Origin of the sequence: Citrobacter sp. Cpo221 (assembly GCF_030332345.1) — a bacterium.
GTDB lineage: Bacteria > Pseudomonadota > Gammaproteobacteria > Enterobacterales > Enterobacteriaceae > Citrobacter > Citrobacter portucalensis.
On record NZ_JAOWIA010000060.1, the window covers coordinates 1 to 173,349 of the forward strand.

158 protein-coding genes and 4 pseudogenes are annotated in these 173,349 nt (G+C 53.4%); 75 read left to right on the forward strand and 87 right to left on the reverse strand.

Features of this window, described 5'->3' with window-relative positions; translation table 11 throughout:
- The 9 genes from tuf to fkpA form a co-directional block, all read right to left on the reverse strand.
- Window positions 1-1,097, reverse strand: a 1,097-nt coding sequence (gene tuf, locus OGY72_RS20580; protein ID WP_118262821.1) for an elongation factor Tu, incomplete at its 3' end; no start/stop codon positions are given.
- A gap of 69 nt (window positions 1,098-1,166) precedes the next feature.
- A complete protein-coding gene (fusA, locus tag OGY72_RS20585) occupies window positions 1,167-3,281 on the reverse strand; it encodes an elongation factor G (RefSeq protein ID WP_003023659.1) in 2,115 nt (704 codons plus the stop codon).
- Between the two features lie 96 nt (window positions 3,282-3,377).
- On the reverse strand, window positions 3,378-3,848 hold the full coding sequence (rpsG, locus tag OGY72_RS20590; protein ID WP_003023657.1) for a 30S ribosomal protein S7: 471 nt from the start codon (window positions 3,846-3,848) through the stop codon (window positions 3,378-3,380).
- A gap of 95 nt (window positions 3,849-3,943) precedes the next feature.
- Window positions 3,944-4,318, reverse strand: a complete 375-nt coding sequence (gene rpsL / locus OGY72_RS20595; RefSeq protein WP_003023654.1) for a 30S ribosomal protein S12 — start codon at window positions 4,316-4,318, stop codon at window positions 3,944-3,946.
- Window positions 4,319-4,443: 125 nt separating this feature from the next.
- Window positions 4,444-4,731 (reverse strand): sulfurtransferase complex subunit TusB, encoded by a 288-nt coding sequence (tusB, locus tag OGY72_RS20600; RefSeq protein WP_181510075.1) that lies wholly within the window; start codon window positions 4,729-4,731, stop codon window positions 4,444-4,446.
- Between the two features lie 7 nt (window positions 4,732-4,738).
- Window positions 4,739-5,098 (reverse strand): sulfurtransferase complex subunit TusC, encoded by a 360-nt coding sequence (tusC, locus tag OGY72_RS20605; RefSeq protein ID WP_003827771.1) that lies wholly within the window; start codon window positions 5,096-5,098, stop codon window positions 4,739-4,741.
- Window positions 5,098-5,484 carry a sulfurtransferase complex subunit TusD gene (gene tusD, locus OGY72_RS20610; RefSeq protein ID WP_003827770.1) on the reverse strand — a complete coding sequence of 129 codons (387 nt, stop codon included), beginning with the start codon at window positions 5,482-5,484 and terminating at the stop codon, window positions 5,098-5,100. The genes tusC and tusD overlap by 1 nt, the downstream gene beginning before the upstream one ends.
- The gene (locus OGY72_RS20615) at window positions 5,484-6,206 is read right to left on the reverse strand and encodes a helix-turn-helix transcriptional regulator (protein WP_003023643.1); all 723 of its coding nucleotides are present in this window, start codon (window positions 6,204-6,206) and stop codon (window positions 5,484-5,486) included. The genes tusD and OGY72_RS20615 overlap by 1 nt, the downstream gene beginning before the upstream one ends.
- A gap of 167 nt (window positions 6,207-6,373) precedes the next feature.
- Complete coding sequence (gene fkpA, locus OGY72_RS20620) at window positions 6,374-7,192, reverse strand: FKBP-type peptidyl-prolyl cis-trans isomerase (RefSeq protein WP_003827768.1); 819 nt, start codon at window positions 7,190-7,192, stop codon at window positions 6,374-6,376.
- Between the two features lie 232 nt (window positions 7,193-7,424).
- Between fkpA and OGY72_RS20625 the strand changes: the two genes are divergently transcribed.
- On the forward strand, window positions 7,425-7,643 hold the full coding sequence (locus tag OGY72_RS20625) for a protein SlyX (protein ID WP_003023639.1): 219 nt from the start codon (window positions 7,425-7,427) through the stop codon (window positions 7,641-7,643).
- Window positions 7,644-7,756: 113 nt separating this feature from the next.
- Here the strand turns inward: OGY72_RS20625 and slyD are convergent, their stop codons facing one another.
- The 4 genes from slyD to kefG all read right to left on the reverse strand — a co-directional run bounded on the left by slyD (window position 7,757) and on the right by kefG (window position 11,029).
- A complete protein-coding gene (slyD, locus tag OGY72_RS20630) occupies window positions 7,757-8,368 on the reverse strand; it encodes a peptidylprolyl isomerase (RefSeq protein WP_008786294.1) in 612 nt (203 codons plus the stop codon).
- A gap of 94 nt (window positions 8,369-8,462) precedes the next feature.
- Window positions 8,463-8,663 carry a YheV family putative zinc ribbon protein gene (locus OGY72_RS20635; protein ID WP_003023632.1) on the reverse strand — a complete coding sequence of 67 codons (201 nt, stop codon included), beginning with the start codon at window positions 8,661-8,663 and terminating at the stop codon, window positions 8,463-8,465.
- Window positions 8,664-8,672: 9 nt separating this feature from the next.
- Window positions 8,673-10,478 carry a glutathione-regulated potassium-efflux system protein KefB gene (gene kefB, locus OGY72_RS20640; protein ID WP_003827759.1) on the reverse strand — a complete coding sequence of 602 codons (1,806 nt, stop codon included), beginning with the start codon at window positions 10,476-10,478 and terminating at the stop codon, window positions 8,673-8,675.
- Entirely contained in the window at window positions 10,478-11,029 is a 552-nt protein-coding gene (gene kefG / locus OGY72_RS20645) for a glutathione-regulated potassium-efflux system ancillary protein KefG (RefSeq protein ID WP_003023629.1), read from the reverse strand. Before kefG ends, kefB begins: the two co-directional genes overlap by 1 nt.
- 132 nt (window positions 11,030-11,161) lie before the next feature.
- Between kefG and OGY72_RS20650 the strand changes: the two genes are divergently transcribed.
- From OGY72_RS20650 to OGY72_RS20665, 4 genes and pseudogenes are all read left to right on the forward strand, one after another.
- A complete protein-coding gene (locus OGY72_RS20650) occupies window positions 11,162-13,063 on the forward strand; it encodes an ABC transporter ATP-binding protein (protein ID WP_149280721.1) in 1,902 nt (633 codons plus the stop codon).
- 175 nt (window positions 13,064-13,238) lie between these two features.
- Window positions 13,239-14,307: pseudogene (locus OGY72_RS20655) on the forward strand (hydrolase).
- Window positions 14,304-14,522 carry a YheU family protein gene (locus tag OGY72_RS20660; protein ID WP_003023615.1) on the forward strand — a complete coding sequence of 73 codons (219 nt, stop codon included), beginning with the start codon at window positions 14,304-14,306 and terminating at the stop codon, window positions 14,520-14,522. The pseudogene OGY72_RS20655 and the gene OGY72_RS20660 overlap by 4 nt, the downstream one beginning before the upstream one ends.
- 53 nt (window positions 14,523-14,575) lie before the next feature.
- The gene (locus tag OGY72_RS20665) at window positions 14,576-15,445 is read left to right on the forward strand and encodes a phosphoribulokinase (protein ID WP_003827751.1); all 870 of its coding nucleotides are present in this window, start codon (window positions 14,576-14,578) and stop codon (window positions 15,443-15,445) included.
- Between the two features lie 93 nt (window positions 15,446-15,538).
- Here OGY72_RS20665 and OGY72_RS20670 read toward each other — a convergent pair whose 3' ends face one another.
- Entirely contained in the window at window positions 15,539-15,946 is a 408-nt protein-coding gene (locus OGY72_RS20670; protein ID WP_286549164.1) for an OsmC family protein, read from the reverse strand.
- A 308-nt stretch (window positions 15,947-16,254) separates the two neighbouring features.
- Here OGY72_RS20670 and crp point away from each other — a divergent pair, with 308 nt between their 5' ends.
- Entirely contained in the window at window positions 16,255-16,887 is a 633-nt protein-coding gene (gene crp / locus OGY72_RS20675) for a cAMP-activated global transcriptional regulator CRP (protein WP_000242758.1), read from the forward strand.
- 51 nt (window positions 16,888-16,938) lie between these two features.
- Entirely contained in the window at window positions 16,939-19,020 is a 2,082-nt protein-coding gene (locus OGY72_RS20680; protein WP_286549510.1) for a YccS/YhfK family putative transporter, read from the forward strand.
- A 70-nt stretch (window positions 19,021-19,090) separates the two neighbouring features.
- On the opposite strand, the gene argD is transcribed toward OGY72_RS20680, so the two are convergent.
- The 5 genes from argD to ppiA all read right to left on the reverse strand — a co-directional run bounded on the left by argD (window position 19,091) and on the right by ppiA (window position 22,427).
- A complete protein-coding gene (gene argD, locus OGY72_RS20685) occupies window positions 19,091-20,308 on the reverse strand; it encodes a bifunctional acetylornithine/succinyldiaminopimelate transaminase (RefSeq protein ID WP_286549167.1) in 1,218 nt (405 codons plus the stop codon).
- An 85-nt stretch (window positions 20,309-20,393) separates the two neighbouring features.
- Window positions 20,394-20,957, reverse strand: a complete 564-nt coding sequence (gene pabA, locus OGY72_RS20690) for an aminodeoxychorismate synthase component 2 (protein WP_286549168.1) — start codon at window positions 20,955-20,957, stop codon at window positions 20,394-20,396.
- 31 nt (window positions 20,958-20,988) lie between these two features.
- Entirely contained in the window at window positions 20,989-21,591 is a 603-nt protein-coding gene (locus tag OGY72_RS20695; RefSeq protein WP_003827710.1) for a putative adenosine monophosphate-protein transferase Fic, read from the reverse strand.
- Window positions 21,581-21,748 (reverse strand): FicA/YhfG family antitoxin, encoded by a 168-nt coding sequence (gene ficA, locus OGY72_RS20700; protein WP_003827708.1) that lies wholly within the window; start codon window positions 21,746-21,748, stop codon window positions 21,581-21,583. Before ficA ends, OGY72_RS20695 begins: the two co-directional genes overlap by 11 nt.
- A gap of 106 nt (window positions 21,749-21,854) precedes the next feature.
- Window positions 21,855-22,427, reverse strand: a complete 573-nt coding sequence (gene ppiA / locus OGY72_RS20705) for a peptidylprolyl isomerase A (RefSeq protein ID WP_003023595.1) — start codon at window positions 22,425-22,427, stop codon at window positions 21,855-21,857.
- Between the two features lie 264 nt (window positions 22,428-22,691).
- Here ppiA and tsgA point away from each other — a divergent pair, with 264 nt between their 5' ends.
- The 7 genes from tsgA (at window position 22,692) to OGY72_RS20740 (ending at window position 35,877) form a co-directional block, all read left to right on the forward strand.
- Window positions 22,692-23,873 carry an MFS transporter TsgA gene (tsgA, locus tag OGY72_RS20710; RefSeq protein ID WP_048215419.1) on the forward strand — a complete coding sequence of 394 codons (1,182 nt, stop codon included), beginning with the start codon at window positions 22,692-22,694 and terminating at the stop codon, window positions 23,871-23,873.
- Window positions 23,874-24,145: 272 nt separating this feature from the next.
- Window positions 24,146-26,689, forward strand: a complete 2,544-nt coding sequence (gene nirB / locus OGY72_RS20715) for an NADPH-nitrite reductase large subunit (protein WP_181634250.1) — start codon at window positions 24,146-24,148, stop codon at window positions 26,687-26,689.
- Window positions 26,686-27,012, forward strand: a complete 327-nt coding sequence (gene nirD / locus OGY72_RS20720) for a nitrite reductase small subunit NirD (protein ID WP_003023590.1) — start codon at window positions 26,686-26,688, stop codon at window positions 27,010-27,012. The genes nirB and nirD overlap by 4 nt, the downstream gene beginning before the upstream one ends.
- Window positions 27,013-27,199: 187 nt before the next feature.
- Window positions 27,200-28,009 (forward strand): nitrite transporter NirC, encoded by an 810-nt coding sequence (nirC, locus tag OGY72_RS20725; RefSeq protein WP_008786308.1) that lies wholly within the window; start codon window positions 27,200-27,202, stop codon window positions 28,007-28,009.
- An 11-nt stretch (window positions 28,010-28,020) separates the two neighbouring features.
- Window positions 28,021-29,394: a siroheme synthase CysG gene (gene cysG, locus OGY72_RS20730; protein WP_148361401.1), complete on the forward strand. Its 1,374-nt coding sequence runs from the start codon at window positions 28,021-28,023 to the stop codon at window positions 29,392-29,394.
- Between the two features lie 370 nt (window positions 29,395-29,764).
- Window positions 29,765-35,509, forward strand: a complete 5,745-nt coding sequence (locus OGY72_RS20735) for a pectate lyase-fold domain-containing protein (RefSeq protein ID WP_286549174.1) — start codon at window positions 29,765-29,767, stop codon at window positions 35,507-35,509.
- A gap of 197 nt (window positions 35,510-35,706) precedes the next feature.
- Window positions 35,707-35,877 carry a YhfL family protein gene (locus OGY72_RS20740; RefSeq protein WP_042311973.1) on the forward strand — a complete coding sequence of 57 codons (171 nt, stop codon included), beginning with the start codon at window positions 35,707-35,709 and terminating at the stop codon, window positions 35,875-35,877.
- Between the two features lie 66 nt (window positions 35,878-35,943).
- Here the strand turns inward: OGY72_RS20740 and OGY72_RS20745 are convergent, their stop codons facing one another.
- The 20 genes from OGY72_RS20745 to OGY72_RS20840 all read right to left on the reverse strand — a co-directional run bounded on the left by OGY72_RS20745 (window position 35,944) and on the right by OGY72_RS20840 (window position 53,699).
- Complete coding sequence (locus OGY72_RS20745; protein WP_149280726.1) at window positions 35,944-37,038, reverse strand: aminotransferase class I/II-fold pyridoxal phosphate-dependent enzyme; 1,095 nt, start codon at window positions 37,036-37,038, stop codon at window positions 35,944-35,946.
- A 12-nt stretch (window positions 37,039-37,050) separates the two neighbouring features.
- The gene (locus tag OGY72_RS20750; RefSeq protein WP_126317308.1) at window positions 37,051-38,355 is read right to left on the reverse strand and encodes a YhfT family protein; all 1,305 of its coding nucleotides are present in this window, start codon (window positions 38,353-38,355) and stop codon (window positions 37,051-37,053) included.
- An 11-nt stretch (window positions 38,356-38,366) separates the two neighbouring features.
- Window positions 38,367-38,720, reverse strand: a complete 354-nt coding sequence (locus OGY72_RS20755; RefSeq protein ID WP_003023576.1) for a DUF2620 domain-containing protein — start codon at window positions 38,718-38,720, stop codon at window positions 38,367-38,369.
- A gap of 10 nt (window positions 38,721-38,730) precedes the next feature.
- A complete protein-coding gene (locus OGY72_RS20760) occupies window positions 38,731-39,609 on the reverse strand; it encodes a phosphotriesterase-related protein (RefSeq protein ID WP_286549177.1) in 879 nt (292 codons plus the stop codon).
- Window positions 39,606-40,832: a phosphopentomutase gene (locus OGY72_RS20765; RefSeq protein ID WP_286549179.1), complete on the reverse strand. Its 1,227-nt coding sequence runs from the start codon at window positions 40,830-40,832 to the stop codon at window positions 39,606-39,608. The genes OGY72_RS20760 and OGY72_RS20765 overlap by 4 nt, the downstream gene beginning before the upstream one ends.
- Window positions 40,832-41,995 carry a YhfX family PLP-dependent enzyme gene (locus OGY72_RS20770; RefSeq protein ID WP_126317305.1) on the reverse strand — a complete coding sequence of 388 codons (1,164 nt, stop codon included), beginning with the start codon at window positions 41,993-41,995 and terminating at the stop codon, window positions 40,832-40,834. The genes OGY72_RS20765 and OGY72_RS20770 overlap by 1 nt, the downstream gene beginning before the upstream one ends.
- 83 nt (window positions 41,996-42,078) lie before the next feature.
- Window positions 42,079-42,441 carry a PRD domain-containing protein gene (locus OGY72_RS20775; RefSeq protein ID WP_126317304.1) on the reverse strand — a complete coding sequence of 121 codons (363 nt, stop codon included), beginning with the start codon at window positions 42,439-42,441 and terminating at the stop codon, window positions 42,079-42,081.
- 15 nt (window positions 42,442-42,456) lie between these two features.
- Window positions 42,457-43,362, reverse strand: coding sequence for a GntR family transcriptional regulator YhfZ (gene yhfZ, locus OGY72_RS20780; RefSeq protein ID WP_126317303.1), 906 nt, complete (start codon window positions 43,360-43,362; stop codon window positions 42,457-42,459).
- Between the two features lie 165 nt (window positions 43,363-43,527).
- A complete protein-coding gene (gene trpS, locus OGY72_RS20785; protein ID WP_286549183.1) occupies window positions 43,528-44,532 on the reverse strand; it encodes a tryptophan--tRNA ligase in 1,005 nt (334 codons plus the stop codon).
- The gene (gene gph, locus OGY72_RS20790) at window positions 44,525-45,283 is read right to left on the reverse strand and encodes a phosphoglycolate phosphatase (protein WP_286549187.1); all 759 of its coding nucleotides are present in this window, start codon (window positions 45,281-45,283) and stop codon (window positions 44,525-44,527) included. Before gph ends, trpS begins: the two co-directional genes overlap by 8 nt.
- Window positions 45,276-45,953 (reverse strand): ribulose-phosphate 3-epimerase, encoded by a 678-nt coding sequence (rpe, locus tag OGY72_RS20795; protein ID WP_148361395.1) that lies wholly within the window; start codon window positions 45,951-45,953, stop codon window positions 45,276-45,278. The genes gph and rpe overlap by 8 nt, the downstream gene beginning before the upstream one ends.
- A gap of 17 nt (window positions 45,954-45,970) precedes the next feature.
- Window positions 45,971-46,807 (reverse strand): adenine-specific DNA-methyltransferase, encoded by an 837-nt coding sequence (dam, locus tag OGY72_RS20800; protein ID WP_003827684.1) that lies wholly within the window; start codon window positions 46,805-46,807, stop codon window positions 45,971-45,973.
- Between the two features lie 117 nt (window positions 46,808-46,924).
- Window positions 46,925-48,220 (reverse strand): cell division protein DamX, encoded by a 1,296-nt coding sequence (damX, locus tag OGY72_RS20805; RefSeq protein ID WP_286549190.1) that lies wholly within the window; start codon window positions 48,218-48,220, stop codon window positions 46,925-46,927.
- A gap of 96 nt (window positions 48,221-48,316) precedes the next feature.
- Window positions 48,317-49,405 (reverse strand): 3-dehydroquinate synthase, encoded by a 1,089-nt coding sequence (gene aroB / locus OGY72_RS20810; protein WP_286549193.1) that lies wholly within the window; start codon window positions 49,403-49,405, stop codon window positions 48,317-48,319.
- Window positions 49,406-49,462: 57 nt separating this feature from the next.
- Entirely contained in the window at window positions 49,463-49,984 is a 522-nt protein-coding gene (aroK, locus tag OGY72_RS20815) for a shikimate kinase AroK (protein WP_003023552.1), read from the reverse strand.
- A gap of 404 nt (window positions 49,985-50,388) precedes the next feature.
- A complete protein-coding gene (gene hofQ / locus OGY72_RS20820; RefSeq protein ID WP_286549194.1) occupies window positions 50,389-51,636 on the reverse strand; it encodes a DNA uptake porin HofQ in 1,248 nt (415 codons plus the stop codon).
- Complete coding sequence (locus OGY72_RS20825) at window positions 51,539-51,952, reverse strand: HofP DNA utilization family protein (RefSeq protein ID WP_194212370.1); 414 nt, start codon at window positions 51,950-51,952, stop codon at window positions 51,539-51,541. Before OGY72_RS20825 ends, hofQ begins: the two co-directional genes overlap by 98 nt.
- Window positions 51,942-52,397: a HofO family protein gene (locus tag OGY72_RS20830; protein ID WP_286549204.1), complete on the reverse strand. Its 456-nt coding sequence runs from the start codon at window positions 52,395-52,397 to the stop codon at window positions 51,942-51,944. Before OGY72_RS20830 ends, OGY72_RS20825 begins: the two co-directional genes overlap by 11 nt.
- Window positions 52,381-52,920 (reverse strand): PilN domain-containing protein, encoded by a 540-nt coding sequence (locus OGY72_RS20835; RefSeq protein ID WP_286549206.1) that lies wholly within the window; start codon window positions 52,918-52,920, stop codon window positions 52,381-52,383. Before OGY72_RS20835 ends, OGY72_RS20830 begins: the two co-directional genes overlap by 17 nt.
- The gene (locus tag OGY72_RS20840) at window positions 52,920-53,699 is read right to left on the reverse strand and encodes a type IV pilus biogenesis protein PilM (RefSeq protein ID WP_286549208.1); all 780 of its coding nucleotides are present in this window, start codon (window positions 53,697-53,699) and stop codon (window positions 52,920-52,922) included. Before OGY72_RS20840 ends, OGY72_RS20835 begins: the two co-directional genes overlap by 1 nt.
- A 120-nt stretch (window positions 53,700-53,819) precedes the next feature.
- Between OGY72_RS20840 and mrcA the strand changes: the two genes are divergently transcribed.
- Window positions 53,820-56,372 carry a peptidoglycan glycosyltransferase/peptidoglycan DD-transpeptidase MrcA gene (gene mrcA / locus OGY72_RS20845; protein WP_286549210.1) on the forward strand — a complete coding sequence of 851 codons (2,553 nt, stop codon included), beginning with the start codon at window positions 53,820-53,822 and terminating at the stop codon, window positions 56,370-56,372.
- A 105-nt stretch (window positions 56,373-56,477) separates the two neighbouring features.
- Here the strand turns inward: mrcA and nudE are convergent, their stop codons facing one another.
- Window positions 56,478-57,038, reverse strand: coding sequence for an ADP compounds hydrolase NudE (nudE, locus tag OGY72_RS20850; protein WP_048236942.1), 561 nt, complete (start codon window positions 57,036-57,038; stop codon window positions 56,478-56,480).
- 322 nt (window positions 57,039-57,360) lie between these two features.
- Here nudE and igaA point away from each other — a divergent pair, with 322 nt between their 5' ends.
- The 4 genes from igaA (at window position 57,361) to hslO (ending at window position 61,542) form a co-directional block, all read left to right on the forward strand.
- Window positions 57,361-59,496, forward strand: a complete 2,136-nt coding sequence (igaA, locus tag OGY72_RS20855; protein ID WP_149384416.1) for an intracellular growth attenuator protein IgaA — start codon at window positions 57,361-57,363, stop codon at window positions 59,494-59,496.
- 62 nt (window positions 59,497-59,558) lie between these two features.
- Window positions 59,559-60,227 (forward strand): GMP/IMP nucleotidase, encoded by a 669-nt coding sequence (gene yrfG / locus OGY72_RS20860; RefSeq protein WP_003023533.1) that lies wholly within the window; start codon window positions 59,559-59,561, stop codon window positions 60,225-60,227.
- Between the two features lie 10 nt (window positions 60,228-60,237).
- A complete protein-coding gene (hslR, locus tag OGY72_RS20865; protein ID WP_016157639.1) occupies window positions 60,238-60,639 on the forward strand; it encodes a ribosome-associated heat shock protein Hsp15 in 402 nt (133 codons plus the stop codon).
- A gap of 24 nt (window positions 60,640-60,663) precedes the next feature.
- On the forward strand, window positions 60,664-61,542 hold the full coding sequence (gene hslO, locus OGY72_RS20870) for an Hsp33 family molecular chaperone HslO (RefSeq protein WP_003023531.1): 879 nt from the start codon (window positions 60,664-60,666) through the stop codon (window positions 61,540-61,542).
- A 109-nt stretch (window positions 61,543-61,651) separates the two neighbouring features.
- On the opposite strand, the gene OGY72_RS20875 is transcribed toward hslO, so the two are convergent.
- A complete protein-coding gene (locus tag OGY72_RS20875; RefSeq protein ID WP_286549216.1) occupies window positions 61,652-63,370 on the reverse strand; it encodes a DUF4153 domain-containing protein in 1,719 nt (572 codons plus the stop codon).
- Between the two features lie 378 nt (window positions 63,371-63,748).
- Between OGY72_RS20875 and pckA the strand changes: the two genes are divergently transcribed.
- Complete coding sequence (pckA, locus tag OGY72_RS20880) at window positions 63,749-65,371, forward strand: phosphoenolpyruvate carboxykinase (ATP) (RefSeq protein WP_003023529.1); 1,623 nt, start codon at window positions 63,749-63,751, stop codon at window positions 65,369-65,371.
- A gap of 74 nt (window positions 65,372-65,445) precedes the next feature.
- Here pckA and envZ read toward each other — a convergent pair whose 3' ends face one another.
- Together envZ and ompR are read right to left on the reverse strand one after the other, a co-directional pair.
- The gene (envZ, locus tag OGY72_RS20885) at window positions 65,446-66,798 is read right to left on the reverse strand and encodes a two-component system sensor histidine kinase EnvZ (RefSeq protein WP_003827658.1); all 1,353 of its coding nucleotides are present in this window, start codon (window positions 66,796-66,798) and stop codon (window positions 65,446-65,448) included.
- The gene (gene ompR, locus OGY72_RS20890; protein ID WP_001157751.1) at window positions 66,795-67,514 is read right to left on the reverse strand and encodes an osmolarity response regulator transcription factor OmpR; all 720 of its coding nucleotides are present in this window, start codon (window positions 67,512-67,514) and stop codon (window positions 66,795-66,797) included. Before ompR ends, envZ begins: the two co-directional genes overlap by 4 nt.
- Before the next feature lie 225 nt (window positions 67,515-67,739).
- On the opposite strand from ompR, the gene greB reads away from it, so the two are divergent.
- The 7 genes and pseudogenes from greB to OGY72_RS24980 all read left to right on the forward strand — a co-directional run bounded on the left by greB (window position 67,740) and on the right by OGY72_RS24980 (window position 74,833).
- Window positions 67,740-68,213, forward strand: coding sequence for a transcription elongation factor GreB (greB, locus tag OGY72_RS20895; RefSeq protein ID WP_003023524.1), 474 nt, complete (start codon window positions 67,740-67,742; stop codon window positions 68,211-68,213).
- Between the two features lie 98 nt (window positions 68,214-68,311).
- The gene (locus tag OGY72_RS20900; protein ID WP_286549224.1) at window positions 68,312-70,645 is read left to right on the forward strand and encodes a Tex family protein; all 2,334 of its coding nucleotides are present in this window, start codon (window positions 68,312-68,314) and stop codon (window positions 70,643-70,645) included.
- A gap of 432 nt (window positions 70,646-71,077) precedes the next feature.
- A complete protein-coding gene (gene feoA / locus OGY72_RS20905; RefSeq protein WP_003023519.1) occupies window positions 71,078-71,305 on the forward strand; it encodes a ferrous iron transporter A in 228 nt (75 codons plus the stop codon).
- A gap of 18 nt (window positions 71,306-71,323) precedes the next feature.
- Window positions 71,324-73,642 carry a Fe(2+) transporter permease subunit FeoB gene (feoB, locus tag OGY72_RS20910; RefSeq protein WP_003827652.1) on the forward strand — a complete coding sequence of 773 codons (2,319 nt, stop codon included), beginning with the start codon at window positions 71,324-71,326 and terminating at the stop codon, window positions 73,640-73,642.
- An 11-nt stretch (window positions 73,643-73,653) separates the two neighbouring features.
- On the forward strand, window positions 73,654-73,890 hold the full coding sequence (gene feoC / locus OGY72_RS20915; protein WP_003023516.1) for a [Fe-S]-dependent transcriptional repressor FeoC: 237 nt from the start codon (window positions 73,654-73,656) through the stop codon (window positions 73,888-73,890).
- A 245-nt stretch (window positions 73,891-74,135) separates the two neighbouring features.
- Window positions 74,136-74,390 (forward strand): annotated as a pseudogene (locus OGY72_RS24975) (Rpn family recombination-promoting nuclease/putative transposase); the annotation flags it as partial.
- 53 nt (window positions 74,391-74,443) lie between these two features.
- Window positions 74,444-74,833 carry an Rpn/YhgA-type helix-turn-helix domain-containing protein gene (locus OGY72_RS24980; protein ID WP_502872612.1) on the forward strand — a complete coding sequence of 130 codons (390 nt, stop codon included), beginning with the start codon at window positions 74,444-74,446 and terminating at the stop codon, window positions 74,831-74,833.
- A gap of 44 nt (window positions 74,834-74,877) precedes the next feature.
- On the opposite strand, the gene bioH is transcribed toward OGY72_RS24980, so the two are convergent.
- Window positions 74,878-75,648, reverse strand: coding sequence for a pimeloyl-ACP methyl ester esterase BioH (gene bioH, locus OGY72_RS20925; RefSeq protein ID WP_063941388.1), 771 nt, complete (start codon window positions 75,646-75,648; stop codon window positions 74,878-74,880).
- A 37-nt stretch (window positions 75,649-75,685) separates the two neighbouring features.
- On the opposite strand from bioH, the gene gntX reads away from it, so the two are divergent.
- From gntX to gntT, 3 genes are all read left to right on the forward strand, one after another.
- Complete coding sequence (gene gntX, locus OGY72_RS20930) at window positions 75,686-76,369, forward strand: DNA utilization protein GntX (protein WP_286549228.1); 684 nt, start codon at window positions 75,686-75,688, stop codon at window positions 76,367-76,369.
- A gap of 58 nt (window positions 76,370-76,427) precedes the next feature.
- Window positions 76,428-77,003, forward strand: coding sequence for a Fe-S biogenesis protein NfuA (gene nfuA / locus OGY72_RS20935; RefSeq protein ID WP_003023509.1), 576 nt, complete (start codon window positions 76,428-76,430; stop codon window positions 77,001-77,003).
- A gap of 379 nt (window positions 77,004-77,382) precedes the next feature.
- Entirely contained in the window at window positions 77,383-78,699 is a 1,317-nt protein-coding gene (gene gntT, locus OGY72_RS20940) for a gluconate transporter (protein WP_079938117.1), read from the forward strand.
- Between the two features lie 80 nt (window positions 78,700-78,779).
- Here the strand turns inward: gntT and malQ are convergent, their stop codons facing one another.
- Entirely contained in the window at window positions 78,780-80,867 is a 2,088-nt protein-coding gene (gene malQ, locus OGY72_RS20945; protein WP_286549233.1) for a 4-alpha-glucanotransferase, read from the reverse strand.
- 9 nt (window positions 80,868-80,876) lie between these two features.
- A complete protein-coding gene (gene malP / locus OGY72_RS20950; protein WP_286549236.1) occupies window positions 80,877-83,270 on the reverse strand; it encodes a maltodextrin phosphorylase in 2,394 nt (797 codons plus the stop codon).
- Between the two features lie 618 nt (window positions 83,271-83,888).
- On the opposite strand from malP, the gene malT reads away from it, so the two are divergent.
- A complete protein-coding gene (malT, locus tag OGY72_RS20955; RefSeq protein WP_003827634.1) occupies window positions 83,889-86,594 on the forward strand; it encodes an HTH-type transcriptional regulator MalT in 2,706 nt (901 codons plus the stop codon).
- A 41-nt stretch (window positions 86,595-86,635) separates the two neighbouring features.
- Here malT and OGY72_RS20960 read toward each other — a convergent pair whose 3' ends face one another.
- The 3 genes from OGY72_RS20960 to glpE form a co-directional block, all read right to left on the reverse strand.
- Window positions 86,636-87,394, reverse strand: coding sequence for a DeoR/GlpR family transcriptional regulator (locus OGY72_RS20960; protein ID WP_003023499.1), 759 nt, complete (start codon window positions 87,392-87,394; stop codon window positions 86,636-86,638).
- Between the two features lie 95 nt (window positions 87,395-87,489).
- Entirely contained in the window at window positions 87,490-88,320 is an 831-nt protein-coding gene (glpG, locus tag OGY72_RS20965) for a rhomboid family intramembrane serine protease GlpG (protein WP_003827632.1), read from the reverse strand.
- A gap of 170 nt (window positions 88,321-88,490) precedes the next feature.
- A complete protein-coding gene (gene glpE / locus OGY72_RS20970; RefSeq protein WP_003827629.1) occupies window positions 88,491-88,817 on the reverse strand; it encodes a thiosulfate sulfurtransferase GlpE in 327 nt (108 codons plus the stop codon).
- 198 nt (window positions 88,818-89,015) lie between these two features.
- Between glpE and glpD the strand changes: the two genes are divergently transcribed.
- Window positions 89,016-90,524 (forward strand): glycerol-3-phosphate dehydrogenase, encoded by a 1,509-nt coding sequence (gene glpD / locus OGY72_RS20975; RefSeq protein WP_003023494.1) that lies wholly within the window; start codon window positions 89,016-89,018, stop codon window positions 90,522-90,524.
- Between the two features lie 142 nt (window positions 90,525-90,666).
- Here the strand turns inward: glpD and glgP are convergent, their stop codons facing one another.
- From glgP to asd, 6 genes are all read right to left on the reverse strand, one after another.
- Window positions 90,667-93,114 (reverse strand): glycogen phosphorylase, encoded by a 2,448-nt coding sequence (gene glgP / locus OGY72_RS20980; protein WP_148361377.1) that lies wholly within the window; start codon window positions 93,112-93,114, stop codon window positions 90,667-90,669.
- 19 nt (window positions 93,115-93,133) lie between these two features.
- Window positions 93,134-94,567 (reverse strand): glycogen synthase GlgA, encoded by a 1,434-nt coding sequence (gene glgA, locus OGY72_RS20985; RefSeq protein WP_003827622.1) that lies wholly within the window; start codon window positions 94,565-94,567, stop codon window positions 93,134-93,136.
- A complete protein-coding gene (glgC, locus tag OGY72_RS20990) occupies window positions 94,567-95,862 on the reverse strand; it encodes a glucose-1-phosphate adenylyltransferase (protein WP_003827621.1) in 1,296 nt (431 codons plus the stop codon). Before glgC ends, glgA begins: the two co-directional genes overlap by 1 nt.
- Before the next feature lie 14 nt (window positions 95,863-95,876).
- The gene (glgX, locus tag OGY72_RS20995) at window positions 95,877-97,853 is read right to left on the reverse strand and encodes a glycogen debranching protein GlgX (protein WP_286549243.1); all 1,977 of its coding nucleotides are present in this window, start codon (window positions 97,851-97,853) and stop codon (window positions 95,877-95,879) included.
- A complete protein-coding gene (gene glgB, locus OGY72_RS21000) occupies window positions 97,853-100,036 on the reverse strand; it encodes a 1,4-alpha-glucan branching enzyme (RefSeq protein WP_003827616.1) in 2,184 nt (727 codons plus the stop codon). Before glgB ends, glgX begins: the two co-directional genes overlap by 1 nt.
- 273 nt (window positions 100,037-100,309) lie before the next feature.
- Window positions 100,310-101,416 carry an aspartate-semialdehyde dehydrogenase gene (gene asd, locus OGY72_RS21005; protein ID WP_286549248.1) on the reverse strand — a complete coding sequence of 369 codons (1,107 nt, stop codon included), beginning with the start codon at window positions 101,414-101,416 and terminating at the stop codon, window positions 100,310-100,312.
- Between the two features lie 190 nt (window positions 101,417-101,606).
- Here asd and yhgN point away from each other — a divergent pair, with 190 nt between their 5' ends.
- Both yhgN and OGY72_RS21015 read left to right on the forward strand, forming a co-directional pair.
- Window positions 101,607-102,200, forward strand: coding sequence for an NAAT family transporter YhgN (gene yhgN / locus OGY72_RS21010; RefSeq protein WP_003023480.1), 594 nt, complete (start codon window positions 101,607-101,609; stop codon window positions 102,198-102,200).
- 15 nt (window positions 102,201-102,215) lie between these two features.
- Window positions 102,216-102,383: pseudogene (locus OGY72_RS21015) on the forward strand (MarC family protein); the annotation flags it as partial.
- Here OGY72_RS21015 and gntU read toward each other — a convergent pair.
- The 5 genes from gntU to OGY72_RS21040 all read right to left on the reverse strand — a co-directional run bounded on the left by gntU (window position 102,306) and on the right by OGY72_RS21040 (window position 107,298).
- A complete protein-coding gene (gene gntU / locus OGY72_RS21020) occupies window positions 102,306-103,646 on the reverse strand; it encodes a gluconate transporter (protein ID WP_003827609.1) in 1,341 nt (446 codons plus the stop codon). The pseudogene OGY72_RS21015 and the gene gntU sit on opposite strands and share 78 nt — an antisense overlap.
- Entirely contained in the window at window positions 103,646-104,176 is a 531-nt protein-coding gene (gntK, locus tag OGY72_RS21025; protein ID WP_003023475.1) for a gluconokinase, read from the reverse strand. Before gntK ends, gntU begins: the two co-directional genes overlap by 1 nt.
- A 141-nt stretch (window positions 104,177-104,317) precedes the next feature.
- Complete coding sequence (gene gntR, locus OGY72_RS21030) at window positions 104,318-105,313, reverse strand: gluconate operon transcriptional repressor GntR (protein WP_003023473.1); 996 nt, start codon at window positions 105,311-105,313, stop codon at window positions 104,318-104,320.
- 128 nt (window positions 105,314-105,441) lie between these two features.
- On the reverse strand, window positions 105,442-106,137 hold the full coding sequence (gene yhhW / locus OGY72_RS21035; protein ID WP_003023472.1) for a quercetin 2,3-dioxygenase: 696 nt from the start codon (window positions 106,135-106,137) through the stop codon (window positions 105,442-105,444).
- 123 nt (window positions 106,138-106,260) lie between these two features.
- A complete protein-coding gene (locus tag OGY72_RS21040; protein WP_149384410.1) occupies window positions 106,261-107,298 on the reverse strand; it encodes an oxidoreductase in 1,038 nt (345 codons plus the stop codon).
- Window positions 107,299-107,726: 428 nt separating this feature from the next.
- Between OGY72_RS21040 and yhhY the strand changes: the two genes are divergently transcribed.
- The 6 genes from yhhY to OGY72_RS21070 all read left to right on the forward strand — a co-directional run bounded on the left by yhhY (window position 107,727) and on the right by OGY72_RS21070 (window position 113,519).
- Window positions 107,727-108,215, forward strand: a complete 489-nt coding sequence (gene yhhY / locus OGY72_RS21045; protein ID WP_286549250.1) for an N-acetyltransferase — start codon at window positions 107,727-107,729, stop codon at window positions 108,213-108,215.
- A 46-nt stretch (window positions 108,216-108,261) separates the two neighbouring features.
- Window positions 108,262-109,146: a hypothetical protein gene (locus tag OGY72_RS21050; protein WP_191235950.1), complete on the forward strand. Its 885-nt coding sequence runs from the start codon at window positions 108,262-108,264 to the stop codon at window positions 109,144-109,146.
- 325 nt (window positions 109,147-109,471) lie between these two features.
- On the forward strand, window positions 109,472-110,686 hold the full coding sequence (locus tag OGY72_RS21055; RefSeq protein WP_003827600.1) for a PfkB family carbohydrate kinase: 1,215 nt from the start codon (window positions 109,472-109,474) through the stop codon (window positions 110,684-110,686).
- A gap of 15 nt (window positions 110,687-110,701) precedes the next feature.
- A complete protein-coding gene (locus tag OGY72_RS21060) occupies window positions 110,702-111,463 on the forward strand; it encodes a glutamine amidotransferase (RefSeq protein WP_003827597.1) in 762 nt (253 codons plus the stop codon).
- Window positions 111,464-111,516: 53 nt separating this feature from the next.
- Window positions 111,517-112,488 carry a DMT family transporter gene (locus tag OGY72_RS21065; RefSeq protein WP_286549251.1) on the forward strand — a complete coding sequence of 324 codons (972 nt, stop codon included), beginning with the start codon at window positions 111,517-111,519 and terminating at the stop codon, window positions 112,486-112,488.
- Complete coding sequence (locus tag OGY72_RS21070; RefSeq protein WP_003827595.1) at window positions 112,485-113,519, forward strand: phosphotriesterase family protein; 1,035 nt, start codon at window positions 112,485-112,487, stop codon at window positions 113,517-113,519. Before OGY72_RS21065 ends, OGY72_RS21070 begins: the two co-directional genes overlap by 4 nt.
- A gap of 44 nt (window positions 113,520-113,563) precedes the next feature.
- Here the strand turns inward: OGY72_RS21070 and ggt are convergent, their stop codons facing one another.
- Complete coding sequence (ggt, locus tag OGY72_RS21075) at window positions 113,564-115,309, reverse strand: gamma-glutamyltransferase (RefSeq protein WP_003827593.1); 1,746 nt, start codon at window positions 115,307-115,309, stop codon at window positions 113,564-113,566.
- Between the two features lie 118 nt (window positions 115,310-115,427).
- Here ggt and OGY72_RS21080 point away from each other — a divergent pair, with 118 nt between their 5' ends.
- A complete protein-coding gene (locus OGY72_RS21080; RefSeq protein ID WP_003827591.1) occupies window positions 115,428-115,868 on the forward strand; it encodes a DUF2756 family protein in 441 nt (146 codons plus the stop codon).
- Here OGY72_RS21080 and ugpQ read toward each other — a convergent pair.
- The 11 genes from ugpQ to livK form a co-directional block, all read right to left on the reverse strand.
- The gene (gene ugpQ, locus OGY72_RS21085; protein WP_003827589.1) at window positions 115,865-116,608 is read right to left on the reverse strand and encodes a glycerophosphodiester phosphodiesterase; all 744 of its coding nucleotides are present in this window, start codon (window positions 116,606-116,608) and stop codon (window positions 115,865-115,867) included. The two genes, OGY72_RS21080 and ugpQ, sit on opposite strands and share 4 nt — an antisense overlap.
- Window positions 116,605-117,675, reverse strand: coding sequence for a sn-glycerol-3-phosphate import ATP-binding protein UgpC (locus OGY72_RS21090; RefSeq protein WP_286549256.1), 1,071 nt, complete (start codon window positions 117,673-117,675; stop codon window positions 116,605-116,607). The genes ugpQ and OGY72_RS21090 overlap by 4 nt, the downstream gene beginning before the upstream one ends.
- Before the next feature lies 1 nt (window position 117,676).
- Window positions 117,677-118,522 carry a sn-glycerol-3-phosphate ABC transporter permease UgpE gene (gene ugpE / locus OGY72_RS21095; protein WP_003023450.1) on the reverse strand — a complete coding sequence of 282 codons (846 nt, stop codon included), beginning with the start codon at window positions 118,520-118,522 and terminating at the stop codon, window positions 117,677-117,679.
- The gene (ugpA, locus tag OGY72_RS21100) at window positions 118,519-119,406 is read right to left on the reverse strand and encodes a sn-glycerol-3-phosphate ABC transporter permease UgpA (RefSeq protein ID WP_126956409.1); all 888 of its coding nucleotides are present in this window, start codon (window positions 119,404-119,406) and stop codon (window positions 118,519-118,521) included. The genes ugpE and ugpA overlap by 4 nt, the downstream gene beginning before the upstream one ends.
- A gap of 110 nt (window positions 119,407-119,516) precedes the next feature.
- The gene (gene ugpB / locus OGY72_RS21105) at window positions 119,517-120,833 is read right to left on the reverse strand and encodes a sn-glycerol-3-phosphate ABC transporter substrate-binding protein UgpB (RefSeq protein WP_003827583.1); all 1,317 of its coding nucleotides are present in this window, start codon (window positions 120,831-120,833) and stop codon (window positions 119,517-119,519) included.
- Between the two features lie 247 nt (window positions 120,834-121,080).
- Window positions 121,081-121,362 carry a hypothetical protein gene (locus OGY72_RS21110; RefSeq protein WP_148361368.1) on the reverse strand — a complete coding sequence of 94 codons (282 nt, stop codon included), beginning with the start codon at window positions 121,360-121,362 and terminating at the stop codon, window positions 121,081-121,083.
- A gap of 101 nt (window positions 121,363-121,463) precedes the next feature.
- Window positions 121,464-122,177: a high-affinity branched-chain amino acid ABC transporter ATP-binding protein LivF gene (livF, locus tag OGY72_RS21115; RefSeq protein WP_003827581.1), complete on the reverse strand. Its 714-nt coding sequence runs from the start codon at window positions 122,175-122,177 to the stop codon at window positions 121,464-121,466.
- Between the two features lie 17 nt (window positions 122,178-122,194).
- Window positions 122,195-122,962 (reverse strand): high-affinity branched-chain amino acid ABC transporter ATP-binding protein LivG, encoded by a 768-nt coding sequence (livG, locus tag OGY72_RS21120; protein ID WP_003023438.1) that lies wholly within the window; start codon window positions 122,960-122,962, stop codon window positions 122,195-122,197.
- Window positions 122,959-124,236, reverse strand: a complete 1,278-nt coding sequence (gene livM, locus OGY72_RS21125; protein ID WP_048215381.1) for a branched chain amino acid ABC transporter permease LivM — start codon at window positions 124,234-124,236, stop codon at window positions 122,959-122,961. Before livM ends, livG begins: the two co-directional genes overlap by 4 nt.
- Complete coding sequence (livH, locus tag OGY72_RS21130) at window positions 124,233-125,159, reverse strand: high-affinity branched-chain amino acid ABC transporter permease LivH (RefSeq protein ID WP_003827575.1); 927 nt, start codon at window positions 125,157-125,159, stop codon at window positions 124,233-124,235. The genes livM and livH overlap by 4 nt, the downstream gene beginning before the upstream one ends.
- Before the next feature lie 61 nt (window positions 125,160-125,220).
- On the reverse strand, window positions 125,221-126,330 hold the full coding sequence (gene livK, locus OGY72_RS21135; RefSeq protein ID WP_003023433.1) for a high-affinity branched-chain amino acid ABC transporter substrate-binding protein LivK: 1,110 nt from the start codon (window positions 126,328-126,330) through the stop codon (window positions 125,221-125,223).
- 423 nt (window positions 126,331-126,753) lie between these two features.
- Here livK and panM point away from each other — a divergent pair, with 423 nt between their 5' ends.
- Together panM and OGY72_RS24985 are read left to right on the forward strand one after the other, a co-directional pair.
- Window positions 126,754-127,137, forward strand: a complete 384-nt coding sequence (panM, locus tag OGY72_RS21140) for an aspartate 1-decarboxylase autocleavage activator PanM (protein ID WP_003827573.1) — start codon at window positions 126,754-126,756, stop codon at window positions 127,135-127,137.
- A pseudogene (locus OGY72_RS24985) lies at window positions 127,122-127,249 on the forward strand (hypothetical protein). Before panM ends, OGY72_RS24985 begins: the two are co-directional and overlap by 16 nt.
- Before the next feature lie 83 nt (window positions 127,250-127,332).
- On the opposite strand, the gene livJ reads toward OGY72_RS24985, so the two are convergent.
- The 5 genes from livJ to ftsY all read right to left on the reverse strand — a co-directional run bounded on the left by livJ (window position 127,333) and on the right by ftsY (window position 133,080).
- Window positions 127,333-128,436: a branched chain amino acid ABC transporter substrate-binding protein LivJ gene (gene livJ / locus OGY72_RS21145; protein WP_139153507.1), complete on the reverse strand. Its 1,104-nt coding sequence runs from the start codon at window positions 128,434-128,436 to the stop codon at window positions 127,333-127,335.
- Window positions 128,437-128,706: 270 nt separating this feature from the next.
- A complete protein-coding gene (gene rpoH / locus OGY72_RS21150) occupies window positions 128,707-129,561 on the reverse strand; it encodes an RNA polymerase sigma factor RpoH (RefSeq protein WP_003023425.1) in 855 nt (284 codons plus the stop codon).
- A 270-nt stretch (window positions 129,562-129,831) separates the two neighbouring features.
- Entirely contained in the window at window positions 129,832-130,890 is a 1,059-nt protein-coding gene (ftsX, locus tag OGY72_RS21155) for a permease-like cell division protein FtsX (protein ID WP_003827568.1), read from the reverse strand.
- Complete coding sequence (gene ftsE, locus OGY72_RS21160) at window positions 130,883-131,551, reverse strand: cell division ATP-binding protein FtsE (protein WP_003023420.1); 669 nt, start codon at window positions 131,549-131,551, stop codon at window positions 130,883-130,885. The genes ftsX and ftsE overlap by 8 nt, the downstream gene beginning before the upstream one ends.
- Window positions 131,552-131,553: 2 nt before the next feature.
- Window positions 131,554-133,080 carry a signal recognition particle-docking protein FtsY gene (gene ftsY, locus OGY72_RS21165; RefSeq protein WP_286549267.1) on the reverse strand — a complete coding sequence of 509 codons (1,527 nt, stop codon included), beginning with the start codon at window positions 133,078-133,080 and terminating at the stop codon, window positions 131,554-131,556.
- 151 nt (window positions 133,081-133,231) lie between these two features.
- Here ftsY and rsmD point away from each other — a divergent pair, with 151 nt between their 5' ends.
- Entirely contained in the window at window positions 133,232-133,828 is a 597-nt protein-coding gene (rsmD, locus tag OGY72_RS21170) for a 16S rRNA (guanine(966)-N(2))-methyltransferase (RefSeq protein ID WP_003827565.1), read from the forward strand.
- Entirely contained in the window at window positions 133,818-134,093 is a 276-nt protein-coding gene (locus OGY72_RS21175) for a DUF1145 family protein (RefSeq protein ID WP_003023415.1), read from the forward strand. Before rsmD ends, OGY72_RS21175 begins: the two co-directional genes overlap by 11 nt.
- A gap of 99 nt (window positions 134,094-134,192) precedes the next feature.
- Here the strand turns inward: OGY72_RS21175 and OGY72_RS21180 are convergent, their stop codons facing one another.
- Window positions 134,193-134,552, reverse strand: coding sequence for a DUF2500 domain-containing protein (locus OGY72_RS21180; protein WP_003827560.1), 360 nt, complete (start codon window positions 134,550-134,552; stop codon window positions 134,193-134,195).
- A gap of 141 nt (window positions 134,553-134,693) precedes the next feature.
- On the opposite strand from OGY72_RS21180, the gene OGY72_RS21185 reads away from it, so the two are divergent.
- Together OGY72_RS21185 and zntA are read left to right on the forward strand one after the other, a co-directional pair.
- Window positions 134,694-135,320, forward strand: coding sequence for a lysoplasmalogenase (locus OGY72_RS21185; RefSeq protein WP_003827558.1), 627 nt, complete (start codon window positions 134,694-134,696; stop codon window positions 135,318-135,320).
- A gap of 74 nt (window positions 135,321-135,394) precedes the next feature.
- Complete coding sequence (gene zntA, locus OGY72_RS21190; RefSeq protein ID WP_286549274.1) at window positions 135,395-137,593, forward strand: Zn(II)/Cd(II)/Pb(II) translocating P-type ATPase ZntA; 2,199 nt, start codon at window positions 135,395-135,397, stop codon at window positions 137,591-137,593.
- 98 nt (window positions 137,594-137,691) lie between these two features.
- Here the strand turns inward: zntA and tusA are convergent, their stop codons facing one another.
- Window positions 137,692-137,937, reverse strand: a complete 246-nt coding sequence (tusA, locus tag OGY72_RS21195; protein WP_003827551.1) for a sulfurtransferase TusA — start codon at window positions 137,935-137,937, stop codon at window positions 137,692-137,694.
- A gap of 168 nt (window positions 137,938-138,105) precedes the next feature.
- Here tusA and OGY72_RS21200 point away from each other — a divergent pair, with 168 nt between their 5' ends.
- Window positions 138,106-138,771: a 7-cyano-7-deazaguanine/7-aminomethyl-7-deazaguanine transporter gene (locus OGY72_RS21200; RefSeq protein WP_003827549.1), complete on the forward strand. Its 666-nt coding sequence runs from the start codon at window positions 138,106-138,108 to the stop codon at window positions 138,769-138,771.
- A 72-nt stretch (window positions 138,772-138,843) separates the two neighbouring features.
- Window positions 138,844-139,401: a DcrB family lipoprotein gene (locus OGY72_RS21205; RefSeq protein WP_003827547.1), complete on the forward strand. Its 558-nt coding sequence runs from the start codon at window positions 138,844-138,846 to the stop codon at window positions 139,399-139,401.
- Between the two features lie 3 nt (window positions 139,402-139,404).
- On the opposite strand, the gene OGY72_RS21210 is transcribed toward OGY72_RS21205, so the two are convergent.
- Window positions 139,405-140,622 carry an MFS transporter gene (locus OGY72_RS21210; protein WP_003827545.1) on the reverse strand — a complete coding sequence of 406 codons (1,218 nt, stop codon included), beginning with the start codon at window positions 140,620-140,622 and terminating at the stop codon, window positions 139,405-139,407.
- 133 nt (window positions 140,623-140,755) lie between these two features.
- On the opposite strand from OGY72_RS21210, the gene OGY72_RS21215 reads away from it, so the two are divergent.
- From OGY72_RS21215 to acpT, 20 genes are all read left to right on the forward strand, one after another.
- Window positions 140,756-141,802, forward strand: coding sequence for an AI-2E family transporter (locus tag OGY72_RS21215; RefSeq protein ID WP_003827543.1), 1,047 nt, complete (start codon window positions 140,756-140,758; stop codon window positions 141,800-141,802).
- A 471-nt stretch (window positions 141,803-142,273) separates the two neighbouring features.
- On the forward strand, window positions 142,274-142,651 hold the full coding sequence (locus OGY72_RS21220; RefSeq protein WP_122973906.1) for a hypothetical protein: 378 nt from the start codon (window positions 142,274-142,276) through the stop codon (window positions 142,649-142,651).
- A 68-nt stretch (window positions 142,652-142,719) separates the two neighbouring features.
- The gene (locus OGY72_RS21225; protein ID WP_003827540.1) at window positions 142,720-143,781 is read left to right on the forward strand and encodes a class I SAM-dependent methyltransferase; all 1,062 of its coding nucleotides are present in this window, start codon (window positions 142,720-142,722) and stop codon (window positions 143,779-143,781) included.
- Between the two features lie 40 nt (window positions 143,782-143,821).
- On the forward strand, window positions 143,822-144,544 hold the full coding sequence (locus tag OGY72_RS21230; RefSeq protein WP_003827539.1) for a beta-ketoacyl synthase chain length factor: 723 nt from the start codon (window positions 143,822-143,824) through the stop codon (window positions 144,542-144,544).
- Window positions 144,541-145,356, forward strand: coding sequence for a lysophospholipid acyltransferase family protein (locus tag OGY72_RS21235; RefSeq protein WP_003827538.1), 816 nt, complete (start codon window positions 144,541-144,543; stop codon window positions 145,354-145,356). The genes OGY72_RS21230 and OGY72_RS21235 overlap by 4 nt, the downstream gene beginning before the upstream one ends.
- On the forward strand, window positions 145,337-145,594 hold the full coding sequence (locus tag OGY72_RS21240) for a phosphopantetheine-binding protein (RefSeq protein ID WP_003827537.1): 258 nt from the start codon (window positions 145,337-145,339) through the stop codon (window positions 145,592-145,594). Before OGY72_RS21235 ends, OGY72_RS21240 begins: the two co-directional genes overlap by 20 nt.
- A 12-nt stretch (window positions 145,595-145,606) precedes the next feature.
- Window positions 145,607-145,858, forward strand: coding sequence for an acyl carrier protein (locus OGY72_RS21245; RefSeq protein WP_003827536.1), 252 nt, complete (start codon window positions 145,607-145,609; stop codon window positions 145,856-145,858).
- A gap of 6 nt (window positions 145,859-145,864) precedes the next feature.
- Window positions 145,865-146,446, forward strand: coding sequence for a COG4648 family protein (locus tag OGY72_RS21250; RefSeq protein WP_003827535.1), 582 nt, complete (start codon window positions 145,865-145,867; stop codon window positions 146,444-146,446).
- Entirely contained in the window at window positions 146,443-147,804 is a 1,362-nt protein-coding gene (locus OGY72_RS21255) for an AMP-binding protein (RefSeq protein ID WP_003827534.1), read from the forward strand. The genes OGY72_RS21250 and OGY72_RS21255 overlap by 4 nt, the downstream gene beginning before the upstream one ends.
- On the forward strand, window positions 147,791-148,144 hold the full coding sequence (locus OGY72_RS21260) for an ApeI family dehydratase (RefSeq protein ID WP_003827533.1): 354 nt from the start codon (window positions 147,791-147,793) through the stop codon (window positions 148,142-148,144). The genes OGY72_RS21255 and OGY72_RS21260 overlap by 14 nt, the downstream gene beginning before the upstream one ends.
- Complete coding sequence (locus OGY72_RS21265) at window positions 148,135-149,826, forward strand: glycosyltransferase family 2 protein (RefSeq protein ID WP_286549293.1); 1,692 nt, start codon at window positions 148,135-148,137, stop codon at window positions 149,824-149,826. The genes OGY72_RS21260 and OGY72_RS21265 overlap by 10 nt, the downstream gene beginning before the upstream one ends.
- Window positions 149,827-149,829: 3 nt before the next feature.
- Window positions 149,830-150,252, forward strand: a complete 423-nt coding sequence (locus OGY72_RS21270; protein WP_003827529.1) for an acyl-CoA thioesterase — start codon at window positions 149,830-149,832, stop codon at window positions 150,250-150,252.
- Window positions 150,249-150,854, forward strand: a complete 606-nt coding sequence (locus tag OGY72_RS21275; protein ID WP_003827526.1) for a LolA family protein — start codon at window positions 150,249-150,251, stop codon at window positions 150,852-150,854. The genes OGY72_RS21270 and OGY72_RS21275 overlap by 4 nt, the downstream gene beginning before the upstream one ends.
- A complete protein-coding gene (locus tag OGY72_RS21280; protein ID WP_191235941.1) occupies window positions 150,823-153,144 on the forward strand; it encodes an MMPL family transporter in 2,322 nt (773 codons plus the stop codon). Before OGY72_RS21275 ends, OGY72_RS21280 begins: the two co-directional genes overlap by 32 nt.
- On the forward strand, window positions 153,137-153,721 hold the full coding sequence (locus OGY72_RS21285; protein ID WP_003827523.1) for a DUF3261 domain-containing protein: 585 nt from the start codon (window positions 153,137-153,139) through the stop codon (window positions 153,719-153,721). Before OGY72_RS21280 ends, OGY72_RS21285 begins: the two co-directional genes overlap by 8 nt.
- A gap of 1 nt (window position 153,722) precedes the next feature.
- The gene (locus OGY72_RS21290) at window positions 153,723-154,892 is read left to right on the forward strand and encodes a beta-ketoacyl-[acyl-carrier-protein] synthase family protein (protein ID WP_003827522.1); all 1,170 of its coding nucleotides are present in this window, start codon (window positions 153,723-153,725) and stop codon (window positions 154,890-154,892) included.
- Window positions 154,889-155,365: a hotdog family protein gene (locus OGY72_RS21295; protein WP_003827520.1), complete on the forward strand. Its 477-nt coding sequence runs from the start codon at window positions 154,889-154,891 to the stop codon at window positions 155,363-155,365. Before OGY72_RS21290 ends, OGY72_RS21295 begins: the two co-directional genes overlap by 4 nt.
- Window positions 155,362-156,093, forward strand: a complete 732-nt coding sequence (locus tag OGY72_RS21300; protein ID WP_003827518.1) for a 3-ketoacyl-ACP reductase FabG2 — start codon at window positions 155,362-155,364, stop codon at window positions 156,091-156,093. Before OGY72_RS21295 ends, OGY72_RS21300 begins: the two co-directional genes overlap by 4 nt.
- Window positions 156,090-157,319 (forward strand): beta-ketoacyl-ACP synthase, encoded by a 1,230-nt coding sequence (locus OGY72_RS21305; RefSeq protein ID WP_003827516.1) that lies wholly within the window; start codon window positions 156,090-156,092, stop codon window positions 157,317-157,319. The genes OGY72_RS21300 and OGY72_RS21305 overlap by 4 nt, the downstream gene beginning before the upstream one ends.
- A gap of 1 nt (window position 157,320) precedes the next feature.
- The gene (gene acpT / locus OGY72_RS21310; RefSeq protein WP_003827514.1) at window positions 157,321-157,911 is read left to right on the forward strand and encodes a 4'-phosphopantetheinyl transferase AcpT; all 591 of its coding nucleotides are present in this window, start codon (window positions 157,321-157,323) and stop codon (window positions 157,909-157,911) included.
- On the opposite strand, the gene OGY72_RS21315 is transcribed toward acpT, so the two are convergent.
- Entirely contained in the window at window positions 157,903-158,409 is a 507-nt protein-coding gene (locus OGY72_RS21315) for a phenolic acid decarboxylase (RefSeq protein ID WP_008786388.1), read from the reverse strand. The genes acpT and OGY72_RS21315 overlap by 9 nt on opposite strands.
- Window positions 158,410-158,508: 99 nt before the next feature.
- Between OGY72_RS21315 and OGY72_RS21320 the strand changes: the two genes are divergently transcribed.
- Window positions 158,509-159,369 carry a LysR family transcriptional regulator gene (locus tag OGY72_RS21320; protein ID WP_003827509.1) on the forward strand — a complete coding sequence of 287 codons (861 nt, stop codon included), beginning with the start codon at window positions 158,509-158,511 and terminating at the stop codon, window positions 159,367-159,369.
- 91 nt (window positions 159,370-159,460) lie between these two features.
- A complete protein-coding gene (gene nikR / locus OGY72_RS21330) occupies window positions 159,461-159,862 on the forward strand; it encodes a nickel-responsive transcriptional regulator NikR (protein ID WP_003827507.1) in 402 nt (133 codons plus the stop codon).
- A gap of 104 nt (window positions 159,863-159,966) precedes the next feature.
- Here nikR and OGY72_RS21335 read toward each other — a convergent pair whose 3' ends face one another.
- From OGY72_RS21335 to OGY72_RS21350, 4 genes are all read right to left on the reverse strand, one after another.
- A complete protein-coding gene (locus OGY72_RS21335) occupies window positions 159,967-161,091 on the reverse strand; it encodes an ABC transporter permease (RefSeq protein WP_063941408.1) in 1,125 nt (374 codons plus the stop codon).
- Window positions 161,091-163,838, reverse strand: a complete 2,748-nt coding sequence (gene rbbA, locus OGY72_RS21340; protein WP_286549303.1) for a ribosome-associated ATPase/putative transporter RbbA — start codon at window positions 163,836-163,838, stop codon at window positions 161,091-161,093. The genes OGY72_RS21335 and rbbA overlap by 1 nt, the downstream gene beginning before the upstream one ends.
- Complete coding sequence (locus tag OGY72_RS21345) at window positions 163,835-164,902, reverse strand: HlyD family secretion protein (RefSeq protein ID WP_003827499.1); 1,068 nt, start codon at window positions 164,900-164,902, stop codon at window positions 163,835-163,837. Before OGY72_RS21345 ends, rbbA begins: the two co-directional genes overlap by 4 nt.
- Window positions 164,903-165,305: 403 nt before the next feature.
- Window positions 165,306-166,499, reverse strand: a complete 1,194-nt coding sequence (locus tag OGY72_RS21350) for a BaiN/RdsA family NAD(P)/FAD-dependent oxidoreductase (RefSeq protein WP_008786394.1) — start codon at window positions 166,497-166,499, stop codon at window positions 165,306-165,308.
- A 229-nt stretch (window positions 166,500-166,728) separates the two neighbouring features.
- On the opposite strand from OGY72_RS21350, the gene pitA reads away from it, so the two are divergent.
- The gene (pitA, locus tag OGY72_RS21355; protein ID WP_003827471.1) at window positions 166,729-168,228 is read left to right on the forward strand and encodes an inorganic phosphate transporter PitA; all 1,500 of its coding nucleotides are present in this window, start codon (window positions 166,729-166,731) and stop codon (window positions 168,226-168,228) included.
- 64 nt (window positions 168,229-168,292) lie between these two features.
- Here the strand turns inward: pitA and uspB are convergent, their stop codons facing one another.
- Window positions 168,293-168,628, reverse strand: a complete 336-nt coding sequence (uspB, locus tag OGY72_RS21360; RefSeq protein WP_003023371.1) for a universal stress protein UspB — start codon at window positions 168,626-168,628, stop codon at window positions 168,293-168,295.
- A gap of 393 nt (window positions 168,629-169,021) precedes the next feature.
- On the opposite strand from uspB, the gene uspA reads away from it, so the two are divergent.
- Together uspA and dtpB are read left to right on the forward strand one after the other, a co-directional pair.
- Entirely contained in the window at window positions 169,022-169,459 is a 438-nt protein-coding gene (gene uspA, locus OGY72_RS21365) for a universal stress protein UspA (RefSeq protein ID WP_003023368.1), read from the forward strand.
- 281 nt (window positions 169,460-169,740) lie between these two features.
- On the forward strand, window positions 169,741-171,213 hold the full coding sequence (gene dtpB, locus OGY72_RS21370) for a dipeptide/tripeptide permease DtpB (RefSeq protein ID WP_003827469.1): 1,473 nt from the start codon (window positions 169,741-169,743) through the stop codon (window positions 171,211-171,213).
- A gap of 87 nt (window positions 171,214-171,300) precedes the next feature.
- Here the strand turns inward: dtpB and OGY72_RS21375 are convergent, their stop codons facing one another.
- On the reverse strand, window positions 171,301-171,804 hold the full coding sequence (locus OGY72_RS21375) for an RrF2 family transcriptional regulator (RefSeq protein ID WP_003023361.1): 504 nt from the start codon (window positions 171,802-171,804) through the stop codon (window positions 171,301-171,303).
- Window positions 171,805-172,036: 232 nt separating this feature from the next.
- Between OGY72_RS21375 and OGY72_RS21380 the strand changes: the two genes are divergently transcribed.
- Window positions 172,037-173,236, forward strand: a complete 1,200-nt coding sequence (locus OGY72_RS21380; protein WP_286549310.1) for an NAD(P)/FAD-dependent oxidoreductase — start codon at window positions 172,037-172,039, stop codon at window positions 173,234-173,236.
- Window positions 173,237-173,349: the final 113 nt, after the last annotated feature.

A 173,349-nucleotide genomic window follows, 5' to 3' on the forward strand; every position in this document is an offset into this window, starting at 1 on the left:
GGGTGGATCAGGGTAACAACCATTTTGATGTTGTCGCCCGGCATTACCATCTCTACGCCTTCCGGCAGTTCGATGGTACCAGTCACGTCAGTAGTACGGAAGTAGAACTGCGGACGGTAGCCTTTGAAGAACGGAGTATGACGGCCGCCTTCGTCTTTGGACAGAATGTACACTTCAGATTCGAACTTGGTGTGCGGCTTGATAGAGCCCGGCTTAGCCAGTACCTGACCACGTTCGATTTCTTCACGCTTGATACCACGCAGCAGAACACCAACGTTCTCACCAGCACGGCCTTCGTCCAGCAGTTTGCGGAACATTTCAACGCCAGTACAGGTAGACTTAGCAGTCTCTTTGATACCAACGATTTCAACTTCTTCACCAACTTTGATGATACCGCGCTCTACACGACCGGTAACAACGGTACCACGACCGGAGATGGAGAATACGTCTTCGATAGGCAGCAGGAACGGCTTGTCAATCGCACGCTCTGGTTCTGGGATGTAAGAATCCAGGAAGCCAGCCAGTTCGATGATTTTCGCTTCCCACTCTGCTTCGCCTTCCAGCGCTTTCAGAGCAGAACCACGAACGATCGGAGTGTCGTCGCCCGGGAAATCGTACTGAGACAGAAGTTCACGAACTTCCATTTCTACCAGTTCCAGCAGCTCTTCGTCATCAACCATGTCGCATTTGTTCAGGAACACGATGATGTACGGAACGCCTACCTGACGACCCAGCAGGATGTGCTCACGAGTCTGCGGCATCGGGCCGTCAGTCGCAGCAACAACCAGGATCGCGCCGTCCATCTGCGCAGCACCGGTGATCATGTTTTTAACATAGTCGGCGTGGCCCGGGCAGTCTACGTGTGCGTAGTGGCGAGTCGGGGTGTCATATTCAACGTGAGAAGTGTTGATGGTGATACCACGAGCTTTTTCTTCCGGCGCGTTATCGATCTGGTCGAATGCACGAGCAGCACCGCCGTAGGTTTTAGCCAGTACGGTAGTGATTGCAGCGGTCAGGGTAGTTTTACCGTGGTCAACGTGGCCGATGGTGCCGACGTTAACGTGCGGTTTTGTACGTTCAAATTTTTCTTTAGACACGGCTATATTCCTTACTATAGTGCTCTCCCCTATGGAGAGAGCACGGGACTTAGGTTTTAATCCTGTGGATTATTTACCACGGGCTTCAATAACGGCCTGAGCAACGTTGTTCGGCGCATCGTCGTACTTCAGGAACTCCATGGAGTAAGAAGCACGGCCTTTGGTCAGAGAACGCAGCTGGGTTGCATATCCGAACATTTCAGACAGCGGAACTTCAGCATGGATAACAACGCCAGTGACGTTGGATTCCTGACCACGAAGCATACCACGACGGCGGCTCAAGTCACCGATTACGTCACCGGTGTTCTCTTCCGGAGTCTCTACTTCAACCTTCATGATAGGCTCAAGCAGAACTGGTTTCGCTTTCTTAAAGCCATCTTTGAAGGCGATAGAAGCGGCCAGTTTAAACGCCAGCTCAGAGGAGTCAACGTCATGGTAAGAACCGAAGTGCAGACGCACGCCCAGATCAACAACCGGGTAACCAGCCAGCGGGCCAGATTTCAGCTGTTCCTGGATGCCTTTATCAACGGCCGGGATGTATTCGCCAGGAATTACACCACCTTTGATGTCGTTGATGAACTCGTAGCCTTTCGGGTTTGAACCCGGCTCCAGCGGGTACATGTCGATAACAACATGACCGTACTGACCGCGACCACCAGACTGCTTAGCGTGTTTACCTTCGATATCGGTAACTTTCGCGCGAATCGCTTCACGGTAAGCAACCTGAGGTTTACCGACGTTCGCTTCAACGTTGAATTCACGCTTCATACGGTCAACGATGATGTCGAGGTGCAGCTCACCCATACCAGCGATAATGGTCTGGTTAGATTCTTCGTCAGTCCATACGCGGAATGACGGGTCTTCTTTCGCCAGACGGCCCAGAGCCAGACCCATTTTTTCCTGGTCAGCTTTGGTTTTCGGTTCTACCGCGATGGAAATTACCGGCTCAGGGAATTCCATACGTTCCAGAATGATCGGGTGATCCGGGTCACACAGAGTGTCACCAGTGGTCACGTCTTTCAGACCGATTGCAGCAGCGATATCGCCCGCGCGAACTTCTTTGATCTCTTCACGTTTGTTAGCGTGCATCTGTACGATACGGCCGAAACGTTCACGTGCAGTTTTCACGGAGTTCAGGATGGTGTCACCGGAGTTAACCACACCAGAGTACACACGGAAGAAGGTCAGGTTACCCACGAACGGGTCGGTAGCGATTTTGAATGCCAGAGCAGCAAACGGCTCGTCATCGCTAGCATGACGCTCAGCAGGAGTATCTTTACCGTCGTCCAGAATACCGTTGATCGCAGGTACGTCTACTGGGGATGGCAGGTAATCAATTACCGCATCCAGCATCGCCTGAACACCTTTGTTCTTGAACGCAGAACCACAGGTTACCAGGATGATTTCGTTGTTCAGAACGCGCTGACGCAGAGCTTTTTTGATCTCTTCTTCAGTCAGTTCTTCACCACCCAGGTATTTCTCCATCAGCTCTTCTGAAGCTTCTGCAGCGGACTCGATCAGGTTCTGGTGCCATTCTTCAGCCAGTTCCTGCATGTCAGCCGGGATATCTTCATAAGTGAAGGTTACGCCTGCATCTTCTTCGTTCCAGTTGATGGCTTTCATTTTCACCAGGTCAACAACACCGGTGAACGCTTCTTCAGCGCCAATTGCCAGCTGCAGCGGAACAGGGTTCGCGCCCAGACGGGTTTTGATCTGACCAACAACTTTCAGGAAGTTCGCACCCATACGGTCCATTTTGTTAACGAACGCAATGCGCGGAACTTTATATTTGTTTGCCTGACGCCATACGGTTTCAGACTGAGGCTGAACACCACCAACTGCGCAGTAAACCATTACTGCACCATCAAGCACACGCATGGAACGTTCTACTTCGATAGTGAAGTCAACGTGCCCCGGGGTGTCGATGATGTTTACGCGATGCGGTTCATACTGCTTAGCCATACCAGACCAGAATGCAGTAGTCGCTGCGGAGGTGATAGTAATACCACGTTCCTGCTCCTGCTCCATCCAGTCCATGGTGGCTGCGCCGTCATGAACTTCACCGATTTTATGGTTTACACCGGTGTAGAACAGAATACGTTCGGTAGTAGTGGTTTTACCGGCGTCGATGTGCGCACTGATACCGATGTTACGGTAGCGCGCGATGGGTGTTGTACGAGCCATTTGATTCCTCGTTTATCTTTTAGGCGTTCAATTTAAGTAGCCCAAAGCGGGCTGCTTACTAGAAGCGCCCGCCTGGTGACTAAAACTCCGAAGGGATTACCAACGGTAGTGTGCGAACGCCTTGTTGGCTTCTGCCATACGGTGAACGTCTTCACGTTTCTTAACTGCAGTACCTTTGTTTTCTGCAGCATCAGAAAGTTCGTTCGCCAGGCGCAGAGCCATGGATTTATCACCGCGTTTACGAGCAGCTTCAACGATCCAACGCATTGCCAGAGCATTACGACGGACCGGACGGACTTCAACTGGTACCTGATAAGTAGAACCACCAACGCGGCGAGACTTAACTTCGACAGTCGGGCGCACGTTTTCGAGAGCTACTTCGAAAGCTTCCAGTTCGTTTTTACCAGAACGCTGAGCCAGGGTCTCCAGCGCGCTGTATACGATAGTTTCGGCAGTAGATTTTTTACCATCTACCATCAGGATATTTACAAATTTAGCCAGCAGTTCTGATCCGAACTTCGGATCCGGCAGAATTTTACGCTGACCAATGACGCGACGACGTGGCATGGAAATACTCCGTTGTTAATTCAGGATTGTCCAAAACTCTAAGAGTTTAGTTTGACATTAATATAAAACGTTTGGCCTTACTTAACGGAGAACCATTAAGCCTTAGGACGTTTCACGCCATACTTGGAGCGTGATTGCTTACGGTCTTTAACGCCGGAGCAGTCAAGCGCACCACGAACGGTGTGGTAACGAACACCCGGGAGGTCTTTTACACGACCGCCACGGATCAGGATCACGGAGTGCTCCTGCAGGTTGTGACCTTCACCACCGATGTAGGAAGTCACTTCAAAACCGTTAGTCAGACGAACACGGCAAACTTTACGCAGTGCGGAGTTCGGTTTTTTAGGAGTGGTAGTATATACACGAGTACATACGCCACGTTTCTGCGGGCATGCTTCCAGCGCAGGCACGTTGCTTTTTGCAACTTTGCGTGCACGTGGTTTGCGTACCAGCTGGTTAACTGTTGCCATTAAATAGCTCCTGGTTTTAGCTTTTGCTTCGTAAACACGTAATAAAACGACCTCATACAATATGAGGACGCAGAATTTTAGGTCGGTGTCGAAAAGGTGTCAAGAAATATACAACGATCCCACAATTACCAGGCCATCTGGCTGGGATGCTTCACCGTAAGTCTGACGAAGTCAGTATAGCTAACCCTGACGACACTGTCTGAAATTTGACCACTCAACCCGCGAGCCTTAATGTCTTCTTCCAGCACATAGACCTTAATGGAGGCATTTTGCAGACTTTCAAGGAAACGACTTCCTTCTATTGCCGCGGTCACGCCATCCTGGAGCAATAAAAGTTCATCGTCTTTATCTATCAGGCGAAGAAGAGAGGAGAAATCGGTAAGCCACGCGGAGCGATGTAGTGTGTGCAGCATGAGAGTCTCAAAACCTTAAAATGACGTCAAAGTTGCCTAACTCGCGGCGTAAATCTTCCGGTTCAAGCGCTGTCGCATCGACCACAAAATTAACCCCCTGCTGAAGGCCCCGCTCGCGTAATGAAGCGGCGCACAGCCAACATTGATCGATATCGTACAACCCTAACAGCTTGAAGGTTGCGATATAGTCTCGCGCCAGCACGGCATCCGGTTGTTGTCCCTGGAGGATTTGAAAGACGCCATCGCCGATAAAAAACACGCCGAGGTCTTCCGTTAATGCAGATGTCGCCAGCAATGCATCTAATCCTTCACGGCCTGATGCGCTGCCGTGCGGTACGGTAGAAAAAACAAAAGCAACACGTTTCATCAGAACTGCACCACGCGATCGCAGGTAAGGGATGCCTCAGCCAGCGATCCAAGCCCGCTGAGGTTAAAACCTGGTTGTAAATTAGCCCCTGCCAGCCCCAGCCGCTTTGCCTCAGTTTCATCAACAACGCCGCGACGCAACGCCGCCGCCACGCAGATATTCAGCGTTACACCATGCTGTTGGTTCAGCTGTTGCCAGGCCCGCACCAGATCATATTCATCACTGGCGGGTGAAGTCAGGAAATTGGCGTTATATACACCTTCACGATAGAAAAAGACGCTGCATAACTCATGCCCTTCTTCGAGAAGCGCATGAGCAAATTGCAACGCGCTACTCGCCTGCTGCGTGCCATAAGCAGGCCCTGTCACCATGATGGCAAAACGCATTACTTGTCTTGCCCCTGGAAATCGCCGCTTTTGAACTGACGAATATAGAGGTAGACCGTATGTTTGGAGATGTTCAGCCGATCGGCGACCTGGTTGATGGCATCTTTAATATCGAAGATGCCTTTCTCATATAAATTCAGGACGATCTGGCGGTTCTTCGCGTTGTTGGAAACATTGCGATCGGCATTCACTTCTTCGATCGTGAATTCCAGCGTCTGGGTAACCAGATCTTCCACCGAAGAAGCGAAGTTGACGGCAGAGCCCACTTCCGGGGTTTCCGGTGGGATAAAGGTATTCATTATCTGCGAGAAAGGAACATCAAGGTTCATGTTGATGCACAGCAGACCAATCACGCGATGCTCACGGTTGCGAATGGCAATCGTCACCGACTTCATCAAGACACCGCTTTTCGCACGTGTGAAGTAACACTTCGACACGCTGCTATCCGCACCCGTCATATCATGCAGCATACGCAACGCAAGGTCGGTAATCGGTGAGCCAATTTTACGGCCCGTGTGTTCACCGTTAGCAATGCGGATGGCCGAGCATTTCAAATCCTGCAAAGAGTGCAATACGATTTCACAATGGGAACCAATGAGCATCGCCAACCCGTCCACTACCGCTTCGTAGGATTTGAGGATATCGAAGTCGGTTTGATCGAAAGGACGTTGATCCAGTAAATCTAGCTCACTGGTTTCGTTGGTTAAAAGCGACCTGGACATGAAAAAAAGCACTCCTTTTCAGGAGCCTGTCGTTATGTTGTCAGGGCAGGCTCATCACTATTATAGGGGCATCTAAAGTAATACAGCGCACAAGGCGCTTTCCAGTATTAATTATATCCTGTCGATAATAAAAAACCGCCGCCCTGTGGGCGGCGGTTTCTGTTAGCTTATTTTTTGCTGCTGTCTGCAGCTTTATCTGCCGGTGCAGCATCTGGCTGCGCGTCAGCTTTCGGTGCCGGTTTGATGTCTAACAGTTCAACATCAAAGACCAGCGTAGAGTTGGCCGGAATACCCGGGACGCCGGTTTTGCCGTAAGCCAGATCCGGTGGGATAACCAGCTGGATTTTGCCGCCTTTCTTGATGTTTTTCAGGCCTTCAGTCCAGCCAGGGATGACACCGTCAAGACGGAAAGACAGCGGCTCACCACGGGTGTAGGAGTTATCAAACTCTTTACCATCGATCAGCGTACCTTTGTAGTTGACTACCACCGTATCGCTGTCTTTCGGTGCAGCGCCAGTACCTTCTTTCTCTACTTTGTAGACCAGGCCAGTAGAAGAGGTTTTAACGCCTTTCTCTTTAGCAAATTTCTCGCGGTAAACTTTACCTTTGGCTTCGTTGTCAGCCGCGTCTTTTTCCATTTTCGCCTGAGCGGAGCTCTTCACGCGCGCTTCAAACGCCTGCAGAGTTTGTTCGATTTCCTGGTCAGACAGTTTGCTCTTGTCTGCAAACGCATCCTGAACACCAGCGATCAGCTGATCTTTATCCAGTTTGATGCCCAGTTTTTCCTGCTCTTTCAGAGAGTTTTCCATATAACGACCCAGGGACGCGCCCAGCGCGTAAGCGGCTTTTTGGTCGTCATTCTTGAATGCTGCTTTGCTGTCAGCAGTAGCGGCTGGTTTCGCAGCATCAGCAGCGAAGGTGATCGGGGCATGCAGAGCAACAGCCATTGTGGTCGCCAGCAGCGTTACTTTAAACAGTGATTTCATCCATATCTCCAGGGCCGGGGCATCTCACCCCAGGGTTAGCTAACATAAAAATGTACTATAAAGCGTTGCAGAACAAATCAACATACAGGCACGCCCTATTATCACCACTTTTCAGACTCTTTTTGTTTAAATTAGTTTCGTTACCGAAGATTGAGTGCTGTGCAAACAGGCAAAGTTAAGTAGAATTCGCCGCAGTCCGCGATCTGCCGGAGAAAAAAGAAAGAGGTGAATCATGCAGGATACAACAATGGAAACTCGCCTGGCTGAACTGGAAAGTCGCCTGGCATTTCAGGAGATCACCATTGAAGAGCTCAACGTGACGGTGACCGCGCATGAACTGGAAATGGCCAAACTGCGCGACCATCTGCGTCTGCTGACAGAAAAGCTCAAAGCAACGCAGCCGTCCCACATTGCGTCGCAGTCTGAAGAGACCCCGCCGCCACATTATTGAGACGTAAAAAAAGCGGGGATATCCCCGCTTTTTTGTGCCGGATGACGACGGAAACGTCTTATCCGGCCTACGGTAGGCCTGATAAGCGTAGCGCCATCAGGCAATCATACCGATCAGTGGCAACCGCAGCCGCCGCCGTTACCTTTACCGCCACCGCCGCAGCAGCCTTCGCCGCCGTGCTCGTGACCATGGTCGTGACCGTGGCCGTGACCACCGCAGCAACCGTCATGACCGTGGTCATGATCGTGGTCGTGACCGTGCGCACCGTGAACGTGGCCGTGAGCCAGTTCTTCTTCGGTCGCTTCGCGGATAGCAACAACTTCTACGTTGAATTTCAGATTCTGGCCAGCCAGCATGTGGTTACCATCAACCACAACGTGGTCGTCTTCCACTTCGGTAATTTCTACCGGTACTGGACCCTGGTCAGTTTCAGCCAGGAAACGCATGCCAACCTGCAGTTCGTCAACGCCCATGAAGACGTCTTTAGGAACGCGCTGCACCAGGTTTTCGTCGTACTGACCGTATGCGTCGTTTGCGCCAACAGCAACATCGAATTTGTCGCCAACTTCATGACCGTCCAGCGCTGTTTCCAGGCCAGAAATCAGGGAACCGTGACCATGCAGGTAGTCCAGCGGTGCACTCACCGGAGACTCATCAACCAACACACCGTCTTCTGTACGTACCTGATAGGCCAGGCTGACCACCAGGTCCTTTGCTACTTTCATGATATCTCCTGAGCATGGAAAGAATAGTGGCGCAGATTGTAGCGGAATTCTGCACCCGTGTACCCTCTAGCTTAAAAAAAGCTGCGCCATATCGCTAGTCCGGATGAAAAATCCCGATCACTTGCTCTTCTTTGCGAACGTGCTCGCGCGCCTCTTTATCCGCTTCCCGCATCTGATGACCGCACTTAACACACTCAACAATATCGATATTATTTTCGCGCCACATCGCCAGCGTATCCTGCGACTGGCAGGACGGACATTTTGCACCTGCGATAAAACGTTTACGAATTGCCATGGTTATCCTCTACTCAAATTCATCCCAGCCATCCAACTGACGTCGCTCTTGCTGCATCTCTCGTTGGAAAATTTCCTCCAGCTCGCGTCGGGCTTCCCTGGCTCGAGAGATTTGTACCGTATCTGTATGCATGGGGATCAGTTCCCGCAGCATGCGCATATCCAGCCGCCGAAAATGCAGCTGAGCGCGCTGAGCCTGGTGCGGATGCATTCCCAGTGTAACCAGCGTTTTACGCCCCAACTCCAGCGCACTGGAGAACGTTTCGCGGGAAAACTGCGTCACACCAGCCTGTAATAACTCATGTGCCTCTACACGTCCGCGCGCTCGCGCAAGAATATGCAAATGCGGAAAATACTGTTGGCACAGTTCCACCAGTTTCATGGTGTCTTCAGGCTCATTACACGTAATAACAATAGATTGCGCCGCCTCTGCCCCTGCGGAGCGCAACAGTTCCACCTGCGTGGCATCACCGTAATAAACCTTATAGCCATATTTACGCATCAGATTCACCGCGCTGATATCCCGCTCCAGAACGGTAATGCGCATTTTATTGGCCATCAAAAGGCGACCAATAACCTGACCAAAACGCCCAAACCCCACCACAATCACCTGCGGTTTATCATCTTCCACCCAGGGTTTTTCATCTTCCTCATCCGTGCCGTTAAACTGGCGGGAGAGCCATTTATCAATCAGCTTCATCACCAGCGGTGTGGTCATCATCGACAGCGTGACGGTCACCAGCAGCAACGCCATTTGGTCGCCCTGAAACAGCCGTTGCGAGGATGCCGTTGAAAACAGCACGAAAGCGAATTCACCACCCTGACTTAAAACCCCGGCAAATTGCATCCGTTCAGAGCTTCTCATGCCGTTAAGACGCGCCAGCACATACAGCACCAGCATTTTTACGACCACCAGCACTATCACGCTCGCTGCCACCCACAGAATATGGGTGTAGAGCACGCCGAGGTTGAGCGACATGCCAACGGAGATAAAAAACAGCCCGAGCAACAGGCCTTTAAACGGATCGATTGCCGTTTCCAGCTCATGTCGGTATTCGCTTTCCGCCAGCAGCACGCCCGCGATAAACGTTCCCAGCGCCATTGACAGCCCCAGCGCATCCATAAATAGAGCAGAACCCAGCACCAACAGCAGCGTGGCAGCGGTGAACACTTCCCGCACGCCAGAATCCGCAATAAAGCGGAAAACCGGACGCAGCAAATAGCGACCGCCAATCAGCATGCCGGCAAAGGCCAGCACCTTCATTCCCACTTTGATCCAGTCAAAATGTTCGTCAGCAGAACCCGCCAGCAGCGGAACCAGTGCCAGCGCGGGGATCACCGCCAGATCCTGAAACAGCAGTACCGAAAAACCCAGTTGTCCGGATTCACTGCGGTTCATGCCTTTTTCGCGCATCAACTGTAGCGCCATAGCGGTCGATGACATCGCCAGACCAATGCCGCCAACCACTGCCGCCTGCCAAGAGAACGCAGTGAGCATCAATAATCCGGCCAGTACCACCGCGCTCAGCATCACCTGCGCGGCACCGACGCCAAAAATTGAACGCCGCAGTTGCCACAGTTTGGCGGGATTAAGTTCCAGCCCAATGATGAACATCAGAAAGACTACGCCCAGCTCGGAGAAGTGCAGAATTTCATCCACATCGCTGATGAATCCTAACCCCCACGGGCCGATAGCAATACCCGCCAGCAAGTAACCCAGCACAGGACCGATACCCAGCTTTGAGGCCAGGGGAACTGCAGCCACCGCCGCGAAGAGGAACAACACTCCCGCTGTCAATAAATCAGAACCTTCCATTAGCGGCCTCCCACAGGGATCGGATTCGCCAGCCAGTCACCATACGCTTTCGCATGGCTGTCCAGCTCCTGCTTCGTTTGCCGTCTGGCCCAGTAAACGATAATTGGGCTCATCCAGTGCATGCGGCACATACCGGCCGTTAGCTCGAAAGGACGCAGCACATCGCTCATTGGATAACGGTTTAGTGCGTCATAGCGGTAGGCACTTTCCGGTTCTCCGGTAGTGATAACGCTACGCCAGTACTTTCCCGCCAGTTGATTCCCTCCGGGACCGCTGGCAAATCCGCGGCTCAGTACGCGGTCAAGCCATTCCTTTAACAGCGCCGGACAGCTATAGGTATAGAGTGGGTGCTGAAAAACAATCACATCATGCTCACGCAGCAGCGCCTGTTCATGCGGAATATCGATAAAAAAATCAGGATAGTGCGCGTAAAGGTCGTGCACGGTAACATTGCTGAGCTGCATGGCCGGTTTAAGCAGAACACGGTTCGCGACCGAGTCCTGAGATTCCGGATGGGCATACAGCAGCAAGACTTTCGCTGGCTGGAACATCATCCCCCTCCCGGTTTTGTCTTTTGTCTATTTTCGACGTTTTGGGCTACCATTGCGCCTCGGTGCGGCAAACGGCCCGCACATTACATTATCATAATGATAAATTAACATAGTCTGAACATACGGCGCCTTATGATTGTTTTCTCATCGTTACAAATTCGTCGCGGCGTGCGCGTCTTGCTGGACAATGCCACGGCCACCATTAATCCAGGGCAGAAGGTTGGCCTGGTGGGTAAAAATGGCTGCGGTAAATCTACCCTGCTGGCATTGCTGAAGAATGAACTCAGCGCCGACGCTGGAGGATTTACCTATCCGGGAAACTGGCAGCTTGCGTGGGTGAATCAGGAAACGCCAGCATTGCCGCAGCCCGCGCTGGAGTATGTGATTGACGGCGACCGCGAGTATCGTCAACTGGAAGCGCAGTTGAACGACGCTAACGAACGTAACGATGGACATGCCATTGCCACTGTCCATGGCAAGCTGGATGCCATCGACGCCTGGACTGTGCGCTCACGCGCCGCCAGCCTGCTGCATGGCCTCGGCTTCACCAACGAACAGCTTGAGCGCCCGGTCAGCGACTTCTCCGGTGGCTGGCGTATGCGTCTCAACCTGGCCCAGGCGCTGATTTGCCGTTCAGACCTACTGCTGCTCGATGAACCCACCAACCACCTCGATCTCGACGCGGTGATCTGGCTGGAAAGATGGCTGAAAAGCTATCAGGGTACGCTGATTTTGATCTCCCACGATCGCGACTTCCTCGATCCGGTTGTAGATAAAATTATTCATATCGAACAGCAAACCATGTTCGAGTACACCGGCAACTACAGCGCGTTTGAAATCCAGCGTGCGACGCGCCTCGCACAGCAACAGGCAATGTACGAAAGCCAGCAGGAGCGCGTGGCGCATCTGCAAAGCTATATCGATCGTTTCCGCGCTAAAGCAACGAAAGCGAAGCAGGCACAGAGCCGTATCAAAATGCTGGAACGCATGGAGCTGATTGCCCCAGCGCACGTGGACAACCCGTTCCACTTCAGCTTCCGTGAGCCGGAAAGCCTGCCAAACCCGCTGCTGAAGATGGAAAAGGTCAGCGCTGGCTACGGCGATCGCGTCATTCTCGATTCGATCAAACTGAATCTGGTGCCGGGTTCCCGCATCGGCCTGCTCGGTCGCAACGGCGCGGGTAAATCGACGCTGATTAAGCTGCTGGCCGGCGAACTGGCCCCTATCAGCGGCGAGATTGGCCTGGCGAAAGGCATCAAGCTGGGGTACTTCGCGCAGCACCAGCTGGAGTTTTTACGCGCCGATGAATCACCCATTCAGCATCTGGCACGCATGGCACCGCAGGAGTTGGAACAGAAACTGCGTGACTACCTGGGTGGATTCGGCTTCCAGGGCGATAAAGTCAGCGAAGAGACACGCCGCTTCTCCGGTGGCGAAAAAGCGCGTCTGGTGCTGGCGTTGATCGTCTGGCAGCGCCCTAACCTACTGCTGCTCGATGAACCGACCAACCACCTGGACCTGGATATGCGCCAGGCGCTGACCGAAGCGCTGATCGATTTTGAAGGCGCGCTGGTTGTCGTCTCGCACGACCGTCACCTGATCCGCTCCACCACCGACGACCTCTATCTGGTACACGACAAGAAAGTCGAGCCGTTTGATGGCGATCTGGAGGATTATCAGCAGTGGCTGAGCGATGTCCAGAAACAGGAAAACCAGGGCGACGAACCGGCGAAAGAGAGCGTTAACAGCGCCCAGGCGCGTAAAGACCAGAAGCGCCGCGAAGCGGAACTGCGCTCCCTGACGCAGCCGCTGCGTAAAGAGATTACCCGTCTGGAAAAAGAGATGGAGAAACTGCACGCACAGCTGGCGCAGGCGGAAGAAAAACTCGGCGACAGCGAACTGTACGACCAAAGTCGCAAAGCCGAACTTACCGCCTGTTTGCAGCAGCAGGCCAGTGCGAAATCCGGGCTGGAAGAGTGTGAAATGGCCTGGCTGGAGGCTCAGGAGCAGCTTGAGCAAATGCTCGCCGAGTAGTCATGATTGCCGGAGAAGGCGAAGCTGCCATCCGGCGCCAGAGCCGAAAATGCCTGATGAGGACGCTCGCGCGTCTTATCAGGCCTACGTTTCGTTGACGTAGTTGTGACCCAATCTCGCGTAACCTGCTGACTGACTAGCGACAAAATCACATATTGGCTAACCCGCACGCGCTGTGCGCGGTATAGTTACTCTTTCCGATTATTAATTGCTCCGGTGTTATGGTTGAAATCACGTCCACAGAAATGACCCCACCTACCGACGATTCGCGAGAATTCCGCCCGATGCGCGGTATCAGTAACCGCCATCTGCAGACGATGCTGCCGCGTTTAATTCGCCGCAAGGTGAAGTTCGACGCCCACTGGCAGCGTCTGGAATTGCCCGACGGTGATTTCGTCGATCTGGCGTGGAGCGAAGATCCGCAACAGGCGAAACACAAACCGCGCCTGGTGGTTTTTCACGGTCTGGAAGGCAGTCTAAACAGCCCCTACGCACATGGCCTGATTGAAGCAGCACAAAAGCGCGGCTGGCTGGGCGTGGTAATGCATTTTCGCGGCTGCAGCGGCGAACCCAATCGTCTGAACCGCATTTATCACTCGGGCGAAACAGAAGATGGCACCTGGTTTTTACACTGGCTGGAGCGTGAGTTCGGTCGCGTACCGACCGCGGCGGTAGGTTATTCACTCGGTGGAAACATGCTGGCTTGCCTGCTGGCAAAAGAAGGCAACGATATTCCGATAGATGCGGCGGTTATCGTTTCTGCACCTTTCGTGCTCGAAGCCTGTAGCTACCATATGGACAAGGGCTTCTCCCGGGTCTACCAGCGCTACCTGCTCAATCTGTTGAAAGCCAATGCCTCACGTAAGCTTGAAGCTTATCCAGGTTCGCTGCCGGTGAGTCTGGCCCAGTTGAAATCTTTACGCCGCATTCGCGATTTTGACGATCTAATCACCGCCAAAATCCACGGTTTCGCCGATGCTATAGACTATTACCGCCAGTGCAGCGCCATGCCGTTGCTCAATCGGATCGCCAAACCAACGCTGATTATCCATGCGAAAGACGATCCGTTTATGGATCATCATGTGATCCCGAAACCGGAAAATCTGCCCTCACAGGTGGAGTACCAGCTTACTGAACACGGCGGCCACGTTGGATTTATAGGTGGCACGGTGCGCCGTCCTGAGATGTGGCTGGAATCAAGAATCCCGGACTGGCTGACAACGTATCTGGAGGCATCATCATGATTATCCCATGGCAAGATATCTCCCCGGACGCGCTGGACAATTTGATTGAAAGCTTTGTCTTGCGCGAAGGCACCGATTATGGTGAACATGAACGCTCGCTCGAACAAAAAGTCGCCGACGTCAAACGCCAACTACAATCAGGTGAAGCCGTGCTGGTGTGGTCTGAACTGCATGAAACGGTCAACATTATGCCGAGGAAGCAGATTCACGAGTAATCCGTAGCCGCCGGCCGACTTTACTATAATTACAACCATTTCATGGAGTTGTTATGTCTGCCAAACATCCGGTGATTGCGGTAACAGGATCCAGCGGCGCGGGGACCACTACCACCAGCCTCGCGTTTCGTAAAATTTTCGCGCAGTTAAATCTGCGCGCCGCCGAGGTGGAAGGTGACAGTTTTCATCGCTATACCCGTCCGGAAATGGATATGGCGATTCGCAAAGCACGCGATGCCGGGCGGCATATCAGCTATTTTGGCCCCGAAGCTAATGACTTCGGCTTGCTGGAACAAACCTTCATCGAATACGGTCAGACGGGCAAAGGCCAGTCGCGAAAATATCTGCACACTTACGATGAGGCCGTACCATGGAACCAGGTTCCGGGGACATTCACGCCCTGGCAGCCGCTGCCTGAACCGACGGATGTACTGTTCTACGAAGGGCTGCACGGTGGTGTCGTCACCCCGCAGCAAAACGTGGCCCGGCATGTCGATCTGCTGGTTGGCGTGGTACCTATTGTAAACCTGGAATGGATCCAGAAGCTGACTCGCGATACCAGCGAGCGTGGCCATTCGCGTGAAGCGGTGATGGACTCGGTGGTGCGCTCAATGGACGATTACATCAATTACATCACGCCGCAGTTTTCCCGGACGCATATTAACTTCCAGCGCGTACCGACCGTCGATACCTCTAATCCCTTTGCCGCTAAGAGTATTCCGTCACTGGATGAAAGCTTTGTCGTGATTCATTTTCGTAACCTGGAAGGGATCGACTTCCCGTGGTTACTGGCCATGCTGCAGGGCTCATTCATTTCCCATATCAATACGTTAGTCGTACCTGGCGGCAAGATGGGTCTGGCGATGGAATTGATTATGCTGCCGCTGGTACAGCGACTGATGGAAGGTAAGAAGATCGAGTGATTTGGTCTTTTGCCGGATGGCGGCTGATGCCTTATCCGGCCTACGCGTTTATATCCTGTAGGCCTGATAAGTGAAACGCCATCAGGCATGGCATCACGCAGCAGCAACCACTTCATAGGAATGGGTAATATTCACTGCCTTTTCCAGCATCAACGCTACGGAGCAGTATTTTTCCGCTGAAAGATCGACGGCGCGGGAGACAGACGCATCTTTCAGATCGATACCCGTTACGATGAAATGCAGGTTGATGTGGGTAAACAGGCGCGGCGCTTCATCACGACGCTCTGAAGTCAGTTTCACTTCGCAGTTGGTCACATCCTGACGACCCTTTTGCAGGATCGATACCACATCAATCGCGCTACAACCGCCAGCAGCCATTAATACCATTTCCATCGGGCTCGGCGCTTTATCACCGGAGTTACCGTCCATCAAAATTTGGTGACCAGAGGCGGACTCACCGAGGAAGGTTAACCCCTCAACCCACTTTACACGCGCTTGCATATTTCGTAACTCCAATGTTTCAATTTTCCTGACAGATTACGCGCACATAACAATTCTCGCAACGGAAGGCGACCTGCGTCATGCTGAAGCGAGACACCAGGAGACACACGGCGAAAGCTATGCTAAAACAGACGGGATGCTACAGTAATACATTGACGTACTGCATGTATGCAGAGGACATCACATTACAGGCTGCAGTATATTTTTGACAGCCCCTTTCCCAGGTAGCGGGAAGCATATTTTTGCAAACCCAGAGGCAGCGTCGTTTTCTGGCTCTGGAGACAGCTTATAACAGAGGATAACCGCGCATGGTGCTTGGCAAACCGCAAACAGACCCGACTCTCGAATGGTTCTTGTCTCATTGCCATATTCATAAGTACCCATCGAAGAGCACGCTGATTCACCAGGGTGAAAAAGCGGAAACGTTGTATTACATCGTTAAAGGCTCCGTGGCAGTGCTGATCAAAGATGAAGAAGGGAAAGAAATGATCCTTTCTTATCTGAATCAGGGCGATTTTATTGGTGAATTAGGCCTCTTCGAAGAAGGTCAGGAACGTAGCGCCTGGGTACGTGCCAAAACCGCATGTGAAGTCGCTGAAATTTCCTACAAAAAATTTCGCCAATTAATCCAGGTCAACCCGGATATTCTGATGCGCCTGTCTTCTCAGATGGCTCGTCGTCTGCAGGTCACGTCTGAAAAAGTGGGCAACCTTGCCTTCCTCGACGTAACCGGTCGTATCGCGCAGACTCTGCTGAATCTGGCGAAACAGCCTGATGCGATGACCCACCCGGACGGCATGCAGATTAAAATTACCCGTCAGGAAATCGGCCAGATCGTTGGCTGCTCCCGTGAGACCGTCGGTCGTATTCTGAAGATGCTGGAAGATCAGAACCTGATCTCCGCACACGGTAAGACCATCGTCGTCTACGGCACGCGTTAACCCCATCGAAGTGGCGCGTTACCCAGTAATGCGCCACTTTTGTTTACTCCGATGTGGCGAAGACTGATATACCACCCAGAGATCAACTACGCACTACGACAAACGCTGGTGCTATGTTTACCTGTGGCTGTTGGTCTGATCATCGGTCAGCTTCATTTGGGGCTTCTCTTTTCCCTCGTCCCTGCCTGCTGCAACATTGCCGGTCTTGATACTCCGCACAAGCGCTTTTTCAAACGCTTAGTCATTGGTGCATCGCTGTTTGCCGGGTGCAGTTTGATCATGCAGTTACTGCTTGCGCAAACTATACCGTTACCATTGATCCTCACCGGCCTGACGCTGATTCTTGGCGTAACCGCCGAGCTAAGCCCTTTGCATGCGCGATTACTGCCAGCCTCGCTTATCGCGGCGATTTTCACGCTCAGCCTGGCCGGGAATATGCCCGTCTGGGAGCCGCTGCTGATCTACGCGCTGGGCACGTTATGGTACGGCCTGTTCAACTGGTTCTGGATGTGGCGCGAGCAACCGCTCCGCGAATCGCTCAGCTTGCTGTACCGTGAATTAGCCGATTACTGTGAAGCCAAGTACAGCATGCTGACCCAGCATGCCGACCCAGAAAAAGCGCTGCCTCCCCTACTGGTTCGCCAACAAAAGGCAGTGGATCTGATTACCCAGTGCTATCAGCAAATGCATATGCTGTCGGCACATCACAACAACGAATACAAACGCCTGCTGCGTGCCTTTCAGGAGGCGCTGGATTTACAGGAGCATATTTCCGTTAGCCTCCACCAGCCAGAAGAAGTGCAAAAACTGGTTGAGCGTAGCCACGCGGAGCAGGTAATTCGCTGGAACGCGCGAACCGTCGCCGAACGCCTTCGGGTACTGGCCGATGATATTTTGTATCACCGCTTGCCGACCCGTTTCTCGATGGAAAAGCAGATTGGCACGCTGGAGAAAATAGCCAGGCAGCATCCGGACAATCCGGTGGGGCAATTTTGCTACTGGCACTTCAGCCGTATTGCCCGCGTGCTACGGACCCAGCGTCCGCTGTATGCCCGTGATTTAATGGCTGACAAGCAGCGTCGGTTGCCGCTGATCCCTGCCCTGAAAAACTACCTGTCGTTGAAATCCCCGGCGCTGCGCAATGCCGGACGCATCAGCGTTATGTTGAGTATCGCAAGCCTGATGGGCAGTGCCTTACACCTGCCAAAGCCTTACTGGATTTTGATGACGATCCTGTTTGTTACGCAAAATGGCTACGGGGCGACCCGGGTGCGCATCTTACACCGTTCCGTAGGTACGCTCGTTGGACTGGTCATTGCTGGCGTCACGTTGCACTTTCATATTCCCGAAGGTTTCACGCTGGCGGCCATGCTGCTGATAACCCTGGTGAGTTATCTGATCATCCGTAAAAACTACGGCTGGGCTACCGTCGGTTTTACGGTAACGGCGGTATACACCCTGCAACTGCTGACGCTGAACGGGGAAGAGTTTATCGTGCCGCGGTTTGTCGATACGGTCATTGGCTGCTTAATCGCCTTTGGCGGCACGCTCTGGCTGTGGCCACAGTGGCAGAGCGGTCTGCTGCGAAAGAACGCCCACGATGCGTTAGAAGCCGACCAGGAGGCCATTCGTCTGATCCTCAGCAACGATCCACAGGCCACGCCGCTGGCGTATCAGCGCATGCGCGTCAACCAGACGCAAAACACGCTGTTCAACTCGCTGAACCAGGCAATGCAGGAGCCAGGATTTAACTCGCACTACCTTGCAGACATGAAACTGTGGGTCACGCACAGCCAGTTCATCGTCGAACACATCAACGCGATGACCACGCTGGCAAGGGAACATACGATGCTGACGCCGGATTTGGCGCAGCGGTATCTGGAGTCCTGTGAAATTGCGCTCCAGCGCTGTCAGCAACGGCTGGAATATGATGGGCCGGGAAGCTCGGGAGATGTGAATATTCTCGAAGCGCCAGAGATGCTGTCCCATGGTCCGTTAAGCACCCTTGAGCAGCATCTGCAGCGGGTTCTTGGGCACCTGAACACCATGCATACCATTTCGTCGGTAGCATGGCGTCAGCGACCGCACCACGGGATCTGGCTGAGCCGCCGACTGCGGGATATGAAGGGTTAAGCTCGACTGCCGGATGCGCTACGCTTATCCGGCCTACGAATCACAGCTTACCCTGTACGCCATCCGGCAATCAGCCCACCACTTTCGCTACCGCCTGCGCGAAGCGCTGCATCCCTTCATCGATATCCTCCTGCTCCACCACCAGCGACGGCGCGAAACGCATCACGTCCGGCCCGGCGTTCAGCACCATCACCCCTTCGTGCGCGGCGGCATAGAGGAAATCGCGCGCCCGGCCTTTAAACTGCGGCTTCAACTCGGCGCCAATCAGCAGCCCCATCCCGCGAATATCGCTGAAAATGTCGAACTGTTGATCAATCTTGTGCAAATGCTGGACAAACGCCTGACGCCTGGCCTGAATGCCTCCCAGCACTTCCGGCGTGTTGATGATATCAAACGCTGCCCCCGCTACCGCACAGGCCAGCGGGTTACCGCCGTAAGTGGAGCCGTGCGAACCCACGTGGAACGCGGAGGCAATCTCTTGAGTAGTCAACACCGCGCTCACCGGGAAGCCGCCACCGAGCGCCTTCGCGCTGGTGAGGATATCCGGCGTCACGCCGTAGTGCATATAGGCAAACAAATCGCCGGTACGCCCCATCCCGCTCTGCACTTCATCAAATACCAACAGTGCCTGGTGCTGGTCGCAGAGTTCACGTAAACCTTGCAGGAATTCCGGCGTTGCCGCAGTGACGCCGCCCTCACCCTGAATAGGCTCAACCACCACCCCGCAGGTGTGATCGTCCATCACCGCTTTGACCGCATGCAGATCGTTAAACGGGACATGGATGATATCCGCCGGTTTTGGTCCAAAGCCGTCGGAGTATTTCGGCTGCCCACCAACGGATACGGTAAACAGCGAACGGCCGTGAAACGCATTATGGAAGGCAATGATTTTGGTTTTGAACGGGCTATGACGCACGCAGGCATAGTGGCGCGCCAGCTTAAAGGCGGTTTCGTTGGCTTCAGTACCGGAGTTCATGAACAGCACGCGCTCGGCAAAGGTCGCATCAATGATTTTACGGCCTAAGCGCAACGCCGGTTCGTTGGTGAAAACGTTGCTGGTATGCCACAGGGTTTCGCCCTGAGTTTTTAACGCCTCAACCAGTGCCGGGTGGCAATGTCCTAGCGCGGTCACTGCAATGCCGCCCGCGAAATCAACATACTCTTTGCCCTGTTGATCCCACACTCGACTCCCTTTTCCTTTTACCGGGATAAACTCAGCCGGTGCATAAATCGGCAGAATCACTTCATCGAATGTCGCGCGCGTAATTGCAGTTTGTTCAGTTGCCATGTCATTACCACCCTGTTAAGCAGAAACGCCAGTGAAATTATAATCACAAAATATGAATAAAAAATCACTGAATGGCAACTACAAATCAGCGATTGAGGAAATTAGCCAGCAGCTGATGCCCCTGTTCGCTGAGAATACTCTCCGGGTGAAACTGTACCCCTTCCATATCCCACTCGCGGTGACGAATGCCCATTATCTCCAGCGTTTCACTCCATGCTGTCACTTCAAAGCACTCGGGAAGCGTCTCAGGAGCAACCACCAGAGAGTGGTAGCGCGTTACCGTTAATGGGTTAGCGAGTCCCTGAAAAACACCCTGCCCGGTATGGGTAATCGGCGAGGTTTTACCGTGCATCACTTTAGCCGCCCGAACTACGTTCGCGCCAAAGGCCTGCGCCATCGCCTGGTGACCAAGACAAACACCCAACAAGGGAAGCTTACCGGCGAAATGACGAATAACGTCCAGTGAGATACCGGCGTCATCCGGCGTGCCTGGCCCAGGGGAAATCACGATTTTTTGCGGGTTCAGCGCATCGATTTGCGCCAGCGTCAGATCGTCGTTGCGCCGGACAAGGACATCAGCGCCCAGTTCGCAGAAGTATTGGTACAGGTTCCAGGTAAAAGAATCATAGTTATCAATAAGCAGGATCATGGCGGCTCCGGTACATAAGAACCGCGCTATTCTACTCAGTTTCCGGGGCTTCGCTTACCACTTTACGAAATATCGCCCGCAATGCAGACAGGTCACCCATCGCCCCGCTCTGATTAGCCTGATTCCACTCTTCAACCGGAATGCCATCCCAGCTCAGCATATACCCGGCATGAATCGCTAACTGTTCGAAGAAAATACGCTGCGCCAGGCCACTGCCAATGCGAAACGGATGCAGCACATTGATTTCGCAATAATAGTGCGCAAGACGATCGACAAACTTGTCTTCCGGCAATCCCACCAGCCAGGACTCATCTTCCAGGTCCTGCATCAGCGCATTGCCCTCTTTCTCGATATAGGCGAAATGGCAAAAGCGAGTATCGCCCTGGTAAATATCGACTTCGCGCAGGAGTCCCGCCCAGTCAAAAATATCCCGATACAGCTGGCGATGAATGGCGCACAGGTGCGGTAAGCCCCGTTTAAGCGGCCCCAATTCGATAGTCGCCGCACGCAGCGCTGTCAGTTCATAAGCCGCCTGCGCTAAACGCTGCGCCTGATGAATCCCCAGACGGTTACGCATGACATTCAGGCCCGGATATAAATACGGGTCGCGACCATCACCGAATTTATCGCTCATAGTGCCTCCTCAGCTCTTCAAGACGCGCCAGAGCGTCTTCAGCACTCAGAGTAACCCGCGGAATATCTACGCCTTCCAGCCGTCGGCTGGCCTGGAAATTGGCGTTTCGCCGTTGTTCCCACAGCCTGGACTTTTGTTTATCGGTGAGTTTTTTCACGTGACCTCCCTGAATGAGCCGACACTTGCCACAAGTATAAGCAGCAATTTAGGGTTACGCAGAGAGAGGGGTGAACGCGGGCAAGAACTACCCGCGCAAGATACGATTACGGCAGGACTTTAGCAGAAAGGATAACAATCGGTTTTGACGGGACATTCTGGTATGGACCGACATCATGGGTCTGTACCTGAGAGATCTTATCCGCGACATCCATACCTTTCACAACTTTACCAAAAACAGCGTAGCCAAAGTCGCGCTGGCCGTGATCGAGGAAAGCGTTATCTGCAATGTTGATAAAGAACTGGCTGGTCGCGCTGTCTTTATCCGCTGTACGCGCCATAGCAATCGTGCCGCGAGTGTTACGCAGTCCGTTATCGGCTTCATTCTTGATTGGCGGATTAGGTTTCTTCTGCTGCATCTGCTCGGTAAAACCGCCGCCCTGCACCATGAAGCCTGGGATCACACGGTGGAACGTGGTGTTGTTATAGAAACCACTGTTGACATAATCGACAAAGTTTTGCACTGAAACCGGGGCTTTCTGACTGTTCAGCTCCAGCTCAATGTTACCGGCAGAGGTTGTCAGCAGAACATGCGGGTCACCTTTTGCTGCCAGTGCTGCGGGAGAGAGAGCAGAAAGAGCGAGAACAGCTGCAACAGCCGCCAGAGTCGATTTGAGCATGAGAATTCCTTAACAAGAGCAGAAATGAAGCAAGTGAATTGATTCTAAAGAGCCTTCAAGGACAAGGCCATCCCTTTACTTAATTTTACGTACCTGAAACAAATGTAACCTCATGGCTGCAAGTATCAATGTGATCAAGATCACATAGAAAAATGTAACGCACCAAGTTATTACCAATAAATATTTAAATGCGTCACTAAAACGCCTAAAATCTGCCCGCTCACGGCGCAGTCAATGCGCCTTACACTTCTATACAGGCCAGTCATGACTAACAGCAATCGCATCAAGCTCACATGGATTAGCTTTCTCTCCTACGCCCTGACAGGTGCGTTGGTAATTGTCACCGGGATGGTGATGGGAAACATCGCAGATTACTTCCATTTGCCCGTTTCCAGCATGAGTAACACCTTCACCTTCCTGAATGCCGGCATTCTGATCTCTATCTTTCTGAATGCATGGTTAATGGAAATCGTGCCACTGAAAACCCAGTTGCGCTTCGGCTTTATCCTGATGGTACTGGCCGTTGCCGGACTGATGTTCAGCCATAGCCTGGCCTTGTTCTCCGCCGCCATGTTTGTATTGGGTCTGGTGAGCGGTATTACCATGTCGATTGGTACGTTCCTGGTAACTCAAATGTATGAAGGTCGCCAGCGCGGTTCCCGCCTGCTGTTTACTGACTCTTTCTTCAGCATGGCCGGCATGATTTTCCCGATGGTTGCCGCGTTCTTGTTAGCGCGCAGCATCGAATGGTATTGGGTCTATGCCTGCATCGGCCTCGTATACGTCGCCATTTTCCTGCTGACCTTCGGTTGTGAATTCCCGGCACTGGGTAAACACGCTCAGCAGTCAGACGCGCCGGTAGTAAAAGAAAAATGGGGGATTGGCGTGCTGTTTCTGGCGATCGCTGCACTGTGCTACATCCTCGGTCAGTTGGGTTTTATCTCCTGGGTCCCGGAGTACGCCAAAAGTCTGGGCATGAGCCTGAACGATGCGGGTAAACTGGTCAGCGACTTCTGGATGTCTTACATGGTTGGCATGTGGGCATTTAGCTTTATTCTGCGTTTCTTCGATTTGCAGCGCATCCTGACCGTACTGGCGGGTCTGGCTACCGTCCTGATGTATCTGTTTATCACCGGTACGCCAGAGCATATGCCGTGGTTTATTATGACGCTGGGCTTCTTCTCCAGCGCGATTTATACCACCATCATTACCCTTGGCTCCCAGCAGACGAAGGTCGCCTCACCCAAACTGGTTAACTTCGTTCTGACCTGCGGCACCATCGGCACTATGCTCACTTTCGTCGTCACCGGCCCTATCGTGGCACACAGCGGCCCGCAGGCGGCATTGCAAACGGCTAACGGCTTGTATGCGGTTGTATTCGTGATGTGCTTTATTCTTGGATTCGTCACGCGTCATCGCCAGCATAACGCCCCAGCAGCGCATTAATCTCACTGCCGGATGGTATCCACATCATCCGGCATATTTTCTCCTCCTCTCTTCTTTCACTGGTCATGTAGGCCAATTCCTACAAAAACCCCTTAATTTGTACGCTATTTATACAAACACGAAAACCCAAATAATTCCGTCACTTATAAAAATGCTGACAAATCAGTTATATACCTCTTAAGGAGTATATAAGGGCGAATTTGATTTGCATCAATAAGCGCGGTTGCTGAATCGTTAAGGTAGGCAGTAATAGAAAAGAAATCGAGGCAAAAATGAGCAAAGTCAGACTCGCTATTATCGGTAATGGTATGGTCGGCCATCGCTTTATTGAGGATCTTCTTGATAAATCCGACGCTGCCAATTTTGATATTACCGTCTTCTGTGAAGAACCCCGCAAAGCGTACGACCGCGTACACCTGTCTTCCTACTTCTCCCACCACACCGCTGAAGAGCTTTCTCTGGTGCGTGAAGGATTCTACGAGAAGCACGGCGTTAAGGTGTTAGTGGGCGAGCGCGCAATTACCATTAACCGCCAGGAGAAGGTGATCCACTCCAGCGCAGGTCGTACGGTTTACTACGATAAGCTGATCATGGCGACGGGCTCTTACCCGTGGATCCCACCGATTAAAGGTTCGGAAACCCAGGACTGCTTCGTTTACCGCACCATCGAAGACCTCAACGCCATTGAGTCTTGCGCACGCCGCAGCAAACGCGGTGCCGTGGTCGGCGGTGGTCTGCTGGGCCTAGAAGCCGCCGGTGCGCTGAAAAGCCTCGGCGTTGAAACCCACGTGATTGAATTCGCCCCAATGCTAATGGCTGAACAGCTGGATCATATGGGTGGCGAGCAGTTACGTCGCAAAATTGAAAGCATGGGCGTGCGTGTGCACACCAGCAAAAACACCAAAGAGATCGTTCAGGAAGGCACCGAAGCGCGCAAAACCATGCGTTTTGCCGACGGTAGCGAACTGGAAGTCGATTTCATCGTCTTCTCTACCGGTATTCGTCCACGCGACAAACTGGCCACCCAGTGCGGCCTGGACGTCGCCCCTCGCGGCGGTATCGTCATTAACGACACCTGCCAGACCTCTGACCCGGACATCTATGCTATCGGCGAATGCGCCAGCTGGAACAACCGCGTGTATGGTCTGGTCGCTCCGGGCTACAAAATGGCGCAGGTTGCCGTTGACCATATTCTCGAGACCGAAAACGCCTTTGAAGGCGCGGACCTGAGCGCCAAGCTGAAGCTGCTCGGCGTTGACGTCGGCGGTATTGGCGACGCGCATGCGCGCACGCCGGGCGCACGTAGCTACGTCTATCTCGACGAAAGCAAAGAAGTCTACAAACGCCTCATCGTTAGCGAAGATAACAAAACCCTGCTCGGCGCGGTTCTGGTGGGCGATACCAGCGATTACGGCAACCTGCTGCAGCTGGTGCTGAACGCCATCGAACTGCCGGAAAACCCGGATTCACTGATTCTGCCAGCACATGCGGGCAGCGGTAAGCCGTCTATCGGTGTCGATAAACTGCCGGATAGCGCGCAGATTTGCTCCTGCTTCGATGTCACCAAAGGCATGCTGATTGCCGCTATCAACAAAGGCTGTCATACCGTTGCGGCGCTGAAAGCGGAAACCAAAGCGGGTACCGGTTGCGGTGGGTGTATCCCACTGGTAACGCAGGTCCTGAACGCCGAACTGGCGAAACAGGGTATCGAAGTTAACAACAATCTGTGCGAACACTTCCCGTACTCACGTCAGGAACTGTTCCATCTCATCCGCGTAGAAGGCATCAAAACCTTCGAAGAGCTGCTGGCAAAACACGGGAAAGGCTACGGCTGCGAAGTGTGTAAACCGACCGTCGGTTCCCTGCTGGCTTCCTGCTGGAATGAGTACATCCTCAAACCACAGCACACGCCGTTGCAGGACACCAACGACAACTTCCTGGCGAACATCCAGAAAGACGGTACTTACTCCGTGATCCCGCGCTCTGCGGGTGGCGAAATTACCCCTGAAGGCCTGGTGGCTGTGGGCCGTATCGCGCGTGAGTTTAACCTGTACACCAAAATTACCGGTTCTCAGCGTATCGGTCTGTTCGGCGCGCAGAAAGATGACCTGCCGGAAATCTGGCGTCAGCTGATTGAAGCCGGTTTTGAAACCGGTCACGCGTATGCCAAAGCGCTGCGTATGGCGAAAACCTGCGTAGGCAGCACCTGGTGCCGTTACGGCGTCGGCGATAGCGTTGGCTTCGGCGTGGAGCTGGAAAATCGCTACAAAGGCATCCGTACCCCGCACAAAATGAAATTCGGCGTCTCCGGCTGTACCCGTGAATGTGCGGAAGCTCAGGGCAAAGACGTGGGTATCATCGCCACAGAGAAAGGCTGGAACCTGTACGTTTGCGGTAACGGCGGGATGAAACCTCGTCATGCGGATCTGCTGGCGGCGGATATCGATCGCGAAACTCTGCTCAAGTACCTTGACCGTTTCATGATGTTCTACATCCGTACCGCCGACAAACTGACCCGTACCGCACCGTGGTTAGACAATCTGGAAGGCGGTATCGAGTATCTGAAATCTGTCATCATCGACGACAAGCTGGGTCTGAACCAGCACCTGGAAGAAGAGATGACCCGTCTGCGTGAAGCGGTGGTCTGCGAATGGACAGAAACCGTTAACACCCCATCTGCGCAGGTTCGCTTCAAACACTTTATCAACAGCGAAAAACGCGATCCGAATGTCCAGGTTGTGCCTGAACGTGAACAACATCGTCCGGCCACGCCTTATGAGCGTATCCCGGTGACTCTGGTGGAGGAAAACGCATGAGCCAGTGGAAAAACATCTGCAAAATCGATGACATTCTGCCTGCAACAGGCGTCTGCGCCCTGTTAGGTAACGAGCAGGTTGCGATTTTCCGCCCGTATCACAGCGACCAGGTGTTTGCGATCAGCAACATCGACCCGTTCTTTGAGTCCAGCGTGCTTTCTCGCGGGCTGATTGCTGAACATCAGGGCGAATTGTGGGTTGCCAGCCCGCTGAAAAAACAGCGTTTTCGCTTAAGCGACGGTTTGTGCATGGAAGACGAACAGTTCTCCGTGAAACATTACGAAGCGCGAGTGAAAGACGGCACGGTGCAACTGCGCGGTTAATAAATTTTTGGGAGGCGCAACGCCTCCCCTTTTTTGACGTATTTGTAGGTCTTTTATTAGTAGGCCTGATAAGCGTAGCGCCATCAGGCAATTGCACAAGCACATTGCCGGATGGCGGCATAAATGCCTTATCCGGCCTACGGTTACGATTTCTTTTTATTGTTTGTACTTCAAGGATAATCAACACATGTTCACAGACACTATTAATAAGTGTGCGGCTAACGCTGCGCGCATCGCACGCCTGTCGGCTAATAACCCGCTCGGATTCTGGATTAGTTCGGCAATGGCGGGAGCCTATGTTGGTCTCGGCATCATTCTTATTTTCACCCTCGGTAATCTGCTTGACCCGTCCGTTCGTCCTCTGGTGATGGGTGCAACCTTTGGTATCGCCTTAACGCTGGTCATTATCGCCGGTTCTGAACTGTTCACCGGACACACCATGTTCCTGACGCTCGGTGTCAAAGCGGGCACCATCAGTCACGGCCAGATGTGGGCAATCCTGCCAAAAACCTGGCTGGGTAACCTGGTCGGTTCCGTATTTGTCGCCCTGCTTTACAGCTGGGGCGGCGGTAGCCTGCTGCCGGTCGATACCAGCATCGTCCATTCGGTTGCTCTGGCGAAAACCACCGCGCCTGCGATGGTGCTGTTCTTTAAAGGGGCACTGTGTAACTGGTTGGTTTGTCTGGCAATCTGGATGGCAATCCGTACCGAAGGCGCGGCAAAATTCCTCGCTATCTGGTGGTGTCTGCTGGCGTTTATCGCTTCCGGCTACGAGCACTCCGTTGCCAACATGACGCTGTTTGCCCTCTCCTGGTTCGGCCATCACAGCGAAGCCTATACCCTGTCAGGAATTGGTCATAACCTGCTGTGGGTGACACTCGGTAATACTTTGTCCGGTGTCGTATTCATGGGATTAGGTTATTGGTATGCTACGCCAAAATCGGAGCGTCCGGCTCCGGCAAAAATCAATCAGCCAGAGGCTGCTGCCAATAATTAAGGGGTAATGTCGTGGATCATTTGCCTATATTTTGTCAACTACGTGACCGCGACTGCTTGATCGTCGGCGGTGGTGATGTCGCAGAACGCAAAGCGCGGTTACTGCTGGAAGCGGGCGCTCGTTTAACAGTTAATGCGCTGGCGTTTATTCCGCAGTTCACCGTATGGGCAGATGAAGGCATGCTGACGCTGGTTGAGGGGCCGTTCGATGAGTCCCTGCTCGACACCTGCTGGCTGGCTATTGCCGCCACCGATGACGATGCCGTCAACCAAAGCGTCAGCACCGCCGCAGAATCACGTCGTATCTTCTGCAACGTGGTCGATGCGCCAAAAGCAGCCAGTTTTATCATGCCGTCCATCATCGACCGCTCGCCGCTGATGGTGGCGGTCTCCTCCGGCGGGACATCGCCGGTGCTTGCCCGTCTGCTGCGTGAAAGGCTTGAATCCGTACTGCCTCAGCATTTGGGCCAGGTCGCACAGTATGCCGGCAAGTTGCGCTCCCGCGTGAAGCAGCAGTTTGCCAGCATGGGTGAGCGTCGCCGCTTCTGGGAAAAATTGTTCGTGAATGACCGCCTGGCGCAGTCGCTGGCGAACAATGACCTGAAAGCCGTCGAGGAAACCACCGAGCACATGCTCAGCGAACCACTGGATCACCGTGGTGAAGTGGTACTGGTTGGCGCTGGTCCTGGCGATGCCGGCCTGCTGACGCTGAAAGGGCTACAGCAGATCCAGCAAGCGGATGTCGTGGTCTATGACCGTCTGGTTTCCGACGACATCATGAACCTTGTACGCCGCGATGCAGACCGGGTGTTCGTCGGTAAACGTGCGGGCTATCACTGCGTACCGCAGGAAGAGATCAACCAGATCCTGCTGCGTGAAGCGCAACAGGGTAAACGCGTGGTTCGACTGAAAGGTGGCGACCCGTTCATCTTTGGCCGCGGTGGCGAAGAGCTGGAAACCCTGTGCCATGCCGGTATTCCATTCTCTGTAGTACCCGGTATTACCGCAGCCTCCGGTTGTTCCGCCTATTCCGGCATTCCACTGACCCATCGTGATTACGCCCAGAGCGTACGTCTGGTTACCGGACACCTGAAAACCGGTGGTGAGCTGGACTGGGAAAACCTGGCGGCAGAGAAACAGACGCTGGTGTTCTATATGGGTCTGAATCAGGCGGCCACCATTCAGGAAAAACTGATCGAATTTGGTATGCAGCCTGATATGCCCGTCGCATTGGTAGAAAACGGGACTTCCGTGAAGCAACGCGTCGTCAATGGCGTGCTGACCCAACTCGGCGAACTGGCGCAACAGGTTGAAAGTCCGGCGCTGATTATCGTCGGTCGTGTGGTAGGCCTTCGCGATAAGCTGAACTGGTTCTCGAACTATTAATTGAACGCTGAAAAATGCCCTGATATTGGGCTGCACCCCAAAAGTTGGACACCCAACTGAGTAAGGTGCAGTCCAATTCAGGGCATTTATTTTTCTCGCCTGTTTATCATTATTTATTCTTAAATCTGCATTAAGAAATATTCATTTTATTCACCATTAAAATACATTTATATTCTGATTTATAAAAATCGCGTAAAAAAATCATTTATATCCCTGTAACTCACCAATAGGATTCACATCCTAAATAATACATGATCATTGAATAATTTGACGAAGTATGGTCATTCAGTGGCAAAATCAAAAAATACCTAAAAATAACTTTATGCCTTCAATGGCATATTCTGCACGTATTTATTTAAGGATGTCGATTATGCAAAGGAAAAAACTCATTGCCGTGGGTATTGCTCTTGCGTTGCAAACTTACTATCTCCCGGCGATAGCCGCAGATAGCAGCGACGATGACAACGATTGCCCTACTGATGTATCCGTATTATCTAAAATAGAACGCGACAAACTTTCCAAACGTTGCCTTGCCGATTATAAAACACAAGATAACCACTGGGGATGGGCCATTGGCGGTATTGCGGCGCTTGCCGCAGGAGTAGCAATTGGCGTAGACAGCAATGACCACGATGCTCATCATAGCAGTACGCCAGCAATACCCGATGGCGGCGACGTTACCCCTCCAGACGATGGTGGAGGTAATGTGACTCCTCCCGACGATGGTGGAGGTAATGTGACCCCTCCCGACGATGGTGGAGGTAATGTGACCCCTCCCGACGACGACGGTGGTGACGTGACTCCTCCCGACGATGACGGCGGTGATGTAACTCCTCCTGACGATGACGGCGGTGATGTAACTCCTCCCGACGATGACGGCGGTGATGTAACTCCTCCCGACGATGACGGCGGTGATGTAACTCCTCCCGACGATGGCGGCGGTGATGTAACTCCTCCCGACACCTCAGTCATTACCTTCAGCAACGGCGTCACCCTCGATAAAGGTGCAGATACGCTCCATTTTGACAACATCAAACTGGATAACGGTACCAGCCTCGGCGAAGCTACGGTCAGTTACAGCCAGCAAAATGATCAATGGCAACTCACCACGCCGGATGGCAAAACGCTGCAAATTACCGGCTGGCACGTTACCAGCGATAATGCCGCCGTAATTGAAGGGACGCAGGAAAACGGTCAGTACTGGAAGTATGACAGCCGGGGATACTTAATCCTTGCCAATGAGAATACACAAGTCATTGCTGGCGATGGCACGACCAATATCACCGATCGCGGGTTGGAGATCAGTGGCGCAAACAATACCGCTGCAATTATTTCCGGCGATAAGACCCACAACACGCTGACTGGCGATTCCACCGTTACTGGCGGCGCTGTGGGTCTGGTGATTACCGGCGATAACACGACCAATACGATTTCAGGCCATACGACAGTAGATGGGGCAACAGGCGCGCTGATTTCCGGTAATAGCACCTCCTCCACCTTTTCCGGCGACGTTACCGTCAGCGGTGGCGGCACCGGCATCGTTTTCGATGGCGACAATATGTCGATTAGCAATACAGGTATCTCCGACATTAGCGGCAAAGACTCCACTGGCTCGATTATTAACGGTAATAATGCACAAGTCGCCAACGACGGTAACCTGAACATTTTGGACGGCGCCACCGGAGCAAAAATCATCGGTGATGGCGCCATTGTCGATAACACAGGTACTTCCACCGTCAGCGGCGAAGGCTCAACGGGCCTGTATATCGACGGTGATAATGCGCTCGTTATCAATGAAGGGGATCAGGTTATTGCTGACGGTGCAACGGGTACCTATATTGATGGCGACAACGCCCGAATAATCAATACAGGTAATATGACCGTTGATGGCGCAGGTTCAACCATCTCCACCATTACAGGCAATAACGCGAGGCTGACGCAGAATGGCGACCTGCTGGTTATCAATGGCGCGACGGGACTCACCATCAACGGAGAGGGTGGCAAACTCGTTAACAGCGGTCAAACAACGGTGAGTGGCGAAGGTTCTGTTGGTTTCGTTATTGCCGGTAAACAAAATACATTTAACAGCAACGGCGATATCAATACCAGCCTCAACGGTACGGGCGCACAGGTAAGTGGTGAGGGTTCACTGGTTTCTCTGGACGGCAATATCAACGTTATCTCCGCCCAGGACAGCGATGATATATTTCGCGGCGCAACCGGCGTGAGCATTAGCGGCAACAGCAATACGGTGAATATCGTAGGCGACGTCAACATGAGTGCCGACTATGCGCCGGATTCAAAAATTACCAGTAATACGCCACTGACCGGCGTCAGCATCAGCGGCAACAATAATACTATTGCTCTTGACGGCGAACTTAACATTGACGTTAACGACCTGGCCACGGGCAATGGGCAGTATCTGGACGCTGTTGGCCTGAACGTAACGGGCGATGGTAACAGCGCTAACATTACTGGCGGTATTGACATCACCCACAACAGCGGAACCCCGGGTTATGATTTTGTAACTATCACGGGCATTGAGATTGATGGCAACAGCGAAGTTGTGCTGAGCGGTCAATCTACTGTGGATACCACCACTATAGCAGGTGGTAGTGTCATACTGGCGCAGGTAGCCAACGGCGGTTCTCTGGTTCTGGATGAAGATTCCGCTATTGATATTAATGTCAGTTACAAAAACTCGAACTATTACACCGACAATGCCCTGCTCATGGCTAATGGGGAAGGCACATCTATTGATAACCGAGGCGATATTACCAGCAACGGCGTATATTCCGTTATGCGTGCTGATAATGGCGCTGAAATAACCAACAACGGAAATATTCTGGTCTATGCTACCAGCAGCGGCGGCGATGATAATATCGCTATTGCTTCCGCCAGTGGCAAAGAGAGTGTTGTTCATAACAAATCCGGCGGTGATATCACCGTCATTACCGATCAGACGCCAGCAGGCGACGACGGTACTTCCTCATATCCCATAGTCTGGTACACCCACACCTTCTATGCAATGCTGGCCTCCGCATACGGCAACGTCATTAACGATAAAGGCGCAACCATTCACCTGCAGGGGGCTGGCGTATATGGTGTCTCAGCCAGTAAAGGAACGGCGCTGAATGCAGGTGATATCGACCTGGACGGCTTTGTCCCGACGCTGGATGAAGAAGGCAATACCCTCGGCAGTACGTACTGGCACCCGTCATCCCTTTATCTGACCAGTTCCGGCATGGTCGCAGGCTCAACGGATAAAGGAAACGGCGACGCCACGGCAACCAATACTGGCACGATAACCGTCAACAACGCAGGCTTCGGCATGATGGCGCTCAATGGCGGGACGGCGATTAACCAGGGCATCATTACGCTGACCGCAGACGAAGGCGTAACAAAAACCGATGAAAACCAACTGGTTGGCATGGCGGCATTAAACGGTGGTACGGTGGTGAACGACACGACCGGGGTTATCAATATTTATGCTGATTATGGCAAACCATTTTTTGCCGATAGCAGCAGCATGGTAATTAACTACGGTACGGTCTGTATCGGCGATGATTGCCAGGACAGCGCGGAATATAACCCAACCGATACAAATGTCTCGTTGAACTATGCTGACGGTCTTATCACCGCCGAGGGTGAAAACATGACGTCACCCAATAACATATATGTTTCCGGTAAAGTGGGTAATGATGGCACGGTCAACACCGATAATATCTCTGTTATTGAGAGTGGCAATCTTTCGAATAATACCAGCGGTACGCTTAATAGCGATATCAGTCTTGATAAGGGAATGCTAACTAATAACGGAGAGATTTCCGGTACGGTTTCCTCCCAGGGCGGTACGATTACCAACAGCGGTAAAATAGGCTCTGTTGATGCGGAAGGCGGGAGCACATTCACGAACGGTGGCGAAGTTACCGGCACATTAACCGTAGGTGGCGGCTCAACGGTCATTAACGGTAACACAGCCTCTGTTAACAAAGTCGAGATGTGGAAAGGGACGCTGGATAACCAGGGGTATATTGGCGCACTGACGCTGGAAAACACCACGGGCGTAGTGAGCAATGAAGGTACGATTAACAAAATCAATTTCAACGCTGCCACCGTATTTAACAACAGCGGTACGGTAAATGATGCAGCCATAGCCCAGGGTGCCACCGTCAATAATCTGAGCAGTGGCGTGCTCAGCGTACCGGAAGATATGTGGAAAGGAACGCTGAACAACTGGGGCGAAGTTGATGGCACGATGAATATCGCCAGCAGTGCGTTTACCTTCTATAACGCGGGAACGTTCAACGGTAAGGTTAAAACCGCCAGCGCAAATGGCGGTAAGGTAATTAATGATGGCGTTATCAACGCCAGCGGCAATAATACCGTCGCCATGTCAGCTTCCGGCAGCGCAAAAATGGTAAACAACGGCGTAATTAATCTGGGAACAGAAGGAACCAGTGATACCGGCATGGTAGCAATGCAGCTGGAATCCAACGCCAAATCCGATGCCGTCATCGAAAACAATGGTGCGATTAATATCTATGCCAGCAACTCCTACGCCTTTAGCCAGTTGGGCAGCAACGGTCATATTGTCAACAACGGCACGGTTTATATCGACGACAGCGTGACAAACTCCGGCTTTATCAAGCAGCAAGGTAAAACCATCGAAGGCAGCGGCGAAAACGGCGACGGCACGGAAGTGCATTATGTTGATTTTACCGCCCCGACAGAGCCCACCGTTAACAACGGCACAACAACCGTGACCGCTGACAGCACCGCCGCATCGTCAGGGACGAACGATCTCTCCGGCTACGTGGTCGGTACCAGCGCCGACGGCAGCGCAGGCCAGTTGAAAGTGAGCAACGCCAGCATGAATGGCGTCGGTATCAATACTGGCTTTACCGCAGGCACCGCCGATACTACCGTCAGCTTTGACAACGTGGTCGAGGGCAACAACTTGTCAGATGCCAGCGCAATCCAGTCCACTTCCGTGGTGTGGAACGCCCAGGGCAGCCAGGACGCCGACGGCAACGTTGACGTCACCATGACCAAAAATGCCTACGTCGATGTGGCAACCGACAGCAGCGTATCCGATGTGGCAAACGCCCTGGATGCGGGCTACACCAACAACGAGCTGTACACCAGCCTCAACGTCGGCACGACCGCCGAACTCAACAGCGCACTGAAGCAGGTCAGCGGCAGCCAGGCCACCACGGTATTCCGGGAAGCACGGGTATTAAGCAACCGCTTTACGATGCTGGCCGATGCCGCGCCGCAAATTAAAGATGGTCTGGCGTTCAACGTGGTGGCAAAAGGAGATCCACGCGCCGAGCTGGGCAACGATACCCAGTACGACATGCTCGCATTGCGCCAGACGTTGGATCTGACCGCCAGCCAGAATCTGACGCTGGAGTACGGTATAGCGCGTCTGGACGGTGACGGTTCGCAGACCGCGGGCGACAACGGCCTGACCGGAGGTTACAGTCAATTCTTCGGCTTGCAACACAGCATGGCGTTTGAAGAGGGGCTGACCTGGAATAATAGCCTGCGTTATGACGTCCATAACCTCGACAGCAGCCGTTCGGTGGCTTACGGCGACGTGAGTAAAGTTGCCGACTCTGACAGCCGTCAGCAGTACATGGAGTTCCGCAGCGAAGGGGCGAAAACCTTCACGCTGATGAATGATACGCTGAAAGTCACGCCGTACGCCGGGGTGAAATTCCGTCACACGCTGGAAGGCGGCTACAAAGAGCGCAGCGCGGGGGACTTCAACCTGTCGATGAACGCTGGCAGCGAAACCGCCGTAGATTCCATTGTCGGAATGAAGTTCGACTACACCGGTGAAAATGGCTGGAGTGCCAGCGCCACACTGGAAGGTGGACCGAACCTGAGCTATGCGAAAAGCCAGCGTACCGCGTCGTTGCAAGGTGCCGCAGGCCAGTCCTTTAGCGTAGACGACGACCAAAAAGGCGGCGGCGTCAACGGTCTGGCGACGGTCGGCGTGAAGTACAGCACCAAAGATGCCAGCCTGAATCTGGACGCTTACCAGTGGAAAGAGGACAACATCAGCGATAAAGGCTTTATGTTGAATTTCAGAAAAACATTCCGCTAATTAATTAAACCCAGCAACCTGGTATTATTTATTAATACTAGGCTTTTTTATTTGAATCCAATTCACTAATCGTATGTTTTATATATAAACAGACATGTCCTTTTCTGGACTACTTAAAGTTTATGTTAGTTGATATCTTAACCGTCGAAAAATGGATTTCATCCATTTAGAAATAGATATCTAACAAGGATTTTGACATGTTTAAATTTGCAAAGATCACTATTGTTGCTGGGGTTCTGGCTACACTGACCGCGTGTACTGGTCATATCGAAAACAAAAAAAATAACTGCAGCTACGATTATTTCCTGCATCCAGCAATTTCAATTTCTAAAATTATTGGTGGCTGTGGCCCGGCTGCAGATCAGTAATAGAAGCGATTGCGCAGATACAAAAAACCGGGAGCTTCCCGGTTTTTGCATTTATAGATTAGATGCTCATTCAAACGTCATCGCACTCACGCTTTCTCGCAAAATACGCAGCACCGTCTCTTCTCCACTGCGGTTTGGATTGATACGAATCGCATAATCGCCCAACGACGGGTTCGCTTCGCGAAACGTCCCCGAAAGGCGATAGAACAACGGAGGGATCTCATACTTCGACTCAGCCCCCACCGGGTATGGCAGCGCACCTCTCTCTTGCGCCGCTTTCAGCACACGGGCGGCAATCGGCTGATGAAACTCCACAATCAGCACCTTCGACTGGGCATTAGCGATAACCGCCTTTTTCACCTCGGGTAGCACGCCGCTATTGAGAATCGTTAGCAGCCGTTCGGAAACGCCAGCCTGTACTGCATGCATCACTGGCGCGAAAACCAGGCCACGAAGCACTTCCAGCGCCTGCGCCCCCTGGATCTGGCTGCCGCCGGAATAAAACGTCGCGCGGATTTTAGCGATAGCCTCCGCCTTGCCGACCACCGCTCCGACGCCTTCCGGGCCGAAGAGTTTAAAGCACGAAAAAGTAGACAGCGTCGCCCCGCATTCACAGCCGATACCGTCTACTTTCATCACCGCGTAGTTATCATCGGTTAACGTCGGTACGCCGCACCGCGCAATTTCCGCCAACACCTCGGCTAACACGTAACGATCCTGCGGTTGCTGACGCGTATGCTGCACCAGCGCGGCGTCAGGGCGATGCTCTTCAATGAACTGCTTTATGGTCTTAAGATCGTTGAAATCTGCCCTGACGAGGATAATACCCATCTGCTCAATGAGCACCTGTGTCGTAGGATACACTGGCGCGTCATGAACCAGCAGCCGCTGGCCGGGTTTGAGTAACGCAGCCAGCCCGGCACGAATAGCCCCGGTGCCAGCCCCCTGAACCAACGCTGCGGCCTCAGCATGAAACGCCTCAGCCAGTACCTTTTCCACACGCTGCGTGACCCGAGGCTGATTCAGCCCCGGGACCAGCCCCAAATCACCGCCCGCCAGAAAATCAGCGCCAGGAAAGTGACGGCAGAGCGTATCCACCAGCGCAAACTGCTTTTGCTGTGCCTGCGCGAGCGTCAGACTTTGCAGAGGAAACGTCTTCATGCTTTAGCCTCCTCAGGCCGGAACAAACAGACCAAACCAGTAGAGAATATTCAGCACAATACCGGTGATCATCACCGCCACGACCGGCGCGGCCATCTTCTGTACCGGACGTCCAATCGATTCGTTGAGGAAGTAAATCGCTACCGCAATCGAAAAGCCGGTATAACCTGCCATCTTGATAGCGGCAAAAATCGAGCCTATCAACAGCGCCATTTCCATCAGCATATTCATCGCATTACGAATATTGTCCGATGCGTTACGTACCGATGGATAACGCCCCAGCCATTTACCGATAGAGCGCAGCAGCAGCACTTCAGCTGAAATCACGATCGCGCCCAGGATTGCCGCAATCCACGGGTTCGGCGCCAGGTAGCCAACGGAATAAACGAAGGTGAAACCCGCTACCGCATAAACGCCCGTCGCCAGCGCCGTTGTCGCAATCATCGGCACAAAGCCCAGCCCGCGCATAAACTCCGCCAGGGCAGCCTGATTCACCAGCGTCTGCGACTGCTCCGGCGTAATCCCCGCCGAATAGGCTTTTTCCAGCGTAAAAATTGAAACCTCGCTGCCAGCGAAAATCTTCATACTGGCGACGGCGGCAATCAGTGCGCCGACAATGGCGATGTACGGCAGGTTTTTTATAATCCGCGAGGTTCGTTCTTCAAAGACCGATAGCCCGCTGGCATCCATCTCGTCATCGCCGCGGTGGCGAATATCATGCGTAATGGCGATCGCCAGCAGCATCATCATCCCCACAAAAATCTCAATTGATTCCGGGTTCAGATGCGGGAAGTAACGCACCACCACCACGCGGGTCATCAGTACCACCACCGCCGCGATAATGCTGTGCTTCCAGCCAAACTGGTAGAAAATCGCCACCAGCGGGAAGAGTGCGAATGCGGAAACCACCGGAGAACTCAGTTCACCGAGGCTACCCAGTACATCAACCGGCAGCGCCGTGAGCAGATGGTTCACCGGCAGCAGGCAGGTCAGAATCAATACGCCCCAGATAGCGCCCAGACCGAACGCCAGCAGGCTGTTCATCGCCAACACGCCGAGAATATCCGTCGGTAGGAACAGCAGCCAGGCGTTGAGCAAGCCGGTTTTCAGGGTAAAAGAGATCCCAACCGACGCCACAAAGCCAATACTCAGACCAAACGCGATACTTCCCGCCTCACGGCGGTTCATGTACCCCTCGATCAGCTGCGGCAGAATCGGACGGATACCGTCATGAAAGACAGCCGCCGAGCGATGTGCCAGAAGTGACGTCATGCCGGTCAGGCAGGCCACCACCACAATCTGAATATACAGATCCATAGTCATGCCTTTTATTTCAGGTGGTTAACCAGCATCGGAATCGCATGTTCAACATGTTCGACGGAGAGACCAAAAGCCACTTTCCCTTCCGCAACCATTTTTGCGATATGTTCGTCTTTCGCCTTAATACCCGGCTTGGCGATAGTGCAGCTTTTGTTGTAGCCAATCACCGCAATGGCAATCGACAGCGCTGCACCCGCGCCGGTGTTACAAGCGCCGATGTAGTAATCCAGTTGTCCGGATTTCACCTTCATCGCCGCTTCCATATCGTTATGAATGGAGACTTCAAAGCAGCCCGGAGCTGCGGTTTCGATGGTCTTTTTAATCTGCTCACGCTGTAAGCCAGCAACGCCAATCTTTTTCATGATTCTGTCCTTATTGGAAAAATTGTGAGGGGTTATCACGCAACATCGTGTCCACATCGGCCTGGCTGAATCCTGACTGGCGCAACTGTGGGATAAAAGTGGTTAACAGATAGTCATAGCCATTGCCGCCATTGGCTTTTAAATGCGAGCGGCGGGTAATGTCCATGGAGAGCATCACGCGATTAAGCAGCCCGCGATTACGTAGCTCATGCAGCATGCCAATGCGGTTCTCGTCCGGGTAATAGTTGTTTTTACCGATGGTATCGAATTGCACATACGCACCGAGATCGATCATGCGTAAGATATTGTCGAGGTTATCTTTCAGGTCGCAGTGACCAACGGTTACGCGGGAAAGGTCGACGCCGTGAGCCTGTAGCAACACCAGCTGTTCCAGGCCCATGGTGCTAAAAGAGGTGTGGGTCGAGATGGGGCGTCCGGTTTCGATGTGCGCCCGCGCCGCGGCGATAAATACCTTCTCTTCAAGCGGCGTAATCACCCCTTCGCTGGAACCAATTTCGGCGATAATTCCGGCCTTCAATTCAGTGCCATCTATACCGATGACTATCTCATCGACCATCTCCTGCGCGAGCTGTTCCACGCTGCGGGCCGCGACATGTTCAGGGAAAAACGCATCCTGGTAATAGCCTGTGCAGGCCATCACGTTGATACCGGTATCGCGCATCAGATCGATCATGAATTGCGGATTACGCCCCATATAGCGGTTGGTCATCTCAATAATGTTGCTGACGCCTAACGCCCGGAGATCCTTCATTTCCTGACAAATGAGATCGTACTGATCTAACCGGCAGTCGAGATTATTCTTGACCCCAGAGAGATCAATATGCAGATGTTCGTGAACCCAGGTGTAGCCCGTCGGATCAAAATTCATAAGGTGTCTCCTGTAAGGCGTAATGCCGAAAGAAAAGAGCAGCCGTTTTGTGGCGCCGCCGCGCCGAAAAACTCACACACCGTAGCGCCAACGTCAGATAACGTCGCCCGGACGCCTAATTGCGCAGGCTCTAACCCCTCCCGATACACCAGAACCGGTACAACTTCCCGGGTATGGTGGCTGTGACCGATGGTCGGATCGTTGCCGTGATCGGCCATAACCACCAGACAGTCATTTGGATCCATAGCGGCCAGAAGGCGTGAAAGATTAAGATCAACAAGCTGCAGCCGTTCGGCATAACGTGCTACGTCTTCAGCGTGCCCGGCGAGATCGGTTTCCTGAATGTTGGTACAGATAAATACCGTCGATTCCGCGTTAAATTCGTTAAGCGTGATATCCATAATCTGCTGACTATCCACCAGGTTTTGCCAGCTGCGCCCGTGTGGATTGCCAACGATGTCCGCCACTTTACCGACCAGCACGGTAGGGATCCCGGTGTCATGCAGTTTTTGCGGTACCTGTACCTGCTCATCGACGCCAAAACCCATATGCCTGACCTGGAAGCCATTTTCATAGGCGCCGGAACGTGGAGCGTTAATGCCGATAAAGCGTCCCTCTTTGGTCTCGGCGGCATCCAGAATGCGCTGGCTGTCTGCAAGCTGACCGCCAAACGCAATCACGCGCCCGACCTGAACCTGCTCACGCACCACGTGGCCTATCTTTAGCACCTCATCAAACGGGATAACGGCAAGATTGGCAGTAATGTTGTAGACCTGACCTAAATCCGCTTCGAGGTTATCGCCCACTGCAACCGCATCGTTGACCCAAAGAAACGACAGGTCGCCGCCGCGACGTTCCACCTGCCAGCCAGCGGCCTTTAGCGCCTGCTCAACGCTGTCAATCACGGTGCTAAACGGCATCCGCAGCGGCGCCTGAGGCCGCGTACCTAAAATCTCCTGATGGCCCATAAAGGTATCTCCCCCTTCATGCTGCAGCTCTGCAACGCCCCAGACTGCCGATGCTGAAGGTTGCATCACACCCGGGGCAAAGCCCAGAGCGTTAATCAGCCCCAGCTTCTCAAGCGTTGGCAGGCGTAACTGCGGGAGTTCTCCTAGGATATGGCCACAGGTATTCGCTCCTGCATCCTGCGGCCTGACCAGCGTGACGTCTTTCATGGCGCCAACGCCGAAACTGTCGATTACTAACACCACGAATCGGGCCATTAGTCCTCCAGAATATTGCCGAGACTGTCGTAACGCGCGACGATTTCAGCTGCACCGCGCTGAATGCCCGATACCAGCACCACGTCGCTACGCGTCACGAAGATCTGGGTGCGAAAACAGAAGATCACCGCACTGCTCACCGGAAACTCCCCGGCAACAGGCAGGTAGTAGTCAATACTGCTGTCGTCCACGGGTTTTAGCTTCGCTGCGATCGGCGTGTCACTTTCTGGCGTAAAGACCAGCGCATTTTGCGCATGGCCGCGACGGTAATAGCCGCCACCGTAGCAATAACTGTCTCCACGAAAATTGTGCGATACCTCGCTCAACCACAGCATCGCAATGCGCTCCGGCTGGTCGCCTTTTTGATTGGAAGGAATGGTGCCGGTCAACGCATGACCCGGCTCCGCATGGGTGACGCCATATTCCGCCAGCAGGGGGAGTGACGAACAGCTACTGGCTGACGGCGCATTAAGCTGCTCAATGGCAATCCCGGCCTCAGCCAACTGACGTCGGGCATTTACCAGCGTATGCAGATTAGGCGTCGGCATAGTCTGCGCTGAGTTTTCATCCCATAACAGGCAGGGGAAATGAGTGAGGCCGCTCAGACGCAGACCCGGAAGCCTGCGGATTTCATTGACCACATCCGTCAGATACATCAGCGGAAATCCGCTTTCCTGCCCCGGGTAGAGAAAATCATCCTTGTCGTACACCTTCAGCATCACGTTCTGTTCACAACCGGCCTTCACTGCAGCAGCGGAAACTTCGCGCGCTTTCTCCAGTGAGAACAATGTGATGACTTCAGTACCCTGCGCTACAGCCTCATTGACCAGCCGCGACGGGATCTGCACCAGATGTCCCTGATGCGCAACCGGCAACCCGGCACGGCGCATGACGCGACTCTCCTTGTAATCCACAACCACGATGCCTTCATAGCCAAGCTGCAACAGCTTCTCCGCCAGCCACGGGTTACGTCCTACCTGTTTGGTCATCAGATACAGCGAGATACCATGTTGCCTGGCGACATCCAGTAGGCGTTTGCCATTCTCAATGACCTGGTCAACATCAATGACCCAACTGTCAGGTGCGATCTTTCCCTGCTGCCATAACGCGATAGCAGCCGAGATTAGCGCGGGGTTCTGGCGTTTCAATGCGTCTATAAACATTTCTCTGCCTCGTTTCTAATCCTTCAGTTAAATATTCATTTTTTTGAATATTTAAGGTGCAATAAGCTCATTGCCCATTGATTTCAGACGCCTTCGTTCGCCGCCATCCACAATCCATACAAGTTCGCCAGCATATAGCCTTCTTCATTGGTGTGCAGCGCCACCGTAAACTCTTTCATCAGCGCCTGATGTACCAATAAAATAGTTGGCCAGAGATGAGATTGCGCCAACTCCTCCAGCAGCTCACCATCCAGCGCTTCAATCACTTCGCCCTGGCGACTGCGCATTAACGCACTCGCCATATGGGTCATCGCCATGGTTCCTTGCTCACTGTAAATCGGCAAACGCCACTCTTCATCCAACCGCCTGACCACCTGCAGCATGCCGCTACAAATATCCTTGTCGATAACGCCTGCTTCACACAGCAGGTTAAGCCTGTTTTCCATGTCGTTTGCCTTCACTTAATAACTGGGTTCCTGTTCACCGTTCGCCACACGCTGTTGGTGGGCAAGCAGCGCCTCTTTGTTAACAACCGCCCGCAGTAGCTGCTGCATCGGATAATCCTCTGCGCGGGTCAGTACCACGGCCTCCGTGGCCTGCAGAAATCGCGGATCGTTGGTGAGCGGCGTGGCTTCTAACCCCAGTACCGCCAGCTCGGCCTCTGCAACCACGTTCCAGATAACCGCATCCACATCCCCTTTCGCGATGCGCTGCAAGCTTTCGTGATAAGGCATATCGATCAATTCAACGTCACGGTTGCCAAAACAGGCCTCGGTCATGATTTTCTGATCCGCCGAACGGTTATCGAGTCCGACACGTTTTACATCTGCAGATTCGCCCTTGCGACAAATCAGCTGATGCTCGCCGACGTAGGTATGCGGTCCCAGCGCCAACGTGATGCGCAGTCCGTCCTGAGCAAGGTAACTTTCCGCCGCCAGACGAGAAACCACCGCCATGTCGTAGACGCCGTTTAGCAGGCATTCCACACGAATATCAGCCCCACGCATGTGTGCGTAATAAAACGGGATCCCATCGAACTGCGCCTTCAGCCCACTCGCCAGTCCTTCATATAAACGGGTGTAGGGCAGCGGCATCGCACAGACCACGTTATTAATATCCACATGCTTCAGCAGCGTACGGTTATCCATCTCCACCAGATAGCTACCGTTACGCCCGCGACGCTCAATACGGATCGCCCCTGAGGATTCCAGCGTTTTCAACGCAGCCTGGGTTAACCCTACCGATGAGTGACACTCGGCTGCCAGTTCATCAATAGTTTTCAATCTGTTACCGCACTTCTCACCGAGCAGGTAGCGGGCCAGGGTTGTCAGCACAACCCCCTCTTTCTTGATAAATGTCCGACGCATTTTATATTTTCAGTAAATTGAATATTTATATCTTCATTAAAGTGAAGATATAACGCAATGAGGAAATATGCAAACGGCGAGGCGCTTCACATTTTTTGAGGTTCACAAACCAACAGGCGAAAAAAAACCGGGCGTAACCCGGTTTCTTCAACAACACAGAGCGCATTACGGCTTGGCGACAAAACCAATCGCTTCGTAAACAGCTTTCAGCGTAACAGATGCGCGGGCGCTGGCTTTTTCTGCACCGTCTTTCATCACTTTCTGCAGGAAAGCTTCATCGTCACGGAAACGGTGATAACGCTCCTGAAGCTCTGTCAGCATACCGGAAACGGCCTCTGCGACTTCACCTTTCAGATGACCATACATTTTGCCTTCGAAGTACTGTTCCAGCTCCGGAATGCTCTTACCGGTGACCGCAGAGAGGATATCCAGCAGATTGGAAACACCCGCTTTGTTCTGCACGTCGTAGCGTACAACCGGCGGCTCTTCGGAGTCGGTCATCGCACGTTTGATTTTCTTAACCACAGATTTCGGATCTTCCAGCAGGCCGATCACGTTGTTGCGGTTGTCATCCGACTTGGACATTTTCTTCGTCGGCTCCAGCAGCGACATTACGCGCGCGCCGGATTTAGGAATGAACGGCTCAGGCACTTTGAAGATGTCGCCATACAGGGCGTTGAAGCGCTGGGCGATATCGCGACTCAGTTCCAGATGCTGTTTCTGATCTTCGCCAACCGGTACCTGGTTGGTCTGATACAGAAGGATGTCTGCCGCCATCAGTACCGGATAATCAAACAGACCGGCGTTGATGTTCTCCGCATAGCGCGCGGATTTGTCTTTGAACTGGGTCATACGGCTCAGCTCGCCGAAGTAGGTGTAGCAGTTCAGCGCCCAACCTAACTGTGCATGCTCCGGTACGTGAGACTGCACGAAAATGGTGCTTTTTTCAGGATCGATACCGCATGCCAGATACAGCGCCAGCGTATCGAGCGTTGCTTTACGCAGCTGCTGAGCATCCTGACGAACGGTGATGGCATGTTGGTCAACGATGCAGTAGATGCAATGGTAGTCATCCTGCATGCTCACCCACTGACGCAGCGCACCCATATAGTTGCCAATGGTCAATTCACCTGAGGGCTGTGCGCCACTAAAAACGATGGGCTTAGTCATTTTTTGATTCCTGATTTTCGCTATGCGGAAGCCCGAGAGCGGGCAGTAGTTCATTAATACGGTCGTAAATAACGTCGGGCTGGCTCAGCGCGATCGACTCGCCATAGTTGTAGCCATAGGTCAGGCCAACGGACGGACAGCCAGCAGCTTTTGCCGCCTGAATATCATTGCGTGAATCCCCTACGAAGAGCATTTGCTCAGGCTTGATGCCAAGCTTGCTTGCCACCAGCAGCAGCGGATCCGGATGCGGTTTTTTATTCTGCACGTCGTCACCACCGATGACCACGCTAAAGTACTTGGCGATATCTAATGCTTCGAGTAATGGCGCGACAAACGGGGTCGGTTTGTTGGTCACCAGACCCAGCGGCAATCCTTTCGCATGCAGCGCGCCCAGCGTGTCGGCAACATCAGGGAACAGGAATGTCCCCTCTTCTGCGACATCGCCGTAGTATCTGTCGAACAGCTTACGCAAAATACGTACCTGTTCCTCGACGGGAATATCATCATCAACGGGCGGTTTACCCATCGTTTTACGTAATGTTGCGCGCTCCTGACGGGACCACGTTAGCGCGCGTTCCATCAGTACATCTGCACCATTACCAATCCAGGTGATAACGCGTTCTTCTCCGGCAACCGGCAGTTCCAGCGCATACAGCGCCATGTCCACCGCTGCGGCTAATCCCGGCGCGCTGTCGACCAGCGTGCCGTCGAGGTCAAATGCAGCGCCCCGAATATCCTGAAACTTATTCATGACTTACCTTCGCCAGTTCATTGCGCATTTCATCAATGACTTTTTTGTAGTCTGGTTGGTCGAAAATGGCGGAGCCTGCGACAAACATATCTGCGCCTGCTGCGGCAATTTCACCAATGTTATTCACTTTGACGCCACCGTCCACTTCGAGGCGGATATCGTAGCCAGATTCATCAATACGACGACGCACTTCGCGCAGCTTATCCAGCGTTTGTGGGATGAAGGACTGTCCGCCAAAGCCTGGGTTAACGGACATCAGCAGGATCACATCGAGCTTATCCATGACGTAGTCCAGATAGCTCAGCGGTGTTGCCGGGTTGAACACCAGACCCGCTTTACAGCCATGCTCTTTGATCAGCTGTAAAGTGCGATCGACATGCTCGGAGGCTTCCGGATGAAAAGTAATGATGCTGGCGCCAGCGGCGGCGAAGTCCGGGACAATACGATCGACCGGTTTCACCATCAGGTGAACATCAATCGGGGCGGTGATGCCATATTTACGCAGCGATTTCAGTACCATCGGTCCGATGGTCAGGTTCGGTACGTAGTGATTGTCCATGACGTCGAAGTGCACGACATCGGCACCGGCAGTCAGCGCTCTCGCGGTGTCCTCACCCAGGCGGGCAAAATCAGCCGACAGAATTGAGGGGGCGATCAAATACTGTTTCATCCGCTTCTCCTTGAGATTTATTTCTTCGCAGGCGTTACGACTCCTGGTTTATACAGTGCCAGCAGTTCGTTCACCTTTTTACGCGTGCCGCCATTGCTGCTTATGCTGCGCCGCACTTTGACCTGAAAATGTTTCGCCGCTCGGTACCATTCACGGGTATCGGGCGTATCGTGGTTCGAAATTAACACCGGGATCTGCTTACTGACCAGCTTTTCTGCCATCTCGGCCAAATGCGCCTGCTCTTTCGGGCTAAAGCTGTTGGTGTGATACGCAGTGAAATTTGCCGTCGCCGAAAGCGGTGCATAAGGCGGGTCACAATAGACCACAGAGTTGCTATCCGCACGGTTCATGCACTCTTCATAGGAGAGGCAATGGAACTCCGCATTCTGCGCTTTCTCAGCAAAATGGTACAACTCGGCTTCTGGGAAGTAAGGTTTTTTATAACGCCCAAACGGGACGTTAAATTCGCCGCGCAGGTTATAACGGCACAATCCGTTGTAACCAAAGCGGTTCAGATACAAGAACAGTACTGCTCTGCGGAACGGATCCTCGCTGGCATTAAATTCTTCTCTGAACCGATAGTACACCTCAGCCTGGTTGGTTTCAGGCATAAACAGCTCACGCGAAGCCTGCACATACTCATCGGTACGCGTCTTCACGATGTTATAGAGACTGATAAGGTCGCTGTTGATATCGGCAAGAATATAACGAGAAAAGTCGGTGTTGAGAAACACCGACCCGGCACCCACGAAAGGTTCAATCAGGCACTCACCCTGAGGTAAATGCCGTTTGATATCATCAAGCAGGGGGTATTTCCCCCCTGCCCATTTCAAAAAAGCGCGATTTTTTTTCATGCTGACTAACTAATTACACCTTCTCCGGCTGTGGAGAAAGCTCCGACAGCATCCTGCGCTTTAGTCTTTGTCCCGCAATTGGGCGAAACATCAAACCATTGCAGAACATATCCTATCTTACTTCAAATCGGCCTGAACCTGATGCAGCGGTTTTGCCCACGGGTTTTTCGCCTGAATATCAGCGGGTAACGTAGACACTGCACGTTTCGCATCTTCTTTAGACGCATACACGCCTGTCACCAGAACATACCACGGTTGACCGTTACGCGTCGTCTGGTACACCACATAGTTCTTCAGGTTTTCTTTCTTCGCCCAACCGTTCAGGTTGTCGTAGTTAGAAGAACTGCTGAGCTGCAGCGTGTAATGGCTGGACGGCGCAGATTTTAACGCTCCAACGTTACCTGCACTTTTCGCTCCGCCAGCAACAGGCGTTGACGCTGTTGCGGTTGGCGCAGGCGTTGCAGTCTGTGCTGGCGCAGTCGTGGTTGCTTTTGGCTCCGCGGTCGCTTTCGGCGTAGCGGTTACCACAGGTGCTTTGGTTGTGGTCGTCGGCGCAGTTGCGGTTGGTTTTGCCTGGGCAACAGGTTTCGGCTCTGCCGGCGTCGCTTTCACCGTAGTTTGCGGTTTGCTCTTCGGTTCAATGACGGCCTGTTTACGTTCCTGATGCGTAGCCGCAGGACGTTCAGTCGTTTCCGTTTTCGCAGTCTGGCGCGCAGCATTACCATTACGCATCGGCGCAACGGTCGCAGGTTCGGTCGGCAGCGTAGAGTTAACCACAGCGTTGTTAACCTGTTCCTGACCTTGCGGTTGCGTCAGAGCGTTGTTCAAATCGCCCTGCACTTCAACACGCTGCTGCCCTTCAGTTGCCGCAGGTGCCTGACCTTGAGTCGGGGTAGAGGAAATCGGTGGCAGGGAAACATCCTGCTGGGTATTGCCAGCGGTCTGCTCAGCGCCCGTTGCAGGTGTCGTTGCACTCGCCTGATCCGTTGCATTGCTGCCAGAGAGATCGATGCTCTTCTCGCCAGACGCTGCCTGCTCATTGGAAGAAGATGAGGGGGCTTTCAGCGCAGAACCAATGCCGATAATCAGCAGCAGCAGTACCAGAACACCCACGCCCATCATCATATACTGGCGGGAGGCAGGTTTGCTGACGGCTTTCTTACGCTTGCGCGGACGACGTTCTACACGCTCTTCATCCACCGCATCGTCATCAGACTCATACTCTTCTTCAATGTCCTGCTCTTCATCACGCTCTTTGCGTGCGCGCGCAGGACGGCGATCGTCAGCATCCAGATCAACATCATCAAAATTGATTTGCGGCTCATTATCGCGTTCAGACGATTGACGAGAACGACCAGTACGACGATCGCTGGGATCGGGTTTCAGCTCGTCTTCTGGTTTGAATTCATCCATTTAACACCCCACTCAAAGGTTAATGCTTACGACTTTGCACATAACCTGAAGCTAAAAGACCTACGTTTCGCAACGTAAGCCTGACCTTTCTTGTTGTTACGCCTGCTGGCAATCAGCAATAGCGTTAAGAACCACCTCGTGCGACACTCCGCCGCGCACTTCACTCTTCCCTATCGCTCGCGGAAGCACCAAACGAATCTCTCCCGCTAACACTTTTTTATCTCGCAGCATGTGCGGCAGATAAGCCTCGGTGGACATTTCACGCGGCCCATTCACCGGTAAGCCTGCTCGCTGTAACAGCGTAATGATGCGCTGCGTATCAGCGGAGGTGAACTGACCCAAACGTTCTGACGTACGGGCAGCCATTACCATACCTGCTGCGACTGCTTCACCATGTAACCAATTGCCATAACCCATTTCAGCTTCGATCGCATGGCCAAACGTGTGTCCCAGATTCAGTAAAGCACGTAAGCCCATTTCACGCTCGTCTGCTGCGACAACTTCTGCTTTCAGCTCACAACAACGACGGATACAGTACGCCATTGCCAGACCATCCAGACGCAGTAACGCATCCAGATTGTCTTCCAGCCAGCTGAAAAATTCACCGTCAAGAATGATGCCGTATTTGATCACTTCCGCCAGCCCCGATGCCAGCTCACGCGCAGGAAGCGTTTTCAGGCAATCGAGATCCACCACCACGGAGGCCGGTTGGTAAAACGCGCCAATCATGTTTTTACCGAGGGGATGGTTTACGGCGGTTTTGCCGCCAACGGAGGAGTCGACCTGCGACAACAGGGTTGTCGGGACTTGAATAAAACGAACACCACGCTGATAGCTGGCTGCCGCAAAACCGGTCAGATCGCCAATCACGCCGCCGCCAAGGGCAACTAACGTGGTATCACGACCGTGCGGTTTTTGCAGTAACGCGGTGAAAACCGTATCCAGAACCGTCAGGCTTTTATACTGCTCGCCATCGGGAAGGATAACGCTATCAACGTTAACACCCGCCTGTTCAAGTACGCCGCGAACCTTATCGAGATAAAGGGGAGCCAGGGTTTCGTTGGTCACCAACATAACCTGATCGCCCGATTTCAGCGGTAAGAATGAAGCTGGCTCATTGAACAAACCAGCCGCGATGGTGATAGGGTAACTACGTTCCCCGAGAGTGACTGTGATCCTCTCCATTACGCGACATCCACCTTAGTTACTTGTACCCGCAGACGAGTGTGTATTCAGCCAGAATTAGTTGCTTTCCAACATATGAATAATCTGGTTTGCTACGACTTTTGCGCTCTGATCGTCGGTGCGAATGGTCACGTCAGCAATCTCTTCGTACAGAGGATTGCGTTCGTCAGCCAACGCTTCCAGAACTTCACGAGGCGGTGATTCTACCTGCAGCAGCGGGCGTTTCTTGTCACGTTGAGTACGCGCAAGTTGTTTTTCAATTGTCGTTTCAAGATAGACCACGACGCCACGCGCGGAAAGACGGTTACGTGTTTCACGTGATTTTACAGAGCCACCGCCAGTTGCCAGCACAATACCCTGTTTTTCCGTCAACTCGTTGATGACTTTTTCTTCGCGATCACGGAAGCCGTCTTCACCTTCTACATCGAAGACCCAGCCCACATCAGCTCCGGTTCGTTTCTCAATCTCTTGATCAGAATCGTAAAATTCCATATTGAGTTGTTGAGCTAACTGGCGCCCAATAGTGCTTTTTCCGGCACCCATAGGCCCAACCAGAAAGATATTGCGTTTCTCTGCCATTTTTTCGGTACTACTAAGACTATTCGTTAATGGTAAACCCGCTTCGCAGACACCCAGCGCAGCAGGACATGAACTGAAACCTCATAAGATATTGCGAGAGTCAGACTGAAAATTATCTCAATACTCAAGCGGGTTTGGCAACTGAATAAATCACCAAACCTAACGCATTTCTGGTCGTGGCAGGCATGCTACCCTGCAAACATCAGACCTGGCGACGTATCGCGCAGCCAAATGACACCCAATAAGCCTATGGCACACCACCGGAAAGGCAAAGCGTATTCATTGCCGCATAAGTAAAGAAAAGTATCGACGCTCAAATCGGTACTCCTTGTATGCTAAATACACCCTCACGTCAAATCCCTGAAACGTGTTCAGTGCAAAAACAATGGCTTTTCATGCATAAGTTATTCCGTTGAAACCAGTCTGGGCGTAATAAAGACCACTAATTCGCGCCGTTCATCTTCTTTACCATCATGGCGAAAAAGAGAGCCAAGCCAGGGAATGTCGCCTAATAGCGGCACGCTGTCGGCTGCGGATTTGTTCTTATGTGAAAAAATCCCGCCCAGCGCAATCGTCTCGCCGCTTTTTACCTCGACCTGCGTTTCAATCTCTTGCTTGTCGATAGCCAACACTTCGCCATCTGCCTGTTGTAGAACCTGTCCCGGAACATTCTGGCTAATATGCAGTTTCAGCCTGATTCTCCCTTTCTGCAACACTGTTGGTGTTACCTCCATCCCCAGTACCGCTTCCTTGAACTCGACGGATGTCGCGCCGCTTTCACCGCTGGAGACCTGATAAGGGATCTCACTGCCCTGCTTAATACTGGCAGGTTGCAGGTGAGATGCCAGTAATCGTGGACTGGCAATGATATCCAGTTGCTGTTTTTGCTCCAGCGCAGACAACTCCAGTTCCAGTAAACGACCGTTAATGCGGCCAATGTTAAATCCCACGCGGGATGTGGCGGTGGCTACAGAGAGATCGCTGGCAAGCGTTGTAACATTCCCAACCGCCCCCGATTGTTGTGCGTCAGCCAGCGACCACTTCACCCCCAGCTCGCGCAAACTTTTTTCATTTATGGTGACGATATGCGCCGCCAGTTCGACCTGGGCAACCGGCAAATCCATTTGCGATACCCACTTTTCCAGGGTGTTAAGCGCAACGCTATTATCACGCAGCAGTAAGCGGTTGGTCCGTTTATCCACCGTCATGCTTCCCTTGGCACTGAGCAGCTTTTCTCCTGCTTTTGCCAGCTCGGCAGCATCGGCATAGTGCAAAATAATGCTGCGCTGCTCCAGCGGCAAACTGGCCTGAATCCGCGCCTGTTCATTGTCCTGGCGGGCCGCATTGTCATTCTGCCATTGAACAGAATGCACATGCAGGATATTGCCCTCCTGGCGTAATATCAGCCCGGCACTTTTTACCACCGTCTGCAATGCCTGCCTCCAGGGGACATCCGTCAAATGCAGCGACAGCACGCCGCTGACATCTGGCGAAACAACCAGGTTTTTCTGTTCCTGTTCAGCCAGCGCCTGCAATACCTGCGTAACCGGCACATCATCGACCACCAGCGTCACGTTTTGCGGTTTCGTCGCCAGCGCGTTCGTTATCCCGACCGCCAGTATCATTACTATCAACGCTATCCATCGCTTCATTTACCGCTCCTTGTCGTTGCCACTGCCACCGCGGCGGTTCGCAGTTTTTTTCTGTGTCGAGGGTTATGTTCTGGGCCGTTATCTGCGTAATCGTCCAACCGTTTTTCAGGACGTCATTTCGCTTAACCCGCCGCCATTTTTTCTGGCTATCCTGAACGATGCCAATAGGTCGCGTGTCCTGGCTCACCATGCCCTGAAAACGCCATGTCGACAGCTCAGCAATTTGGCAATGGTCCTCCGGCGGCAGGAATGGATTACGCATACCGGTGAGCATCAGTACGCTTACGCATATCAACAGCCAGCGTTCAACCGTCATTCAGGCGCTCCAGCTGTAGCGTTAGCAGCAGCTCCGCGCCTTCTGCGCTAAGCGAAAATCGACTGACGTTCATCCCCTGATCCGCCAGTTGGATAAACATCGGCGGGATGGCATCCCAGGCTGGTTGCAGCGTCATCTCTCCGCCTTGCGCGGAGGGCTGCCAGTGGATAAGACGAGTAAGTGAAGTCTGAAACAGCAGCGGGGAGAACAGGGTCAGTTTCTCTTCCGGCTCTGCTGGTGATGCCGACAGCAGATAGACATCTCGCCATTGCATCTGAATAGCTGCCCGTTGTTGGACCAGCGTCTCGCGTTGCATCGTCCGCTCCCGCGCGACGGGATAAAGACATAACGTCACCAGTATGAGTAGCCCTAACATCCAGCCGCACCAGCAGATGAGTCGAAAGCGCGGCGACTGCGCTAACCAGACATCACAGAGCGTTATCATGCGCACCGCTCCGTGTCAGTCGATAGTGGAATTGCCAGCGTCCCTGCGCATCCTGCTGCGTTTCACCGGGGCTGCTCAACTGAAACAATGGCTGCTGGCGTAATTGCGCCTCCAGCGCCTGCAGCGCGGCAAAGTTCAGCGTGTTTCCCGTCAGTTCCAGCGTGTCCTGCTGCCAGGCTATTTTTGTTAACCACGCCTGCTCAGGCAGAAATTCCGCCAGCTCTTGCAATACCGACTGCCAGCTTCGGGTCTGCTCACGCTGTTTGTTCCGTGCCTGCACCTGTTGCCATCGTTGCTGGCGCTGCTGCATACGCGGCTTTAGCGCCATTAAGGCCTCGACACGCGTCTTTTCGGCATCTGCCAGCAACAATTCAGCCCGATTTTCTACACTCAACACGCTGTAATAGCGCAACAACACGCCAATACTAAGCAGTAGCGAAGCGCTAAATAAGATGCCCCAGAAGCGCAGGCAAGCGTAACGCCGAGTCTGACGCCAGGGCAGAAGATTAATGGTCGCTATCATCAGTACGCGCCTCCCATAGCGAGTCCCAGCGCAATGGCGAAGTGATGGCTTTGCGTTGGAATGGGCGGCTGGCGTACAGACACGGCGCTCAAAGGGTCGAAGCCGCCAGGGGAGCATTGCGCAATGGCTGTCGTGGGCAGAGATAATGTCGTGGCAAGCTCATCGATACTGCCAATATCGCCCGTTGATTTACGTCCCCATGCCGAACGGGTCGCCCATAACCACTGGGTGTCATCACGCCATACCAGACACTGCTGATGCTCTGGCAAGAAGGGAATAAATCGCTGTAACGCGCTGGCATCCGGTGTAATCGCCGTAACCTGCACCTTCAGGGTTTGGATAAGCGTCAGAAGCGCTGAAATCTCTTTGCTTTGCGCAGCAGTGACGTTAAACGCCGGGCTCAACGTGTCTTCGCTATAATCAAAATGCAGCGCATCCGGCGCCATATCGAGTTCACGCGCCATCGAACCGGACAACCATGCGGTTTGCTCTGGCTCGCGTAACGTCATTGTCGGACGAGGAAACTTTTTTTGTAACGTCCTGTTGGCGGGAAAAGAGAGATGAATATGGTGTCGGCGAGGGAGCTCCCGGCTCCACGGCAGTAGCGCGGCGACCAGCTGTTCAGGCTCGCGAATGTGGCCATCGACGATAACCTGAAGCGTCAGCGGTATACGCCACCAGCGTTGCAGATACCAACCTGATGCTTCGCGAACGATAGCGACAGCCAGCGCTTCATGTTGCTGAATATGCAGACCAATTTTCCAGATATTGAAAGCCATTGCTGATGATCTCCTTATCACCCGTCGCTTTAACGGGTATATCAATGCGTCTGGCTTGCCTTTATACTACCGCGCGTTTGTTTATAAACTGCCCAAATGCCACTAAATGGGAAATCTCCAGTGAAGTTCGTAAAGTATTTATTAATCCTTGCAGTATGTTGCATCCTGCTGGGAGCAGGCTCGATTTATGGCCTTTATCGCTATATCGAGCCGCAATTACCTGACGTCGCGACGCTCAAAGATGTGCGTTTACAGATCCCGATGCAGGTTTACAGCGCTGACGGCGAGCTAATCGCGCAATATGGCGAGAAACGTCGAATCCCGGTCACACTGGATCAGATGCCGCCGGTAATGGTTAAAGCCTTTATCGCCACAGAAGACAGCCGCTTTTATGAGCACCATGGGGTAGACCCGGTGGGGATCTTCCGTGCGGCCAGCGTCGCATTGTTCTCTGGTCACGCTTCGCAAGGGGCGAGTACCATTACCCAACAGTTGGCGAGAAACTTCTTCCTGAGCCCGGAACGTACGCTGATGCGTAAGATCAAAGAAGTGTTCCTGGCGATCCGCATTGAACAACTGCTGAGTAAAGATGAGATCCTCGAACTGTATCTGAACAAGATCTATCTGGGGTATCGCGCCTATGGCGTGGGTGCTGCCGCGCAGGTCTATTTCGGTAAGACAGTGGATCAACTCAGCTTAAGTGAAATTGCGGTGATTGCCGGTCTGCCAAAAGCGCCGTCAACCTTCAACCCGCTCTATTCGATGGACCGTGCAACCGCGCGACGTAACGTTGTACTGTCGCGTATGTTGAGCGAAAACTACATCACACAGGCCCAGTACGATCAGGCGCGCGGCGAGGCCATTGACGCCAACTACCACGCGCCGGAAATCGCTTTCTCTGCGCCGTATCTGTCTGAAATGGTGCGCCAGGAGATGTATAACCGTTATGGCGAGAAAGCCTATGAAGATGGGTATCGCATCACCACCACCATTACGCGAAAAGTACAGCAGGCGGCTCAGCAGGCAGTACGTAACAACGTGATGGATTACGACATGCGCCACGGCTACCGCGGCCCGTCGAACGTGCTGTGGAAAGTGGGCGAAAGCAGTTGGGACAGCAAGAAAATTACCGATACGCTGAAAGCGCTGCCGACTTATGGCCCCCTGCTGCCGGCGGTTGTTACCAGCGCCAATCCGCAGGAAGCCATTGCCGCGCTGGCGGATGGTACGTCAGTGTCATTACGGATGGATGGTATGCGCTGGGCGCGTCCTTACCGTTCGGATACTCAACAAGGCCCAACGCCGCGTAAAGTGACTGACGTAGTACAGACTGGCCAGCAAATCTGGGTACGCCAGGTGGGAGATGCCTGGTGGCTGGCGCAAGTGCCGGACGTCAACTCAGCCCTGGTCTCCATCAATCCGCAAAACGGCGCGGTGCTGGCGCTGGTGGGTGGTTTTGACTTCAACCAGAGCAAATTTAACCGTGCAACCCAGGCGTTACGCCAGGTGGGCTCCAACATCAAGCCATTCCTGTATACCGCCGCGATGGACAAAGGTCTGACGCTGGCGAGCATGCTCAACGACGTGCCGATCTCCCGCTGGGATGCCGGTGCTGGTTCCGACTGGCAGCCGAAGAACTCCCCGCCGCAGTACGCCGGTCCTATCCGCTTACGTCAGGGGCTGGGTCAGTCGAAAAACGTAGTCATGGTACGCGCCATGCGCGCCATGGGCGTGGATTACGCGGCAGAGTATCTGCAACGTTTCGGCTTCCCGGCACAGAACATTGTGCATACCGAGTCGCTGGCGCTGGGTTCTGCTTCGTTCACACCGTTGCAGGTGGCGCGCGGTTACGCGGTGATGTCTAACGGCGGCTTCCTGATCGATCCGTATTTCATCAGTAAGATCGAAAGCGATATGGGCGGCGTTATCTTCGAAGCGAAGCCGAAAATTGCCTGTCCGGAATGCGATATTCCGGTGATTTACGGCGATACCCAGAAATCTAACGTGCTGGAAAACAGTAACGTAGAAGATGTCGCCGTCTCGCAGGAACAGCAGAATGCCGCTGTGCCTATGCCACAGCTTGAGCAGGCTAACCAGGCGCTGGTCGCGCAAAGCGGAACACAAGAGTACGCTCCGCACGTGATCAACACACCGCTGGCCTTCCTGATTAAAAGCGCGCTGAACACCAATATCTTTGGTGAACCAGGCTGGATGGGAACCGGTTGGCGTGCAGGTCGCGATTTACAGCGTCATGATATCGGCGGGAAAACCGGGACCACCAACAGTTCTAAAGATGCGTGGTTCTCCGGTTACGGACCAGGGGTAGTAACGTCGGTATGGATCGGCTTTGATGACCATCGCCGCAACCTTGGTCATACAACGGCTTCCGGCGCGATCAAAGACCAAATCTCCGGCTACGAAGGCGGTGCGAAGAGTGCGCAGCCTGCATGGGATGCTTACATGAAATCCGTGCTGGAAGGTGTGCCTGAACAGCCGCTGACGCCACCGCCGGGTATCGTGACGGTCAATATCGATCGCAGCACAGGACAACTGGCGAGCGGTGGCAATAGCCGCGCAGAGTACTTCATTGAAGGCACACAACCGACGCAACAAGCGGTGCATGAGGTGGGAACAACCATTATTGATAATGGTGAGACACACGAACTGTTCTGATCGATTGCCGGATAGCGCTTCGCTTATCCGGCCTACAATTTCGGCGCAATTATTTGATATTGCTGGATGTTGTAGGCCGGATAAGGCATCAGTTGGCAATCGTAATTAAAGCCGCCCCTGCCCTTTCAGCCATTCGCGTACGAGGAACAGCGCACTGACATTACGCGCTTCGTGAAAATCAGGATCTTCCAGCAGGTCCATCAAATGCGCCAGCGGCCAGCGCACCTGCGGTAATGGCTCAGGTTCATCACCCTCCAGCGATTCAGGATATAAATCCTCTGCCACTACGATGTTCATCTTGCTGGAGAAATAAGATGGCGCCATGCTGAGTTTCTTTAAAAACGTCAGATCTTTTGCGCCAAACCCCACCTCTTCTTTCAGCTCCCGATTCGCCGCCTCAAACACGCTTTCGCCAGGATCGATTAATCCCTTGGAAAAACCCAGTTCGTAGGATTCGGTCCCGACCGCGTACTCGCGAATAAGGATCAGATGATCGTCAACAATCGGCACAATCATTACCGCTTCACGCGTGGATGGACGCATGCGTTCATAAACGCGGCGTACGCCATTGCTGAACTCAAGGTCCACGCTTTCGACCTTAAAAAGCCGGGATTGGGCGATGGTTTCCACTTTCAAAATCGTGGGTTTCTGTAATGATTTGCTCATTGTGAGGATCTTTGCTGTGAAATCTGGGGTTATTGTGCGATATACCGCACGGTTTCGGCAATGTGAATTGCCGTTTATTTACATTTATGTAACGTACTAAAAGTTAGTCCCTATTTCAAATTAAAAGTCAATAGGTTGAAATAACTCCAGGAATTTGCTGATATTCCATTTTTAGTGATTTTGCTATGATTCGCATTTACTGGGCTGTACTTAAAGATGCTCAAGTTCGACTCCACACTTGCCGATAGCCAACCACAGAATCACGAATATTGAACAGGGTGCGACTGACCACGCCTGACAGACTAAGTAAGATGGGGAAAGCATGAGCACCATTCTGATTTTTTTAGCTGCTTTGCTGGCCTGCTCATTGCTTGCAGGATGGCTACTCAAATCAAAATCCAGGCAGAAAAATTTACCCTTGAGCAGTGTCTTCTCAGACGCCTCGAAACGTAAACTCGCGCCTGAAGAACGCAGTGCAGTCGAAAACTATCTCGAAAGCCTTAGTCAAATTCAGCAAGTACCTGGTCCAACGGGAGCCAGTTCTGCGCCGGTCTCATTAACGTTGAATGCCCAAAGTAATAGCGTCATCGTGCTTACTCGTTCGATTACACGTTACGGCATTACCACCGACGATCCTAACAAATGGCGCTACTATCTTGATTCCGTTGAGGTACATCTTCCCCCTTTCTGGGAACAATACATCAATGACGAAAACAGCGTTGAGATAATCCACACCAATACAATACCACTGGTTATCTCGTTGAACGGCCATACGCTACAGGAATATATGCAGGAAGCGCGTGGCTATGCGTTGCAGCACACCGCTTCTACCCAGGCATCCATTCGTGGTGAAGAAAGTGAGCAGATTGAACTGCTGAATATTCGCCAGGAAACCCATGAAGAATATGCGCTCAGCCGCCCTTCGGGATTGCGCGAGGCGTTGCTGATAACCGCATCATTCCTGCTGTTCTTTTTCTGTTTGGTTATCCCGAATACGTTTGTGCCGTGGGCAGTCGGTGGCGCGGTGTTGCTGTTAGCTGCGGGACTGTGGGGATTATTCGCTCCGCCGTCCAAAAGCGCCCTGCGGGAAATTCATTGTCTGCGCGGTACGCCGCGTCGCTGGGGGTTGTTTGGCGAAAACGACCAGGAGCAAATTAATAATATCTCGCTGGGTATTATTGATCTGATCTACCCACCTCACTGGCAACCTTACATCGCCCAAGACCTTGGCCAGCAAACGGATATCGATATTTATCTCGATCGCCACGTTGTCCGCCAGGGGCGTTTTTTATCTCTGCACGATGAAGTGAAAAACTTCCCATTACAGCACTGGCTGCGCAACGCTGTCATCGCAGGCGGCTCGTTGCTGGTACTGCTGATGCTGCTGTTTTGGATCCCGCTGGATATGCCAATAAAGGTCACGCTCTCCTGGATGAAGGGCGCGCAAACTATCGAAGCCACCAGCGTTAAACAGCTCGAAAACGCGGGCGTTCGCGTGGGTGACACGCTGCACCTGAGTGGTACGGGTATGTGTAACATTCATACCCAAGGGAGCTGGAATGCGCAGCCTGCCACGCCGTTTATGCCTTTCGATTGCTCGCAAATTATCTGGAATGATGCGCGCGCATTACCGCTGCCTGAGTCTGACCTGGTGAATAAGGCCACCGCGCTCACGCAGGCCGTGAGCCGTCAGCTGCATCCCAAACCTGACGATGACTCTCGCGTCAGCGCATCGCTACGCTCGGCAATCCAAAAGTCCGGCATGGTGTTACTGGACGATTTTGGTGAGATAGTCCTTAAAACGGCCGATCTGTGTGCAGCCAAAGATGAATGTGTACGCTTAAAAAATGCGCTGGTTAACCTCGGTAACAGTAAAGACTGGGCCGCGCTGGTGAAACGAGCGAACGCAGGCAAGCTGGATGGGGTGAACGTGCTGCTGCGTCCGGTAAGCGCAGAGTCGTTGGATAATCTGGTGAATACCTCTACGGCGCCGTTTATTTCACGCGAGACTGCGCGAGCAGCCCAGGCGCTGAATAGCCCTGCCCCTGGCGGTTTCCTGATTATCAGCGACGAAGGCAGCGATCTGGTCGATCAGCCGTGGCCGACGACCTCGCTATATGACTATCCTCCCCAGGAACAGTGGAACGCCTTCCAGCGCCTGGCGCAGATGCTAATGCAGACACCATTTCGCGCGGAGGGGATCGTCACCAATATTTCGACTGACGCCAATGGCACCCAGCACATTGGCCTGCATCGTATTCCGGATCGTTCAGGATTATGGCGCTACCTTGGCACGACGCTGCTGATGTTCTCCATGCTCGGATGCGCTATCTACAACAGCATACAGGCATTCAGACGCTACCAGCGTCACCGCACCCGCATCGCGGAAATTCAGAGCTACTACGAAAGTTGTCTCAATCCAACACTGATTGACAACCCGGAAAGCCTGATTCGATAACACGCTCGCGCGACAGGATATGCTACCCTGTCGCGCATCATGTTTTCTTCTGGGGAGTTTCCATGCATATCAATATTGCCTGGCAGGATGTCGACACCGTGTTGTTAGATATGGACGGCACGCTGCTCGACCTGGCATTCGATAACTATTTCTGGCAAAAATTGGTGCCGGAAACCTATGGCGCGAAGCAGGGTATCTCTCCTCAGGAAGCTCAGGACTATATTCGTCAGCAGTATCATGCCGTGCAGCATACGCTAAACTGGTATTGCCTGGATTACTGGAGCGAGTGCCTGGATCTGGATATTTGCGCCATGACCACGGAACAGGGACCGCGCGCCGTTTTGCGCGAAGATACCGTACCGTTTCTTGATGCCTTAAAAGCCAGCGGCAAGCGCCGCATTTTGCTCACCAACGCGCATCCGCATAATCTGGCGGTGAAGCTTGAGCATACCGGTCTGGCCTCACACCTTGATTTATTACTTTCCACCCACACATTTGGTTATCCCAAAGAGGATCAGCGGTTATGGCACGCTGTGGCTGAAGAAACGGGAATGAGTGCAGAGAAGACGCTGTTTATTGACGACAGCGAACCCATTCTCGACGCCGCTGCTCTGTACGGTATTCGTTACTGCCTCGGCGTGACCAATCCCGACTCCGGCATCGCCGAAAAACAGTACGCACGCCATCCGTCACTGAATGACTACCGCCGACTGATCCCCTCACTGATGTGAAGGAGACGCCATGAAAGAAAAGCCCTCTGCTGAAGTCAGGCTGGATAAATGGCTGTGGGCTGCACGCTTTTACAAAACGCGTGCGCTAGCCCGCGAAATGGTTGAAGGCGGTAAGGTGCACTACAACGGCCAGCGCAGTAAGCCAAGCAAGATTGTCGAGCTGAACGCTACCCTCACCCTGCGCCAGGGAAATGACGAGCGAACGGTCATTATCAAGGCCATTACCGAGCAGCGTCGCCCGGCAACGGAAGCCGTTACGCTGTATGAAGAAACCGCGGAAAGCGTGGAAAAACGCGAAAAAGTGGCGCTGGCGCGTAAACTTAACGCGTTAACCATGCCGCACCCGGACAGGCGACCGGACAAAAAAGAGCGCCGCGACCTGTTACGATTTAAACACGGCGACAGCGAGTGACTGTCACCTGCAAGAGAGATGATTATGCCGCAACATGACCAATTACATCGTTATCTGTTTGAAAACTTTGCCGTGCGCGGCGAACTGGTGACCGTTTCGGAAACCCTGCAACAGATCCTCGAAAATCATACTTACCCGCAACCGGTCAAAAACGTACTGGCTGAGCTACTGGTTGCCACCAGCCTGCTCACCGCCACGCTGAAATTTGCCGGTGATATCACTGTGCAGTTGCAGGGTGATGGTCCGCTGAGCCTGGCCGTCATCAACGGCAACAACAATCAGCAGATGCGCGGCGTGGCCCGCATGCAGGGTGATATTCCTGAAGATGCCGATCTGAAAACGCTGGTGGGCAACGGTTACCTGGTGATCACCATTACCCCGGAAGAAGGCGAGCGTTATCAAGGCGTGGTCGGTCTGGAAGGTGACACGCTGGCAGCGTGTCTGGAAGATTACTTCATGCGTTCTGAACAGCTGCCGACACGCCTGTTCATCCGCACTGGCGACGTTGATGGCAAACCCGCTGCTGGCGGAATGCTGCTGCAGGTAATGCCGGCGCAAAACGCGCAGGCAGATGATTTCGATCACCTGACAGCCCTGACTGAAACCATCAAAGCCGAAGAGCTGCTGACGCTGCCGGCCAACGAAGTGCTGTGGCGCCTGTACCACGAAGAAGAAGTTACTCTCTACGATCCGCAGGACGTTGAGTTCAAATGCACCTGTTCACGCGAACGCTGCGCAGGCGCACTGAAAACGTTGCCGGACGAAGAAGTGGACAGCATTCTGGCGGAAGAAGGCGAGATCGATATGCACTGCGATTACTGCGGTAGTCACTATCTGTTTAACGCCATGGATATTGCTGAGATCCGCAGCAATGCCTCCCCTGCCGATCCCCAGGTGCATTAATCACTGTCTTGCCTGATGGCACGGCGCTTATCAGGCCTACGGAAAAACTGTCGTAGGCCTGATAAGACGTTCACGCTGCCATCCGGCAAAAACGATGTCGGCAACACACTCACTCGGTGTAATAAGTCATCGGCAGTCTTTTGCCATCAATAGTGATATCCCGCCAGATTCTGGGGGTTGAGCCCAGTTGCTGATTCGCTACCGCCTGCAGCAATTTATCCTTAGTGAATCCTTCAGGTAGCGTGGCGACCGCTAACAAATCCCATTTGTTTTTCTGCATGCCGAAGACCAGACTCTCCCCATCGCCAAAGGCATATAACACCTGCTCAGGATGACCATCCGCATTGAGGTCCTGACTCACCAGTACGCACGCATTCTGCTCAGCACAAGAGGTGATGCGATACCCCTGTGTTTTGACAAACACCCAGAACGCATCGTCTGGCTTCTGGCTCCCCGGAGCCATCACAACCTTCGATACTAACTGTGTTGCGGTTAGCTCTTTAACCGGATCCCGGCGCCCTTGCAGCAGAGAATTCAAGTCGCGTCTGCGTTTACTGTCTTGATTAAACGCCACATCTTTTTGTAATGCTTCCAACGCTGCGCGCCCCGGTTTTCCGCTGTGATCCAACATATACAGGCTGACTTGATCCGGTTTAATTTTCCCGCTGTGATACAACCCCATATGGCTGTTAACGCTGATGCGCCAGGCATCAATAACCGGCGATGACAGCAGAACCAACAGCCCCAACGCCAGCAACGAAACGCCAAGAATGACCGGCCCCTGAAGCTCAAGCGGATTGCGCCCGCGGCGCAAAATGCTGGCCAGATAGCCAAACGACCATACCAGCAGCACCACGACCACCAGCACGCCATAAACGCGCTCAGGCGTCCAACCGTACTGCTGTATTCGCACCCACAGTGACCAACCGGCAATCAGCATATAGATGGGCGCGACAATCAGAGAGCATTTGATCAGGTAGCGTAACGCGCCAGGATAGGGTAACGCCTCTTTTTGCGGTTCACGCACGATAGCTATCAACAGCAACAGGAGCAGCGTCAGCGTTGACATCAACCCAGCCGCAGACACGCGTTGCGAAATAGCCTCCAGCCCGGTGAAGGGTAAGGTCAGTATGAACATCAGCGCCAACAGCGCGACCAGAGGTAACAGACCGGTGGCGATAAACGTCAGTAATTTTTGTACCGCCGTGACCAGACGCGACTGTGTACGGGCCAGTACCACTGCCAGTGCGGTAATCAGACCAAAGGCCACATAGCCAAACCAGTCGGTATCAAAGAAGAGCGTGCTGAAGAAGGGAATACCGACCAGCTTAAACATCTCGCTCCATAGCAAGAGCACCAGCCAGAACAGACCGTTGGCGACAAAGACAATCAGCAACGTCAACGCATTAAGCCACAATTGCCGATAAAAATGCGGGTAACGCGCCTGCTCACGAGAGACATGAAGCGAGTACTGAATCCAGGGCAAGGCAAGCATCGCCATCAGCAGTAAGCGCCAACCATAGAACATAAAAACTTCATGTTGCCGCCACTTATCACTGTCCTCGACTTGCCACTTTAGCCAGACACTCATCGCCAGCACGACAATAAAGATCAACGCCATCCAGTACCACAGCGCGCGTTGTTTGAAAGAAACAACAGTAAGCAAAAGGGCCGAGGTGATCGCAATCGTCGCAGGCATGCCATAGAACAGCCAGCCGTCATTATGGGGCGCCAGATATGTCATCAGCAGATAGCATAATGTCCCCTGCAACAGGCCGACAAATATCATGCCCCAACGCGTCGTACGTGAAATTTCAGCACTATCCATGTCAGTTTCCAGAATGAAGGGAAAAGCTAATTATCGCATCAACTTCACAATTTTGAGCATTGGTAGAACGATTTCGGACTACGACGACGGGAAGTGAATCGATATTGTTTATGTATAACCCACGCTCATTTCTTACATGAATGCGATTACACTCACAAGATTTCCGCCAAAAACACTCTCCATTAACGTTTTAAGAACATTTTCCACAACAAAAAAGGGTTTCCTGCCATAATATGTGCCTCTTTGTGACAGGAGTCGCAGCGCATTCGGTCGCCCGTGTTTTTCCCGGATGCGTAAATCTATGAGCCTTGTCGCGGTTAACAATCCCTAAAAAACCTTACTATTCCAGGTAATACATATTGGCTAAGGAGCAGTGAAATGCGTGTGAACAACAGTTTAACCCCGCAAGATCTCAAGGCTTATGGTATCAATGACGTTCAGGATATCGTTTACAATCCAGACTACGACACGCTTTTCCAGGAAGAACTTGATCCAAACCTGGAAGGTTATGAACGTGGCGTGTTAACGAATCTGGGCGCCGTTGCCGTTGATACCGGTATCTTTACCGGACGTTCGCCAAAGGATAAGTACATTGTCCGTGACGACACCACGCGCGACACGCTGTGGTGGTCCGACAAAGGTAAAGGTAAGAACGACAACAAACCGCTCTCCCCGGAAACCTGGCAGCATCTGAAAGGATTAGTCACCCAGCAACTTTCCGGCAAGCGCCTGTTTATCATTGATGCTTTCTGCGGCGCTAACGCCGATACCCGTCTTTCCGTGCGCTTCATTACCGAAGTTGCCTGGCAGGCGCATTTTGTCAAAAACATGTTCATCCGCCCAAGCGACGAAGAGCTGGTTGATTTCAAACCTGATTTCATCGTGATGAACGGCGCTAAATGCACCAACCCGCAGTGGAAAGAGCAGGGTCTGAACTCCGAAAACTTCGTGGCTTTCAACCTGACTGAGCGTATCCAGTTGATTGGTGGCACTTGGTACGGCGGCGAAATGAAGAAAGGTATGTTCTCCGTAATGAACTACCTGCTGCCGCTGAAAGGCATTGCCTCCATGCACTGCTCAGCAAACGTTGGGGAAAAAGGCGATGTGGCAGTCTTCTTTGGCCTGTCCGGCACCGGTAAAACCACGCTGTCCACCGACCCGAAACGTCGCCTGATTGGCGATGACGAACACGGCTGGGATGACGACGGCGTGTTTAACTTCGAAGGCGGTTGCTACGCGAAGACCATCAAACTGTCTAAAGATGCCGAGCCGGAAATCTACAACGCGATCCGTCGTGACGCGCTGCTGGAAAACGTCACCGTGCGCGAAGATGGTTCCATCGATTTCGATGATGGTTCAAAAACTGAGAACACCCGCGTTTCCTACCCGATTTATCACATCGATAATATCGTTAAGCCGGTGTCAAAAGCGGGCCATGCTACCAAAGTGATCTTCCTGACCGCCGACGCATTTGGCGTGCTGCCGCCGGTTTCTCGCCTGACGGCAGACCAAACGCAGTACCACTTCCTGTCTGGCTTCACCGCCAAACTGGCCGGTACCGAACGCGGCGTCACCGAACCGACCCCGACCTTCTCTGCCTGTTTCGGCGCAGCATTCCTGTCTCTGCACCCAACGCAGTACGCAGAAGTACTGGTGAAACGTATGCAGGCGGCAGGTGCGCAGGCGTATCTGGTTAACACCGGCTGGAACGGTACCGGCAAGCGTATCTCTATCAAAGATACCCGTGCGATTATCGACGCCATCCTGAACGGTTCGCTGGATGACGCGGAAACGTTCCGTCTGCCGATGTTTGACCTGGCTATCCCGACCGAGCTGCCGGGTGTGGACACTCGCATTCTCGATCCGCGTAATACCTACGCATCTCCGGAGCAGTGGCAGGAAAAAGCCAACGCACTGGCGAAACTGTTTATCGAGAACTTCGAGAAATATACCGACACCCCTGCAGGTGAAGCGCTGGTTAGCGCCGGACCGAAGCTGTAACGAAAAGTGCCGGATGGCGGTTTCGCCTTATCCGGCCTACAGCAACAAAAAGGGAGGCATTTTGCCTCCCTTTGTTATGCGTCTTTCGTGTTGCCCGGCGCGCGAGTGAAGGGAACCGGAAGCCATGCACGAATCGACAACCCACCGCGTTCACTGGTACCAATCTCCAGCATACCGTTATGGTTATCAATAATACGCTGCACAATCGCCAGCCCCAGGCCCGTACCGCTGGTACTGCGCGCGCTGTCTCCGCGGACAAACGGCTGGAACAGGTGTTTACGCTGCTCCGGCTTGATGCCTGGACCATCATCTTCTACCTGGAACCAGGCGCGATGCTGCTCCATTCCGCTACTGACCTTGATCCAGCCGTTGCCGTAGCGGGCGGCGTTAACCACCATATTGGCAACCGCACGCTTGATCGACAGCGGGTGCATCTTCACCTGAATGCTGCCCGGCAGCAGTGCAGTTTCGATTTCACGTTCGTAGCCGCTTTCTGCCGCAACCACTTCACCCAGCACCGAGTTCAGATCTGCCATCTCCATTGGCATCTCCTGACCGGTACGCAGGTAATCGATGAACTGCTCGATGATGGCGTTACACTCTTCGATGTCCTTATTGATGGACTCCGCAAGATAACCGTCCTCTTCGCCCATCATTTCCGTCGCCAGACGAATACGCGTCAGCGGGGTACGTAAATCGTGGCTCACGCCCGCCATTAACAGCGTACGGTCATCGGCCAGCTGCTTCACACCCGCGGCCATATGGTTAAAGGCTCGGGTTACGGAGCGCACCTCCGAAGCGCCATACTCACGCAACGGCGGCGGAATGATACCTTTCCCCACCTGCAGCGCCGCATGTTCAAGATCCACCAATGGCCGGTTCTGGATACGGATAAACAACCAGGCCCCACCGATAGCCAACAGCATAATCGCCAGCGTATAGCGGAATAGCGGCGAGAAGTCGCCCTGATGAATTTCCGTAAGCGGCACGCGTACCCAGATATTGGGCGACAGCCAGGTTTTCAACCACACGACCGGCGAGCTTTTGTTTACCTCAACGCGGACTTCCGTTGGGCCACCCAGTTGCTGCGCCATCTGATGGCTTAAGAATTCATAGTGTTGCGCCCAACGCAGTCCGGCTTCTTCAGCGGCCTCGTTGGAATAGAGGGAAATACCCAGCTCACGATAAATTTCCCGGCGGAATGCGGGCGGCACCACCAGTTGCGTACCGTCCTCCAGCTGCAGTTTATCGGTCATCAGCATACGAACTTCGTACGCCAGGACCTTATTAAACTGCTGGAGGCTCGGCAGAATCGCGAAGTTCAGCACTACCAGATATGTCGTCACCAGGCTGGCAAACAGCAAGGTGACGATGAGCAATAACGTGCGGGCAAACGAACTTCGTGGCGAGAAGCGCATTCGCCTCATGCTTTAGAACCGTCCGGAACAAAGACGTAGCCCAGACCCCATACGGTCTGAATGTAGCGTGGATGAGCCGGATCTTCTTCCACCATGCGGCGCAGACGGGAGATCTGGACGTCGATAGAACGTTCCATCGCAGAATATTCACGACCACGGGCGAGGTTCATCAGCTTGTCTCGCGACAGCGGCTCGCGCGGGTGGCTTACCAGCGCTTTCAGTACTGCAAATTCCCCGCTAGTGAGCGGCATCGGCTCATCTTCGCGGAACATTTCACGCGTACCGAGGTTCAGCTTGAACTTACCAAAAGCGATAACCGCTTCTTCCTGAGAAGGCGCACCCGGCAGTTCGTTCGCCTGACGACGCAGGACTGCGCGAATACGTGCCAGTAGTTCACGCGGGTTAAACGGTTTCGGGATGTAATCGTCAGCACCGATTTCCAGCCCTACGATACGGTCAACTTCTTCACCCTTCGCTGTGACCATAATGATCGGCATCGGGTTGCTCTGGCTGCGCAGGCGACGGCAAATAGACAGGCCATCTTCTCCCGGCAGCATTAAATCCAGCACCATCAGGTGAAAGGACTCACGGGTCAGCAGACGATCCATCTGCTCAGCGTTTGCGACGCTTCGAACCTGGAAGCCCTGCTCGGTCAGATAACGCTCCAGAAGCGCACGCAAGCGCATGTCGTCATCGACCACCAGAATCTTATAGTTCTCTTGCATTGTTATTACTCCCAAAGGTTCGCAACAATTAAGTGTATATTCTTAAGAAAGCTAACGTGACTCACCAGCGAATTCTGGTATGAATTCCAGGCTAAATTGTTACAAAGCATATTAAACAGCAGCTTAAGTATACAATGTTTCTCGCAATACATTATTTATTCTGTTGATATGCTCACGTAATACTAATTGTGCGCATCATCACAGAGTCGAAGGTAAAACAATAAGATGAAAACGCCCCTGATAACCCGTGAAGGGTATGAAAAACTTAAACAAGAGCTGAATTATCTCTGGCGTGAAGAGCGCCCGGAAGTCACCAAAAAAGTTACCTGGGCTGCAAGTCTGGGTGACCGCAGCGAAAATGCCGACTACCAGTATAATAAAAAGCGCCTGCGTGAGATCGACCGCCGCGTCCGTTATTTGACCAAGTGCATGGAGAATCTAAAAATCGTCGATTACTCCCCGCAGCAGGAAGGCAAAGTCTTCTTTGGCGCATGGGTTGAGATTGAAAATGACGATGGCGACATCCGCAAATTCCGTATTGTTGGCTACGATGAGATCTTCGGTCGTAAGGATTACATCTCAATCGACTCACCAATGGCGCGGGCGCTATTGAAAAAAGAGGTCGGCGATCTCGCAGTAGTAAACACCCCAGGTGGCGAAGCCAGCTGGTACGTGAATGAGATTGAATACGTGAAGTGAGACCGGAACAATCCGAAGCCCCGGCAGATGGCTGGCATTTTTGCCAGTCAATCCGTATAACTATCCCCTGATTTTTTATCCTATAGACGAAGCTATCCATGATGAATGATTCTTTCTGCCGCATTATCGCAGGTGAAATTCAGGCTCGTGCTGAACAGGTAGAAGCTGCCGTTCGCCTGCTTGACGAAGGGAACACCGTGCCGTTTATCGCACGATATCGTAAGGAAATCACCGGCGGTCTGGACGATACGCAACTGCGTAATCTGGAAACCCGTCTGGGATATCTGCGTGAACTGGAAGACCGCCGTCAGGCAATCCTGAAATCTATCGGCGAGCAAGGCAAACTGACTGACGATCTGGCGAAAGCGATCAACGGCACGTTAAGTAAGACCGAACTCGAAGATCTCTATCTGCCGTATAAACCAAAGCGCCGCACCCGTGGGCAGATCGCCATTGAGGCTGGACTGGAGCCGCTGGCAGACCTGCTGTGGAACGAACCGTCTCACGACCCGGAAACGGAAGCCGCAAAATATCTCAACGCCGAAAACGGCGTGGCGGATACCAAAGCCGCCCTCGACGGCGCGCGCTACATTCTAATGGAGCGCTTCGCTGAAGATGCTGCTCTGCTGGCGAAAGTACGTGATTATCTGTGGAAAAACGCCCACCTGGTCGCCACCGTGGTAAGCGGTAAAGAAGAGGAAGGCGCTAAGTTCCGCGACTACTTCGATCACCACGAACCGATTTCTACCGTGCCATCCCACCGTGCGCTGGCCATGTTCCGTGGTCGTAACGAAGGCGTGTTACAGCTTTCACTGAATGCCGATCCGCAATTCGATGAGCCACCAAAAGAGAGCCACGGCGAGCAGATTATCCGCGATCATCTGGGGCTGCGCCTGAACAACGCCCCAGCAGACAGCTGGCGTAAAGGCGTGGTTAGCTGGACCTGGCGCATCAAAGTGCTGATGCACCTTGAAACCGAGCTGATGGGTACCGTGCGCGAACGTGCGGAAGATGAAGCTATCAACGTCTTTGCCCGTAACCTGCATGACCTGCTGATGGCCGCTCCGGCCGGGCTGCGCGCCACCATGGGCCTCGATCCAGGTCTGCGTACCGGTGTAAAAGTGGCAGTGGTTGACGGTACCGGTAAGCTGGTCGCGACCGACACCATTTATCCGCATACCGGTCAGGCCGCCAAAGCCGCCGTTGCCGTTGCGACGCTGTGTGAAAAACACAACGTTGAACTGGTGGCGATTGGTAACGGTACGGCATCGCGCGAAACCGAGCGTTTCTTCCTCGACGTGCAAAAGCAGTTCCCGCAAGTGACCGCGCAGAAAGTGATCGTCAGTGAAGCCGGCGCGTCGGTTTACTCTGCATCCGAACTGGCGGCGCTGGAGTTCCCGGACCTCGACGTATCTCTGCGTGGCGCGGTGTCTATCGCCCGTCGTCTGCAGGATCCGCTGGCTGAGCTGGTGAAAATCGATCCGAAATCTATCGGCGTGGGCCAGTATCAGCACGACGTAAGCCAGACTCAGTTGGCGCGTAAGCTGGATGCGGTGGTGGAAGACTGCGTGAACGCCGTCGGCGTCGATCTGAATACCGCCTCCGTACCGCTGCTGACCCGTGTTGCTGGTCTGACGCGCATGATGGCGCAGAATATCGTTGCCTGGCGTGATGAGAACGGTCAATTCCAGAACCGTCAGCAACTGTTAAAAGTCAGCCGTCTTGGACCTAAAGCCTTTGAACAGTGCGCGGGCTTCCTGCGTATCAACCACGGCGATAACCCGCTGGATGCCTCTACCGTCCACCCGGAAGCTTATCCGGTTGTGGAACGCATTCTGGCCGCCACCGAGCAATCGTTGCGTGACCTGATGGGTAACAGCAGCGAATTGCGCAATCTGAAACCCGCTGATTTTACCGACGAACGCTTCGGGGTGCCGACCGTCACCGACATCATCAAAGAGCTGGAAAAGCCGGGCCGCGATCCGCGTCCTGAATTTAAAACCGCACAGTTTGCTGATGGCGTCGAAACCATGAACGACTTACTGCCGGGAATGATTCTGGAAGGGGCAGTCACCAACGTCACCAACTTCGGCGCGTTTGTTGATATCGGCGTTCATCAGGATGGTCTGGTGCATATCTCTTCGCTGTCGAATAAGTTCGTCGAAGATCCACACACCGTGGTGAAAGCGGGCGACATTGTGAAGGTGAAAGTGCTGGAAGTGGACCTGCAACGTAAGCGTATCGCGCTGACCATGCGTCTGGACGAGCAGCCGGGTGAAACCAATGCGCGCCGCGGCGGCGGGAATAACGATCGCGCTCAGGGCAATCACCCGGCACCAAAAGCGGCGAAACCGCGTGGTCGTGACGCACAGCCTACAGGCAACAGTGCGATGATGGATGCGTTGGCGGCGGCGATGGGTAAAAAACGCTAAGTTTAAACCCTGTGCCGGATGGTGGTGTAAACGCCCTGTCCGGCCAGGTTATCGCAATTAATTTGCAGGCCGGATAAGACGCATGAGCGTCGCCATCCGGCATATTTAATCTATGCCCCGCTTTGCACCACAATATATTTATCACTTCATTAACAGATGAAACCTTAATTAAACATTAAGATCCCCAATAATTACTTCCGCGAATCACTCGTTTCCAACCAGAATAAATATTGAGGAATATCAAAATTGGCTCAAATTATTATCCAATTGTACATTCCGTCACATTTATTCTATTGATGATAGAAACCATTCTCATTATCATTGATTTGTTGATTATTTACTCTTCCCTTACGTTGGCTAATCATCTGGTCTCATGCCGCCCTGTCGCCCCATGAGGTAATCATCCAGTTAGCGAGATATAAGTAGGTCCCTATGCAATTCACTCCTGACAGTGCGTGGAAAATTACCGGTTTTGCCCGTGAAATCAGCCCGGCTTATCGTCAGAAACTGTTGTCACTTGGCATGCTACCCGGCTCATCCTTCAACGTGGTACGCGTCGCCCCGCTCGGCGATCCTATCCATATCGAAACGCGTCGCGTAAGTCTGGTATTGCGTAAGAAGGATTTGGCGTTATTAGAAGTGGAAGCGGTTTCCTGTTAATACAGTGAGTCTATAAAAATGAAAAAACTAACCATTGGTTTAATTGGTAATCCTAATTCCGGCAAGACAACTTTATTCAACCAGCTCACCGGCGCGCGCCAGCGTGTAGGCAACTGGGCTGGCGTTACCGTTGAGCGTAAAGAAGGCCATTTCGCCACGACGGACCACCAGGTCACGCTGGTCGATTTACCCGGCACTTATTCTCTGACGACAATCTCATCCCAAACCTCTCTCGATGAGCAGATTGCCTGCCACTATATTTTAAGCGGCGACGCGGATCTGCTGATCAACGTGGTCGATGCTTCAAACCTTGAACGCAACCTCTACCTGACGTTGCAACTGCTTGAGCTGGGTATTCCCTGTATCGTTGCACTGAACATGCTGGATATTGCTGAGAAACAGCAAATCCGTATCGATATCGACGCCCTCTCCGCTCGTCTTGGCTGTCCGGTGGTTCCACTGGTTTCCACTCGTGCGCGCGGCATTGAAGCACTGAAGCTGGCGATCGATCGCTACAAAGAAAACGACACCGTTGAGCTGGTCCATTATGCCCAGCCGCTGCTGCAAGAAGCTGATTCTCTCGCCGACGCAATGGCCAAAGATATGCCGCTCAAACAGCGCCGCTGGCTAGGCCTGCAGATGCTCGAAGGCGATATCTACAGCCGTGCTTACGCCGGTGATGCAGCACAAAACCTTGATGCCGCTGTTGCTCGCCTGAGTGAGACAATGGACGACCCGGCGCTACATATTGCCGATGCACGTTACCAGTGCATTGCCGCTATCTGCGATACCGTCAGTAATACCCTGACGGCAGAGCCGAGCCGTTTCACCACAGCGGTAGATAAAATTATCCTCAACCGCTTCCTCGGTCTGCCGATTTTCCTGTTCGTGATGTACCTGATGTTCCTGCTTGCCATCAACATTGGCGGCGCGCTGCAGCCGTTGTTTGATGTTGGCTCCGTGGCGCTCTTTATCCATGGTATTCAGTGGATTGGCTATACGCTGCATTTCCCGGACTGGCTGACTATCTTCCTGGCCCAGGGCCTTGGCGGCGGGATTAACACCGTGCTGCCGCTGGTACCGCAAATCGGCATGATGTATCTGTTCCTCTCTTTCCTTGAAGACTCCGGCTACATGGCGCGCGCCGCATTTGTGATGGACCGTCTAATGCAGGCGCTGGGACTGCCGGGCAAATCATTTGTCCCGCTGATCGTCGGCTTTGGTTGTAACGTACCGTCAGTGATGGGCGCGCGTACGCTGGACGCCCCGCGTGAGCGTCTGATGACCATCATGATGGCGCCGTTTATGTCCTGTGGCGCACGTCTGGCGATTTTCGCCGTCTTTGCCGCCGCGTTCTTTGGTCAGAACGGCGCGCTGGCGGTCTTCTCGCTGTACGTGCTGGGTATCGTTATGGCGGTGTTGACCGGCCTGATGCTCAAACACACCATCATGCGTGGCGAAGCAACGCCGTTCGTGATGGAGCTGCCGGTATATCACGTACCGCACATTAAGAGTCTGATCATTCAAACCTGGCAACGTCTGAAAGGCTTCGTTCTGCGTGCAGGTAAAGTCATCATCATCGTCAGCATTTTCCTCAGCGCGTTTAACAGCTTCTCACTGAGCGGGAAAATCGTCGACAACATCAACGACTCTGCTCTGGCTTCCGTTAGCCGCGTCATTACCCCAGTCTTTAAGCCGATTGGTGTTCACGAAGATAACTGGCAGGCAACCGTAGGTCTGTTCACCGGCGCGATGGCGAAAGAAGTGGTTGTCGGTACGCTGAACACGCTCTATACCGCAGAAAACATTCAGGAAGAAGAGTTCAACCCGGCAGATTTCCACCTCGGTGACGAGCTGCTCGGCGCGGTAGATGAAACCTGGCAAAGCCTGAAAGACACTTTCAGCCTGAGCGTGCTGGCTAACCCTATCGAAGCCAGCAAGGGCGACGGTGAAATGGCTACCGGTGCAATGGGCGTGATGGGCGAGAAATTTGGCAGCGCCGCCGCCGCGTACAGCTATCTGATCTTTGTTCTGCTGTATGTACCGTGCATTTCAGTGATGGGCGCTATCGCACGTGAATCCAGCCGTGGCTGGATGAGCTTCTCGATTCTGTGGGGCCTGAATATCGCCTACTCTCTGTCGACGCTGTTTTATCAGACGGTCAGCTACAAAGAACACCCGACCTACAGCCTGGTGTGCATTTTAGCGGTCATCCTGTTTAACATCGTGTTGCTGGGCCTTCTGCGTCGAGCTCGCAGCCGCGTGGACCTCGCACTGCTGGCAACCAACAGAACGGCGAGTTCCTGCTGTTCCAGCACGACTGGCGATTGCCACTAAGGTTATCGACAATGGCATCGCTTATTCAGGTTCGTGATTTACTGGCTTTGCGGGGGCGCATGGAGGCGACACAAATTAGCCACACGCTGCATACCCCGCAGCCCATGATTGACGCCATGCTGAATCAGTTAGAAAAGATGGGCAAAGCGGTGCGGATTCAGGAAGATGCCGACGGGTGTCTTTCCGGAAGCTGCAAAAGTTGCCCAGAAGGTAAAGCCTGCCTGCGCGAGTGGTGGGCTTTACGCTAATCAGATGCTCTTTGCCGGATGGCGCTACGCTTATCCGGCCTACAAATGATGCAAACGTCCAGGCCGGATAACGCGTTTACGCTGATATCCGGCTTTTTTGCGAAATGGATTCCACGCAGATTTCATTATTTCAGCAAAAAAGATCTATCCTCCAGCCAGCCACGCATCGTTATTAATTCGTGGATGATTACTGGTAACCTGGGAAGTAGAGTCTCGTCATCTTTTTTCTCAGGTGACGGATCGCCATGAATACTGACACGACTGCTACGCCGCATGACGCGATTTTCAAAACGTTCTTAAACCACCCGGCGACCGCACGCGACTTTCTTCAGCTTCATCTTCCAGCCTCTTTGCAAAAACTTTGCGATCTTAAAACGCTGCAACTGGAATCGGGTAGCTTTATTGAGGACGATTTGCGCGCGTACTACTCTGATGTGCTGTGGTCGTTAAAAACTCGCGAAGGCGATGGCTATATTTACACCATCATTAAGCATCAGAGCATCGCCGGATAGCGCTGCTGGAACTCATCCAAAAACATATCCGTAAACGCGATTTGATGGGGTTGGTAGAAAAGCTGGCCATCCTGCTTGTTAAAGGACACGCTAATGACAACCAGTTGAAAGCCTTGTTTAATTATTTAATGCAGGCCGGTAACACCACACATTTTGGCGAGTTCCTTCATGAAGTCGCCGAACGTTTACCCCAACATAAGGACAAGTTGATGACTATCGCCGAAAGATTACGACAGGAAGGGCACCTTAATGGTCTTCAGGAAGGCCATAGGAAAGGGTTGCAAGAAGGGTTACAAACGGGTCTGCAACAAGGCAAACGAGAGGAAGCATTACGTATTGCATCAACTATGCAGGCTGATGGTATAGACCCACTAACCATCTTCAGAATTACTGGCCTGACCGCTGAGGATCTGGCTACGCGCAGCCATTAATCTCAGGCCCGGCGAGCATGGCACCACCGGGCAACACATCAAATTTATAGTTTCTGTTTTAACGCCACAAGCGCAGCACAGAATTCGGCGGGATGCGAGATAAACGGCGCATGCGCCGCTTTGGCAAACACCAAAGACTCGCTCTGCGGCCACAGTGCATCCAGCATCGGGACGACTTTGCGCGGCACCAGCCCGTCAAGATAGCCATACAACCGCAGGAAAGGTATTGCCACCGCGCACAGCGGTTCTCGCAGATCGACCGTTTTCAGGATCTCAAGTCCACCATTGAGCACCTCGACGTCCGGCATGGGTAAAGCCAGTACCGTTTTCTTCAGCGCTCGCGCATCCTGACGCGCAGTTTCTGTGCCCATCGTTTGCAATGCCAGAAAACGCTCCACCGTACGCTGGAAATCTTCGCTCAGCTGCTGCTGGAAACCTGCCAGCACCTCTGGCTTGATTCCCGGCCACTCATCCCGCGCGCTAAAGCAAGGGGAAGACGCGACGGTCACCAGCGCCTGAACACGCTCAGGATGCGTTAACGCTACCTGACTCGCGACCAGCCCACCCAGACTCCAGCCGAGCCAAATAGCTTTCTCCGGTGCCTGTTTCAATACCCGCTCAGCCATCTCTTCCAGCGACATTGCACCGAAACCCTGGCTACGACCAAATCCCGGTAAGTCGACAAGATGCAGCGTAAAATGCGAGCTCAGTTCCTCGCTTATGCAATGCCACACTTGCGCATTCAGTCCCCATCCGTGCAGCAGCACAAGATGACAATTTCCCGAACCCTGGGTCTGCCACCAGATGTCATTCATCAGTTATTGTTCTCTTTTAGCCTGAAAGGATGCATCTATGCTAACAGTACCGGGATTGTGCTGGCTATGCCGAATGCCCCTGACGTTAGGGCATTGGGGGATCTGCTCAGTCTGTACGCGGGCAACGCGTCAACACGCCAGCCTGTGCCCTCAATGTGGACTCCCTGCCGCTCATACCGTCATTCCCTGTGGGCGCTGCCTGCAAAAACCGCCGCCGTGGCAGAGACTGGTTACCGTCAGCGACTATGTTCCGCCGTTGAGCGGGCTTATCCACCAGCTCAAGTTTTCACGACGCAGCGAAACAGCCTCAGCTCTTTCACGTTTGCTATTGCTGGAGGTACTACAGGCCCGGCGCGCCAGCGGCCTTCTTCTACCGGACAGGCTGGTCAGCGTCCCGCTCTGGCAACGCCGACACTGGCGCAGAGGGTTTAATCAGAGCGATTTACTGTGCCGTCCGCTGGCACGCTGGCTGGGTTGCGACTGGGACATCCGGACCATCTCGCGGGTTCGGGCAACCGCCACACAGCACCATCTCAGCGCCCGATTACGTAAACAAAACCTGAAAAATGCCTTTCGCCTTGAATTGCCGGTGCAGGGACTCCATATGGTTATTGTGGATGATGTCGTCACTACCGGAAGTACCGTCGCGGAAATCGCGCAGCTGCTTTTACGCAACGGCGCGGCGACTGTCCAGGTATGGTGCCTGTGTCGAACCTTGTAGAGCCTCGATGATGGGCGTATTATAACCAAGTAAAATAGTCAACTATTAGGCCATTACTATGATCCATATTTCCGATGCTGCACAAGCGCACTTTGCCAAACTGCTGGCAAATCAGGAAGAAGGGACACAAATCCGCGTATTTGTGATTAATCCCGGCACGCCTAACGCTGAATGCGGCGTTTCTTATTGTCCGCCGGACGCCGTGGAAGCAACCGACACCGCCATTAAATTTGACCTGCTGACCGCATATGTTGATGAACTGAGCGCACCGTATCTGGAAGATGCAGAAATCGATTTCGTTACCGACCAGTTAGGCTCCCAACTGACCCTGAAAGCACCAAACGCCAAAATGCGTAAAGTTGCCGATGATGCGCCGCTGATGGAACGCGTGGAGTACATGCTGCAATCGCAGATCAACCCACAGCTGGCTGGCCACGGTGGTCGTGTCTCTCTGATGGAAATCACCGATGAAGGCTACGCCATTCTGCAGTTTGGCGGCGGCTGTAACGGCTGTTCAATGGTAGATGTAACGCTGAAAGAAGGTATCGAGAAGCAGCTGCTGGCTGAATTCCCTGAACTGAAAGGCGTTCGCGATTTAACCGAACACCAGCGCGGCGAGCACTCTTACTACTAACGCCTGAACCTGTAGAGTATCCGTAGGCCCGATAAGACGCCCCCGCGTCGCTATCGGGCATTAATGCCGGGTGGTAGCGTAATCGCTGACTCCGGCTTACGCCCCAACATTTCTTCGCATTTATCCTGCAACAATCCCCCGCATAATTTGACCAGCCTCTCATATTTTAAATTTTGCCTGTCCAGGTGATTTTCAAGCGCGGCATGTTACCCGTATCATTCGTATCAGCACCTAACACACACATAATAGCCAGTTAAACTGATTAGTTTTGAAGGCAACCAGCATTGGTGCTGAGAATACTCTGTTCCCGGTCGGGACAATCGGAATTTGTCATCTAAACACTGACGTTACCCATAACAAAGTAAAGGCCAGGTAAATCATGCCATTAGTCATCGTTGCTATCGGTGTAATCTTGTTACTCCTCCTGATGATCCGTTTCAAAATGAACGGCTTCATCGCTCTCGTCCTGGTGGCGCTTGCTGTCGGATTGATGCAAGGGATGCCACTGGATAAAGTCATCGGTTCGATTAAAGCCGGCGTCGGCGGAACCCTTGGCAGCCTCGCCCTGATTATGGGTTTTGGCGCCATGCTGGGCAAAATGCTGGCGGACTGCGGCGGCGCACAGCGCATCGCAACCACGCTGATTGCTAAATTCGGCAAAAAACACATTCAGTGGGCGGTGGTATTAACCGGCTTCACCGTCGGTTTTGCCCTGTTCTACGAAGTTGGCTTCGTGCTGATGCTGCCGCTGGTATTCACCATTGCTGCCGCTGCTAACATCCCGCTGCTGTACGTTGGTGTGCCGATGGCGGCTGCGCTGTCCGTTACTCACGGCTTCCTGCCACCGCACCCGGGTCCAACCGCTATTGCCACCATTTTCCACGCAGATATGGGTAAAACTCTGCTGTTTGGTACGATTCTGGCAATCCCGACCGTTATTCTCGCCGGTCCGGTATACGCGCGTTTCCTGAAAGGCATCGATAAGCCAATCCCGGAAGGTCTGTACAGCGCAAAAACCTTCACTGAAGAAGAGATGCCAGGCTTTGGCGTCAGCGTCTGGACCTCTCTGGTCCCGGTTATCCTGATGGCAATGCGCGCCGTGGCAGAGATGATTCTGCCGAAAGGCCATGCTTTCCTGACGGTTGCTGAATTCCTCGGTGACCCGGTCATGGCAACGTTGATTGCGGTGCTGATTGCGATGTTCACTTTTGGTCTGAACCGCGGACGTTCGATGGATCAGATTAACGACACGCTGGTGTCCTCAATCAAAATCATCGCGATGATGCTGTTGATCATCGGTGGTGGCGGTGCCTTTAAACAGGTTCTGGTTGATAGCGGCGTGGACAAATACATCGCCTCAATGATGCACGGCTCTAACGTGTCTCCACTGCTGATGGCATGGTCTATCGCTGCGGTACTGCGTATCGCACTGGGTTCCGCGACCGTTGCAGCGATCACCGCTGGTGGGATTGCGGCACCGCTGATTGCAACGACCGGCGTAAGCCCTGAGCTGATGGTTATTGCGGTTGGTTCCGGTTCCGTCATTTTCTCCCACGTGAACGATCCAGGCTTCTGGCTGTTCAAGGAGTACTTCAACCTGACCATCGGTGAAACCATCAAGTCATGGTCAATGCTGGAAACCATTATCTCCGTCTGCGGTCTGGTAGGGTGTCTGCTGCTGGGTATGGTCGTCTGATAAAACAGTGCCTGATGGCGCTACGCTTATCAGCGTCCAGTGATATCACCATAAAAAAGCCGGGGAAATCCCCGGCTTTTTTACTTCTTCTTCGCGGCCGCTTTTCGCCGCTTATCCAAATCCTTAATCAGCTTATTCACGCCCTCATCGGCAAACATCTGTTCCAGCGTGGCGGTGAGCTTACGCCGCCAGTTTTTGTACTGATCGCTGGTCCCCGGAATGTTGACCGGCTCAGCCATGTCCAGCCAGTCTTCCGGCTGCAGGCCCAGCAGCGCACTGTTGCTGTCAGCAATGTAGCGTTGCATGCCGCGATTCAGAATCGGCGTCATCGACATCAGGGACGCCTTGTGACCGGCACGTTTTGGCAGGCAGCCGTATTTGTGCAGCGCATCCAGCAGCCCCTGTTTCGCCAGTTCTCGGTCCTGATACAACCCGCGCAGCACGACTTCATCCGGGTACAGGCCCAGTGCTTTACCCAGCGTCAGATCGCCGCTATCCCAATAACCTTTAAGCGTAGGAAGGTCATGCGTCGCCGCGACTGCCATTGATTGTTCCGGGTACGCTTTCGGTGCACGGAAGTTTTTCTCATGGTCATTCTCAAAATAAAGCACTTTGTAGGAGTAGACGCCGCTGTCACGCAACTTGCTGACGATCTCCACCGGCACTGTACCCAGATCTTCACCAATCACCATGCAATGGTGACGTTTACTTTCCAGCGCCAGAATTGACAGCAGATCGTCAACCGGATAATGCACGTAGGCACCGTGATCGGCAGTTTCTCCGTAAGGGATCCACCACAAACGCAGCATCGACATAACATGGTCAATACGCAGCGCGCCGCAGTTTTGCATATTGGCGCGCAGCAGTTCGATAAACGGTTCGTAAGCACGTGCCGTGATGATGTGCGGATCCATCGGCGGCAGTCCCCAGTTTTGCCCAAGCGGACCGAGAATATCCGGCGGCGCGCCAACCGAAGCTTTCAGGCAATACAACTCGCGGTCACACCAGGTTTCCGCCCCGCCTTCGGCCACGCCAACGGCCAGGTCGCGATACAGTCCAATTGGCATTGCAAACCCCTGGCTGGTTTTCCAGCAGTCAGCAAACTGGGTATACGCCAGCCATTGCAACCACAGGTAGAAACCTACGTCATCACGATGTTCTTCGCAGAAGCGTTTTACCTCTGGCGAGTCCACTGACTGGAAAGCTTCTGGCCACACCGGCCAGCCCCAGCGCAATGCGTCCTCTTTCACCTGATGCGCATGCAGTGCATCAAAAGCTGCCTGCCAGTAGAGGCTATCCCCTTCCTGAGCCACAAACTGGCGAAATGCCGCCATCTGCTCATCATCACGCGCAGAGAAGCTTTTCCACGCCATACGTAGCGCCGTCATCTTCAGTGCGGTAACAGCAGAATAATCAACCCACTCGGCATCGCGCGCGCGTTGCAGAGCCTGCTGAGTCGCGGGTTTCTGCCACCACGCCTGCGCCTCTTTACTCAGACGGAAATCATCAACTGCGTTCACATCAATATAAATAACGTTCAGCCAGCGGCGTGACGACGGGCTGTACGGGCTGGCGCTCTCCGGATTCGCCGGATACAGCGCGTGAATCGGATTAAGCCCGATAAACGCGCCGCCGCGTTGCGCCACATCCACCAGCATGGTGCGGAGATCGCCAAAATCGCCGATCCCCCAGTTCTTTTCCGATCGCAGGGTGTAGAGCTGAACACATGCCCCCCACAGCTTCTGCCCGGCTAACAACGCCTGCGGTTCGTAACAGCGCTTTGGCGCCACGATGATACGACAATGGGTACGCAGCTCGCCCTGGGTCAGGGTCAACGTGTGATACCCCTCCGGCAGCTTCGCCGGAAGGTTAAAAGATTTACCGCCGACGGCATGCCCTTTGTGCTGCACGCCCTCTTCGGTGGTCAGCAACCAGTTAAACTCTCCGCTTCCCTCAACCGCCAGCGGCATTTTCTTGCCAGCGGTATAGACCATGACGTTCGGCACCGGGGTTACCGCCACCTGAGTGGCAGCGGTGGTGCGATGCATGGCGTCAAGCAAACGCCGTTTGGTTTCGGCGCCAATAGACTGCGGTTTACCGTGGGCATTAATGTAATTGGGGCTGATCCCCGCCGCCAGCGCGGCATTATCCAGACGTTTGCTTTCCATCGCGATTCCTTAACGTTTCGCCTGCCAGATACGAGCCTGATAATCGCGGATGGAGCGATCCGAGCTGAACATGCCGCAACGCGCGGTATTCAGAATCGCCGCCCGGGTCCAGGCGTCCTGGTCACGATACAACACGTCAACCTGCTTCTGAGCTTCAACGTAGGCCGCGAAGTCCGCCATCACCAGATACGGGTCGCCGCCCTGCTTGCCGATACTGTGCAGCATCTGGTCAAAGGCATGCTTGTCGCCATCGCTGTATTTCCCGCTTTCCAGCTCTTTCAGGACAGCATCCAGCACTTTGTCTTTTTTACGCCATTTCACCGGGTCGTAGCCTTTGGCTTTGAGCGCCTTCACCTCTTCCACGGTATGACCAAAGATAAAGATATTCTCGTCACCCACCTTCTCGGCGATTTCGACGTTTGCTCCATCCAGCGTACCTACGGTTAACGCACCGTTCAGCGCCAGCTTCATGTTACCGGTGCCGGAAGCCTCTTTCCCTGCGGTTGAAATCTGTTCAGAGATATCCGCCGCCGGAATCAGCATTTCCGCCGCCGAGACACAATAATCCGGCAGGAAGACGACCTTCAGCTTGTCGCCGACTTTCGGGTCGTTATTGATGGTTTGTGCAACCTGGTTGATGGCGAAGATGATATTTTTCGCCAGGTAGTAACCCGGAGCAGCTTTTGCGCCAAACAGGAATACGCGCGGCACGCGATCTGCCTGCGGGTTCTCACGGATTTCTTTGTACAACGCCAGAATATGCAGCAGATTCAGGTGCTGGCGCTTGTACTCATGCAGACGTTTAATCTGAATATCAAAGATAGCGTTAGTCGTTATTTCAATACCGGTACGCGCTTTAATAAACTTCACCAGGCGCTCTTTGTTCGCCAGTTTGATGTCACGATACTGCTGGCGGAACTTCGCGTCGTCGGCGTATTTTTCCAGATTGATCAGCTGATCGAGATCGTTAGCCCACTCTTTTTTCAGCGATTTATCCAGCAGTGCGGCAAGCGCCGGGTTACATTGCTTAATCCAGCGACGCGGAGTAATCCCGTTGGTGACGTTATGGAATTTGTTCGGCCAGAGCTGGTGATATTCCGGGAACAGATCTTTCACTACCAGATCGGAGTGCAGCGCCGCCACACCGTTGACCGCAAAACCGCTGACCACGCACATGTTGGCCATACGCACCTGTTTACTGTGCACCACTGCCAGCTTCGCCCAGACTTCAGCATCACCCGGCCAGGTTTTATCAACCAACGTCTTAAAGCGGTCGTTAATCTCTTTGATGATTTGCATGTGGCGCGGCAGGAGTGCTTTCACCAGTTTCTCATCCCAGCACTCTAACGCTTCCGGCATCAGGGTGTGGTTGGTGTAAGCGAAGGTTTTGCTGGTAATCGCCCACGCATCGTCCCAGCTCATCTGGTGCTCATCAATCAGCACGCGCAGCAGTTCAGGGATCGCGATAGTCGGGTGAGTATCGTTAAGTTGAATGACTTCGTAATCAGCCAGTTCGTGCAGCTTACGCCCTGCCAGATGATGGCGGCGCAGAATGTCGGCTACGGAGCAGGCGCACTGGAAGTACTGCTGCATCAGGCGCAGCTTTTTACCCGCAGTGTGGTTATCGTTCGGGTACAGCACTTTCGTCAGTTTTTCAGCGTCGATGCCCTGCTGCTCTGCGCGCAGGAAATCGCCGTCATTAAATTTGGTCAGGTTAAACGGGTGCGCATGGCTGGCCTGCCACAGACGCAGCGGTTGCGCTACGCCGTTACGGTAACCGAGAACCGGCAGATCCCAAGCCTGGCCGGTGATAGTAAACCCTGGCTCCCAGTGCCCTTCTTTGGTGACCTTGCCGCCAATCCCAACCTGCACATCCAGCGCCTCGTTGTGACGGAACCACGGGTAGCTGCCACGATGCCAGTCATCCGGGGCTTCCATCTGTTGGCCATCGGCAAACGACTGACGGAACAGGCCGTACTGGTAGTTGAGGCCATAGCCCGTCGCCGACTGGCCGACTGTCGCCATCGAATCAAGGAAGCAGGCCGCCAGGCGTCCCAATCCACCGTTACCCAACGCCGGATCGATCTCTTCTTCCAGCAGATCAGTCAGGTTGACGTCATGCGCTTTCAGCTCATCGCTCACCGCCTGATACCAGCCGAGGTTGAGTAAATTGTTGCCGGTCAGGCGACCAATCAAAAACTCCATCGAGATGTAGTTAACGTGACGCTGATTTTTTGCCGGTTTCGCCGCAGGCTGGGCGCTGAGTAACTCAGCCAACGCCCCACTCACTGCCTGCCACCACTGGCGCGACGTCATTTCTTGAGCCGACAGTAAACCGAAGCGCTGCCACTGACGCGTCAGGGCAGCCTGAAATTGATCTTTGTTGAAAGTAGGCTGTGACATAGGGGTTCCAGATCCTTAGGTAATAAAACAACGTTATCGCTAGTTTGCCTGGCTCGTTGTTGACATTCCTCATCCTGGCACGGATTAGGGAGGGAGGAGGAGCGGGGATGAGCATAAAAGTGTGATCACCACCACTTAAAGGGGAGGTAATTGCCCGTAAATTCGCGCAAACCCCGCATAACGCTCTTCGGATGACGCATTAGTAACAAAGGATTAATCGACAATATCAAATAGCGATATGACGATGAGAAACAATGTGTAAATAGGGAAATAGTTTCTAACCTGAAATATCTGTGCCGGATAAGATAGTTCACATAAAACTTTTAAGTCGGCCACAAAATTCGGTGATATTCATTAGCTATTTGAGCAACCATATAAAAAGAGAGGGATTTTTCAACACAGTTAAAATAACGACGGATCCAGTCGCCACGCCTGTTGCGACTCTTTAAAGCATTTATTGCAATAGATGTATAGATTTGTGACATAGTGCAAAATCAGACACACAAAAAGTCCGCTTAGCTTGCATAAAACACCAATCTGGCCGACCTTATATCTATTAATTACGAAGCGCAAAAAAAATCATTCTTCCCTATTTTCACACAGTGAAGTGACTAACTTATGTTGATTCCGTCTAAATTAAGTCGTCCGGTTCGACTCGACCATACGGTGGTTCGTGAGCGCCTGTTGGCTAAACTTTCCGGCGCGAACAATTTCAGGCTTGCCCTGATAACAAGTCCTGCTGGTTATGGAAAAACGACGCTGGTTTCACAATGGGCGGCAGGGAAAAATGATTTAGGCTGGTATTCTCTGGATGAGGGCGATAATCAGCAAGAGCGCTTTGCCAGTTATCTGATCGCCGCTATCCAACAGGCAACAGGTGGACACTGCACCACCAGTGAAGCAATGGTGCAAAAACGTCAGTACGCCAGCCTGACGTCACTGTTTGCCCAGCTATTTATCGAACTGGCCGAGTGGCACCGCCCGCTCTACCTGGTAGTAGATGATTATCATCTGATCTCTAACCCGGCCATTCACGAAGCGATGCGTTTCTTCCTGCGTCACCAGCCTGAGAACCTCACGCTGGTCGTGCTGTCGCGCAATCTGCCGCAACTGGGTATTGCCAACCTGCGGGTACGCGATCAACTGCTGGAGATAGGCAGCCAACAGCTGGCCTTTAACCATCAGGAAGCCAAACAATTTTTCGACCGACGTTTGTCCTCTCCCATTGAAGCGGCAGAAAGCAGCCGGATGTGCGATGACGTTGCTGGCTGGGCCACGGCGTTACAACTGATCGCCCTTTCCGCCCGCCAGAACAATCATTCCGCGCACCAGTCAGCACGACGCCTCGCAGGGATCAACGCCAGCCATTTGTCCGATTATCTGGTTGATGAAGTGCTGGACAGCGTCGACCTCGGCACCCGTCACTTCCTGCTGAAAAGCGCCATTCTGCGTTCCATGAACGATGCGCTGATCGTCCGCGTTACCGGGGAAGAAAACGGCCAGATGCGGCTGGAAGAAATTGAGCGCCAGGGGTTATTCCTGCAACGGATGGACGACGTTGGCGAGTGGTTCAGCTATCACCCGCTGTTTGGCAGTTTTTTACGCCAGCGCTGTCAATGGGAGCTGGCGAACGAACTGCCCGAAATACACCGCGCCGCAGCTGAAAGCTGGATGGCGCAAGGCTTCCCCAGCGAAGCTATCCACCACGCGCTGGCGGCCGGCGACGCCCATATGCTGCGCGATATCCTGCTTAATCATGCGTGGGGACTGTTTAACCACAGCGAGCTGACGTTACTGGAAGAGTCACTGAAAGCCCTGCCGTGGGAAAGCCTGCTGGAAAATCCACGTCTGGTTCTGTTACAAGCCTGGCTGATGCAAAGCCAGCACCGCTACGGAGAGGTTAACACCTTGCTGGCGCGCGCAGAGCAGGAAATGAAAGGCGACATGGAGCCGACACTGCACGCCGAATTCAACGCTTTACGGGCGCAGGTAGCGATTAACGACGGCAACCCTGACGAAGCCGAACGCCTGGCGAAACTGGCCCTGGATGAGTTACCCATCGCCTGGTTCTATAGCCGGATCGTCGCCACCTCGGTGCACGGCGAAGTCCTGCACTGTAAGGGCGATCTCACGCGCTCTCTGGCGTTAATGCAGCAAACCGAGCAAATGGCGCGTCATCATGACGTCTGGCATTACGCGCTGTGGAGTCTTATCCAGCAAAGTGAAATTTTGTTTGCCCAGGGCTTTTTACAGGCCGCCTGGGAAACTCAGGAAAAAGCATTCCAGCTGATCAAAGAGCAGCACCTGGAACAGCTGCCGATGCACGAATTTCTGGTACGTATTCGCGCACAACTACTGTGGGCATGGGCGCGTCTGGACGAATCAGAAGCCTCTGCCCGTAGCGGTATTGAACTGCTTTCCACTTTCCAGCCGCAGCAACAGCTACAGTGTCTGGCGCTGCTGGTTCAGTGTTCACTGGCACGGGGCGATCTCGATAACGCTCGCAGCCTGCTCAACCGCCTGGAAAACCTGCTGGGTAACGGTCACTATCACAGCGACTGGATCTCCAACGCCGATAAGGTGCGGGTGATTTACTGGCAAATGGTGGGCGACAAAAACTCGGCCGCCAACTGGCTGCGCCACACGCCAAAACCAGAATTCGCCAATAACCACTTCCTGCAAAGCCAGTGGCGCAACATCGCTCGCGCGCAAATCCTGCTCGGCGAGTTTGAACCGGCTGAGATTGTGCTGGAAGAGTTGAATGAAAATGCGCGCAATCTGCGCCTGATGAGCGATCTGAACCGTAACCTGTTGCTGCTTAATCAGCTCTACTGGCAGGCAGGGCGCAAAAATGACGCCCAGCGTGTGTTACTCGACGCCCTACAGCTGGCGAACCGCACCGGATTCATCAGCCACTTTGTTATCGAAGGCGAGGCCATGGCGCAACAACTGCGTCAGCTGATTCAGCTCAATACCTTACCGGAACTCGATCAGCACCGCGCCCAGCGCATTTTGCGTGAGATTAACCAGCACCACCGCCATAAATTTGCCCACTTCGATGAAGGGTTCGTTGAGCGTCTGCTTACTCACCCGGAAGTGCCGGAGCTTATCCGCACCAGCCCGCTGACCCAGCGCGAATGGCAGGTTCTGGGACTGATTTATTCGGGCTACAGCAACGAGCAGATCGCCGGAGAGCTGGCCGTCGCGGCAACGACCATCAAGACGCACATCCGCAATTTGTACCAAAAGCTCGGCGTCGCACATCGCCAGGATGCGGTGCAACATGCGCAGAAGCTGCTGAAGATGATGGGGTACGGCGTTTAGTTAATGCCTGATACGCAACGCTTATCAGGCCTGGGATTACCTTAGCACAGCTCTAACTGGATATGATGGTCAGCAATCACCTGCATCACACCAGCAGGCGGCAGCGTGTCGGTATACACCGCATCCACCATGCTGATGCTGCCCATATTAACCATCGCGTTACGCCCAAACTTCGAGTGGTCCACCACCAGCATCACATGCCGTGAATTCTCAATGATCGCGCGCTTGGTGCGAACTTCGTGATAATCAAACTCCAGCAGGGAACCGTCGCTGTCGATGCCGCTGATCCCTAAGATGCCGAAGTCCAGACGGAACTGAGAAATAAAGTCGAGGGTCGCTTCGCCCATAATACCGCCGTCGCGGCTACGCAGTTCACCACCGGCGAGTATTATGCGGAAATCCTCTTTCGCCATCAGCGTGTTCGCCACATTGAGGTTGTTGGTCACAATGCGTAAATTGCTGTGATTAAGCAGCGCGTGAGCCACCGCTTCCGGCGTGGTTCCGATATCAATAAACAGCGTAGAGCCGTTCGGGATCTGCGTGGCAACTTTGCGGGCAATGCGCTCTTTTTCCGCAGTCTGCGTCGCTTTACGGTCATGCCACGGGGTGTTGACCGAGCTGGATGGCAACGCCGCGCCGCCGTGATGGCGCAAAATCATGTTCTGATCGGCCAGATCGTTAAGATCGCGGCGAATCGTCTGCGGGCTGACGGAGAAATGCTCCACCAGCTCTTCAGTACTGACGTATCCCTGTTTTTTTACCAGCTCGATGATCGCGTCATGTCGTTGTGTTTGCTTCATTATGGTTCCCTGAAATTTTGCCGGATGCGCTGACGCTTATCCGGCCTACAAATTGGTCCAAACGCACACCGCCTTCCGGCACCACAAAACTTGAGTCAAGTTCGTTTTCGTACATTTATAGTATCGGCAAACGCCATTGCCAGACCCACGGCCAATCCGGCGATATGAGCGCCATTCGCCATCGACATGCCGAATAGATCAAACCAGCCGGCAACAATCCAGATCAAAGCAAAGATAATCAAACCACGCTGCAGGAAAATACCGCTTTGCGGATCGCGCTCGCCGCGCAACCACACGTAGCCCATCAGCGCATATACCACGCCAGACAGTCCACCAAACCACGGGCCGCTAAATTTCTGCTGAACATAGCCGCTCAACAGGGCGCTGATCACGGTAATTACAATCAGTTTTCCACTGCCCAGACGCTTTTCAACCGCACCGCCGAGATACCACCACCACAACAGGTTGAACAGAATATGCATCAGCGAGAAGTGCATAAAAGCGTGGGTGAAATAACGCCAGAATTCAAATTTCAGCGAAGGGTCAAACGGCCATGCCAGCCAGAGCATCACCGCCTGGTCGCCCAGCACGTTCATCGCAATAAACACCAGCACACACGCGGCCATCACCAACCAGGTTACCGGACCTGCGCGTTCGCGCAATGTGGCCAGGAACGGATAACGCTGGTAGTGCAGACCGCTGTCGGTCTGACCCGACTGCCAGCTTGCCGCGAGGTAGCGCGGATCGCCCGGATTCTCCAGAAATCGCGCCAGTTCAGCATGCACGCGCTCGGCCTGGGACTCATCCGCCAGCCAGACATCCGTTTGCTGATGTTGTTGAATCGTCAGGATAACGCCCTGTGTCGCCATATAATCAACAAATGCCTGCGCCACGCGGGGGTTAGCAAAAGAGGTAATCATCAACATGGTTGCTGTCGCTTCATCCACACAAAAGAGGACAGTATATATACCCTTCTTACTTCGAGCTGCATCTTTGTTGGCTTTCCTCGCTCACTCCGGTCACGTACTGTTCGTACGCTCCCGGAGATTCGCTGCGTCGCCGTCGCGATGCAACTCGAATTAATTTGGGTATAGCCTTACGAACCGTATGCCACTTCTGCCGGAAAATGTCGATGCCAGGCGTCGAAGCCGCCGTCAACGCTGTAAACCGCGTCATAGCCCTGCTGAAGAAGATATTGCGCCGCGCCTTTACTGCTGTTGCCGTGATAACACATCACCAACACGGCGGTGTCGAAATCATGCTCGCGCATAAATGACCCCAGCGTGTCGTTCGTCAGATGAAACGCCTGCGGGGCATGACCCATGGCATAGCTTTGCGGATCACGGATATCCACTAACACCGCGCTACCCTGATGCAGCTTCTGATGCGCTTCTTCGACATTAATACATTCAAACTGATCCATTGCTCTCTCTTCTTTATATGGCAGGTGACGCTTTTCGGACATGTTACTGCTTAGTGTACGTCCCGACGGCAGTTAAACGCCATAATGTTATATGTATCACTGTAAATTGTTTATCCGATGTTACCAATGGCGCGATTCTTTGCTATTATGCTCGATAACGAACATTAATGAGCTATAACGAAAGTGCGAGAGGCCAGCATGGAAACCAAAGATCTGATTGTGATAGGTGGAGGCATCAACGGTGCCGGTATCGCGGCAGATGCCGCTGGACGCGGTTTATCCGTGCTGATGCTGGAAGCGCAGGATTTAGCCTGCGCCACCTCTTCCGCTAGCTCCAAACTCATCCACGGTGGCCTGCGCTACCTGGAACACTACGAATTTCGTCTGGTAAGCGAAGCGCTGGCCGAACGTGAAGTGCTGTTGAAAATGGCACCGCATATCGCCTTTCCGATGCGCTTTCGTCTGCCCCACCGCCCGCACCTGCGTCCGGCGTGGATGATCCGCATTGGTTTGTTTATGTACGATCATCTGGGCAAACGCACCAGTTTGCCAAGTTCTACAGGTTTGCGTTTTGGCGCAGATTCCGTAATGAAACCTGAGATTGTGCGCGGTTTCGAATATTCGGACTGCTGGGTAGACGATGCGCGACTGGTTTTGGCAAACGCCCAAATGGTCGTACGCAAAGGCGGAGAAGTATTAACCCGCACTCGCGCCACCTCTGCTCGCCGTGAAAACGGTTTGTGGATTGTTGAAGCTGAAGATATCGATACCGGCAAAAAACACACCTGGCAGGCGCGTGGCCTGGTCAACGCCACCGGTCCGTGGGTGAAAGAGTTCTTCGACGACGGTATGCACCTGCCATCGCCGTACGGTATTCGCCTGATCAAAGGCAGCCACATCGTAGTGCCGCGCGTACATACCCAGAAGCAAGCTTATATTCTGCAAAACGAAGATAAACGTATTGTGTTTGTTATCCCATGGATGGATGAATTCTCGATCATTGGGACGACAGACGTTGAATACAAAGGCGATCCGAAAGCAGTGAAAATTGATGAAAGCGAAATCAATTACCTGCTGAAGGTCTACAACGCGCACTTTAAGAAACAACTGGGTCGTGATGATATCGTCTGGACTTACTCGGGCGTGCGTCCGCTGTGCGATGACGAGTCTGACTCACCGCAGGCGATCACCCGTGATTACACGCTGGATATCCACGACGAAAACGGCAAAGCGCCGCTGCTGTCGGTCTTTGGCGGTAAGCTGACCACCTATCGTAAGCTGGCTGAGCACGCGATGGAAAAACTGGCATCGTACTATCAGGGAATTGGTCCGGCATGGACGAAAGAGTGCATTCTGCCAGGCGGTGACATTGGCGGCGATCGCGAAGATTACGCAGCCAAACTGCGCCGTCGATACCCGTTCCTGACCGAGTCGCTGGCACGCCATTATTCTCGCACCTACGGCAGCAACACCGAATGGGTCATCGGCGAAGCCACCTCGCTTGCCGAGTTAGGTGAAGACTTTGGCCATGAGTTTTATGAGGCCGAGCTGAAATATCTGGTCGATCACGAATGGGTTCGTCGCGCGGAAGATGCGCTGTGGCGTCGCACGAAAGAAGGTATGTGGCTGAACGCTGAGCAGCAGTCACGCATGACCCAGTGGCTGGCGGAGTATATCGAGAAACACCAGCTGTCACTGGCGTCGTAAGCAAGTACACGAACGTAGGCCGGGCAAGCGAAGCGCCCCCGGCAACGAGCGCCCTGTAGGCCCGGTAAGCGTCATCGCTATCGGGCCTTTTGCCGGATGGCGGCTAGCGCCTTATCCGGCCTACAGGTAGTCCTATCCCTTATTACAACCGCACCGAATCAATATGCCAGATGTTTTCGGCGTACTCTTTGATCGTCCTGTCCGACGAGAAGTACCCCATGTTGGCGATATTAATCATCGACTTGGTGGTCCACTCTTCCGGGTGACGATACAGTTCATCAACCTTATCCTGGCAATCAACGTAGCTGCGATAATCCGCCAGAACCTGATAGTGGTCGCCAAAGTTAATCAGCGAATCCACCAGGTCGCGATAGCGTCCCGGCTCCTCAGGGCTGAATACGCCGCTGCCGATCTGCGTCAGCACCTGGTGCAGCTCTTCATCTTTCTCGTAATACTCACGCGGCTTGTAGCCCTGGCTGCGTAAAGCCTCGACCTCTTCCGCCGTATTACCAAAGATAAAGATATTTTCTGCGCCCACATGCTCCAGCATCTCAACGTTGGCACCGTCCAGCGTCCCGATGGTCAGCGCGCCGTTAAGAGCAAATTTCATATTACTGGTACCGGAGGCTTCGGTCCCGGCCAGAGAAATCTGCTCAGACAGATCGGCAGCAGGAATAATCACCTGCGCCAGGCTGACGCTGTAGTTGGGGATAAACACCACTTTCAGCTTGTCGCCAATTTGCGGATCGTTGTTGATCACTTTCGCGACGTCGTTGATCAGGTGAATGATGTGTTTCGCCATGTAATAAGCAGAAGCCGCTTTACCTGCGAAGATATTCACACGCGGTACCCACTCAGCGTCAGGATCGGCCTTAATGCGGTTGTAGCGGGTAATCACATGCAGCACGTTCATCAACTGACGTTTGTATTCGTGAATACGCTTTATCTGCACATCAAACAGCGATTTCGGGTTCACCACCACGTTCAGCTGCTGGGCAATAAGCGTGGCCAGACGCTTTTTATTCTCCAGCTTCGCGCGGCGCACCGCCTGATTTACCAGCGGGTAATCGCAGTGCTGCTCAAGCTCACTGAGCTGGCTGAGATCGGTTCGCCAGGTGCGTCCAATGTTCTCATCCAGCACTTCAGAGAGCGACGGGTTGGCTAGCGCCAGCCAGCGACGCGGCGTCACGCCATTGGTGACGTTGCAAAAACGAGTCGGGAAAATCTTCGCAAAATCAGCAAACAGTGACTGCACCATCAGGTTGGAGTGCAGCTCGGAAACGCCGTTAACCTTGTGGCTCACCACCACCGCCAGCCATGCCATACGCACACGACGGCCGTTAGATTCATCGATAATCGACGTCCGCCCCAGCAGATCGGTATCGTTCGGATACTGTTCCTGTAACGTTTTCAGGAAGTAGTCGTTGATTTCAAAGATGATTTGCAGATGGCGCGGCAAAATTTTGCCCAGCATATCGACAGGCCAGGTCTCCAGCGCTTCGCTCATCAAAGTGTGGTTGGTATACGAGAAGACCTGGCAGCAGACCTCAAACGCATCGTCCCAGCTGAACTTATGCTCATCGATCAGCAAACGCATTAGCTCTGGGATCGACAGCACCGGATGGGTGTCGTTGAGGTGAATGGCAATTTTATCCGCCAGGTTGTCGTAGGTTTTGTGCAGCTGGTAATGACGGCTCAGAATGTCCTGCACCGTGGAGGAGACCAGGAAATACTCCTGGCGCAGCCGCAGTTCACGTCCTGAATAGGTGGAGTCGTCCGGGTACAGTACGCGGGAGACGTTCTCGGAGTGGTTTTTATCTTCCACCGCCGCAAAGTAGTCGCCCTGGTTAAATTTACCGAGATTAATCTCGCTACTGGCCTGGGCATTCCACAGACGCAGCGTGTTGGTGGCGTCGGTGTCGTAGCCGGGGATAATCTGGTCGTAGGCGACCGCGAGGATCTCTTCGGTTTCTATCCAGCGCGTTTTCTTTCCTTCCTGCTGAATACGCCCGCCAAAACGCACTTTGTAGCGCGTGTTGTGGCGTTTGAATTCCCACGGGTTACCGTATTCCAGCCAGTAGTCCGGCGACTCTTTCTGGCGGCCATCAACAATGTTCTGCTTGAACATGCCGTAGTCATAACGAATACCGTAGCCGCGTCCCGGCAATCCCAGCGTTGCCAGAGAGTCCAGAAAGCAGGCCGCCAGGCGCCCGAGACCGCCATTGCCAAGACCCGGGTCGTTTTCTTCGTCGATCAGATCTTCAAGATCCAACCCCATTCCTTCCAGCGCATTTTTGACATCGTCATAAATGCCCAGCGATAACAGTGCATTGGAAAGCGTGCGGCCAATCAGAAACTCCATAGACAGGTAATAGACCTGACGAGTTTCCTGAGATAATTGCGCACGGTTAGAACGCAGCCAGCGCTCCACGAGACGGTCGCGCACCGCGAACAACGTGGCGTTCAGCCACTCATGTTTATTGGCAATGACCGGGTCCTTACCAATCGTGAACATCAGCTTATAGGCAATAGAATGCTTAAGTGCCTCTACGCTGAGTGTGGGCGATGCATAAGTAAATGGAGCATTCATATAGGTGATTCCTGGATATCTATTTCAAGCGATAGTAAAGCTCACGGTATGACTTCGCCGCGACTTGCCAGCTAAAATCCATGGTCATGGCCTGACGTTGTACAAACCGCCAAAGCGAAGGCCGGGACCACAATACGAAAGCACGCCGGATCGCGCGTAACAGCGACCAGGCATTACTATCTTCAAATACAAACCCACTGGCGATACCGTCCGCCAGGTTTTCCAGCGAACTGTCAGAGACTGTATCAGCCAGCCCACCGGTGCGCCGCACCAGCGGCAGCGTGCCGTACTTCAGTCCATACAACTGCGTTAAGCCACACGGCTCAAAACGGCTGGGAACCAATATCACATCGGCCCCACCCATGATGCGGTGCGAGAAGGCTTCGTGATAGCCGATCTGCACACCCACCTGTCCTGGATGTTCCGCCGCTGCGGCGAGGAATCCTTCCTGTAATACCGGATCGCCCGCGCCTAGCAATGCCAGCTGTCCACCCTGCTCTAACAACCCCGGCAGCGCTTCCAGCACCAGATCCAGCCCTTTTTGACTGGTCAGACGGCTCACCACAGCAAACAGCGGTACTTTATCGTTGACCTTAAGTCCCATCGCTATCTGAAGCTGACGTTTGTTTTCTGCCTTCTCCTCCAGCGTGTCGCGCGTATATCGCGATGCCAGCAGGAGATCGGTTTCCGGGCTCCAGATTTTTTCATCAACGCCGTTCAGCACGCCGGAAAGGCGCCCTTCGCGATGACGTTGCTGCAACAGACCTTCCATGCCGTAGGCAAACTGCGGCTCGGTAATTTCCCGCGCGTAGGTCGGACTGACCGCCGTAATGTGGTCGGCGTAGTACAACCCTGCCTTCAGAAACGAAATCTGCCCGTTAAACTCCAGTCCGTGCACATTAAAGAACGACCATGGCAATTGGATGTCATCCATATGCTTTGCATAAAACATGCCTTGATACGCCAGGTTGTGGACGGTGAACACCGATTTCGCCGGATGGCCGCGCGCCGCCAGATACGCCGGAGCCAGACCCGCATGCCAGTCGTGCGCATGCACCACATCCGGGCGCCAGAATGGGTCAAGGCCACAGGCCATTTCACAGCCAACCCAGCCCAGCAATGCAAAACGCTGCACGTTATCGGTATAAGCAAACAGGTTAGTGTCGTGATACGGGCTACCGGGGCGGTCATAGAGATGCGGCGCGTCAATCAGGTAAATACCCACGCCGTTGAAATGCCCGAACAGCAGCGTGATACGTCCGGCGAAGGTATCCCGACGCGTCACTACCTGCGCATCGGGAATGCCGCGACGAATATCAGGAAACGCCGGGAGCAGCACGCGGGCATCCACGCCGTCCGCTATTTGCGCTGCGGGTAACGCCCCAATAACATCCGCCAGTCCCCCGGTTTTTAACAGGGGGAACATCTCTGAACAAACGTGTAAAACCTGCATTATCGCTCCTGTTTGATCTGCAGTTTGCGTAGCATTTCACGCGTGACCAGCACAATACCTTCCTCTGAACGGTAGAAACGACGCGCATCTTCTTCCGCGTTTTCACCAATCACCATGCCTTCGGGAATAACGCAGGCGCGGTCGATAATGCAACGACGTAAGCGGCACGAACGTCCCACCCACACTTCAGGTAACAACACTGCCGAATCAATGTTACAGAATGAATTCACCCGCACTCGCGGGAACAGAACGGACTGCACCACCACCGAACCTGAAATTATGCATCCGCCAGAAACCAGCGAGTTCAGCGTCATTCCGTGGCTGCCGGAACGGTCCTGAACAAATTTCGCCGGTGGCAGCGATTCCATGTGCGTACGGATTGGCCAGTCCTGGTCGTACATGTCCAGTTCAGGCGTCACCGAAGCCAGATCGAGGTTCGCCTTCCAGTAGGCTTCCAGCGTACCCACGTCACGCCAGTACGGCTCGGATTCCGGGTCAGACTGCACGCAGGACAACGGGAATGGATGTGCATACGCCATGCCAGCTTCGGTGATTTTCGGGATAATGTCTTTACCGAAATCGTGACTGGAGTTTTCATCAAGGTCATCTTCCGCCAGCAATTCATACAGATAATCGGCGTTGAAAACGTAGATCCCCATACTGGCAAGAGATTTGGTCGGGTCGCCAGGCATGGCTGGCGGGTTGGCGGGTTTTTCAACGAACTCGATAATTTTATCGGTGTCGTCCACGTCCATCACGCCAAACGCGCTGGCCTCTTCAATAGGCACTGGCATACAGGCCACGGTGCAACGCGCGCCTTTCTCGACGTGGTCGATCAGCATGCGTGAGTAGTCCTGCTTGTAGATATGATCGCCCGCGAGGATCACCACATATTCCGCTTTATAGCGTCGAATGATGTCCAGGTTTTGGGTCACCGCATCCGCCGTGCCGCGATACCAGTTTTCACCCTGCATTCTCTGCTGGGCAGGTAGCAGATCGACGAACTCGTTCATCTCTTCGCTAAAGAACGACCAGCCGCGCTGAATATGCTGCACCAGCGTGTGGGACTGGTACTGAGTGATCACGCCAATACGGCGGATCCCGGAGTTAATACAGTTGGATAAGGCAAAATCGATAATGCGGAACTTACCGCCAAAGTGCACAGCAGGTTTGGCACGTTTGTTGGTTAAATCTTTTAAGCGGGTACCGCGGCCACCGGCCAGGATCAGGGCAACAGATTTTAATGGCAGCTGGCGCGCCAACATTACACGATCGTTCTTCTCTAAACTCACCATGACTAACTCCTTTTTTATCTTCTCTGGAACACACACAGTCCGTGCGCAGGTCCCTGCCAGACAGCCGTAAGCACCGGATTATCCTCTCCGGCAAATGGGGGAACGGCGCACCATCCCCCTTCAGGTAAAACGATATCTGTCACCTCAAGCGTGGCATTTATTGCAATAAGAAAACGGTCTGAAAGCAGGATTTGCATCTGCCTCGGGCCGTTTTGCCACTCATCCGCACTTAAGGGTTGTGCGTACTTATTCAGCCAACGAACATTGCCATCGCCCTCTTCCCACCAGCGATCGTCCGTTAATGCAGGAATTTGCTGACGAAGATGGATCAGGGCAGCGGTAAATGTGGTTAGTCCGCTGTTTGCCTGCTGCCAGTCCAGCCAGGTTAGGGCGTTATCCTGGCAGTAAGCGTTATTGTTGCCGTGCTGGCTATGACCATGCTCATCGCCCGCCAGCAACATCGGCGTACCCTGGGAGAGCAACAGCGTGGTTAACAGCGCATGAATGCTGTCGCGCCGCCGCTCAATCAGGTCCAGCGTGCCGCCTAATCCTTCTTTACCATGATTGTCGCTGTAGTTATTGCTAGTGCCGTCGCGATTTTCCTCACCATTCGCTTCATTGTGCTTATTTGTGAAGCACACACAGTCGCGTAGCGTAAAACCGTCGTGCGCAGTCACCAGATTGACCGTCGCGCTGGGTTTGCGACCATTGCGTTTAAACACGTCGCTTGATGCGGCAAAACGCCCGGCAAACTCACCCAACGAGAGATTACGCTGGAGCCAGAAGCGTCGGGTCGCATCGCGGAAATGGTCATTCCACTCGGCAAACGGCGGAGGGAAATTCCCCACCTGATAGCCGCCTTCACCAATATCCCACGGTTCCGCAATCAGCTTAACGCGTGAGAGCTGCGGACAGTTTTGGATCGCGGTAAACAGCGGCGCATCCTGACGAAACGCAGGTGTACGCCCCATGACGGAAGCCAAATCAAAACGAAAACCATCCACATGGCAGGTTTCAACCCAGTAGCGCAGGCATTCACATGCGTATTCCACAACGCCGGGATGGCTCAGATTGAGGGTGTTCCCACAACCGGTCCAGTTGTAGTAATCACCATCGTCCCTGATCCAATAATAGCTACGGTTATCAATTCCGCGCAGCGAGAAGACGGGGCCTTCGAGATCCAGCTCGGCGCTGTGGTTCAAAACGATATCGAGAATGACCTCAATCCCCGCTTTGTGCAGCGCTTTTACCGCGTCGCGAAACTCATCAAGCGCACTCTCCGGCGAACAGGCATAGGCCGGATGCAGCGCGAACATCGCTACCGGGTTGTAGCCCCAATAGTTCGACAGCCCCAGCCGTTGAAGCCGTGGTTCGCTGGCAAAATGCGCCACCGGCAGCAGCTCCAGCGCGGTAATGCCGAGGCGCTTGAAGTAATCGATCATCACTGGATGGCCCAGCGCTTTGTAGGTTCCGCGAATCTCTTCCGGCAGCTCAGGATGCAAATACGTCAACCCTTTGACATGCGCTTCGTAAATCACGGTATTGCCCCACGGCGTGCGCGGCGGGGCATCATCCTCCCAGTCATAATGATCGGACACCACCACGCCCTTCAGCGCGATGGTGGCATTATCATGATGATCCGGTTCATTTAGCCCACCGTGCAGCAGCGGGTTATCTTTTAACTCGCCATCCACCCGACGGGCGCAAGGGTCAAGCAGCAGCTTGGCCGGATTAAACCGGTGGCCCTGCTGCGGTTGCCATGGGCCATGAACACGATAGCCATAGCGCAGACCGGGCCGGGCGTTGGCCAGATAGCCATGCCAGACATCACCGCTACGCCCCGGCAGGTCATAGCGAAGTTGGCACCCTTGCTCATCGAATACGCATAATTCAACGCGTTCAGCGTGGGCCGAGAAGAGTGTGAAATTGACACCATGGCCGTCATACGTTGCACCATGGGGGGTGGCGTTGCCGGTTGCCAGTTGCGTCATTACCCCTCCCGGACCAGCCAAATCGTTGCCAACGGCGGTAACGTGAGGCTCAGTGAGTGCTGACGACCATGGCTGGCGATTTCATCGCTGTGCACCGCACCGCCGTTACCGGTATTGCTGCCGTGGTAATGCATCGAGTCGGTATTGAGGATCTCACGCCATTTGCCTGGCTGATTGATACCGAAGCGATAGCCGTGGCGGGGCACAGGCGTAAAGTTACTGACCACGATGATTTCATTGCCGACCTTGTCACGACGCACGAAAGCCAGCACCGAACGTTCATTGTCATCTACCACCAGCCACTCAAAGCCATAGGCGTCAAAGTCGAGCTCGTGCAGCGCTTTGTGATGACGGTAGGTGTGGTTCAGATCGCGCACCAGACGCTGTACGCCGTGGTGCCAGTTATCGCCGCCTTCCAGCAGGTGCCAGTCGAGGCTGGCGTCATGGTTCCATTCACGTCCCTGCGCAAACTCGTTGCCCATAAACAGCAGTTTTTTGCCCGGGAAGGCCCACATCCAGCCGTAGTAGGCGCGCAGGTTGGCAAACTTCTGCCATGCGTCTCCCGGCATGCGATCGAGAATGGATTTTTTACCGTGTACCACTTCATCATGCGACAGCGGCAGGACAAAGTTTTCGGTGTAGTTGTACAGCATGCCGAAGGTCAGCTTGTCGTGATGGTACTGACGATGAATCGGGTCCAGCTTCATGTAGTCCAGCGTGTCGTGCATCCAGCCGAGGTTCCACTTATACCAGAACCCTAAACCGCCCATATCCTGTGGTCTTGAAACGCCGGCAAAGTCGGTGGACTCTTCCGCCATGCTCACCGCGCCCGGAACTTGCTCGCCAAGAATGCGGTTGGTATTGCGCAAAAACTCAATGGCTTCAAGGTTTTCACGACCACCAAATTCGTTTGGGATCCATTCCCCTTCTTTGCGGCTGTAGTCGCGATAAATCATCGACGCCACGGCATCCACGCGCAACGCGTCGATCCCAAAACGTTCAATCCAGTACAGAGCATTACCCACCAGGTAGTTGCTGACTTCACGGCGACCGTAGTTGTAGATCAGCGTGTTCCAGTCCTGGTGATACCCTTCGCGCGGGTCGCTGTGCTCATAAAGGTTAGTGCCATCAAACTCTGCCAAACCAAAGTCGTCCGATGGGAAATGGCCCGGCACCCAGTCGAGAATGACGTTCAGCCCCGCCTGATGCGCGGCATTCACGAAATAGCGGAAATCATCGCGAGTCCCGAAGCGACGGGTCGGCGCATACATGCCGGTAGGTTGGTAACCCCAGCTACCGTCGAACGGATGCTCGTTAATCGGCAACAGTTCGAGGTGGGTAAAGCCCATCCACTTGGCGTAAGGCACTAACTGATCCGCCAGCTCGCGGTAGCTCAGCCAGAAGTTGTTATCGGTATGACGACGCCATGAACCCAGATGTACTTCATAAATAGAGATCGGCGCATCAAACTGATTGGCTTTTTTACGCTCCTCGCTTTGCACCACTTTTTCCGGCAGACCGCAAATAAGTGACGCGGTTTCCGGGCGCATTTGCGCTTCAAACGCGTAAGGGTCGGCTTTAATCCGCAGCTTACCGTTGGCATCGATCATCTCGTATTTATACAGCTGACCATGCTGCGCACCGGGGATAAACAGCTCCCAGATACCGCTTTCTTTACGCAGGCGCATCGGGTGGCGACGGCCATCCCAGTAGTTGAACTGACCAACCACCGAAACACGCTGGGCGTTGGGTGCCCAGACGGAGAAACGAGTACCGGTGACGCCATCCATGGTATCCGCATGCGCACCCAGCGTTTCGTAAGGTCGCAGATGCGTACCTTCAGATAACAGCCATGCATCCATATCCTGGATCAGCGGACCAAAACGATAAGGGTCATCAATCAGATTCTGCTGTCCATGCCAGACAACGGCCAGCTGATAGCGAAAGAAATTTTTACGGCGGGGAAGTACTGCACAGAAAAAACCGCGAGAGTCGAGGCAATCCAGCTTGCCGACTTTGCGTCCGGTTTTGGGTTCGATCACCCACACTTCGGTGGCGTCAGGTAATAGGGCGCGGACTTCGAGTCCAGCATCAGTTTGGTGCATACCGAGTACGGAAAAAGGATCCGCAAAATGGCCTGCAATTAGCGCATTAATCACGTCTCTATCGATACGAACGGACATGGTTGTCATCCTGTTTTATGGTGTCACCCCTTCCAACTGATTTTCGACATCAGGTAGTGACACTTTTTTTGACCTGAACGGCGCAGCACAATTGTGCATCCTCTCTGCGTCGTCCCACCTTCAGGCAACAACTTAATACCTCCGGTACTAAGTCACCCTTAAAGAATAGCCAATGCTTTATCTTACTCCTGGTAAAAAATGAAACATCTGCGCTTACTCCTGTATTACGCAAAAAAAGGGGTGATTCCTCACCCCTTGATCGTTAACAAACTATTACGCCAATTGGCGCAGCATACGGCGCAATGGCTCCGCAGCACCCCACAGCAACTGGTCGCCCACGGTAAAGGCTGACAGGAACTCCGGTCCCATGTTCAGCTTACGCAGACGGCCTACTGGCGTGGTCAGCGTACCGGTAACGGCCGCCGGGGTTAACTCACGCATGGTGATATCCCGATCGTTTGGCACGACTTTGGCCCACGGATTGTGCGCCGCCAGCAGTTCTTCTACGGTCGGAATAGACACATCTTTTTTCAGTTTAATGGTGAACGCCTGGCTGTGGCAGCGCAGCGCGCCGACGCGCACGCACAGACCATCAACCGGGATCACGGAAGACGTGTTGAGAATTTTGTTGGTTTCCGCCTGTCCCTTCCACTCTTCGCGGCTCTGACCGTTATCGAGCTGTTTGTCGATCCACGGAATCAGGCTACCGGCCAGCGGTACGCCAAAGTTATCAACCGGCAGTTCGCCGCTGCGGGACAGGGTCGTCACTTTACGTTCGATGTCGAGAATAGCAGAGGAAGGGGTCGCCAGTTCCTCGGCCACATGGCCATACAGATGACCCATCTGAGACAGCAGCTCACGCATATGGCGCGCGCCGCCGCCGGAAGCCGCCTGATAGGTTGCCACGGAAACCCAGTCAACCAGGTCATTGGCAAACAGGCCACCGAGAGACATCAGCATCAGGCTAACGGTACAGTTGCCGCCGACAAAGGTCTTAATACCTTTATTCAGGCCGTCGGTGATGACATCCTGGTTAACCGGATCGAGAATAATGATGGCATCGTCTTTCATACGCAGCGAAGAGGCTGCGTCAATCCAGTAACCTTGCCAACCGCTTTCACGAAGCTTTGGATAGATTTCGTTGGTATAATCGCCGCCCTGACAGGTCACGATGATATCGAGCGCCTTCAGCGCATCCAGATCAAAAGCGTCCTGAAGTGTGCCGGTCGCGGTGCCACCGAACGTCGGTGCCACCTGCCCAAGCTGGGAAGTAGAAAAGAAAACAGGGCGAATGGCGTCGAAGTCACGCTCCTCAACCATGCGTTGCATGAGAACAGAGCCGACCATACCGCGCCAGCCGATAAAACCAACATTTTTCATAGCGTTTTTTCCTGCAGAGATGTGTGCTGTGTATGCTAACCAGTATCCTACTGGCCTATCCTTCACCATACAAAAAGCAGCCAAAGTCGCAAGTGAAATTAATCAATGATAGCGAAGCCATCAGTAATGCGACTTATCCCGCTGCGCAAGCAAGCAGAAAGTCCGCGGTAATTATCAGGGAATTTGAGTTATGAATGAAATCATTTCAGCGGCAGTTTTATTGATCCTGATTATGGATCCGCTCGGAAATCTGCCCATTTTCATGTCCGTATTGAAACATACCGAACCAAAACGTCGCCGCGCGATTATGATTCGCGAGCTGTTTATTGCGCTGTTGGTGATGCTGATATTCCTGTTTGCGGGCGAGAAAATTCTGGCATTTCTTAACCTGCGTGCAGAAACCGTATCGATCTCCGGGGGCATCATTCTGTTCCTGATCGCCATTAAGATGATTTTCCCCAGCGCCACCGGGAATAGCACCGGGCTTCCGGCTGGTGAAGAGCCGTTTATCGTACCGCTGGCGATTCCGCTGGTAGCCGGGCCGACAATCCTGGCCTCATTAATGTTGTTGTCGCATCAGTATCCAAACCAGATGGGGCACCTGGTGATTGCGCTGCTGATCGCCTGGGGCGGCACATTCGTGATTTTGCTGCAGTCTTCGCTATTTTTACGCCTGCTGGGAGAGAAAGGGGTTAACGCGCTGGAGCGCCTGATGGGGCTGATTCTGGTGATGATGGCAACCCAGATGTTCCTCGACGGCGTTCGGATGTGGATGAAGGGGTAACGCACTCACTTTATGCCGGGTGGCGGCTTCGCCTTACCCGGCCTACGGTGTCGATATGTGCTCGTTTGTAGGCCCGGTAAGCGCTAGCGCCACCGGGCAATGCCATCAGCTCAACAGCTGGAAAGCAATCATACCGACAATCGCGCCGACCGTACCGAGGATGGTTTCCATCATCGTCCAGGTCTTCAGCGTTTGCGCTTCGGTCGCGCCGGTAAATTTACCGAACAACCAGAAACCGGCATCGTTAACGTGGCTGACCACGATAGAGCCGCCCGCGATACAGATAGACAGCGCTGCCATCTGAGCACCGGAATAGTTCAGTTGCTCAATCACTGGCATCACCAGACCGACCGCCGTTAAGCAGGCCACGGTCGCGGAACCCTGAATGATACGCACCGCCGCCGCCAGCACGAAGCAGGTGATGGCAATCGGCAAGCCCATACCGGTTAACGCTTCGCCCAGCGCCGGACCAACGCCGGAATCCACCAGTACCTGTTTGAACACACCGCCCGCGCCAATCACCAGCAGAATAATTCCCGCTGGCTGCAGCGCATGGCCGCAGATTTCCATCACGCGGTCTTTTGGCATGCCCTGGCGCACCGCCAGACCGTAAATCGCCACCAGACAGGCAACCAGAATCGCGGTAAACGGATGACCGATAAACTCGAACCATTCGTAGGTTGAAGAACCGACCGGAACAAAGCGTGCGGCGATGGTTTTCAGACCAACCAGCACCAGCGGCAGCAGGATAAGCGATAAGCTGAAGCCAAAGGAGGGCATTTTGCCTTCGCCCAGATGCGGCTCGGTAATGTCTTCCGGTACGTGCAGCTCAACGTAACGGCTGATGAAATTACCCCACAGCGGCCCGGCGATAATCATGCCCGGAATCGCAGCGCACAGGCCAATCAGGATCATCCAGCCAAAGTCGGCGTGCATCTGAGAGGCCAGCAGCATCGGCGCAGGCCCCGGCAGCAGGAACGCTGCGGCAGCCGCCACGCCCGCAAACAGCGGAATGACCAACTTAACCAGGTTAGTACCGGTATGGCGTGCCATTGAAAACGCTACGCTAATCAGTAGCACAATCGCCACCTCAAAGAACAGCGGCAGCGCGCAAATCAGACCGGCCAGGCCAATCGCGTAATGTGCGCGGCTGTGACCGAAGGATTTCAGCATTTTGACGGCAATCTGATCGACCGCGCCGGTCTCATGCAAAATCTTGCCGAACATCGCCCCCAGCGCCACCACAATCGCCAGGAAACCGAGCGTGCCTCCCATCCCTTTTTCCATGGTCGCCGCGATTTTATCGAGCGGCATACCAGAAAAGAGACCTGCACCAATGGATACCACCATCAAAGCAACGAAGGCGTGCATACGCGCCTTCATCACTAAAAACAGCAGTAATAAAACGGACCCTACTGCTGTTAAAACAAGCGTTAATGTGCTCACTACTTACTGCCTTGGTTAATAACCTCAATGGTGCTGGCGACCACACCGTCCAGTGGTTGATCGATATCGACCACCAGTACATCGTTTTCATTCGCACCCGGTTCTTCCAGCGCTTCAAACTGGGTAACCAGCATCTGTGTTTTGAAGAAGTGGCCTTTACGCGCCTTCAGACGGCTTTCGATAACGTCAAAATCCCCTTTCAGATAAATGAAAGAGAGGTTCGGGTTACCGTCGCGTAACTGGTCGCGGTAGACTTTTTTCAAGGCAGAACAGACGATCAGCGAAACCTTGTTGGTACGCTGCATCGCAAAAGCGGCGTCATTCAGCGCCTGTAGCCACGGTTTACGGTCGTCATCGTTGAGTGGCTCACCGGAAGCCATTTTCATGATGTTGCTGCGCGGATGGAGAAAATCGCCATCAAGAAACGCGGCCTGCAGTTGATGCGCCACTTCGCTGGCGACAGCAGATTTACCGCTGCCCGATACGCCCATCAGAACGTAAACGTGGTGATCATGATTAGTCGTGCTCAAAGCGTTGCCCCCACTGGTACAAGAATCAGGAAATTGTTACGGGTAACTGTTATCGGTAACATTGTCCAGCCGGATAAATAGAGAAGCAATATCCATTCGTGCTCGAAGTGTATAAGTGTGAGCTAGTTCAAAGTTGTTGGCTTAAATAGATCCGCCCGGTGACAAGGTGAAACCTAAATCTAACATTTTAGGCGTGACTGCTTCACCACGAATGCGCGCCAGCAGGCGTTCTGCGCCAATGCTGCCCATCCGTTCACGCGGCGTGAGCACACTCGCCAGACGCGGCTCCATCACCTGCCCGATGTCGTGACCGTGGAATCCGGCAATCGCCATGTCATCCGGGATTTTCAGCCCTAAACGCTGGCATTCGAAGGCCGCCCCTACCGCCAGGTCATCGTTGGTACAGAAAATGCCGTCGAGCTGCGGGTATTCGCGCCGCGCCTGACGGATGAGTTCAATACCGGAGGAGTAGGAAGAAGACTGTTCCACCATCACGCTGTACGGCACCAGGTTGGCATCGCGCATTGCCTGCTCGTAGCCTCTCTGTTTGATGATAGTACGCTCATCAAGACGTGCGCCAAGATAGGCTACATGACGGTGCCCGCGGGCGATAATAGCGGCAGTCATCTGACGCGCGGCTTCGAAGTTGTCGAAACCGACGGCGATATCCAGACACGGAGACTGGCTGTCCATCAATTCAACCACCGGGATACCGGCAACTTCAATCATTTTCAGCGTACGGGGCGTATGGCTACGTTCGGTGAGGATCAGGCCATCGATATTCCACGACAGCATCGATTCCAGGCGCTCTTGTTCCATCTCAGGCTTATAGCCGTAGTGCGCGAGCATGGTTTGATAACCATGGGCGTCGGTGACGGCCTCAATGCCGCGTAGCACTTCAGCAAAAACCTGGTTAGTGAGAGACGGTAACAGCACGCCGATAGCGCGGCTGGTGGCGTTAGAAAGGATATCAGGAGCGCGATTGGGAATATAACCCAGCTCATCAAGTGCAGCGGCAATTTTGCCCCGCAGCGCCACGGAGACCTGCTCCGGATTACGCAAAAAGCGACTGACCGTCATTTTGGTCACGCCCACGCGGTCGGCTACATCCTGAAGTACGGGTCTTTTCTTTTTCATCGTCCTGAAGCGTTAAAAAGGGATAGATTCCCCCAGTTTACCACGGACGTGTGGAATTAATGACAAACGATGAAAAGCCGGATGGCGACGCTTTCGCGTCTTATCCGGCCTACAAGGATTACAGCACGTTATACTGGCGGCAGGTCAAACAGTAACACTTCACTGTCGCTGTCGGCATGAATAGAAATTGCCTGTTCATCCCAGATTGCCAGACCGTCGCTGGTGGTCGCTTTGGTCCCGTTAATCGTCACGTTACCTTTTACGACCTGGATCCAGACGCGGCGTTCAGCGGCAATCTGATGCACCGACTGCTCATCTTTGACCAGCGCCCAACGGTACAGCTCCATATCCTGGTACACTTTCAGTGAACCATCACGGGCATCCGGCGACAGCACCAGTTGTTTACCCTGAGCGGCATCGAAACGACGCTGTTCATAACGCGGAGTAATACCGTTCTCCTGCGGCATGATCCAGATCTGATACAGATGCAGCTTCTCAGTATTGCTCGGGTTGTACTCCGAGTGACGGATCCCCGTCCCGGCGCTCATAATCTGAAACTCACCGGCCGGAACCTGCTCTTTATTGCCCATGCTGTCCTGATGCTCTACCGCGCCTTCCAGCACGTAGGTCAGGATTTCCATGTCTTTATGGGGGTGGGTGCCAAAGCCCTGGCCTGCATCGATCACGTCATCGTTAATCACGCGCAGTGCCGAGAACCCCATAAAGTTCGGGTCATAGTAGTTGGCAAAAGAGAAGGTATGCCAGGAATCAAGCCAGCCATGATTAGCGTGGCCACGGTCGTTAGCTTTGCGTAAGTAGATCATTGTGTTCATCCCCAGATGTTTTCGATGGAGTAAGTGTGGACTCAATCCGTCTGGGATCATAGAGGGTGAAAATTGACTCCTCTGTTCAAAAAATATGAACAAGCCAAGAGGAGTCTGTGCAGGCTATTTGGCGAGGGTTATCGTGGCAGGCGTTGCCTGTTCAAAGGCGCGTTCGAGGATCTCCAGGTTGGTAAGAACTTCAGATTCCTTGACGTAATTAGGCGTACCGGCGGTTAGCGTCTGGTACAGCGAATCATAGACGCGACCGTAGTCCCCCACTTCCGGCTTCACCTCTTCTTTCACCGTGATGCCGTCATCGTTGACATATTCCAGCATTCCAATGGAATCATCGGCAGCGAAACCTGGCTCACCCGGCATGATATTAGCCTTCAGGCTGGTTTCCTGCTGGTCGATACCGTACTTCACAAACGAGCCTTTGGTGCCATGCACGATAAACTTCGGATAGTCGATTTTCACCAGATGGCTGGTTTTAACAATGGCTTTCAGGTCGCCGTAAAACAGCTGCGCTTCAAAGGTATCGTCCGGGTTCGCTTTGTTGCGCAGGCTGCGGATGTCGTAGGCCACATGATCGGGGCGTCCGAACAACGAGATAATCTGATCCATGGTGTGTACGCCCAGACCATAAAACGCGCCGTCCTGCGGCAGTCCCGGCTTGGTTTCTGCTTCAGGACGGTAGTAATCGAAATGGCTTTCAACCTCAACAATCTTGCCGAGCTTGCCGCTCTCAATCGCTTTTTTAGCGGTGAGGAAACAGGAGTCAAAACGACGATTCTGATACGGCGTAACGGTCAGCCCTTTGCTTTGCGCTAGCTCAAACAACTCTTTTGCTTGCGCAAGCGTTGGGGTGAAGGGTTTCTCAACCAGCACATTTTTACCCGCTTCCAGCGCGCGTTTGGCGTATTCAAAATGGCTGTCAGCATGGGTACAGACGATCACCAGCTTCACCTGCGGATCGTTTAAGATCTCGTCGAGGTCGCTGGTGAAGTGAATATGTGAATACTGCGGCGCCTGCTCTTCCGCCCTGGCGTTGCGGCGGAAAATATGCGCGACGTGCCAGCTATTTTTGCGGTTGAGGACGTACGGCAAATGGTAGCGGGTGGTGCTTTTACCAAAACCAATAAATGCGCAGTGTAAGGTCATGAGACGATCCTTTTGAAGATGATTGTCTACACCATAGCGCAAAGCGGCTGGAGACTGAATCCATCCTGTCATCATGCCGGATGCGGCGTTGCCTTATCCGGCCTACAAAACCCAGGTCTCAGCTGTAGGCCGGATAAGTGCAAGCGCCATCCGGCATCAGTCGCCCCACCCCGGGGACAAAATGACAAGTAAGCCAGGCTGAAACAAAACCCCAAAAAAAAAGCCAGCAAAAGCTGGCTAAAGTAATACTGGAAGCAATGTGAGCAATGTCGTGCTTTCAGGTTCTCCGTAGGGGTTCCCCTGAACGCAGAGCAATAATAATCATTCTCATTCGCACTTGTCTACTTCTTTTTGCAAAAAAATGCAGTTGACGGATTTTTCTTTCTCAGCGAGTGTAAATGCACAATTAACCCTGCAGGAGATAAGGAATGAGTGAGATAGTGATACGCCACGCTGAACCGAAAGATTACGACGCAATTCGTCAGATCCACGCCCAGCCGGAGGTGTACCACAACACGCTACAGGTCCCTCATCCTTCCCTCGAAATGTGGCAAGCACGGCTAACCGAGCAAGCCGGTGTCAAACAACTGGTTGCCTGCATTGACGATATCGTCGTGGGGCATCTCTGTATTGAGGTCGCGCAGCGCCCGCGCCGCAGCCACGTGGCCGATTTTGGTATCTGCGTGGATGCCAGGTGGCACAATCGTGGCGTTGCCAGCGCGCTGATTCGTACGATGATCGACATGTGCGACAACTGGCTGCGCGTCGAGCGCATTGAGCTGACGGTATTTGTTGATAATGAGCCTGCTGTAGCAGTCTATAAGAAGTACGGCTTTGAAATCGAAGGCACCGGTAAGAAATACGGCCTGCGCAACGGTGAGTATGTTGATGCCTACTTTATGGCGCGCGTGAATTAAATTTAAGGGCGAGTCATATCGCCCTGCTTATTGAAAGGACGCAATAGTGAAAAAGTTTCTTCCCCTGGTGTTGCTGGCCTCGCTCTCCCCTGCTTTTGCCACTACCGTACAAAATCTCGATTCTGTACCCAGTGCCATCCAACATCCTGAAGGTAAACAGATTTTTGCTGAGCAAATGGCAGGAGCAACCCCTGCGAAAGGATTTGGTGAGCTTCCTCAGGGCTTATCTGAAAAGCAGTGGATTGCATGGGTTGCACCGAATGAAGATCCTGACAACCTAATCCTGACCGGTGCTAAATCTTGGGGAAAAGACGGTAAATATATTGGCATTGCTTGTTTTGCCGATAATAAGGCTGACGCCGAGCAAGCAAAAAAATACGCGGATAACACCTGCCCGGAAAACTACAGCAACGGGCGCGCTAATAAATTATATCTCGGCGTTTTTTCCTGGCAGAATCCACAGCTAACGCCGATTGCACGCTCGGAAAAACCGTTAAACCAGCTCTCAGAGTGGAATAAAGCCGCTGAAAAAGAGAGCGATGATGAGTCCGTCAGACCGCTGGCTTATTATACAAAACTGGATCTGGCACCGTACCGGATCGCCCCCGATACCCTGGCGTTCGGGGTACGAGGTGGATACTCCGATGCCTACTCCGGCGGCGGCGCATTTTATGAAGTGCTGGAACTCTACACCATCAAAGACAGCAAGATAATCAACGTGTTTTCTGACCTTGTTTATTACTATTCGGACATTGCTGGAGACTGGAATAAAGACGGCACAAGGCAGCACGACATCAGCGAAAGTAAGTACATTCTTAAAATGCGCTCGGCAAAGACGCACGGGTTTTATGACTTAGAGCGCGTTAACCTACAAGATAAAAGCAGCCAAATATTCCGCTGGTCCGAATCACTGCAGCGATATGCGCCATAACCTACCAGTCAGGCCTACATCGTTCAAAACGCTGTAGGCCATTCTCTTTTATATCCCACCGAAAAATTCAAGAACGGAAGCGCCATCCAGTCCTGACATAGAGTTGTTGATTACAGCCTATCGCCTTCCCCCACCGTCATGTTCAGGCTTAACAACCACCTGAATTATATGGTTATTAGGCTTTCTATCTTCATCGCTATTTTTCGTAACTTTAATAATATTAATATTACATTTTTGTTTTTTTTTGGTTTCTGCCATCACTTTATGGTGACAATCACAACAATATACTTCCCCTGGGACTAACTTAACCACGGTGAGGTAAAAAATGAAATTTGAACGCCATCATAGAATATTGAAAGAAATCAGTATTTCGGGAGTTGTAAAAGTTTCAAATCTGGCGAAAAGTCTCAAGGTAACAAAGGAAACTATTCGCTCAGATCTCAATGAACTTGCCGGGCAGGGATATCTCACTCGCTGTCATGGTGGTGCATTTATTACCCTTGACTCTCTTGATAACGTTGCAAAAAACGAAATTGCTTATGTGCTGGAAAAATATGAATCAGCGCAGAAAATAAAAAAAGGTCTCTCTGCCATGAAGAATAATGTATGTGTTATTGGCTCGTTCAATGTTGATATTATCAGTTACCTACCGAGGCTACCCTCGACAGGCGAATCATTGCTTGCCGATAAATTTATTTTTTCGCCCGGTGGTAAAGGATGCAATCAGGCATTAGCGGCAAGCTATGCCGATTCTGATGTGCATTTTATTACTAAAGTAGGGTCAGACCATTTCAGTGATTACGCCATTAATTTTATAAACTCATCAAAAATCCATAAAAGCGTTATCTATCAGACCAAAGAAACACAGACAGGTACAGCGACTATTATGGTGAATGGAGATACCGGGGATAACGTCATCGCTATCTATCCAGGTGCTAACATGACAATTTCACCTGATGAAATCACCATACAAAAAGAAGCCATCGTTCATTCAGATATTGTTCTCGTACAACTGGAGACAAATTACGAAGCACTTCAACAAACCATTCGTCTCGCACAGAAAAATGATATCCCGGTCATTATTAACCCAGCGCCATATAATGAAATGGTTAATACCATCATTGATGACATCGATTATATCACGCCAAATGAAACCGAAGCTGGTCTGCTGGCAAACATGTCCGTCAACGATATTGAATCAGCCAAATGTGCAGCAAAGATTATTCATCAAAAAGGTGTCAAAAATACCATTATCACATTGGGTAGCAAAGGTTCTCTCGCTTATGACGGAACGCAATTCATCTATTCTCCGGCATTTCCGGCCGTTGTAAAAAATACGGCTGGCGCTGGCGATGCCTTCAATGGCGCACTCGCGTCTGGCCTTGCTAAAGGAAAATCACTGGCATCTGCATTGTGCTACGCGAGCGCATTCGCCTCGCTTGCTGTTGAAACACCCAATGCCTCTGACATGCCAGAAAACGAATCCGTTCTTCATCGCATTCAGGGCTCACATTACAAACAAACTATCTCTACTCACTAAATCAAGGAGCAGACTATGAACAATACGCAGAAAAAACTAAAGGTGCTCTTTATTGGAGAATCCTGGCATATTCACATGATTCATTCAAAAGGCTATGACAGTTTTACCTCCAGTAAATATGAAGAAGGTGCTACATGGTTGCTTGAATGCTTAAAGAAAGGTGGTGTAGAAATTGATTATATGCCGGCTCACACCGTGCAAATTGCATTTCCAGAAAGCATTGATGAACTAAACCGTTATGATGTCATTGTCATTAGCGATATCGGCAGCAATACGTTCCTGTTGCAAAACGAGACGTTCTATCAGCTAAAAATAAAGCCAAATGCTCTGGAATCAATTAAAGAGTATGTCAGAAATGGTGGTGGTCTGCTCATGATTGGCGGCTATCTGTCATTTATGGGCATTGAGGCCAAGGCTAATTACAAGAACACCATTCTTGCCGAGGTTTTGCCAGTTATTATGCTTGACGGCGATGACCGGGTAGAAAAACCAGAGGGTATCTGCGCTGAGGCTATCTCCCCGGAACATCCTGTCGTTAACGGATTCTCAGACTACCCGGTATTTCTTGGATATAACCAGGTTGTCGCCAGAGAAGATGCCGATGTTGTTTTAACAATAAATAATGACCCGCTGTTAGTGTTCGGTGAATACCAACAGGGTAAAACCGCCTGCTTCATGAGCGACTGTTCGCCACACTGGGGAACACAGCAATTTATGTCCTGGCCGTTTTATACCGACCTGTGGGTTAACACGCTTCAATTCATCGCCAGAAAATAAAAAACAATGGAGTAACGAAAGTTACTCCTTTTATAAAATACAAGGATTGATGTATGAACAAAAATAAGTACTCAACTCCCTTACTGATGCTTGCAACCATCTTAGCCGGTATGCTTTCCCCAATGCAGTCTGCCGTTAATGGGCAATTGGGACACTGGTTGCAAGATGGTAATGCTTGTGCAGTAATCTCGTTCGCCAGCGGTCTGGTCGTCATGTTTTTCATTATTATTGCGCGTAAAGAAACACGCCAGCAATTCGCATCGATCCCGACGCTGATTAAAAAGAGAAAAATCCCGCTGTGGAATTGGTTTGCCGGATTATGTGGAGCGATGGTTGTATTTTCGGAAGGGGCATCAGCCAGCGCGTTGGGCGTTGCCACGTTTCAAACTGCATTAATTTCCGCCCTGCTCCTTTCCGGCCTACTGTGCGACCGTTTTGGTGTCGGTGTGGATGAGAAGAAATATTTCACCCCATGGCGCGTTGCTGGCGCATTGTTCGCGGTTATTGCCACGATTTTTGTCGTGTCGCCACAGTGGCATTCAACCTCCTTTATCCTGCTCGCTATCCTTCCATTTTTGGCAGGATTACTCGCTGGCTGGCAGCCTGCTGGAAATGCCAAAGTTGCCGAGGCCACGGGCTCTATGCTGGTTTCCATTACCTGGAACTTCATTGTCGGCTTTTGTGTGCTGGGCGCTGCACTGGCGATACGTGTCGCATTAGGCCATGCCACCGTCCAGTTACCCGATACGTGGTGGATGTATCTCGGTGGCCCGCTGGGTCTGCTGTCCATCGGGCTGATGGCGATTCTGGTCAGAGGCTTAGGTCTGCTAATGCTGGGTGTAGCGTCTACCGCAGGCCAGTTGCTTGGGTCGGTATTGATTGATGAATTGATCCCATCCTTAGGCAATACGGTCTATCTGGTCACCATCATCGGCACGTTGTTCGCGTTAGTGGGCGCAATTGTTACCACCATTCCAGAATACAGAGCATCCAAAATGGCGCAAAAAATGGAGGTGTCAGGATGAAAGGTTTCCTGCAAACAGTGACAGGCCCAGTGGCGCACACTGATATGGGGCTAACGCTCCCGCATGAGCATCTGTTTAACGATCTGTCATCCGTTGTTGATGAACCACATTATGCTTTTTCACAGCAACTGGTAGGAAAAAAAGTCAGTGCTGACCTTCAGTGGGGACTGAAACACGACCCATACTGCTGCGCCGATAACATGGACAGAAAAGAGATTGATGATGTCATCTTTGAAATCAATAATTTTATGTCACTAGGAGGCAGGACGATTGTCGACGCGACGGGTTCTGAGTCTATCGGTCGGGACGCTTCATCGTTACGGGAAGTGGCAATAAAAACCGGTTTGAATATCGTTGCTTCATCAGGACCTTATCTGGAGAAGTTTGAAAGCACCAGGATCCATAAACCTGTCGATTCATTAGCCGCACTGATTGATAAGGAACTGAATCAGGGGATTGGCGAAACGGATATTCGCGCCGGTATGATCGGTGAAATTGGCGTGTCACCCGCATTTACCCAAGCGGAACGTAACAGTCTGCGAGCGGCGTCTCTGGCACAACGTAATAATCCCCATACGGCGATGAATATCCATATGCCAGGGTGGCTGCGGCTGGGTGATGAGGTACTGGATATTGTCCTTGAAGAGATGAACGTCTCTCCGGCAAAAGTTTCGCTGGCACACTCGGACCCGTCAGGAAAAGATGTTGCCTATCAACGTAAAATGCTCGACCGCGGCGTGTGGCTTGAATTTGACATGATTGGTCTGGACATTACCTTCCCTAAAGAAGGTATCGCCCCAGGCGTTCAGGAGACCGCAGATGCGGTAGCTCATCTGATTGAACTGGGTTACGCCGATCAGATAGTTTTAAGCCATGATGTTTTTCTCAAACAGATGTGGGCAAAAAATGGGGGGAACGGTTGGGGGTTTGTCCCGAATGTTTTCCTCGCCTATCTGGCTGCCCGTGGAGTAGACAACGATACTCTTCGCAAGCTCTGTATTGATAATCCAGCGCGGTTACTCACGGCATAGCCAACAAAACGCCCGGTGCCTGACACCGGGCTATTAATCAAAAATCAGTATCCCGCCGTTAAATCATCCACGGAACGCGGGTCAGAAGCACCATACAGTGCGCCATCCGGTCCAACCATAATGCTCTGCGTGCTGCCCATCGCCTCTTTCAGCGCCACTTTCTGTCCTTTTTGCTCCAGCAGCTTGATTGTATCCGGGCTGAAGCCCTTCTCGATGCGCAGTTCATCCGGCAACCACTGATGATGGAAACGTGGCGCGTTGGTCGCTTCGGCGACGTTCATCCCGAAATCAATGCTGTTGACCACCATTTGCAGCACGGTAGTGATAATTCGGCTTCCGCCAGGGCTGCCGGTAACCAGCCAGGTTTTCCCGTCTTTTACCACGATAGTCGGCGACATCGATGACAGCGGACGCTTCTTCGGCCCAACCGCGTTGGCATCACCGCCCACCAGTCCGTAGACGTTCGGTACGCCCGGCTTGGCGGAGAAATCGTCCATTTCGTTATTCAGCAGAATGCCGGTGTTACCCGCCACGATGCCGGTCCCGAAGGTGGTATTCAGGGTATACGTCACCGCCACGGCATTGCCGTCTTTATCCACCACTGAGAAATGAGTGGTCTGGTTGCTTTCATACGGGGCGAGCTTGCCAGGTTTGATCTGGCTGGAAGGCTTAGCCTTGTTGATATCAATCTGATCAGCAAGCGTTTTAGCATAGGCTTTGTTGGTCAGCGCTTGCCACGGCACTTTCACAAAATCCGGGTCGCCCAGATACTCTGAACGGTCGGCGTAAGCATATTTCTCCGCTTCAGCCATAACCTGCATAGCATCGGCGCTGCCAAATCCGTACTTCTTCATATCGAAGTTTTCGAGAATATTGAGGATCTGCACGATGTGAATACCGCCAGAGGACGGCGGTGGCATGGAGAAGACCTGATACCCGCGATAGTCACCGCTTATCGGCGTGCGCTCCACGGCTTTATAGCTGGCTAAATCCTCTTTGGTCATCAGCCCGCCGTTCTTCTGCATTTCCCCGGCTATCTGATCGGCAATCGCCCCTTTATAAAACGCATCCGGGCCATTCTCGGCAATCATTTCCAGGCTTTTCGCCAGATTCTTTTGCACCAGCTTGTCGCCCTTTTTCAGCGGCTCGCCGTCCTTCCAGAAAATGGCTTTGCTGTTCTCGTGATTAGGGAGCACTTCGCTGCCATAGGTTTTCAGATCGTCGGCCAGCGCGTCATTAACCACAAAGCCCTCTTCCGCTAGCTTCATCGCCGGGCGCACCACTTTGTTCAGCGGCATCGTGCCGTATTTCTCCAGCGCCAGCGAGAAACCCGCCACGGTACCCGGCGTACCGGATGCCAGATGCGACGTCAGCGACTTTTTCGCATCGGCGTTGCCCTGCTCATCGAGGAACATGTCACGGGTCGCGCCAGCAGGCGCCATTTCACGAAAATCGATCGCTGTGGTGTTACCGTCTTTGGTACGCAGCAGCATAAAACCACCGCCGCCCAGATTGCCCGCCTGGGGATGCGTCACCGCCAGCGCATAGCCAACGGCCACGGCGGCATCGACGGCATTCCCACCCTGTTTAAGAATGTCCACACCAACCTGGGTAGCTAAAGCATCCACAGAGGCCACCATCCCTTGCTTAGCACGTACGGGATGGAACACATCTTCCTCGACTCCGTAAGATACCGGTGGTGGTGCAGCCGGCGCGGCAGCAACGCTAAAACAACTTCCTGAGAGCAGAGCAGCAATGGCTACCCGGCGTAAAAACGTCGGTTTTATCATCGTTATTCTCCAGATGTATGGGGGTCGGCCCCCACTAAGTCTGGTGCATAACTCTGAAATAATCATCGTAACGGCGAGAAAGGAGTAAACTTAAGAGATCCCCGAGAGGAGAAAAGCGATGAAACGACTCTTACTTTTAGCCATGCTGTTGCCGTTTGCAGGCTTTGCACAGCCCATCAACACCATGAATAACCCGAACCAACCCGGTTATCAGATCCCGAGTCAGCAGCGTATGCAAACCCAAATGCAAACGCAGCAAATTCAGCAGAAAGGGATGCTCAACCAGCAGTTGCAAACGCAGACGCGTATGCAGCAACAGCATCTGGAAAACCAAATTAACACCAACTCCCAGCGGGTCCTTCAGTCTCAGCCAGGCGAGCTAAATTCCGGTCAGCAGCAAATGCTGCCCAACAGCAACGGTGGGATGTTGAGTGGAACCCGTAACCCGGACAGCTCTCTGAATAAGCAACATATGCTGTCAGAGAAAAAGAACGGCGACATGCTGAAGCCCTCCAGCACGCCGCAGCCTAACGTTCCGTTAAAAACGATTGGGCCTTAAAAAGGTTGGAAATCCGGACCAATCGTATCAATGGCATCGGTACAGATGCAGTCCACGCCCCAGCGCAGCAGTTCCGCCGCGCGCTGGGGTCGGTTGACGGTATATACCAGAATACGTAGCCCCGCATCGCGCAGCGCATCCACACGCGCTTCATCCAGCAGTTTGTGATTAAGATGAATAGAGACGCAGCCAAGCCGCGTGGTCAGCTCGCGCCAGTCCTCGCGCCATTCATCAAGCAGCAAGCCTCTCGGCAGTTCAGGTACCGCCTGCTGCGCCGCTTCAAGCGCATCAATTTCAAAGGATGACAACAGCGGAGGCGTCATTCCCGCCCACAGTTCCCGCGCGGCCAGCGCCACAACTTTGCCGGTTAATGTTCCAGTGCCAGTTGTGGGTTTAATTTCAATATTTGCCATCATACCGTGCTGACGGCAGCGCTCGGCCACTTGCGAGAGCAGTGGCAGCGGTTCACCTTTAAACTCACCGCTAAACCAGCCGCCGGCGTCCACGCGCAATAAATCCTGCCAGTTCAGCTCGCCTGCCACGCCCCAGCCGTTGCTGGTTCGCTCCAGGTTGTCGTCATGCAGTAAGAAGATCTCACCGTCTTTCGACAATTTAGCGTCAAACTCGATCATGGTATGCCCGTATCGCGCCCCCACGTCGATCGCCGCCAGGGTGTTTTCCGGGGCCAGCTTACCGCCGCCACGATGGGCGACAATATGGGGGTAAGGCCAGTTACTCATACGCGTTGTCCTGTTTCGCCATCAAAAAGATGCAGATGATTTTCTGGCAGATGCAGCCACAGCGTGCTGCCTGCCGTCGGGCGATGCTGATGCGCCAGTCGCACCACCAGCTTTTGCTCGCCCCAGCGTCCGTGTGCCAGGTTATCTGCGCCCAGCATTTCCAGTGTATCAACAACCAACGGCACACCGCCTTCGGCCTGCGAGCTTAGCGCAATATGCTCCGGGCGGATACCCAACGTCATGTTACGCCCAATAGCCGCTCTCGCGCTTCTGCCGATCGGTAACGTCATGCCGCCCTCCAGTTCAAAATGGGTGCCCGCGGCGCTGATGCGCCCGTCGAGCAGGTTCATCGCCGGGCTGCCGATAAAACTCGCCACAAAGCGGCTGGCTGGCTTTTCATACACCTCAACCGGCGTACCTACCTGCTCGGCAATGCCTTTATTCATCACCATCACCCGTTGGGCGAGGGTCATCGCTTCAACCTGGTCGTGCGTCACGTATAGCGAAGTGGTTTTCAGGCGGCGATGCAGATGTTGTAACTCCAGACGCATCTGTACGCGCAGCTTGGCATCAAGGTTAGAAAGCGGCTCATCGAACAGGAATACCGCCGGGTCGCGCACAATCGCTCGTCCCATCGCTACGCGCTGGCGCTGACCGCCAGAAAGTTCGCGCGGACGGCGCTTGAGCAGCTCACCCAGCTCGAGAATACGCGCCGCCTCATTTACCCGCTCAGCAATGTGCTCCTTGCCCATCCCGCGGATTTTCAGCCCCCAGGCCATGTTTTCTTCCACGCTCATATGCGGATAGAGCGCGTAGTTTTGAAAGACCATCGCTATGCCGCGATCCTTCGGCTCCATCTCGGTAACGCGTTTATTATCAATCCAGATATCGCCACCGCTCACCCGCTCCAGCCCGGCTACCATCCGCAGCAGCGTAGACTTTCCGCAGCCGGATGGCCCAACCATCACGATAAACTCCCCGTCCGCGACGTCCAGCGTCAGCGGTTTAATTACCTGGGTTTTGCCGTCCCAGCTTTTGGTTACTGCTTGTAGTTTGAGTCCTGCCATTTTATTTCTCACTGTCCACTAAACCACGCACAAACGCGCGCTGCATGGCTAACACGATGATTACCGGAGGTATGAGCGTCAGCAGCATGGCGGCCATTACCTGGTTCCACTGCGTGGTGCCTTCACCGGTGGCGATCATGCCTTTGATACCCGCCACCGCAGTGCCCAAATTGACATCGGTAATAATTAACAACGGCCACAAATACTGGTTCCAGCCGTAGATAAAGGTAATAACGAATAGCGCCGCCAGATTGGTTTTTGACAGCGGTAGTACGATATCGCGGAAAAAACGCATCGGTGATGCGCCGTCAATACGCGCCGCCTCAACCAGTTCATCCGGCAGGGTCATAAAGAACTGGCGGAACAAGAAGGTCGCAGTAGCCGATGCCATCAACGGCAGCGTCAGACCCGCATAGCTGTCGAGCATTTTCAGGTTGGCGATAACCTCCACCGTCGGGAAGATTCGCACTTCAACCGGCAGCATCAGGGTGATAAAAATCATCCAGAAGAACAGGTTACGCAGCGGAAAGCGGAACCAGACGATGGCGAATGCGGAAAGCATGGAGACGGTGATTTTCCCTACCGTAATACTGAACGCCATGATGAAGCTGTTAAGCATCATCAACCAGAACGGCGCGCTGTTGACGCCCACGCCGTTGACCCAGATGTATTTCATGTTCTCCAGCAACTGCGTGCCGGGAACCAGCGTCATCGGCGTTTCAAACACCGCTTTGTTGTCCAGCGTCGCCGCGACAAACGCGACGTACAGCGGAAACAGGATCACCATGATCCCCATAATCAACATGGCATGGCTGAATATTGTCAGCCCACGACGGTTCTCAATCATTGGTAACGCACCTTACTTTCCACATAGCGGAACTGCACCACCGTCAAAATAATGACCAGCAACATCAGCACCACCGATTGCGCAGCCGAGGCGGAGAGATCCAGCCCGACAAAGCCTTCGCGATAGATCTTATAAATCAACGTCGTGGTCGCCTGTACCGGTCCACCCGCCGTGGCGGCATCAATAACCGGGAAGGTATCAAAGAAGGCATAAACCAGATTCACCACCAGCAGAAAGAAGCTAACCGGGGCTATCAGCGGCAGCGCCAGCTTAAAGAAGCGACGAACCGGCCCCGCGCCATCAATCGCAGCAGCTTCGATCAGCGATCGCGGGATAGACTGCAGTGCGGCAAAGAAGAACAGGAAGTTGTAACTAATCTGCTTCCAGACCGACGCGAACACAACCAGGAACATCGCCTGACCGCTGTTTTGCGCATGGTTCCAGTCATAGCCAAACTCACCGAGAAAATGGGTAATCAGCCCACGTCCTGGGTTAAACAGGAAGATCCACAATACGGCGGCGACGGCAGGCGCGACGGCGTATGGCAACAGCATCAGCGTCTGGTAAAAACGGCTGCCGCGCACCACGTAATTCACCAGCGCCGCAAAAAATAACGACACCAGCAGACCGCTCACCGTGACTAACGTACTGAACTTAATGGTGGTCCAGAATGAGTCGAGGTAGTACGGGTCATGAAACAGCGCGACAAAGTTTTCCAGTCCGACAAACTGGCTGGAAAGACCAAACGGATCAACGGATTGTAGCGAGTACCACAACGCTTCACCGGCGGGCCAGATAAAGAAAATAACGGTGATCACCAGCTGCGGAGCCACCAATAAATAGGGAAGCCAACGCGAGCGGAATACCGGACGGGATGAAGACATGTAGGTTCTTTTCCTGGAAGGTGCCGGATGGCGGTGCAAGCACCTTATCCGGCCTACAAACTACAAACTTGTAGGCCTGATAAGCACAGCGCCATCAGGCACTTATACACTTAAGACTTGGTCGATTGCTCAAAGCGGCGCAGTAACTGATTGCCACGCTCAACGGCGGCATCCAGTGCCTGCTGCGGGGTTTTCTTCCCGGTCCAGACGCTTTCCAGCTCTTCATCCACAATAGTGCGGATCTGCGGCATATTGCCCAGACGCAGTCCTTTAGTGAATGGCAACGGCGGCTTGTTCAGCATCTGGCGGGTGGCGATATCAGCCCCAGGGTTCTTCTCATAGAAGCCCTGTTCACGGGTCAGGTCGTAGGCAGCGGTAGTGATCGGCAGATAGCCGGTCTTCTGGTGCCATTCGGCAGCAATTTCAGGCTTCGCCAGGAAGTTGAGGAACTGCGCCACGCCTTCGTAGGTTGCTTTATCTTTACCCTGCATCACCCACAGGCTGGCCCCACCGATAATCGCATTCTGCGGCGCGCCCTTCACATCGGCATCGTACGGCATCATCCCGACGCCATAATTGAATTTAGCGTAGTGGCGGATGTCGGCCAGCGAACCGGAAGAGGCGGTGGTAATGGCACAATCCCCGTTGTAGAACTTCTCAGTGGATTCGTCCTTACGCCCGAAGTAGCTGAAATCACCTTTTTTGTTCAGCTCTTCCAGCAGAGCGATGTGTTTCACCTGTTCCGGTTTATTGAACTCCAGCACCGCGTCAGTACCGTCAAAGCCATTGTTTTTGGTTGCTACCGGCAGACCGTTCCAGGCGCTGAAGTTTTCAATCTGAATCCATCCCTGCCAGCCGCTGGCGTAACCGCACTTCATGCCTGCGGCTTTCAGCTTCGCGGTGTACTCCGCCAGATCCTGCCAGGTTTTCGGCGGCTGCTCCGGGTCTAAACCGGCTTTTTTGAAGGCATCTTTGTTGTAGTACAGCACCGGAGTGGAGCTGTTAAACGGCTGGGAGAGCAAGTGTCCGCTTTTAGAGTCGGTGTAGTAACCGGAAACGGTCGGTACGAACTGAGACTCATCGAAGTTAATGCCAGCCTCTTTGAATACTTCATAGACCGGTTTAATGGCTTTTGAGGCCATCATGGTTGCCGTGCCCACTTCATAAACCTGCAGCAGCGCAGGCGCGTTTCCGGTACGGAAAGCAGCAATTCCTGCACTCAGGCTCTGCTCATAGTTGCCTTTGTACTGCGGAACAATTTTGTAGTCGGGATTGGCTGCATTAAAACGTTGCGCCAGTGAATCAACTTCTTTACCCAGTTCGCCTTCCATTGAGTGCCAGAACGGGATAGTGGTGACCGCCAGTGCCTGACCTGCAAATGCCAGGCTAAGTGCCAGTCCTAAAGCTGTATGTCGTAACGATATCATCGGTTATCTCTCTTGTTGTGCCGGATGCGCGATATCACGCGTTTTATGCTCGCGGGGGTAACATGACATGCTCGAATGACAGAAAAATAACTTTTTTATTACAAAAAAAAGATAGTAAGGCGACAAACAGATGGCAAGGCGGTGAAAGCGTAGTGACAGGAAAATGCGGGGTGGTGCACAACAAAGCCGGATATCGCTATACCTTCTCCGGCCTGGATGGCGTTATCGGCTGCTCCAGCAAGGAAGATTAATCCCGACGCCAGCGTCGCTCATATTCATTCTGTAAACGCTGCTGCTCTCGCCGCTCACGTTCACGTTGGATATCCGATTTATCATCATCCCAGCCTGGGCATACCGAGCTGGTAAACACTTCGCAGGGCGAGTCGGATTGCGCTAACGGGTTGTCCGGCTTTTCTTCCCAGATTGTAGGGTCGCGCGGGTCAAACGCTGGCGGTGTTGAGGCCTGGGTGGTTAGTGAAAGCGTCAAAAACAAACTGCCAATCATCATGCAGGTACCTGAACGAATCATCCTTTCTCCATGTTCATTTTTATTATTGATAACTATTCTCAATAATAACATAGAGCAATAAAAAGGGGCCACAGCAGGCCCCTTGTCTATTCAGAGAATGATTAACCGCCCAGATACGCGCTTCGCACCGCTTCGTTAGCCAGTAGCGCATCACCGGTGTCTTCCAGCACCACATGACCGTTTTCCAGCACGTAGCCGCGATCGGCGAGCTTCAGCGCCTGGTTAGCGTTCTGTTCGACGAGGAAGATGGTCATCCCCTGTTCGCGCAGCTGTTCGATGGTGTTAAAAATCTGCTGGATGATAATCGGCGCCAGACCCAGCGACGGTTCATCAAGCAGCAGCAGCCTCGGCTGGCTCATCAGCGCACGGCCTATCGCCAGCATCTGCTGTTCACCGCCGGACATCGTTCCCGCACGTTGAATACGACGTTCATGCAGACGGGGAAACAGGTCATACACCCATTTGATGCGTTCCTGAAACTGGTCCTTTTCGGCAAAGAAGCCGCCCATCGCCAGGTTCTCTTCCACCGTCATACGGGAAAACACGCGACGCCCTTCCGGCACAATCGCTACCGCTTCGCGCATGATTTTCGCCGTCTGCCAGTCGGTAATGTCTTTACCATCAAAGACGATTCGCCCACTGGTCGCTCGCGGGTCGCCACACAATGTGCCGAGCAGCGTGGTTTTTCCCGCGCCGTTGGCACCAATCAGAGTAACGATTTCACCCTGGTTGATATACAAGCTGACGTCGTGCAGCGCCTGTATTTTGCCGTAGTGGGCGTTGACTTTGTCGAACGATAACATCGCCTTATCCATATTAATCCTCGCCCCCATTATGCTTCACCTAAATAGGCGCGGATAACATCCGGGTTATTACGAATCTGTTCCGGCGTCCCATTTGCCAGCGGCGTGCCCTGGTTCACCACGTAAATACGGTCGGAAATCCCCATCACCAGCTTCATGTCGTGCTCAATCAACAAAATGGTGGTGTTGTGATGGTTACGCAGTTCAGCAATCAGCTCGTCCAGCTCTTTGGTCTCTTTCGGGTTGAGTCCAGCAGCGGGTTCGTCGAGCATCAGGATTTCCGGCTGGGTCACCATGCAGCGGGCAATTTCCAGACGGCGCTGATCGCCATAGGCCAGGTTACTGGCCTGACGGTTGGCATGCTCCAGCAAGCCAATACGCTCCAGCCAGGTAGCAGCGCGATCCAACGCTTCACTCTGCGCGCGACGGAACGACGGGGTTTTCAACAGGCCGGAGAAGACGCCGGTTTTCAGTTGCTGATGTTGCGCCACCAGCAGGTTTTCAATCACTGTCATTTCGCGAAAAAGACGCACGTGCTGGAAAGTACGTACCACCCCCATACGCGCGATTTGCTGACCCGGCAGCCCTTCCAGGTGCTGGTCGCGCAGCTTAATCGTCCCGCCGGTCGGCTTATAAAAACCGGTCAGACAGTTAAAGACCGTGGTTTTCCCCGCACCGTTCGGGCCGATTAACGAAACGATCTCCTGCGGTCGCAGTTCCAGTTCAACGTTGTTTACCGCCAGCAGACCGCCGAAGCGCATCATCAGGCCGTTAACGGATAATAATGGCTGACTCATGCCTGCTCTCCTTTTGCTTCCCCGTTTTTCAGCTTCAACTGTGGACGGGTCATCGGCAACAAGCCCTGCGGACGCCAGATCATCATCAGTACCATTAAACCACCCAGCATTAACATGCTGTATTCGTTGAAATCACGCATCAGCTCGCGTGACACTACCAGCAGGATGGCCGCGAGGATCACCGCGAACTGTGACCCCATTCCGCCCAATACCACAATTGCCAGCACAAAGGCCGACTCGGCAAAGGTGAAGGATTCCGGGCTAACAAACCCCTGGCGCGCGGCAAACAGCGTACCGGCAAAACCGGCAAACGCGGCGCTGATGGTAAAGGCTGTCAGCTTGATACGCGTAGGGTTTAAGCCCAGAGAACGACAGGCAATTTCATCTTCACGCAGCGCTTCCCACGCGCGACCCAGCGGCATACGCAGCAAACGGTTGATAACAAACAGCGAGAAGACCACCAGCAGCAGCGCCACCAGATAGAGGAAAATGACGCGGTCAGACGGATCGTACTTGACGTTAAAGAAGTTGCTGAAGGTATCCCAGCCGCCTTCACGGGCGGTACGGCTGAACTCCAGACCGAAAAAGGTCGGTTTCGGGATCTGGCTAATACCGTTTGGACCGCCGGTTACTTCGGTGTTGTTGAGCAGCAGAATACGGACGATTTCGCCGAAGCCTAAGGTCACAATCGCCAGATAATCACCGCGCAGGCGCAGTACCGGGAAGCCGAGCAGGAAGCCCGCTGCAGCGGAAACCAGCCCTGCCAGCGGCAGGCAGGTCCAGAAGCCGAGTCCGTAATAGTGGTTCAGCAGCGCGAAGGTGTAAGCGCCGATGGCATAGAAGCCGCCGTAGCCCAGCACCAGCAGGCCGGAAAGCCCCACCACCACGTTTAAGCCGAGGCCGAGGATGATATAAATCATCGTCAGCGTGGCGATATCCACCGTTCCGCGCGAAACCATAAACGGCCACGCCACGGCAATCACCAGCAGCGCCACCAGGAACAGCTTCTGTTTAACGGTGGAGCCATCAATCGCCGGCAGAATAAACTTCGGCCCAGAGACGCTCTTCAGGCCTTTCTGGAAGGCTGGACGCAACAGCTGAAAGAGAAAGACCACGCCAGTGCCGATAAACACCCACTGCCAGCGGATATCCGCAGCGGTATCGACTACCAGCTTGGTACCGTCCAGCTCTAACTGAACGCCCATAAAGACGCCCGCCAGGACGAAGAACATAGCGGCAGAGAGCAGCGCCATTGCAAAATGCATCGGTTTCATACTTTCTCTACCTCCGGGCGACCCAGAATACCGGTTGGCATCACCAGCAGCACCAGAATCAGCAGCGCGAATGAAACGACGTCTTTGTATTCAGTACTCAGATAAGCAGAGGAGAGCGCTTCCGCAACGCCCAGAATCAGGCCGCCGATCATCGCCCCTGGAATGCTGCCGATGCCGCCCAGTACCGCCGCGGTAAAGGCCTTCATCCCGGCCATAAAGCCGATGTATGGGTTAATTACGCCATAGAACTGACCGAGCAGTACGCCCGCTACCGCCGCCATTGCCGCACCAATCACAAAGGTCAACGCAATCACGCGATCGGTGTTAATGCCGAGCAGGCTGGCCATCTTCAGGTCTTCGGCACAGGCACGGCAGGCGCGGCCCATACGGGAGTAACGGATAAACAGCGTCAGCGCCAGCATCGCCAGGAAGGTTACGATCCAGATAACCAACTGCATGGTGGTGATGGAAGCAGAGAAGTTATCGCTACTGCCGACAGTCCACTGGCCATTAAACAGGCTGGGCAGCGCCACGTCGCGCGAACCTTCCGTCAGGCTGACGTAGTTTTGCAGGAAGATGGACATCCCGATAGCGGAAATCAGCGCGATCAGACGCTTGGAGCTGCGCACGGGCCGATACGCCACGCGTTCAATGCTCCAGCCGTAGGCGCTGGCAATCACAATCGCGCCGACGAAGCCCGCCGCGACCAGTAGCCAACTGGAATCAATGCCCATCATCATTAGCGCTGCGATGATCATAAAGGAGACATAGCTGCCGATCATATACACCTCGCCGTGGGCGAAGTTGATCATGCCGATAATGCCGTACACCATCGTGTAACCGATGGCGATCAGCGCGTAGGTGCTTCCCAGCGTGACGCCGTTAAACATCTGCTGCAAGAAATAGAGGAACTGCTCGGACATAAGGTAACCTTTTTAAACCCGCCCGTTTTGCACGGGCGGTGGGATAACTCGTCTTCAGGTATTACTTCGCGACGGTCGAAGAACCGTCTGCATGCCACTGGAAGACACCAAACTCAAATCCCTTCAAATCGCCTTTTTCGTCCCATTTCAGCGGCCCAATCACGGTATCAGCCCCGTGTGCTTTCAGATCTTTCACCAGGTCCAGCGGCTCTTTGCTACCACTGCGATCCATTGCTGTCGCCAATGACTGGACGGCTGCATAAGTGATCCACACGTATGGTCCGGTTGGATCTTTCTTGTCAGCTTTGAGCGCATCGACGATAGCCTTATTCGCCGGATCCTGGTCATAGCGTTTTGGCATGGTTACCAGCATGCCTTCAGCAGCATCACCGGCGATGTTAGACAGCGACGCATTGCCGACGCCCTCAGGTCCCATAAACTGGGTTTTCAGCCCGACGGAACGCGCCTGGCGCAGCATTTGCCCCATTTCCGGGTAGTAGCCGCCGTAATAAACAAAGTCGATATTTTCTTTTTTCAGGCGAGCGATCAGCGCAGAAAAATCTTTTTCCCCGGCGGTGATACCGTCAAAGAAAACGATGTTGGCTTTGCCCGCTTTCAGGCTGTCCTGCACCGAACGCGCCAGGCCTTCACCGTATTGCTGTTTATCGTGAATGATGGCGATACGCTGTGGCTTCACCTTCTCCAGAATGTATTTCGCGGCGGTCGGCCCCTGAGAGGAGTCCAGGCCCGCTGTACGCATAATGTGAGCGTAACCGCGCTGGGTCAGTTCCGGGTTTGTGGCACCCGGAGAAATCATCAGAATGCCTTCATCTTCATAGATATCTGATGCGGGCTGCGTGGAAGATGAGCACAGATGACCAATAACGTACTGAATGCCGTCATTGACGATTTTGTTCGCTACCGCAACGGCCTGTTTCGGATCGCAGGCGTCGTCATATTCCACAGCAACCAGTTTGTCGCCTTTGACCCCGCCTTTGGCATTGATATCTTTAATGGCCTGACGTGCGCCATTAAATTCCATATCGCCCCACTGCGCGACCGGACCTGACATCGCGCCGACAACAGCGACCTTGATATCTTCCGCCATGACCGCGTGTGACATTGCCAGTGCTATCACCCCTGCGATGATTGTTTTCGCATTCCGTTTCATTACCTGAATCCCCATTCGTGACGTAATTAATATTTTGTATTTATGTGGTTAAAAAGCAGTCTGTGCTTTTTTTGAACTGCACTATTTTTACCAGTCTCATTAATGGTTTAGCGCAGTTTTTTAAGCAAAATCAGGCTAAAATCTCTATTTTTCAGTCGATTAAGAAAAGATAATATTCTGCTTTTCACTATAGATAAACAAAAAAAAGCACGTTTGTCAGCATAAAATAACGGCACAAAGAGCCGAATAAAATGCTACATTCCAGGGTATTATTCTGCCTGTTTTTCAATCTCTACGGTTTCAAACTGTCATTACCGTTGTTACAAAATTATTAATCTGGTTATTCACATAAAAAAGAGAAAGCATCCGGGCGAATTATTTCGGTACACTCATTCCATCTTTTGTGATTTGGACATGCTGTTAATGAAGCTGACCATCGTTCGTTTAGATAACTTTAGCGACCAGGACCAGATTGATCTGGGCAAAATCTGGCCGGAATATTCCGCCTCATCGTTAAGCGTAGATGAAACGCACCGGATCTACGCCGCACGCTTTAACGAGCGTCTGTTAGGCGCAGTTCGCGTAACCCTGAGCGGTACGCAAGGTGCATTAGATTCATTGCGCGTACGCGATATCACCCGCCGTCGCGGCGTCGGGCAGTATTTGATCGAAGAAGTCATCCGGGAAAACCCTGACGTGAGTTCATGGTGGATGGCCGACGTCGGCGTTGAAGACCGCAGCGTGATGGCCGCATTTATGCAGGCGTTAGGGTTTACAGCCCAGGAGAATGGCTGGGAAAAAAGATAAAAAAGCCGGATGGCGCTGACGCTTATCCGGCCTACATGCTGGGAGCAAAAAATAAAAAACCATCTCGCAATTTTCCAAGAATTTCACGTTGCAGGAAGGCGGCAAGTTATGAAGTCCCCGGGAGCTTACATAAGTAAGTGACCGGGGTTGAATAACGTAGCCAACGCATCTGCAGCGCGAAAGGCGCCAGGAAAATTATTTGGCGTCGGTCGCCGTCCCGTTTGCATGCCAGTCAAACACGCCGAATTCGAAGCCTTTCAGATCGCCCTTCGCATCCCATGACAGCGGCCCCATTACGGTTTCCACTGAGTTTGCTTTCAGGTATTTGGCAATTTCAGCCGGGTCGTCAGACTGGTTCAGACCGGCCTGCAAGGATTGCAGCGCGGCGTAGGTGGTCCATACGAATGCGCCGCTCGGATCCTGTTTCTTGGCTTTGATCGCGTCCACAATCGGTTTGTTCGCCGGAACCTGATCGTAGTTCTTCGGTTTCGTTACCAGTAAGCCTTCTGCAGACTCACCCGCGATGTTAGACAGCGACACGTTCGCTACCCCTTCTGGTCCCATAAACTGGGTTTTCAGACCCGCAGCGCGTGCCTGGCGCAGAATCTGCCCCATTTCCGGGTGGTAACCACCGTAGTAAACGAAATCGATATTCTCTTTCTTCAGACGCGCCACCAGCGTAGAGAAATCTTTCTCGCCAGCGGTGATCCCGTCGAAGAACACCACGTCAGCGTTGGCTTTCTTGAGGTTGTCCTGCACGGAACGCGCCAGGCCTTCACCGTACTGTTGTTTGTCGTGAACGATCGCAATGCGCTTCGGCTTCACTTTTTCAACGATATATTTGGCAGCGGTTGGGCCCTGATCGGAATCCAGACCGGTGGTACGCATCACCAGGTTATAGCCGCGCGCGGTCAGCTCAGGCGCCGTTGCCGCAGGGGTGATCATCAGAATGCCTTCGTCTTCATAGATATCTGACGCAGGCTGAGTGGAGGACGAGCACAGGTGGCCGATAACATATTTAATCCCGTCGTTGACCACTTTGTTAGCTACCGCTACCGCTTGTTTCGGGTCACAGGCATCGTCATATTTCACCATGACCAGTTTGTCGCCTTTCACGCCGCCTTTGGCGTTGATATCTGCAATCGCCTGCTCTGCGCCAGTAAATTCCTGATCGCCATACTGCGCTACCGGACCGGACATCGCGCCGACGACGGCAACTTTAATATCCTTAGCAAACGCCATATTGCTCAAAGACAGGGCGATACATCCTGCCAATAACGCTTTACCCTTCATATTCATCCTGACAATCCCCATTATTGTGGTTATTACGTGTGTTGTGATGTTGTTTTTCAGCACTTTATTTCGATTATTGGATAGCCACCCGTGCTTTAGCAGCATACTCTGCTAAAACATACCCGATTTTTATTATTTTGGAATAGCTAAATTTGACATGCAGATAACAACTTGATGACAAAAAGCTTAAACGTCAGGAGAGAGGGGGAGAGATAAAAACAAAAAACCCCGGATTTTCATCCAGGGTTTATCAGCATTTCCAGGTCGGCTGGAAGATTACGCTTCGATCGCCGCGCGCAGTTTTTTCATGGCGTTCTTTTCAAGCTGACGAACACGTTCAGCGGAAACGCCGTAGCGATCGGCCAGTTCCTGCAACGTCGACTTGTTGTCTTCGTCCAGCCAACGGGCACGAATGATATCCTGGCTACGCTCGTCCAGACCTTCCATTGCGTGGGTCAGTTTGTTCGCGGCCTGATCTTCCCAGTTATCTTCTTCAATGCCGTCGGCAAAGTTAGAAGATTTATCCTGCAGATACAGCACCGGGGCCATCGGCTGGCTGTCAGACTCATCGTCTGAAGACATGTCAAACGTCATGTCCTGTGCCGCCATACGGGATTCCATTTCGCGCACGTCTTTGCTGGAAACACCCAGCTCGCGAGCAACCATTTCAACTTCGTCCTGGTTAAACCAGCCCAGACGCTGTTTGGTTTTACGCAGGTTAAAGAACAGCTTACGCTGCGCTTTGGTGGTCGCGACTTTAACGATACGCCAGTTACGCAGAACGTATTCGTGGATCTCAGCTTTGATCCAATGCACGGCGAAGGAAACCAGGCGCACACCCACTTCCGGGTTGAAACGGCGCACGGCTTTCATCAGGCCGATATTACCTTCCTGAATCAGATCCGCCTGCGGCAGGCCATAGCCCGCATAATTACGAGCAACATGAACAACAAAGCGCAGGTGAGACAGGATCAGCGTTTTAGCTGCTTCCAGATCGCCCTGGTAATGCAGCTTTTCAGCCAGTGCCCGCTCCTCGTCAGCCGACAACATCGGCCACGCGTTCGCAGCCCGGATGTAAGATTCCAGGTTACCAACAGGGGCTAAAGCTAAATTTTGCATTTCTTTGGTCATTCAAATCCTCTCAATCTTTTCATCTGGCGCATTGGCTAAAAACTAATTAACAAAAACCAGTAGCAACAACCATGCCAGAGCTTATGAGCAACGAGAATATCATTCAATCTTTTATCAGACAGTGATTTTATCCACAAGTTCCATGTCGTAATGTGTATAGATTACGCACAAAATGTGACATCACAATGAATACGCCGGGAAGAGATCACAGGGACTCTTTCCCTGCAGAGCGAACTACTCAGTGCAGGGAAAGATTATACCAGAGATTTTTTAATCGGGGGTAAAGTGGCGTAAATGTTGAACCGTGGCAAGCCAGGCTGCCACCCAGCCAATCATTGAGCACACCAGCAGCAATAACAGGCACTCGTCGAATGATAAGCCATTGATATCAAACTTGGTTCCAAATACCTGTGCCACCTCAGTCACCGCTGACGACAGACGCATCACCAAAATTTCTGACAAAATCAGTGAAAGAAATGCACCGGAAAAACCGAGCAGTGCACCGCCGTAGAGGAACGGACGCAGGATAAATCCATCCGTCGCGCCAATGAGTTTTTGCACATTAATGGTATCGCGTCGCGCAAAAATACTCAGACGCACGCTGTTACCAATGACGAGGAAGACCGCCGCCACCATCAGCACGCCGATCATCGCGGAAACGCGTCCGACAAGGCCCGTCAGCGCCGCCAGGCGAGCGAACCAGCTGTCATCCATTCGTACTTCATCAATACCGTTGATTTGTGCGATGCGGTCACGCAGCGTGTTCAGCGACTCCGTACCCTGAAAGTCCAGTTTCGGGATAACAACCGCCACGGCCGGAAGCGGGTTCTCTTCAAGCATATCCAGCGCGCCGCCAAAGCCAGACCAGTTACGGAATTCGCCCAGCGCGTCGTCACGGGAAAGATAATTCACTTTCTCCACGCCCTGTTCGGCCTGCAACTGACCAACCACCCGCGCCGCCGCATCATCATCCAGCGTTTTTTGCAGATAAACGGTGATCTGCGGAGACGGATAATACTGGCTTGCCGCATGGTTTACGTTCTTATAAACCATGTAGCACACGCTAGGCAGCGTCAGGGAGATGGCAATGACCATCACCGTCAGAAACGTCGCCAGCGGCTTGCTTTTCAGGTCCTGTAACGCGCCCTGAAACGCATAACGTACCTGCTCGTTAAAGACATTGGTTTTACGCGAATTCGGCTTTGGCGCGGCTTTCGCACGCTTTGGCGCGTTGCGACCGCCGTCACCCGACGCACCGCCCGATTTACGAAAGCGATCCAGTCGGCCACCGAACTGTTTGATTTGGTTAATAGCGTCACGTCTATTCATGCGCCAGGCCTCCATGCAGATGTCCATCGCTCAGAACCATTTGGCGATAGGAGCGACGGGAGATCAGGCCAATATCGTGCGTGGCCATTAATACCGTGACCCCGACGCGGTTAAACTCTTCGAACAGGCGAAGGATCCCTTCTGACAGCGCGTCATCCAGGTTCCCCGTTGGTTCATCCGCCAGCAGCACCGCAGGTTTGTTCACCACCGCGCGGGCGATGCCGACGCGTTGTTGTTCACCGCCGGAGAGTTGAATCGGGAAGTTTTTCGCTTTGTCCAACAGCCCGACCTTATCCAGCGCCGCTGACACGCGACGACGAATATCATCCCCGCTGGCACCCGCGATGATCAGCGGGATTGCCACATTGTCAAACACGGTTCTGTCCATCAACAGGTGGTGATCCTGAAAAATCATGCCAATCTGACGACGCAGAAACGGCACTTCACGGTTTTTCAAACGGCTGATGTCATGCCCGCTAAAGTAGATTTTCCCGGCGCTGGGCCGTTCAATTCCACAAATCAGCTTCAGCAGGGTACTTTTCCCCGCGCCGGAGTGGCCGGTCAGAAACGCCATCTCGCCAGGCTGCATATGGAAAGTCACTCCCTGCAGCGCTTGTCTCCCACCGAGATAGGCCTTGCTGACATGTTCAAAGCGAATCATTGTTAATCCTCTCGGGCAAAAAGTGCCTCTATAAAATCGTCCGCTTTAAACGGACGTAAATCCTCGATACGTTCACCCACACCGATATAGCGGATAGGGATGCCAAACTGATCGGCAACCGAGAAGATAACCCCGCCCTTCGCCGTACCGTCCAGCTTGGTCAGGGTGATACCGGTTAAGCCCACCGCTTCATGGAACAGTTTGGCCTGGCTTATCGCATTCTGCCCGGTGCTGGCGTCGATAGTCAGCATAACTTCATGCGGCGCATCTTCGTCCAGCTTCTTCATGACGCGAACGATTTTTTTCAATTCTTCCATCAGGTGCGATTTATTCTGCAAACGCCCTGCGGTATCAGCGATCAGCACGTCTACGTTACGCGCCTTCGCCGCCTGGATGGCATCAAAGATAACGGACGCGGAATCCGCGCCAGTATGCTGAGCAATCACCGGGATGTTGTTACGCTGACCCCAAACCTGCAGCTGTTCTACCGCCGCCGCACGGAAAGTATCACCTGCCGCCAGCATTACCGATTTACCCTGCTGCTCAAACTGACGCGCAAGCTTACCAATAGTGGTGGTTTTGCCCACGCCGTTGACACCAACCATTAAGATAACAAATGGTGTTTTGCCATCAACGTTCAGCGGTTCGTCAACCTTCGCCAGAATCTCGCCCATCTCTTCTTTTAACAGACCGTACAGCGCTTCCGCATCTTTAAGCTGCTTGCGGCTGGCGCCTTCCGTTAGATTCGCAATGATCTTGCGGGTCGTTTCTACACCCACATCAGCGATCAGCAGCTGCTCTTCCAGCTCTTCAAACAGATCATCGTCGATTTTTTTACCACGGAACAGACTGATAAATCCGGAACCGAGGTTTTCTTTTGTTTTCAGCAGGCTGCGTTTCAGACGCGCAAAGAAACCTTCTTTGGTTGGTTTTTCCTGCTCCTGGACCACCTCTTCTTCTACCGGTTCTTCTACAGCAGGTTCTTCTACCGGCACCACCATAACCGCTTCTTCAGCAGCCTCAGCGGCCAGCGCCTGCGCTTCCAGCTCTTCGTCGGTCAGTTGCGGTTCATTTTCGGCTTCTTCTTCAGCCGCCTCAACGATTTCCACGGTTTCCGCTTCGGCCTGCCACTCTTCGGCAGAAACTTCTTCGGTTTTCACCTCTTCCGGCAGCGGCAATTCTTCGCGTTCGATAACCACCGCTGCTGGCGTTTCCACTACAGTTTCAGCAACGGGTTCAGCAACCGGCTCAATCTCCGGCTGCGCTTGTTCGGCGACAGGTTCTTCTTCCGGCTGCAGTTTTTCGATTTCCGCAACCTGTTCAGTTACTTCAACGACTTCAGCTGCAAAGGCTTGTGTTTCAGCCTCGCTACGGGTTTCCTCGGCGCGCGGCTGTTCGTCAACGACGGTAGTTTCTTCAGCAACCGGTTGTTGTTCTTCGTTTTTTACTTCTGTCTCGTTTTCCGGTGCCTGCTCTTTTTGACCAAAGCCCAGCCAGGAAAAAAAGCCACGTTTTTTCTCTTTCGCCATTTGCGACTACACTCCCCCGCTGTTGCTTCATGGCACAGCGTCAACGCTATGTACATAGCAGCTAAAAAAATGATGAAATAGTCTATCACTTAACTTAACTCACATCACCGCCTGGAATGACATGCTATAGGCGGATTGAGCAATAATAGAAATGAAAAAACCGAATCACTCTGGTAGCGGCCAGATCCGCATTATTGGCGGGCAATGGCGTGGCCGTAAACTCCCGGTTCCGGACAGCCCCGGCCTGCGTCCGACCACCGACCGTGTGCGCGAAACATTGTTTAACTGGCTGGCCCCGGTAATGGTCGATGCTCACTGTCTGGACTGCTTCGCCGGCAGCGGCGCGCTGGGGCTGGAAGCCCTCTCTCGCTATGCGGCAAATGCGACGCTTCTGGAGATGGATCGCGCGGTATCTCAGCAGCTACAAAAGAATCTCGCCACGCTAAAAGCCTCCCATGCCCGCGTCGTCAATACCAATACGCTGACATTTTTGGCTCAGGCAGGTACGCCGCATAACGTGGTATTTGTTGACCCGCCGTTTCGCAAAGGATTACTGGAAGAAACATTAACTCTTCTGGAAACTCATGGCTGGCTGGCAAATGAAGCGTATATTTACGTTGAAAGCGAAGTAGAAAACGGCTTACCGCCGGTTCCGGTGAACTGGTCGCTATACCGTGAGAAAGTCGCCGGACAGGTCGCCTATCGCCTGTACCAACGTGAAGCACGAGGAGAGCACGATGCTGATTAACCTGGGACGCCTGCTGATGCTGTGCGTCTGGGCATTTTTACTACTGAATATTTTCCAACCCTTTCCACGCCCGCTTAACATCTTCGTTAACGTCGCACTGATATTTATGGTGCTGATGCATGGCATGCAGCTGGCGCTGCTAAAAAGCACCATGCCTAAAGATGGCCCGCAGATGACCAACGGAGAGAAAATCCGTATTTTTCTGTTCGGCGTCTTTGAGCTACTGGTGTGGCAGAAGAAGATTAAAGATCAGTTGAAGAAGTAGCTGTGATCTTTTCGCCCGGCGGCACGTTGCGGGCCGGGGCGAAAAATCTGTAGGCCGGATAAGGCGTAAGCCGCCATCCGGCATCAGTCAGATGACACCTTAGCGTTCAAGCGTAAAATCAACAAATCGCGAACCTTTGTAACTCAGCGTGCCTTTATCCCCGACCGTTAACGCGTGGTACTGCTGCGCATCAAGACGAAACGTCTGCTCCATCCCCCCATTTTGTGGCTTAAAGCTGGCTTCATAGCGCATGCTGGTACCTGCCGGGCTCACTTCCTGCTGGCGGGATCGCCGATCGTTTAGCGGTTTTTCCCGTTTGTTACTTACCACCACCTGCTTTTGCATCAGCGGTGCCGTATCATTATCGGCTTTTTCTCGCCGCTGCTGAACAAAGCGAAACGACGCAGCGATAACGATTAAGACAATGATAACAATGAAAAAAAGTGGTGGCTTGCTCATATTATTAACTCATCAGAAAATGCGGAAATAAGCATACATCGCCTGTTATGGTGTTGTCATCTGGCTGTGTCGACCTCTACACTGGACAGTAGAGCCGTGAGCACCCCGCTTACGAAAAAATAACGAATTCAAGGAACTAAGATGCTTTGGTCGTTTATCGCTGTCTGTCTTTCCGCATGGTTGTTCGTGGATGCTTCCTATCGTGGACCTGCCTGGCAACGCTGGGTCTTTAAGCCCCTGACGTTACTCCTGCTGGCACTGCTGGCCTGGCAGGCGCCAATGTTTAACGCTATCAGCTATCTGGTGCTGGCTGGCCTGCTTGCCTCGCTGCTGGGCGATGCGCTGACGCTGTTACCGCGCCAACGCCTGCTGTACGCCGTGGGAGCATTCTTCCTGTCGCATCTGCTGTATACCATTTACTTCGCCAGCCAAATGACGCTGTCGTTCTTCTGGCCTTTGCCGTTGGTGCTGGTAGTGCTGGGGGCGTTGCTGATCGCCGTGATCTGGACGCGTCTGGAAGAGCTGCGTGTCGCTATCTGCACCTTCATCGGCATCACGCTGATGATGGTCTGGATGGCCGGTGAGCTGTGGTTCTTTCGACCGACCGCCCCGGCACTGTCGGCATTTATGGGCGCATCCCTCCTGTTCATCGGCAACATTGTCTGGCTGGGTAGCCATTACCGTCGCCGCTTCCGGGCCGATAACGCCATTGCCGCCGCCTGTTACTTCGCCGGGCATTTCCTGATTGTTCGTTCGTTGTATCTTTAAAACGCTTGACTCTGGAGTCGACTCCAGAGTGTATCCTCCGGTTAATACGAAATGATTATCAACCGGAGGATGCCATGTCGACACCCGATACCCGTGGCAAAAAAGTCCCACAATTCTCTTCTTTCAAGCCAGCGCCTGCGCCACAAAAGGTGGATGACTGCTGCTGCGAAGGAAGCTGCTCCACAACACCAACCGTATCCAATACCGTAATAGGTACCCGCTATTCCTGGAAAGTGGCGGGCATGGACTGTGCAGCTTGCGCCCGCAAAGTAGAGAATGCAGTCCGCCAGGTCAGCGGCGTCAACCAGGTCCAGGTTCTGTTCGCCACTGAAAAACTGGTGGTCGATGCCGGTTCCGATATCCGCCAGCAAGTTGAAAATGCGGTGCAAAAAGCAGGCTATACCCTGCGCGATGAGCACGCGACGGACGCCGCCCCCGAGTCACGTTTTAAAGAAAACCTGCCGCTGATTTCGCTGATTATCATGATGGCGATTAGCTGGGGGCTGGAGCAGTTCAATCACCCCTTCGGTCAGATAGCGTTTATCGCCACCACGCTGGTCGGCCTGTATCCCATTGCCCGTCAGGCCCTGCGTCTGATGAAAACCGGCAGCTACTTTGCCATTGAAACGTTGATGAGCGTCGCCGCCATTGGCGCACTGTTTATCGGCGCGACGGCGGAAGCCGCTATGGTGCTGCTGCTGTTTTTAATTGGCGAGCGTCTGGAAGGTTGGGCCGCCAGCCGCGCCCGTAAAGGTGTCAGCGCACTGATGGCGCTCAAACCGGAAACCGCCACACGCCTGCGTAACGGCGAGCGCGAAGAGGTGGCTATCAATACCCTCCGCCCTGGCGATGTTATTGAAGTTGCCGCGGGTGGGCGTTTACCTGCCGATGGCAAACTGGTCTCCGGCTTTGCCAGCTTTGATGAGAGCGCCCTGACCGGCGAATCGATCCCGGTTGAACGCGCCACCGGCGAGAAAGTCCCGGCGGGTGCCACCAGCGTGGATCGTCTGGTAACGCTGGAAGTGCTCTCAGAACCGGGTGCCAGCGCCATTGACCGTATTCTGAAGCTAATTGAAGAAGCGGAAGAACGCCGCGCTCCCATTGAGCGCTTTATTGACCGTTTCAGCCGGATTTACACCCCAGCCATTATGGCGGTTGCGCTGCTGGTCACCCTCGTACCGCCACTGCTGTTTGCCGCATCCTGGCAGGAGTGGATTTATAAAGGGCTGACGCTGCTGCTGATTGGCTGCCCTTGTGCATTGGTGATTTCAACGCCCGCAGCCATTACCTCTGGTCTGGCCGCCGCGGCGCGTCGTGGGGCGTTAATCAAAGGCGGGGCCGCGCTGGAACAGTTAGGTAGAGTTACGCAGGTGGCGTTTGATAAAACCGGCACCCTGACCGTCGGTAAACCACGCGTCACGGCGATTCATCCGGCAAGCGGTATTGGTGAGGCTGAACTGCTGGCACTGGCGGCAGCGGTAGAGCAAGGCGCGACGCACCCGCTGGCACAAGCAATTGTTCGGGAAGCGCAAACGCGCGAACTGACTATTCCTGTCGCAAAAGAGCAACGGGCGCTGGTTGGCTCTGGAATTGAAGCGCTGGTCGACGGCGAGCGCGTGCTAATTTGCGCCGCAGGCAAACAGCCTGCCGACGCCTTTGCCGGACAGATTAGCGAGCTGGAAAGCGCGGGCCAAACGGTGGTGCTGGTGCTACGTAACGATGCCGTTCTCGGCGTGCTGGCCCTACAGGACACGCTGCGCGATGACGCTCGCAGCGCCATCAGCGAGCTTAATCAGATTGGCGTGAAAGGCGTGATCCTGACCGGCGATAACCCGCGTGCGGCGGCCGCCATTGCCGGTGAACTGGGCCTCGAATTCAAAGCGGGACTCTTGCCGGAAGATAAGGTGCAGGCCGTTACCCATCTTAACCAACAGTCGCCGCTGGCGATGGTGGGCGACGGCATCAACGACGCCCCGGCAATGAAAGCGGCTACCATCGGCATTGCGATGGGAAGCGGGACCGACGTCGCGCTGGAAACCGCCGATGCAGCCCTGACCCACAACCGCCTGCGTGGTCTGGTGCAAATGATTCAGCTGGCGCGGGCTACCCATGCCAATATTCGCCAGAACATTGCGATTGCGCTGGGTCTGAAAGGGATTTTCCTCGTCACCACGCTGCTCGGGATAACCGGATTGTGGCTGGCGGTGCTGGCGGATACGGGGGCAACGGTACTGGTGACCGCTAACGCGCTGCGGTTGTTGCGTAAAGGGTAGTGCCTGTTTCTCGCCTGATGGCGCTTCGCTTATCAGGCCTACAGGTTACTCAGTCTTTATAGGCCGGAGAAGCGTTAGCGCCATCCGGCATAACAAGATTACTGCCCTTTGCGCACCAGATAGCGGTACGGCAGCGAGTCGGTCTCTTTGGCCACCAACTCATGTTCCATAAAGGTACAGAAGCCAGGAATATCGCGGGTTGTTGCCGGATCGTCGGCGACAATCAGCAGCGTTTCACCGGCCTGCATGCCGCGTACGGTTTTACGCACCATCATTACCGGTTCCGGGCAGCGCAGCCCCTGGGCATCAAGAGTATGGTCGGGGGAAGTAAACAGGTCGCTCATCGTCGTCTCATTCATACAAAAACGGCGTTATTTTACGCTCTGTTGTGGCGTAAGCCAATCAGGTTAACGATTGCGTGAAAAACAACCATTGCAATGTGCTCTTAAAGCAGTATCATGCGACGGTTTTTTATTGGGTTCCCTCACCCCATCCAACAAAAAGGTCACAATATGACTCCGTTTACACAAACTCAGCGCGTAAAAGCGTTGTTCTGGCTATCGCTATTTCATCTGCTGGTGATCACCTCCAGCAACTATCTGGTGCAGCTTCCAATCTCCATTTTTGGTTTCCATACCACATGGGGCGCGTTTAGCTTTCCGTTTATTTTCCTCGCGACCGACCTGACCGTGCGTATTTTTGGCGCGCCGCTGGCTCGACGTATCATCTTTGCGGTTATGATCCCCGCGCTGCTGATCTCCTATGTCGTTTCATCACTGTTCTATATGGGATCGTGGCAAGGATTCGGCGCACTGCTGCACTTTAATCTGTTTGTCGCCCGTATCGCCGCTGCCAGCTTTATGGCTTACGCGCTGGGACAAATTCTGGATGTGCATGTCTTTAACCGCCTGCGTCAGAACCGTCGCTGGTGGCTGGCACCGACGGCGTCCACGCTGTTTGGCAATATCAGCGATACGTTGGCCTTCTTCTTTATCGCCTTCTGGCGCAGCCCGGATGCCTTTATGGCCGAGCACTGGATGGAAATCGCACTGGTCGATTACTGCTTCAAAGTGCTGATCAGCATTATTTTCTTCCTGCCAATGTATGGCGTGCTGCTGAATATGTTACTGAAAAGGCTGGCAGATAAATCTGAAATCTCTGCATTGCAGACGAGTTAAAGGTTCATTTTCCGAGTTGTGATAAGATGGACGAATGAGCCGTTATGGCCGTTTATCGAAAGGAAGAAGTCAATGCGCAATCTGGTTAAATATGTCGGTATTGGCCTGCTGGTTATGGGGCTTGCGGCCTGTGATAATAGCGATACAAAAGCGCCAGCCGAGGGTGCTGCCGCAGAAAGTAACGCCACCGGACAACCGGTCAGCCTGCTGGACGGCAAACTCAGTTTTTCCCTGCCAGCTGATATGACCGATCAGAGCGGCAAGCTAGGCACCCAGGCGAACAATATGCACGTATATTCTGACGCAACCGGCCAGAAAGCGGTGATTGTGATTGTTGGCGACAACACCAACGAAGATCTGGCTGTGCTGGCAAAACGTCTGGAAGATCAGCAGCGTAGCCGTGACCCTCAGCTGCAGGTCGTCACCAATAAATCTATTGAGTTGAAAGGCCACACGCTGCAGCAGTTAGACAGCATCATCTCGGCCAAAGGCCAGACCGCATACTCTTCCGTGGTGTTGGGTAAAGTGGACAACCAACTGCTGACGCTGCAAATCACGCTGCCTGCTGACGATCAGCAAAAAGCGCAGACTACCGCAGAAAACATCATTAACACGCTGGTTATCCAGTAACGGTTAAGACGATGACGCGGCCTCCGGTGACACCACCTGAGGCCGTTTTTTTAACCGCCAGGTCAGCAATAACGCCACCGCTACCAGCCCTGCCGCCGCCAGATAGATAACCGGCACACCCGCCCACGTCATGACCAGCCCGGCCAGCGGCCCGGTAACCCCCAGCGATAAATCCATAAACACCGTGTAGGTCGCCAGCGCAGCGCCCTGATTTTGCTGAGGAACGGCTTTTACCGCCACCACGCCCAGCGCCGGGAAAACCAGTGAGAACCCAGCCCCGGCCAGCAGAACGCCGATTTTCGCCATCCACGGCATCGAAGCCATCCCGACCAGTAACAGCCCGACAATCTCGACGCTAAAGCAGATCATCGCCACATTCAGCCCGCCTAAGCGGTTGATACCATTTGGGAACAACAAACGAGTACCGACAAACGTGCAGCTAAAAAGCGTCAGCGCGAATGCGGCGCCATCCCAGCCTTTGGCATCATAGAACAAGGTAATGAAGGTAGCGATTACCCCAAATCCAGCGGAGGCCAGGGCCAGCGCCATGCCGTACAACCAGACGCGCCCAAGCACCGCGCGAAATGGCAACGGTTTGCCTTTGCTGGCCTTCACCGCCGGACGAGGGAGCGCCAGCAGGATTGCCAACAGCGCCACGCCCATCACGGTCAGCGCCAGCCCCTGTAAGCCACCCCAGGCATAAAACAGAACACCCAGCGGCGCGCCTATCGCCATCGCGCCATAGGTCACGATGCCATTCCAGGAAATCACCCGTCCGATGTGCATTGAGCCAACCACCCCCACGCCCCACAGCGTAGAGCCGGTCCCGGCAAAGCTTTGCCCGATCCCGAGAATCACGCGCCCCAGACATAGCAGCAGCAAACTGGCCAACGGCCAGCCGTTCGTTGATCCCGCCAGTAAATAGCCCAGGCCACTTAAAAAGCAGCCGCACAGCCCAAATACCACAATTTTCTTTGGCCCCAGCAGATCGGCATAGCGACCGGCATGCGGACGGCTCAGCAGCGTAGCGAAATATTGCAGGCTGATGACCAGCCCAGCCCAGAAAGCGCTAAATCCCATTACATCATGGACGTAGCCAGGCAACACCGCGAGCGGCAGGCCGATGGTCAGGTAGCTGGCGAAGTTAAACATCACCACAGAAACAATACGCAGGTTCAGGCGTAAACCGCTAAGCGTCGGTTCAGCGACGGGTTCGGGCATGGAGGGTCACCACGTTTTCACAACAGTGTTTCATTTCTACCATGTTGCAGAGCAGAAATCAGTAGCCAGTTTAGGAATATCAGTCGCAAGCCAGCCGCTACACTTAATGCAAAAACGCAAACAGGAAGAAGACATGATAACCACCCAGCCCGATAAAACGGGTTTGCACATTTTGCTCAAACTGGCCGCTCTGGTGGTGATCCTCGCAGGTATCCATGCTGCGGCGGATATCATTGTGCAGCTGCTGCTGGCCCTCTTTTTTGCCATTGTATTGAATCCACTTGTCACCTGGTTTATCCGCCGGGGAGTCGGTCGCCCAATCGCTATTACCTTAGTCGTGGTGGTGATGCTGATCGTTCTTACGGCGTTGGTTGGCGTGCTGGCGTCATCAATCACTGAATTCATGGACCTGCTGCCAAAATACAATAAGGAGCTAACGCGCAAGGTTCTGTATTTGCAAGAGATGGTGCCTTTTCTGAATCTGCATATGTCCCCGGAGCGCATGCTGCAACGCATGGACTCTGACAAGCTGATGACCTTCACAACCACGCTGATGACGAGTCTTTCTGGTGCCATGGCCAGCGTCTTTCTGCTGGTGATGACGGTAGTTTTTATGCTGTTTGAAGTGCGTCATGTCCCCTATAAGATGCGTTTTGCGTTGAATAATCCGCAAATCCACATTGCGGGGCTACATCGGGCGCTGAAGGGCGTGTCACACTATCTGGCGCTGAAAACGCTGCTCAGCTTATGGACCGGTGCCATAATCTGGCTGGGACTGGCACTGATGGGGATTCAGTTTGCTCTGATGTGGGGTGTACTGGCATTCCTGTTGAACTACGTGCCCAACATTGGCTCGGTCATTTCCGCCGTCCCGCCCATGATCCAGGCACTGCTATTTAATGGCATTTACGAATGCGTGCTGGTTGGCGCACTGTTTCTGGTGGTGCATATGGTGATTGGCAACATTCTCGAACCCCGAATGATGGGGCATCGGCTGGGATTATCGACGCTAATCGTCTTCCTCTCTCTGTTGGTATGGGGATGGCTGCTCGGTCCGGTCGGCATGTTGCTCTCCGTGCCGTTAACCAGCGTATGTAAAATCTGGATGGAAACGACCACAGGCGGCAGCAAACTGGCCATTTTGCTGGGGCCAGGCAGACCCAAAAGTCGGCTTCCCTGAAAAACTACCAACCGAGGTAGTTTTTATATTTTTATATGACCGTTAAAATGACGCCAACGTAGTTATATATAGAAGCTTATCTTAAATAAAGAGTGAAAGGGATTTCATTCTTTATAAAGAAAATACATAAGCCAAGATGATGGTTTCTTTGCCAAAACGCATAAAAAAAAATGAATCCCCCCAAAGTATTTAACGTAAACTATCTACTTATCTTTAAAGGTTATTTTATTTGATACATTTTCTCTAAAAATCTATACTTCTCGCCAATGATGATGCTGAAAAATTTACGTTGAAGAAAGTCCTGGGGTATTACTATCCGGTCATCTCATTACCTTGCTACCAATCATATGAAATAAAATGCTAATTTAGCTTAAATATAATCATAGGCAATACAAGGTGCCCATGATTTCGGAGTTTATTATTTAACACGTATAAACGGTACTTTGATAGGGAGCTTTAATGAAACAGTATATTAAGTGGTTTGCGGCCATTGCCGTTGTCGGTGCTCTGGCGGGTTGTGCACGTACTGCGCCGATTGATCAAGTTCATACCAGTGTGAGCGCGGGACATACTCAGGACCAGGTTAAAACCGCGATCCTGAAAGCCGGTATTCAACGCCAATGGGTCATGTCTGAAGCCGGACCAGGTGTTATTAAAGCTCGCCAACAAACCCGCGATCATGTGGCTGAAGTCCGTATCACTTATACCGCCACCAGCTATGACATCAAATACGACAGCAGCCTCAACCTGCAGGCCTCTGGTGGAAAAATTCACAAAAACTATAACCGCTGGGTACGCAATCTGGATAAAGACATCCAGCTTAATCTGTCAGCCGGTGCCAATCTGTAATTATGCCTAAAGTCGGGCCGAAAAGGCCCGATACTCTTATTATCTGCCATTTAACAGGTTGTCCCCACATGTACGAACAGGATTCGCTTAGCGCACTGGATGCCATTACTGAAGCACAACGTATCGCCTTTGCCCCTATGCTTTTTCAAACCGCGTTGTGTCTGCGAAATGCGGGAGTACTCACCTGGCTAGACAAGCAAGGTAAACGCGGCGCCACGCTCGACGAAATTACCGAAAACAGCACCATCAACGAATATGCCGCCAGCATCCTGTTGGATATGGGGTTAAGTGGGCGAATCATTACCCACAAAGAAGGATATTATTACCTCGCTAAAGTCGGTCATTTTCTTTTACATGACACGATGACGCGCGTGAATATGGACTTCACTCAGGATGTTTGCTACCAAGGATTGTTCTATCTTGAAAATGCGTTGAAAGATGGAAAACCCGCGGGACTAAAAATTTTTGGCGACTGGCCAACAATCTATCCTGCGCTATCACAATTACCGCTGGCTGCGCGTGAAAGTTGGTTTGCTTTTGATCATTACTATTCAGATGGTGCATTTGATGCCGCATTGCCATATGTATTCGCCAGCGCCCCTGCAACCCTGTACGATGTCGGCGGAAATACCGGAAAATGGGCATTACGTTGTTGTCAGCATGATGACAATATTACAGTCACCCTCTTAGATTTGCCGCAACAAATTGCACTTGCCCGCGAAAATATAGAAAATGCAGGATTATCTCATCGCATAAATTTCCATGCTGTGGATATGCTTAGCGACTCGCCTTTACCTGACGGCGCTGATATCTGGTGGATGAGTCAATTCCTGGACTGTTTTTCCCCGGAACAAATTATCGCTATGCTAAGCAACGTTGCTCGGGTGATGAAGCCAGGCGCGAAGCTGTGCATTATGGAGCTGTTTTGGGATGCCCAAAAATTTGAGGCGGCCTCATTTAGCCTGAATGCGTCTTCGCTTTATTTTACCTGTATGGCGAATGGCAACAGCCGTTTCTACAGCGTAGAGAAGTTTTATCACTATCTGAATCAGGCAGGTTTTCAGGTAGATGAACGCCACGATAACTTAGGTGTTGGGCATACTTTATTGATATGTCAGAAGAAAAAATAAGAAACAATCGGAACAACCGATTTACCGCGGATACGCGTTGATGAAATTTGCTTTCAATATTATCGACTGGCAGGCCAGGGCGCCTGGGTTAAGCGAAACAGAACAGTGGCATGAATGGTCACGGCTTTCGCACGCCATCGATCCCACCGCGCCGTTGGCTAAGCTCAATGAGTTACCGATGATGACAGCTCGCCGCCTCAGTTCCGGCAGCAAACTGGCCGTCGATTGCGGTCTGGCGATGTTACGTCGTCATGATATCAATGCCGTTTTGTATACCAGCCGCCATGGTGAACTGGAGCGTAACTACAGGATCCTGCACGCTCTCGCGACTGAGCAGGCACTCTCACCGACCGATTTCGCCCTCTCTGTCCATAACTCTGCTGTGGGTAACCTGACCATCGCCGCGAAAAAACCGATTGTCTCCTCCTCGCTTTCTGCTGGCAGGGATACATTCCAGCAGGGGTTATGCGAAGTCATCGGGCTGTTGCAGGCGGGATATCAGCGCGTATTGATGGTCGATTTCGACGGTTTTCTGCCCGAGTTTTATCACCCACAGTTACCACCAGACATGCCAACATGGCCGTTTGCCGTCGCGCTGGTTATTGAATCCGGTGATAGCTGGCAATGTGAAACCCGTCCACACAGCGCACAGAGCGAGACAACATTGCCGCAAAGCCTGTTGTTTTTACAACATTACTTACAAGATGCCAGGGCGTTTACCCTGCCTGGCGAACGCGTACAGTGGCAGTGGAGTCAGGGATGAGCACGATGATCCTGCGGCTTAACCGGGTATGGCGACTGGTGATGACCGGTTTTTGCTTTGCCCTGTTTGGCCTCGGCGGGCTCCTCCTGTCTACGATTTGGTTTAACGTCCTGCTGATCGCGGTATGGGATAAAGCCCGACGTCGGCGTATCGCCAGACGCAGTATCGCTGCCAGTTTTCGTCTCTTCTTAACCGTGGCGAAGCGGCTAGGCGTGCTGGATTACCAAATTGAAGGACGAGACATTTTACGCAACGAACAAGGGTGTCTTGTCGTCGCCAACCACCCGACGCTCATCGACTATGTCCTACTGGCCTCGGTCATGCCAGAAACCGACTGTCTGGTGAAAAGTGCACTACTAAAAAATCCTTTTCTCGGCGGCGTAGTCCGGGCCGCAGATTATCTGATTAACAGCCAGGCTGATGCGCTATTGCCCGCTTGCCAGCAACGTCTGGAGCAAGGCGATACCATTTTAATTTTCCCCGAGGGAACCCGTACACGCCCCGGAGAAGCAATGACGTTACAGCGTGGTGCAGCAAATATCGCCGTGCGCTGCAGCAGTGATTTACGCATAGTGACTATTAACTGCAGCGAACAAATGCTGGATAAAGAAAGCCAATGGTACAACGTCCCATCTGTAAAACCGATGTTTACCATTTCAGTACACGAACGAGTTAAGATCGACCAATTTTACGACGCAAACTCACAAGAACCGGCGCTGGCCGCAAGGCAGTTGAACCGGCATCTTTTGCTTCAATTACAACCAGGTACTTTACCTCTTTCAGGAATTAATGATGCAAGCGCTTTATCTTGAAATCAAAAATCTCATTATAACGACATTGAATCTCGACGAACTGACAGCTGATGATATTGAAACCGAAGCGGCACTCTTTGGCGATGGCTTAGGTCTGGACTCAATCGATGCCCTGGAGCTGGGTCTGGCGGTGAAAAACGAGTATGGCGTGATCCTCTCAGCAGAGAGCGAAGAAATGCGTCAGCACTTCTTCTCCGTCGCCACGCTGGCATCTTTCATTCACGCGCAACGTGCCTGAGGATAGTCCGTTATGACCGAACAAAAAGCCATTTACGCTGAAGTTTCCTCGCTGCTGGTCAAGCTGTTTGAAGTTGATCCGCAAGATATCAAGCCTGAGGCGCGCCTGTACGAAGATTTGGAACTCGATAGCATCGATGCCGTCGACATGATCGTGCATCTGCAAAAGAAAACCGGTAAGAAAATCAAGCCGGAAGAGTTCAAAGCAGTACGCACCGTACAAGATGTCGTCGATGCGGTAGAACGCCTTCTCAAAGAAGCGTAATTCTCCGTGTCGGGCACACGCTCGTTGCCAGTCGTACAACTGCTGACAGGTCTACTGTTGCTGGCCTGGCCGTTTTTGATCTGGTTTGGCCTGGCGCATAACAGTCTGCACTGGTTGCTACCGTTGATGGCGCTACTCCTTTTTTTACGCTTTCGCCAGACCCGGCGACAGGCGGGGCCGCTGCGCGTCGTGACCCAGGTAGTGGCGGTCGCGGGTATAACCTTGTGCATTGCCAGTTATCTGCTCAAAACGCACCAGCTGCTGCTGTTTTATCCGGTAGTGGTAAACGCCGTTATGCTGTCGGTTTTTGGTGGATCGTTATGGTCAGCAATGCCCATTGTTGAACGTCTGGCACGACTGCGCGACCCAAATCTGCCCGATGCGGGCGTGCGCTACACGCGCCGTGTGACACAAATCTGGTGCGCCTTTTTCATCATCAATGGCAGCGTTGCGCTCTTTACCGCACTGAATGGCGATATGACCCTGTGGACCACCTGGAACGGCATGGTTTCCTATCTGCTAATGGGAACATTGATGGTAGGCGAGTGGTTAATTCGCCAACTGGTGATAAAACGAGATACCCAATGAAGCAGCCCCTCACACTCGCTCAATGGCTCTGTGCCCCACGTCCGGACGACGTTCCTGTTGCGTGGCAGGAAGAGCATACCTGGACGCTTGGCCATCTGCGCCATGATGTGGCCCAGTTGCTAGCATATCTGCGACAGCAGGAAGGTGAGCGCTGGGCATTGTGCTTCGAGAACAGCTATTTATTCATCGTCGCACTGCTGGCAACACTCCATGCCGGCAAAACACCGGTGATCCCAGGACATTGTCGCGTTTCGTTGTTAAACGAGCAGCACTTGCTGTTTGACGGCGTACTGAGCGATAAAGCGATGGACTGGCAGGGAACGCTGCGGGTGGTCAGCTCCGCCATGACATCCGTGGCTCACGACATCACGTTCCCAGCAATACGCAGTGACGCCTTTGTGGAGCTATTCACTTCCGGTTCGACCGGCCAGCCGAAACGCGTGATCAAACCGATCGCTCGTCTGGATAGCGAAGCGGCATTGCTCGCTACACGCTTTGCCGATCGTCTGGCAGGTTGCCGGGTGGTCGCGTCAGTGGTACCGCAACATCTGTATGGCCTGACATTCCGTATTTTTTTGCCGATGGCCTTAGGCCTGCCGCTGCACGCGGCGATGCTTTGGTATGCCGAACAACTGGCGGCGCTGAGCGCTGAGCATCGGTATGCGTTTATCAGCAGCCCGGCGTTTCTGAAACGCCTCGACCACAACCTGACACCGCCGCCGGTAGAACTGATTCTGTCTGCGGGCGGTATGCTGCCCTGGCAGGACGTCACGCAGGCTGCTGACTGGCTTAATGTCTGGCCCGATGAGATCTACGGCAGCACTGAAACCGGGATCCTTGCGTGGCGCTATCGCCATCAGGATGATGTGGCATGGCTGCCTTTTCCCGGCGTCAGATTCCAGCCAGAAGACGACGCATTTCGTGTGTTTTCACCGCTAATTAACGCTGATGATGGCCTGTTACTCGATGATGTTCTGCAGTTTATCGAAAACGGACAGTTCCGCCTGATGGGCAGACGCGGACGGGTGGTCAAAATTGAAGAGAAACGCATTTCACTCAGCGAAGTGGAGCAACGTTTACTGGCACTGGATGGTATCTGTGAAGTCGCGGCATTGCCGGTCTCACGTGGAGGACGTCAGGGCGTTGGCGTCCTGCTGGTACTGAATGACGAAGCCCGGCAACGCTGGCTTGAGTGCGGTGGTAAACCGCAAGAACTGACCTGGCGACGTTCGCTGCTGCCCTGGCTGGAGCCTGTCGCGGTTCCCCGCTACTGGCGGGTGATTGATGAGATTCCGGTCAACAGTATGAACAAGCGTGTCTATGCGCAATTACAGGAGTTATTTCATGAAACCCCATGAAATCGAGCGCCATCAGGCACTGCCTCATCAGGCTGAGATTGTTTTACAACTCGACCCGTCTCTGTTTTGGTTCAGCGGGCATTTTAGCGTGCAGCCACTGCTGCCGGGCGTTGCACAGCTGAACTGGGCGATGGATTACGCCACCACGCTGCTGGTCCCAGGCTGGCGTTTTCACAGTATTCAAAACGTGAAGTTCCAGTCACCGCTATTGCCAGAGGCCACTGTCACCCTGAGTCTGAGCTGGCAGGAAGCGCGTCAGATGCTCTCTTTTAGCTACCAGCGCCACGACGGTGACGTGCGCCATACCGCCAGCAGCGGGAAGATTCGGTTATGCCGCTGACCTTTTCCCCGTGCGTGTTGATCCCCTGCTACAACCACGGCGCGATGATGTCAGACGTGTTGGATCGTCTTCGGCCGTTCAATCTCCCCTGCATTGTGGTGGACGATGGCAGCGACGAGACTACACGAGATGAACTGGCACGCCTGGCGGCAGAATACAGCAATCTGACGTTAATTCGCCTGCCCATTAACGCAGGCAAAGGCGCAGCGGTTATTCGCGGAATGCAGACGGCGGCAGATGCCGGGTTCAGTCATGCCGTGCAGGTCGATGCCGACGGGCAACATGCCATTGAAGATATTCCCAGGCTGCTTGCATTGGCAAAAGAACATCCGACAGCACTGATTTCCGGACAACCGATTTACGATGATTCGGTTCCTCGCTCGCGCCTGTACGGTCGTTGGGTAACCCATATCTGGGTGTGGATAGAAACGCTCTCGTTGCAACTCAAAGACAGTATGTGCGGCTTCCGGGTATATCCGGTGGCCCCTACACTGCAACTTGCACAGCGCGTAACGCTCGGCAAACGGATGGATTTTGATACTGAAGTGATGGTGCGCCTCTACTGGCAAGGCAACACCAGCTATTTTATCCCCACGCGAGTCACCTATCCGCAGGACGGGCTATCCCATTTCGACGCGCTTAAAGACAATTTGCACATTTCATTGATGCACACTCGCCTGTTCTTTGGCATGTTGCCACGCATCCCCTCCCTGCTTTGTCGTCGTTCATCGACACACTGGGCGCAGCAACAGGAAGTCAAAGGGTTGTGGGGAATGCGCCTGATGCTACTGGTCTGGCGTGTACTGGGTCGCAAAGCCTTCTCCCTGCTGCTGTATCCTGTCGTCGGCGTATACTGGCTCAGCGCTTCAACTGCCCGAAAAGCCTCTCAACGCTGGATTAGCCGCGTAAGGGCGCAACTGATCACACGGAGGATGCCAGTACCGCCAAACCTGACCAGTTATCAGCATTTCCTGCGTTTTGGCGGCGCGATGCTGGATAAGATTGCCAGCTGGCGCGGTGAGCTGCACTTCGGTCGCGATGTGATTTTTGCACCAGGTGCAGAAACGACGCTGAATATCAGCGATCCTCGGGGAAAACTGCTACTGGCTTCACATCTTGGCGATGTCGAGGCCTGTCGGGCACTGGCCCAGCTACAGGGCAGTAAAACAATCAATGCGCTGGTATTTAGCGATAACGCCCAACGCTTTAAACAAATCATGCAAGAGATGGCCCCGCAGGCTGGATTAAATCTGCTCCCGGTGAACAGTATTGGTCCAGATACTGCCATTCTGCTCAAAGAGAAACTGGAGCGCGGTGAATGGGTAGCCATCGTAGGCGATCGCATCGCAGTCAATCCCCAACGCGGCGGCGAGTGGCGCGTGTGCTGGAGCCGCTTTATGGGGCAAAACGCGCCATTCCCTCAGGGCCCGTTTATTCTCGCGTCTATTTTACGCTGCCCTGTAGATCTGATTTTTGCCCTGCGCCAGCAGGAGAAACTCCACATCTACTGCGAACCGTTTGCCGACCCACTGCTCTTACCGCGCGCCACACGACAACAGGCATTACAGAATACTGTCGATCTCTACGCCGAACGCCTTGAGCACTATGCGCTTCAGTCGCCCCTCGACTGGTTTAACTTTTTCGATTTCTGGCAACTGCCGGATACCAATGACAAGGAGTAAAGGGTGCTTAACGATCCCCGCTTTACGGCTGAAGTCGAGCTAACTATTCCGTTTCACGACGTCGATATGATGGGCGTAGCGTGGCATGGTAACTACTTCCGTTACTTCGAGATTGCCCGTGAGGCACTGCTGAACCAATTCGATTATGGCTATCGGCAGATGAAAGAATCTGGCTATCTGTGGCCCGTGGTCGACACTCGGGTGAAGTATCGCAATGCGCTGACTTTCGAGCAGCGTATCCGTGTACGCGCCCAAATTAAAGAGTACGAAAATCGCCTGCGTATCGGCTACGAAATTTTTGATGCCGAAACAGGTAAACGCGCCACAACAGGCTACACCATCCAGGTCGCCGTCGACGAAAAAAGCCGTGAACTGTGCTTTGTCAGCCCGGATATTCTGTTTGAACGGATGGGAGTGACACCATGAAATTATGGCCATTGCTCGTGCTGCTCGTCAGCCCTTTCGTCAGTGCCCTGACGCTCGACTCCCTACAACAGCGTTTTACCGAACAACCGGTGGTTCGCGCCCACTTCGATCAAACCCGGACGATAAAGGATCTGCCGCAGCCGCTGCGATCTCAGGGCAAGATGTTGATCGCCCGCGACCAGGGGTTGCTGTGGGATCAAACCTCCCCGTTCCCGATGCAGCTGCTGCTGGACGACAAACGGATGGTTCAGGCAATTAACGGTCAACCACCGCAGACCATTACCGCTGAGAATAACCCGCAAATGTTCCAGTTTAATCATCTGCTACGGGCGTTATTCCAGGCGGATCGTAAAGTGCTGGAACAAAACTTCCGCGTGGAGTTTGCAGACTTAGGAGAAGGTCGCTGGACGCTACGCCTGACGCCAATCACCACACCGCTGGATAAGATTTTTGCGACGATTGATTTAGCCGGAAAGACTTACCTGGAGAGCATTCATCTCAACGATAAGCAGGGGGATCGCACCGATATCGCGCTTTCCCAACACCAACTAACGCCAGCGCAACTGACCGATGACGAACGCCAACGCTTTGCCGCCCAGTAAACGCCCCGCGCTGTTATGGGGAGTCGTCTGCCTGCTTCTGCTGGGCATCTTTCTGACGTTGCTACCTCAGGCCCGCCTTAACAGCAGCGTGCTGGCCATGTTGCCAAAGCAGACGCTGGGCGCTATACCTCCGGATCTGAACGAGGGATTTATGCAGCGCCTTGACCGTCAGGTGGTCTGGCTGGTGAGTCCCGGTAAGCAACCGGACCCAGCGATAGCCCGGGACTGGCTGGCTTTACTGCAAAAATCGCACGCGCTAGCCCAGGTAAAAGGTCCAATGGATGCCGACAGCCAGCAGGCCTGGGGGGCATTCTTCTGGCAACATCGTAACGGACTTATAGATAACGAGACCCGCGCCCGGCTGCAAAACGGCGGCGAAGCACAGGGCCAGTGGATCCTGTCCCAACTTTACTCCGCATTCTCCGGCGTCAGTGGCAAAGAGCTACAAAACGATCCTTTCATGCTGATGCGAGGCTCGCAGCTGGCCATGGCCAAAACCGGGCAGCGTCTGCGCCTGATGGACGGCTGGCTTGTCACCCAGGATGAGCAAGGCAACTATTGGTATCTGTTACATGGCGAGTTGACCGGCTCATCGTTTGATATGCAACAGACGCATCAATTGGTCACCACGCTGAATACGCTGGAAGGTGAGCTCAAAGCCCACTATCCACAGGCTCAACTGCTGTCTCGCGGGACGCTGTTCTATAGCGATTACGCCAGCCAGCAGGCGAAACAAGATATCTCTACCCTCGGCATAGCCACTGTGCTCGGGGTGATCCTGCTCATCGTGGCTGTATTTCGTTCGCTGCGTCCACTGCTGCTGTGCCTGATTTCGATTGGCATTGGTGCGCTGGCGGGGACCGTCGTCACGCTGCTGATTTTTGGCGAGCTCCATCTGATGACGCTGGTGATGAGCATGAGCATCATCGGTATTTCCGCCGACTATACGCTCTACTATTTGACCGAACGGATGGTGCACGGTGCGGAAACATCGCCATGGCAAAGCCTTGCCAAAGTGCGCAATGCCCTGCTCCTGGCTCTACTCACCACCGTAGCGGCTTATCTGATTATGATGCTGGCCCCCTTCCCCGGTATTCGCCAGATGGCGGTATTCGCGGCGGTAGGTCTGAGCGCCTCCTGCCTGACGGTCATTTTCTGGCACCCGTGGTTGTGTCGTCGGTTGCCGGTACGCCCAGTGCCGGCAATGGTACTCATGCTACGCTGGCTTGCTGCATGGCGGCGGAATAAGAAATTATCCGTTGGCCTGCCGGTGGCGCTGGCGTTGTTCTCGTTGGCAGGTATGGCGACGCTACGCGTAGACGATGATATCTCCCAGTTACAGGCGCTGCCGCAGGAAATTCTTGCTCAGGAAAAAGCAATTACCGCCCTGACCGGGCAAAGCGTCGACCAGAAGTGGTTTGTGGTGTACGGCAAATCCGCTCAGCAAACGCTGGAGCGGCTGGAAACCTTTATCCCCGCGCTGGAACAGGCAAAAAAAGACGGGTTACTCAGCGGATATCGCACCATTCCGCTGAATTCACTCGCCCGGCAACAGCAGGATCTGTCTCTGCTAAAAGATGCCGCGCCCGCCATCACGAAAGCCTTAAACAACGCCGGTCTGGCAACGGTGAACCCCGATCTTAGCGCCATGCCCGTAACCGTCGATGCCTGGCTTGCCAGCCCGGCCAGTGAAGGCTGGCGCTTGCTATGGTTGTCTCTGGCTGATGGCGAAAGCAGCGTACTGGTTCCCGTTGAAGGGGTGAAACAAAGTGATGCTTTAAATACGCTCAGCGCGAAATATTCCGGCGTGGCGTGGGTGGATCGTAAGAGCAGCTTTGACAACCTGTTTGCCCTTTATCGCCATATTCTGACCGGTCTGCTGTGCATTGCGCTGGCGGTGATTGCCTGTGGCGCCGTCATTCGGCTTGGCTGGCGTAAGGGCTTAATTAGCCTGGTCCCCTCAGTGCTGTCTTTAGGTTGCGGTCTGGCGGTACTGGCCCTGAGCGGTCATGCGCTCAACCTGTTCTCGCTGCTGGCACTGGTGCTGGTACTGGGAATTGGCATTAACTACACGCTGTTTTTTAGTAATCCACGCGGTACGCCACTGACATCGCTGCTGGCTATCACGCTGGCGATGATGACCACGCTCCTGACGCTCGGCATGCTGGTCTTTAGCGCCACTCAGGCAATCAGCAGTTTTGGCATTGTGCTAGTGAGCGGTATTTTCACCGCCTTCCTGCTGTCACCGCTGGCTATGCCAGGAAAAAAGAGAAAAAAAGAAGATGATTAAACAGACATTCTGGCGTACCGCTGCGCTCGTCGCCACGTTGCTGCTGGCCGGTTGCAGCCACTCGCAGCCGGAACAGAAAGGCCGCCCGCAAGCCTGGTTAGAGCCGGGGACTCGTGTAACGCTACCTGCCCCGGGGATTTCTCCCGCGGTGAATTCACAACAGCTACTAACCGGAAGTTTCAACGGCAAAACTCAGTCACTGTTGGTCATGCTCAATGCTGATGACAAGAAAATCACACTTGCCGGGCTGTCATCAGTCGGCATTCGCCTGTTCCTCGTGACTTACGATGAAAAAGGACTGCACACCGAGCAATCGATCATCGTTCCACAATTGCCGCCAGCCAGCCAGGTGCTGGCTGACGTGATGCTCAGTCACTGGCCGATTAGCGCCTGGCAACCGCAATTACCCACAGGCTGGACGCTCGTCGATACGGGTGACACGCGTGAGCTGCGCAATGCCCGCGGCAAAGTGGTCACGGAAATCACGTATCTGAATCGAAAAGGAAAACGCGAACCGATCAGCATTGAACAGCACGTTTTTAAATACCACATCACCATTCAATACCTGGGTGACTGAGATGATCTACATTTCTGCCGTTGGCATGATTAATGCGTTGGGCAATAACACTGATGAAATCGCAGCCAACCTCACTCGTGGCGTAGCGCCGGGAATGCGCCCGCGCACGGGCTGGCTGCAAGGACACCCATCCGCAGTGTTAGCAGGCGTTGACGGTGAGCTGCCCGCTATTCCTCAGCACTTTAGCGCTCATCGTTCGCGCAACAACCAGCTATTGCTGGCAGCACTGATGCAAATCCAGCCACAGGTGGACGACGCTATCGCCCGATTTGGTCGCGATCGTATTGCTGTTGTTCTCGGCACCAGCACCTCCGGTCTGGATGAGGGTGACGTTCACGTAGATTTGATGCTCAACGGCAAAGAGAGCACTGACTGGCGCTATCCGCAACAGGAACTGGGCGATCCGTCGCGTTTTCTTAGCCACTGGCTGGCGCTGGATGGCCCGGCCTTTACGCTCTCAACCGCCTGCTCGTCCAGTGCAAGGGCTATCATGAGCGGACGTCGTTTGATCGAATCAGGTCTGGTCGATATCGCCATTGTCGGCGGTGCGGATACGCTAAGCCGAATGCCAATCAACGGATTCCACAGTCTGGAATCACTCTCCCCAACGCTGTGTCAGCCGTTTGGCCGCGACCGTTGTGGGATCACCATTGGCGAAGGCGCCGCATTGATGGTATTAACCCGCGAGCCACAGCCTATCGCGCTCCTTGGCGTCGGCGAATCCAGCGACGCGTACCATATTTCGGCTCCCCATCCACAGGGGGAAGGTGCCATTCGCGCCATCGGCCAGGCGCTTAACGACGCAGGAATGACGCCGGAACACGTGGGCTATATCAATCTGCACGGAACCGCCACACCGTTAAATGATCAGATTGAGTCCAACGTCGTGAGCGCGCTATTTGGCGAAACGGTCCCGTGCAGTTCAACCAAACATCTGACCGGGCACACGCTGGGCGCTGCGGGGATCACCGAAGCAGCGATCAGTATGCTGATTCTGCAACGCGAACTGCCGCTGCCACCGCAGGATTTTAGCCAATCGCCACGCGATGAAACATTGCCAGCCTGCGGCATCATTGAACAGCCGCAGTCGCTGACTCGCCCGGTTATCTTGTCTAATTCGTTTGCCTTCGGTGGCAATAATGCCAGCATCCTGCTCGGGAGAACCTCATGAGCCACTTTTTACCACCGGGTGACTATTTACCGCATGATGCGCCGATGCTGCTTCTTGAAGAGGTCGTCAGTGTGGCGGACGAAACCGCCACCTGCCACGTGACAGTATCAGCAAACAGCGTACTGGCCCCTTTTCTCGACCCTGATGGCAATCTGCCTGGCTGGTTCGCACTAGAACTGATGGCGCAGACCATTGGCGTCTGGTCTGGCTGGCACCGCCAGCAACAAGGTCAGGCGAGTATTACGTTAGGCATGGTACTGGGCGCACGTGAGTTAGTCTGTGCTACAGGTGTTCTGCCTGCCGGGAAGAAGCTGAGCATCCATGTCAAATTGCTGATGCAGGATGCACGATTCGGTAGCTTTGAATGTGCCATCCAGGCAGACAACGAGACGCTGGCAACCGGTCGAGTCAACACCTTCCAGCCAACATCAGAAGAAATTAACACGCTATTTCAACAAGGAGCGTCCACATGAGCCGTTCAGTTTTAGTTACGGGTGCCAGCAAAGGTATCGGTCGCGCCATCGCCAGACAACTGGCCGCGGACGGTTTTGTGGTCGGCGTACACTATCATCGCGATGTGCAAGGAGCACAAGAAACGCTGGATGCTATCCTCGCCGCTGGCGGCGTAGGGCGCCTGTTGACATTTGACGTTGCCAATCGCGAGCAGTGCCGTGAAATACTGTCGCAAGATATTGAGGCAAACGGCGCATGGTACGGCATTGTCAGCAACGCTGGAGTCACTCGGGATGCCGCTTTCCCTGCGCTCAGTGATAACGACTGGGATTCGGTGATCCATACCAACCTCGACAGCTTTTACAACGTCATTCATCCGTGCATTATGCCGATGATCAGCGCACGCCAGGGGGGCCGTATCATCACACTGTCTTCGGTTTCGGGCGTGATGGGCAACCGCGGTCAGGTCAATTACAGTGCGGCAAAAGCCGGAATTATTGGTGCCACCAAAGCGCTGGCTATCGAACTGGCAAAACGCAAAATTACCGTAAACTGCATTGCGCCGGGACTCATTGATACCGGGATGATCGAGATGGAAGAAGCCGCATTGAAAGAGGCGATGTCGATGATTCCCATGAAACGAATAGGTCAGGCTGAAGAAGTCGCCGGGCTTGCCAGTTATTTAATGTCGGATGTGGCGGGCTATGTAACTCGCCAGGTGATTTCCATCAATGGAGGGATGTTATGACACGTCGTGTCGTGATTACAGGCATGGGCGGCGTCACCGCCTTTGGGGAAAACTGGCAGGCTGTCTCCGCCAGGTTATTGGCATATGAAAATGCGGTACGCAAAATGCCGGAGTGGCAGGTTTATGACGGACTGCACACACTGCTGGGAGCGCCGATCGACGACTTCACTCTGCCGGAACACTATACCCGCAAGCGAATTCGCGCCATGGGGCGCGTATCGCTGATGTCCACCCGCGCAACAGAGCTGGCGCTTGAGCAGGCCGGGCTGATTGGCGATCGGGTACTGACTAACGGTGAAACCGGGATCGCTTATGGTTCATCAACCGGTAGTACCGGTCCAGTGAGCGAGTTCGCGACCATGCTGACCGAGAAACACACCAATAACATCACTGGCACGACCTACGTGCAAATGATGCCGCATACCACTGCCGTTAACACCGGATTGTTTTTCGGTCTGCGTGGGCGAGTCATCCCGACATCCAGCGCCTGCACATCCGGTAGCCAGGCAATTGGTTACGCATGGGAAGCCATTCGACACGGTTATCAAACGGTGATGGTCGCCGGCGGTGCAGAAGAGCTGTGTCCTTCCGAAGCCGCCGTGTTTGATACGCTATTCGCGACCAGCCAGCGCAACGACGAACCGAAAACCACCCCCTCCCCGTTCGATGAAAAACGCGATGGTCTGGTCATCGGAGAAGGCGCAGGTACGCTAGTGCTGGAAGAGCTGGAACACGCTAAAGCGCGCGGAGCAACGATTTATGGTGAAATCGTTGGCTTTGCCACTAACTGCGATGCTGCCCATATCACCCAGCCGCAGCGCGAAACAATGCAGATTTGCATGGAAAAATCACTGAATATGGCAGGTATTAGTGCCCGGGATATCGGCTATATTTCAGCGCACGGAACCGCAACCGATCGTGGTGATGTTGCAGAAAGTCAGGCAACCTCTGCAATTTATGGTGATAATGTTCCGCTATCCTCGCTTAAAAGCTATTTTGGACATACCCTTGGCGCTTGTGGCGCACTAGAGGCCTGGATGAGTCTGCAAATGATGCGTGAAGGCTGGTTTGCGCCTACGCTAAATTTGAGTCAGCCAGATGCCAATTGTGGCGCGCTGGATTACATTATGGGTGAAGCCCGCAAGATTGATTGCGAGTTTTTGCAGAGCAACAACTTTGCGTTTGGCGGCATAAATACTTCTATCATCATTAAACGTTGGCCGTGATATGTACCGGATCGTTCTTGGGAAAGTTTCTGTTTTAAGCGCTGGCGCACTGCCTGCCGCACTGAGTGAGCAAGCGCCGCAAGGTGCTCGCCGTGCGCGCTGGCTGGCAGGTCGCGTGCTGCTTTCCCATGCCCTTTCGCCATTACCGGACATCGTCTATGGCGAGCAAGGAAAACCGGCCTTTTCTGCTGACACGCCGCTGTGGTTCAATCTCAGCCACAGCGGTGATGATATCGCCCTGCTGCTCAGCGACGAAGGGGAAGTCGGCTGCGATATTGAAGTCGTGCGCCCGCGCGATAACTGGCAAACGCTGGCAAATACGGTATTCAGTCTTGGTGAACATGCCGAAGTCGAGGCCGAACGCCCGGAGCAACAGCTGGCGGCGTTCTGGCGCATCTGGACGCGTAAAGAAGCTATCGTGAAACAGCGCGGCGGTAGCGCCTGGCAAATCGTCAGCGTCGACAGTACCGCGCTAACTTCCTCACTCTCCGTCAGCCAGTGCCAGCTCGATACCCTGAGCCTGGCGGTGTGCACCCCCACGCCGTTTACCCTAACCGCAGACGCCGTGCAGCGCCTGGAAGCTTTAGCGTAAATTTTCCGGGAAGTTTTTCGGCAGCTCGCTCGCCGCACAGGCAATAACGTCATCGTTGTTCGCGCCGCAGTCACGTACGAAAGTGATGGTCGCGAACTCATCAATCACCTCGGTGGGATACGCCGGGCCGGCATCGCGGTACGACATCATCAGCGGAATATGGTCATTCTGGAAGCAGACCGTTTTTTCCGGATTATTGATCACCCAGCGAGGGAAAAAGATGGTGCCGTGAAAGAGTTTGTCACCCAGGTTTACGATCAGGCTGACGTCGGTCCCGGTCGGTTCGGTCCACGAAATTTTATAAACGCTCTCCCCGACCCGCACAATATAGGCCCGCTGATCTTTCACCCAACGATTTCCCACAATACCGCTGTGAATGCGGTAATCCAGCGTAGTGTCGTTTTTCACGTAGATCTCGTAATTCCAGCCATTATCGTAGGTATAGACCAGATGTTTGCCGACAAATCCGCTCAAATCATGTTTATCAAACGCGCTCATATTCGTTCTCCTCTTACTTGATGTGAGGATCTTAACGCTTCAAAAATTGGATGAATAACGCTATGTTTGCATCAAATTCATTCAATTATTAGATGAGTTATGCACAAAACAACCCTCGAGCAGTGGGCCCTATTGGAGAAAGTGGTGGAGCTGGGCAGCTTCGCTAAAGCGGCGGAAGAGACCAACCGTAGCCAGTCTTCGGTAAGCTACAATCTGGCACTGTTACAGGAGCGACTTGGCGTAACGCTGCTGACCCCGGAAGGCCGCAGGGCTGTCCTGACCCCGGCCGGAGAGCTATTGCTCAATCAGGTCAAACCGTTACTGAAGGCCTTTTTATGGGTGGAAACCCGGGCCGCAACGTTACAAAACGGTACGCGAACGCGGCTGGATTTGATGGTAGATAGCATCTTCCCACGCAAACGCTTGTTCGCCATTCTCAAACAGTTTCAGCAGGCCTGGCCGCAAACGCAGGTGCGTCTGACCGAAGTCCTGGAGAATGGTGATGCTCGACTGGCAGCACATGCCGATGCGGACGTAATGGTCCTGACCCGGCGTCAGGATGTCACCGGACGCGGCGAATGGCTGATGAATATTGACTTCGTGGCCGTGGCCCACCGCGATCACCCACTCTGCATGCTGGATGCGCCGCTGAATGAAGACGCATTACGTGCCTGGCCGCTGATTCGCATTGCCGATCGCGATAACCCACAACAACCGGCTCGTGATGCCTGGACCTTCTCGACCATTGATGCCGCGATTGATGCGGTGATGTATCAGGTCGGTTACGGCTGGCTGCCTGAGGAACGTATTCAGACGCAGCTTGATCAGGGGCTTTTACGCCCACTGCCGTTAAGCCATGGTGCTCGCCGCGCCACGCCTTTGCATCTGATCGTTAAAGATACGCTTGCCCCGCTGGATGAACAGGTCAGTACTCTGCTGCGTTTATTGCGAGAACATTAACCTTTTCCCCGGATGCCGGACGTGTGTTACAAAATACGCTATTCCCCTTACTCCCTGTGCGCCAACGCGCCACATGAAAGGTTAACTGCAGATGCAACGAGTCACCATTACCCTCGATGACGATTTACTGGAAACGCTCGACGGCCTGAGTCAGCGCCGTGGCTACAACAACCGTTCCGAAGCGATCCGCGATATTCTGCGTGGCGCACTGGCGCAGGAAACTACCCTTGAACACGGCACTCAGGGCTTCGCGGTGCTCTCGTATGTTTATGAGCATGAGAAGCGTGATCTGGCCAGCCGTATTGTTTCTACCCAACACCACCATCACGATTTATCGGTCGCCACGCTGCACGTGCACATCAACCATGACGACTGCCTGGAAATCGCCGTGCTAAAAGGCGACATGGGCGATGTGCAGCATTTTGCCGATGACGTGATTTCCCAGCGCGGCGTGCGCCACGGCCATTTACAGTGCCTGCCGAAAGAAGAGTAATTGCCTGTTTCGTTGCGGGATGCCGGATGGCGGCTACGCCTTATCCGGCCTACGTCTGTTACCGTCTGTAGGCCAGGCAAGCGAAGCGCCCCCGGCAATAATGATTACGCCATCGTGCCAATCGTCTTTCTGAAACGCAGCAGTGCTATCAGGAAGAACGCGCTACCAATCGCCAGCAGCGTCAGAAACTGCGGCCAGACAATGTCAAACCCTGCGCCGCGGTAAAGTATCGCCTGCGCGAGGCTGACAAAATGGGTCGTTGGCATGGTCAGCATAATGTCCTGCACCGCCTGCGGCATGCTTTCACGCGGTGTGGAGCCACCTGAGAGCATCTGTAACGGCAGCAGCACCAGAATCATCAGCAGTCCCAACTGCGGCATGGAACGCGCCAGCGTGCCCATAAAAATGCCGATCGAGGTGGTGGCGAACAGGCTCAGCGCCACGCCCAGCATAAACAACGGAATTGAACCTTCAATCGGCACCCCGAGCACGCCTTTCACCATCAGCATCAGCGACAGACCGGAAACCACCAGCACCACCAGCCCCATCGACCAGATTTTTGCCATCATAATCTCAAACGGCGTCACCGGCATCACCAGCAGATGCTCAATAGTCCCGTGCTCGCGTTCGCGGATCAACGCCGAACCGGTCAGCACAATCGCCAGCATGGTGATGTTATTGATGATCGCCATCACCGCGCCAAAACGGGCGGGTTCCAGATTAGGGTTAAAGCGCATGCGCATTTCCAGTGCCACCGGCGGCTCATTGTTATCGCGGTAACGCGCCACAAAGCTGTTCACCTCGCCGCTGATGATATTCTGGATATAGCTGTTGCCGGTAAACGCCTGGCTCATCCGCGTGGCATCGACGTTAACCTGTATATCCGGTTGTCGTCCGGCCAGCACATCACGCTGAAAGTCAGGCGGAATGTTTACGGCGAAGGTATAGCGCCCGGCGTCCAGCCCGGCATCCATTTCATCGGCAGTGATCATCTCCGGCGGTAAAAACCACGGGCGATAAAAGCTATTCACAATCCGATTCGACAACTGCGACTGGTCCATATCGGCAATAGCAATCGGTGCCAAATGCAGCGAACCCGGCAGGACAGTCGCGGAAGAATAAACCGAAACCGTGAAGGCGAAGACGATCAGCGTCAGCATCGCTTTGTCACCCAGCAGGCTGCGCAACTCTTTGATGCCGAGGTTATAAATATTGCGTAATCGGCGCATCACCCCTCCTGTTTTTTCAGCAGTAATACGCTCAGACCAATCACCACCGGAATGGCTACCGCCAGCGGAATAAACAGCGGCCAGAGATCGGTCAGATCCAACGCTTTAGAGAACGTTCCACGCGCGATGGTCAGAAAATGGCTGGTCGGATAAATTTCACCAATCCACCGACCCGGCCCTTCCAGCGAGGCAACTGGATCGATCATTCCGGAAAACTGCGTCGCCGGGATCAGCGTAATAATCGCCGTACCAAAAATGGCCGCGATCTGGCTTTTCATAAACGTGGAGATTAACAGCCCCAGCCCGGTGGCAATGGTGACGTACAGCAGCGCTGCCAGCGTCAGGGTCACAAAGCTCCCCTTATGCGGGACGCCGAACACAAACACCGACAGCGCGCACAACAGCAGGAAGTTCAGCATACCCAGCACGATGTACGGCAACTGTTTGCCGAGTAAAAACTCGCTGCGGGTCGTGGGCGTAACGTACAGGTTGATAATCGACCCCAGCTCTTTCTCACGCACTACGCTGAGGGCGCTGAGCATGGAAGGGATCATCATCAACAGCAGTGGGATCACCGCCGGAACAATCGCCGGCAGACTCTTCACATCCGGGTTGTAACGATAGCGAGTTTCAATGGTCATCAGCCCGTTTTGCCCGCTGGCATTGGGCTGACGCGCCATCACATCCTGCAGCCAGGTCTGGTGCATCGCCTGCACGTAACCCCTGACCGTTTCAGCACGGCTTGGCATTGCACCATCGACCCAGACGCCAATCTTCACCGGCGTTCCACGCGCGATGTCGCGGCCAAAATTTGGTGGAATTTCAATTGCTACCGCAACTTCGCCTGAGCGCATCCGTTTGTCCAGCTCGTCATAACTGGTGAGCGGCGGTTGCTCGATAAAATAGCGCGAACCCGCCAGATTCAGCGTCCACGCCTGGCTGCTGACGGTCTGGTCACGATCGAGCACCGAAAAACGCAGGTTTTCCACATCCATGCTGATGCCGTAGCCCATGATAAGCATCAGGATCACCGTGCCCATCAGCGCCAGCGTTGAACGTACCGGATCGCGCCGTAGTTCCAGCGCTTCACGGCGGCTGTAGCTGAATAAGCGCCGCAGGCTAAAACCTTGCCGCGGCGGCTTACTGTTTTCATGCACTGTCGGGACATTGGCTGGCGCCAACTGAGTTTCCGGCGCCGGGCCTGCCGCTTCCTGCAACCAGGAGATAAACGCCTCTTCCAGACTGGCAGCTCCACGCTGTTTCACCAGTTCCTGCGGCGTACCGCTGGCCAGTACTTTTCCGGCGTGCATCAGCGACATGCGGTCGCAGCGCTCCGCTTCGTTCATAAAGTGGGTGGAGATAAAAATGGTCACTTTGTCCTGACGCGACAGATCAACCATCAGTTGCCAGAACATATCCCTCGCCACCGGATCGACCCCGGAGGTCGGTTCATCAAGAATGAGCATCTCCGGACGATGGATCACCGCCACCGCCAGCGACAGGCGTTGACGGATCCCCAACGGTAGCGCACCGGGCAGCGCATCTTCGACATCGGTCAGCGAAAAGCGCTCACTCATCTCCTGCACCCGACCAGGGATTTCTGCTTCGGGGATATGGAACAGCCGCGCATGTAGTTCGAGGTTTTGCCGGACGGTCAGCTCGCTGTAGAGCGAAAATGCCTGCGACATATAGCCTACCCGGCGGCGGGTATCGATATTTTTCGGGTCAACCGCTTGCCCAAACAGCCACGCCTCGCCTTCGCTTGCGGGCAGCAGTCCGGTGAGCATTTTCATGGTGGTGGATTTACCGCAGCCGTTGGAGCCGAGAAAACCGAAGATTTCCCCGCGCGGAATGCGGAAGTTAACGTGGTCCACCGCCACAAATTTACCGAAGCGCATGGTCAGGTTTTTCGCCTCGATGGCAATCTCTTCCTGCTCAGCGTGATACGGCGGGATCACTACCGGTTTATGCGCCTGCCGCTGGGCTTCAGGTAACAGCGCGATAAACGCCTGCTCCAGCGTGTTGCTGTTGGTTTGCTCACGTAGCTGCTGCGCGCTCCCGGTGGCTAACACCTCCCCGGCGTTCATCGCCACCAGCCAGTCAAAGCGCTCGGCTTCTTCCATATAAGCGGTCGCAACCAGCACGCTCATGTTGGTCTGCCGCTGGCGAATGCTGTTAATCAGATCCCAGAACTGGGCGCGGGACAGCGGGTCGACCCCGGTGGTGGGTTCATCGAGAATTAACAGTTCCGGGTCGTGGATTAACGCGCAGCACAGCCCCAGCTTTTGCTTCATCCCGCCCGAGAGTTTCCCGGCAGGACGGTCGCGAAACGGTGCCAGTCCGGTGCTATTCAGCAGCTCGGTAATCCGCGCCTCACGCTCCGCTTTGTCATGCCCAAACAGGCGGGCAAAGAAATCGACGTTCTCATATACCGACAGCGTGTGATACAGGTTTTTCCCCAGCCCCTGCGGCATCCAGGCAATGCGCGGGCAGACATCCCGGCGATGTTTTGGGTCGCGCATATCGCCACCCAACACCATCACGTTGCCGTGTTCAATGACCCGCGCGCCGGAGATGAGCGACAGCAGGCTCGATTTTCCGACGCCATCCGGGCCAATCAACCCCACCATACAGCGGGCAGGGATATCCAGCGTGATATTGTTCAGCGCTACCGTTTTCCCGTAATGCTGACTCACGCCGTCAAGGTGCGCCACGGGAGGAACGGGAACCAGCGCCAGATGCGTCATTGCGGCAACCTCACCACCAGGTCGTCAGGCCAGGCGCGACTTTCATCAACACGCACCCACGCCATGCCCGGCAGACCGGTTTTCACGTACTCCAGATGCTGCTGCAACAGCTCTGGCGGGATACGCGCTTTGACGCGAAACATCAGTTTCAGCCGTTCATCGCTGGTTTCGACCGTTTTCGGCGTGAACTGCGCGACGCTAGCCACAAAGCTGATGGTCGCCGGAATACGCAGATCCGGCGCAGCATCCAGCACCAGCCGCGCTTCTCCGCCAATCTTCAGTAAACCAGCCTGTTCGGTTGGCAAGAAGAACGTCATGTAGACATCGCTGAGATCGACCATATTCAGCACGCGACCGCCTGCGGAAAGCACCTCGCCCGGTTCAGCTACGCGGTACTGTACGCGGCCATCGCGCGGGGCTTTCAACTCGCTGTCATCAATATCAGCCGCAATACGACGTTCGGTAGCCTGCGCGGCTTCTACGCGGGTTTGCGCCTGAATGATACTGGTACGAGCGGCTTCAATGGCGGCTTTTGCCGCAGAGACCTGCGCCTTTGCGGATTCCAGTGCAGCGCGTGCGCTTTCTGCCGCAGCCCTGTCGTCATCCAGCTGTTGCTCAGACACAGCCCCACGCTGAGATAGCGAACGGGAGCGGACGTGGCGTTTAGAGACCGACTGCAGTTCCGCCTCACGCTGTTTTACCACCGACTGCGCGGCGCGCATTTCACTTTGCCGCTGCTCTAACAGCGCCCGCGCCGCCGCCACCGCACTTTCGGCCTCTTTGATTTGGGCTACCGCTTCCAGCCGCTGCTCCTGCAGCACGCGGGTATCCATTTTCGCCAGCACCTCACCCTGACGGACGAACTGCCCTTCCGACACGAGGATCGTGTCAATTCGCCCGGCAATCTTGGTGGCAATATCCACTTCAGTGGCTTCAATTCTGCCGTTGCTGGCTGCAAACCCTTCCGGTATTCCCGCAGGACGAAGCATCCACCATGCTATCGCGGCCACCACGACCAGGATGCCCGCCACCCACCACATCATATGACGTTTAAACTTATCCATATTCGACCCGCCGTAATCCCTGTTATTAAACGATGCGTGTCACAAAGCCCACTGAACAGCTATTCAGCGGGAGATTCCATCCGGGATAAGAAGGAATGAGAAACAATGGCCAGAGAGCAGACAGGCATGTAAGCAACCTGCGCCGCGAAGGAAGTGAATGATGAAAATGCTGTGAAATCGGGTAGTAATGTTGTCATCATCAGCGTTCCTGGCCGGAAATGAAACACGCATACTCATTACTGCTGTCTATTGAATACTACCACCTGGATTCAATATGTCTATTCGGTTGTAGCAGGTATGTTGCAGGCAGAAAATCGTGCCCGGCAATTCCTTCACCGAGCAAATTTCACAAGTGAGTTTTATTTAAAATGCAGCGGATACACGCTCAACGTATCGTCTTCGCTTATTCAGATACCAAATCCTGTGCGCATGCCCAGGCACTCGACCACGCCCACTGGAAGTTATAGCCTCCCAACCAGCCGGTGACGTCCATCACTTCGCCGATAAAGTAGAGCCCTGGCACTTTGCGGGCTTCCATCGTGCGCGATGACAGCTCGTTAGTATCGACACCACCCAACGTGACTTCAGCGGTACGATACCCTTCCGTACCGTTCGGCTGCACCCGCCACTCGGTCAGCGTTTCAACCAGCGTCTGTTGATCGCGCACGTTAAGCTGCTTCAGAGACACGTCAGGAATTTGCCCTAACTGCTGCAAGCATTCCACCAGACGCTTTGGCAACTGCATTGCTAAGGTGTTCTTTAAGCTCTGGTTAGGATGTGCGCTACGTTGTTCGTCGAGGAAGCTCGCAAGGTCAACATCCGGCAACAAATTAATGCTGACAAATTCGCCTGGCTGCCAAAAACTGGAAATCTGCAAAACAGCTGGGCCCGAAAGTCCTCGGTGTGTAAAGAGCAGATTTTCACGAAATACGGTGCCGTCTTCGGCGGTGATAACGGAGGAGACCGACACGCCAGAGAGCACCTGAAGCTGCTCCAGCAGTGGCTTATGCAACGTAAAGGGCACCAGTCCCGCGCGCGTTGGCAACACCTTCAGACCAAACTGTTCGGCAATTTTATAACCAAACGGCGTTGCCCCCAGACCCGGCATGGAAAGCCCACCTGAAGCGATAACCAGTTTTTTCGTGCCGACCGTCATGCCATTCAGTTCGAGGGTGAAACCTTCATCATCCTGCACCACGCTCAGGACTTCGCTCCGTAACCGCATAGTTACGTTACCTTTTTCACACTCGTCTACCAGCATATCGACAATTTGCTGAGCGGAATCATCGCAGAACAGCTGACCCAGCGTTTTTTCATGCCAGGCAATACCGTGTTTGCCCACCAGGTCGATAAAATCCCACTGCGTGTAACGCGCAAGTGCCGATTTGCAAAAATGGGGGTTTTGGCTCAAATAGGCGGCCGGTTCGACATAAAGATTGGTAAAGTTGCAGCGTCCCCCGCCAGACATGAGAATCTTGCGCCCTGGCTTTTTACCATTATCAATCAGCAGTACTCGACTACCTGCTTGTCCTGCCTGCGCGGCACAAAACATACCCGCTGCGCCAGCGCCTATAATAACGGTATCAAACCTTTCCACGTTGCGATCCTCTCTAAAAAGCGGGTGTGAATTGTAAAGATTCCTCAGTGGTCGCACCAGCACCAAACTACCGATAAAGGGTATTTAACTGAAATATATAGGATAATTCTTTAGTGGTGTAAAACAAAGCAGGAGACAAATCAAAAAAACTCTATATTTCACTTTGCCCGCGCCGCCAAAGTCACTGATAATGCGCCGCGTTCATGTCCTCAAAATGGCGTAACGTCCTATGCTACATTTGTTTGCTGGCCTGGATTTACATACCGGGCTTTTACTATTGCTTGCTCTGGCTTTTGTGCTGTTCTACGAAGCAATTAACGGCTTCCATGACACAGCCAATGCTGTCGCAACCGTGATCTATACCCGTGCAATGCGTTCGCAATTGGCGGTGGTCATGGCTGCGTTGTTCAACTTCTTTGGTGTTTTGCTGGGTGGTCTCAGCGTGGCGTATGCCATCGTGCATATGCTACCAACGGATCTGCTGCTTAATATGGGATCGTCACATGGCCTTGCCATGGTGTTCTCCATGCTGCTGGCGGCAATTATCTGGAACCTGGGTACCTGGTACTTTGGTTTACCTGCATCCAGCTCCCACACGCTGATTGGCGCCATTATCGGTATTGGTTTAACCAATGCACTGATGACCGGCACCTCGGTGGTGGACGCACTTAACATTCCGAAAGTTATCGGTATTTTTGCTTCGCTTATCATCTCGCCAATTGTTGGTCTGGTGGTTGCTGGCGGTCTTATTTTCATTCTGCGTCGCTACTGGAGCGGTACAAAAAAACGTGCCCGTATCCACCTGACGCCAGCAGAACGTGAAAAGAAAGATGGCAAGAAAAAGCCGCCGTTCTGGACCCGTATCGCACTGATCCTCTCCGCTATCGGCGTAGCGTTCTCTCATGGCGCTAACGACGGGCAGAAAGGCATTGGTCTGGTGATGCTGGTGCTGATTGGCGTAGCGCCTGCAGGATTCGTGGTGAATATGAATGCTTCCGGTTACGAGATTACCCGTACCCGTGATGCAATCAATAACGTCGAAGTCTTCTTCCAGCAGCGTCCTGACCTGCTTAAACAGGCCACAGGCGTAGACCAGCTGATTCCGTCCCCGACGGACGCGGCACCCGCGACGACGACAGAGTTCCATTGCCACCCGGCGAATACCATCAACGCGCTGGAACGTGCGAAAGGTATGCTGGCGAACCTGGAAACCTACGACAAATTAAGCGTCGAACAGCGTGGTCAGCTGCGCCGTATTATGCTGTGCATCTCTGATACCACCGATAAAGTGGTTAAGCTGCCTGGCGTAAGCGCTGACGATCAGCGTCTGCTGAAAAAACTGAAAGCTGACATGCTGAGCACCATTGAGTACGCGCCTATCTGGATCATTATGGCCGTCGCACTGGCGCTGGGTATTGGTACGATGATTGGCTGGCGTCGTGTTGCCACCACCATCGGCGAGAAAATCGGTAAGAAAGGCATGACTTATGCCCAGGGGATGTCGGCTCAGATGACCGCCGCAGTCTCTATCGGTCTCGCCAGCTACACCGGTATGCCCGTTTCCACCACCCACGTTCTCTCTTCTTCCGTTGCGGGGACGATGGTTGTTGATGGCGGCGGATTGCAGCGTAAAACGGTAACCAGCATTCTGATGGCCTGGGTCTTCACCCTGCCAGCTGCGATTATTCTTTCCGGGGTGCTGTACTGGCTCTCCCTGAAGCTTATCTAAGCGAATGCACGGTAAAAAAGCGGGTCAGGAAGCTGACCCGCTTTTTTTGTATCTGTTGTTGGCATCAGTGCCAGATAATCAGAGCAACCATGCTGATTAGCACCAGGCCGCATAGCGCGCTGGTGAGAATGAACTGACCGCGAACCCGCTCACAGCGGCGAATAAATTCATCATCATGATGATCGCGGTAACGCTGAGCGTAGATATACCACACCAGGCGCATCTGCTTGTTCGGTTGCCCATGCGAGGTAAAAAAGCCCCCTCCATCAACATACTGGTAAAGCAATGGATCGCAACCACGAAGTACCACTAACAGTGCGCGTAGCGAAGAAAAATAGCGCGCCATATTAACAATGCAAACGACACATAAAGCCCAGAATAATGCAATGGTGCTTATCATACCTCCTCCCCGGCGACCCGCCCACGGAACTCCTTTCCGGGACTACCGCTCCCCGATACCCTGCCAAACCATTCAATGAAGAGTGCAGCCGAAACCGTTCGTGTTAGTATCACGCATCCGAACGCCTCTTTAGATAGTGTAGGAGATTAGTTAATTTTTTTGCCATAAGGTTAATCGCTATCAATGCAATTAACTAAAAAATTTGTTTAACTATTTGGCAAGCAAGGCGGATTGACGGATTATCCTGGTCGCTATAATGTAAGGATAGTCCTTATATGGTACGTTTTTTACGACTGGGCTAGCCCCGCGCACAAGGTTCGCAGGACGCGGATGACGCGGCGGCATATAACGCCAGCAGGCTAGTCATCGACAACTTATGGAAGGAGTAACACTATGGCTTATAAACACATTCTTATCGCGGTTGATCTTTCTCCGGAAAGCAAAGTTCTGGTTGAAAAAGCGGTTTCTATGGCGCGACCTTACAATGCTAAAGTCTCCCTTATCCACGTTGACGTAAACTATTCCGACCTGTACACCGGGCTCATCGACGTGAATCTGGGCGACATGCAGAAACGCATTTCTGAAGAAACCCACCACGCGTTAACCGAGCTGTCCACCAATGCAGGCTACCCTATCACCGAAACCCTGAGCGGTAGCGGCGACCTGGGTCAGGTTCTGGTTGATGCCATCAAAAAATACGACATGGATCTGGTCGTCTGTGGTCACCACCAGGATTTCTGGAGCAAACTGATGTCCTCCGCGCGCCAACTGATCAACACCGTCCACGTCGACATGTTGATTGTTCCGCTGCGTGACGACGAAGAAGCATAAAATGCTTGCCGCCGGAAGTTAACCCGGCCCACTGCAAGTCGTTAAGCCTGTAAACGCCCGCCTTCGCGGGCGTTTTTGTTTTTATCATTCGGTCACAATTAGTACATCAATCCAACAAACAAATCATAATTAGTGTGATCAACTAATTGGATCGAAAACTATCTCTATAATACTCTACCCTTGCGGCCAATAACCGCAGTCTATAACAAAATAAGACTTTTTCGGCGCGTTTAAGCATACGCGTTCATACTTTTCGGGATGGCTTTGAAAGGCGATGGAATATGAATAAAACTGCACCTACGGGCTTGCTGCAGCAACCTCGTCCGTTCTTCATGATCTTCTTTGTGGAATTATGGGAACGATTTGGCTATTACGGCGTACAGGGCATCCTGGCGGTATTTTTTGTTAAGCAGCTCGGATTTTCACAAGAACAGGCATTTGTCACCTTTGGTGCCTTTGCGGCACTGGTTTACGGCCTGATCTCGATCGGCGGTTACGTCGGCGACCACCTGTTAGGCACCAAGCGCACGCTGGTACTCGGTGCCATTGTGCTGGCAATCGGCTACTTCATGACCGGGATGTCGCTGCTTAAGCCGGATCTAATCTTTATTGCTTTGGGTACCATTGCCGTTGGTAACGGGCTATTTAAAGCCAACCCGGCAAGCCTGCTGTCAAAATGTTATCCCCCGAAAGACGCCCGTCTGGACGGTGCTTTCACCCTGTTTTATATGTCGATTAACATCGGTTCGCTGCTGTCACTGTCGCTGGCGCCGGTGATTGCCGATAAGTTTGGCTACGCTGTGACTTACAACCTGTGCGGAGCCGGACTAATCGTCGCGCTGCTGGTCTACTTTGCCTGCCGCGGAATGGTGAAAAATATCGGCTCTGAGCCAGACCATAAGCCACTGAACTTCCGTAACCTGCTGTACGTGCTGGCCGGTACGGTAGTGATGGTATTTATCTGCGCCTGGCTGATGCACAACGTGCAGATTGCCAACCTGGTGCTGATCGTCCTGTCGATTGTCGTGACCATCATCTTCTTCCGTCAGGCATTCAAACTGGATAAAACCGGGCGCAACAAGATGTTCGTGGCCTTTATCCTGATGCTGGAAGCGGTGGTGTTCTACGTGCTGTACGCGCAGATGCCGACATCGCTGAACTTCTTTGCGATCAATAACGTACACCATGAAATTCTTGGTTTCGCCATCAACCCGGTGAGCTTCCAGGCGCTGAACCCGTTCTGGGTGGTACTGGCGAGTCCGGTACTGGCCGCAATCTATACCCGTCTGGGCAACAAAGGCAAAGACCTGACCATGCCGATGAAATTTACGCTCGGTATGTTCCTGTGCTCATTGGGCTTCCTGACGGCCGCCGCTGCCGGGATGTGGTTTGCCGATGCACAAGGGCTGACGTCGCCGTGGTTTATCGTGCTGGTGTATCTGTTCCAGAGCCTGGGTGAACTGCTGATTAGCGCCCTGGGACTGGCTATGGTCGCTGCTCTCGTGCCACAACATCTGATGGGCTTCATTCTTGGGATGTGGTTCCTGACGCAGGCCGCGGCCTTCCTGATGGGGGGTTATGTCGCTACGTTCACCGCCGTACCAGAGAACATCACCGACCCGCTGCAAACGCTGCCTATCTATACCAACGTCTTCAGTAAGATTGGCCTTGTCACCCTGGCCGTAACGGTCGTGATGGCGATTATGGTGCCATGGCTGAATCGCATGATTAATACGCCGAGCACCGAGCAATAACCTTCAGTGCCGGATGGCGGCTATTGCCCCTGTCCGGCCTACATTCAACATGCCCGGTCGCCTTGCGCTATCGGGCATTTTCACTCACTACCCTTTACGCGCGTCTATCCACTCCTGCACTTCCACCACAAAAGTGTCCGGCGCTTTGCGGTACATTTTGCGCGCCAAGTCCAGAATCGTATGCTGGCCGAGCGCTTCTTCCATTCGCTGCTGGGCCATGTCCATTACCGAACGCACGCCACAAATGCCTTCACAGGCCCACTCCGGTGGATGTTCCTCAAATACCGCCAGCCGCTGGCGAATTTCACGACACTCAAAGATGCGCTTATCGCCATCAATAGCATTCACCACATCCAGCACCGTGATGTGTTCAGCGGGTTTAGCTAACTGGAAACCGCCACCTTTGCCTTCAATGCTGCGCACCAGACCCGCTTTGGACAGACGGGTGAAAATTTTTGCCAGATAGTCATACGGTACGCTTTGCAGTTCGGCTATTTCCCGCACGCTCATATCCCGCGCGTCGCCCTTACTGTCGACCATACACATCAGGCTATGAATGCCGTACTCAACTCCCGAACTGTAGAATGCCATTCTCTTATCTCAGCCAAAATGAATCTGAGTTTATTGTAGCTTTTTCATCTCATTCATTCCAGACAGCAAAGTAACCCCTTTTCACAACAGAACTTTAAATGCATATTTATCAATCAGATAATCAAAAAACACCACCCTTTGAGGCAAAAAGGATCTCGATCGCATTGCAATTCCTAACTACGACAAATAAAATCCGAGTAAATAATTCGTAGTCACCAGTGAGAAAACCCCAATGCGTAAACAAATTCTGATCGTGGGCACCGGCTTTGCCGGTATGTGGGCAGCATTAAGCGCCGCACGACTAGCGGATAAACATCAGCAGGCCATTGATATTACAGTAATTGCGCCACAGCCGGAGCTGCGTGTCCGCCCACGCTTTTATGAAAGCGCCGTTCATACGCTGGTCGCACCACTGCAACCGTTGTTTGACGTTACCGGCGTCAACTTCCTTCAAGGTCACGTCGAGCAAATCCTCCCGGACTCTAAAGAGGTAAGCTGGAAAGATGCCAATGGTGACATTCATCTGCACCGCTATGACCGCCTGGTGCTCGCCAGCGGAAGTCACGTAAACCGCGACGCCGTGGCCGGTGCCGCCGAGCACGCGTTTGACCTCGACCAACTTGAGAGCGCCGCCGTACTGGAGCAGCACATTCACGATCTGGCATTACAGCCGGAAAGTGAGGCTCGCAATACGGTCGTGGTCTGTGGTGGTGGTTTCACCGGGATAGAGATGGCGCTGGAATTACCGGGTCGTTTGCGCGAAATATTGGGCGCTGATGCTAAGACCAGAGTTGTCGTAGTTGAACGCGGTGCTCAGCCAGGCGGACGCTGGAGCCAGGAATTACGTGACGTGATTATCGAAGCCTCTGCTGAACTGGGCGTCGAGTGGCTGCTCAATGCGGAAGTAGAGTGCGTAGATGCCTCCGGCGTCACGCTGAAAAATGGGCAGGTGATTGCCTCTCAAACGGTTATCTGGACCGTCGGCGTACAGGCTAATAGCCTGACAGCACAGATTAATGCCCCGCGCGATCGCCAAGGCCGTCTGCATGTGAATACCAATCTGCAGGTTGTGGGTCACGATGATATCTACGCCACTGGCGATGTGGCCTATGCCGCCACCGACGACAAAGGCAACCATGCGTTAATGACCTGTCAGCACGCGATTTTGTTGGGTAAATTTGCCGGTAATAACGCTGCGGCAGACCTGTTAAACGTAACACCACTGCCATATCGTCAGGAAAACTACGTCACCTGCCTGGATCTTGGTGCCTGGGGTGCGGTGTATAGCGAAGGATGGGATCAGCAGGTGAAACTGACGCGCGCAGAAGCGAAGAAGCTGAAGGTGTCGATTGTCAGCGAGCTGATTTACCCACCGAAAGCAGACCGAGCAGTAGCATTTGAGATTGCCGACCCGCTGGCACCGTTTGTTTAATGGATAATGCCGGATGCGGCTAACGCCTTATCCGGCCTACAAAGACACGCTGTCGTAGGCCTGATAAGCGCAGCGCATCAGGCAATTCAGCGCACCAAGCCGGGATGTGGCCT

Excerpts from the sequence above, each read along its gene's own strand:
- fusA (WP_003023659.1), bottom strand. The coding sequence starts at position 3,281 with ATGGCTCGTACAACACCCATCGCGCGCTACCGTAACATCGGTATCAGT.
- rpsG (WP_003023657.1), bottom strand. The coding sequence starts at position 3,848 with ATGCCACGTCGTCGCGTCATTGGTCAGCGTAAAATTCTGCCGGATCCG.
- rpsL (WP_003023654.1), bottom strand. The coding sequence starts at position 4,318 with ATGGCAACAGTTAACCAGCTGGTACGCAAACCACGTGCACGCAAAGTT.
- tusB (WP_181510075.1), bottom strand. The coding sequence starts at position 4,731 with ATGCTGCACACACTACATCGCTCCGCGTGGCTTACCGATTTCTCCTCT.
- tusC (WP_003827771.1), bottom strand. The coding sequence starts at position 5,098 with ATGAAACGTGTTGCTTTTGTTTTTTCTACCGTACCGCACGGCAGCGCA.
- tusD (WP_003827770.1), bottom strand. The coding sequence starts at position 5,484 with ATGCGTTTTGCCATCATGGTGACAGGGCCTGCTTATGGCACGCAGCAG.
- OGY72_RS20615 (WP_003023643.1), bottom strand. The coding sequence starts at position 6,206 with ATGTCCAGGTCGCTTTTAACCAACGAAACCAGTGAGCTAGATTTACTG.
- fkpA (WP_003827768.1), bottom strand. The coding sequence starts at position 7,192 with ATGAAATCACTGTTTAAAGTAACGCTGCTGGCGACCACAATGGCTGTT.
- OGY72_RS20625 (WP_003023639.1), top strand. The coding sequence starts at position 7,425 with ATGCAGGATACAACAATGGAAACTCGCCTGGCTGAACTGGAAAGTCGC.
- slyD (WP_008786294.1), bottom strand. The coding sequence starts at position 8,368 with ATGAAAGTAGCAAAGGACCTGGTGGTCAGCCTGGCCTATCAGGTACGT.
- OGY72_RS20635 (WP_003023632.1), bottom strand. The coding sequence starts at position 8,663 with ATGGCAATTCGTAAACGTTTTATCGCAGGTGCAAAATGTCCGTCCTGC.
- kefB (WP_003827759.1), bottom strand. The coding sequence starts at position 10,478 with ATGGAAGGTTCTGATTTATTGACAGCGGGAGTGTTGTTCCTCTTCGCG.
- kefG (WP_003023629.1), bottom strand. The coding sequence starts at position 11,029 with ATGTTCCAGCCAGCGAAAGTCTTGCTGCTGTATGCCCATCCGGAATCT.
- OGY72_RS20650 (WP_149280721.1), top strand. The coding sequence starts at position 11,162 with ATGATTGTTTTCTCATCGTTACAAATTCGTCGCGGCGTGCGCGTCTTG.
- OGY72_RS20660 (WP_003023615.1), top strand. The coding sequence starts at position 14,304 with ATGATTATCCCATGGCAAGATATCTCCCCGGACGCGCTGGACAATTTG.
- OGY72_RS20665 (WP_003827751.1), top strand. The coding sequence starts at position 14,576 with ATGTCTGCCAAACATCCGGTGATTGCGGTAACAGGATCCAGCGGCGCG.
- OGY72_RS20670 (WP_286549164.1), bottom strand. The coding sequence starts at position 15,946 with ATGCAAGCGCGTGTAAAGTGGGTTGAGGGGTTAACCTTCCTCGGTGAG.
- crp (WP_000242758.1), top strand. The coding sequence starts at position 16,255 with ATGGTGCTTGGCAAACCGCAAACAGACCCGACTCTCGAATGGTTCTTG.
- OGY72_RS20680 (WP_286549510.1), top strand. The coding sequence starts at position 16,939 with ATGTGGCGAAGACTGATATACCACCCAGAGATCAACTACGCACTACGA.
- argD (WP_286549167.1), bottom strand. The coding sequence starts at position 20,308 with ATGGCAACTGAACAAACTGCAATTACGCGCGCGACATTCGATGAAGTG.
- pabA (WP_286549168.1), bottom strand. The coding sequence starts at position 20,957 with ATGATCCTGCTTATTGATAACTATGATTCTTTTACCTGGAACCTGTAC.
- OGY72_RS20695 (WP_003827710.1), bottom strand. The coding sequence starts at position 21,591 with ATGAGCGATAAATTCGGTGATGGTCGCGACCCGTATTTATATCCGGGC.
- ppiA (WP_003023595.1), bottom strand. The coding sequence starts at position 22,427 with ATGCTCAAATCGACTCTGGCGGCTGTTGCAGCTGTTCTCGCTCTTTCT.
- tsgA (WP_048215419.1), top strand. The coding sequence starts at position 22,692 with ATGACTAACAGCAATCGCATCAAGCTCACATGGATTAGCTTTCTCTCC.
- nirB (WP_181634250.1), top strand. The coding sequence starts at position 24,146 with ATGAGCAAAGTCAGACTCGCTATTATCGGTAATGGTATGGTCGGCCAT.
- nirD (WP_003023590.1), top strand. The coding sequence starts at position 26,686 with ATGAGCCAGTGGAAAAACATCTGCAAAATCGATGACATTCTGCCTGCA.
- nirC (WP_008786308.1), top strand. The coding sequence starts at position 27,200 with ATGTTCACAGACACTATTAATAAGTGTGCGGCTAACGCTGCGCGCATC.
- OGY72_RS20735 (WP_286549174.1), top strand. The coding sequence starts at position 29,765 with ATGCAAAGGAAAAAACTCATTGCCGTGGGTATTGCTCTTGCGTTGCAA.
- OGY72_RS20740 (WP_042311973.1), top strand. The coding sequence starts at position 35,707 with ATGTTTAAATTTGCAAAGATCACTATTGTTGCTGGGGTTCTGGCTACA.
- OGY72_RS20745 (WP_149280726.1), bottom strand. The coding sequence starts at position 37,038 with ATGAAGACGTTTCCTCTGCAAAGTCTGACGCTCGCGCAGGCACAGCAA.
- OGY72_RS20750 (WP_126317308.1), bottom strand. The coding sequence starts at position 38,355 with ATGGATCTGTATATTCAGATTGTGGTGGTGGCCTGCCTGACCGGCATG.
- OGY72_RS20755 (WP_003023576.1), bottom strand. The coding sequence starts at position 38,720 with ATGAAAAAGATTGGCGTTGCTGGCTTACAGCGTGAGCAGATTAAAAAG.
- OGY72_RS20760 (WP_286549177.1), bottom strand. The coding sequence starts at position 39,609 with ATGAATTTTGATCCGACGGGCTACACCTGGGTTCACGAACATCTGCAT.
- OGY72_RS20765 (WP_286549179.1), bottom strand. The coding sequence starts at position 40,832 with ATGGCCCGATTCGTGGTGTTAGTAATCGACAGTTTCGGCGTTGGCGCC.
- OGY72_RS20770 (WP_126317305.1), bottom strand. The coding sequence starts at position 41,995 with ATGTTTATAGACGCATTGAAACGCCAGAACCCCGCGCTAATCTCGGCT.
- OGY72_RS20775 (WP_126317304.1), bottom strand. The coding sequence starts at position 42,441 with ATGGAAAACAGGCTTAACCTGCTGTGTGAAGCAGGCGTTATCGACAAG.
- yhfZ (WP_126317303.1), bottom strand. The coding sequence starts at position 43,362 with ATGCGTCGGACATTTATCAAGAAAGAGGGGGTTGTGCTGACAACCCTG.
- trpS (WP_286549183.1), bottom strand. The coding sequence starts at position 44,532 with ATGACTAAGCCCATCGTTTTTAGTGGCGCACAGCCCTCAGGTGAATTG.
- gph (WP_286549187.1), bottom strand. The coding sequence starts at position 45,283 with ATGAATAAGTTTCAGGATATTCGGGGCGCTGCATTTGACCTCGACGGC.
- rpe (WP_148361395.1), bottom strand. The coding sequence starts at position 45,953 with ATGAAACAGTATTTGATCGCCCCCTCAATTCTGTCGGCTGATTTTGCC.
- dam (WP_003827684.1), bottom strand. The coding sequence starts at position 46,807 with ATGAAAAAAAATCGCGCTTTTTTGAAATGGGCAGGGGGGAAATACCCC.
- damX (WP_286549190.1), bottom strand. The coding sequence starts at position 48,220 with ATGGATGAATTCAAACCAGAAGACGAGCTGAAACCCGATCCCAGCGAT.
- aroB (WP_286549193.1), bottom strand. The coding sequence starts at position 49,405 with ATGGAGAGGATCACAGTCACTCTCGGGGAACGTAGTTACCCTATCACC.
- aroK (WP_003023552.1), bottom strand. The coding sequence starts at position 49,984 with ATGGCAGAGAAACGCAATATCTTTCTGGTTGGGCCTATGGGTGCCGGA.
- hofQ (WP_286549194.1), bottom strand. The coding sequence starts at position 51,636 with ATGAAGCGATGGATAGCGTTGATAGTAATGATACTGGCGGTCGGGATA.
- OGY72_RS20825 (WP_194212370.1), bottom strand. The coding sequence starts at position 51,952 with ATGACGGTTGAACGCTGGCTGTTGATATGCGTAAGCGTACTGATGCTC.
- OGY72_RS20830 (WP_286549204.1), bottom strand. The coding sequence starts at position 52,397 with ATGATAACGCTCTGTGATGTCTGGTTAGCGCAGTCGCCGCGCTTTCGA.
- OGY72_RS20835 (WP_286549206.1), bottom strand. The coding sequence starts at position 52,920 with ATGATAGCGACCATTAATCTTCTGCCCTGGCGTCAGACTCGGCGTTAC.
- OGY72_RS20840 (WP_286549208.1), bottom strand. The coding sequence starts at position 53,699 with ATGGCTTTCAATATCTGGAAAATTGGTCTGCATATTCAGCAACATGAA.
- nudE (WP_048236942.1), bottom strand. The coding sequence starts at position 57,038 with ATGAGCAAATCATTACAGAAACCCACGATTTTGAAAGTGGAAACCATC.
- igaA (WP_149384416.1), top strand. The coding sequence starts at position 57,361 with ATGAGCACCATTCTGATTTTTTTAGCTGCTTTGCTGGCCTGCTCATTG.
- yrfG (WP_003023533.1), top strand. The coding sequence starts at position 59,559 with ATGCATATCAATATTGCCTGGCAGGATGTCGACACCGTGTTGTTAGAT.
- hslR (WP_016157639.1), top strand. The coding sequence starts at position 60,238 with ATGAAAGAAAAGCCCTCTGCTGAAGTCAGGCTGGATAAATGGCTGTGG.
- hslO (WP_003023531.1), top strand. The coding sequence starts at position 60,664 with ATGCCGCAACATGACCAATTACATCGTTATCTGTTTGAAAACTTTGCC.
- OGY72_RS20875 (WP_286549216.1), bottom strand. The coding sequence starts at position 63,370 with ATGGATAGTGCTGAAATTTCACGTACGACGCGTTGGGGCATGATATTT.
- pckA (WP_003023529.1), top strand. The coding sequence starts at position 63,749 with ATGCGTGTGAACAACAGTTTAACCCCGCAAGATCTCAAGGCTTATGGT.
- envZ (WP_003827658.1), bottom strand. The coding sequence starts at position 66,798 with ATGAGGCGAATGCGCTTCTCGCCACGAAGTTCGTTTGCCCGCACGTTA.
- ompR (WP_001157751.1), bottom strand. The coding sequence starts at position 67,514 with ATGCAAGAGAACTATAAGATTCTGGTGGTCGATGACGACATGCGCTTG.
- greB (WP_003023524.1), top strand. The coding sequence starts at position 67,740 with ATGAAAACGCCCCTGATAACCCGTGAAGGGTATGAAAAACTTAAACAA.
- OGY72_RS20900 (WP_286549224.1), top strand. The coding sequence starts at position 68,312 with ATGATGAATGATTCTTTCTGCCGCATTATCGCAGGTGAAATTCAGGCT.
- feoA (WP_003023519.1), top strand. The coding sequence starts at position 71,078 with ATGCAATTCACTCCTGACAGTGCGTGGAAAATTACCGGTTTTGCCCGT.
- feoB (WP_003827652.1), top strand. The coding sequence starts at position 71,324 with ATGAAAAAACTAACCATTGGTTTAATTGGTAATCCTAATTCCGGCAAG.
- feoC (WP_003023516.1), top strand. The coding sequence starts at position 73,654 with ATGGCATCGCTTATTCAGGTTCGTGATTTACTGGCTTTGCGGGGGCGC.
- bioH (WP_063941388.1), bottom strand. The coding sequence starts at position 75,648 with ATGAATGACATCTGGTGGCAGACCCAGGGTTCGGGAAATTGTCATCTT.
- gntX (WP_286549228.1), top strand. The coding sequence starts at position 75,686 with ATGCTAACAGTACCGGGATTGTGCTGGCTATGCCGAATGCCCCTGACG.
- nfuA (WP_003023509.1), top strand. The coding sequence starts at position 76,428 with ATGATCCATATTTCCGATGCTGCACAAGCGCACTTTGCCAAACTGCTG.
- gntT (WP_079938117.1), top strand. The coding sequence starts at position 77,383 with ATGCCATTAGTCATCGTTGCTATCGGTGTAATCTTGTTACTCCTCCTG.
- malQ (WP_286549233.1), bottom strand. The coding sequence starts at position 80,867 with ATGGAAAGCAAACGTCTGGATAATGCCGCGCTGGCGGCGGGGATCAGC.
- malP (WP_286549236.1), bottom strand. The coding sequence starts at position 83,270 with ATGTCACAGCCTACTTTCAACAAAGATCAATTTCAGGCTGCCCTGACG.
- malT (WP_003827634.1), top strand. The coding sequence starts at position 83,889 with ATGTTGATTCCGTCTAAATTAAGTCGTCCGGTTCGACTCGACCATACG.
- OGY72_RS20960 (WP_003023499.1), bottom strand. The coding sequence starts at position 87,394 with ATGAAGCAAACACAACGACATGACGCGATCATCGAGCTGGTAAAAAAA.
- glpG (WP_003827632.1), bottom strand. The coding sequence starts at position 88,320 with ATGTTGATGATTACCTCTTTTGCTAACCCCCGCGTGGCGCAGGCATTT.
- glpE (WP_003827629.1), bottom strand. The coding sequence starts at position 88,817 with ATGGATCAGTTTGAATGTATTAATGTCGAAGAAGCGCATCAGAAGCTG.
- glpD (WP_003023494.1), top strand. The coding sequence starts at position 89,016 with ATGGAAACCAAAGATCTGATTGTGATAGGTGGAGGCATCAACGGTGCC.
- glgP (WP_148361377.1), bottom strand. The coding sequence starts at position 93,114 with ATGAATGCTCCATTTACTTATGCATCGCCCACACTCAGCGTAGAGGCA.
- glgA (WP_003827622.1), bottom strand. The coding sequence starts at position 94,567 with ATGCAGGTTTTACACGTTTGTTCAGAGATGTTCCCCCTGTTAAAAACC.
- glgC (WP_003827621.1), bottom strand. The coding sequence starts at position 95,862 with ATGGTGAGTTTAGAGAAGAACGATCGTGTAATGTTGGCGCGCCAGCTG.
- glgX (WP_286549243.1), bottom strand. The coding sequence starts at position 97,853 with ATGACGCAACTGGCAACCGGCAACGCCACCCCCCATGGTGCAACGTAT.
- glgB (WP_003827616.1), bottom strand. The coding sequence starts at position 100,036 with ATGTCCGTTCGTATCGATAGAGACGTGATTAATGCGCTAATTGCAGGC.
- asd (WP_286549248.1), bottom strand. The coding sequence starts at position 101,416 with ATGAAAAATGTTGGTTTTATCGGCTGGCGCGGTATGGTCGGCTCTGTT.
- yhgN (WP_003023480.1), top strand. The coding sequence starts at position 101,607 with ATGAATGAAATCATTTCAGCGGCAGTTTTATTGATCCTGATTATGGAT.
- gntR (WP_003023473.1), bottom strand. The coding sequence starts at position 105,313 with ATGAAAAAGAAAAGACCCGTACTTCAGGATGTAGCCGACCGCGTGGGC.
- yhhW (WP_003023472.1), bottom strand. The coding sequence starts at position 106,137 with ATGATCTACTTACGCAAAGCTAACGACCGTGGCCACGCTAATCATGGC.
- OGY72_RS21040 (WP_149384410.1), bottom strand. The coding sequence starts at position 107,298 with ATGACCTTACACTGCGCATTTATTGGTTTTGGTAAAAGCACCACCCGC.
- yhhY (WP_286549250.1), top strand. The coding sequence starts at position 107,727 with ATGAGTGAGATAGTGATACGCCACGCTGAACCGAAAGATTACGACGCA.
- OGY72_RS21055 (WP_003827600.1), top strand. The coding sequence starts at position 109,472 with ATGAAATTTGAACGCCATCATAGAATATTGAAAGAAATCAGTATTTCG.
- OGY72_RS21060 (WP_003827597.1), top strand. The coding sequence starts at position 110,702 with ATGAACAATACGCAGAAAAAACTAAAGGTGCTCTTTATTGGAGAATCC.
- OGY72_RS21065 (WP_286549251.1), top strand. The coding sequence starts at position 111,517 with ATGAACAAAAATAAGTACTCAACTCCCTTACTGATGCTTGCAACCATC.
- OGY72_RS21070 (WP_003827595.1), top strand. The coding sequence starts at position 112,485 with ATGAAAGGTTTCCTGCAAACAGTGACAGGCCCAGTGGCGCACACTGAT.
- ggt (WP_003827593.1), bottom strand. The coding sequence starts at position 115,309 with ATGATAAAACCGACGTTTTTACGCCGGGTAGCCATTGCTGCTCTGCTC.
- OGY72_RS21080 (WP_003827591.1), top strand. The coding sequence starts at position 115,428 with ATGAAACGACTCTTACTTTTAGCCATGCTGTTGCCGTTTGCAGGCTTT.
- ugpQ (WP_003827589.1), bottom strand. The coding sequence starts at position 116,608 with ATGAGTAACTGGCCTTACCCCCATATTGTCGCCCATCGTGGCGGCGGT.
- OGY72_RS21090 (WP_286549256.1), bottom strand. The coding sequence starts at position 117,675 with ATGGCAGGACTCAAACTACAAGCAGTAACCAAAAGCTGGGACGGCAAA.
- ugpE (WP_003023450.1), bottom strand. The coding sequence starts at position 118,522 with ATGATTGAGAACCGTCGTGGGCTGACAATATTCAGCCATGCCATGTTG.
- ugpA (WP_126956409.1), bottom strand. The coding sequence starts at position 119,406 with ATGTCTTCATCCCGTCCGGTATTCCGCTCGCGTTGGCTTCCCTATTTA.
- ugpB (WP_003827583.1), bottom strand. The coding sequence starts at position 120,833 with ATGATATCGTTACGACATACAGCTTTAGGACTGGCACTTAGCCTGGCA.
- OGY72_RS21110 (WP_148361368.1), bottom strand. The coding sequence starts at position 121,362 with ATGATTCGTTCAGGTACCTGCATGATGATTGGCAGTTTGTTTTTGACG.
- livF (WP_003827581.1), bottom strand. The coding sequence starts at position 122,177 with ATGGATAAGGCGATGTTATCGTTCGACAAAGTCAACGCCCACTACGGC.
- livG (WP_003023438.1), bottom strand. The coding sequence starts at position 122,962 with ATGAGTCAGCCATTATTATCCGTTAACGGCCTGATGATGCGCTTCGGC.
- livM (WP_048215381.1), bottom strand. The coding sequence starts at position 124,236 with ATGAAACCGATGCATTTTGCAATGGCGCTGCTCTCTGCCGCTATGTTC.
- livH (WP_003827575.1), bottom strand. The coding sequence starts at position 125,159 with ATGTCCGAGCAGTTCCTCTATTTCTTGCAGCAGATGTTTAACGGCGTC.
- livK (WP_003023433.1), bottom strand. The coding sequence starts at position 126,330 with ATGAAACGGAATGCGAAAACAATCATCGCAGGGGTGATAGCACTGGCA.
- panM (WP_003827573.1), top strand. The coding sequence starts at position 126,754 with ATGAAGCTGACCATCGTTCGTTTAGATAACTTTAGCGACCAGGACCAG.
- livJ (WP_139153507.1), bottom strand. The coding sequence starts at position 128,436 with ATGAATATGAAGGGTAAAGCGTTATTGGCAGGATGTATCGCCCTGTCT.
- rpoH (WP_003023425.1), bottom strand. The coding sequence starts at position 129,561 with ATGACCAAAGAAATGCAAAATTTAGCTTTAGCCCCTGTTGGTAACCTG.
- ftsX (WP_003827568.1), bottom strand. The coding sequence starts at position 130,890 with ATGAATAGACGTGACGCTATTAACCAAATCAAACAGTTCGGTGGCCGA.
- ftsE (WP_003023420.1), bottom strand. The coding sequence starts at position 131,551 with ATGATTCGCTTTGAACATGTCAGCAAGGCCTATCTCGGTGGGAGACAA.
- ftsY (WP_286549267.1), bottom strand. The coding sequence starts at position 133,080 with ATGGCGAAAGAGAAAAAACGTGGCTTTTTTTCCTGGCTGGGCTTTGGT.
- rsmD (WP_003827565.1), top strand. The coding sequence starts at position 133,232 with ATGAAAAAACCGAATCACTCTGGTAGCGGCCAGATCCGCATTATTGGC.
- OGY72_RS21175 (WP_003023415.1), top strand. The coding sequence starts at position 133,818 with ATGCTGATTAACCTGGGACGCCTGCTGATGCTGTGCGTCTGGGCATTT.
- OGY72_RS21180 (WP_003827560.1), bottom strand. The coding sequence starts at position 134,552 with ATGAGCAAGCCACCACTTTTTTTCATTGTTATCATTGTCTTAATCGTT.
- OGY72_RS21185 (WP_003827558.1), top strand. The coding sequence starts at position 134,694 with ATGCTTTGGTCGTTTATCGCTGTCTGTCTTTCCGCATGGTTGTTCGTG.
- zntA (WP_286549274.1), top strand. The coding sequence starts at position 135,395 with ATGTCGACACCCGATACCCGTGGCAAAAAAGTCCCACAATTCTCTTCT.
- tusA (WP_003827551.1), bottom strand. The coding sequence starts at position 137,937 with ATGAGCGACCTGTTTACTTCCCCCGACCATACTCTTGATGCCCAGGGG.
- OGY72_RS21200 (WP_003827549.1), top strand. The coding sequence starts at position 138,106 with ATGACTCCGTTTACACAAACTCAGCGCGTAAAAGCGTTGTTCTGGCTA.
- OGY72_RS21205 (WP_003827547.1), top strand. The coding sequence starts at position 138,844 with ATGCGCAATCTGGTTAAATATGTCGGTATTGGCCTGCTGGTTATGGGG.
- OGY72_RS21210 (WP_003827545.1), bottom strand. The coding sequence starts at position 140,622 with ATGCCCGAACCCGTCGCTGAACCGACGCTTAGCGGTTTACGCCTGAAC.
- OGY72_RS21215 (WP_003827543.1), top strand. The coding sequence starts at position 140,756 with ATGATAACCACCCAGCCCGATAAAACGGGTTTGCACATTTTGCTCAAA.
- OGY72_RS21225 (WP_003827540.1), top strand. The coding sequence starts at position 142,720 with ATGTACGAACAGGATTCGCTTAGCGCACTGGATGCCATTACTGAAGCA.
- OGY72_RS21230 (WP_003827539.1), top strand. The coding sequence starts at position 143,822 with ATGAAATTTGCTTTCAATATTATCGACTGGCAGGCCAGGGCGCCTGGG.
- OGY72_RS21235 (WP_003827538.1), top strand. The coding sequence starts at position 144,541 with ATGAGCACGATGATCCTGCGGCTTAACCGGGTATGGCGACTGGTGATG.
- OGY72_RS21240 (WP_003827537.1), top strand. The coding sequence starts at position 145,337 with ATGCAAGCGCTTTATCTTGAAATCAAAAATCTCATTATAACGACATTG.
- OGY72_RS21245 (WP_003827536.1), top strand. The coding sequence starts at position 145,607 with ATGACCGAACAAAAAGCCATTTACGCTGAAGTTTCCTCGCTGCTGGTC.
- OGY72_RS21255 (WP_003827534.1), top strand. The coding sequence starts at position 146,443 with ATGAAGCAGCCCCTCACACTCGCTCAATGGCTCTGTGCCCCACGTCCG.
- OGY72_RS21260 (WP_003827533.1), top strand. The coding sequence starts at position 147,791 with ATGAAACCCCATGAAATCGAGCGCCATCAGGCACTGCCTCATCAGGCT.
- OGY72_RS21265 (WP_286549293.1), top strand. The coding sequence starts at position 148,135 with ATGCCGCTGACCTTTTCCCCGTGCGTGTTGATCCCCTGCTACAACCAC.
- OGY72_RS21275 (WP_003827526.1), top strand. The coding sequence starts at position 150,249 with ATGAAATTATGGCCATTGCTCGTGCTGCTCGTCAGCCCTTTCGTCAGT.
- OGY72_RS21280 (WP_191235941.1), top strand. The coding sequence starts at position 150,823 with ATGACGAACGCCAACGCTTTGCCGCCCAGTAAACGCCCCGCGCTGTTA.
- OGY72_RS21285 (WP_003827523.1), top strand. The coding sequence starts at position 153,137 with ATGATTAAACAGACATTCTGGCGTACCGCTGCGCTCGTCGCCACGTTG.
- OGY72_RS21290 (WP_003827522.1), top strand. The coding sequence starts at position 153,723 with ATGATCTACATTTCTGCCGTTGGCATGATTAATGCGTTGGGCAATAAC.
- OGY72_RS21295 (WP_003827520.1), top strand. The coding sequence starts at position 154,889 with ATGAGCCACTTTTTACCACCGGGTGACTATTTACCGCATGATGCGCCG.
- OGY72_RS21300 (WP_003827518.1), top strand. The coding sequence starts at position 155,362 with ATGAGCCGTTCAGTTTTAGTTACGGGTGCCAGCAAAGGTATCGGTCGC.
- OGY72_RS21305 (WP_003827516.1), top strand. The coding sequence starts at position 156,090 with ATGACACGTCGTGTCGTGATTACAGGCATGGGCGGCGTCACCGCCTTT.
- acpT (WP_003827514.1), top strand. The coding sequence starts at position 157,321 with ATGTACCGGATCGTTCTTGGGAAAGTTTCTGTTTTAAGCGCTGGCGCA.
- OGY72_RS21315 (WP_008786388.1), bottom strand. The coding sequence starts at position 158,409 with ATGAGCGCGTTTGATAAACATGATTTGAGCGGATTTGTCGGCAAACAT.
- OGY72_RS21320 (WP_003827509.1), top strand. The coding sequence starts at position 158,509 with ATGCACAAAACAACCCTCGAGCAGTGGGCCCTATTGGAGAAAGTGGTG.
- nikR (WP_003827507.1), top strand. The coding sequence starts at position 159,461 with ATGCAACGAGTCACCATTACCCTCGATGACGATTTACTGGAAACGCTC.
- OGY72_RS21335 (WP_063941408.1), bottom strand. The coding sequence starts at position 161,091 with ATGCGCCGATTACGCAATATTTATAACCTCGGCATCAAAGAGTTGCGC.
- rbbA (WP_286549303.1), bottom strand. The coding sequence starts at position 163,838 with ATGACGCATCTGGCGCTGGTTCCCGTTCCTCCCGTGGCGCACCTTGAC.
- OGY72_RS21345 (WP_003827499.1), bottom strand. The coding sequence starts at position 164,902 with ATGGATAAGTTTAAACGTCATATGATGTGGTGGGTGGCGGGCATCCTG.
- pitA (WP_003827471.1), top strand. The coding sequence starts at position 166,729 with ATGCTACATTTGTTTGCTGGCCTGGATTTACATACCGGGCTTTTACTA.
- uspB (WP_003023371.1), bottom strand. The coding sequence starts at position 168,628 with ATGATAAGCACCATTGCATTATTCTGGGCTTTATGTGTCGTTTGCATT.
- uspA (WP_003023368.1), top strand. The coding sequence starts at position 169,022 with ATGGCTTATAAACACATTCTTATCGCGGTTGATCTTTCTCCGGAAAGC.
- dtpB (WP_003827469.1), top strand. The coding sequence starts at position 169,741 with ATGAATAAAACTGCACCTACGGGCTTGCTGCAGCAACCTCGTCCGTTC.
- OGY72_RS21375 (WP_003023361.1), bottom strand. The coding sequence starts at position 171,804 with ATGGCATTCTACAGTTCGGGAGTTGAGTACGGCATTCATAGCCTGATG.
- OGY72_RS21380 (WP_286549310.1), top strand. The coding sequence starts at position 172,037 with ATGCGTAAACAAATTCTGATCGTGGGCACCGGCTTTGCCGGTATGTGG.